We start from the raw sequence: 228637 nt of genomic DNA on the forward strand, positions 1-228637 counted from the left end.
CTGGTGGCCTTGCTGCTGGGTGTGAGTGATGTGCCGGTGCCCTGGGCCACTTTGCTGTTATCGGTGGGGGTGTACATCATCGTGCCGCTGGTGATCGCCCAGCTCTGGCGTGCGGCCGCCCTGCGTCAATCCGAGTCAGCTTTGCAGGCCACACTGGATCGCTTGGGGCCGGTGTCCATGGCCGCCCTTCTGGGCACTTTGGTGCTGCTGTTTGCCTTTCAGGGGCCGCAAATTCTGCAGCAGCCCTTGGTCATTGCCTTGCTGGCCGTGCCCATTCTGCTGCAAGGGACGCTGACGGCTGTGGTGGGCTATCTGGCTAACCGTGCCGCCGGTGAGCAGCACGCCATTGCCGGGCCGAGCTGCCTGATTGGGGCTTCCAATTTCTTTGAGCTGGCGGTAGCGGTGGCCATCGTGCTCTATGGCATCGACAGTGGCGCGGCACTGGCCACCGTGGTGGGCGTGCTGGTGGAAGTGCCGCTGATGCTCGCTCTGGTGGCGGTGGTTAACCGTAGCCGAGGCTGGTATCAGTCGGCGGCAGAATCGGGCCGCAGTCCAGTCAGGCAAAGCTGAGTAGGGTGGCCGGTCGCATGCCAGACAAAGGCCAACTGCTCGCAATAGCGCGCCATGTTCAGGGCCCCCTCCTGGTCCAGTCCGGTGATGAAGAAACTGGGCTCGGCGGCCCAGCTCTGGGCATCATCGGGCACGCCCAGGCCGGGCCAGTGCGGTAGCCCCCGCTGCAGCAGCCCGCGTTGCAAGGCGGCATTGCGTTGGGCGTTGCCGCGGTCGCTCAATACCGCGCCCAATGGATTGGCGTTGGTCAAAAACGCGCCGCCACTGAACTGCTGCTCGCATAGTTTGGCGTCGAGTGCCGGGTTTAATTGGTTGAGCCGCAGGCGCATGATGTCCTCACCCCACACAAAGCGGTACTCCGTTGCGGCATAGGCGGCGAGGAGTTCGGCGGGTAAGCTCGGTGTTGTCACTGCTTGGCTTTAGGTGTCGGAACCTGGCTGGTGGCGCAGCTTGGACTGAATGAAATCCGCATGGGGTAGGTAGAGTAGTTCCGCCATGCGTCGAATGGTGTGTTCTTCGTAGGCGGCCAGTTCGCCGTCGGCAAAGGCCACCTTCCAGAGGCTGTCGAGTAATTGCTGCTTCTGCTCTTGGGTGGCCTCTTCATTAATCACTCTGAGGTAGCTATGCAGCGAAGCCACGTCGTCCCGTGTGCCCTCGGCTTCCACCAATAATGACTCCGCATCGGCTGGGCTGAGCTGGCAATGTGCTTGTAGGCTCTGGCAGATGCTCTGGCGCTCGCGTGGGTCATCCTCCCAGTCGGCTCTAGCGACATCGACTAGCAGTACGGCCATCGCCAGCCTAAGCCGCTGCTGAGCGCTCTGACTGCTGTCTTCCTGGGTCGTTGTGAGTTGGTTGAGCCAACGTGCAAGCATGCGCGGATCTCGTTGAAGTGCATGCGCAGACTACCAAGGCTGGCAAAGGTCGCGCTGCTGACTTGCTATGCTCGGAGCCGATGGACACAGGTAATCACTCCTCAATTTCAGGCTTGGTAGGGCAAAGGGGCGCCATCGATCGGCGTTGGTTGTTTGCCGCACTGGCCCTAGCGCTGCTGGCAATGGCTGCTGTTTGGCGCTTTAGCCCGCTCGGCCAGGAACTCACCGCTGAGCAGGTGGCTGGATGGCTGCAAGGCCTGCGACAGAGCCCCTGGGCGCTGCCCGCGTTGGCAGCAATATATGTTGTGGGCAACGCCGTTCTGTTCCCTACGCTGCTGCTCAATGTTGGTGTGATTTTGGTTTGGGGTGGCTTGTGGGGCAGCGTCTATGCCTTGGCGGGCTCGGTGTTGGCAGGCGTCTTGTTTTTTGCTGTAGGACTGCGCTGGGGCGCGCCTTATCTAGAGCGTTGGCAAGGGCGCAGGCTGCAGGCGACCTTAAAATTCTTAAAAGCCAGCGGCGTCGTGGGCATGGTCATTTTGAGGGTGACGCCGGTTGCGCCATATCCCATCGTCAATTTGGCCTTGGGCGCAGCGGCGATTTCCTGGTGGGTGTTTAGTCTGGGCACGGTATTGGGTTTGCTGCCCAGCATTGTGGGCATTGCTATTGTGGGGGAAGAGGTGCGTGCCTTGCTTCAGGATCCGCAGCCAGAACACATTGCTCAAGCCGTTGCTTTGGGGGGAGCTGTGTTGCTGGCTCTGACTGGTCTGCAGTGGCTTGCCCGTCGATATCAGCGGGAGCACAGCGCGTGAAGCTACTCACCTTGAATATGCACAAGGGATTCTCGGTGGGGAATCGCCGCTTTATCCTGCATGAACTACGCGAGGCAATTCGCGCTGTAGAGGCCGATGTGGTGTGCTTGCAGGAGGTGCTTGGCGATCATCGCGAGCATTCCACGCGCTACGAGGCATGGCCAGATAGAGCCCAGTACGAATTCCTGGCCGACACGATTTGGCACCATCATGCCTATGGGAAAAACGCGGCTTATCCCGCTGGGCACCATGGCAATGCGCTGTTATCTAAACAGCCCATTCTGGAGTGGACCAATGAAGACGTATCCACCCGTAAGGCTGAGCGCCGGGGGCTACTACATTGCCGTTTGCAAGACCCGGATGGCGGGTCGCAAGACTGGCATGTGATCTGCACCCATTTGGGCCTCACCGGTGGTCAGAGGCGTCAGCAAATACAGATGCTCGCGCAGCGCATCAAGACTCATGTGCCTGCACATGCACCCTTAGTGGTGGCTGGAGACTTTAATGACTGGCGGGAAGTGGCTCACGAATTATTGGCGAGTAGCTGCGGCCTGCAAGAGGTGTTTATTCAGGCCTATGGTCGTGCGGCCCGCAGTTTTCCGGTGCGTTTTCCCCTGCTGCGCTTAGATCGCATTTACACCCGGAACTTGCAGGCACGGGTGCCGCAGGTGCTCAACGGCCGGCCCTGGTCGCATCTATCAGATCATGCTGGGCTGCTGGTGGAGTTGCAGCCATGAGCGGGCGGCGGTGGACACAGGGCAATGATCTCAGCCTGTTAGAGAATGGCGAGGAGTTCTTCCCGGCTGTCTTTGCCGATATTCGTGCGGCGCGCGACTGCGTACTCATCGAAACCTTTATTTGGTTCGATGACCCTATTGGCCGTGAGCTGCAAGACGCCCTGTTGGAGGCCCGCAAGCGCGGCGTGCGTGTGAAGGTGGCTGTTGACGGCTTTGGTACGGCGCCGATCAGCGACGACATGGTGCAGGAGTTGCGCGATGCGGGTGTGGAGCTGTTGGTTTACGACCCACGGCGCCAATTTCTGGGTTTGCAACCCAATCTGTTCCGCCGTTTGCACCGAAAAATAACGGTCATCGATAGCGCGGTGGCCTATATTGGCGGCATTAACTACTCCTTGGAACATGTACGCGAGTTCGGTGCATTGTCCAAGCAGGACTATGCGGTCCGTATCCGCGGTCCCTTAGTGGCCGACATTGAAGCCCAGTGTTTGCTTGACCCGCCCCGCCGTCGGCGGTTTTGGCAGCGCTTCGTAGGCTGGCTGAAGCGCCGCGACGAGCCCGTTCCCACCGGTCATCCTGATGCCCAGGCCATGTTCATATGGCGGGACAACCACGAGTACCCCCGCGCGATAGAGGCGGTTTATCGGCAAGCGATTCGTCAGGCACAACGTCATTTGGTTATCGCCAATGCCTATTTCTTCCCCGGCTATGGTTTTCTGCGGGAGCTACGCCGAGCTGCGCAGCGCGGAGTTCGCGTTCAGCTGATTCTTCAAGGTGAGCCGGATAAAGCCTATGTGCGCACCGCGGCATCCACCCTCTATGACTACTTACTCAACGCTGGCGTAGAAGTGTGGGAGTACCGCGAGCGCCCCTTACACGGGAAGGTGGCCGTAATGGACGACGACTGGGCGACCATCGGTTCCAGCAATTTAGACCCATTTAGTTTGTCGCTGAACCTCGAAGCCAATGTGGTGGTGCGCGATGCCAGCTTCAAACGGGAACTGGGGGCAAAGCTGCAGCGATTGCTCGACCAGCATTGCGTGCGCCTGCAGCGCGATGATGTCCCTCGGCAGCGGGGTTGGCGGCAGATCATTCGCTGGCTGGTTTTTCATATTCTGCGCAAATTTCCGCAGTGGGCGCGTTGGATTCCTGCCCACTCCCGGCCCCTGCAGCCCAGTGGATATCAGGGTTTGGTGCCCAGCTGGAAGACGGAGCAGCAGTCCACGTCTGCGTCCGGGAACACTACAGCCGAGTAATACTCTAAGACTGTCCTCAATGTCGCACGGAGAGCGAAATGAAACTTGTCGTCGCCGGCCTCGCCATTGTGTTGCTCAGCGCTTGCGCTGCAACACCCACTCCTTACCAGCCGCGCCCGGCTGACGATGAACCAGGCTTTAGTGATCAGGCCTTGGAAAGGGACCGAGTACGGGTGATCTTCCAGGGTAATTATGTGACGCCGCGCGAGACCGTCGAGAACTACATGCTTTACCGGGCGGCAGAGGTTACCAAAGAGAGAGGTTACCGCTTCTTCGTCCCAACAGCGCAGGATGTTGAGCGGGAAGAGCAGCGCACCACGGTTGCTACGGGATTCGGCACCGGTTTTGGTGGGCCTTGGTGGAATGGTGGCTTCTTCGGCAGCAATATCGTCATTATCGATACGCTGCCATCCAATGGGCGGGAAAGCTATCGAGCCTCAGCAGTTTTTAAACTTTTGTCCGAAGAACCTGCTGGCGAGCAAATGGATGCTTTTGATGCACTAGAGGTGTTGGAGGCACTGGGTCCTAACATCGTCCGCCCGCCGGAGCTAGAGTCCGGCGGTTGACGGCGATGCCTAAGCACGCTGGCGTCCACACTCTGGGCACGGTTCCCACCTTTGCCGGAGGTGCTCAGCGAATCTGAGCCTGCTCGAAGTAGGCCTAACTTGCTGATTAGGCCTCGCGCGTCCTGCCATCGTTTGCGTCTCCATGGCATCCTCGCCATGTGCCAAATATCCAAACTAGAGGGTCGCTCCCAAGGCTTTTAACGCTGATCGTCGCCGGAGAGGTGGCCTTCCTGCTGCCTTTCGTTCTACTGCGAGTCATCCGGCCAGCCTTGCTCGAGTGGACGGGTCTGACTCAGTTTCAGCTCGGCCAAGCCTTTTCTGCCTACGGCATTGTGGCCATGCTGGCTTATTTGCTCGGCGGGCCTTTGGCGGATCGTTGGCCTCCGCGTTACCTCATGAGTGCGGCCTTGGCGGCAACGGCCATCGGCGCCCTGGCTTGGTGGTGGGCACCCAGCCCTGGGCTGCTGATCGGGGTTTACGCCTATTGGGGCTGCACCACAATATTGCTGTTTTGGGCGCCGCTGCTGCGAGCGACGCGGGAATGGGGTGGGCCTAGCTTTCAGGGGCGCGCCTTTGGTGGTCTGGAGGCCGGACGCGGTTTGGTCGCAGCTGCCTTGGCAACGCTTCTGGCCAGCGGATTCGCATACTGGTTGCCCGCAGCGGGCCCGGCGCAGGATTCGGCGGCCTTGGGCAGTGCGGTACGCGCTGCCATCATACTCAGCATGCTGATCACCCTGTTCGCAGCGGTTTTGGTCTGGTGGCAATTACCCAGCCAACAGCTGACTGATCAGCGGCCGAGGCAGATCCCATGGGGACTATGGAAGCAGCCCGTATTGTGGTGGCAAGCGGCCATTATTTTCTGTGCTTATATGGGCTATAAGAGTACGGACTATTGGTCTCAGTATGCGCGCGACGTCCTCCATGTCAGCCATGCTCAGGCGGCACATATTGCCGCAGCAAGCTTTTGGCTGCGGCCCGCCGCCGCCTTGGTCTGTGGTTGGCTGGCGGATCGCTGGAGTGCGGACCGCATCTGCAGCCTCGCTTTCAGCTGCATGGCTGTGGGCGCTGCGGCATTAGCGTGCTTGCCATCGGGCTTTATGTGGGCGGCAGCTTTGCTGTTGCTGGGTGTGACCGCTTTGGGTATTTACGGCTTGCGTGGGGTGTACTTCAGCCTCACAGGCCAAGCAGGATTGCCCCTGGCAGTCACTGGAGCGGCAGTGGGCTGGGTGTCGTTCTGGGGATTTACGCCAGATGTGATTGCCGGGCCGCTATACGGTGCCATTCTTGACGCCTACCCCCAAGCCGCAGGCCATCGTGTCATCAATGGCGGTCTGGCCATGCTTGGCGTGTTAGGAGTGTTCTTTGTGTGGCGTTGGAGGCGGGCTCAACCCACCTTGGCAACTACGGCAATGCGTCCTTGATCAGACACCACGACCCCGCCAGGGCGTTCTACGGTGACTGCGAATAAATGGGCCTGTCCCACTGGCAGCTTGGCTTCAAAGGCCACGTAAGCCTCACCCTGATCATTGATATTGAACACCCCACCATCGACCGGGTGTAACTCCCGATTGGCATCAAAGATCCACAGTTGATACTGCTCGGCACGGGGGTCGTTGGGCTTCAGCCCGGTAAACCGCATGACCCCCTTTTGGCGGCGCGGGTCCCACACAATATCTCCAGACTCAGCCGGTAGAGAGGCCGGGTCATCTGTGGGGCTCCAGGCCACCTGGATCGCACCCTCGGCCAGCAATTCGGCATGAATGGCCGCAGGATTGATGGGGGCCTGTTGCTGTAGCTGCGGATACCAGCCCAGAGCAGCGATCAGCACGCTGGCCGCAAAGGCCAATGGCCAAAGACCACTCGCCGATCGGCGTGCTGGTTCTGGCTTGATCTTGGGCGTGTGCGGCTCGACTGCTGCTGGTTGGTGTTCAGCAAAGAAGGCGTCGGCCTGCTTGCTCAGGCGAGCGTGAAGCAACTCGGGCAGAGGCTCCACCGTAGGTGCGCTGGCCTGCAGGTATTGGCAGATTAAGTCTTCCCACTGATTGGCCAAGTGTGGGTGATCGGCCAACAAGGCCTTCAGCTCAGCTTGCTGCAGTGCATCGAGCTGACCATCTGCATCGGCCAGCAGTAGCTCCAGCTGGCGGTCGTTGAGGTCGGCCAACATCATGTGGCCCCCCCCGCGACTGGAGTCTTGAGTAAGGTTTGCAGGCGAGCAAGACCGCGCCGCATATGCGACTTCACCGTCCCCAGCGGCATATCAATTTTGCTGGCAATTTGGCTTTGGCTGTAGCCGTAGGTGAGTGCAAGGTCCAGCACCTTTTGCTGATCGGGTTCCAGTTGGGCCGCGAGTCGGCGCACCGTTTCCAGTTCTGCATGCGACTCAGGCGAGCTGGTCGATGGATCGGCAGGCTCGGCCGATTCGTACTCGGGCCATTCCACCAAAACAGCGTGTTTGGATTCGCGCCGGTGCCGGTCAATTAACCGCCGTCGCGCAATCATCGTGATGAATACCGTTTCCGCACGAACATCCGGGTCGTAACTACCCGCCGATTTCCAAAGCTCGATGAAGATATCTTGAACGGCATCTTCGGCATCCGCGCTGGATGGGCAGTAACGCCGGGCCAAAGACCACACCAAACCTCCATAACGCTTGAGACAGGCATCTACCGCTGCACGATCGCCGGCAGCAATCTGCGGTAGCAAGGGAGTCTCGGAGGCGGAAGTCGAAGCGTGCACCCGCGCCATATTGGTCGAAGCCGGCGCCGAAAACAAGCCTCTTTTGCTCAGCGGCTTGGCTCGCGTCGCCCGCGGCAGGCCCACCCCCGGAAACAGGGGCAGCGAGTCGGCGCTGAAGGGGCTGGCTTGGGTCATGCTCTATAGTTCGCAGCCTAATGCGAAAAGGATGCGGTGCATTGCCGCTAGGAAGACATCAGGCGTGAGCAAGGCCTCCTCCAAGGACTCAATATCAACGACCGAAACGCAGCTCCATGCCGGCCTGACCTACTTTGCTCAGTCTCAGGAGGTATTGCGCAACCGCTTCGGTTATAGCGCCTTTCGCGGCCAGCAGCAGGCCATCATTAACTGCCTCTGCGCAGGCGGCGACGCCTTGGTGCTTATGCCCACTGGGGGCGGAAAGTCCTTGTGCTACCAAATTCCGGCCTTAGTTCGGCAGGGTACGGCTTTGGTGATCTCTCCTTTGATTGCGCTCATGCAGGACCAGGTGCGCGCATTACGGGCCCAGGGCATTACGGCGGCGGCGATCAATTCCAGTTTGAGCCTGGAGCAGCAGCGCAACATCCGCTCCGCCGCCCAAGATGGTGACCTGGAGCTTCTGTACCTGGCGCCCGAGCGGCTGTTCCAGCCCGCTACCCTGGCGTGGCTGCAACAGTTGCCTTTATCGCTGGTGGCCATTGATGAGGCCCATTGCGTATCGCAGTGGGGGCATGATTTTCGGCCCGAGTACATGCAGCTGGCGCAGCTCCCACAGCTCTTTCCCGGCGTGCCGCGCGTGGCACTCACCGCGACGGCGGACCTGCCGACGCGTGCCGAGATGGTGGAGCGTCTGGGGCTGCAGCAAGCCCAGCAATTCATCCACAGTTTTGATCGCCCCAATATTTTCTACCGCGTCCTGGAGCGCAGCGGCGGCAAGGATCAACTGCTGGCCTGGATCAAACGCGAACATGCCGGTGAGGCTGGCATTGTGTATTGCCTGTCGCGCAAGAAAACCGAACAGATCGCAGAATGGCTCAGCCTGCAGGGTGTGCCGGCCTTGCCGTATCACGCCGGTTTGGGGGCGAGCGTGCGTGAGCAGAATCAGGCGCGGTTTTTGGCCGAAGACGGTCTGGTGATGGTGGCAACGGTGGCCTTCGGCATGGGCATCGATAAGCCTGATGTGCGCTTTGTTGCCCACCTGGATTTACCACCTAGCATCGAGTGCTATTACCAGGAGACCGGCCGTGCTGGCCGCGATGGCCAGCCCGCCGATGCCTGGATGCTCTACGGGCTGGGTGATGTGGTCCAACGCCGGCGCATGATTGAAGAAGGCGAGGCCGGTGATGCCCGTAAACGGGTGGAGCGGCAAAAGCTGGATGCCATGCTGGCCTACGCCGAGCAGGCCCAATGTCGGCGGCAGGCCCTGCTGGGCTACTTTGGCGAAGAACAGGCGCAGGCCTGTGGCCATTGCGATAACTGCTTACAGCCGCCACAAACCTGGGACGCCACCCAGGCTGCGCAGATGCTGCTCTCGGCAGTGGTGCGCACCGGCCAACGCTTCGGCGCCACCTATTTAGTAGGTCACTTGCGCGGCGAAGACGACCCGCGGGGTGAGCGCTTGGGCCACCAGCAGCTGTCCACCTTTGGCGTGGGGCAAGAGCGCAGTGCCAAGTCCTGGCGCTCTATCCTGCGTCAGCTTCTTGCGCGCGACCTGCTGCAAGTCGACGATAGCGGCTACGGCAGCATCCGCTTGGGGCCGCAGGCGGCGGCCTTGCTCAAAGGCCAGACCACGCTGGAACTGCGTGAAGAAACCAAAGGCGCCGCCCGCGCCAGCCGCAAAGCCGCACCCGCAGCCGATTTAAGCGCCGAAGACCAGACCCTGTATCAAAGTCTGAAACAGGAGCGGGCCGAACTGGCCCGCGAAGCCGGTATCCCGGCCTATCGCATCTTCCACGACGCCACCCTCGTTGCGATGGCCAGCACGCGTCCGCATAGCCTTGGCGAACTGGCCGAAGTCCACGGCGTGGGTCAGGCCAAGCTGGAGGCCTACGGCCCACAGATGCTGGCGGTGATCAAAAGCGCGGATTGAGCTTGGGTTGATGGTCCACCAGCGGTGCCTCTGCTGCGATTACTCCGGAGCTGTCTCCGTAATCACCGGAAGCAGCTCCGTACCCAGGGCAAGCCGGTAAGCGATGCTGGCCTTGAGTTCGGCGTATTGGGCGCTTTGGGCCAGGGCTTCCTGCTCGGTCAGGCGGGCTTCGGCCGCCAGCACCCGATCCAATGTGCTGCGTCCGGCTTCTAGCCGCGCCCGGCGCGTTTGTAGGCTGTCGCGGGCGGCCACTGTGGCGGCCGCAGCGGTTCTTGCGCTGGCCCGGGCTTGCAGAATCTGCGCGCGTGCTGCCGTGAGTTCTTGCTCGATGGCGCGCTCAAAGGCTTGAAGATCCAGCTCCAGGGCTTGCAGCCGAGCCTGCGCGGCTTGTCGGTCCGCGCGGCGACGGCCGCTGCTGAAGGGTTCCCAGCGCAGATTCACGCCAGCACGCACATCGTCTTCGGGCAGGATGGGGTTGCCGTCGGTGCGCAGCACACTGACTTCGGCGCCCAGTGTGGGCAAGGCTTGGGCGCGCACACGATTGACCTCGGCGGCTAGGGCCTCGCGCTGGGCGCGCAGGGCTTGTAAGTCCCGTCGCTGTTCCAGCGCTTGCCGCAGGTCATCGCCGCTGTCGAGCTCGACGGGAGCAGCGCTGAGGCGCGGGGGCTGCGGCTGCACAGGCACACCGGTGAGGCGTAATAAGTTTTGCGCCAGCACCTGCATTTGGGTGTCCAGAGTAATGCGGCGTTGATCCAGCTGGCGCAGGGCCACTTCGAGATCCAAAGCATCGGCATCGAGTGCGCGCCCGCCATCCACCAAGGCCTGAATGCGTTGCAGTTGTTGCTCAAGACTGCGTTGCTCGCGGCTCAGAGCCTGAAGCTGGGCTTGCAGACTCAGCCAGTCCAGGTAGGCATAGGCCGCTTGGGCCGCAGCCATACGCGCCTGTCTTTGGGCTTGGAACTGCGCGGCCTCTTCGTTCTGCCGCAGGGCTTTCACGCCATATTTCTGCGCCGACCAATTCAGCAGCGGTTGGCGCAGGCTCAGGGTGACGTCATAGAGATCGTTTTCGCCCAAGGTGAAGGCGCCGTTGGGAGTTTGAATCTGGGCCAGGTTGCGCACACGGGCGGCGTTGGCTTCCAGGCTCAAGCTGGGCAGCCAGGCCTGGCGCTGCGCACTCAGGCGTTGGGCCGTGCTGGCCTCGGCCTGCTCGGCGGCGCTCTGGGGCTGTAGTCCCGCCGCTGCACTGCGCATGACGGCGGGCAGGGTGTCTGCGGCCAGGGCCTGGCCACTGCCAATGTTCAGGATAATGGCCAGAACCGTGAGGGAGAAAGCGCGCGGCATCATGCAGGCACCTCCGTGCGCAGCCACAGTCTACAGGCGGCCGGCACCATGAATAAGGTGAGAAAGGCCGAGGCTGATAGCCCCGAAATGATGGCCCAGGCCATGGGTGGCCAGAGGGTGGTGCTGGAAAATGCCAAGGGCAGCAGGCCAGCAATGGTGGTGGCCGTGGTGAGCAAGATGGGGCGTGTGCGGCGCTCAATGGCGGCTTGCACTGCATCCGGCAGGCTCTGGCCCGACTTGAGTTGCTGATCCACCACATCAATCAGCACGATGGCGTTATTCACCACAATGCCAATCAAGGCGATGATGCCCAGCAGTGGCTGGAAGCCAAAGGGTGAGCCGCTGAAAACCAGCCCCGGAATTACGCCAACCGCAGCCATGGGTACGGTGAGCATCACAATCAGCACGCGCTTGTAGCTATTGAACTGCAGCAACAAGAAGGTAAGCAGCAAGACCAAGCCCAAGGGGGCTGTGCTCAGCAGGGCGGTGTTGGCTTCGCCGCTGGTTTCGCGTTCGCCGCCAAACACCAGCTCCACCCCTGCGGGCAGATCCAGTGCGGCGAGTCTAGGCTCCAACTCCGCCAGAACCTGGGTATACACCGTGTCTGGCGCCAGCTCGGATGACACGGTGGCCATGCGTCGGCCATCGCGGTGATGAATCGCAGCTGGCTGCCATTGCACTTCGGTGCGCACTAAGGCGGCCAGCGGGATGGGCCCGGCGACGGGGCTATACACATTCACCCCAGCCAGATCATCCAAGGGAAAAAGCTCACCGGCGGCCGAGCGCAGCAGAATGGGTATAGGTTCGTCTCCGGCTCTGTAAGCACCCACGCGCACCCCGGTGGAGCGCCCGAGTAGCGCCTGGGCCACTTCGGCCCGGCTCAGGCCGTAATCGGCGGCAATGGCGTCATCGATATGGAATTCCAGGCTGGGAACGCCCACGCCAAGGTTGTGCCGGGCATCTCGCACGCCGAGCACGGTTTTGAGCTCGGCATACACCGCCAGCGTAGCCTGGGCCAAGGGGGCCGGCTCTGGGTGAAACACCCGCACTTCAATGGGGGCATTGATGGGTGGGCCCTGGGCCAGTTGCTTGGCGATGACTTCCACATCGGGCAGCTGGGCTAGGGCGTAATTGCGGACCTGATCAATCACGCCCTGGTTGGTGGCCAGGCCACGGGTTTCCACGACCAGCCGGCCGCGACTGGGTTCGCGTGAGCTATCCGGCACGTTGTAATAAAAGCGCGGGCCGGTGGTGCCTACAAAGCCGTAGATCTGCTGCACGTCGGGGTGGTCTTGCAGGATGCTTTGCAGTTCATCAGCAACGGCCAGCGTGCGGACCAGCGCGGTGCCCTCGGGGAGGGTGAAGTCCACCACCACTTGGTTGCGGTCGGCATTGGGGAAGAATTGCGCCTCCACCCAGCGCGTCATGCCAAAGGCGATGAGCACCAACAGCGCACCAGCGGCAAAGACACGGCCGGGTCGCCCTGTTGCGAGTTCCCCCGCGCGGCGGCCGAGACGCTCTGGCCATTGGGGCTGGTCATCGGCCTGGCGTTGAGGGCGCAAAAATCGCGCGGCGATGACGGGCGTGACCGTCATGGCGGCAATGTAGCTAATGCTCAGCGCCGTCATGATGGTGACCGGAATGGCGCGCGTGAAATCTCCGGTGCCGCCTTTGGAGAGCAGCATGGGGACAAAGGCGGCCAGTGTGGTGCCGGTCGCGGCGCCCAGCGGGCCGACCAGTTCGCGCACCGCATCGGCCGCAGCCTGGCGGCGGGAATGCCCTTGGTTCAAGCGCCACTGAATGTTCTCGACGACCACAATGGCGTTATCAATGAGGATGCCCAGCGCGACGATGAGTCCGATCACGGCCATCTGATGCAAGACCTGCCCGGCCATGGCGTAGATGGCGATGGTCACAGCCGTTACCAACGGCAAAATCACGGCCACCACGATGCTTAGGCGCAGGCCCATGAAGCTGAGGAGCACGCCCAGAATGATGAGCATGGCGATACCCAGGCTGCCGCTGAGGTTTTGCAGGCGCTCAGCCACGCGGTCGGGCTGAAAGAACACTTCCTCGATCTGGATGGGGGCGAAGCGAGGGTCCTCATCGCGCATCCAGCCCCGAATATCATCCACCAGTGACCGCAGCTGGGCTCCAAAGGCCACCTGATTGGTGGCATCGGGCACAGTGACAATGTCGATGCCCACGGCTCGCTCCCCATTGACGTAGAAGCGCGTCAGCGCGGGTTCTTCCGGCCCCCGCCACACCCTGGCGATGCTGCCCAGCGGAACCGTATCCCCGGCAGGCAGACGCACGGGGGTGTTGCGAATTTCGTCCACGCTGCGAAATTCGCTTTCGGGTCGCAAGATCAAGGTGGTGTCGTCCACGCGCAGCGTGCCGCCGGGAATGATTTGATTGCGGCTATTGAGTTGGTTGACCAGTGCTCCGGGCGATAGCCCCACGCGCCAAGCGGTGGTTTCGTCAATGGCAATGCTGATTTGCTCTCCGGGGTCGCCGACCAGCTCCAGACGCTGGATGTTGGGCAGGCTCAGCAAACGGTTCTTGACGAACTCCGCCGCATCGGCCAGCAGCACAGGATCGTCCACCCCGCTGAGCGCCAGCACCACCGTAGAGGTGGAGATCAACTCGTCATCCAGTTCTGGCGTGCCGGCTTCCGGGGGAAACTTCACGCTCGCTCGCTGCATGGCCTGACGCACCTTCTCCCACGCGCTTTGGGTGTCGTAGATGGCGTCCCGCAGTTCCACCGTGATCAGGCCCACGTTGGTGCGGGTGGTAGAGCGGATGGTGCTGACCGATTCCACCTGTTTGATCTCTTCTTCCAGGTGACGCACCACCAGTCTTTCGATGCGCTCCGGGTCGGCACCGGGGAAGGGGATGGTGATGAGCCCCGCGCGTTGCGGGAAAAAGGGATCTTCCTGGCGGTTCATGGTGCTGAAAGCCAGTAGTCCGCTCAGGGCCAGCAGCAGGGCAATGGTGAGGATCAGGCGTTGCTGGCCCAGCACCAACTCAGCCACCCGGGTCATGGCTTGGCCTCCGCACCCAGCAGGCTGACACGCTGCCCATCAATTAGGCGGGCCAGGCCGGCCACCACGACCTGGTCTTGGATGTTCAGGTCGCCGCTGACGACGATGCGCTCGCCAATGAGGTCGCCCAGCTCCACGGCGACGCGCCGCACCTTGTTTCCCTCCAGCGCAAAGACGGATGGCTGGCCGCTCCCGGGGTCGACCACCGCGCGTAAGGGCACCGTCATCTCCCCTCGCGTGGCGCTGGGAACCTCGACTTCGGCGCTGATGCCCGCGCGCAAGCCCTCGGCTGCAAAACTCAATACCAGAGGAAACAGCCGGCCGGGCCCCGGCGCGGCATTGGCCACTTCAATCACCTGGGCCTCGCGTGCAGCATTCAGCATGGGAAACCGCACGGTCATGGTTTCGCCCACGCGGCGTTGCAGCGCCAGTGCTTCGGGCAGGGTGATTTCCACCTCCAGCAAGGGGGTATCACCCGAGATGGAGAGGATCGGCTGGCCAGGGTTCACGAATTCGCCTTCCTTGGCCAGGGTCTGGCTGACGGTGCCGGAGTAGGTTGCGCGAATTTGCGTTTCCGCCAGTAATTGCTCGGCTTCGGCGAGTTGGGCTTGGGCTGCCGTTTCGGCGGCGCGCAGGGTTTGCAGCCCGGCCCGTGTTTTCTCCAGCTCTTCTTCGGTGGCGGCCTGTTGCTGACGCAGATTGCTCACGCGCTGCAGGTCGCGTTCGGCCTGCGCGCGGTCGGCCCGAATCTGTTCCAGCCGATTACGCGCGGCATCCCGTGCAGGGGCCAGTCGCGGATTGCGCAGCTCGGCCAGCACCGTGCCGGCTTCGAAGACGGTGCCAATGGCGACGCGCTGACTGAGCTGGCCAGAAACCTGAAAGGCCAGCACACCGCGATTGCCCGAGCGGGCGGTGCTGGCGAAGCGCAATGTGGTGTTTCCCGGCGCGGCCTCTACTGCGCTAATACGGACCCGCTCTGCGCTGGGCGCGGAGGTGTCTGTAGGGGGCTCTTCGTTGCCGCAGGCCGACAGCGCAGCGGTAAGGGTCAAGGCGGAAAGCAAGCGAGACAGCATGGCAATACTCGTCGGGGGAAGCTGTGCGCACCATACACCTCAGTGTAAGCACTGTAAACAAATACGTAAGCGATGCATGCAAATTTGCTAGGATGGCGCCATGACTAGCGTTGACACAGACCCAGATTCCACCCGCGAGCGCTGCCTGGAGCAGGCCTTCGCCTTACTCCGTGATGGTGGCGGGGAAGCGGTGAGCCTGCGGGCTGTGGCGCGCGGGGCCAAACTCTCGGCCACTGCGCCTTATCGCCATTTCCCCAGCAAAGAGGCCATGTTGGCGGTGCTGGCGGCGCGTGGCTTTGGTCTGTTTGAAGAGCAGCTGCGTGCCGCCGTGCCGCAGGGGATTCATCTGATGACCATGGCCAGTTTTGTGGATATGGGCGTGGCCTATGTGCGCTTCTCGCAAGAGCAGCCGGAGTATTACCGGCTGATGTTTGGCGGGTTGGTCCCCGATCACACTCAGCATCCTGAACTGGACCAAGCCGGTGCCTCGGCCTTCTCGGTACTGCTGCAGGCCATTGAAGTGCTTCAGCGCATGGAGCAGATTCGCCCCGGTAATCCTCGCCAACTGGCCGCCCATGTCTGGTCGGTCTGCCATGGCTTCAGTTCCCTGCTAATGGCGCGCAAGTTCTCGCGCGTGGAGGGTTTTGGCGACTGGGAACAGGAGTTTCGGGCGCATCAGGGCTTGCTCATGCAGGGCCTGGCTCCGTGCCGAGGCGCTGAATAAATCGCTGCGCTCGCAATCTGACCTGCCGGCGGTGCGCGCCATCCTCACATATGGCCGATATGCTGCGGTGGCTGTGCTCCGGCGGCAGGTCACCTTGCTTCGCTCGCGGATTTCTTCAGCGCCTCTGGACCTCGGTGCCAAGGTCGCTGCGCTCGTCATCTTTCGCAGCGCCATTGGGCGCCATGCTCAGATATAGCCCTATATGCTGCGGCGGCTGCCGCCAGGGGCGATGGTTGCATCGATGGGTACTGCGTAATACGGTAGTGGTATCGAATAAGCGGACATCACAGATGGAAGCGACAACCTTGTCGTCGAAATATCAGTTGGTCATTCCAAGAGCGATCCGGGAGCGGATGAATCTGCGTCCTGGGCAGAAATTTCAGGCGGTACAGATAGGCAACCGAATCGAGTTGCTGCCTTTGGAGGCGCCCCAATCCGCTCGGGGCTTCCTGAAGGGCATCCAAACAAACGTACCGCGTGAGCAGGATCGTGCCTGACAGGCATGTGGTCGATTCTTCGGCCTGGCTCGAATACCTCGCCGACGGGCCAAACGCGGACTACTTTGCGCCCGCTATAGAAGCCACCGAGCAACTCGTGGTTCCCGTGGTGAGCATCTACGAGGTCTATAAACGGGTGCATCTGCAGCGTGACGAAAGTGATGCTCTGAGGGCTGTTGCCCTCATGCAGCAAGGCGAGGTGGTGGAGCTCGACCTCACATTGAGTCTGGACGCAGCCACCTTATCCATGACACACCGAATGCCTATGGCTGACAGCATGATTTTGGCCACGGCAAGGCGGTACCAAGCGGTGCTTTGGACGCAAGACAGTGACTTCAAGGACATTGAAGGCGTGCGCTACAGGCCCGCTATGAAGGTGAAGGGGGAGTGACGGCCTTCGGGAGACCCGTAAAAACCGCTGTGCTCTGACGTGATCAGCCGGGTGTGGTGCCGCTACTGGCGCAAGGGGCAGCACACTTTTTATGACGGCACTTCACGGATATGCTGCGGACTCAGGGTGCGGCACTAGGTCGTGTCGTAGGTAGCATCCATGGATCGAGCGAATTCGTCCTCTGCGTGTCGCTGTTACTCTATAACGGCAGCTGCTCGCTCACTCGCGCAGGGACAAATACTGATGAGGACACAGATGAAGAAGATCACACCTATCTCCTGGGCCTGGTTGGCGCCCATGACTCTGGCCTTGGCCCTGGGTTGCTCGGAGCGCGAGGAGCCCCAGGCAAGCGTCGAGCCCGCCACGGACGAAGTCCCTGCGGCTGATGCCAAGGAGGTCAGCGTAGATCCCCGTTGGACCTGGGATCTGACTGAGCTGTATCCCGACCTCGAGACCTGGGACCGGGCCCGCGCTGCGGTGCTGGAGCAAGCCGAGGCGGTGGCCAAACTCGAAGGCAGCCTGAGCGCGGGGCCGCAAGCCTTGCTGCAGGCCACGCAGGCTATTACCGAGCTCACCAAAGAGGCTAGCCGGGTGTATACCTACGCCAGCTTGGATGCCGATGAGGATGTGCGGGTGGCCAAAGGCCAGGAGCGCCGGCAGCTTGCGCAGCAGATGTACACCCAGGCTTCTGCAGCCTTTTCCTGGTTTGCCCCGGAATTAATCGCCTTGGGTGAAGACACCATTGCGGACTTTGTGGCCGCCGAGCCGGAGCTGGCCAGCTTCCAGCATACCTTCGATAACACCCTGCGGGAAGCGCCGCATGTGCGCTCCGCCGAGGTGGAAGCGGTACTCGCCGAAGCCGGTTTATTGCAGGCAGCACCGTTCAACATTTACGGGACCCTGGCGAACTCCGATATTCCCTTCCCCACCATCACTTTGGAGTCGGGCGAGGAGGCCCTGATTAACTCTCAGGGCTATGGCCGTAATCGCGCCTCGCAAAGCCGCTCTCAGCGGCAAAAGGTGTTTGAGGCCTACTGGGGCACTTGGGAGAAGTACAAGAGCTCGGTCGGGCAATCACTCAGCGCCCATATTCAAAGCCAGGTCTTTTCGACCCGCCAGCGTAACCATGAGAGCAGCCTGGCACGCAATCTTTTCTCGGATGCCCTGCCGCCGGCGGTGTATCAAACCCTGGTCCAGGTCACCAACGACAACCTGGACACCCTGCATCGCTACCTGGAACTCAAGGGCCGTGTGTTGGGGCTGGATGACCTGAATTACCACGACATCTATGTGGACTTGGTGGAGCCGGTGCGGGAATACAGCATCGAAGACACCATCAGCCTGACCTACGATGCCATGGCGCCCCTGGGGCCGGATTATCAGGCCCGCCTCAAGGCCGCCACCGACCAGCGCTGGATGCATGTGTACCCGCAGCAGGGCAAGCGCTCTGGTGCTTACATGGCCGGGAGTGCTTATGACGTGCACCCCTACATCCTGCTCAACCATCAGGATGACTTCAATTCCGTATCCACTTACGCCCATGAATGGGGACATGGGATTCACCAGGTACTCTCCAACGAATTCCAGCCCTGGCATCTGTCAGATTTCTCCATCTTCACCACCGAAGCTGCAGCTATTGCCAACGAACTGTTGGTACAGGACTACGCCCTGCAGAATGCGCGAACAGACGAAGAGCGGTTGTTCTATTTGGGCTATGCCCTGGAGGCCATTCGCACCACCTTCTTCCGCCAGACCATGTTTAGCGAGTTCGAGGGGGCAATCTACAGTGCGGTGGAGCGGGGTGAGGCCCTGTCGGGGCAGCGCATTACCGACATCTATGCCGATATCGTGCGCCGCTACCATGGCCACGACAAAGGCGTGATGGAAGTGCCGGACCTTTACACCCATGAATGGATGTTCGTGCCGCATTTCTATTTTAACTATTACGTCTTCCAGTACTCCACCTCCATTGCGGCAGCGGCATATTTCGTGGAAGAGATCACCACCAGCGGCGAAGACACCACGGCGCGTGAAACCTACCTGCGCTTCCTGCAGGCGGGTGGTTCGGATTACCCCTACGAGCTCTTTCAACAAGCCGGCCTTGATATGGCCAGCCCGGAGCCCTATCTGGCGCTGATTCGGCGCATGAATGAGCTGATGGATGCCTTCGAAGAGACTCTGGCTAAGGTGGAAACGAAGGGCTAAGGAAGCGCTGAATAGATCCGCGAGCGAAGCAAGGTGGCCCGCCGCCGGAGCACAGAAAACGCAGCATATAAGGCATATGTGAGGCTTTCGAGCACCGCCGGTGGGTCAGATTGCGAGCGCAGCGATTAATTCAGTGCTTCCCTAAGCGGCTCTCATGACCTGAATTAGGGGCTGCTCCTTCGAGCAGTCCCTCAGGGCGGAGTATTCGAGAGGGGTGATTGTGGGTCGCAGTTGATACGGTGCGCCGCCGGCCAAGGTGTAGTGCTCGCCTTGGCAGTCTTAATCGACGGAGGGGTCGTGATTAAGCGAGCCGGCGCGCTGCCATTCTGACGCCCAAGCGCAGGTATCGAATGCGGTCGTCGGCCCCGCGAAGGAACACGGCAAGATTTTGCAAGGCAGGATGCTCTGATTCAGCGCGGAAAACGTTTGGAGAATGAGGGGTGAGAGTGGCGCTGTGCCGATCACCTGGTCTTTGCTGGTGGCCCTTGGCTGCCTACCCTGTTTCCGGAGTTGCTTGGTCGCTGGCTGAAGGTCACCCGACAAGAGGTGGCCTATTTCGGTACACCCAGTGGCAACCATGGCTACGACCATGGGCATTTACCACCGTGGGCGGAATTCGGTGAAGACGTGGTCTACGGTATCCCTGGCAACGAATATCGCGGCTTCAAAATCGCGGAAGATGTGCACGGCCCTGCCTTCGACCCAAGTCATGATGAACGCCAGATCCGGGCGTCCACCATTGATCGTCTTCGCCAGCACCTTGGTCGCCGCTTCCCGGCTTTAGCGGCTGCCCCGCTTCTGGAGTCACGCGTGTGCCAGTACAGCGTGACTCCAGACAACAACTTTCTCATTGACCAGCATCCTGAGGCGCGTAATGTCTTGCTGCTCGGCGGTGGCTCGGGGCATGGCTTCAAGCACGGCCCAGCACTCGGCGAGTACGTTTCTGGTTTGCTCGTGAGCCATACTGCGGCAGACACGCGCTTTGCGCTGGCTCGCTCCCTGACGTGAGAGCGTTGCCATGCCCGCGCTATGGCCTTCGCAAACCTGCCAAAGCGACGATGACAGGCGATCTCATTCGCTGCGCAGCTCCGCCGGCACCGTAAATGGCCGAGTCCCGCAGCGGAAGTAGTAGGGCAGGAAGCCAAGGGGCGCTGCGACGTCCTTGTAGCCAGGGCCTTGATGGACTGTGTCAGTTTCTGGATGACGCCAGCAGCCGTCGGGGAAGTAGACTCGATGTTCTATGACCCCGGGCTCGTAGACCGGCGCCACAAGGACATTCGGTCCAAGCATCCACTGCTGCTCTTGAATGACGGCTTCGGGATCATCCGGGAACATAAGCCACAGCGGCCGCATGATGGGCATGCCTGTCGCAACCCCCTCGGCCCATAACTCCATAATCAGCGGCTGGGCAGCAACATGTCGCTGTACGCTACGCAGGTATTCGCTTACTGCCTCATCGTCGTAGCGCCACGGCATGTGGGTGCCGTTGACTGGCCCACCATGCAGGCGATGGACCGGGGTCAAGGAGGCGTGATGACTCCATCGGATCAGCAGCTCCTTGCTAATCCGCCCCAAAGTGTCGATATAGCCACCGATCTCGCTGACCACCCCATAAGCCCCGCCAATGGATCGATTCAGCATGTCTGGTGCGACCGCACCGAGGCCGGAGGCGCGACTCCAGTCTGCGGTGTTATCGCCGGTCCATGTGGCACTCTCGTGCCGAGCGGAACCCGACGAGCCGAAGCGCACAAAGAACCACGGCTCCCGCTCGGGGTTCAGAGCGACATATTGGTCCAGAAGGTCGCGAGTGGCCTTGTGATAGAGCACGGCGCTGGCGTTGTGCATCTCGATGCCGGTCCGCCCGTCAGCGAACACCATGTCCACAAAGATTTGTTCGCCGAAATCCTGCATCCAACCCTCGAAGCCCAGATCTAATGCTTCGCGAATTCGGCTCTGCCACCAGTCCACGGCGGCGGGGTTGGTGAAGTCAATTACCGCTGCCTGGTTTTGTGCATTGAGTGTGGACCCGATGATGAAGGGGCTGCCGAACAGGTTCATCGCGACAAAGCCGTTATGAACCGCTTCTTCAAAGGCCTGATGATCTTCGTATTCAGCATCGGCATTGTCGACAAAGCCCTTGAAATAACCCAGCGGGCGAATATTGCGGGCCTTGAGGCGAGCGATGGTGTTCTGTAGTTCGTTGCGCTCCTGAAGGCCAATCCACCCTTCAATGGAGAAGGCGGTGATTGGAAGATTCAGCTGCTCAATCTTGTCCAGCGATTCGTTAATCTTTGCCAAGTAACTTTGCGGCGTTTCGGAGTTGATCTGAATGGTTTCCGAAAGCATGGGCCCCAGAGCCCAGCGTGGTGGCAGACGATGCCGGCCGGTCAGCTCGGTGATGCTGGAAATGGCTTTGGGGGCCTCTCCAGGCGCGACGACCAGATCTATGGCTCCGCCTGCGACTTCGACCATCCAGGCATCAGGTCTGTCGCTGGCCATGCGCCAATGCGAGAAGGACGCTTGTTCTAGCCATAAGCCGTAGTTATTGGAGGAGATGAACTGCGACTGAACATAGTAGGCACCCTGCGGGCCTGTCGGAAACTGAAAATTGGGTTCGAACAGTGGCGGTAGTGCGGGGCCGGCGGCTTGCTCGGGGGTTTGCGAGAAGCCTTCGGCCCAATTGATGAAGTCCTGGCCGCGCTGATCGAGTGCATTTCGGCGCCCGCCAAACCCGTGGAAACGTTCCTCCGGGGTGGAGGCGAAAGAGGCACTAGTGAGCACCACTTCATGACCTGCGGGCGCCAGTCGCACCGACACTCTGAAGGTGCCCGCAGTATGGCCGGTTACCGTGACGGCAGCACTGCGACCGGAGGGGTCGCTGCTGCTGACCATGAGGCGAACGCCGTTGTCGATCGTTTCGACGGACATGACATCCTCTAAGCGATACTCCACACCCATCTCGGCAGCTGCCAGCATGTTCCCGGTCCAAAAACTGATAGGAAATTGGAGTTGCGTAGCAGTGCCAACGAGAAAGGTGATCGGCGCATAGAGTGGCGGCAGGTCAGGGTTGTCAATGCCGCCGGGAGCCCGGGGTAAGGCGGCGCGCAGGGTAAAGGGCAGTGCCGACTGTTGGGTGCTTTGAAGTACCGTGTCGCCCGCTGCTGTCTGCACCACAAAGCCCAAGGGGGCGCGGCGGATCAATAAGCGCCCGGCGCTGCTACGCAAGGTGATCAGATCCTCTCCGATCTCTACCTTCGTCGAGTTCCTCGACTGGGTCGGTGTGTTGGTGTCATCAATGCTCAGGCGCCCACCCTGCGCATTGCAGCCGGTGATGATCGCCAGAGCAAACAGTGGAAGCGCACGGCGGAACAGCGAGGTGACACGAAATTTCATGAAATGGTCAGGTGAGGTTGGCGGCAGACTTGGAGGTCGGCATCGATAACGCTGTCCAGTTGGTCGGTGACCATCGTGTCGCTGCATCGCAGCGAATCTTGAAGGGGTTGGTTGTAGCCGAGCATCATGCGGCTTTCCGGCTTGGGTCTGCCTTCGTCGCCGTGGCGGTGACCAACAAACCTGCAAAGTGGCAGCGCACGAAACGCTCTGTACTCTGGCGAACATCCCGCCTGCCGCCTGGGTCAGCCACAACATAGTCCAGCATGCGAATGTTGACCTGCTCGACGACATCCAGCGCCGCTGCTTCCAAGTTGGCCAGTGGCAGTCGCGCAAAAACCGGCGTATGCGCCAATGACCGTGCCAGATCACGCGCCAGCCCCTGCTGCAGCTTCTGCATGGCTCGACGCAATGTAGTCGAAGCCCCGTAGCGCTCACGAGCGCAAACTACGAAAGCGTTTTCATGCCGCCGAACCAGCCGGAAATAAGCCCGCAGTGACAGACGGCTGACCTGACTGATGTCCTCAAGCTCATCCCAGGCCTCCGTCAGCGCTACTCGCAGCACCCTGTCGACTGAGTGAATGACCTCTTGTCCGAGGCTGTCCATATCTGCGAAATGGCGGTAGAAGGCTCCGGGGCTGAGATCGGCTGCGCGAGTGAGTTCGCGTACGCCGATATCGGCAAAACTGCGCTTGATTGCGGCCAGTTCCAATGCGGCGTTGATGAGCCGATCGCGGCCGGAAATCTCCTCGTCGAAGCCATGCTTAGCGGTGTTCATGGGATTAGTGTAAACGCCTGTCTACGAGGGTGTAAACAAACGTTTACACCGTGCAGCCGAATCTCTCTAGAGGGTCAGTACTGATCGACGCCGGTGGTTGGGTGAACTGGGATGCAGGTAGCGGCGCGGTGTCTAGCTGCAGCCTGCTGGGACCGCGTGGAAGCACTAGGGCGGGGGCGTCCAGGGCTCGGTTGTTCAAGCTGGCGGCATTGACATAACCATCGTCCCCGCGCTCGATCCGCAGGGTGCCGCCGGGGCGCACCACTGTCGCGCTGGCGAACTCGGGAGCACCCAGCGTGAAGTAGGGCAGGCCGGGGTTGATGGGGTACAGCCCCAGCATGGTCCATACCAGCCAGCCGGACAGCGCACCCAGGTCGTCATTGCCCGGCAGCCCCGCGGGTGTGTCGGTATAGATGCCGGCGGCGGCGCGCGCTGCCACCTGGGTTTTCCAGGGCTGGCGAATGTAGTTGTAGACATAGGGCGCTTGCAGGTCGTGCTCATTGCCGGGCGCGAACTGGTTGCCGAAGTAAAACACACCGAAGAAGGTGATCTGGTTCTGGATCGTCGGCCATAGCAACGGCACCAAGTTCAGCGGAAAGCCGAAAAACTGATCCAGCCGCTGGTCGACCGCCGCCGGGCCGCCCATGCCGGCGACCAAGCCAGCGTAATCGTGCATGGTCAGCCAGGAATACTGCCAGGACGTGCCCTCCTGAAAACCGTAGCCGGACTCCGGCAAAAAGGGAGTGATCCAGTCGCCTTGGTCATCCCGCGGCCGGATCCAGCCACTGTCGGGGTCCTGCAAGTGGCGGTAGCGCAGCGCGTCTTCCAGCAGCGTATCGCGGGCGACTCTGTCCTCGCGGGTGGCCGCCATGGCGGCCAAGGCAAAATCCGCCAGGCCGAATTCCAGCGTGGTGCCGGCGTTGCGCGAGCCACCCTCCACCAAGTCGATTGGACTGCCCGGCTGTGGCACGGGCCAATAGCCTTGGCTCACCTCCGGCGGGCGGGCCTCGATGGTGGCCTGCATCGCCCGCCAGGCCCGCTCAGCGTCCTCCGATGCCAGTAGCCCACGGCACCAGCCTTCGCCGATGAAGAAGATGGCGGGGTCGCCGGACATATAGCCCGGATTTCGGTTGGCCAACTGCCAGCGTGGCAGTTCCCCCGCGATCTCGGCGTATTCCACCAGCGACAACAGCATGTCAGTAAACCGGTCGGGGATGATTTCCGCCAGCAAGGCGCCATGGCCGCGATAGGTATCCCACAACGAGAACTGGGTATAGCGCGGCCGCTCGCGGTCCTGGCGCACTGTATCCTCAATGCGGTAGCGGCCATCGGCATCGCTGAGTAGGTTGGGGAACTTTAAGGTCCGGTAAAGCGCCGTGTAGAAACTGCGCAGCCTGTCTGTCCGTCCGCCGTCCACCTGAATGCGGTTGAGCTCGATATTCCACTGCTGCGTGGCGCGCTGGCGTTGGGCGTCGAAATCCCAGTCCGACATTTCCAGGTCGATGTTGCGCAGCGCTCCATCTTCGTCCACATAAGACAAACCCACTTTGATCTGCCAGCTTTCGGTGACTTGCGGGCGTAATACCACCAGCAGTTTGTCGCCCTCCAGGCGCTCCCCTTCCGGCAAGGTATTGCCATCCGCATCTTCCAGTGTAAACGGGGTTTGCGCCCGCAAAGCAAAGTACACCCGGTGCTCCGGGCTTGGCGTCTGCACCCAGCCGGTGAGGGCCCCATCGGGCCTAAGGATCAGGCTGGATGGGTGATGACCCTTGAGGTCGCGGCTGGGTTCCAGCACCAGGCCTGGAGGCTGGCCTACATAGTCCCAGATGTAGCGGTGCAAGGCCACCCGGGGGCTGGCCGTCACCTCGGCCACCACGCCATAACGCAGCAGCCGCACCCGGTAATAGCCGGGCTCGGCTACTTCTGTGGCGTTCTCAAAGGGCGAGGCGTAGAGCGGTAGGGGCGAGGGGTAGCCTAAGTCGCTGAGATCCTGGGTTTGGGGGTTGCCGCGAATGGGCAATACCGGAACCTGGCCCCCCTGAAATACGCCGGCTGACATATGAATATGTGACAGCCCGGTGAGCAGGGCGTTGACGAAGTAGTAGCCGCCGTAATTCAGCGGCCCTTCGGTATCGGGGCCGACACTGACCAAGCCATGGGGCACGCTGGCGCCGGGGTTGGTGAAGCCCGGCGGCAGACTGCCAATGCGGGGGTCGACATAGCCCACCAAATTGCGAGGCTCGGTCGGGCTTGCCTCGAGGGCAGGCGCCCTAAGATCTCGCGCAGGCACTGCTTCGCCTGCGGGCTGACCGCCCTGGCAGGCCTGCAGCCCGGCAAGCAGGCCCAGTAGCCAAAGTCGCAAATCCCTGGTCATCGGTGTCTCCTTCACGGCCAAGCTTAGCGCTCCGATCGAGGGCTGGCTACATCTGTGAATGACCTACGCATACATTGAGTCGAAGACTTTAAGCTCTACTTCTCGAATTGCAAAAATCCAGTGGTCGAGCACTGCCGCGGGAGCAGCGGTGGGGGTCGTAATTTCAAGAAGGGCAAGCTGGGGCATCGGCCCGTTGTCGATAAGTGGTGTTTTAAAGGGTCTTCAAATACTCAATAAGAGCCCGCCGCTCGGCATCGCTGAGCACGCTGGTAAAGGCATGGCCCTGATTGCCCTGGCTGTACAGGGTGGTGTTGTAGACCTTCCGGTTCTCCACGTCCTCATTGGTCATGCTGAGCTGATCCAGGCGGGGGACATTCCAGCTCAGCCCCACTTCGTCATACAGCACCGAGAGCAGGCGCTGGATGGTGGAGGATTCGCCGGGGTTGACCGGGTTGCAGTTCAACAGGGGTTGGGTGCCGGGGTCGCCACATTCCAGCTCTTCGTATTTCCAGCCCAGCTTGTCCTGGTCGTAGGCGCGGTGCAGATCGGTGTCAAAGCCCATGACGACGCGCCCCTGCTGATCGGGTCGAGCTGGCTTGGAGACGCGCTTCCAATAGGTGGGGCGCTCGTTGTCGGGGTCGAGAACGCCCCAGATGTTGGGCACCATGCCGTTGTGGAAGTAGGGGGCGGAAGCCCAGATCCCCCAGAGCGGCGGTGCCAGCATGATGGGGGTGTTGTCCGGCGTTTCGCCGGCTGCACCCACGCCGCAGTAGGCCAGAGCATGGCCGGTGAGTGAAGAGTCCAGGCTGCCGTCCGGGTTACGCACGTCTTGCCAGCCTTCGGCGTACTTGGGATCCGTGCCGATGATCGACATGGGCTGGGCGTTGGCGGCGTAGCCCAGCAGTTCCGGGGTGTCGAGAAAATCCGGGTTATGCGCGTAATGGGGTGAGTACACCCCATGACAGCTCGCACAGGAGCCATTGCCACCTTCCGGCCGTGGCACCGGGTTGTTCAGGTTCTCCGCCCACAAATCTTTGGCATGGAAGAGGATTGCGCCCTGGCGGGCGAGGTTGTCGTCAATAGGCAGCGGATAGCGCGGCGAGGGCGGGCTTTCGGCCCAGGCATGGAAAGGTTGGGCGTGGGCATCAATCCATTCCAGCACTTCTTCCTCGCCGCCGGTCAGCCCCTTCTGCAAGTCGTAGTAGGCGGCCAGATCGATGCGCACCGCGTCGGTGGGAAAGATGGCGCCATGAAATTTTTGCGGCCTGTAGGCCAGGTTCCACCACGGCGGGCTTTTGATGTTGCCAATGGCCTGACTGAAAACGATTTTCTCGTTGAGCAGCAGATTGGGGTCGCCCCCGCTGAACACAATGTAGAAAAGTTGCAAAAAGTCGATGGCGCCGGTGCCCCGGTTGGTCGACACGTTAATCGCTCCGGCGGCACCGTCTGAGGTCGCCAGTCCGGCCAGCCCCTGGGCGCGGCGGAAGTCAGATGCGGCCACCGTAAAGTCACCGATGGAGCCGGCTCCGCCCAATTGCACGCCCATGCCGGGGCCGTCTGCGGGGGTTCCCAATTCGCCGCTGTGACAGAACACGCAGAACTTGCGCCCAATTTCGCCGGTCCAGCGTCCATCCGGGCTGCGAATTTGCGTGTAGCCCAAGGGCAATTGCCCGGAGCCGCCATCGGTGGCGTTGGGGTCCTCACCCGGCAAGGGATAGGGATTCCGCCAGGGAGTCATGGGCGTGCCGTGGCGCTCAGCGACGAGTTCATCGAAGTTGTCGGGGCGTGCCTCCAGGCCCCAGATCTCCCACAGGCGGTTGTAGGCCTCGGCGGGTAACCCCTGTGGCTGATCCTGACCGCCGGCGAAGGTGACCGGCGTCCCAATTTCGCCCTGGCCCATGCCAATGAAGCGCCCCAGTGCAATTTGCTCACGCCATTCGCCGCAGGTGGTGGGCCGCTCCACGCCGTTGTCGCATCCGCGCCAGTAGGCGTTGAAGACCACTGCCTTGCCGGCATTCACGCCGGGAACGATGAGCTCGCGCGGATCGCGGGGTAGCGTGGCGCTGTCCGGCTGATCGGCGCAGAAATTCGCCCAGAGGTTCCCGCCACGGGCTTCGCTCAGCAGCAGGGGGTGGGGGCTTTCGCCATCGCGGCTGGCCACCGGCGCCACCGAGGTCGCATCGCGCCCCCCATTGCAGGCCACCAAGACAGCGCCCAAGGCGCAGGCGAAAACCGGCCGCGTCAGGCCGGACCAGTGCGTACGAATCATGAATTGTCTCCTCCCCGCGCGAGCTTGCGGCACACGCTGGTGTTCAGACTGTACAAATGTTCAGTTCGCGGAATAATGAACTCTTGTTCATTTTTCTGTCAAGACCTAAGCTCTGGACCATGACAACACCTCTGGACGATTCTGCGGTTGCCCGGCACCCCACGCAGGCCCGATCGCGCAAGCGCTTCGCCGAGATTCTGCAAGGGGCCGAGCGGCTGCTGGCCGACAAAGGCCTGAGCGGCTTTTCCATACCGGCGCTGGCGCAGGAGTTGGGTCTGTCACGACGCAGTATTTACTTCTTCTTTCCCACGCCTTATGCGCTGTTGAACGAAGTCACCCGCCGGCATATCGGGGCCCTGGAAGCGCATCTGGCCGGTAGGCTGCAAGAGCTGGCCGGGCAGAATGTGGTGAACATAGGTGTGCAGTTGGTGGCAGCGGCGGCGGCTTTTCACAACAGCCAGCCGGTGGCGCGTTTGTTGATCCTGGGCGGAGCGGTCACCGATCACAGTTACCGCATTCAGGAGCAGAACATCCTGCACTTGGGAGAATTGGCCGGCCGCATCATGCGAAATTTTGGGGCACGTTTCCCCAAGGCTCCACCCGATGTGCCCACCATAGCGGTAGAGCTGGGCGCCTCCTGTTTTCGCCATTCCTATTACCAGCACGGCGAAATCATGGAGGCCTATGTGGTGGAGGCGGCTTATGTCATGGCCTTGTACCTACACGAGGCGCTTGGTCTGACGGCCGTACTCACCCGGAAGCAGATTCGCGAGGTTTTGGCTTCAGCCGCGCCCTGAGTCAGATTGGCTCGCCGGCTCAGGGCGCATCCACCCAGCCTGATACGCCCAGCTCTCGACCCATACCACCGAAAATTCTTTGCACACCCTCGACCAGCTCTTCCATAGGTTGCTGGCAATCGTTGACGAGCCAAGCCTGACAGAGGTGAATGATGGCACCGACGGCTCCGCGTGCCATCACCGCCAGGACGGTGTCGCTGGGTGCGTCCTTGCCTAAAAAGGGCTTGGTGAAGTTCACCAGCAATTCCACGAAGGCGCCGTAGCTTTTGCCATACACACGGCCGAGCTGGCTGCGAACCGAGGTGGCTTCAATCATGATCAACCGGGCCTTGTGCGGCTGGCTGCGAACAAAGCGAAAGACCTCTGCGACTCCGGAATGCACCAAGGCGCGCGAATCAGATAAGTGGGGCGAGGCGGCCTTCATTAGGGCATCCATCAAATCCTGCGTGGCGACGCGGTAGGTTTCAGTGAGTAGGTCTTCGCTGCTGGCAAAGGACTCATAAAAGTAGCGCTTGGTCAGCCCGGCTTGTGCGCAGAGGGCGTCGATGCTGGTGTTTGCAAAGCCGTCACGCCCGAAAAGAGTCATTCCGGCCTGTACCAGCTTGCGTCGCCGCTCTGCTTGCCGGGTTTTGGCATCTTTGCCCGCGTATTTACGGCGGACGGATGGCGTGGTGGTCGCAGGGGCGGCTGGCGTTCTCATCAATGCTCCATGCAGCAAATCATTTGACACGTTGTCGTGTCAAACATAACAATAGACACCGGGTCGTGTCACTTGGCTTGGCTGCATAGCAGCGCAGGTGGCGTTGTGTTTCGGCCCCAATCCATGAATGGCGCACCGAGGAGATCATTGTGCCTACATTCCTGACTCCATCCCCGAGTGGCTGCTCACCGCTTCTACGAGCCGCCGTGCTGGCTGGCTTATTGGCAGCACTCAGCGCTTGTGGTGAGGGTGAGCAGGCCAATGTTGTTCAGCAAGATGAGGCGCAGTTCTCAAGTGCCGAGCAATGTGAGGGGCTGGATCCGTCAAAGGCCGAGGTGCATTGGGTGACCAGCTGGCGCACGGCCCCCACCGACGCACTGATCACACACCCCATAAGCGGATTGTCGGTGCGGCAGTCTCTGGCGCCTCATCGTAGCGGTCAACAACTACGCCTGAGATTATCGAATCGCTATTCCAATCTGCCGGTCACGTTGGATCAGGTGCATATCGCCAAAGAGGCTCAGCGCGGCGGCGCGGCGATGGTTCCTGGCAGCGAGTGCCTGCTGCTTTTTGCGGGCCAGACGCGGGTGACCATTCCGGCCGGGGCCATGGTGGTGTCAGATGCTATTCACTATCCTTTGCAGGCCTTTGAGCGCGTAGGTATCAGCTTTTTCGCGCCCACGCTCACCCCGCAATTCACCCGGCACCTGAATGCGGCCGAGTTTTTATACATGAGCCTGCCGGGTGACCATGCGGCCGACCCCAGTGGGGCCGCCTATATCCAGGTGCCCGATAGCTACGCCAGTAATTTTGTGCTGATAGAAGCGCTGGAAGTACTCGCGCCCCAGAATGTCCGCACCATTGTTGCGGTGGGCGACTCGATCACCGATGGCTCCGCCTCGACGACGGTCTTGCTGGACGGTGGGGTCAACCCCATGACTGGCACCGACCAGCGCTATCCCAACCATTTACAACGGCGTATTGATGCAGCAGGTCTGCCGCTGACGGTGGCCAATGCCGGTATCGGCGGCAATGAACTCTTAAGCGATGCTTGGCTACCCCAGTTTGGGCGCAGCTTGTTGGACCGGCTCGACTACGACGTTTTTGGCGTGACTGGCGCCAGCCATGTGCTGGCCATGATTGGCACCAATGACTTTGGCAACCCCAAAGCTGGCGGCATGCCCAGTGCTGAAGACCTGATTGCCGGGCTGCAAGAGCTCATTCGGCGCACGCAGGATGCCGGCCTGAAGATTGTGTTGGGCACCATCCCCCCCGCTGAGGGAACGGTCATCGAGGGCTTGCCCATTATCGGGGACTTGCCGCTGGGCATCAGCGTGCTGCACGGAACGGCGCAGGCGCGCGCTAGCAGGAATGCCGTGAACGCCTGGATTCGCGAGCAAGACCTGAGCGACGGCATCGTCGATTTCGATACCTGCCTGGAAGACCCCCAACGCCCAGGTTACTTGGCGCCCGAATACAACAGCGGCGACAACCTCCATCCCAGTCCAGCCGGCTATGCCGCCATGGCCGACTGCGTAGACCTGAACCTCTTTCTGTAACGCCCCCGGGCTTTGTTCATCCGAATGGCCATTCTCATGACTGATTTTTCTCCCGCCCTGGTCCTTAAGCTGGCCCGTTCTCTGGCTGTGTTGGCCCTGCTTGCATTGACGGCCTGCAACGGTGGCCGTGATACACAGTCTCTCCCCGGTCTGAGTGGCAACGGCGTGGTGAAACAGGACCAAGCCCGCTTCACCGTGATTACCCCTACCTTGATTCGCATGGAATACGCCGAAGATGGGCAATTCGAGGATCGGCCCACCCAAACGGTGGCACAGCGGCCCCAGCCGCAGGCAGCCTTTACCCAGAAGGTGGGGCAGGGCTGGTTGATTGTGGAAACCGCCAAGCTGCGCCTGCGCTACGAATTGGACTCCGGCCCTTTTGGCGCCGACAACCTCATCATCGAGGTGCAAAAGGGCGACGAGATCGTCGAGGCCCGGCCGGATTGGTCCTTTGCGCCGCAGCCCGGCAACCTCGGTGGTTGGCGTCGGGGCCTGGACAACGAACGCGACCCCCAGCCCCTGTATGAGGGCGTGCTCAGCCGGGCGGGTTGGTATTTGATGAACGACAGCAATACCGTGCTGCTCACCGATACCCCACCTCATTTCGAAGCTCGCCCCGCGAGCAACGGCAGCTACCAGGATGGCTACCTCTTTGGCTATGGCCTGGACTTGGAGCAGGGTTTGAAAGATCTACGCACCCTCACCGGTGCTGCGCCATTGCTGCCCAAAAAAGCCCTGGGGGTGTGGTTCTCGCGTTGGTGGGCTTATACCGACCCGGAATGGAGAGATCAGGTGCGTGAGTTTCAAGAACGTGGCGTATCGCTAGATACCATTTCCATCGACACCGACTGGAAGCTGATGCACCGGCAGCTAGGCTGCGTGGTGTGGAATGCCGTCATTCAGGCCCCGCTCAACGATGCCTGCTCCTGGAATGGTTGGGACTGGAACCGCGACATTTTCCCGGACCCCGATGGCTTTGTGGCTTGGCTGCATGAGCAGGGCATTGATGTGGGCCTGAATGTGCACCCCTCCATTGCCGGCTCCGACCCGGCCTACCCCGGCGTGGTGGCCCAAACCGGGCCCTTGATGCGCGACGATGCCGACTTGCCCTGCAGCATTTTGCAGGCCGACCCCTCCACGCCTTGCTACATCTTCGACTGGACCCAGGCCAGCCATTACGAGGCCTACTTTGGCCTGCATGAGCCCATTGAAGAAACTGGCATCGATTTTTGGTGGATGGACTGGTGCTGCGAAGGCTCCAGCGCCATTGCTCCGGGCCTGAGCGCCGACACTCTGATCAACCAGGGCTACTACGAGCAACACCAGGATATGGGCTCGCGCTGGCCGGCCTTCTCGCGCATTGGCGGCTCTTTCCAGAATGGCAAGGGTGGGCAGGACAACAACGGCTTGGGCGCCTTCGCAGAACACCGCTACAGCCTGCACTTCACGGGCGATACCTGCTCCACCTGGGAGCTGATGAAGTTCCAGGCGGACATGACCGCCAGCGAAGGCAACATCGGCCTGCCCTATGTGAGTCACGACATCGGCAGCTTCCTGGGTGAACCACAAGGCAGCGCCGATTGCAGCAATCTTCTCAATCTCAGTCCACGCCTGCCGGAGGACATGTATGTGCGCTGGATGCAGTTCGGCACCTTCGAGCCCATCATGCGCCTGCATTCCCACCATGGTGATCGCCTGCCTTGGGAGTACCCCGGCCAGGCCGAAACCATTGCTACCGCATTCTTGAAGCTTCGCGGCCGCCTGGTGCCCACCCTGTACACCCTGAGCCGCGTGGCCCATGACACCGGCCTGCCCATGGCGCGATCGATGTATTTGCAATGGCCTGAGATTGAAGCGGCCTACAACTACCGCAGTCAGTACACCGTGGGTGACCACATGCTGGTGGCCTCGGTGGCTGCGCCCGGCGACCCGGCCACCATCAACATGTGGGTGCCGCCAGGGGAGTGGGTGGACTTTTTCAGCGGCGAAGTTCTCAGCGGCCCGGCAGAAATCAGCCGCAGCGTACCGCTGGAGCATTACGCCGTGTTTATGCGCAAGGGCGCTATTTTGCCCTTGCAGCCAGAACTGCTCACCAGTGCTTATGGCCCCCAAGACAATCTCAGTCTGCGGGTATGGCCAGGGGATGATGGCCAGTTTGATCTGTATGAAGACGAAGGCCGCGGCTTTGCCTACCGAGACGGGGCTTACCAATGGACACCGCTACGGCTGGAGTCGGATGCCGGCTGCGCCACGCTGCGCATCGAAGCGGCCCAGGGCCAAAACTTCCCGGGCGCGCTGACCAGTCGCAGCTGGCAGGTGGAATTCATGGCAACCGACGCTCCGCAGAGTGTGCTGTTGAACGGCCAAGCCATCAGCAGCGGTGCGGGTGTGCCGGGCTGGAACTATGACGCCAGCAGCCGCACGGTAAGCGTGAGCACCGGCAGCCAGCCTTCCAATCAGGCCACTACGGTGGCGCTGGATAGCGGCGGCTGTTCCTAACCATCTGCGGGCGGCCAGTCCAGAGTCTCGCCGCCTGCGCGACGCTGCCTGAGGCCATCAGGCCAAGGGCGTACTAAGTCCAGTTGCCAGCGTGGTCGCGGACTCGGTGCCCGCCTGCGGCCAGAACAAGGAGGAGACCCATGACAAAGCCCGGACTATGCGGCCTGGTGCTGGTGTGCGCCCTGCTGGGGTGCAGCGACACTGCATTCGACGATGTCCGCGAGTTGACGACTGCCGAGGACCAGGCGCCACAATGGCTGGCGGCCTGGGGCACCACCCGCGAATCTGTAGATAGCTACGCTCTAGCCCCGCGCGAGACCACCGCGCGGAATATCGTGCGCTTGACGGTGGGGGGCGAAGCCCTGCGCATTCGCCTGTTCAATCTGGACCCCGCGCAACCCATCACCATCGCGGCGGCCAGCGTGGGCATTCGCCAGCCCGGTACCCGGGCCGATATCCAACCCGACAGCTTGCGCCCGCTGAGTTTTGATGGCGGCGCGCCCGGCGTGGTGATTCCTCCCAACACCGCCTCGTATTACAGCGATCCGGTGAAATTGGCTGTATGTAGCCAAGACGACATTGCGGTGAATCTCTACATCCAGGGTGAGAACAACCCCCCTGAGTTCGGTACCTCCTGGAATGAGTCTTACAAACTGCCCAACCGCAGCGGTGACGGCACCGGGCAAAGCTCCGGCGAAAACTTCCGTCTCATCGACGATACCCCGGCACAGTTTCCGCCCGGCTTTCCGGTGCGCTGCAATGGTTGCCGGCCTTATGCCTTGCGCGATGTGGAAGTGCTCACCAAAGAGGCCAGTGGCGTGATGCTGTTTTTGGGCAGCTCCAGCCTGCATGGCATGAATACCTCACAAAACCAGTTCCTCCGGGTGACGGATGTGCTCGCCCTGCGCATGCGCGATGAAGTGCCGATGGGGCAGCGCCATAGCATCATCACTCGCGCCATCAGTGGCGATACCCTCGGCGAGGCCATGCGGAACCGGCTGGATATCGATGTGTGGCCAACGCCCGGCCTGCAATCCTTGGTGGTGTGGGTCACTAACGACCTCACCGACGACCCCGCCGATGTGGTCATCGACCGCTACCAAACCTTGTTGGCCGAGGCCCATAGCCGGGGGGTGAAAGTGTTTTGCCCCACCTGGCTACCCGGTGCCAACTCCCTCCAAGCCAGCCTGAACGGTGAGCGTGCCAAGCTCAACGATTGGATATTGAGTAGCGGGGCCTGCGACGGCGTGGTGGATTGGAATGCCCAAATCGAAGCGCCCGGCGGGCTCACTATGCTGCCCCAATACAACAGCGGCGACTTCATTCACAGCAATGATGCTGGCCATGCCGCCTGGGCGGCCGTAACTCCGCTGCAACAATGGTTGGGCGGGCAAAGCCCCGGCTCGCGCTGAGGCTAGAGATCATATGGCCCTGACTGAGTCTTGACCGACTTGGCTTCAGTCATGCTTTTCCGCACTGACCGTAAAGCCGCGGCTGGCAAAGGGCAGCCAGCATAGATTGGCTGGTAGCGTCGCAAAAAGCAGACAGCCTAGGCCCGGGTTGATAGCAATGTGCCGCAGGTTCTCCGCGAAGGGTAGGGAGGTCTCACCCGACCTAAACTATAGGCCTCACCCTATCGAAACGCCCTTCCAACGTGGGTTTTGGCTTCAAAAAGTAGCGGCTTGAGAGATCTGCTTATGGGGCCATGCGGGTGCCGTCTACAGCTGAGATTTTTCGAAACTGTATCTAATGGCAGACAGGACTCGGTTTGCCTGGGTTCTCATCGACGTGTGATCCACCTGTGATCTTTCGTAAGAATCTGAAATAAAAGACAAAAAATGAATTGGCATGCTTGCTGCCCTGAGTCTGGCGACTGGCTGTGACGATGCCTGCGCCAAAGCGGGCTCGTCTAGCCGTTGTTTTCGCCATAAACACAAAAAGGACGAACCGATGTACAGGACACAGCAGCGCCTATCCCGCAGCCTACTGACCCTAGCCGCCCTCCCGCTGGCCGCGTTGGCGCACGATTACTCCTTCATTGAAGGGGGCTACGTCAGCATTGATAACGGCGCCGAAGATGAGGGCGGAATTCGAATCGGTGGCTGGATTCCCCTGGCGCCGCAATTCAACCTCATTGCCGAATACGCCGATGCCGATGAGTTCAACCAGCTGAGCTTTGGTGGCCAATTCCATGCCCCACTGTCACCCCAGCTGGACTGGACCGCTGGCGCGACCATGGAAAGTATTGAAGTAGGCCGCGCCGATGATACCGGCCTGGGCTTGCGTGGCGGACTGCGCTGGCAAAGCACCAGCGGGCAGTTCGAGGTCAATCCGGAGATTCGCTTTGTCGACGTGTTCGAGGACGAAAGCACCTCCTTGCGCGTAGCCGGCCTAGCGGCGATCAATGCTCAGCTCTGGTTGCAGGGCGCCGTGCAAACCGGAGATGACGACCGTATGGAGCTTGGCATCCGCCACGGCTTCTGAAACCCGCCCATCCCGCATGAAGAACCGTGCGGGGACCCCGTACGGATTTAGGAGGACAGTATGAAAACCACCCCGAATGCAGGCTTGAATTTTGCGGCCACGATACTGGCTGCGACCGCCCTGGCCGCCTGTAGTAGTAACCCCAAGAACACCAGCGTGTCGGCAGAGCCCGCGCCCACGCCAAACCCGGCGGCGCAAAGCTCCCAGCAGGGTTTTGCTTTGCAGGAGCGGGAGCGCCTGGAGGCGCAGCAGCAGGAAGCGCGAGATGCGGCGGCCGACCAGCGTGTGGTGTATTTCGAGTTTGATCGTGCCACCCTTTCGCCTGAAGCGCGGCAACGGGTCGCAGCCCACGCCCGCTATTTGCTGACGGACCCTGAGCTACGCCTTCGCTTGGAAGGGCATGCCGATGAGCGGGGTACCCGCGAGTACAACATGGCCCTGGGCGAGCGACGTGCCAAGGTCATCGAACAGGCTCTACGCTTGCAGGGTGTTGCCCCTGCGCAGATTGCCGTAGTGAGCTACGGCGAAGAGAAACCGGTGGTCGTTGGCGCTGACGATGAACAGTCTTATGCGGCGAATCGGCGCGTGGAGTTCAACTTTTTAAGCGGTGAGCTGGCAGATCTGCCAGCGCCGGATCCGGTCCTCACCTCAGTACGGTAATCCCCAAGTCCCAGGTCTCCAAGAGCCTACTGAGGTGTGTAGGGAAATGCCGGCTGTTACTTCGGCTCAAGTCTCTCTCCCTAGAGTGAGCCCTTAACCATCGCAGGATCGCAGCTGCTGCGACGCGATCTGTGGCCAGCAGTGTCCCTACGGTAAGCCCCGTTTCGCCAAGACGAAGCGGGGCTTTTTTTGGTTCTTCGCACAGTGAAGCGTGGATTGACGTGGTTATCGATTGGCAGCGGCTCACTCAGGCCTGAGCTTGTTATGTACTGCGCCGTCGCAATCAGCTGTCCTACCGATTGGTCCCAGGCCTTAATAATGGTCCATTTGCTGAGGCTTGTTCTCCGCGTCCATCCGGCTCACCCCTGCGGGTTACACGCCGCTGTGATCCGGTTCAATCCGGTCTGTGCTCCTGCGGCGAGCCACTGGCTTCACGTGCTGATTTCTTCAGCATTTCCCTAACTACTTCGGTAAATCGCGAAGCGCCTTTTGTTACACGATTGAAAGTCCTTCCCCACCAAGCGCGAGGGCGGATCGGGCCATTCAGGCGCTGGAGCGCAAGCTTTCTAGGATGCTACAGGCCCTGCAGGGTTATGGCCGCGTGCTTAGTCCTCGGATTGGGGCCAACTCCTCGCAGAACTTCTGCGCGAGGTTGGCCATTGCGAGTGCTCAGCCCGCAACGAAGCTGCGGTCGCCGAAGGTTTCTGAGGACGTAGTTTCCCATGCATGGAGGGGAGGCCTTTGTTCCTTGATCGCTACGGTAACGGTGGACTATGGCTGGCCAACCGCACCGAGCTGTACAGGGCCTCAACCTGGGGGGCAGACACAAAAAAAACCGGCTTTGGCGCGCGTCCAAAGCCGGTGTGGTGCTGAGCTCATGGTGAGCGTACTAGAGCACCTGATAGGCCCAGCATAGGTCCATCATCGGGCGATGTCAGAGGGGTTGGATTTCATCTCCAATCACGCGTACCGAGTCACCTTCTTGCAGGCCGCTGAGGTCAGCAACTGTGATGGTGCGTGATTGGCCATTCGCCAAGTCAATCTCCACCTCGTACACAGTCTGAGCGTTTCGTTGACGCTCAACTTCCGAAGCTGCAGCCGCACCACCGACAGCGCCTACGGCCGTGGCCGCATCTTGGCCGCTCCCCGAGCCAACTTGATTGCCCACAACACCTCCGATGACTGCGCCTGCAATGGCGGCGGCAGCGGATGCTTCCCCTTTGACTTCGCGACTACTGATGTCGGAAACGGTGCCGCAATCCGCACATGTGGCTTGGTCATCTCCCTGGCATCCGCTCAGAGCAACGAGGGAGCTGACAGCGATGACAGCAATGCCACCGCTCTTGACTAGGCGCTTGAATGTGTTCATCAGCGTGATCCTCCTTCAATTAGTTTCGCAGCTTATTGGGCGTCGTCGATTTCGTCGCCGACTTCTTCCACGCCTTCTTCAACACTTTGTTGAAACTCCTCTACGGGGTCTGGATCATCCATCCAGGCATAAAGGCCAAAAGCAGCGGCTGCAATAGCGGCGCCGACGACAACGGGTTTAAGGTTATTCATGTGTTCTCTCCTAAAGTTTCTTCAGATAAAGGTTGTGGATGTCCCTGTGGTCAACACGGGTGTTACCGCGTTTGCCGACTCAGGGCGTTGTTACAGGTCTTCTGCGTTTGATGAGCCTTCGCAAAGGCGTGGCCTAGACAGGCGGTCTACGCCCGGAAAAGGCATTGGCCACCATGAACACTGCGAACAGCACCAAAAATACAAAGAACAAAATTTGGGCGAATTCGGTGGCTACCGCGGCCACTCCAGTGAATCCGAAGAAGCCAGCAATTAATGCAACGACTAGAAACATCAAGGCCAAACGAAGCATGTGACACTCCTTTTTTGTGAGTTCACTGCTGATGGGGCAAAGCCTATGCCAACTCGTTTTTGGCTGATCAGGGTTGAAAGACCTGCCGGATAAGCGGGCGTTTATCCAGAAAAATCCAGCTAAGACAGTGGTCTACGGCTCATTCGTGGCCAGTTAGAGTCGGTCCGGGCGGGCTGCGTGAGCAGCGCTGAGCTTCAAGAGAATGTCGCAAAATGGCGACAATACTGCGGCTCTTGTGGGTGGCAGCTTGCCGCGTCAATGGGAACTGTCTGCATGAACAGACAGTTCTGAAGGCTCAAGAGCTGAGCTGCGGCATTTACCCCGCAAGAATCTGATGCCAGGCGCGGGGTGAGGGGTTGAGTTCGGTCATGCTGACCTTCAACACCACCAGTGCTGGAACGGCCACAAACATGCCGCCGATGCCCCACAGCCAGCCCATGAAGACGATGGACAGCAAAACAAACATCGGATTCAGAGACAGCCGCTCGCCCAAAAGCGACGGTGTGAGTAAGTTGGCTTCGATACCGTTAATAAGCAGATAGCTCAGCCCTGGCAGCATCATCCAGAGCAGTTCCTGATGGGACACCGTGGCGGCGATAGTAATCGCAAGGGTACTGACGACCGTGCCTAGGTAAGGGATAAAGTTCAGGCCGCCCGCCAGTAGTCCCCAGAGCCAAGCGTCTGGAACCTGCATCAGGCTGAGCATGGTGCCGGTCACCAACCCCAGCCCGACATTGATCAGGCTGACAGTGACCAGGTAGCGGGTATACCCGCGTTGCACTTCGCGCACCACGCTGATCCAGCGTCGCTGCGCCTCGGCCGTACCTGCGAGACGCACCGCGCGTCGCACAAGCTGCGGGCCGGTGGTGAGCATGAAGAACAGACACAAAAGGCTGATAAAAAAGGCATAGGCCACGTCCATAGCAGCACTCGCGGCCCGCGCGGTGGCGTTACTTTGCTCCACCTTTACGCGAACGGGCTGGTCACGCTCACCGCTGACTTCATTGGCAATAGCCTCGACCTGAGCAGAAGTATCACTGAAGCGTTGCAGGCGCTCGCTCAAGCCACCGCCCTCCTGCTGCAAGATGGCCAAGGCTTTGGGAACCTCTGCCGACCAGCGTTCCAATGGGCTGATCACATTGGCCGCCACCACCAAGATACCGGCGCCGAAACATAGAGTGACACCGAGGGCGGCCGCCAAACGCGGAATGCGCCAACGCGTCATGGCGGTGACCAACGGTGCCAGCAAGAGGGTGAGCACTAATGCAATGGCGACGGGCAGCAACGGCTCGCGCGCATAACGCAGTAAAGCGATGCAGGCCAGAAGATTGAGCCAACCAATACCCGTTCCAATCATGCTCGTCCTACCCCTCACGGGCTCTGCGCCCTGATCTCCACGCACTCACACTGCCGGGTGCGCCTGGTGTGTTTCTGGTGACTCGCACGCATGATGCCAGCTTGGCCTCTACCGCGGCAGAGTCTCGTGACGAGAACCGGTGGGCGTGTATGGTGGGGGCAAGCACAACAATGAGTCGTTTTCTGATGAAGATTATGGAGGGGTGGATTGGCCTTTGCGTGGGTTTTCTCAGCATGGCCATTGCACCCGTATCCGCTGAGGTGAACCCGCGTGATGCACGCTTCGAGGTGCTGGACAGGAATCATGATGGTGTGTTGACGGAGCTTGAGGCGGGCATAGAAGGGCAGCAAAAAATGCGTTTGCTCTGGCACAGCCAGGACCGCGACGATGATGGCCGCTTGGATGCCGTTGAGTACCGTGCCTTCGAAGAACTCGCTGATGACTACACAACACCGCCACCCCCTGTGCTGTCCAGCACGCTGTTGAGGCCATAAATCGACCCAGGGCAGGCATAGCCGAAGGCTTTATGGGCGGCCCGCTAGGGCTCGCTAAAATCCTGCAGCTTCGGTCAAATGGTTTACGCATAAACTAATATGGTTTATGCTTAAACTTCATGAGCTTCGATCGCTGAGATGAGCCTGAGATTGCAATCCTGGATGGCCGTGGTTGTGGCCTACCAGTCGTGTACGCGCAAATACAGCCAGATGTTGGAGGAGTTTGGGCTCACGGCCCCACAGTTCGACGTGCTGTTGGCGGTTGACGCACTGCAAGCCCAGGCAACGCCCAAGCATATTGCGCAGCGTCTGCTGGTGACCAAGGGCAACGTTACCGGTGTGTTAAGCCGTCTGGAGTCCGCGGGTCTGATAGAACGCCGGCCACACGCGCAGGATGGGCGGTCTATGGTGTGCTCGTTGAGCGCAACCGGTCAGCACACTTTGGACCTGGCGCGCCGCGCGGCCGCAGCCTTCATCGAGCAACAGCTGGCGCCCTTTGACGATGAGGCGGTGAACCGAATTGGGCAGGACATGCGTCGCATGACACAGCATCTGCGCAACCTGGACCCAGTGGCGATTGCCCAGCAGGTCAGCAGTGCGGCGGAGCGTGGCGCATGAGCGGCGCTGCGCTGACCCGGCGCACGACTCCGCCACCGAGCCTCACCTGGTTGGAGCTACGCGCTCTGGGTGATCTGGCCCGTTTGCCGCGCACCTTGGCATCGACCTACTGGCGGCGTCCCCAGACCTTAGGGCAGGGGCGAACCGTGGTGGTGCTACCCGGCTTCGGTGCCGACGATCGTTCCATGTGGCCGCTACGCCACTATCTGCGCCGCTATGGTTTTGATAGCCGCGGGTGGGGGCTGGGACGGAATCTCGCCGGTTTAGATCGACCCCATCGCCTCCAAGATGTGAGTTGGGGGCTGAGCTATGCCGGCCCTTACCGCGGCGAGGCTGGTGTGCCATGGCTCTGCGACCTCATGGTGCAAAGCGTTCGCGATCTGGTGGATGCCGAGGGGGCTCCGGTGTCGTTAGTGGGATGGAGCCTGGGGGGCACCATTGCCCGCGAAGTCGCCAGGGATCTACCGGGGGTGGTGGATCAGGTGGTGACCTTGGGGTCTCCGGTCATTGGGGGGCCGAAATACACCCGCGCGGCCGCAACCCTCCAGCGCAGAGGCCTGAACTTGGATTGGATTGAAGCGCAGGTCGATCAACGCAACCGCAAGCCTCTGCCATGCCCAGTGTCGGCCATTGTCAGCCCCACCGATGGCGTGGTGGACCTGTCCGCAGCGGTGTGTCCCCAGCAGGCGAATACGCGTTATCACTATGTTGATGCCGCTCATCTAGGCCTGGGTCTGAACGCAGCTGTGCTCGACATTGTGGTGCGGGAGTTGGTGTCCAACGGAGAAGGCCCGTGAGCCACCCCGAGTCCTCCCCCATTGTGCTTGTTCCCGGTGCGTTGAGCGGAGGGTGGATTTGGAAGGACAACTTCGCCCACGCGTTTGCCCAGGCCGGCCATCCCGTTCTCAGCCCCAGTTTTCGCGGGCATGGAGCACCCTGGTGGCAACGTAATAGGGCGAGTTTTGAGGACTACCTGGATGATTGCCAGCAGGTATTCCAAGACGCCGCCCAGCTCGGGCCGGTACACGTTGTGGCCCATTCTCTGGGCGGGTTGCTCGCCCTGCATGCGGCGGCGCGGATCCCTGTTGCGGCCATGGTGTTGTTATCGCCGGCCTCCCCTTTGGGAATGCGGCGTAGTCTGCAGATGCTGGCGCGGCGCTCACCGCTCAGCGTGGTCAAATTCGCTGCGGCCGCAAGCGACGCCCGTCTCACGCGTTTCGCAAAGCCGCCCATGGGCATTTATTCGGATACCTGCTGCCCGCAGCGCAGCCTGGCTATTACCTCGCAGTTGCAGTCCGAATCTTTGCGCGTGCTCAGCCGTCTGCTAAAGCCGCCCAAACTCAGTGGCGATACGCTCAACCCCGACAGCATTCTTTTTGTGGGGGCGCAGGGTGACCACATCATTCCCGCGGCTGAGGTTACCCGGGCCGCGCAGGCCTTAGGGAGTCCTGTGCATATTTATCAGGGCCTGAGCCATACCTACCAGGCCGAAGTCGCGTGGCCGCAGGTCGCAGCGGACGCCTTGAGCTGGTTCTATGAGCGCGCTAAGCCCCAGAGCTATTAACGGGCTCGGGTATGGCTTGGCGAAGAAGGCGCATGCCAATCCACCAGCTCGCGCAGAATCGCGGTGGCGTAGCTACCCGCATCTAGAGCAAAGCGCAGTTGTAATGAATGCGCATCTGGCCATTCCCATTTCAGCTCCGTGGGTCGCAGCCGTAGGGGACGGCGGTCATGATCCAGCCGCTGCTTCTCCAGGCCCTCTTTGAGCGCAGGGTCTTGGCTGGCAGCAGTTTGTTCCAACTCGGCGGTTGGGCCTTGAGTTGGCAGAGTATCGCTGCCCCAGAGTGGGCCGGAAGGGTGAATATCCCAATCGTCGGCGCGTTTCTGCAGCGCCGCCAGATTGTCCTCGGCCACAAACCAGGAGCGAGAGCCCGCCAGACTACAAACCTCGCCGGGCAGAACCTGATGCCAGTTGCCGGCCTCCACGCGTGCGGCCAAGACCATGTTGAAAATCTGCGAGCGGGCCGCGGAAATCAGCAGGCCCTGCTGCTTGCGCGGGGTGCGCCTGCCTGCAAAAAAATCCAGGGCTCGCTGGGTGTTCTTGCCCTCGCGGCCAAAGCGTTGCTCGCCAAAGTAATTGGGCACGCCCTGCTGGGCGATGGCCTGTAAGCAGGTCTCGGCGGCTGCGGCGTCGCCTTGCACCTCGCGCAGGGTAATCACAAAGGCGTTGCCGGCCAGCGCGCCTCGGCGCAGCTTGCGCAGGTTGCGGCTCACATCCAGCACCTCGACGCCCTCCTCGGGGAACTGGCTCCAATCTGGCCCCTCGGCTCCGGGAATTTGTACGGAGAAGGTTTGAGTGGTGACCGCGTGACGGTCCTTCATGCCCGCATAGCTCACCGCATTGCGGGGCACACCGGCAAACTCGGCCAGCCGACCGGCCAGCCAATCGGAATTGATGCCGCGCTTGCGCAGGCGCACAAACACATGCTCACCCTCGCCATTGGGCGCAAAGCCCAGATCTTCCACCACCACAAAATCCTCCGGGCTGGCACGCAGCAGGCCGGTGAGAGCAGGGCCGCCGTGGGCAAAAGGCAGTTCAATCATTTTGTGATGCAGGGGCGAAGTCAGGCAGGATTCTGAACCAGATCACTGTTTGCTGCCCGGAGCCCCCCTTGCGTTTCTTGCTGTTTCTTGCCTGGTTATTTGCCGAATTCTGGAGTATTCATCTGGCAAGCCAATATATAGGCGGCCTGGCCGTCTTCGGCCTGCTCATTCTGGTGGCCATCATTGGTAGTCGCCTGATGCAAAGCCAAGGCTTTCGCACCGTGGCCAACATCCAACAGGCCATGCAGAACAACCAGCTCCCAGCGGCCGCCATGCTCGATGCCCTGATTGTGTTCATTGCCGGGCTGCTGCTGGTGCTCCCCGGCTTTTTCTCCGATGCCATCGCCCTGGTGCTGATCTTCAGCGGCATCCGCCGCCGCCTAGCCCGCCGCGTAGAAGCCTTCATGGCCAAGCAATACCCCGACTATGAGGTAGTGGTGATTGAGGGTGATTACATCAGCGTGGTGGAACAAGCCCCACCCAGCAATGACGACGTGATTGAGTACCACCCCCCTGAGGGCGGGCCGGAAAAATCTGGAAATGGCAAGAGCCCGCGCTGAGTGCCAGTGGGTCGGAAGCTCCCACAGGCTTCGATTTCGCCTTTTCCCATCTTTAGGGGGTGCTTGCAGCCGTGAAGCCGGATAAATTGCTTTACCCAGAGCACATAGATTTGCTCGCTGCGATACGAATAATGCTGTAGCCAATCTGAGCACGGAGCTGATCAAGCAGTTTGGGCTGTGTATTGGACATGGCCGCCTATGGGAGGGGAGCTTGACCATCTATCAACGACGAAGCCACCGCAGGACAGACACTGCTAGCCCGCCAACCGGGACTAGACGGACTCTGCCCGCTTGCTATACCGATAATCGCCGTCTAAACCCATCGGCTTGGCCGTGTATGCGCACCGCAAGCACGGTCACTAAGGCCTTTGCCATGGTGCTTCAGGTGCATAGGCGGTCGGGGCGTGGGTATTTAGGCGGCCATAGTCCGTCCAATAGTTCTTAGGCAACATTGGGTTGGGTCAGTGCCAAAACAATGCTGGGCAAAATCTCGAGGTGATTGTGGTAGAGGAATGTCACGTGAACATTTCATATCGCAAGGTGCATTTGATGAGCAATACATTTCAGTGCAGGGTTTTGAGTGGTGTGCTGATGAGCCGACGAAAGTAAGTTTGGCCAGCAATGCCTCCAAGATTCTGTGCGGAGTGCATAACAACGGCCTGTCTCCGGTGGATGATGAAGGGATATACGCGCTCCGCTACTTTCAATCCCTCGGGCATTTTGAAGTTAAGGACGGCCTCAATGATCGTCCAATATCTGGCTTTTTGTTTGAGCGTTGGCTACTGAAAGTAGCAATAAATGTAAGCTTCGGAGGGAATCAGGAGATTGGAGTAGGGATGTCCGAGTCAGAGCCAGGATGGCCGTCGCCTTATCTACTAGCCGTTGTTTTTGGAGATATGCCGTTTTCGCATCACATGGGCGCGTACTTGTTGTGCTCACGGGGCGCTAGAATGGTGAACCCAGGTGCAATAGCGATAGCGCCCATTCAAAAGGACGGAAAAATTGCAGGCTTCTACTTTCATCTCCGAGGAATAGATATATTTCTTTCCCTGTATCCCGGATGCGCGGTGCCGAGTTTGGGGCAGCTAGGCGAATTCACCTTTGAGAAGCACGTTTTGGAGGCAGCAACGGTATACAGACCGAGACAAATAGTCATAGCTTCAGATCAAAACAAGTCCGCTGAAATCAATTTCACGTGGGGTGCGTGAAAAATGGGGACGTCTTAAAAATGGGGACGTACCCCGTTTCGCGTTATGTGTCGCAGAATGGAGGGAGTACCTTGAAAGGGAAAATCAGCCTTAAGGAGTTTATTCTTGGCGTAAAAAATGAGCTTGTTGAGGCTTCGGAGTCTTCGGCAGACAGGCCATTTTTTGAACTGATGGAGGTCAGGCTCGATGCAGCATTTCATCTAGAGGCAAAGGCGGGAGCGAAGTTCAAATTTCTTGTTGAGGCAGGTGGTGAAACCAACGCGAAGCAGCAGCATGCTGTGACATTGGTGTTTAAACCGCTTCCCGTAGCGGCATCTTCGGCGCAATTTGGCGGCGGTGGAGGCAGTGGAGCAGCGCTTCCACCCGGGTTTACCACACCCGTAGCTACTGTGAACATACCTGGATACTTCCCAAACCCCAACGACCCACCTCACCCCGGTGGATTGCCTGGCCAGCCTACTGGCCCAGTGTTTCAGGGAATCGAAGATCTTCAAAACACAATTGAACAGCTCCGAAGGCAAGTTGAGGAGCTTGATTTTTCAGGTCAGTTGGTGCCATGGACTGTCAAGCCGGAAAGTGGGAGTGACCCTGAGGCGAGCGCCTAACAGATCGTATATGGACTCCCCCAGCAGGGCCTTGAGCCAGTAAAAAATGGGCTGTACTCCTATTCACGTGCCTGCAACTGCATCAGACCGACGGTTGAACTTAACCTGTCGAAAAATCACTGAGGAATGGCAAACATGGAGATGGCTAGCGTACTCGAAGCTGTCTGCGAGCGTTTAAAGCGCGAGTACGCAGCGCACACGGTCCTTCTCTATGGGTCGATGGCGGACGGTTCGGCCAATGCCGATAGCGACTTAGATATCGCAGCCTTCGCGCCAGTGGACTCGATAACTCGTATTGCAGAGCTCCATCAAGGCGTATTCGTCGATGCCTTTGTGTACCCCGAGAGTGTGTTGGCCAGCCCCGATGACGAGCATCTGCGCTTTCGTGGTGCCAAGGTGCTGGTGCAGATAGCAGACTCGGCCGAGGCGTTTCTTCAGCGTCTGGATGCCCGATACGCAGCGGGCCCCACACCATTGCCCCCTGACGAAATCACCGCAAGAAGAGTTTGGGCCAAGAAAATGCTCGCGCGGGCCCAACGCGGAGATGTGGAGGGCAACTACCGGCGCGCGTGGTTGCTCACCGCCTTGCTCGAAGACTATTTCCACCTACGTGGGCTGTGGTTTGAGGGCCCCAAGAAAGCCTTTGCGTGGCTGCATGAGAATGACGCCGCCACGCTACGATCTTTTGATGCGGCCCTGAAGCCTGATGCCCCACTCTCCGCAATCGATGTCGTCGTCGCGTGTGTGGTGGGTGATAGCAGCAGGACATGACAAAGAACTAGGCTTGGAGGTGTTGGTCGTCGACGGCCCGCGCGACACGGTGAGGGCCGGCTTGGTTTTGGTTGAGAGGGGGTGTTCTTTTATGCGAGTCGTCACTTAATGAGCCATGAAAAAATCTTGAGAGCAGGGCTGTGGTGCGCAGCCTTGTTCAATGTGCTTGGCGCACTGCTATTTGCATTTCCAGGTTCGTCGGCTGGGCAAGGCCTCGGTCTGCCAGCTGAAGTTCCCATGATCTACCGGACCTTCACTGGGCTTTTCGTCTTGCTGTTCGCTGGTGCCTACGCTTGGTTAGCTGCCAACCGGCCCGTGGTAAAGCCCTTTGTTGTGTTTGCAGCGATAGGGAAGGCTGCCGCTTTCGTGGCGATTGCTTCGTTGTGGGCGTTTGGATACGTTTCAGGTTTGGTGGTGTTCATTGGGTCCGGCGACGCGGTGTTGGCAGCCATCTTCGTTTGGTGTCTCTGGGGCATGAGATTGCCAAATGGACCTGAAGACCTGGAGTAGTACCCATCGGGGTGCGCACAGCATCACAGGTCTCACATCCCTGAACGGCTCCGACTTTGTAGCCTTAGAACAATAGGTGTCTCCATGACATTCCATCACTTGCAAGGGCATTGGGGCCGCGGCGTGGTCATCGCCATGGCGTTACTGGCCACATTGCACCTGAGTGCTTGTGCGACGCACTTGGCGCCTTTGTCAGATGCTGAACAACAGGCACTGATGTCGGTGGGTGCAGATGCCAAACGGATTCAGGCCCTACTGGATGCTCCGGCAAACGAGAAGATTGATGCAATGCTGGTCTTCAAAGATGGCCACATGGTGCTTGAGCGTTACGGCAACGGGTACGACCGCGACAAGCTCCATGACATCCGTTCATCCACCAAGGCCATCACCGGTCTCCTCGTGGGTATCGCCATCGATCAGGGCTTGATCCAGAGTGTGAATGAGTCGATTCTGAGCTACTTCCCCGAGCGACAGGCCACCCACCCTGAGTTTGCGCCCATCCGCATCGTCGACCTGCTGACGATGCGCTCGGGCCTTAATGCAAATGACTGGGACGCGAAGTCGCCAGGGAATGAGGAGCGAATGTATAAAACGGACTCGTGGATCGACTTCTTTTTTGACCTTGAACCAGTGCATGCACCCGGCGAACGCTTCAGCTACTCCACAGCGGGGGTGGTGCTGCTCGGGGAGCTTCTTGCGCGGGCTACGGGCATGCCCTATGCCGAGTTCGCCCATCGCTACTTGTTTGAACCTTTAGGGATCCTCGATTACTCCTTTGCAGCCACGCCTGCTGCCGAGGCTGATGCCGGCGGACATCTCAAGATTCGCCCGGTGGATTTTGCCAAGCTCGGGTTATTAATGATGAACGGCGGTGTATGGGGTGATCAGAGAATCGTGTCTGAAGAGTGGGTGGCTGAGTCGATTACGCCCCGAGTTCGGATTCCGCAGGCACCGCAAACCGGGCCGTATATGGGCTATCTGTGGTGGCAGGAGCCGGTCGATAGTGGCCTCGTCCGGTCGTTTCAGTCGCGTGGAAACGGCGGCCAGTATCTGATCGCCGTCCCGCATGCTGGTCTTCTGGGAGTGTTCACAGGCTCTGCGTACAACAGCCCCAAGCAATATCAGCCATTCCTGTTGATGAAGGATTACCTCATCCCAGCCTTCACCACGGAGCAGCCCACCAATTCAGTAGATTAAGTCTTAGCCGTCCCGAGATTGTCGCTTGTGGAGTGCCCGCTCAGGGAGTCCTAGCTGTTGCCAAGCAAGGTATACGCATCCCAATCATGCGATTATGGCCTGTGGGTTGAGACACAGAAATTGTTGAGGGGTAGCGAGCGCAATGCGTGGTGAAGAGCAACCATTCTGGCTTCGGGCCATATTTCTGCTGGGCGTTAGCCTGTTGTTCACCCATGAGCTAGACGCCATGACCCACAGCGAATGGCGGGTGCTGCCTCTTACGAGCTGGTTGTCGCCGGAGGTGGGGCGGGTCGCCTTCGTGGTTTTGCATGTGCCGCTGTTTGCTTTTGTACTGGGTTGGTTGACCAGTCATGTGCCGGGTAAGGCCATCGCGGCGCAGTTTTGGATTTCGGCCTTTTTGGTGGTGCACGCCGGGCTGCATTTGGCCTTTAGCAGCCATCCGCACTACACCTTTGACGGCATTCTCTCCAACACCTTGATTCTCGGCGCAGCCGTGTGTGGGGCGGTGTATCTCTGGCGGCGGCGTGCTGTGTCTCCGCCGGCGGCGGCGCAGTAAATCACCGGGGCCTGCATCGAGCTAGGAGGCGGACTCATGAATCAGGCAGAGATTGCTGACGGCATCCTGCACCGCTTCGCTGATGTTCATGCGGTGCAGACCTGGGGCGAGACCGCGTTCTTCTACAACCCCGGTCAGCAACTCCCGCGGGGGGTGTACTTCGCCACCCTCAAGAACCAGGACGGCGATAACGACCGTGCATCGGCGCTGTCGCGTCCTGGGGTGTTTCGGTTGAACCTGGGGGTGGGCAAGTCCGCCTATCGGGAGCTGTTTGGCCCGCAGCCAGCGCGCCCGGCCGCCGGCGGCGTGGTCGCTACGGGGCATGATTTCACCGCCCTCGATCAGCTCATGCCGCATCCGGTGTATGGCTGGATGTCCTGGGTCTGCGTGCTGAACCCCAGCGCGCAGACGGTGGCTTCGCTGCGGCCTTTGCTGGAAGGGGCTTACGACTTGGCTGTGGGCAAATTCCAGAAGCGAACACGCGCCCGCTGAGCATCGTGACTCAGCGTTTCGTTGGCGATTGCGTCATAGTCCTCTTGTGATTGCTGCAGGAGGGGTAATGAAGCTTGCGGAACAACTGGGGCTGTGGTCCCGTGCATTAGGGCGTGGGGTGTTCCCGCATCAGTTGAGTTGGATTCTGGATTTGCCAGGGCGGGGGCTGATTATGTCGGCCAAAACCGTGGCCAAGCGCTTGCCGATCTCGGCTGATGCCCAAGTGCTGGAGGTGGGGCCGGGGTCTGGCTATTACAGCCTGGAAGTGGCTAAGCGTATTCCCCAGGGGCAGCTCACTTTGCTTGATATTCAGCAGGGCATGCTGGACAAGTGCGCCCAAAAGCTCAGTGCGGCGGGCTTGAGCAACTTTGCTACCCAGCTCTCGGATGGGGCCGTCCTGCCTTTTGCCGATGCCAGCTTTGATGCCATCTACATGGTGACGGTATTTGGCGAGATTGCTGGGCGCGACTCGTTCGTGCGCGAAGCGGCGCGGGTGCTCAAGCCCGGTGGTGTGCTCTCGATTACCGAGCATCACCCTGATCCCGACTTTGAGCATGCCGCCGATATCGCGTCCCAGCTCCAAGCCTTCGGCTTTGAGCCGCAGGCCAAGCAAGGTTGGCGCTGGGCTTATACCCTCAATGCCATCAAGCCATAGGCTTCAGTCCCCGGCTCCCTACCCACCGAAGAGGAACGCAGCCCTATGAAAAATGACATGCGCGCAGCCGGAATTGCGGCCTCGGTTTTGGGGCTGTGCTACGTCTTTGGCTTTGCCATGCTCGCGAGCGTGATGAACCCTGGCGATACCGCGGGCTGGTTGCCGCAGGACAAGCTGGAATTCGTGCTGCAGCGGGCGGCCCTGTTCCAGCTGTGGAATCTGGTGATCTATGTGGTGTTTGGTGTGGTGCTGGTGGTGTTGGCGGCGGCCCTGCATCGCTTGCTCGCGCAACCGCAGTCACTGCTGATGGCGGTAGCCACACCGCTGGGAATGATTTGGGCCGGGCTGGTGATTGCCAGCGGGATGCTGGTCAGTGTGGCGCTACCCGCTGTGGCAGGTCGCTTCGCCGACGATCCCGAGGCGGCTACGCAGCTTTGGAGCACCATCGCCATCGTCCAAGATGGCTTGGGCGGCGGCGTTGAGGTGGTCGGTGGGCTGTGGTTGCTGCTACTCAGCGTAGCCGCGGCTAAGGCGCGTGAGCTTCTGCCGCCGTGGCTGAATATCGTCGGCATCCTGGTGGGTGTGGCCGGCATTCTGACCGTGATCCCCGCACTCCAGGCCTTGGGTGCGGTGTTTGGTCTGGGCCAAATCGCGTGGTTTGTAGGCGTAGGGATTGGCCTATTGCGGCGTGCTCCCTCCACCCCTACAGCAGCGACGCCACCTTAGGTGGTGCTCATGAATTCTTGTCGCCTGGGCGCGCAACCATGACGCCAGCCGTGCTCGCACTGGAGCAGGCCGCTGTGTCCCATCGTGTGCTGGAAGTGGCCAGCTACGAAGGCCCGCAGCGGCAGCAGCGCCTGGCCGACTCCCTCGGCGTGCCCATGCAGGCCATCTTCAAGACTTTGGTGGCCAAGCTTGATAACGGGTCGCTGGTGGTGGCCATCGTTCCCATTCAGGCCGAACTGCAGCTCAAATCCCTGGCCGCGGCAGCGGGGGCCAAAAAAGCGGTGATGGCCGCAGCGCAGGAGGCACAAGCCGCCACTGGCTATGTGCTGGGCGGGATCAGTCCCCTGGGGCAGCGCCGGCGATTGGCGACATTCGCCGATCAGAGCCTGGCCGCGCATTCTCTGGTGTATGTCAGCGCCGGCCGGCGCGGACTGGAGTTGGAGTTGGCGCCCCAGGATTTGATTCGGCTGTGTGGCATCACTCTGGCTGGACTCGCGCGGCCCAGTTGAACGCCTGTCACAGTGAGGCTTAGCTCTCCGGGCTGTCTGATCCTGGCATTTTCTCCACAAACAGCGTCCGCGTGGGGTAGGCGAAGTCGATGCCGGCTTCGGCAAAGCGCCGAACCAGGGCCAGGTTGATGCTTTGCTGGGTATCCATGTAGAGGTTGTATTCGGGGGTCTGCATCCAGTACACCACCTCGAAGTCATATGAGGATTCGCCAAAGGCGAAGAAGTGCGCGCGATCAAAGCGGATGTCTGGAATGGCTTCGATGATCTCGCGCACCATGACCGGGATCTGCTCCAGCAGATCCGGCGGTGTTTGGTACAGCACTCCAAATTTGAACAGAATCCGCCGTTCCCGCATGCGTTTGTAATTGCGCACGCGGGCGCCGAGCAGGTCACTGTTGGCGAACACCAGCTGTTCGCCCCCCAGGCTGCGCACGCGGGTGGTTTTGAGCCCCACGTTTTCGACCGTGCCGTAGAAGGTGTCGACCACAATGAAATCGCCAACCTCGAAGGGCTTGTCGATGACGATGGACAGCGACGCAAACAGATCGCCCAGAATGTTCTGCACCGCCAGCGCGACGGCAATACCGCCCACACCTAGGCCGGCCACTAGAGCGGTGATGTCCACGCCGAGGTTATCCAGTGCTAGCAGTAGCACCACCGCCCAGAGCACCACACGGCCCACAAAGCCAATGGCCGAAAAATGCGTGGTGGGCTCGTTGTTACTGGCCGCTTCCGCTCGTGACTCGCTGATCCAGAAGCTCAGTCCGGCGGTGCCCCACACTCCCACTTGCGCGAAAAGGCTGATGGCACTGGCACCACCGAGGAGCTGATTGAAGCCCTGGGGTAGTTCCAGCATGCGGGTGCCCAAGTACAGGGCCGGCAGTGTGAGCAGCGCCTGATGGGTGCGCCCTACCACCGCTGCTAGGCCGCGGTTGAGGGTGCGGCTGGAACCGGTTGCCAGACGCCGCAGCCGCCCGATGATGAAGCGTCGAACAATGCTCACCACCAAAAAGGCGCTGATGGTGATGCCGCCGGCGCTCAGCCAGACGGCCAGAGTGTTGTTCCAGACGCTGGTGTTAAGGGTGTTCAAGTCCACGTGCACAAGTCCAAAAAGGTATTTCAGGCATAGCTTGCTGCCGCACCTTGATGCATCTGCCAGTGCGTATCAAGTTCGCCCGCTGCCCACGGGGCTTTGTTTTGCCGTTTGGTGCCCGTCTCCATCTTGGGAGCCTTTGGTGGAATACTGATTGATTGGTGGCGGGCCGATCCCGAGCCACTGAGCGTAGCGGGAGCGGCTGAAATCCTTGGTCAGGTCTTTATGATGATGGCGAGCCGCGGCACTGCCTTGAGCAGATATCAAGATGTGCGCTGAAGCGGCAATCTTCTACATGGATTGGATGGAGGAGTTGATGGATTTTGGCTTGAGTCAGCCGCTATTACTGGCCTTATTTGGCTTTGTCATCTTGCCCCTGTTGTGCATGGGCGCGGAGCGGCTGTGGCCCCAGTATCCGGACGCACGCCGGTTCCGAAGCGGTTTTGTTTCAGATCTTGTTTGGTACGCCGTCCAAAGCGTCGTCTCCCGCAGTATTGCGCCTTGGGTGGTGTTTGTTGCCGTCTTGCCGGTATTTATCATTGCTGACCTTCCTTTGGATAACTACTGGGCCGGCTTTGGTCCCGTGGCTCAGTGGCCGTTTTGGCTGCAAGTGTTGGTCGTCTTTGTCGTCGCAGACTTTCTGAGTTACTGGCAGCATCGGCTATTCCACCAGCCAGGTTTTTGGCCGGTGCATGCCGTACATCACTCCTCGGAAAATTTAGACTGGCTCAGTGCCACCCGTTTCCACCCCTTCAATGAAATCGGCGCCCAGCTGGTGTACGTGGCACCCCTGATTGCACTGGGGTTTAGCCCCACCGCGTTCGTGGTGCTCGCGCCATTTACGGCAACCTATGCCGTGGTTTTACATGCCAACGTCAATCTTAGCTTTGGTCCCTTACAGTACTGTTTGGCCAGCCCCGTGTTTCATCGTTGGCATCATTCTCAAGCCGTGGAAGCGCAAGACAAAAACTTCGCGGGTTTTCTGCCGGTGTGGGATGTGCTGTTCGGCACCTTCTACCACCCGCGGGGGCGACTGCCGCAGCAATTTGGTGTTAAAGACCCAGTGGGCGAGGGCTTCTGGCGGCAGCTGACCTACCCCTGGAGAGCTTAGCGCCCCTTAAGTGGAGTTCGTCGCACATTTGCGAGTGAGCACAGGGTGTGCCGCTAAGCGCTCGCGCAGAGGGGCTCGTATATTCAACGGACTCCTCGTAAGGGACACTCATGGGCCAAGGTAGTGACTGACCCAAATGCGATTGGTATCCACTGTTGCAATGCGAACGCTTTGAGTAAGCCGTAACGACAGCGTCTTTGGCGATTAACCCGCCGCACCTTTGTTGCGAAGATAATCCGTTGCTGGCTGCTAGCTAGCCTTCCGACTCTGGTCGACGGTGACTTCTCGCACTGAGCTTTAGCTCGCTGTTGATCAGAGATTTCAAGGAGGATCACATTCAGCTGTTCATGAACAGCCTACTGAGCGGAGGCTATGAACTGGTGAGCCCATATTGGTACGACCTTCAGGAAGGCCATGACTAAGGGGCTGTATCGGGCAGGCTCATCACCCACTGCGCAATCAACTGTGTCGCATCAGTATGGATCACATGACTTGCCAAGGGAGGCATCCGCCGGTCGTCGGTAGCTTGCATGCGTAGGAGAAGCACACTGTTTTCCGGTACTCCTGGCGCCACAAGTTTGGCCTCGTCGATGCCAAAGTCATCCAGGGTTGCGGGTTGGTTGATGAGATTGGTCTCAGCAAGTGGGACCTCATAGCGCAGGTCTATGGTCGAGCGTAGGGGGACATCGGGGTTATGGCAGCTTGCGCAATTTGCATCTAAATATGCACGAGCTCGATCTTCAAGAGTGAAGTCTGGGTCGTCTATGGCTGGCATCACAGCTAGATTGTCTGGTGCGCCGGGTGCGGGGCTGAGTAAAGCGACTTCAGAAAGCGCTAGCAGTTGATTCATGGTTTGCGCTGGATAGTCATAGCTGCGGTTCAGCTGGGCGGTCTTCAAACCCAAGGCAAATCCAGTAGAGCCGTTGTGGCAGCTGATGCACTCTGCCCTAGAGGGAATGTCATAGGTCTGCTGGGTCGGCCCCTCAGCCGTCGTGATGGCCAGCTGCAAAGCTAGAGGCCCGGATAAAAGCTCGGCGTCGGTATGCTCTTCATTCCAGGCGTAGCTGAAGCCAAGCCACCCATCGACTCGTTTGAGAAGAATACGTGTTTCAAGTGGGGTTAAAGCATTGGATTCGTCGGTGAGATTCAGGTCCATGGCGAAATGTTTCACTAGAACCGATCCTTCAGGGAACACCCAGGCACCGTCACTGGAGTAGGCGATGGTCCGTTGCTCCGGAATCGCAAACCAGCGTTGCTTTACGGCGCCGTCCGACCAAAGCTCAGTGTTGACCTCGTAAGGAATCATTCCCGGTTGTGCTTTGAGCGGGGCGAGTGAGGAGAATATTCCGGTCTGTGACAGCTTTTGCGGTATGGCCGCACATGTGTCGTCACTGCAAGAGTCGTCAACATCAAGTGTTTGAACGATGCCTTGGCCTAAGTTGACGAAATAGGGTTCATCGTTGATGGCTTCGAAATCCACCATGCTGAAACCACCCGCTTGATCTGTAACAAGTGCATGCTGAGGCGAGGAGCTGCGCGTATCGAAAGACCATAAATTGCCGGAGATAAAGTCGCCGAATAGGAAATGCCCGAACAAATGGGGTAGGCGACTCCCGCGATAGACGAAGCCCGCGGTGACTGAGCGTCCCTCATCCCGGCCATATTGAATGACAGGCATCACCAGGTCGTTGCTGTCATAACCAAAATCAGTCTCTTCCAATGGCATGGTGCCCTCGAAACTGGGCCAGCCATAGTTGGCTCCGGGGATAACCTGATTGATCTCCTCGAAGCTATCTTGGCCTACGTCTCCAACCCACATGGTCCGGGACACCTCATCAATACTGAACCGGTGAGGGTTGCGCAGACCATAAGCCCAGATTTCTTCCCGTACGGGCTGGCCCTCACCAACTACGCCAGCTTGCTCTAGTCCTGCCCCTACAAAAGGGTTGTCCCCAGGAATGCGATAAGGCAACCCTTGAGCGACGTCTATGCGCAGGATGGAACCGAAGAGGTTGGTTCTATTCTGCGAAAAACCACTGCCAAACCAGGTGAAGCCGTCCCCCAAGCCGATGTACAAGTAGCCATCTGGACCAAAACTCAATTGGCCGACATTGTGGAACTGGCCGGGTTGCTTGAGCAGCAGAATGATCTCTTCGCTGCTGGGGTCCAGCCTGGAAACGTCGTCGGGATCGCGTTTGAAGCGCGAAACAACCGAACAGTGGTCATCGCATTGCACGGGGTCCACCTCAGGCCCAGCCGCGTAACTCAGATAGACGAAGCCGTTGCTCGCATATTGAGGGTCAAACGCAATGCCCACCAAGCCGCGTTCAGCTTCGTCAAAGAGAACCCGGTCCTCAATGTTGAGGAATACCGAGTGAAATTCGACATCCGCACGGTTATCAAAAATGAGCACTCTTCCTCTGTGCTCCACAACTGCAATTTGGTCCTCCGAGGGCGTTGGGGCCATATCCACAGGGCGGTCGAATACCAGTGCAGGAAAAGCCTCCCTTACGTTGACAGTGGTACCTGTCGCCGTGTTGGCCGTTAACCGCAATGTGTCTGGCGCTGATCGGCGTTGAATAGCGGTCGTTGGTACCGGTGTAGGAGTCGTCGGTGGAGGACTGGGGTCTGACTGCTGGGCAGAAACATCTGTAGAGTCGCAGCCGGCGAAAAAAAAGATCAGCCCAGCGCCCGCCAGCCTAGCGATGTTTGCAGCGAATGTGTTCACGTTTTGCCCTCCGTCCCTGTGGAAATGTTCGCACAAAAAATTAGGGTCCACACATGACATCCGGGGCGGATCAGCAAGAAGTGTTACTCAAGCCCCGAGTTTCTGCGGGTAATCTGCCCCCGCGCGCTAATGGGCTGCAATTAACGGCTAAGAATTATGCAGCGCGGTGTTTGGTTTGCCTGAGAGCGAGTCATCCCAATCCTGCGAGGCATTGACCTGGGGCTCGCCGCGGTACGCATCGCTTAGAAGCGAAAAAGTGGTTGGCCGAGTTTCTGGGCTGCGCGGATGAGCTTGAGCTGTTGCCGGGGTGACGCCGAGGAGGGAGTCGGCCTTGCGCGATGATGGCGGCTAAGGGTGTATGGCTGCTTTTGAGCGCGAGAATGCGAAGCCCTCTGCGGCCTCGTCCATGCGCGTGAAAGGGCGTCATTGCTTGAGGAGCGCAGCCGCCCCTGAAGCGGCGGCTGCTGCCAGTCCTGGCGTTAGCGCCCTGTGATCTCGCGCCGAAAAGCCTTCAGAAAACGTTTGATCGTTGCCATGTGGGACGGGCCGGTACGAATGAGCGTTTTTTGGCCCCAGGACAGCTCTTCCAGGGCAGGGTCGGCAAATTCGTAGAGCACTTTGGGCTGAACAACCTGAATGGGGTACTCCACAGTTGGCGTGGCTAGAAGGTGGTCGATGATGGCCACGAGGCGATCATTGAAATACCCGTTGGGGTAGCCCAAATTTTTGTAGGCCTGCTGAAATAATGGGTAGTAGCGTTGATAGAGGCGCGCGGTCTGGGCCGGGTTCAGGCGGTCTAGGGCGTCCACGTAGGGTGTGTACCGCCGGGTGTTGGCCTCGGTGAGGTAGATCACGGCTTCGTCGCCATCGGTGCGCCGGCTAGCCGGTTGGCCGGGCACATGCTTGGTGGGCCGGTAGCTCATGCGGATGGGATTGCCATCGAGGTTTTCCACCGTAACCACGAGGTGCTCGATCAGCGCATCCGGGATCAAAAATTCCGGTAGACCTCTGGATCCAAACAGGGGTTTGGCGTCCTGCAGTAGCACAGCGTCGGATTGGTCCAGTGGTGGTAGAGATACTGGTGTTGGCGTGCTGCGGGGAGCCTGACTGGGCGAGATTGGTTGCGGCTGCTTGCTCGGCGTAGGCGCAGGTGTGGGTGTATTAATGGGATATTGAATGCTGGCCGTGGGGCTAGGGCTGGGCTCAACGGTCACCAAAGGTGTGGTTTCGGCGGGCGCATCGTCGCCGGTTTGCATGAAGAATGCGATGCCGCCGAGAATGACGGCGATCGTCGCAACGCCTGCAAGGGCGAGGCCAGTGTTGTTCATGGGAGGGCTCCAAAATTTGTGCCGCTAGCTTAACGCGAATACTGCGCAGGGTAAGGCGGTGTCAGCCCCTTTCAGGGGCGCAGCTGTGCCGGGGCTTTGGCGCAGGCATGACAGGCCAGAGTGCTCAAACACGATGAGACTAGACTCTTCTAAGGCGGGTGCTGCTGCGGAGCGGTCGCCCTTGGCCGGGCGCAATGCCGCTATCGATAGCCTGCGCACCGCGATGATGTGCGTGGTGATGTTTGGCCATCCGCTGTTGCCCTACACCACGGTGCCGCGCCGTTTTCAGGAGCCCCAAGCGCATGTGGCTTTTGATGTCCTGGGCGTGTTTTTGTACGGCTTTGCCATGCCCGCCTTCTTTGTCACGGCGGGTTTTGCCGGAGCGGCCCTGTATTCCAAGCGCGGGACTGCGACGTTTTGGCGTAACCGCGCCACCCGGATATTTCTACCGTTGCTGTTTGGCTACGTGCTGCTCACACCGCTGACGCGGGCGGCTTATGAGTTTGCTCAGGTGATCGTCGATACCCGGAGCCTGGGGGCGGGGCTGGAAGCTGTTGGCGACTGGAGCTGGTTGCGCTGGGGCAAGGCTTATCACTTATGGTTTTTGGCCTCGTTGCTAGTGTTTTCGGCCCTAATTCAGGCGCTGATTGCCGGCTTTAACCAGGCCTCGCCGCCTATGCGAAAAAGGCTCGCATTGCTGGGGCGTAAAGCGTTACTGGGGCCATGGCGCAGCGCTGTGATCAGCGGCTGGGTGGCTGTGTGTATGTCCCAGGCTTACATTACCGGCACTGGCCAGGGAACGAGTCTAGGCATGCAGCTAGCTGTGTTTAGTTTTTTCGTTGTGGGCTGGGTGTACTTTGCCTTCCGCGACCAGCTATCGGTGTTGAATGATCGCTGGTGGGAGGGTCTTTTCCTAGGCCTGGCCGTGCTGCCCTTATGTGCCTGGTCCACCCTGCACCGTCTGCACTCTGGCGGAGAATGGGACCCGCTTATGGGCGCTCTTGCAGGTCTGAGCAATGCCATATTGGCGGTCACAATCACTTTTGGGCTGATTGGGCTGTTCCAAACTCACATGACCCGCCAGGGTCCTTTGGGGCGGTATCTGAGCGAGGCCTCCTATTGGATCTACCTCATTCACTATCCCATCGTTATTGCGGCCGGCGGCATCCTGGCGCTGAGCGACTGGCCAGCGCTGGTCAAATATATAGCTGTGGTGGCCTTGGCCCTGCCTCTCATTCTGGGTAGTCATGCCTTGTTGGTACAGCGTGGGCCATTAGCTGCGATATTGGGCGGGGGCTCTGCCAGAAGTGGCTCTTGAGCTGAATGACAGCTCAGGGTGCTGTGGCGCTGAGTGTGAGCTGCACTGGAATTGTCATCGACACATAGTCTGCGCCAGGGTCGCTTCCCATGCCCAGGTCGGCGTCGTCACGACGAATCTCAGTATTCACCTCTAACTGCAGTTCGTTGTCGCCTAGCCGGAGTCTGAGCGGTTTTACGGGAATGGGGCGCTGTTTGATCTCCAGCTGGCCCTCAACCTCCCATTGCTCGCCACCGACGGAGCGGATTGCGCTGGAGGAGAAGTAAGCGTAGGGATATTGGTCTACGTTGAACCATTCCCCTTTGCGCAGTGTGCGTTCTTGTAGCCCCACTCCGGTTTGGGCGGAACTGGTGTCGATGCGGGCCAAAATACGACCTTGCTCGGGCTGGGCTGGGTCTAGCCGGATATCGGCCTCCCAGCGACCAAACTCACCTTCAAAAGTGTCGCCATCATGTTCGCCGGAAAAGCTGAGGCGGCTGTTCTCGGTGTTGACTGTCCAGGCTGCTAATGGGTGCTCTGTGCGTTGTTGCCACTGGTTTTGCAAAGCCGAAGGGGTGATCACACCGCTCTGAGCTGCCAGAGGCTGCCAGGTCGCCAGCAGGGTCAGACTCGCCAAGCCCAAGACCACCACAGCGCAGCCCAGCAGGGGGCGCCGGTAGGGTGGAGGCAGCAGCTCAGCACGCAATGCCTGCGGGCTCATCTGGCGCAAGGTGTGGTCACGGCTGACAAAGTGGTGTTTGAGGGCAGCGCCAACGTGAAGCGCTAACAACACTAAAGTGAGCTGAGCCAGAATTTCGTGTGCTTCCATGCTGGCATTCGCCAGTTGTTCGCGTAAACCATGGGCAGCTTGGTCGAGCCCGAGTAGATGCGGGATTTCCACCCAGCCCCAGAGGACGGTAGCCACACTAAAGGCCTGGTCTCCACGCCATTGGGCCGATACATACAGCCAACCGCTAAGCGGAATGCCCAGCATCAAGGCATAAAACGCCCAGTGTGTGAGCTGGGCAGCGCGTCGCTCCCAGGCTGCCCCGACGGTGTTAGCTGCGGGCGGATGGGCCAGTCTCCAGCCCAGTCGTAACAGGCTGAAGAAGAGGACGGTGAGGCCTAGAGATTTGTGCCACTGGTAAACCGATGTGGCCAGCTCTTGGGTGCTGGCCTGGTCAATGGCCTCGTGCATCCACCATCCGGCCAAAATGTTGGTCAGGATCGCGATAGCGATGAGCCAGTGTAGGGAAATGGCGACGCTGTGATAGCGTCGCCATGTGGTGGCGGTCATGCTGGTTTAGTCAGCTGCAGCGGTTTGGTGAAACTCGCCCAAGAAATGCACATGCACCATGTCACTGACAATTTCGGGCTGGGTCAGGTGGGTCATGCCGAACTCTGAGCGTTGAAACTCGCCATGGGCATCAAAGCCCACGGCGGGTACGCCGGCGAAGGGGTGTTCCTCCACCATGCCCGTCAGTTTGACCTTGAGGCTCACTGGATGGGTTTGGCCACGCATGGTGAGCTCGCCATCAACACTTAACTCATTTGGGCCGCTGAGGCTGATGGTGGTGCTCTCAAAGCCAAGCTCAGGGTGATTGCCAGCGTCCAGGAATTTGGAGCTCATGGCCAAGTCTTGATCCCAGCTGTCGAAGGGCGACTTCTTATGGGTGGCTTTGTAGTCACCAGGGTAGTCGGTACGAATGGAGGTGGGGTCGATATCGAGTTCAATACTGGAATCGGAGACGGGGTCGGCTACAACGAGTTCGGCCTCAAAATCAGTAAACCGCATCATGTAGGGGGCCAAACCCAAATGCTTCACGGTGAAGTGCAGGCTGGCGTGCGTCGGGTCCAAGCGATAGCTGCCGGTGGGGGCATCCAGGCGTGGGGCTTCGGTGCTCTTGGCTGGAGCAGCAGCGGTTTGGTTGGATGGGGTCTCGCTGGAGCAGGCTGGTAGCAGGGTCAAGGTGCTTGCCGCCAGGGCTGTGGCCGTTAGTACAGGGCGCAGTGTCATCCTCATATCTCCAAGTGGGGAAGCGCTAAAGACTAGCATTACTGGATGACGGCTCCTTGTCGCCGCGAATGGGGCTCAGGCTCATAGGCAAGTTGGAGCGAGCGACCTTAATGGAGAGGCTGGTGCTAGGAAGCGTCTGCTGGCCCTGCCTGCGCCTGTGTCCCCCGCGCCGCTTCGCGGTCCCCTGCGGGGCATGCTGTTCTGGGGGTCGTCTCGACGCAACGTCCTGTTGCGGCGAGACTCAATCCGGCGTCCTGCCGGATTGTCCCCCGCCACAGCACACCCCTCCGGCGCTTCCTCCTTAACCAGGCGCAGGCAGGACCAGCAGACGCAGCCCCACGCTCCTGCTTCGCGTTCCGCTCGCATCTTCCGATGCACGCTCGGGCCGTGGGCGTGACGCTCCACCGGGGCCGCAATTGGCTGTAGCGCCGGAGGCACCAGTCGCGACTGTGGTCAATCGGCCATGGACGGCCGATTGAGGCTTGCCGCGACAGGAAGTCGCGTCAAGCCGGCCACACCAAGCGGCTGGTACCGGAGGGGACCGCGCAGCGGCGCGAAGGACAGCGGACCCGGTGGAGCATCACGCGCAGAGGTGTCGACGTTCACCAACTTGGCTTGGAAAAAAACGCCCGCAGAACGCGGGCGTTTCGAAGAGGTGCTGCTCGGGGTGCTCGATACCCCGTTCGATTTACTCGAAGCCGCGACGCTTGAGCAAGGGCTCGATGCGCACATCCCGTCCGCGGAAGTCATGGAAGAGTTGCATGGCGTCTTTGCTGCCCCCGCGCGAGAGCAGGGTGGCGCGGAAGTGATCGCCGTTGGCGCGGGTCAGGCCACCGTTGGCTTTGAACCACTCCACCGTGTCGGCGTCGAGCTGCTCACTCCAGATATAGGAGTAGTAACCGGCCGAGTAGCCGCCGGCAAAGATGTGGGCGAAGTAAGTGCTGCGATAGCGCGGCAGGATCTCCGTCATTTGCGCGCCGGCCTCGGCCAGAGCCTGGCCCTCGAAGGCCAGCACATCGGTTACGGCTTGCGCTTCTTCCAGCGAGAGCTTGTGCCAGGCCAGATCGAGCAGAGCCGCAGCCAGGTATTCGGTACTGCGGTAGCCCTCATTAAAGCTCTGCGCGGCCAACAGCCGATCGACCAAAGCCGGATCCAAGGCTTCGCCGGTCTCATAGTGCTTGGCGTAGTTTTTGAGAATCTCCGGCCAGGTCACCCACATCTCATGCACCTGAGACGGGAACTCTACGAAGTCGCGCGGCACCAAAGTGCCGGAGAAGCGCGGATAGGTCACATCCGAGAGTAAGCCGTGCACGGCGTGACCAAACTCATGAAACAGCGTGTTGACCTCATCATAGGTGAGTAGGGCGGGCTCGCCTTCAGGAGGTTTGGGAATATTGAGATGATTGCCCACCACGGGTCGGGTGCCCAGCAGGTGGCTTTGACTCACATGGGAGTTCATCCAGGCGCCACCGCGCTTGGAGGGGCGTGCGAAGGGGTCGAAGAGGAACAGGCCCAGGCCGCTGTCGTCCCGGTCGATGACCTCGTAGACGGTGACGTCCGGGTGATAGCCCTGCAAGTCATCGCGGCGGTCGAAGCGCAGCCCATACAGCCGCTCGGCCATTTCGAATACGCCATCAACCAAGACCCGCTCCAGCTCGAAGTAGGGCTTGAGCTGTGATTCATCAAAGGCGTATTCCTTGGCGCGGAGCTTCTCGGCGTAGTAACTCCAGTCCCAGGGCATCAGCTTGAATTGGCCGCCCTCGGCCTTGATCTGCTTTTGCAGAGCCGCGGCTTCGCGTTTGGCGTTGCGCACAGCGGCCGGGACGATGCGGGCCATCAGCCCGTCCACGGCCTGGGTGTTGCCTGCGGTTTGCTCCACCAGTTGCACGGCGGCATGGGAGGGATAGCCCAGCAGTTCAGCGCGTTCGGCACGCAGGCGTGCAATCTCCAGCACCGTGTCTTTGTTGTTGTGTGGATTGGCGTTATTGCCGCGCTGGATAGAGGCCAGATAAATGCGCCGCCGCAGGTCGCGGTTATCCAGGCGGGCCAGGCTAGGCTGGTTAGTGGGCAGAATCAGGCTGATCAGATATTTGCCGGGCTCGCCTGCGGCTTCAGCGGCTTTGGCCAGAGCGGCGATTTCATCCTCGCCCAGCCCGGCGAGTTCGGCACGATCTTCCACCAGAATGGCCGAAGCATTGGTGTCGGCCCGGAGCTGTTGGGAGAACTGCGTGGTGAGCTCGCTCAGGCGCTGATTCAGCGCTTTGAGCTGTTGTTTGTCGGCATCGTTGAGCTCGGCGCCCGCGTTGACGAAGTCACGGTAGCTGCGGTCGAGCAGCCAGGCCGATTCGGGATCTAGGTCGAGTTCGGCACGCTGGTCGTAAACGGCTTTCACCCGCGCAAACAGCGCGCTGTCCAGCAAAATGGCGTCCTGATGGGCGGCCAGTTCGGGGCCAATTTCGGCTTCCAGCGCCTGCCGTGCGTCATTGGTGTCGGCGGCGTTCAGCGCGTAGAACACCCGCGCAGCTCGATCCAAGATCTGACCACTGCGCTCCAAAGCGACCAAGGTGTTGTCGAAGCTTGGAGCCTCGGGATTGCTGACGATGGCTGCGACCTCAGCTTGATGCTGCTGCATGCCAGCCCGCAAAGCGGGGCCGAAGTGGGCGTCGTTGAGATTGCCGAAGTCCGGAAGTTGGTAGGGCAGGTCGCTTGGGCTTAACAGGGGGTTGTTGGCTGCCATAGCGGACTCAGAAGAGTTGGATGTGAGCGTGGCGCAGCCGCTACACAAGATGGCTGCGGCGAGCAGGCTAAGTGCACGCATGAAGGTATCCCGTGGTTCAATCAAGGCGCGCAATGTACCAGCCCGAGCAAGTTGCGAACACCTCCACTGCCCCTGAACAGATCTTCGTCGCACGTATGCGGGTCAGCACGGGGTGTGCCCGCTAGGCCTGTCGGGGTGCGTTGGTCGCTCCGCCTGGTTGTTTGCTGACCTGCGATGCAGCGCCGTTATAACTGCTTACGAACCAGCCAATGCCACCTTTAGACGCCGCGCATAACAAACAGGCCACCGCGAGGGTGGCCTGAGTGCTCATCACTGACTTGGGCGTTGAAACACCATCCTGTTAGCGCTGTTGTTGGTTGCCGCCAGAGGGCCGCCGCCGGCGTCTACGACGCGGGGTATCGCTGCTGCCAGCAGGTCGTGGGCCGCCACTGGAGGGGCGCTGTCCTTGGCCCTGTTTGTTGCGTCCCTGCGCAGGCTTCCTGTTTTTATTGGGCGGGCGCGCTGGGCGTTCTGGCTCAGCGCTGGGCGGCGGGGCATTGCGTAAGGCCTCAAGCACGGCTTCGCTGGGCTTGAGCTCAGGGACTTTGCGGCCAATCAGGCGCTCAATTCCGCGTAATAGTTTGACTTCTTCACGGTCTACCAAAGAGACGGCGGAGCCTTCAGCTCCTGCGCGTCCGGTGCGCCCAATGCGGTGCACATAGTCTTCGGGAACGTTGGGTAATTCAAAGTTGACCACATGGGGCAACTCGTCAATATCAATACCGCGAGCGGCAATATCTGTCGCGACGAGTACGCGAATTTGATTTTGTTTAAAACCGGCTAGGGCCTGGGTGCGCGCCGACTGACTTTTATTGCCATGGATGGCGGCCGCCGTAAGGCCATCGCTTTGCAGTTGTTTGCACAGCCGGTTAGCGCCGTGCTTGGTGCGGGTAAACACCAGAGTTTGCTGCCAGTTCTCGCCGCGGATGAGCGCCGACAACATGCGGCGTTTGTCGGCCTTCGCGGTCGCCATCTGGTGTTGGGTGACGGCTTTGGCCGTGGCATTGCGCGGGGCAACATTGATGCTCAGCGGGTTATGCAGCAGACCTTGGGCCAGCTTTTCAATGTCTGGGTTAAATGTCGCGGAGAACAAAAGGTTCTGCCGGGCTTGGGGCAGCAGTTTCAAGATGCGCTTGATGTCATGGATGAACCCCATGTCGAGCATGCGGTCGGCCTCATCCAGGACCAGATGAGTAATGCTTTTTAGGCTGATGGCGCCCTGGCTTTGCAGGTCCAGCAAGCGGCCAGGGGTGGCCACCACGATATCGGTACCACGTTTGAGCGCGCCAATTTGGGGGTTAATTCCCACCCCGCCGAAGATCACCAGATGGCGCAGGCCTGTGCCTTGGCCATAGTCTTTGAGGGCGTCGCCGATTTGCGCCGCCAACTCGCGGGTCGGGCACAGAATCAGTGCGCGCGGCGCTTTTTGACCAGAGTTTTGGCTCAGGGTCTGGAGTAATGGCAAGGAGAAAGCAGCTGTTTTTCCGGTGCCGGTCTGCGCGGCGGCCAGAACGTCGCGGCCACTGAGCACGGCGGGGATGCCTTGCGCTTGGATGGGGGTGGCCGTGGTGTAGCCCTGCGTTTCTAAATTACGCAGCAAGATCTGGGCAAGGCCCAGCTCGGAGAAGGTCGTCATATTTGTGAGATTCCAAATAACGGCACCGTGGGGTCATTCCAAAGCAGGAATGCAAGGCCAAGCGCCGGTGCCTGGCGCAAAGGAATCCCAGTGTCAAAAGCAGTAACCACGTCGATGAATCGACCTAGCGTGTTGACGAAGAGGTGGCGCCGCTAGAGGCGGCGGGGATCAACTTCGGCTCTTCGCTGGCCGGTAGTCGATCAGTGCGTGATCTCCGCCGCGGCGGGATCTGGTGACATTCAAGCAGCCGCGGTGATTTGGCTGCTTCTTGCATTGTCTGAGGGCAGTTGCGCCCCCGCGCTTAAGACGACCGCCCCGGCATGGGGCCGGAGCGGTTGTGCTGTGTGGTCGGGGGCGAGTCGCTGGTGTTCCAGCAGCGGCTCTGCCGCCATTTTGCTTAGGCTAAGGCCGACCAAGGTCAGCGCATCAGCGTCGGCGTGTTATTAGTGGTCTTGTCCGTCGCCGTGGACGTGGCCGTGCTCGGCTTCTTGAGCGGTCGCTTCCCGCACATTCGTGACTTCGACGTCGAAGTGCAGAGTTTGTCCGGCCAGAGGGTGATTGCCGTCAACGGTGACTGTTTGGTCAGTCACGCCAGCAATGACAACCATGCGTGGGCCGGCATCTGTTTCGGCGGTGAAGCGCATGCCTGGCTCAACTTGTTGATCGCCAAAGGCGCTGCGCGGTACTTCCTGCACAAGTTCGTCGTGCTTGGGACCGTAGCCGTCTTCCGGTGTTACCGTGGCCTTCACCTTATCGCCAGCGGCTTTGCCTTCGAGCTCGCGCTCTAGGCCAACCACGATGTTGCTGTGGCCATGCAGATAATCCAGCGGTTCACGACCGTCTGAGCTATCTAGCGTTTCACCGGCGTCGTTACGCAATGTGTAATGAAAGCTGGCTACGCAGCCTTTAGTGATGTTCATGATGGGAGTCCTTGGTGGAGGTGAATGTCTGCCAACCTGACTCACGAGCTTCTCAACGCGTGCCGAAGATGACAAATCGCCTGAATGCGGGCCATCGGGTGATGGCTCTGCACATTCAGTGCCGACTTTCCGTCAAGCCTGCATGTTTGATGCCATGCTGAAATTTCAACATGCTGGCACCGCGACGCTTGGCGGATCGCCAAATAACAAAGCCCGCACTATGGCGGGCTTCGTTGAATACTGCAAAACCAGTTTACTTGATTTTGGCTTCTTTAAATTCAACGTGCTTGCGCACGACCGGGTCGTACTTCATGAACGCAAACTTGTCGGGGGTGTTCCGCTTGTTCTTGTCCGTGGTGTAGTAGTAACCCGTGCCGGCAGTCGACACCAGCTTGATCTTTTCGCGAACTTTGCTTTTAGCCATGGCGCTTAAACCTTCTCGCCTTTGGCGCGCAACTCAGCGACAACGGTATCGATACCGCGCTTGTCGATGATGCGCATGCCGTGGGTGGAAACTCGCAGCGAGACAAAACGCTTTTCGCTTTCCAACCAGAATCGCTTGCTGTGCAGATTCGGCAGGAAGCGACGACGCGTCTTGCGGTTGGAATGCGACACGTTGTTGCCGGCTTGAGGTCCTTTGCCGGTGACCTGGCACACTCGGGACATCGTCGTAAATCCTTGAGGTAGTGGGCAAGCCAACCGCAAGGAGGCAGCTGGCGACAGTAAGCCGCCTTTTATAGCACGTGACTTTGTCATTTACAACCATCCGCGTTCGGCAAAACTGGCGTGTTCGCCGCAACCGACCACCAGATGGTCGAGTACGCGGACTTCGATCAGTTGCAATGCGTCTTGCAGGCGACGGGTAATGTCCCGATCTGCGCGCGATGGCTCGGCGACACCGCTGGGGTGATTGTGAGCGAAAATGACCGCGGCTGCATTGAGCTGCAGGGCGCGCCGCACCACCTCCCTGGGGTAAACACTAGCGCCATCGATGGTGCCGCTAAACATCTCATCCAGACGTAACAGACGGTGCTTGGTATCCAGCCATAGGCAGCAGAACACCTCGGCGCTACGCTCGCTGAGGTGGCTGCGAAAGAGTTCTAAGGCATCGCGGGCCTGGCGAAGCGGGCCGGCGCGTGTCAGCCCCTCGACCTGAAAACGACGATTGATTTCTAAGGCGGCCTGCAGCTGCACATATAAAGTCTGGCCCAGGCCATGCTGTGCGCAAAATTCGCTTTCACTGGCAGCTAACAGCCCGCGTAGCCCATCGAAGTGCCGCAGCACCTGGTTGGCTAAGGCCATCACAGGCTGCTTTCGCGTGCCCGTCCTTAAGAAAATGGCCAGTAGCTCGCTATCGCTCAGACTGCTGCTGCCGTGTTTGATCAACTTCTCGCGTGGGCGTAGGTCATCTGCCCAGGCCAATGCCTCTGCCATTGGTATCGAACTCCGTGTATGGGCCCTCTGCGCTACCATCACGGCCTTTGAGTTGGGTTGCGGACATGGGTAGGAAGATCCTCCTCGGCGTCAGCGGTGGCATTGCGGCATATAAAGCCTGCGAGATTTGCCGCCGTTTGGGTGAGCAAGGGCACCAAGTGCAGGTGGTGATGACTGCCGGTGCACAGGAGTTTGTGACGCCGCTCACCTTTCAGGCTCTGACCGGGCGCGAAGTGCGCACCACCTTGTTTGACACAGGCGCCGAAGCCGCCATGGGCCATATTGAGTTGGCGCGCTGGGCAGATCTCGTACTCGTCGCACCAGCGAGCGCTGATGTGCTTGCGAGGGCAGCTCAGGGTATGGCCAATGACCTGCTTACCACCGTGCTGCTCGCTACCCAGGCCCCGGTGGTGATGGCTCCGGCTATGAACCAGCAGATGTGGCAACACGCTGCGGTACAAGCGAATATCAAAACCTTAGAGCAGCGCGGAGTGCGCTTGCTTGGCCCTGGCTCAGGCGCCCAGGCTTGTGGTGAGGTGGGACCTGGCCGCATGCTGGAGCCCGCCGACATCCTGGCCCAGTTGGCTGCTTTAGAGCTTGCCGGCAAGCCGCGGACCCTCGAGGGCGTGCGCGTGTTACTCACCGCCGGGCCCACTCGTGAAGCCCTGGACCCCGTGCGCTACATCACCAACCGCTCTTCGGGCCGGATGGGCTTTGCCTTGGCGGAGGCTCTGCGTGATCTAGGAGCGCAGGTGCACCTTGTGCATGGGCCGGTGCAGTTGCCTTTGCCGTCGGGTCTTGCGACAACGGCTGTGGAAACCGCCCAAGACATGCATGCTGCGGTCCTAGCGCAATTAGAGGGTACGCAAATTTTCGTTGGCACCGCTGCGGTAGCCGATTACCGGCCTAGTCAGCAGCACACGGCCAAAATGAAAAAGCATGCCGATGCGCTGCGTATCGACATGGTCAAGAATCCGGACATCCTGCAAGAGGTTGCGCAGTCTGATCAGGCGCCGTTTGCCGTGGGCTTTGCTGCCGAAACACATGACTTAGAGGCGTATGCCCGCGACAAAATGCAGCGTAAGAAGCTGCACATGATTTGCGCCAATGAGGTCGGCCCAGGCAAGGGCTTTGACGTCAGCGATAACACCCTTCAAGTCTATTGGCCTGGAGGGCAGCGCACATTAGGGCCACAAGCCAAATCCCAGCTCGCCATTGAATTGGCGGCGCTCATTGCCGAGCGTTACCGCGCCGGCGTCACGACCACATAGCTTGATTCATGAAGATTGAATATCAAATTCTGGATAACCGTCTCGGCCAGGAGTTTCCCCTGCCCGCCTATGCTACCGATGGTTCCGCAGGCTTAGATCTGCGCGCCCTGCATGAGGCGCCTTTGACTTTGCAGCCGGGTGACTCCAGCCTGATTCCAACGGGCATGGCGATTCACATCGGCGACCCTGGAGTGGCCGCGGTGATCCTTCCGCGCTCTGGGCTGGGTCATAAGCATGGCATCGTGCTGGGTAATCTCGTCGGGCTGATCGATTCAGACTACCAAGGGCAACTCTTCGTGAGCTGCTGGAATCGCGGGAGTGCGGCCTTCACCATTGAAGTTGGTGAACGCATTGCGCAGTTGGTGTTCGTGCCCGTGATTCGTCCGCAGCTCAGTGAGGTTCAGAGCTTTACTCCCACGGAGCGCGGGGCTGGTGGCTTCGGGCATACAGGAACGCGTTAAACATGGCTATTGAACAAGACAAGGCCATGGAAATCGCCAAGGTTCTGACTGAGGCTTTGCCGTACATCCGGCGTTTTCGGCGCAAAACCGTGGTGGTCAAATATGGCGGTAATGCCATGGTGGACCCGGCTTTGCAGTCCAGCTTCGCCCGCGACGTCGTGTTGATGAAGCTGGTCGGCATGGACCCCGTGGTGGTTCACGGTGGGGGGCCACAGATTGGCGCTTTGCTGGACAAGCTGGGCAAAAAAACCGAATTCATCGATGGCATGCGCGTCACCGACGCTGAAACCATGGATGTGGTCGAGATGGTGTTGGGCGGGTCGGTGAACAAACGCATCGTCAGCCTGATTAACCAACATGGTGGCCGTGCGGTTGGTCTGTCTGGCAAAGATGGAGGCTTGATTCGCGCCAAACCTCTAGAGGGTGCTGGTGATCTGGGGCGGGTCGGGACCGTGAGCCGGATTGACCCCGATGTGGTGCGCAATCTCGAGCAGGGCGGCTTCATTCCGGTGATCGCGCCGGTAGGGGTCGATGAAGATGGCGCCACCTACAACATTAATGCGGACCTTGTCGCTGGGACTTTGGCTGGCGTATTACAGGCCGAGAAGCTGATTCTGCTCACCAACACACCTGGTGTGCTCGATGGCTCTGGGAGCTTGCTCACAGGCCTGATTCCCGCGCGTGTGGAAGAGCTCATTGATGCCGGGGTCATTCACGGCGGCATGTTGCCCAAAATTCGTTGTGCCCTGGACGCGGTCGCCAGCGGCGTGCGCGCTGCACACATCATCGACGGCCGGGTGGAGCATGCGTGTTTGTTGGAGCTGTTCACCGACGCCGGTGTGGGCACCCTCATTCATGGCAGCGACGCCAAGCGCTAGGCCGGGAGGACTGCTCGCGGCAAGCTTGTTCGGGCTTAGGGGCGGCTTGCGGAATGGAGTGCCTGCCAGCGCTCGCGGTCACGCTGAAACTGCTGGGCAACCTGTTCCCGCTCGCGTTGCACGGATCCAATGCGCCGCTCGGCTTCGGCAGCGGTGTCGGCAAAGGCTTCTAACTGGCTGGCCAGTCGGTCGGGAATAGGGCGGTCGTTGGCCACGAAGCGCTCTGCGCGCTCTTCCAGGATGCGCAGGGCATCGGCAGCTTCTTCGCGGGACTTACGGGCGTTGACCAGCTGGCCATCCATGATCGCCAGTCGATCGCTTTGGGCGCGATCCAATGCGGCCAGCGTGGGATAGGTGCTGAGCAAAAACCGGTCATAACGTTGCTGGGCCATCTCGGCACGTTGCGCTTCCTCAGCGCGGGCGGCCTTGGCAGCCTCGGCGGCACGCTCGGCGTCAGTTTTTTCGCGCTCTTGCACATCCACCCTCAGGCCCTGTTCGTTGAGGGTTTCGCGCTGAATTTTTGCGTATTTCGGAGGGATTTTGTCGCCATAATGAACTTGGCCGTACTCGTCGACCCAGCGGTATATTTGCGCATGGGCCACGAAGCTAAGCAGTAGGGTCAGCAGTAGGCTTTGGCGAATCAAGCGGCGCATCAGGGTTCTCACTCCGGTTAAGGGCATATGCTAGCTCACGCCCCATTGTTCACGGTATGACTCTATCGCAGCGGCGTGTTGGGGGTCTTGAAGCCAGCTGCTCAGGTCAGCTAGTCCGGCGATAGACAGCACCTGCAGTTGCTGTTCCGTGGCCAGTTCTTGTGCGGTGGACTGCTGGCCCTGGCCGCGTTCTTGGCGATCAAAAGCGAGTAGTGCGGCCACCGGCTGAGCGCCAGCCTCGCGGATCTGCGCAATGGCCTGGCGTAGGGCGGTTCCCGCCGTGAGTACGTCATCGAGAATCACTATCCGCCCCTCGGGCATGCCCACCAAAAGCCCGCCTTCGCCATGGTCTTTGGCCTCTTTACGATTGTAGCTAAAGGGGAGGTCGCGCCCGCGTCGGGATAGTTCGCAGGCCACGGCGGCGACCAGGGGGATGCCCTTGTACGCGGGGCCGAACAGCCCATCAAAGGCAATGCCCGAGGCCTCTAGGGCGTCTGCGTAGCAGCTGGCCAACTCGGCGAGCCCGGCTCCGCTGTGGATCTTGCCGAGGTTGAAGAAATAAGGACTGCTGCGCCCGGATTTCAGCGTGAAGTCACCAAACTGCAGCACCTGTGTGCGTAGGGCCAAGTCCAAGAAGCGGGCGCTGGTCGATGCTTGGGTCATAACGGTCGTAGAGTGAAGCTGAAAACAGGTCGCTATGATAGCGGGCCACTTGGTATGGACTGGTCCTCATCTGCGCATGCGCATCATCTCTTTGAATCTCAACGGTATCCGTAGCGCCGCTCGGAAGGGCTTTTATCGCTGGCTAGATCAGTGCGAGGCAGACTTTGTATGCGTGCAGGAAGTGCGGGCCACACAAGAGCAAATTGCCGCATTAGAAGACCACCCCAGCGATTGGAACTTCTACCTGAAAGAGGCTGAAAAGCCTGGGTATAGCGGTGTGGGCCTGTTTAGTCGCCAAGCGGCAGATAGCGTCCATACCGAGCTGCGCTTGGATGAGTTCAACGCTGAAGGGCGTTATCTCGAGGCGCGCTTTCCGGGTTTGAAGGTCATCTCCGCATATTTCCCATCGGGGAGTTCTGGCGCTGAAAGACAGGCGGCCAAGTATCGTTTCCTGGACGAGTTCACCCTGCACATGGAGAAACTGGCCAAAGGCAAAGATGAGGTGGTGATTTGCGGGGATTGGAATATTGCTCACCGCGACATCGATATTTGTAACCACAAGAGCAACAAGCGCACGCCCGGTTTTTTGCCCTCAGAACGCGCCTGGCTGAGCACCATGATCCAAGAGTACGGGTGGGTGGATGCCTTCCGGCACCTGTACCCGGATGAAGAGCCCGGCGGTTACACCTGGTGGTCCAACCGCGGTAATGCTTTTGCGAATAACGTGGGCTGGCGGATTGACTATCAGCTGTGCACGCCAGGGCTCGCGCGTCAGCTACAGTCGGCGCAGGTCTTCAAGGAGCAGCGCTACTCGGACCATGCCCCACTCATCGTGGATTATGCCGATGGTGACTAGGGCCACCCGTTGGTTGCAGGCCCTGGCCACGTACCGTGATCCAGCTGCATTGGCCATGTTGGCCCTGGGGTTTTCCGCAGGGCTGCCATTCTTGCTGGTGTTTTCTACCTTGTCGGCCTGGCTGGCTCAGCTGGACGTTTCCAAAGCCACGATTGGTCTGTTTGCCTGGGTCGGCCTGAGCTATTCCATCAAGGTGTTGTGGGCGCCGGTGATCGATCGCTGGCCATTGCCATTATTGGGCCGGTTGGGCCGTCGACGGGGCTGGATGCTGCTGGCCCAGCTGGGCATTGTCAGCGGATTGATCGGCATCAGCATGACCGACCCGATAAGCCAGTTGGGCACCTTGGCCTTGTGGGCGCTGTTGGTGGCGTTTTCCTCCGCGACTCAAGACATCACAGTAGATGCCTGGCGCATTGAGGCGGCTCCGGCAGAGCGTCAGGGTGCCTTAGCCGCGACCTATCAGCTGGGATACAGGCTGGCGCTGATCGTGGCTGGCGCCGGGGCTTTATTAGTAGCTTCACGCGCGGGCTGGCCCGCCGCTTACCAGGCCATGGCTGTCTGCGGTTTGGTGGGGGTGCTTACAACTTTGCTGATTCGGGACCGCTCGGCAGCGGTACTAGACGACGGTTTGGGCGTGGTTGCGCACCTACAGACCGCCGTTATCGGCCCATTCAAAGACTTTTTCGCACGCAATGGCTGGAAACTGGGTGGGCTCATCCTGGCCTTCGTGGGCTGTTTTAGGCTCACCGACATCACCATGGGGGTGATGGCCAACCCTTTTTATCTGGATTTGGGCTATAGCCTGGAGCAAATTGCCTTTGTGGCCAAAGGTTATGGGGTGATCATGACCATCTTGGGGGCCATACTGGGCGGTGTGCTGGTAGCCAGGGTGCAGCCGCCCAGAGCCTTGATTGTGGGCGGTGTGCTGGTGATTGCCACCAACCTGTGTTTTGCGGCTCTGGCCCTGTACGGTGAGCCGCATATCGCCGGCCTGATTGTGGTGATCAGTGCCGATAATCTGGCCAGCGGCTTGGCAGGTACAGCCTTCATCGCGTATCTGTCCGGTCTGACCAGCATCGCCTATACCGCAACCCAGTACGCCTTGTTTTCCTCCTTGTTTACCCTGCCGGGCAAATTGCTGGCCGGTGGATCAGGGGCCATGGTCGAGGCCGTGGGCTACACCGGCTTTTTTATCTACACCTCAGCTTTGGGTCTTCCGGCCTTGTTGATGATTACCCTACTGCTACGCTGGGTGCCCCATAACCGCGAGGATGAGTCTGCATGAGTGATGAATTGCGCAACGCCTATCGGCGGCAAGCTTGGCCGCAGCCGCTGAGTGCTCAAACAGAGCATGGCCAGCCGCGCCGCGTGGGTGTGGAACTGGAGTTCATTGGCTTGACTCCGCAGGCGGTTGCCGAGCAGGTGCAGCAATGCTTTGGCGGCAGCATGGAGACAGTGTCCGATTACGAGATCGAGGTGCGCGATACCCAGCATGGGGATTACACCGTCGAGCTGGATATGACCTATCTCAAAGAGCGTGGACGCTCACGTGATCAGCGCGAGGCCGACACGCTCGAAGATCTTGCCGAGAACGTAGTCGCTTTGGTGGCCCGCCACTTAGTACCGGTAGAGATTGTGGCTCCACCGATTGCCGTGGATGATCTTTGGGAGCTGGAAGACCTGGTGAGTGCGGTGCGCCAGGCTGGGGCAAAAGGCACCAAGCATGCCCCCACCTATGCGTTCGGTTTACACCTGAACCCCGAGCTTCCAGCAACGGATGCCGATACCGTACGGCGGTACTTGCAGGCCTTTTTGTGCTTGTACCCTTGGTTGCTGGAGCGCAGCGAAGTAGACCTGAGCCGGCGGGTGACGCCCTACATCGACCCCTTCCCCGAGGCCTATCTCAAACGTTTGCTGGCACCGGATTATGCGCCGGGCCATAACGCGCTGATTGACGATTATCTGGAGCTCAATGCCACTCGCAACCGGGCCTTGGATATGTTGCCGCTGTTTGCCCACCTAGACGAAGAGCGGGTGCGCGCCGCGGTAGACGACCGCCGCGTGAATGCCCGGCCAACATTGCACTACCGCCTGCCCAATTGTCAGCTGGACGAGCCCGATTGGCATTTGGTGCGGCCATGGCGAGACTTTTTGCAATTAGATGCTCTCGCCGCGCAGCCGGAGCTGCTGGCCAAGGCCTGCGCCGAATGCTTAGAGCGCGCCGATAAGCTGGGCGACCGCTTGTTCGGGAATTGGGCAGAAGCCGCCTACGCCTGGGTTTTGCCGGAGCTGTTATGAGCCGGCCACTGGTGGCTGTGACGGGAGGCGATACCTGGCTGCCAATCGCCTGGTGGTTCATCGCCTGGGGCGTGCGCCGTGCCGGCGGGCAAGCGGTGCGCCTGACGCCGCAGCGCCCGCATCCTCCGCGACAGCCTGACGCAGTCGTCATCAGTGGTGGGGACGATATCGACCCCGGCCTGTATTTGCCGGAAGTGCCGGATGTGGCGCCTATGGACCCTGCTCGGGACCGGTTTGAGACGCAAATGATTGAGACCAGCTTGGCGCAAAGCACCCCGTTGCTGGGAATCTGTCGCGGGGCCCAGTTGATCAACGTGGTGCGTGGCGGTCGTTTGCATACTGACCTGCGCCGCATACGGGTGCATACCTCGAATCGACGCAGTCCCTTTCCGGTGAAAACCCTGCGCTTGGAGCCCCAATCTCAGCTGGCCGACATCATGGCCCTGAATCAGGCGCGCATTAATAGCCTGCATCATCAGGCGGTGAGCGACCTGGGTGAGGGCCTCAGAGTGGCGGGACGTGATCAGGACGATATTGTTCAGGCTATCGAAGATCCTGCTCATCCCTTTTTATTTGGCGTGCAGTGGCACCCGGAGTACCTGCCTCAGCTGGCTGCGCAGCGTCGCCTGTTTCGCGCTTTGGTCCAAGCGGCTAGCCGGTGATGGGATATGCCGTGGTGTTCGCCTCGGCTTTCGGGGCCGCCACCATATTGCCGTTCTACTCCGAAGTGGTGGTGCTGGCGTATCAGCGCAGCGGTTTGAATGTTGCGGCCTTATGGGTGGCAGCCACCGTGGGCAACACCTTAGGCAGCCTGGTGAATTGGTGGATCGGGCGTAGCTTGCTGCACTTTCAAAAGCGGCGCTGGTTCCCGGTGTCGGCTCAGGCCCTGCAACGTGCGCAGGAGCGCTTTGCCCGCTGGGGGCAGTGGAGCCTGCTCATGGCCTGGCTGCCCGTGGGTGGAGATGCACTGACCTTTATTGGCGGCTTGATGCGGGTGCCTTGGCTGCTTTTCACCGTGCTGGTCGGTGTGGGTAAAGGCGCGCGTTATGCGGTGCTGTTATGGGGCGCTACGCAGGTGGGGATCTGACGCTGACGCAACCACTCCAGGGCGTCACTGGCATCGTGATCGAACCAAGCTCGCGCCGACCCCAGCCTGAAGCTATACCCCCAGGCGTCCATGTCTGCACACATCCGGTCGCGGCCCATGCCCGGCAGAGCGTCGGCCAGGACAATCTGTAGGTAGCACACGGCGCACTCTTCGGCATCGTCACCGCCGGCATCGGTATGCAGCTGCTGGCGGCGACTGCCATCCATACATATGGCATGACAGCTTTCATGGAATATGGAGTGCACGGGGGTATCTGGGCGGGCGTACACCACATCTGCGATGAGGCCGGCTTCATCATCGCCCCAAAAGCTGCCCGGAATGGCTTGGTCTGGTGCAAGCTCATGCAGCTGCAGCCCATGCTGCTGCAATAGCTGCTCTAAACAGCGGCGATTCTCAGAGTCCAAGTCGGACAAACGTAAAACCTGGGAGTAGGCACCCATCCAATGTCACAATAGTCAACTGACCGCACCATGATACGACTGGAATGAACCTGCCATTCGTGAAAATGCAGGCCTTGGGCAACGACTTTGTTGTGCTCGATGGCCACCACCCCCTGCCACCGCTGGAGCCGGCCCTATTACGTCGCTTGGCAGACCGGCGTTTGGGGGTCGGGTGTGACCAGATCCTGGTGGTGGATCCACCGCCAAGTGCCGAGGTCGATTTCGGCTATCGCATCTTCAATGCCGATGGCTCCGCGGTGGGGCAGTGCGGCAATGGAGCGCGCTGTTTGGCGCGCTACGTGGTGCAGCGCGGGCTGACCCAAGCCTCCCATATTCGTATTCAAACCGCGTCCACGACCATGCAGGCCGAGCTGAGTGACGATGACTTGGTCAGCGTGCAGATGGCAGTGCCGGACTTTAGCCCCCAGTCCTTGCCATTACGGCGCCCCTTAGCCGTGTCCTACGATTTTGCGGGTCAGAAGTTTTGGGCGGTTTCGATGGGAAACCCCCATCTGGTGACCCAGGTGGCAGACGTGGATAAAGCTCCACTAGAGCAATGGGGGCCTGAGTGGAGCGGGCCATCTGCGGACTTGCCCGAAGGAGCGAATGTGGGTGTGGTTCAGGTCCTTGCGCCGGACCAGGTTCGCTTGCGGGTTTTTGAACGCGGCGCTGGAGAAACGCCGGCTTGCGGTAGCGGCGCTTGCGCGGCCGTAGCCTGTTTGGTTCAGCACGGCGTATTGGAAGCGGATCAGCCGGTGACCGTGGCCCTACGCGGTGGTAGTCTGGTCATCCGCTGGGCTGGAGGAGACCGCCCACTATGGATGACCGGCCCTGCGCACTGGGTCTTCGAGGGAAGCTGGAGAACATGAATACGGTAGCAATTGCCAGCGCGAACACGCCGCCGACTGTGGACGCCGAAATAGAGCAGCAATTTCTGGATTACATTCAGGAACATCCTGACTTTTTTGCTCGGCACGAAGATCGGCTATCGCGCATCGCCATCGCACATGGGAGTGGGACGGCAGCTTCCTTGTTAGAACGACACACAGCGCGCCTTCGCGAGCAGGTGGGTGCCCTGGAAACCCAGTTGGCCGACCTGGTTGAAGTGGCCCGTCTCAACGAGGAGTCCTCACGTCACCTGCATCGCCTGGCTCAGTCCCTGCTGCAGGCGCCCGATCAAACGGCTGCGCTGCAGGTTTTGCAAGAGGCCATGGCACGGGATTTCGACATCGAGGCCTCGCGTTTGGTGGTTTTGGCGGGCGATCAATATGCGCCCCAGCAATGCTTGGCCTTTCAAGGGGAGCTGCCGGCGCAACTGGCCGATGTGATGCGTACCGGAATGACCCGCTGTGGGGCCTTGACGGAGGAGCTGCGTCAGCAGGTGTTTCCCGACCAGCCTCAATTGCAAAGCTGCGCATTGATCCCGTTGGACCGCGAATGTCGTGACCGGGTCTTGATCTTGGCCAGTGGGGCCTCGCGCCAATTCCAGGAGGGTATGGGCACCTTTTTCCTGGACCTCACTGCAGGCCTGCTCGCCGCAGTGATGGCCAAAGATCATGCCGGGCTGGGACAAGATTGATGATTGGCTGCAGAGCTTGGCCCACTCCGGCCGGCTCTCAGCCAGTAGCTTGTCCACTTATGCATTGGAGTGGCGCCAATTTGCGCAATGGGCGCAAGCGGCGGGGATTTCCGATCCTGATGAGGTGAATGACAGCCAGGTGCGTCACTATGTGGCTGCCCGCCGCCAAGCTGGTGTGGGAGCCCGTACCTTGCAAAAGACGCTGTCTGCCTTGCGTCGCTATTTTGTGGACCGTAGCCGCGAAACCGGGGTGATGCACATGCCGGTGCCGCAAGGAATGATCCGGCGTCGCCCGCAGCATTTGCCTAAAGCTGTAGACCTTGAGCCACTGTCGGCCCTACTGGATCAGATGCCGACGGACGATCCCTTGGCCCTGCGTGACCGCTGCATCCTAGAGATGCTGTATTCGGCTGGTCTGCGCTTGGCCGAGTTGGTGGTTTTGAATGTGGCCCAAGTCAAAGCCTTACCCGAGCAGCTGCTGGTGAAAGGGAAGGGCGGGCGAGAGCGCGTGGTGTTTCTGGGCGGCAGTGCTCGACGCGCTCTGGCTGACTGGATTCAGGAGCGCCAGAGCTGGCCAGGAGCAGGCAGTGAGGCGCTGTTCTTGAGCCAGCGAGGGCGCCGTATTTCCCATCGCAGCGTGCAGGATCGCGTGGCTCATTGGGCCAAGGCTTTGGGCCTAGGGCAGCATTTGCACCCCCATATGCTGCGGCATAGCTTTGCCAGCCACGTGCTCCAGTCTTCCGCAGACTTAAGAGCGGTGCAGGAGCTGCTAGGGCACCAAAACCTGAGTACGACGCAAATCTACACACGCTTGGATTGGCAGCATTTGGCCCAGGTATACGATCAGGCGCATCCACGGGCCCGCAGACGCTCTTGAAAAGACAGGCGCTGCCCTGACTTTTAGGTTTTGTGTTGTGGAGCCGGCATGGAACAGTTTCGCGGAACTACCATCTGCTGTGTGCGCAAGGACGGCCAAGTGGCTGTCGGCGGCGACGGTCAGGTCTCGCTAGGGAATACCCGCATCAAAGGCAATGCGCGCAAGGTGCGCCGCTTGTATCACGGCAAGGTCATCGCCGGTTTTGCCGGAGCAACGGCAGATGCGTTTACCTTGTTCGAGCGCTTTGAGGGCCAGCTAGAAAAGCATAGCGGCAACCTCACACGTGCCGCTGTAGAGATGGCCAAGGATTGGCGCACAGACCGCGCCTTGCGTCGGTTGGAAGCCATGCTGATTGTGGCGGACACCACCGCCACGCTCATGATCTCGGGCAATGGCGATGTCATGGAGCCCGAGCATGCCGTCATGGCGATTGGTAGTGGCGGCTCCTTCGCCTTGTCGGCGGCGCGTGCCCTGGTGGACCATTCCAAGTTGAGCGCCGAAGACATTGTGCGCGAGTCTTTGTTGATCGCGGCAGACGTGTGCATCTACACCAACGACAACCTCACCATTGAAACGCTTGCGGAGTCTGCATCAGCATGACCGACACCCACTCCCCCGAACAGTTGCCTGCGCGCTCCATGATGACGCCACGTGAGATCGTACAAGAGCTGGATAAGCATATTGTCGGCCAAGCCGATGCCAAGCGAGCCGTTGCGATTGCGCTGCGTAATCGGTGGCGCCGCCAGCAGCTGCCAGCGGCGCTGGCCAATGAAGTCACGCCGAAGAACATCTTGATGATTGGCCCGACCGGCGTCGGCAAAACGGAAATTGCACGCCGACTCGCCAAATTGGCGCAGGCGCCTTTCATCAAGGTGGAGGCCACCAAGTTCACCGAAGTGGGTTATGTGGGCCGCGAAGTCGATTCCATCATCAAGGATTTGGCGGACGTAGCAGTCAAACAGGTGCGCGAGCGAGAAATGGAGCGTGCCCGGCCGAAAGCGGAAATTGAAGCCGAAGAACGCGTTTTGGACGCGTTGTTACCGCGGGCCCAAGGCCCAGAGGCAGACTCGCAGCAGCGCAGCGAGGCTGATGCGACTCGGCAGGTATTTCGCAAGCGGTTACGTGAGGGCAAGCTTGACGACCGCGAAATCAGTATCGAGGTTGCGAGCCGCAATGCCGGGGTGGAAATCATGGGTCCTCCGGGCATGGAGGAAATGACCAGCCAATTACAAAGCCTGTTCAAAAATATGAATCAGCAGCGCTCCAAAACCCGCAAGCTGCGGGTCGCCGATGCGCTTAAACTGCTGACCGATGAAGAGGCGGCCAAGCAGCTGGATGAAGAAAAAATTCGCCTGCGAGCCGTGCAGGAAGTCGAGCAGAACGGCATCGTATTTTTGGATGAGATCGATAAGGTCTGTAAGCGCGAAAATGCGGTTGGTGCCGATGTCTCCAGAGAAGGTGTGCAGCGTGATCTTCTGCCACTCGTTGAGGGCAGCACGGTTAACACCAAGTACGGCATGGTGAAAACCGATCACATCTTGTTTATTGCCTCCGGCGCATTCCACTTGGCCAAGCCCGCCGACTTAATTCCTGAGTTGCAAGGGCGCTTGCCCATTCGGGTAGAGTTGGCCGCGCTCACCGCGGAGGATTTCCAGCGGATTTTGACCGAGCCGGATTTCTCACTGACCAAGCAGTACATGGCGCTGCTGGAAACCGAGGGCTTAAGTTTACGTTTTGCCGAAGATGGCATCCGGCGAATGGCGGAGCTTGCAACCCAAGTTAATGCTGAGACCGAAAATATTGGTGCGCGCCGCCTGCACACCTTGTTAGAGCGCTTGCTGGAGGATGTGTCCTTCGCGGCGCCCGATCGGGATGGGCAGGATGTGGTGGTCGACGCGGCTATGGTCAATGAGCGCCTGCAAGCCTTGGCCAAAGACCAAGACCTGTCGCAATACATCCTGTAAATGGCAGCTTCAGCGCCAAAGCAGCTGCGCTTGGCGGCCGACAAGCGCAGTTTGATTGTGGTCTGGCCGGATCATGCCCATGAATTTCGCGCCGAGTACTTGCGGGTATGCAGCCCCTCGGCAGAAATTCGGGGCCACGGCGGCGATTGGCAAATTGTGGGCGGCAAGCGCGAGGTCAGCATCCAGCGTGTTGAGCCGGTGGGACGCTACGCCGTACGCCTGGTGTTCTCCGACGGTCATGACTCCGGCATATACAGCTGGGACGGCTTGGCTGAGTTAGAGGCGCAGGAAGCGCGCTGGTGGCCAAGGTATTTAGAGCGCCTGCAAGGCTATGGCATGAGCCGGGATGCCGCCGATAATGTCGTACCACTGAACGCGCTCAAGCCGCAGGGCGGCGCGGAGCGGAATTAGCGCCGCGCCTACTGCTGATGCCGCCGAGCTAAGCCGGCTCGAGCTTCGCGAGTTCTACGAGTAGCCACTTGGCTCCCGCATCCCGGAACTGCACCTGAACACGGGCCCGCGCTCCCTCTCCATCCAGCTCTAAGACAATGCCTTCACCGAAGCGGGCATGGCGCACACCCATACCCACGCGCAAGGTGCCGGATTGGCTCTGCACTTCGGTTTGCTGGGCCCAGCTGGGAGGCGCTTCGCCACTGCCCATGCTGCCCATGCCCCGGCTGGAGCTGGTTTGCGGCCGCACCTCATGCAGGTGCTCGCGTGGTACTTCGGCCAAAAAGCGGGAAGGATGCGCGCGCATCACGCTGCCATGCAGCAGCCTGGACTCGGCATGGCATAGATGGAGTTCCTGGCGGGCTCGCGTCATGCCGACATAGGCCAGACGGCGCTCTTCCTCCATGCCCTCGGGGCTTTCAACGCTGCGCTGATGAGGGAAAAGTCCATCTTCCAAACCCACCAAAAACACCAGTGGAAATTCCAGGCCCTTGGCCGCGTGCAAGGTCATCAGTTGCACGCAGTCTTCCCAGGCTTCGCCCTGCGCCTCCCCGGCTTCAAGCGCAGCGTGCGTCAGAAAAGCTGTGAGCGGAGGCAGGTCGGCTTCATCGCCGCCGCGATCGGCGACATCAAAGCCACGAGCAGCATTGGCGAGCTCCTCCAAGTTTTCGCGCTTGGCCTCACCGCGTTCACTCCCGAGCTTGCCATGATGTTCAAGCAGGCCGGATGTCTCAACAACTTGGCTCACTTGCTCCTGTAGTGTGAGGTCGCGGGTGCTTTGGTCAAGATTTTCGATGAGCTCCAAGAAGCCCAGCACGGCCCGTCCGGCTTTGGCGGCGAGGCCGTGATTGGCCATATGTTGTGCGGCCTTCCACAGGCTGAGTTGATTGGCACGGGCGTGGGCGCGAATTTTGTCCAGCGTGCTCGCCCCAATGCCGCGTGTGGGCAGATTGACGACACGTTCGAAGGCAACGTCGTCTCCACGCAGGTCGAGCAGCCGCAAATAGGCGAGGGCGTCTTTAATTTCGGCCCGCTCGAAGAAGCGCAGGCCGCCGTAGACCCGGTAGGGAATGCGTTCGCGTACCAGGCGCTCCTCAAATAGCCGGGACTGAGCATTGGAGCGGTACAAAATCGCGCAGTCACTCCGTTGTCCGCCTTCGTCCACGTGTTGGCGGATGCGGCCGAGAACATAGTCCACCTCTTCGTGGTCGTTATAGGCCGCAAAGAGCTGCACCGGGCTGCCCTCGCCAGCGTCGGTCCACAGATCTTTGCCCAGGCGCGAGCTATTCCCGCGGATCAGGCCATTAGCGGCCCCGAGGATGTTGGCCGTAGAGCGGTAGTTCTGCTCCAAGCGAATCAGCTCGGCGCCGGGGAAGTCGCGCTCGAAGCTGAGCATATTGCCCACCTGGGCGCCGCGAAAGCTGTAAATGGATTGGTCGTCATCACCAACGGCGAACAGCTTTCCTGTGGGGCCTGCGAGCACCCGCAGCCAGGCGTACTGCAATGCATTGGTGTCTTGAAACTCGTCCACCAGAATGTGCCGGAATCGTCGCCGGTATTGGGCCTGGATATCCGGTTCATCGCGGCAGAGCTCATGGGCGCGCAGTAGCAATTCTGCGAAGTCGACCACTCCCGCGCGCAGGCGCGCATCTTCATATTCGCTGTAGATCGCCTTGAGTTCTTCGGCGGCTAAATCCAGGCTGTCTTCGGTGGCCACATGCTCGGGTCGAAGGCCTGCTTCCTTGTTGCGGTTGATGTAACTCATCACCGTGCGTGGTGGGAATGCCCCTTCGTCACGGTTGCTGTTTTTTAGCAGGCGCTTGATGAAGCGTAGCTGGTCATCCGAGTCCAAGATTTGGAAGGACTGCGGTAGGCCGGCCACCTCCCAGTGGCGGCGGAGCAGGCGATGGGCGATGCCATGGAAGGTGCCCACCCACATCTGCTCGGCGCTCTGACCAATGAGACCGCGCAGCCGGCTGCGCATTTCGGCGGCGGCTTTGTTGGTGAAGGTGACCGCCAAAATGCTCCAGGGAGAGACCTTCTCCACCTGTAGCAGCCAGGCGATACGATGCGTCAACACCCGCGTCTTCCCGCTCCCAGCCCCCGCGAGAACCATCCGATGCTCCGGTGGTGCTGTAACCGCGGCATTTTGCGCCGTGTTCAGCCCATCCAGAATGGGAGACAAGTCATCATCTACAAGCATGGAGCAGGTCGAGGGAGCTGGCCGCTAATGGTATCAAGCGGTTGGCGCTTGGCGTTGGCTGAGTCGAGGAGGGGTTTATGGTTGTTGCGTGCTCAGAATCAAAGCTGCCGGGCGCGTAGGTAGTGTTCTTCTGCCAGGCGAGTGGCAGCCACAGCTTGCTCACGAAACTTTTGATAAGAGGCGTATACCCGTCCAGCAAAGGCGTCGCTGGCTGCGATGTCTTCGACGACTTCGGCGGCGACTTGGCGAAGCTCGCCTAGGATCTCATCGGGCCAGGCATGAACCTGCACGCCATGTTCGTTGCGTAGGGTGTTCAAGGCTTGTTGATTGCGCGCTACATATTCGCTCTGCATGCGTACATTCGTCGCCTGGCAAGCTACTTCAACGATGGCTTTGAGGTCGTCGGGTAGGGCAGACAACGCGTCTTTGTTAACGATCGCTTCTAATGTCGGTCCTGGCTCATGCCAGCCGGAGTAGTAATAATGCTTGGCGGCCTTATGCAGGCCAAAGGCCAAGTCATTGTAGGGCCCCACCCACTCTGTCGCGTCGATGGTTCCCGTGGAGAGGGCGGTGAATAATTCGCCACCGGGAATGTTGACGGTCGCCACGCCTAATCGCGCCAGAACTTCACCGCCAAGGCCGGGCATGCGCATTTTGAGGCCCTTCAGATCGTCCAAGCTTTGAATGGGTTTGCGAAACCAGCCGCCCATTTGGGTGCCGGTGTTGCCTGCGGCGTAAGGCACCAGGTTGAACTGGTCGTAGAGTTCGCGCCACAGCTCCAGGCCACCGCCAAACTCCAGCCAGGCATTTTGCTCGGCAGCAATAAAGCCAAAAGGTACGCAGGTAAAAAACGGTGCGGCAGCGGCCTTGCCCTTCCAGTAATACGCCGCTCCGTGGCCCATTTCCGCACTCCCTCGGGATACGGCGTCGAAGACTTCTAAGGCAGGGACGCGCTCGCCAGCTCCGTAGAGTTTGACCTCTAGGCGGCCGCCGCTCATGCGGGTGATGGTGTCGGCCAAATAGGCAGCTCCGGTGCCTAAGCCCGGAAAGTTCCTCGGCCAGGTGGTGTACATCTTCCAGCGTATTGGTTGCTGGGAAGGGCTGCTCGAGGCTTGTGTAGAAGTGCTTTGCGGACTGCACGCGCTCAGTCCCAGTGCGGCGGCACCAATTCCCAAAATATCGCGGCGTTGCATGGCTGTCTCCCCAAGAATGATGCAAGTGGTTTGAGTGTACCCGCCCAAAAAAAACCCGGCGTCTTGCGCCGGGTTAATGCCATGCTAGGCTGGAGAACCTTGGGTGCTTTGCGTGGCCTTCCTGGCGCAGCCGCAAAGCGGAGAACGTCTCACGACGGTGCAACCGAAGCTGCTATCGATCATTCCGTGCTCGATGGGCAAATTATTCCACTGCCTCTTTTGCTGGTGTTGCTCTGTGGCCGACACTGTTTGTAGGAATGTTCCTACACAGTGGAAATAATTCCTTCCATTACGGCGTAAAATCGCCGCAGCATGCGGTTGTAGGCCAAACTTACGACTTGGCAGTCCGACTAAAGTCGGGTATCGTCGCTTCATCACATTGGTACATCGGCTAGAACCTCCGGTGCACAAGCGAGTGAAGAACCAACAAAAAACCCGGCGGGGTGCGCCGGGTTTTTTACTTAGCCTATTCAGGCTGGAGAACCTTGGGGTGCTTGCTGTAGGACATCCTGTCCTGCCAGTAAGCGAGGAGAACCGTTTTGCAACGGGCGGCTGGGCCGCCAAACAGTCAACTCCGTGACTGTTGGACCTAGTATCTCCTGGGTCATGTCAAGAAAATGTCGACGGCCTACGATGATTTTTGTAGGACATTTCGACATCGAGGCTTAGACCTACGCTCCCGCGGCTGACAGCGGGCAAAAAAAACCCGGCGGGGTGCGCCGGGTTTTTAACATAGCCTATTCAGGCTGGAGAACCTTGGGGTGCTTGCCGTGGGACGTCCTGTCCCAACAGTAAGCGAGGAGAACCGTTTTGCAACGGGCGGCTAGGCCGCCAAACAGCCAACTCCTTGGCCGTTGGAAGTATGATCTCGCAAACAATGTAAAAAAAATGTCGACGGCTCTCGACCCTTCTTGTAGGAAATTCCCTGCTTTGCCGCAGATTCGAGTTTGCAGCCTGAGCGTGTCGGCGCCCGGGAGTTCATCTTTATGCGTCTAGTCCTGCAACGCGTGACGCACGCACAGCTACGAATCGATCATCAGATCATCCACCACATGCAGCAGGGTTTGGTCGTGCTTGTGGGGGTGGCTCCTACGGATGGGGAGAATCTGATTCCCGTAGCTCTGGAGAAAATCTCTACCCTGCGCATATTTGCGGATGCGGCGGGCAAAACGAACCTGTCACTATTGGATATTCAGGGCGGGCTGCTCTTGGTGCCCAACTTCACGCTCTACGCGGATGCGAGGCGCGGCCGTCGTCCCAGCTTCACCGCTGCTGCTCCTCCGGCCCAGGCCGCTCCCTTGTTTGATGCATTATGCGAGCGCTCTAAAACGCTGCCACTGCGGGTCGGCTGCGGAGTATTTGGGGCAGATATGCAGGTGGAACTAGAGAACGACGGCCCGTTTACCTTGGTTATCGATTTATGAGCCAAGGAGGTGGTCGGCATTGTGCGCGGCCGCTTGAAGTGGCGCATGCTCCTTTGCGGTTCAGTGGTGCCAGCTAAGCCCACTGCAGCGCTTCAGCCACAAAGCCTGCTTCTCTGACTCAGGGGGTGAATGTGACTTCACGACCCGCACAGCGGTATCCTAAGCGTCCCCCTACAGGATTATCCCGACATGACTGCCCGTCAGGCGCAGGTCTCGCGCCACACCAGCGAGACACAAATCGACATTGCGATCAATTTAGATGGCGACGGTAGTCGCGAGATAGCCACGGGTGTGCCCTTCTTGGATCATATGTTGGATCAGATTGCCCGGCATGGTCTGATTAACTTGCAGATCAAAGCCGTCGGCGATCTAGAGATTGATGATCACCATACTGTAGAAGATACGGGAATCACTCTAGGGCAGGCTTTTGCTAAGGCCTGGGGCGACAAGCGCGGCTTGACTCGTTACGGCGCCGCGACCATTCCTTTGGACGAGGCCTTATCGAGCGTCGTGGTGGATTTGTCGGGGCGGCCCGGTTTATTTATGGAAGTGGAATGGCCGCGGGCGCGGATTGGAAACTTTGATGTGGACTTGCTGCGTGAGTTCTTTCAAGGTTTCGTCAACCACGCTGCCGTCACTGTGCATATTGATAACCTGAAAGGCATCAACGCCCACCACGTGGCCGAAACCATCTTTAAGGCCTTCGGCCGCGCCCTGCGGCAAGCTGTCACGCCGGACCCACGTCAGCGTGATGCCATCCCCTCCACTAAGGGCAGTTTGTAGCGTTTTTATCGCTAGCGCCCCACACATGCAAAGCGAGTAAGCCAACGTCATGGCCACTATCGGCATCATCGACTACGGAATGGGTAACCTCCACTCGTTAACACGTGCTTTGGAGCGTGTTGCTCCTGATCGGCGCGTGGAGTTGAGCTACGACCCCGACCGCCTGGCCAAGGCGGATCGCTTGGTCCTCCCCGGTGTTGGTGGTGTACGCCATTGCATGGCCGAGCTGGAGCGCTTAGAGCTCACCGATTTTGTCCGCGAGCGGCTAGGCGAAGTTCCCTTAATGGGAATTTGCCTGGGTATGCAGGTGCTCTTGGAGTACAGCGAAGAAAACAATGGTGTCGACGCTCTTGGTGTGTTTCCAGGGCGTGTTTGCCGTTTTCCCGAGCCGCCACCGCTTGCACCTGGGCAGGAATTCCGACGCAAGGTTCCGCACATGGGTTGGAATCGGGTTCATTTCGAGCGCGAACACCCTTTGCTGCGCGGTATTGATCAGGACAGCTGGTTTTATTTCGTGCACAGCTACTTTGCGCGCCCCCGGTACGAAGAACATGTACTCGGGAACACCGAATACGGCGACCGCTTTTGTAGCGTTTTGATTCGTGACCGGGTCTTCGCCACGCAGTTTCACCCTGAAAAGAGTGGGCGTGCCGGGTTGCAGATGTTGGTGAACTTTGTGAATTGGGATGGGGACGCATGAGCATGCTGTTGATTCCAGCGATTGATATCAAGAACGGTGAATGTGTACGCCTGCGACAAGGGCGTATGGACGATGTCACAGTCTTCGACGCCGACCCGGTCAAAATGGCCCAGAAGTGGTTGGATGCGGGCGCGCAGCGTCTGCATGTAGTGGACTTGGACGGTGCTGCAAAAGGCGAGCCTGTGAATTTGTCGGCGCTGAGCAAAATCTGCGAAGCCGCTGGCGATATTCCGGTTCAGGTTGGCGGTGGCATTCGCGAAGAGGATGACGTGGAAGCGCTGCTGGATGCTGGCGCCAGTTACGTGATTATTGGGACCCGTGCCGTGACCGCCCCACATTTTGTGGGCGACATTTGTGTGGAGTTTCCTGGCCGGGTCATCGTTGGGCTCGATGCCAAAGACGGCAAGGTCGCCACCGAGGGCTGGTCTAAGCTCAGCCAGCACGACGTTGTCGATCTTGCCCAACATTTCGAGCAGGATGGGGTTGAGGCCATTGTGTTCACCGACATCGCCAAAGACGGGATGATGGAGGGGATCAACATGGAAGCCACCCGTGAACTGGCGCAGAGCATCGCCATTCCGGTGATCCTGTCGGGCGGCGTGAGCCGTATCGAAGATATCGATACGCTGATGCAGCTCAAAGATGATGGCGTCATGGGGGCCATCATTGGTCGTGCGCTCTATGAGGGGGCATTGGACCTGGAGCAATGTCAGAAGCGCTTGCAGGAGTCGGCCGGATGAGTCTGGCTCGGCGCATCATTCCCTGCCTGGACATTAACCGTGGCCGGGTCGTTAAAGGGGTGAAGTTCGAAGACATTCGCGACGCCGGTGATCCTGTTGAAATTGCTCGCCGCTATGACGCTGAAGGCGCGGATGAGCTGGTATTCCTGGACATCACCGCAAGTTCTGAGCGGCGTGAAACTCTCTACCCCGTGGTGGAGCAGGTTGCCTCTGAGATCAGCATCCCGCTCACCGTCGGTGGCGGCGTGCGTACACCGAACGATGTCCGTCGTTTGCTGCGTAGCGGAGCCGACAAGGTCTCCATCAACACAGCCGCAGTGGAAAACCCCGAAGTGGTGCGTGAAGCCTCGGATCTCTATGGCAAGCAATGCATCGTGGTTGCGATAGACGCCAAACGTGTGAACCGGCGTAAGGAAGCGCCTCGCTGGCATGTCTTCACCCACGGCGGGCGTAAAGACGCGGGCTTGGATGCGGTGGAATGGGCGCAGCGCATGGTAGAAGAGGGGGCCGGCGAACTGCTTTTGACCAGCATGGACCGTGATGGGACGCGCAGCGGCTTCGATCTAGAACTCACGCGGGCGATTAGCGATGCCGTGACCGTGCCCATTATTGCCTCGGGCGGCGTAGGACGCCTGGAAGACCTTGAGGATGGGCTTGCGGTGGGCAAGGCCGATGCCGTGTTAGCTGCGTCCATCTTCCATTTTCGCGAATACAGCGTGCACGACGCTAAGGCCTATTTGCAGGGGCGTGGTATTGAGGTGCGTCTGTGAGTGAAGCCCTCACCGAAGCCGTGCGTTGGAATGAGCAAGGTTTGGTGAGCGCCATTGTGCAGCACGCGCGCACCGGCGTTGTGCTGATGCAGGCCTGGATGAATCGCGAAGCCTTGGAGCAAACCCAGCAAACTCAGCGGGCGACCTTTTGGTCCCGCTCGCGGCAAAGCTTGTGGGTCAAGGGCGAAACCTCCGGGAATACCTTGCAGGTCCGTGAATTATTTCTCGACTGTGACGGTGATAGTTTGCTGGTATTGGCCGATCCCGCAGGGCCGGCGTGTCATACCGGGGCCCGAGATTGTTTTTACCGCCGAGTGAACGAGCAGGGACTTTTGGTTGAGGACCGTATGGCAGCTCCAACGGAGCTGGCGCGACTGGAGCAGACGGTGTCTTCCCGGCGCGGTCAGCCTGCCGACAGCAGCTATGTGGCCAGTTTGCTGAGCAAGGGGCGGGAGAAAATCCTGCAAAAAGTGGGCGAAGAGGCGGTGGAAACCATCTTGGCGGCCAGCGCCGGCGACCGGGATCGAGTGATTTCTGAAGCCGCTGATCTGCTATTTCACCTAATCGTCGCATTCGAGGAGCAAACTATTGCTTTGGACGACGTCCAGGCCGAGCTGGCCCGGCGTGCTGGAGTATCTGGGCTGGTTGAAAAAGCGGCTCGCAAGGAGAACTGATTGTTATGGGACTCAGTGGAATAAGTGTGTGGCAGCTGCTGATCGTGTTGGCGATTGTGGTGCTGCTGTTTGGAACCAAAAAGCTGCGCACCTTGGGTGGTGATTTGGGCTCGGCCGTCAAGAGCTTCAAGGGCGCCATGAAAGACGGCGAGGACGGCAAGTCTGAAGACACTCTGCAGGCCGACAGCGACGCTGATGCACAGCCAGAGTCTTTGCGCGAAGATGCGGCTGAGTCCAGCCAAAGTGCGGAAACCAAGACCAAAGATCGGGTCTGATCACACGGCGCTGCGACAGATCTTATGTTTGATATCGGCTTTGCCGAATTACTGCTGCTATTCCTCCTGGCCCTGTTGGTCTTAGGACCGGAGCGCCTGCCCAAGGCGGCGCGCACCATGGGCTATTGGATGGGGCGGGCGCGCAGTTATATGCGTCAGATGACCACGGAGCTTGAGCGCGAAGTGCAACAGGCCGAAATCCGTGAGCAAATTGAAAAGACCCGGCAGGCCCTGAATGCCCAAGTCAAACTAGATGGCGATGAGTCCACAAAACCCTCCGGGCAAGAACCAAAAACCTGAGCCGGCGGCTGAGCAGCCGCTGATTGAACATCTGCTGGAGCTGCGTAATCGGCTGCTGCGGGTGGTTTTGGGCGTGATCGTCTGCTTGGTGCCTCTGCTGCCTTTTGCCCAGGAGATATTTGGCGTTCTGGCTGACCCTTTATTGGCCGTTATGCCAGAGGGCACTAGCCTCATTGCCACGCAAGTCGCGTCGCCTTTCCTCACCCCCTTCAAACTGGCCTTGCTGCTGAGTTTGGTCGTGTCTATGCCCTGGACCCTATGGCAGATCTGGGCCTTTGTGGCTCCTGGCTTATACGCGCACGAGCGACGTTTTGCGGTTCCCTTGCTGGCGTCGAGCACCTTGCTGTTCTACCTGGGGATGGCTTTTGCCTACTTTGTGGTATTCCCACTGATTTTCGGCTTCTTCGTCTCGGTGGCCCCTGAAGGAGTCGCGGTGATGACAGATATTGGGAGTTATCTGGATTTCGTCATCATGTTGTTTTTAGCCTTTGGCGCGGCCTTCGAGGTGCCGGTGGCCATTGTGCTCATGGTGCGTACCGGTATCACCACGCCTGGCGCCTTGCGCGAGAAGCGTCCCTACATCCTCGTAGCCGCCTTCACCGTCGGCATGCTGCTCACTCCACCCGATGTGATCTCGCAAACGCTGCTGGCGTTGCCGGTGTATGTGCTCTACGAATTCGGCATTATTGCGGCGCGTTGGATGGTGCCGGGCTCGGCCGAGGTCGATGCCCAGCGCAAAGCGGGCAAGCTGGGCTAGCCCGCTGGTCGTAAAGCGCGACCGAGGCTGCCAAGCCGGATGACAGCCGCTGCGTACGCAGACTGAGTAAAGCCCTGAGGTGCTGGCTCAGCGGGGCATCCAGAGCTGTTATGTCCTAGTCGCGATGCAAGCCTTGCGTGGGCGGGGTTTGCCCGGTCCATTGAGCAAAGGACAGGGCGGCTTGCTCCACCAACATCCCATAGCCTTCTACGCAGCGGCTTGCGCCCTGAGACTGCGCCCACGCCAAGAAGGGCTGTGCAGGCTCCCCGTAACTGAGGTCATAGGCCCAGGCGTCCGCAGCAAACAGATGTTTGGGAAGCATGGGGGCAAGGCCCTGATGGCCCGCAGCCGTGGCGTGAATCACCAGATCAAACTGATCGCCCTTGAGAGCGAGGTTGGCGCAGAGGCGCAAGGGCCCAAGTTCGCCGAATATCTCACCGGGCTGCTCCAGCTTCACCGGGTTGCGATGGCTCCAGACCAGCTCTGCCGGCGCTGCGGCCAGCAGAGGTTCCACCACGGCTCTGGCTGCCCCGCCGGCGCCAATCAGCGCGATGCGTGCTCCCTTTAAGGGGGCTCCGAGCCGCTGCAAGTCCGCGACCAAGCCGGGGCCATCGGTGCTCAGGCCGCGCAGGCCACGCGGTTCCTGGCACAGCGTATTCACCGATTCAGCGCGCTTGGCGGCCTCATCGACCGTGTCGCACAAGGCCATCACAGCCTGTTTATGCGGCAAGGTCACATTTAAACCGTGCCCACCATCGGCAAAGAACTGTTCGATGGTGCTACTTAGCTCCGCTGCAGGCGTGTGAATCTTGCGGTAATCCATCTGCAGGCCTAGGGCCTGTGCAAAATGCTGATGGATGTCGGGTGACAGGGAATGGGCAACAGGATCGCCAATCAGTCCGCAGCGATAGCTCATGCGAGGTCCTCGCGAATCCATTGGGCTACCTGAGGGGCGAAGTAGGTCAGGATGCCGTCAGCACCGGCACGTTTCATGGCCATGAGGCTTTCCAGCACAGCGGCGCGCTCATCGAGCATGCCGGCCTCTGCCGCTGCTTTAAGCATGCCGTACTCCCCGCTAACTTGGTAAACGAAGGTGGGAACGGCAAACTCCGTTTTCACCCGGCGCACAATATCTAGGTAGGGCATGCCTGGCTTGACCATCACGGCGTCGGCACCCTCCGCTAAATCTAGCGCCACTTCGCGCAAGGCTTCATCGCCATTGGCAGGATCCATCTGATAGCTATATTTGTCGCCACCCGCCAAATTCGCCGCGCTGCCCACCGCATCGCGGAAGGGCCCATAAAAACCGGAGGCATACTTGGCTGCATAGGACATGATCAGGGTGTTATGCAGGCGGTCGCGCTCTAGCACCTCGCGAATACGTCGCACCCGCCCATCCATCATGTCGGAAGGGGCCACGATATCCGCGCCGGCCCGGGCGTGCACCAAAGCCTGGCGTGAGAGCAAGCTCACAGTTTGGTCGTTCAGCACATAACCTTGCTCGTCAATTAAACCGTCCTGGCCATGGCTGGTGTAGGGGTCCAGGGCGACGTCGGTGATCACCAACAGCTCTGGATAAGCCGCCTTCAGGGCTCGCACACTGCGGGGTACCAGGCCCTCAGCATTCACCGCTTCGCCAGCGTCTTCCGTTTTCAAATGGGTGTCAATCACTGGGAATAACACGATGGCGGGTATCCCCAGCTCCACGGCGCGCCCGGCCACTTCCAGCAGGGCCTCAGGGCCCAGTCGTTCCACGCCGGGGAGTGTGGGAACCGCGACGCGGCCTTCTTGCGCGGTTATGAATACTGGCCAAATCAAATCTGCAGCCTGCAAGCTGTGCTCACGCACAAGCGCTCGGCGGCCCGCAGAGGCGCGCCAGCGCCGTAGACGAAGATGTGGGTAGGAGGCGGCTTCGGTCATAAAAGCGATGGCGATGGGCAACAGCAGGGCCACGTAGTCTAGCGCGGCTGGGCCCCGGCTTTGTGCTGCGGGAGGACTTCTGTAGCGAGCGTCGCCAAGAACGCTTCCCCTGAGCAATTCGCGGGTGGTGGTCATGTGCCGCCGGGCTGTTTATGGTGAGGGCCTCAATGCCGCCGCCCCGGAGACCGCATGCGCGATACTTTGCCGCACCTGCAACCCAGCAGCTTTCCTGCCATTACGCGCCGGACGCTGCATACCTTGCAGATGAATTTGGGCTATCTGTGCAATCAGGCCTGCTTGCATTGCCACGTGAACGCCAGCCCCAAGCGCAAGGAGTTGATGGACTGGGAGACCATGCAAGCCGCATTAGCTCTTCTTGACCATCATCTGGTACGGCAATTAGACCTGACCGGCGGTGCGCCGGAAATGAACCCGCACTTTCGCGACCTGATTCGGGCGGCTCGCGAGTACGAGGTGCATTGCATCGACCGCTGTAATCTCACCATTTTCGAAGAGCCAGGCTATGCCTGGGTGGCTGAATTTCTGGCCGAGCAGCAAGTGGAGGTGGTGGCCTCGCTGCCGTGTTATCTCGAAGATAATGTGGATGCTCAGCGTGGCAGTGGTGTTTTTCGAGCCTCACTGGCCGGGCTCCGCCGTCTCAACGATATGGGCTATGGCCAGGAGGGCTCCGGGCTGACGCTCACATTGGTATACAACCCGCAGGGACCCAGTTTGCCGCCGCCGCAGGCCGCTTTAGAGGCCGACTACAAAGCTCACTTGCAGAGTCAATATGGCATCGTGTTCAGCCAGTTATTTGCACTCACTAATATGCCGATCCAGCGCTTTGGCTCCACCTTGTTATCCCGCGGAGAGTTCGATGCTTATCTGGCATTGCTACGCGATAGTTATCGCCCGGAAAACCTGGAGGGGGTGATGTGCCGGGACATGCTCAGTGTGGACTGGCAGGGCTATGTGTATGACTGCGACTTTAATCAAATGCTGGGCCTGGAGCTGGGGGCAGCGCGTGGCCGGCGTTGGCATCTGCAGGATCTGCAGCAGGCAGAACTGGCTGGCCAACCCATTACCACAGCAGAGCATTGCTATGGCTGTACCGCGGGGCAGGGCTCCAGTTGTGGTGGCGCGCTGAAGTAGATCCAACCTTCAAGGCTTTAAACCGATGATGAAGCTTGTGCGTGCTCTGCTGAGCCTGACGCTGCTGCTCATGGCGGCCATCTTGGTCCTATGGCACTGGCCGAGCAGTAAAAGTCACTACGCCGACGCGCTGCTCCAGCCTCAGTCCCCCCGCTCTGCAACGGGTCTGACGATGGCCTGGGGCGGCGTCTCATCCCTGCTCCTCACCGACGGCCAGACGACCCTGGCCATAGACCCGTTTTACAGCCGCCCTGAGGGCCTGGTGAAGCTGGCTCTGAACCAAGCCATGCAGCCGGATCCCGAGGCCATCGCAGCGGGGTTGGCGCGCGCGGGTATGACCGATGTGGATGCGGTATTGGTCTCGCATGCCCATTACGATCACTCTATGGACGCGGGAGTTATGGCCCAGCGCTACGCCGCAAAGCTCTATGGCGGGCCTTCCGTGATGCGCATAGGCGAGGGCGCAGGCCTGGCTGCGGAGCAGCAGATTCGCGTGCGGCCGGAGCAGACCTACGCCGTCGGCGATTTTCGGCTGCGTTTCATCCCCAGCGCTCACGCCGGGGCTACGGGAGGTTACCCCAGCGGCGACATCGAGCAGCCTCTGGTCCCCCCACAAGGCTATGCCGCCTACAAGCTGGGACAAGTGTGGAGCATTCTCATTGAACACCCGCATGGAACGATCCTGCACCATGGCAGTGCTGGCTTTATCCCCGGCCGTTTGGCGGCAGCGGCCATCAACGCTGATGTGCTTTTGCTTGGGGTCGCACTCGTCGAGGACTGGACCAGCTACCTGCGTGAAGTGGTCGACGCCAGCGGCGCTCACACGCTGATCCCCTTGCACTGGGATAACTTCCTGGAACCCTTCGGACCGCAGGTGCGCCCCATGCCCCTGGTCGTAGACCTGCCGCAGTTTTTCCAAGTGATGCGACAGCAAAGGCCGCAGCTGCGCATTGCTACCCTGCCGGCAGGTGACCCCGTCCTCGTTCCCATCGCATCCCCGCATGACTAGGACTCCCCTAGCGCAGCTGCGAGTTTCTTATATTGGCCCGGAGTGGGCCCTCATAGTCCATCTGAGATTCGCTCTCAGACCCGTCTTCGACTAGAGTCCGGGTGACTCGCATGGCATATCACTGCCCTGTGCTTTGGAGGGAAACATCGTCTGATGCGGCACAACCATTTTTACCGTTGGAGCGCTTTCACCCCGTCCTCAATCCAGGGCGCGGGTTGTTGGCCGCTTGTATTGCTTCACCTTCACCACAAAGCTCCATGTCGAAGCAGTATGGGGATTCAGGGGCCTACACAGACAATGGTGATGGTGGCCGCGTCATGACCAGTGTTTTTCTGACCAACCTCACATCGCCTCCGCTGTTGTGCTTTTTTCTCGGCCTCTTCGCGGCTTTGGCGCGCTCCGATTTAGACATTCCCAACCCCGTTGCCAGAGCTGTCTCCTTGTATTTGCTCTTTGCGATTGGCTTCAAAGGTGGCGTTGCCCTCTCCGGCAGCGGGTTGTCTAGCGAGGTATTGGTGGCGCTGGGCGCGGCATTGATGCTTGCCGCCGTTGTACCCGTTTATGTGTTCTTTATCGTCCGCCGTTTCGTCTCCAGCGAGAATGCCGCAGCGATTGCTGCCACCTATGGGTCCATCAGTGCAGTGACCTTCGTGACCGCGACCAACTACCTTGACAGTCTGTCGGTGCCATGGGGAGGCTACTTCGTTGCCGCGATGGCGCTGATGGAGGCTCCGGCAATTGCTGTGGGGTTGTATCTCTACCGGCGTGCCAATGCCGCTAGTCGGCCTGCGCAAAGTCCTGAGCAGTTGTCGGCTGGAGGCATCTTGCATGAGGCCCTGCTCAACGGATCAGTCGTGCTGATTCTGGGGGCCTTAGTCATCGGCTGGCTGAGTGGCGAGGACGGCATGGCGCAGCTCAAGCCTTTCGTCAAAGCGCCATTTGTGGGGATGCTGTGCATCTTTTTGTTGGATATGGGCTTGGTCGCGGCGCGGCGCCTGAAAGATGTGCTGCAGCCTGTCAAAGGTGCGCGACCGTTGTCACCGGCGCTCCTGGTTGTCTTTGCCATTGGACTGGCGCTTATCAACGGTAGTGTGGCCTTGACTGTGGCTACACTGGCTGGTTTGCCAGAAGGGGATGCCCTGTTACTGACTATTCTTGGGGCAAGTGCATCCTATATTGCGGTACCGGCAGCTATGCGGCTTGCTCTACCCGCAGCCAATCCGGGGATGTATCTCACGATGGCTCTTGCGATTACCTTCCCCTTTAATATTCTGGTCGGCATTCCGTTATTTCATCATGCGATCCGCTTAGTTTCGGGCGCCGTGAGTTAGGCCTGAGGAGAATTTCGTACCATGCTCAAGCCCTGCAAACGCATCGAAATTGTGATTGAGCGCTCCCAGCAGCGCAGCATTGCCGATGCCCTAGAGGCCTTATCGGTGAGTGGCTACACCGTCATCTTCAATGCCGGCGGCTGTGGCGATCGGGGGCCGCGTCGAGCCGACGATGTCACGGATACCGATGAAAATTGCGTGTTCATCATTGCCACCGATCAAGAGGCGATGGTCACTGCTATCGTGACGATGGTGCAACCGCTACTCAAGCGTTTTGGTGGACTCTGCCTTGTGACCGAGGGGCAGTGGCTTTAAGTTGGTATTCGCAACTGCCTCGTGTTGATAAGGAGATCCTTAGCGCAGAGCGCTTTATCAGTCAGCGGTGGTGAAATGCCAAATCATGGGCTGCTCCATACGGCCGGTTTCGGGCCCGCGGCGGTCGTAGAGTTGAGTGGTGACGACGACGGTGTAGCGATGCTTTGGTTTGAGTTCTTGGTTTTTGAGCTTGATCCGAAAACCGTGGGCGGACAGCGGACTCGCCCATGGGGGAAGCTGTTGATATTCCACCTCTAGCTCTTGGCCCGATTCATCGAAAACGGCGAAGGGCGTGTCTAATTCTTCAAAGCGGCTGCCCATACTGGCTGACAAGCCCACATAGATGTAGCGGTCGGCCTCGGGAGCGGCGGCATCTTGGCAGACAGCGAAGGGGTTATCGCCTGTATCGCAAACCTTCCAGGGCACATTTCGCTCACCTGGACGGGGATGAACCGCCGTCACAAAGGGCGGCATAGCCTCATTCGGCCCATCTTGAATACGGCTCCAGAGGTGCTCATAGTAGCCAGCAATATATTTGGCCGCGTCATGGATTCCGCCAGAGCCGGTGAGGTAATTGCTCACCGCGTAGGGCATCTGCTGGCGGACGCGGGTGTAATCGGCAGCAGAGGCCAGGCGTTCGGCGGTGACCAGCAAGCGGGTTCCTGCTGCCGCCATTTCTACATCAAACTGACTGAACTCCCGGCCACTTCGCCGGTAGGCCTCGAGCAAGGTCTGGGTGGGTGGAAAAACTAACAGAGGGATCTCCTCCCAGATCCACTGGTCCCGAATCGCAATCACATCCATGGCGTACTCCACGCCATTAATGGCGGAAAAGCCGGATTCCAAAGCATCAAAGGCGGTGTCTCCTAGCACGCTGCGGAGCATCTCCCCCACGCTAGGGTCGGCACCTGGTGGGATGGTGTCGAGGATGGTGTGGGGGCCGGTGCCCTCCATTTCGCCGCGTTGGTAGACCGTTGGCTCGAAGAGCGCATCCCAGACTTCATCCCCCATGCCGTGTGCGGCTACGCCCATGGTGAAAGCCACCAAATAACCACAACTGTCACTGATCTGCAGCGCTGGTGGGTCGATATCGTAGGCGCGCAGTGACGGTAGGGGGACTAATTCGCGCCCTAGCTCATTCATCAGCCAGTCCACCGTGCCACCAAGTACAGGCAGGCTGTCCCAGGGGTCGTCCCCGAGCTGGGCGCAGCCGCGTTCATGAGCAATGGCAGTGAGATGATTCACATAGGTATCCCAGTGCGCTGTTTCAGCCAGGTCACGGTGTTCTGCGATGGCTAGCCCAGTAAAGTAGCCCCCATCTGGGAACATGGCGCCGGCAATCAGTGCAGGCCTATGCGCTTCGAGTAAGTCAGCCAGAGGGTGCTCAGGGGGCAGATGAAAGCGAGCGAAGTCGCCCATCATTGCGTGCGAGCTCATGCCTGCGGCCCAGGCGCTAGTGAGGCTGCCGAGTAAGCAAACTAGGCCAAGGATAATTGGCGATACATGACTAATTCGCATAACGATTGAAGTGCTCGTACAGGCTGCGGGCGTTCTTGCTGTCCACCGGTGAAGGGCTTGGACTTGCGGCCGGGGTTGGGGTCAACGAAGGCAAGGTTGTGGGTGCGATGCTCGGCATAGGCGAAGGAGATACGCTTGGTATCGGCGCTGGAGTTGCTGCACTCGTAGGGCTTGGTTGAGGTGTTGTCGAGGGCGGCGCCGATGGCAGTACCGAGGGCAGCACTGTCGGCACTGGCGTCGCCTGATCCTGCGAAAAGGATGGGGCTTCATCAGTATTGTCTGTACAACTGGCGAGCAACAAGGCACAGCCGAATAAAATGACGCGCATGGGGTTCTCCACAACTGCTTTCAGTATGCCTCGTTCATGTGACAGCTCAACGACGATGACGTCGACATAGCTGCAGATTGTTTTTCCACATATGGTCACCGATTGGCACAGATGGTGGATGGTGGGGTGACAGCAGGGCTGTCCTTGGCAGTGCCGTTCCAGCCTGGAGCTAGTTCGTGTGAGAGTTCTCCCCATAGCTCAGGGCGAAAATGGTGTTGCCCCAGAACGCGCAGCTCATGCCTGTGCCGGAGGATCATGGCCACATTAATCTGCGTTCATCTGCGTAAATCTGTGGCAAAAAAAGCAATCTCAATCACTGGCAAGTGAGCCGCAGATTGGCGCAGATTTACGCAGATTGTATTTCCACAGATGGCCACCGATGGGCACAGATGGGTGGATGGTGGGGTGAAAGCGGGGCTTGCCCTTGGCGGTTCCATTCCAGTCTGGAGCTAGTTTGTGTGGGAGTTCTCCCCATAGCTGAGGGCGAAAATGGTGTTGCCCCAGAACGCGTAGCTCATGCCTGTGCCGGAAGTTCGCCGCCTGCTTAATCTGCGTTCACCCGGGCTCTTCTGTGGCAAACATGACGACGACATTGGAACTGAGAAGCCAGCCCTGCAACGTTGATCAACACAAGCCTAAATGTGAGTAGCCCGGCAACGTCGACTGCGGGCGCATTGCCGTCATTTACCCGCTCGATCATCTTGGTTCGGTCCCTGCCCAAAACGTGACGTTCAGGGCGACAGCGGGACGCTAGGCAGCATCCGCGTTCGGAAAGTCCTTGGGTAGGCCCTCAGTCCATTCCTTGAGTTGATCGAGTACCCCAAGGGCAGTACGGCCAAAATCGGTGATTTCATAGTGGACAGATACCGGTGAGGTATCCACCACCCTCCTGCTGACCAGGCCCTGGGCCTCCAACTGCCGCAGCCGCTCGGTAATCATTTTCTTGCTTGCGCCGCCAATCATGCGCGACAGGTCATTGAAGCGCACTGGGCCATCCTTGAGGTGATAAATGATGGACCCCGTCCATTTGCCGCCGAGCACGCGCATACCACGCTCAATAGCACAGGGTTCCATACAGGCCTGCAGCGCATGGCGTCTGCCCTGATTGTCCGTTTCAACACTTGCTTTCATCGGGGATCTCGAATCTTGTGCAACCTCATAACCTATAGGTTACTAAAAATATACTGGTTGTTATTAGTAACTTAAGTCCGTATTGTCGCCACCCGTCAGCAGGCCGTCAAATAACTTGGCCTGCCACTTTTCCAGCCCCCCGATACGAGGACCACCATCATGAGCAAGATTCTGATCATCAATGCACACCACGCCTATCCGTTTGCCGAAGGACGCCTGAATGGCAGCCTGGTGCAGATGGCGGACGAAATCCTGACCTCGAAAGGTCATGAAACCCGCGTGGTGAAGGTAGACGATGGATACGACGTCGAACAGGAACTGGAGAATCACCAGTGGGCGGACGTCGTTTTGCTGCAAACGCCGGTCAACTGGATGGGCGTGCCGTGGACCTTCAAGAAGTACATGGACGAGGTCTACACGGCCGGCATGGGAGGCCAGCTCACTAATGGTGATGGTCGTCACGAAGATGCACCGAAACAGAACTATGGCGCAGGCGGCACGCTGAACGGCAAGAAGTACATGCTCTCGCTCACCTTCAATGCGCCGGAAGAGTCGTTCAATGACCCCAGCGAGTATCTATTCCAGGGCAAGGGCGTGGATGACCTGTTTTTCCCGATGCACATGAACTTTCGATTTTTTGCGATGGAGCCGCTGCCTACATTCGCTGCTTACGACGTCATGAAAAACGCGGAGCCCGAAAAGGAATTTGGGCGGTTCTCGGCGCACCTCGCCGAACACTTCTGAGCCGGGATCAGGAAGATTCAACAACATCCAGGAGATCACAATGAAATCACCCCTTATCCATGGCATCCCTCTCTGCGCATTCTCAGTGATCGCGCTGGCCGCGAATCTCGTGCAAGCGGCCGATTATCCGGCTGCGCACATGTCCTCGCCGGAGCAGTACCAGCTGCTGCTGGAGAATGAACAGGTGCTGGTTCTGAAAATGACCCTCAAGCCAGGCGAATCGGATCTTATGCACAGCCACCGGGACGAATCGGTGTACTTCGCGCGCGGCGGGAAACTCCGAATTCAAGAGGCGAATGGCGAGCTTATTGAAGCCACTGTGCCCGACGGCCATGTGATGTGGCACCGCGCATGGTCACATCAGGTGACGAATGCGGGAAGCACCGACGTTGTGGCGATCATTGTGGAGGAGAAATAGATGTTTAGCTATCGCACCGCCGAAACGGCACCGCAAGAGTCCAGAGCTCTGCTGGATCAGCGCGGCAAATCACACACCTGACGTGAGGAGAGGAATGATGAACACAAAAATTGAAGCCGGCTCCAAGTTCCCGAACATTACGGCGCTCAATCTTGAGGGCCAGAGGATCGAAATCGGCACACCCACCAACGGGGCCGACTGGCGAATGGTGGTGATCTATCGGGGAAGGCACTGCCCAATGTGCACCAAGTACCTCAACAAGCTGGAGGAGCATAGGGAAAAGCTGCGGGAAACCGGTATCGACCTCGTTGCGGTTTCTGCAGACAGCGAAGCACAGCTGCGTTCCCATTTGGAGGAGCTGAATGTGAATTTCCCGTTGCTCTACGGTCTGCGCGTCGGACAGATGCAGCAGCTGGGTTTGTACATTTCAGATCCACGGTCTCCGCAGGAAACCGATCATCCGTTCGCCGAGCCGGGCCTCTTCATCGTGAATGAAGACGGTCATCTTCAGGTGGTCGACATCTCGAATAATCCATTCGTGCGGCCGGATATCAAAACGCTGGCGTCTGGCCTAAAGTGGATTCGCGATCCCAAGAACAGCTATCCAATTCGAGGCATGCGTAGTTATGGCGACTGAACGTTGTACGTTCCCTGTTTGCCGCCAAATCCTAGTAATCCAAACCTAATGAACGTTGTAACCGAAACGCCAGAACTTGAGGCGCTATTTGCTGACTGGGAAAAGGTGATCGGTCCGGACTTCGCCGGGTACCGCAATCATGTTTACCGCATGCTCAACTACTGCCTGCTTCTTCATGATTGCAATGATGAGGACCGACAAAAGCTGGCCATCGCAGGCGTGTTTCATGACATCGGCATCTGGACAGCAAGCACGATTGACTACATTGATCCATCTGCAGCAGAAGCTTCTCGGTATCTGGTCGATAGCGGTCTGGAGCAATGGCAGGAAGAAATCTGCCTGATGATCACCGAACACCATAAGTTGAGTTCGGCCGAGGATGTACGTTATCCCCTGGTGGATGTGTTTCGCCGGGCCGATCTGGTCGATTTCTCTTTGGGGCTGTGCAAGTGCGGCTTGTCAGCAAGCCAGATCAAAGCCGTACAGGCGGCACTTCCCAATGCAGGCTTTCACCAAGGCCTGGTGCGCAAGGCTCTGCGGTGGTTTATCCGCCACCCATTGAATCCGGCGCCCATGTTTAAGCGGTAGTCGCGAAATGCCATTGCGCACCCAAAAGATCACAATGACCGACATATGCCTGCTCGCGGTTGTTTGTGGCAACCACCTGTCAGTTCCGTTTTAGGCACTGACCAGTCTTAGGCCAGGAACTTTCTCTTTCCGTTGGCATAACCGGCGAGTTGTGGCGGCGTCATCTCCAACTTCAACGCTGTTGCCAGCAAACAATGTCCTCAGCAACCAGCGGCTTCATCACAGCCCTCTAGGCGTTGATGGCAGTCGCTGCGGGGGCGGGCTCGCCTCGCTCGCTGCTACGAGGGAGGAACTTGACCTAGGATGGGCGCATTCACTTGTTGCAAGAATCTCTATGTCGCCTGTACTTCATCGCGTTGTCGTTATTGCCTTGTTGTGGTCGTTGTCCTCTTGTGCACTGCTGCAGCAGGTTGTGCAGGCACCCGATGTGTCGGTCACAGATATGCGGCTGGCTAAGGCCGGGCTATTCGAGCAGGTTTTAGAGTTTGATTTGGAGCTGGACAACCCCAACGGGTTTGCGTTGCCCTTAGCGGCCATGGAGTACACCTTGGTGGTGTCGGGTGTGGAAATTGGCCGGGGAGCGCAAACCAAAGCATTGAGCCTGCCAGCTTATGGCCAAGCCACGTGGCCAGTGAATTTCAAGGTCAACAGTCTGAAGCTACTGCAGGGTGTGCTGAGTGAAGGAGCCTTTCAGGGGCGGGACTATCGCATTTTTGGCAGTTTTCGCCTTAGCGAGTCGTCGCGTTTGCCGGCTATTCCTTTTGAGCAAAGCGGCCAGATCGGCTCCTAGTCCTGTTTGGGCTCAGACCGCATGAATACCTCGGTTGCTCGGTCTGATCAGGCTTGCCTCTGCGGAAGCGGCAGGACCTATGCCCGCTGTTGTCAGCCACTGCACCGGGGCGAACCAGCGCCTAGTGCGGAAGCCTTGATGCGCTCGCGCTACACCGCCTATGCCTTGGCATTGGATGACTATGTGCTGCGTTCTTGGCATCCACGCACACGGCCCGCCAGCATCGAGCATGAGCCCGGTACCCGCTGGCTCGGGTTGCGGGTGAAATCGGCGCAGCAGTCTGCTGCGGATCAGGCAACCGTTCGTTTTGAAGCGCGATACCGGGTCGGAGGGCGCCCCGCCGTGCGTATGCGCGAAACCAGTCGCTTTGTTTGTGAGGGCGAGCATTGGTATTACCTCGATGGTGACATCCACAGCTAGTGTCCCTGGAGGGCAGTCCGGGCTGAACCCCTGGAATGTCAGGAGCCTGAGGCCGAACGGCTTTGCTCAAACTCCAGTAACCAGGCTTTAACCTGGGTGCCACCGGCAAACCCTGTGAGCTGTCCTTGGCTGCCCACCACGCGGTGGCAGGGCATGATCAGGGGAAGTGGGTTGCGGGCGCAGGCCCCACCCACAGCGCGGGCAGCGCTGGGTGGGCGCAAGGCCGCTGCGAGTTCGGCATAGCTACAGGTGTGGCCGGCAGGAATAGTCTGCAGCGCTTGCATCACTCGCCATTGAAAAGGGCTCACCTTCGGCGCCAAAGGGCAGTCCCAGTGGTCTTCGGCACCGTCGAAGTAAGCTTGAATTTGGGCGGCTGCTTGCGCAAAGCCCTGGGGCACGAGGCGCATATCCGCGGTAGGCTGCCAGATGGCGCTTTGCTGAGCGAATAAAATTTGGCTCAGCGCCGGTTCTGGTCCGATGAGTGTGAGCTGGCCAATGGGTGTGTCCAGATGACGGTAGTGCATTTAATGGTCTCCAGTAGGGGCTTGCCACAAAGCCAGCACGGCATAGGCTCGCCATGGCCGCCAGGCCAGTGAGCGTTGCTCGCAGGCGCGTTCGCTCAGGGCTTTGCCGGGCTGGCCCAGCCGTTGCCGCAAAATGAGGTCGCCAGCGGGCCAGGCGTCGGGGTCGCGCAGTCCACGCATTCGAATGTAGGCCAGTGTCCAGGGTCCAATGCCATGAATGGCGGCCAAACTGGTCAAGATCGCCTCGGGGTCATGAATCCATTGGGCATGCGGCGGGTTGGCAAAAAGCTCTCCGAGTGCGTGTAGCGTGTGTTGCCTTGCCTGGGGAATTCCCAGCTCGGACAGCTCAGCATCGCGTAACTGAGCAGGCTCTGGAAACACGGTATTCAGCGGTGGAGGAAGCTCGTCCTTGGCCTGTCCCAGGCGTGCCACCAAACGGCCGCATAAAGTGCGGGCTGCCGCTACGCTGATGCGCTGGCCTAGAACAGCGCGCACACAAATCTCAAAAAGGCTCCAGCCACCGGGGACTCTTAAGCCCGGAGTGGCCTCTAGGGTTTTGGCCAGTCGGGAGTCGCCTCCCAAGATCGCGCTGATTTCCGTAGGCATGGCGTCTAAATCGAACATCCGGCGCAAGCGCCGGTGCACCTGCGCAAGGCATCGGCTGTCCGGATGATGAACGCGCGCTTGCAAGGGAGATTCGCCGTCTGAGGGGCCATGGACTTCCAGCCAGCCCGCCTTGCCGGCAAATAGAAAGCTGCGTTTGTAGCAATGGTCGGCAACCTCTTCGACCCCCGGAATAGCCCGTTGCTGCCAAAACTCCAGCAGCTTTTCCCAGGGCAGCGGGGGGCGGTAGTCCAAACGCAGTTGCAAGCCTTGCGACGGGCGCATGTTCGTCCGCAGGGCCGAAGGTGGATGGCCGTAGCGCTGCACCATGGCATGACGTAGCCGGCGCGCGCTGCCATAACCGCTGGCACGCGCAATCCCTTCCATGGGGTCTGAGCTGCTCATGAGCAGCCTGCGCGCCAAGAGCAGGCGATGGCTGTGAATCACAGCGGAGGGGGATGCTCCCAAATGCGCCTGGAACAGTCGCTGAAGATGACGACCGCTCAGACCAAGTCTGGACGCTAGCTCCCTGGCCTGCAGATCAGGCTGCTCATGCAGGGCTTCCAAAGCGGCTTGGACCAGTGGCGGCTGCCAGGGCCAGTGCGGGTGACCGGGCGCCCATTCTGGACGGCAGCGTAAGCAGGGTCGAAAGCCAGCATCCAGAGCCTGCGCAGCCGTGGCGTAAAACTGCACATTCTTCGGGTGTGGAGGACGCACCCGGCATACCGGACGGCAGAAAATTCTCGTGGTCCGCACCGCTGTGACGAAGCGTCCGTCAAAACGGGTGTCGCGGGTTTGGTAGGCACGAATGCAGGTAGTCGGATCGAGCGTCATGGCCAACACTCTAGCCGGTTGTTGGCATTCCAAGCGGACGAAGTCGGACATGAAATCCAAGCCGTTTCGGGCCGGCTGCCAAGCCCATGCCGGCGGGGGCAGGCTTATCGCCAGGTCTTACAGCTAGCAAGAGCATCCACCCTGTAAGGCGGATGCTTAGGATCGGCCCGCAGACTCCTGCGCTTCCCTCGGCAAGACCCCCACCTGGGCGGTGCGGGTGATTGCCTGCAGCACCTGCACCACCGCACTGTCTTCCCCGCGCGCCAGGGCATCCATGTCCACGCCGTCAAACCAAGTGTCATAGGCTAGGTTGAGTGTGAGTTGCAGCTGCTGGCCCGGTACGGACAGACTTTGCAGTGCAGGAAACCGGCGCTGTACCGGGCTTAGACTACGACTGGTACGTAGCTCAAACGGTGTTTGCTCTGGGCCGTAATGCCCTTGTAACAGCACACTGAGGCCGAGCAATTGTGGGGCGTCCTGCAGCCCCACAGCATCCTCGTCGGCCGCGAAGATGCCCCAGTCGCTGCCGCAATAAGTCTGCGGCAAGGGACTGATCAGACCCAAAGCGAGGGGGACATCATCGGCGCGGAGTAGGTCCACGACCGTCGGCGTGCCCAACCGTGTGGGGCTGGCAGGGATGTGCGCATGCGCTCGGCCTAAACCCATCCAGCTTGGCCAGTCCCAGCGCACAAAGCCAGGCTGGTCACAATCCAGGCTCAGGTCCGCCCGCGAGGGTACTAACCAGCCGGCGGTCAGCCGTATTTCTACGCCTTCCGTGGTTGTCCATTGCTTAGGGCCAGCGGGTTGAGGATCGTGATTGATGGGCTGCGTTTGGATGAACCAATCTGCTTGCAATCCGCTGCGCAATTCTCCATCGCTACACGCGACCAGACCAATGCTGATCGCCGCGATGCCCAGGCCATAGGCGAGTGTGTTGCAAAACCGGCTCATGGACATTGGTCATGCATGGGAATGTTGCCGAAGGGGTCGGCAAATTCCGGGTTGCAGACAAAATCCCAGTCGGTCAGCGCGCTGAAGAAATTCAGCAGGTCATCCAGCTCTTGTTCGCTCAGCACGAAGCCTTGGAGCAAGGGATCTTTCCAGGGGCTCTGAGCGCCGTCACCCTGCTCTGGGCCGGTCTCGATGCGCCGCCCAGCGCGCGCGTAGTGTTCGGTGATCACATCTTCCAAAGTGGCGATGGACCCGTCATGCATGTACGGCCCGGTGAGCTCAATATTGCGCAAGGTGGGGGCGCGGAAGCGGCCCATGTCGCTGGCATCTTGAGTGAACTCGTACAGGCCTTGATTACCGGCCGGATAATTGCCGTTGCTCAGGGGGAGCCCCGGTCCAGGACCGGCGATGTTGTAGAGACCATTGTTTTTAAACTCGATGGTTTCAAGGATGGTGCCGTCATGCTGCACGCTTTGCGCAAAGTTGAAGGCTCCATGGCAGTGAAAGCACTCCAAGCGCTCGGAGAAAAACAAAGCCTCGCCCCGCCGCACCGATTCCGACACGCTTCCGCTCCCATTGTTGGCCTGATCTAATGCCGATGCGCCGGAAATGAGTGTGGCGACGAAAGCGGCCGTGGCACTGGCTACGTTATTGACCGTGTAGGGGTCTTCTTGATCTGGATAGGCTTTGGCAAAGAGCTCTTGATACAGGGGGTCGCGCGCGAAGCGCGCCAGTATTTGGGCTTCATTGTCCGCCCAGCCTAGTTCCACCGGATCATCGGCAAACATCACCGCCAATGCTTGCTCACGTAGCGTGCTCAATGTGGGGTTCGCCCAGTTTTGGCGGGCGTTGTACACCACATTGGTCAGGCTCATGGCATTGCGCGGATGCACCCCGCCGGTGGGGCCCGTTGAGGTTTGACGCCCATCGCTAAAGGCCTTGCGCTGTTCGTGACAACTGGCGCAGGAGCCGGCCTCATTGATGGACATGCGGCGGTCATAGAAGAGGTGCCTGCCCAGGGCCACCTTCTCTACGGTGAGGGGGTTGTCTGCCGTTCGCGGCTGCGGAAATCCCGTGGGCAACTTGAGTGTCAGAGGGGTCGTGGCCGTATTGTTGGGGGCGGCTGAGCCGCCCCCACCCCCGCAGCCCAACAGGGCAAGCGAGACCATGACCGCGAGCAGCGGTGTTTTCATTGTGCGGGCTCCAAGGCAAACAGCACCGGCTGCATGCGCGGGATGATGTTGCCGTTGAGAGGGTAGTCCAAGCCGTGGCGCGGCATGATCTTGCTGCACTCGGGGTCGTTAATGAAGCCCATGCAGCCGGGCGGTGTGCCCTGGGTGTTGGTGCTGAGGTCGGTCTCCACAACCAGCCGGGCGGGGTCCACTGTAATCGCACGGCCGGCCTGAATGGCGGCGAAGTCCAGGCAGTATTCCGGCGTATTCGGTTGGCTACAGGCTTGATCGGGTGGTGCTGCGCGGCCTTCGCCTTGAGCGCCATCGGTTCCGCCGGCATTACTGCAGCCCGTACTGCCTAGGTGGAAGTTATACGCGGTACCACTGCCGTCCGCCTGTAATTCAGCAATGCCATCGATTTTGAGAAACTTGCGTCCGCCCCGCCAAAACCAGTTCATGGCCGGTAGGTTGAGGGGGCTGGGCGTGGTATCGGCGGTCACGTCACTATGATTCAGAGCAAAGGGCACACCCAGGGTGAAACAGAGTTGGGCATAGTCGCCCGCTGGGGCGCTGCCTTCCAGTTCTAAGTTTTGTTGGCGGCTGCTTTGCGGTACGTCACATCCGGCGACTTCACCGAGCAATGCCACCGAGTGATCGGCATCTTGGTAGACCAAACCTCGGTCGTCGGGCATCAAATCCAAAGGTGTTCGATTGCCGGCGTCGTCAACCAGCGCAAACTGGCTTAGGTACCAACGAAAATCGGTGGCGCGATAGCTCTGTGTCGGTCCGGTGCCCATGCCGGTGTATTCGCCTTGGCAGCGAAAGTCTTCGCCGGCGATCTGGGGGGAGAACTTCATAGCGACTGCCGTGCTGAGGTCGTCGCTTTCACTACAGGCTGCAAGCAGAGTCAGGCCAAGAATGGCGACGGCACTGCGCGGGAAAAATGGAGTGGTCATCATTGTCTGTCCAAAGTTAGATGTCATAGGCCAGCGCAAAGAGCACTGCGGTGTCTTCACTTTGCTGGCCATTGAAGTTGTCAAAAAGCGGGGTTTGTAGTCCGGCGTTGAGCACCAGTTCTTGGCCGATGCGCCAGGCCACAGCGCTGCGGGCCATGACGAGCAGGCCGCCGGAGTCGGGGTCGGTGATTCCATCGAAGGCATTGCGCTGGGCATAACGGCTATCCAGGCCCAGCTGCACCGCCCAGCGTGGCGCCAGGGCATATTGGCCAAGAATGCTGCTCACGACGGCATTGCCAGGGCTGAAGCCTTGATCACCGTCGCCAAAAGCAAAGCCAATTAGGCTGGTACTCAAGAACCAGGGATAGCGGTGATAGGCGTACCAGCCACCCAGCTTGGGAGCGAGGGCCCGGGCATCGGGCTGCACATCAATGTCGAGCAGTTGGCCGCGACGGTCGCGGATGCGTTCGGCTGTGGGCAAGCGCAGCCCTGCATGCAGACCGGCCAGATGACGACCACTCAGTGGGCCGGAGCGAAACGCGACGTAGCGCAGGCTCAGATCAGCGTCACCGAGCCCTGTGGCTTCCTGCTGCTCCAGCGAGGGCAGTTTCAGGGTTTTGCTCACATACGGCAGTTGTAGCGCCACGGTCCAGCGTGGTGATGGGCTATAGCTCACACCCACGCTACGCCGTTGCTCGCGTACATCTAGTCGTCTGGCGCTGCCTCTGGCTCCCTGAGATTCCTCCCGCCACTGCCAGTCCAAGCCTAACCGTAGCCGGTTTGAGAAGGCTTTTTCGGTCCCCAGCAGGGTGATGGTGGGATCACCAGCCTTGCAGGTGGAGCAGCTCCAAGCCGCCGGGGCCCAGAGCAGGGAGAGGGCTAAAACCGCCAGCAGCCTGACGGTGGTCAATTGATGCATAGGTGCAATCCGCAAGCTGCACGGAGCGCAAACCCCGTGCAGGTCAGCCTAGTCTTCCGCCGCCAGAAGGCGGTGCGCCATCGCAGCGGTTGAGAAGATCGTCGAGAGAATCAGCTCAGGACAAAGGGCGGTGCGCGGATGGCATAGTGGCGCGGATGCGCCTGCACCACCAGACGGGTGCGTGACGGCGCTGCGTAGTGCTCGGGTTCCGCCACGCGAATGCGTGGGCCGGGCATGGTTGGTAAGGCGGCGGCTTGGGCTTGTACACAGCCCAAACACGGGCTGTTGGCCCGGTTGTCGGGCTCCTCCAGCAACTCTCCGGCCAAGGCCAGCGCCTGTTGTTGGAGTAGCGCAGCATTGCTGCCGCAGAATGCTGCGAGCAGCGGATGATCTGCGGCTTGTGGTTGCGCGTGAACCCAAGGCACAAGGCTGCGTAGCGCGATGGAGAGCGCTAGTAACCAAACCAAGGCCGTGGAGTGAGTACGCATGTTTACATTATGCCTCAGCCCTTATGCGGCTGACTGCCTGAGGTGTTTCAGGGGGAAGTGGCGGCGTTGATGCTCCAGTCGTAGCCGTAGCCGTCGATGTCTTCCACTTTGCTTAAGCTCTGCTCCAATGGCGGCTCGGCATACTGCCGTAGGTGCTCAATGACCTGGGCTTCGCTGCCACCAAAGTCGTCGCGGAACCACTTGTAGATGGTCGATACGAAGAGTTCTCCATCCTCGAAGCGAACTCCGCGTGGGGCATTGACGAAGCGTTTGGCGCTGGCATCAAGCATCGCGTCCAGTTCATCGGCGGTGTAGGCCTGGGTCGCCAGGCTGGGGCAGCCCAGGGAGGCGCAGTTCACCGCGTAATGAATGCGGGGGTCTTGCCAAATCGGGCGCAAGATGCGGTGTTCGATGTCGTTCAAGCTCAACTCTTCGCCCATCACAGACCATTGCTTCATGTCCCAGGGGCCAAAAGCAAAGAGGTGCGGTTTGATCTTGGTAATGGATGTCACTGGCCAGTTGTCCAGTATCAGTTGGACGGTGGCGGCGTTGTAGAAGTTGATCCAATAGGCCTTTTGGACTTTGCGGCTGTACTCGGCAATAGGCGTTTGTTGCAGGGCCAACAAGTAAGCATCGAGAGCGTTTTTGTCAGCCTCGGTAACGGCTGCGTAACGCAGGAGACGGGGCTCCGCATCGCCCACCAAATAGCGATTTAAAAACTGTTGCCAGGAGCTGTGATCAATCTGCGCAGTGGATTGTGGGTCGTGCGCAGCCCATGTCTCCCATAGTTCTGCCTTGGGGCCGGCGGCCGCATGTTGGGCGACAAATATCAGTAGAGCGGTGACAAGGGATTGCAGCATCACAGGCGCCTTTTTCGTGGCGGAGGGCTTGGGGGGCGTAGGCTCAGACAAGGCATAGGAGCGCTCGTTCCCCGGTGGTTTTGGCATCATGCACGCATTCGATAAAAAAACCACTTTTGTGGGAAGGGGTTCAACCATGGGATCAGCCTTGTTGGCAATCGACCAAGGGACCACCAGTTCGCGGGCTATTGTTTTCGATCTGGATGGCCACCGGCTGGGTTCGGCGCAAAAGGAGTTCGCTCAAATCTATCCCCAATCGGGCTGGGTTGAGCACGATGCCAGCGTTATTTGGGAGGACACGCTGGAAGTGTGTAGAGGGGCGCTGCAGGACGCAGGCCTCACAGCCAAAGACATCATCAGCTGCGGAATTACCAATCAGCGCGAAACGGTGGTGATCTGGGATCGGAGTACGGGTGAGCCTATTGCCAATGCCATCGTTTGGCAGGATCGCCGCACGGCATCGATGTGTCAGGAACTGCGCCAGAAAATCACCGAAGATGAGCTTGCCGAGCGTACCGGCTTGCTCTTGGACCCTTATTTCTCAGCGACCAAAATCCGCTGGCTATTGGATCAAGTGCCTGGTGCTCGGCAGCGCGCCGAAGCAGGAGAGCTGGCCTTTGGCACCATCGACTCCTGGCTAATTTACAAACTCACGGATGGTGCGGTGCACGCCACGGACGCTACCAATGCCTCGCGCACAATGCTGTTCAACATTCGCGAGCAACGTTGGGACCCGCTGCTACTCGACCTGTTTTCGGTGCCGGAGGCATTGCTGCCCGAGGTGCGTGATTCTGCCGGAGATTTTGGTGCGATTGAGGCCGGCTTGTTAGGGGCCGAGGTGCCCATCGGCGCCGTACTAGGAGACCAGCAAGCGGCGACGGTGGGGCAGGCCTGTTTTGAGCCGGGCATGGTGAAGAGCACCTACGGAACCGGTTGCTTTGCCGTTCTCAACCTCGGAGCCGAATTTGTTCGTTCACAGAACAAGTTGCTCACGACCGTAGCCTATCGCCTGAATGGAGAGGTGACCTACGCCCTAGAGGGCAGCATTTTCATTGCCGGCGCCGCAGTGCAATGGTTACGTGACAGCTTGCGGCTCATCGGGCATGCCGCCGATACCGAAAAGCTGGCATCCAGTGTGGAATCCACCGGGGGTGTGTATTTGGTGCCTGCCTTCACGGGACTGGGGGCGCCTTATTGGGACCCGGATGCGCGTGGCGCGCTGATTGGCCTGACCCGCGCTAGCGGCTTTGCCGAAATTGCCCGCGCTGCCTTGGAGTCGGTCTGCTACCAAACCCGCGACCTTATGGACGCCATGGCTGCGGATGCGAGGCCTGCACGCAGTCTGCGTGTGGATGGTGGAATGGTGGCCAACGACTGGCTGGTGCAGTATCTTGCCGACACCGTGCGCTTACCCATCGAGCGGCCTCAAGTGCTGGAAACCACGGCACTGGGTGCGGCTTATTTTGCGGGCTTAAGCGCTGGTGTTTATGACTCATTGACTGATATTGCCTCGCGCTGGCAGGCCCAGTCAGAGTTCCAGCCCTCCCGTGAAGTCAGCAAAATGGAAAAGCGCTATGCCGGCTGGCAAGCCGCGGTACAGCGTGTACTAACCCAAGCCGAATAAGGTCCGCCATTTCATGAATGCCATCCCCGGCTTGCCGGTGGCCGTTGTCGTGGTACTTGCTGTACTGGCATTGGCAACACCCTGGTTATTGCCAGACTCCAGAGCGCGTGCAGCCTGGCTGAGACTGGCTGTAGCCGCGGCGGCGTGGGCGGCAACGACGGCGTTGTTATGGCAACAGGTGCCGCTGCTGGGTCCGCTTTATTTGGGTCTGAGCGCGGTGTTGGCGTGGCAGTTTTGGCGGCTGATGATTGCCATACTGCAGTTGGAGCCTCGCCGCCGTTGGGCACTGTTGGTAGGGCGCGTCATCCTCGGCGTAGTCCTGGCCACATTGTTGCTATGGCCAGAGCCTTTGGCTGTGCTCGAGCACGAGTCGATCCGCTGGCGTCCGGTGTACGCGGTGTATCTCGCGATGGGTTGGTGCCTGACCGTCATGAGTTGGGCTTTGGCTGAGTGGGTGTGGGGCTTATGGTGGCCTCGGGAGCGTGCTCGTCTGTTGCCCTGGGGGCTGATCTTGCTGCTGTTGGTTTGGGGCCTGGGCATGGACCTCATTGCTGGGGCCGAGGTCCACAATACTCCCGTCCCCCCCTTGGGCAGCTTGCCCCTGCTGGGCGGAGCCATCCTCGGTTGGTGGCTGATCGCGCAGCGCGCGGGCCCCTTTCCTCTGCTGGGGGAAATCCCGCGGAACGCCTTTTCTCAAATGCGTGACCCCGTGCTGCTGGTGGACGGAGCGCAACGCGTACAAGCTGTCACGCCCGCTGCCTTGGACTTGCTAGGAAGACGCTACGGAGCTGTGATTGGCCAACGTTTGGCCGCGGTGCTCCCTGGCAGTCCGGAGGATGGCGCGATTTGGGAAGGCCCTGTGTGGTTGCCCGACCATTCCCGGCCCGACGGTGGGTTGTGGGTGCATGCGGCCGATATGCATGCCGAGAATCGCCAAGCCATTGCGCGGGTATTGCACCTGCGCAGTGGCTTGGAGTGGCCAGGCGGCGCCATTGCAACGCAGCGCAGCGCGGCGAGAAAACTGCCCTGGGTTGAAGGGGCGCATGTGGGGCGCTTGTTGGAGTCGGCGCTCCAGCGATACGGCATGGGACGCCAGAGCCTGGCGGCCAGCTTGCATGTGGATTACGACTGGTCGCGAATGCAGCAAGAGCATGGCGAGGCTGTGCTGCAAGGGCTTCTGGAGCGCTTGGGCCAGCGTTTGAGGGAAGTGTGCGATTGGCAGGTCGATTGTTTGCGGCTGCACGATGGGCAGTTCCTGCTACTGGTCACCGACCTCACTGGTGTTGAAGAGGTGGAGGCGATTATTGCCCGTGCGCAAAATTTGCTGCGCGAGCCCTTCGTGCTGGCGCGCAAAAAGTGGCCTCTACAATTACAACTCGCCTGCGTACCGGATTTGCGCCTATACCGGCATGTTAATGACTGGTTGGGCGATGCCAAGCTCGCGCTGCAAGAATCCCGTGGCCAATGTGTGAGCGCTGCACCGCGCGCTGAGCGGCGAGCGTCACTGACCTTGGCCTTGGAAAAATCTTTACTCAACGATGGTTTGGATTGGCGCGCAGAGCCGGTGCTGAATGTGACCACTCGTGAGGTGGCCGCATGGCGCTTGCAGCCCCATTGGACGCCCGAGCCCGATGTGCATTGGGGGCCACAGCGCTTGCGCCAAGCTGTTGAGGCTTTGCACATGGAGCGCGCCCTGTATCAGCTGGTCCCAGCGCAGCTACAGCAATGGTCGGAGATGATTTGGTTACCACTGCCTCTGGAACATTTGGCGGCTGCCCACAAAGGTTTGCGCGAAGCCCCGTCCGGGCTGCTTCTAGAGTTAGATCGTCTCGATAACGAGACGCTACGCCGGCAAGGCCTGCGAGCTAGCTCCAGTGACTGGCAATACCTAGCTCCAGCGCAGGCAGGGCGTGGCTTTGGTTTTGGCTTGGAGCCTCGCGTTTTACGTTTGGATGAAGAGCTCTGTTTGCCGGGGCTGTGTGACGATTTGGGACGTCAGGCTTTAGTGCGGGGCTGCCGGGCGGCGGCCAAAGTCCGCAACCAAAGGTTATACGCCGCTGGAATTAGCTCACGCGCAGATTTGCGTGTGCTTCGCGAATTGGGTGTGGATTACGCTAGTGGACCGGCTATTGGTGTGGAAATGAGTATGCGAGCGGCCATGGCCTATTCCCCGCCGCGCGCCTGATTTCCCAGAGGGCTCTGTTGTCGTCGGACAAGATAGCCCCTGCAAGCGAATGACTTTGAGACTTTGAATGTGAGATGCCGAGGCCTCTGCTGCCTTTGGGCCGCAAGGGCTGTGACCCGCCCGAGTCGCGGCGACTACTTCGCAGCCACCAGAGTCGCTGTTACGGTCTGAGCCACGGTCATCGATGACAAAGTCGCCTCCATCTGCTTATTCACAGAGGCGCTGAGGCTATCCACCAGCTGGCTTTGAATATGAGCCAAGGCATGATTGCCCTGCTGCGCAATGGATTCCCCCAGTTCAATCTGTTGGCGGTGATCAAGATCTGACTCTGCGGCCGCGATGCCGCTGGTCGTGAAGAGAGTAGCGGCGATCAGGACGTTCTTAATGGATGCGTACATGGTTGGCTCCGGCAGTTTCTGAGGGTGTCGTAGGACTTGTGTCCCGGCGACTTGTGGCCAGATTGCCGTAGCGGCGGGCCTCAAGCTTGAAAAGGCCCTGAAGAAATTCTTAAGAATTTCTGAAGTGTATTTTCCTTCTATTAATCAGCGTGTTAGGGAAGCGCTGAAGACATCCGCGAGCCTCAGCCAGATACAGCAGCTGGTTTGCTAGGTCTATCCCCAGCGCGTATTTTTGCAGCCGCGGTCCAGTGCAGGTCCAACCCACGCCCAGTCCAAGTCCAGTCCAGTCCAAGCCTATTCCAAGCCCATTCCAAGCCCAGTCCCTGGACTGAGCTTTGGACGCACTCCCGCGGCGCAGGCGGGTGTGTCAACGGCCGTCAGTGGCTGTTGGTCAACTGCCGGTGAAAAACAGTGCGACGGCGCAAGCCAAAGCGCCAGTCCACACAATGGTCCGCGCCAAGCCCCAATCCAGGCAATACAGCACCCCATAAATCAGACGCAGTACCACCCAGCTAAGGGCCAGGGCATTGATCGTGGTCTGCTCACCGCCGCTGAGCTGAGCAACAATGACTCCTGCGGCGAATATTGGAAAGGCTTCAAAGGCATTTTGCTGGGCCCAATGGGCACGTTTTCGGCGGCCTTCAAGAGTTTCAAGAAACTCTCTCGGGTTTTTATTTTCGGCCGGCCCCAACTTATGGCTACCGGTAAATTTCGCCAGCCCTGTCCAGATCAAGGGCATCAGGCCGCCTGCCAATACACACCAATAAGCGATGCTCATTACGATTGTTCCTTGTGAAGTTGGTTGTTTGCCAATGTCAAAGCTGCTGCTCTACCAATCGACTAGATGCGGCAGGGGTACTGGTTGCCCTTAAGCAGGTGCCGTCGCCGGAAACGGGGGGCCCTGCAAGCTATTTTCTGCGAGGCACATATTCCAGAGTTGCTCGGCCTCGCCCGGGTCTGGGCGAGTACGTGCCAAACGTACGATGGGCCGCTCGCGTCGATCACACCAGAAGGCTCCACTGGCATCTACGTCGCCGGCTACGGCCAGCCATACCGCTGTTTCTACGCCTTGCTCTGGGCTACGCAGTAGCGGTGACATCAGCGTATTGAAGCCGGGTAAGGACTTGGCCACGCCGGGTGTGGCTGCCCAGCCAGGGTGCATGGCGTTCACCTGGCGCTGCGGCCATAAGCGCGCCCAAATTTGGGTCAGCATGACCTGCATGCGCTTGTGCTCGGCATAAGCCTGGACGCCCTTGTAGGCGCGGCTGCGATATTGAGGGTCGGCCAGGTGAATGGCCGCACCATACATGCCCCCGGAAGATACGGTAACAATGCGTCCCTTCTCACGCAGGAGCGGGGCTATGCCCAGAGTGAGCCTGAAGGTGCCTAAGACGTTGATGGCGAAGCTTTGCTCCAGGCCCGCAGCTGTATCAATGCGCTTGCGATTGAGCACCCCAGCGTTGTTGATAAGGGCATCCAAGGGAGCGCTCTGCGCGAGTTGAGCCAGGGCATCGTCAACACTGTCCGGCTCGGCCAGATCGCAGTGAATGACCTGCAGGCGGGCACCGGGATACTGCTCGCCAAGCTCCAATTTGACGTTTGTGGCCGCATCAAGGTTTCGGCAAAGCATGGAAACCGTCGCGCCACGCTCGGCGAGCATGGCTGTGGCGGCTTTGCCCAAGCCGGAATTGGCCCCGGTAATAGCAATATGCCGGCCGTGTAAGTCGCATGGTAATGGCTGAAAGTGCTTCTTGCGTAAGCGGTAGCCCAGGCTGGTGTAGCCGCCGAGCAGGCTGGCATCGAGCCAGCGATCCCAAAGCGATGGTTGCATGCTTAGCCTTTAGGGTTGAAATAGCCGGATAAGGGCATGTCGCTACCGGCATCAAACCACGTGCGAATCAAATGATGCGAGAGCGTGAATGGCGGCGGGATATGTAACTCACCGCTGCGAATGCCCTCGGCAATATCGGCGCGGCTGAACCAGTCCGCGGCATCGAGTTCGTCTTGGCTGGTTTGCGGTGCTTCGCCCTCAGAGCTGGCGATAAAGCCAAGCAACACGGAGGCAGGGAAGGGCCAGGGTTGGGAGGCAATGTAGCGCGTGCCCGTGACTTTGACCCGTGCCTCCTCCCAGATCTCCCGGGCGACACAATCTTCGATGGTTTCCCCGGGTTCGGAAAAACCAGCGAGTACCGAGTACAGGCTGGTGGGCCACTGCGGTTGACGGCCTAGCAAGGCGCGATCCTGAGGGTCAGTGACCAAGCAGAGCATGGAGGGGTCGCTGCGTGGGTAATGTTCGACCTTGCAGTCGTTGCAGTAAAGCACGTGGCCAGCCGATTGGGCTTCGGTGCGGGCTCCGCAGCGCCCACAGTGCCGATGCTGCCGCTGCCAATAAATCATGGCGCGGGCATAACCAAGTAGTGCGGCGTCATCACCACTCAGAATTGGCACAGAGCCGCGCAGGTCGGCGAACTGTAGCCGTTGCGCCAAGTTATCGTCGGCACTGGCATCAAAGCAGAAGACGGCGCGATTATTGTCAAGACGCAGGCCGAGAAAAATCGGTTGAAGGGGCTCTTCCTCCAGGTCTTCGAACCGCAGGAACTGTGGTCTTCCGTCGCTAATGGCGCTGCGATAGCGCCAAACCGGCAACCAGTCGGCTTGCGCGTAAAGGCTCTGAATCCAGTTGGCATCCTTGCGCTTTTCGCTGGCACGGTCGAGGGGGGCGCCACGCAAACCAGGCGCACTTTGTGGGGGGTAAGGCTGCATCCGTAGTTGAACGTCCGAATTCCAGGGCTGGCAGCATCGCAGATGCGTCATGGCCCGCGCAATGCAGGTAATCTGTTTGCACTCGTGTTCCTCGCCGCTTGGTAGCCCCCATGCCCTCAATCATCTTGGCCTTGAGCTTGATCCTGACCAGCCTGACCGTGTCCGCGCAGGCTCCTCTGGTGAGTCTGCCGGCACCCGACACGGCCGCCATTGACGCGGCTCGTGAGCGCCTTCGGCCGTTCATTTTTGCCGTGCCGATTGAACTGGGATGGGATATCGCTGCCTTTGGCAGTTGGTCCGAGCGCAGCACACAGCGCACCTGGTCAGCTGAGCTTTTTGCCGACCAGGCCAGCTCGCTCTCCTTGCACTTCAGTCGCATGCGCCTGCCCGAGGGCGCAACCCTCAGCGTCTTCGATATGGATGGCGCGGTGATTGATCGTTTTGACTCCGCAATCAATGCCCGTCAGCAAGTCTGGTCCTCACAAGGGCGGGGTGATCGGCTGCGGCTGGAGTTGATCGTGCCAGCGGGAACTGAGCTTAATGAGCTTGATCTCGTAGTCGGCCGTGCTTTCTACGGTTTTCGCGGAGTGGATGCCTTCATGGGCTACGCGAATACAAAGAATGCCGGCTCGTGCAATATCGATGTTGCTTGCAGCCAAGCGGATCCATTTTCCGACCAGGTGCGCTCCACCGTTTTGTTGTCAATTGATGGCTCTGGTTTGTGCACCGGGAACCTCATCAACAATACCGCTCAAGATCAAACACCTTTTGTGCTCACTGCGGATCATTGTGAGATCGACAGTGTAAATGACGAGTCGGTGGTCTTTTATTTTGATTATCAGCGTCAATCTTGCGAGACTGGCCGCGACTATGACTCGCGGGAGCAAGTGTCATTGGGGGCCTTGCCTCATGTGAACGGATCACAGTTGCTGGCGGATCGTGCCCGTAGCGATTTCACCTTGCTCATAATGGGATCTGCCAATGCGCCGGCAGCCATTCCGGCAGAGACCGACCCTTATTGGATTGGTTGGACGCGGTCGGTCACACCCGCCACGGCAGGCGCCGGTGTGCATCATCCCAGTGGGACGGAGAAATCGATCGCGCTGTTTTCCACCCCCTTAGAAGCCGCGGAAATTTGCCCTATTGGACAGCCTAGTTGTAGCGATAACGAGCGGGTCTCAGTGTGGGTGGTGGTGTGGTCGGATGGCACCACCGAGCAGGGATCGTCGGGCTCAGCCATTTTTGGTGATGACGGTTTGGTGCGCGGCGCCTTATATGGAGGCGGCGCCTCGTGTTCCTCGCAGGATTCGCCAGACGTATACGGGCGTTTCGATGTGTCTTGGGACACGGGCAACGGTCCCAGCGAACAATTACGCCCCTGGCTCGACCCCGTCGGCTCCAACCCGACCAGCTTGCAAGGTTTGGACAGCAGCGGTATGCAGCCCACGCCGACTCCAACGGCCACACCAACCCCAACGGCCACACCAACGCCTTCGCCATCTCCCACTGCAGCGCCCACGCCTACTCCAGACCCTGATTCTGGAGGTGGAAGTTCGGGGTCGCTGCAATGGCTGAGCGTTTTGCTGTTGATACTGCTGGGTTCGTATAGCCGGCGGCGCGGCGGCTGAGCGGAATTGAAGCGTGGCTCGGTGAGGGGTGGAGGTAGCTTTGCCTCAGTGATCTGCCTTTGACCTTCGTCATGCCAATGTCAACTGGCATGGGTCACAATGGGGTTATGAGCACCAAATCCGTCCCACCACTAGAACATTTTCTCGACCCGGCCAACTTTCATAATCGGGAGTTGTCCTTGCTGGAATTCAACCATCGCGTGCTCGCCCAGGCTCGCGACGGTCGGGTGCCGTTGTTGGAGCGGCTGAAGTTCTTGTGTATTTCCTGCTCGAACCTGGATGAGTTTTTCGAGATTCGGGTGGGTGGCTTGAAGCAACGCCTGCGGGCTGGTGCGACGGCTGCGGGCGTGGAGAGCCGATCTCCACAGGAAATTATGGATGCGGTGTCAGTGCGCGCTCACCGTTTGGTGGCCCAGCAATATCAAACGCTGAACGACATCCTCATTCCTCGTTTGGCTGAACACAAAATTCGCTTCCTACGGCGTTCGGTCTTCACGGCAAACCCGGTTTTGGACGAGTGGTTGCGGGCCTACTTTCGCCGCGAGGTGCTGCCTATTCTTTCGCCAATGGGGCTGGATTTGGCGCATCCCTTCCCGCGAGTGTTGAACAAATCGCTGAACTTCATCGTGTCTTTGGAGGGTAAGGACGCCTTTGGACGGAACGCCAATATGGCGGTCATCCAGGCGCCGCGCGCCTTGCCGAGGTTGATTCAGGTGCCGCCCGAAGTGTGCGGCCGGCCATATGACTTTGTGTTCTTGTCGTCGGTCATTCACGCCTACGTGAATGAGTTGTTTCCGGGGATGGATGCCACGGGTTGCTATCAATTCCGGGTAACCCGCAACTCCGATTTGTTCGTCGATGAGGAAGAGGTCGACGACCTCATGGATGCGCTGGAAGGGGAGCTGGCGTATCGGGATTTTGGCGATGCCGTTCGCCTAGAAGTCGCCCACAATTGTCCGCAGCGCATGACCCAGTTCTTGCTGGAAGTGCACAAGCTAGAGCCCAGCGCTTTGTTTCAGGTGGATGGGCCAGTGAACTTGAATCGGCTTATGAAGTTGGCCGACATGGTGGACCTGCCGGAACTGAAATACCGCAACTTCACGCCGCACACTCCTCCGGCCCTGCAGCGTGGCACCGATATGTTTGCCTCCCTGCGCAAACAGGCCGTTCTGCTGCACCACCCCTACGATAGCTTCGCGCCCGTGGTGGACTTTCTGCGCATGGCAGCCAAAGACCCCCATGTGTTGGTGATTAAGCAAACCCTGTATCGCACCGGGGCCGATTCTTCGGTCGTGGAAGCCTTGGTGGATGCGGCGCGAGCCGGTAAGGAAGTCACGGTGGTCATCGAGCTGCGGGCGCGCTTTGATGAGGCCGAGAACATTGACCTGGCCGAACGGCTGCAAGACGCTGGCGCCCATGTGGTGTATGGCGTGGTGGGGCATAAGACCCACGCAAAGATGATCTTGGTGGTGCGCCGTGAGGGCGAGGGCTTGCGTCAGTATGTGCACCTGGGCACGGGCAATTACCATCCGCGCACGGCCCGTTTGTACACCGACTATGGCCTGTTCACCGCAGACCCTGAGATCTGCGATGACGCGGGCAAGGTGTTCATGCAGCTCACCAGCTTAGGTAAGCTCACAACCTTCCATAAGTTGCTGCACTCGCCATTCACCCTGCACAAGGGCGTATTGGCCAAAATTGACCGTGAAGTGCAAAACGCTCTGGACGGCAAGCCAGCCAGAGTGATCCTCAAGATGAACCAATGCGTAGAGGCTCAATCGGTGGCAGCCCTCTACCGCGCCGCCACAGCTGGGGTGCAGGTGGACCTCATCGTGCGTGGTATGACCACAGTGAAGCCGGGAATTAAGGGGGTTTCAGAAAACGTCCGCTTGGTTTCCGTTATTGGTCGCTTTTTGGAGCATACGCGCACCTTCTACTTTGAGAACGGCGGCAACCCCGAGGTGTATTGCTCCAGCGCCGACTTCATGGAGCGGAATTTCTTCCGCCGGGTGGAGGTCATGTTCCCTATTGAGGATCCGCGTAGCCGGGACCGGGTGGTGCGCGAGCTCAAATTGTATTTGGCTGATGAGTCTCAAGGCTGGCTACTTCAGCCCGATGGCAGTTACGAACGTATTGAGCCCAAACCAGGCCGCCGCAAAGTCCGCGCGGCACAAACACGGCTGCTAGAGGCGAAACGACGCTAAGGTAAGCGGGCCTTTGCAGGCTCTGATTAACGTGGTTTTTTTAGCCACAGATTGGCGCAGATTGCCGCAGATGGGGTCTGTGGATTTCCAGGAGTTGTCACACTGGAAACGACGGCGGCTCCGGGGGGTTGCTAAGTGACGCGCAGCGTGCGACATCCACGAAATTCTGTGAACATCGGTGCCCATCTGTGGAAACAAAATACCTGCAAGAATCTGTACCAATCTGTGGCAACAGTGCTATTGGTTGAGGGTGTTCTTTAGCCGCAGATTGTCGTAGATGGGTTTCGTGGGTTCTGGGGCGTCATGAGACTGGAAATGAGGGCGGCTCTGGGTGGGGTGCTAGCTCAAGCGCGGTATGAGGGCGCCCCATGAATCTGTGTGCATATGTGACCATCTGTGGAAAAACTCCATACAAGAATCTGCGTCAATCTGCGGCCAGGGTGCTGTTGGTTGAGGGTGGTTTGCTGTCAAGAACTTCGCCATATCAGTGTGGTCAGTCTTTAGACGCAGAGTGGCGAGCGATTCCGCATCTTTGTTCGGTGCCGTAAACTAGGGTAGATATGTCGATAACGTTCAACAAAGCCCCACTCATAGAGCTAGTCGCCGAGTTGCGCTGGGAACCCCAGCTCTCCGTGGCTACCGATCAAGGAGGCAACCAGTTGCAGCTTCCTCGTTCGTTGTTGGACACGTCAGAGTTCGAGGAGTTTTTCCAGCGATTTGGCGGGGCTATTTATCAACATGGGTTCAAACAAATGGAGCGCCTCGTGCCGCATGGCGTGCCGTTGCCCCATGATCGTGTGGCTTGCCGATACAGGCATGAAGATCAACGAAACGTCCCGCTGCTTGCGCAAGTTGGCCCGTCAATATTCAGCATCAACGCCCTGCCGCCCTACAAATCGTGGACTGAATTTCGGCCTTGGATTGAAAAAGCGGCTGGCGCACTATTTGAAGCCAACGCCGGGATAAGCAGGCTGAGTGCTAGCGTTCGATACATTGATGCTTTTAAGGAACCTCTTTTGCAGGGGCGCAGTGCATCTGAGTTTTTTGAATCCGAGCTGGGATTTGCACTTAATTTGCCTGCTGCATTGACCCAAAGAAAGCGCACTGATGATTCAGTACGAACTGCTATCTCCACGAGTATCCCACTCGATGGGATGCAAATGACCGTGAAATTGGCTGAAGGCAAGTCTGCTGGCGAGTCGGTAGCAATCATGGACACTCTGGTGTCGGTCAACGATGAATTTGATCCCAATGTTGCCGAGATTCTCCAGGCATTGGATTCAGCGCGGTCTGTGATTCACGACACATTCATCGAACTGACGCAGGGCATTTCTGAACTGCTCGAACCTCAGGGAAAAGATGATGATTGATATGACGGCCCCAGACACAACGGCCATCAACAACCACTGGCAGACGGAACCGCAACTAAGCGTAAGTGCCGGGCTGCCACCGTCGGGATATTGGCCTAATTATCTGTCGGACCCTTTCAGCGTTTCGGCAACACATTTATTCGAGCAAGAACAGCTCCGAAGGAATCTTCAGGAGTTGGGAAGTCTTCCAGACGATTGGGATGGCGAGGGTGCTGTTGCTATTTCACCAAGCATTGTGGCTCGCGCTTGGTCATTGCTGTCTTCCGAGCTTTTGGGCGGCCCATCTCCAGAGCTGACGCCGAACTCTAACGGCACCATTACTCTTGAATGGAATCACGCGCACAAATTTCTTCATTTGGAAATCGGTGAACGAGACTTTTCCATTCTGGCTGGCCGTGAGGGGCGACCTGCAACGGGGGCGCAAGCAGAGGGGTTGCCACCATTGCATTTGCTCAGTTCGCTGATTTCAGCCGCTACGTCTTATTCTGCGACAAGTGCTACATCGGTCACAGCGGAAAAGATTGCTGCGTAATGTGCGACATTCCCATCGAGGTTCTCGATGACGAAAAAATCATTCGCACGATCAAAACGCCTCACCACATAAACAAAAAATTGAAACTCCGGCCAGCGGCTTTCAGACCACCACCTGAGCGTGATGACCTTAGTGTGATGCGGCTAGATCACATGGGCGCTGATGGTTGTAAGAACAAATCGAAGGAAATTGCTGGGGAATCGTATCTCGGACTCGCCGCTATCAATGCTGGGGAAATTCGGAAGACTGGGGCCTCTATTGAAGATTCCCGCCAAGGGCAGTTTTGTGGCCATGCGGATATTTCTCAAGGGATGTCGGCTCCTAAGAAAGGAGAAACCGCGCCTCCCGTTTTAGCGGAAAGGTATAAGGCGTTATCCGACGCTGCACGACTTTACATCGATGAAGAGCCTCAAGCTGACCATTGGACTGGTGGTGTCATCAGCTAGCAATTGCCTCTGCGTGGCAGATGTGAGAGCCTAGAAATCATGGTCAGAAGCAAGCTGCAACGCAGCTCCTACTCATGCTCTCTAGGCTCCCCAAGCAAAGGCCCTTGGGCAATACTGCACCTTTATTCCAACAATACTGCGCACTTCGCGTTTTAGCCGCAGATTTGCGCAGATTATCGCAGATGGGTTTTGTGGATTCCACGGCGTCGCGAGATTGGAAACGAGGGCGGCTGCGGGTGGGGTGCTAGGCCAAGCGCGGTATGAGGGCGCCCCACATATCTGTGTGTATCGGTGACCATCTGTGGGAAAAATCCACACAAGAATCTGCGTCAATCTGCGGCCACGACGCTTTCGGTTGAGGGTGTTTTATGGCCGCAGATTTGCACCGATCGTCGCAGAGGAGGTTGTGGATTCTGGGAAGTGGCGAGGCTGAAGAGGAGGTTGGCTATGCACAGGCAGGGTTTGCGGAGGGCATAAAGTCGGCTTAATGCCGGAATTGACAGCCAGACCTAGTCACACGATACTTGTGCAACATACTGTACAAGTCTGCGTTATGAGAGTAGTCAACTTTTCAGAGGCTCGTAAGGGGCTGAAGGGTGTTATCGACGCCGTCGTTGATGATGCCGATTACACGATTATCTCGCGCCGTGATGCCCCTGACGCAGTGTTGATGTCGCTGGATACCTTCAACAGCATCATGGAGACGGCGCATCTGCTGGGCACTCCTGCTAATGCAGCCCATCTGGCCGAATCAATCGCGCAGCACCGCCGCGGCGAGCTGGTAGACAAGCCACTGACGGATGATTGAAAAGCTCTCGTGGACGCCTGCGGCGTGGGCTGACTACGAGTATTGGCAGGCGCAAGACAGGAAAACCCTGAAACGAATTAACAAGCTGATTCGTGACACGCTGCGTGAGCCATTTGAAGGAATCGGAAAACCAGAGCCCTTGCGAGAGAATCTGAGCGGCTACTGGTCTCGTCGAATTGATGAGAAGAACCGACTTGTTTACGCCGTTGGCGATGGCGCACTCACGATTGTTGCCTGTCGCTACCACTACTGACGGCGAAGACCGCCTCAGGTACTACCAGACGCTCATCCAAGGACTCTGAAGAATCCATTTGCGCCGCTGCCTGTCGCAGTGTGGGCGTTGGTCCTGGGGCGTGGCGACACTGGAAATGACGGCGGCTCTGGGCGGCTGCTAGGTGACGCGCAGCGTGTGACAGCCAAAAGAATCTGCGCATCGGCGCCCATCTCCGGAAACAAAACACCTGCAAGAATTTGCGTCAATCTGCGGCCAAAGTGCTTTTGATTGAGGGTGGTTTTTAGCCGCAGACTTGCACAGATTGTCTTAGAGGGGGGTAGTAAGCTCTGGAGCGTCGCGAGATTGGAAATGAGGGCTGCTGCGGGTGGGGTGCTAGCTCAAGCCGGGTGTGAGGTCGCCTCACCGATCTATGAGCACCGATGCTGGTCGATGGAAATAAACAATCTGCGAGAATCTGCGCAAATCTGTGGCCACAATGCTTTCGGTTGAGGGTGTTTTAAGGCCACAGATTTGCACAGATCTTCGCAGATGGGGTTGTTGGATTCTGGGGCGTTGCGATACTGAAAATGGCGACGGCTCCGGGGTTGGGCAATCACCTTCGATATGAGGACGCCCCCCAATCTGTGTGCATCTGTGACCATCTGTGGAAAATACCCATAGACGAATCTGCAGCCAACATTCCGCTTGTTATCGCTAATCCGCGGCAAGAATCTGCCTGCTTGGCGAGGCCGCTTAGTTGGTGCTTTGGCGGGTGAAGTAGCTGTCGATGCCGGCTTCGGCCAGCTGTTCCATCACTTTGCGCACAGCAGCGGTGTTGGCTTGAGGGCCAATTTTCACCCGGTGAAAACGGCCCTTGCCGGGGATGTCGGCGATTTCTACGCGCGGCGCCAAGCCGAGCAATATGAGGGCGACTCGGCGGGACTCTGCGTCTTCGGCGTCGCGGAAGCTGCCCGCTTGTACCCAGTACTGCTCACCTTGTCGCGGTGTTTTGGGTGTGGCCGTCGCAACGGGCTGACTTGCCGGCTTGTTGGGCCTCTGAGTGGGCACCGGGGTCGGGTCCGTGAAGGGGATGACTTCCAGATTAGGAAGCAACTCATAAAACTTAAACCGCGCGGGTTCTTCTGGCGGAAGCTCATTTGTTGCCACAGTCTGCGGCTGGGCGGCGTCTTGCGTGGGGCTCAGCTCTGAATCCCGAATGAGCCGTTCTTCGTTCTCGGGCATGGGCGTCAGGAACACGCTAGCCAACAGCCCTACACCAGCGGCCAGGGCTACCGCTGTGAGTACCCCAACTAGGGGGAAGCCTGCCTTAGCCTGCGTATGCGCGTAGTCCCGAGTCACGCCTTACATGCGCTCCGGTGCAGCCACGCCCAGCAGGTCCAGTCCATTGCGTAACACCGTAGCTACTCCAGCGGCTAAACACAGTCGGGCCTGTCGCTGTGCGGCATCATCCACCAAAAAGGGTACGGCGTTGTACCAGCGATGAAAGCCTTCGGCGACCTCGCGCAGGTAATGCACGATGATTTGTGGCCCCAATTGGCGGGCACTGGCCTGAATGGTTTCAGGAAAGCGGCCCAATAGGTTCAGCAGGGCGTTTTCAGTGTCGTCGCCCAGCGCATCGAGCTGCTGAAGGCCGGCTTGCGTGGCCTCTGGGTCTTGCGGGAACCGCTGCGTGGCTTGGCTGAGCACGCTGCAGACGCGTGCATGCGCATATTGCAGGTAGTACACCGGGTTGTCGGCACTTTGTTGGGTGGCCAAGGCCAGGTCGAACTCCAGTGTTTGATCATTGGAGCGCATCACGTAGAAAAAGCGCGCCGCATCTACGCCCACCTCTTCGCGCAGGTCTTCCAGGGTTTCATAAGTCCCTGCCCGCGTCGACATGGATACTTTTTCACCATCCCTGAGTAGGGAGACGAACTGCACCAGTTGTACGTCCAGCTTGTCGGCCTGGCCGGTTAGCGCTTGAACGGCGGCTTTCATCCGTGGCACATAGCCGTGGTGGTCGGCGCCCCACACGTCGATCAGCCGATCATAACCACGGCCAATTTTCTGCTGGTGGTAAGCAATATCGTTGGCGAAGTAGGTGGCGGCACCATTCGCTCTGAGCAAAACACGGTCTTTGTCATCCCCAAACTGGGTGCTGGCGAACCACAAAGCTCCGTCCTGTCGATAAGTGAGCCCAGCTGCATCGAGTGTTTTTAATGCCGCTTCGGCGCTGCCATCCTCGACCACGGCGCGCTCCGATGCCCAGGCCTCAAAATGCACGCGAAAACCTTCCAGATCGGTTTTGATGTCAGCGAGCTGTTCTTGCAGTATGTGATCAAGAACAAGCCGGTATGCGTCCGCGCCCAGCAATGCCTTTGCGGCGCTAATCAAGGCGTCTAGGTGCGCGTCACCATGTTCGTCGTCGTCCGCCGGGATGTCGCGCTGCTCGAAGTAGCCATTCAGATCGGCCACTAGGCTCTGTGCATGCTTCTGGCTCAGGCGCTCGGCCGAGGCGCCAATGTAATCGCCTTGATAAGCCTTGCGAGGGAAGCTCAGCTCCTGACCATGTTGCTGTAAGTACCGTAGCCAAACCGAGGTGGCGAGGATGTCAATTTGTCGCCCGGCGTCGTTGACGTAATACTCCGCATCGACATGGTTTCCAGCAGCTCGGAGTAGCCGGACCAGGCAGTCCCCGTAGGCAGCGCCTCGCCCGTGGCCTACATGCAAAGGCCCCGTCGGGTTGGCTGAGACAAACTCGACCAGCACCTTTGTGCCTGTCGGCGCAGCGTGACCGTAACGGCTGCCCTGATCGTGGATCTCACGAAGGACCTGGGTGCGAGCGTCGCTGGCCAGGAAAAAGTTCAAGAAACCAGGGCCAGCGATGTCCACCTGCCGCACTAATTCCGAGCTGGGCAGGTTATCAATGAGGCGTTGGGCTAGCTCGCGTGGGGCGCAGCCGGCCTGCTTGGCGCCAACTAAGGCGTGATTAGCCGCCAAGTCACCGTGAGCTTTGTCGCGCGTGTTCTCGATACGCGCTTGGGCGGGAGGACTCAGGTTAATAGCAGCAAAGGCCTGGTTCAGCAGGTCCTGCAGCGCATCTTTCATGGCGGCCGGGTTGGGGAAAAACCGCTATTGTAGCGTTTGCCTTCATGCGCTAGTGGCCCGCCAGGGTGAATGGCGCTTCCGGCGGTTTATAACAATCATGATCTGGAGGAGACCATGCGCGCGCTGTCCGCTCAGGATGCTGGGTTTTTATACCTGGAACGAAGCCACCAACCTATGCATGTTGGCGGCTTGCACCTCTATAGCTTGCCCGAAGGCGCGAGTGATACTCATGTGGCTGAACTGCTGCAAAGCTGGCGCGATGGAGGCTTCGCTCCACCATTCAACCAGAAGTTGGTATGGCCACTGCGCCGTTTGGGTCAGCCCGCGTGGGTGCGCGACCCTGACGTGGACGCGGAGTATCACATTCGCCACTCGGCCTTGCCGGCGCCAGGCCGCTATCGGGAAATGTTTGCGTTGGTCTCACGACTGCATGGCACTTTGCTTCATCGTGACCGTCCATTGTGGGAGGCCCATGTCATTGAGGGCATCGAGTCTAAGCAGTTTGCGCTGTACACCAAGATGCACCACGCCATGATCGATGGCATGGGTGGCATGCGTCTGTTGCAAAAATCGTTGTCCACCGACCCGGCGCAGCGAGACATGCCGGCGCCATGGGCGCGAGGGCGCGACAAGCGCGCTCGCTCTGATGCGCCATCGCGCGGCGCCTTGCGCAGTCTGGCCGAGCAGATGCAGGACACACTCGGGGCGATGCCAGGAGCTCTAAAGGGCTTGTACGCCTATGCGGACGCCATGCGTCGGCGCTCCGATGAGGGGCTCAAGGGGCCTATGCAGGTGCCGCTTACGGCTTTGAATGGTCGGATTGGTGCAGCACGACGCTTTGTGGCGCAATCTTGGAAGATTGAACGCATCAAAGCCGTTGGTCATGCCTTAGACGCCACGTTGAACGATGTAGTGCTTGCGATGTCAGCGGGCGCCTTACGCACCTGGTTGATGCAGCATGCCGAACTGCCCGAGGCTCCTATCTCAGCGATGGCCCCAGTCGCGCTCACTCCAAAAGATGCCGATGCGTATGGCAATGCGGTGAGTGCCATTTTTTGCTCCTTGGCAACGCATATTGCTGATCCTGAGGAGCGCCTGCGCGCCATCCAGCACTCGATGAATCAGGGGAAGTCTTTGCTACAGTCGATGACGCGCAGCGAGATTATGTTGCTGACTTCACTAGGGGCGCTACCTGCAGCGCTGCCTTTGGTTCTGGGTTTAGGCCACAAAATGCCGCCATTCAATGTGATTATTTCGAATGTGCCCGGCCCCAAAGATCGCTTGTACTGGAACGGCGCTCGGTTGGATGGGATGTATCCCGTTTCCATTCCCGTGAACGGCGTGGCGCTCAACATTACCGTGACCAGCTATGTGGACAGCCTCGATTTTGGCCTGATTGCGTGCCGGCGATCGGTGCCCAGCGCACAACGCCTCATCGACTATTTGGAGCAATCCTTAAGAGAGTTAGAGCAGCTCGCGGGTTTGGCGTAAATATTGCGTAAGCGGCCGACAGGAATTGACTTTTGTTAGAGAAGTCCCTAGTTTGCTGCGACTTGCGGCCGCATCGAGAACGGTGGTCTGCACACAATACTGATTCGATATTGCCATTCTGAGTCCGGGCTCTGGCTGAGCCTTTGGGGAGTTAATACATAATGAAGCTCACGTTATCTGCACGTGGAGCGCTTTGCCGGCGTATTGCTGCGGCTGCCTTAGGTAGCCTGGCCATCGCTCAAGCGCCCGCTTTTGCCCAAGAGGCCGGCGACGCCGTCAGCCTCGATAAAGTCGAAGTCACTGGATCGCGCATCCGCCGCTCCGACCTGGAAACCTCCAGCCCGGTGTTCACCATCGGCCGCGAAGGAATCGAACAATCTGGTGTGGCCACGCTTGGTCAGCTGCTGCAGGAAATGCCGTCTATTGCCGGCGCAGCCACCAACCCTCAGGTGAACAACGGTGGTGGTAGCGGTGCCAGCACAGTGTCGCTGCGTGGCTTGGGCAGTCAGCGCACCTTGGTGCTGCTCAACGGTCGCCGTTTGAACGCTACGCCTCAGCTGAGCGCCATTGACGTCAATGCCATTCCGGTGAACGTCATCGAGCGCGTTGAAGTGCTGAAAGATGGTGCCTCCGCCATCTACGGTTCCGACGCTATCGGCGGCGTGGTGAACTTCATCACCCGCAAGGATTTCCAAGGCACCGAACTGATGATGGGCATGGGCGAAAGCGCCCGCGGTGATGCTGGTCGTGACAATGTCTACGCAACCATGGGTGTGCCAACCAGCAACGGTATGGTGCTGATGGGGCTGACCTATGACCAGCAAGATGCTGTGTCTAGTGCAGATCGCCCCTTCTCTAGTTTCCCGCGTGCGCTGTTCAACGGTCAGGAAATTCAGTTTGGATCTTCGCGGGTGCCCAACGGCTACTACGACATTTCGCGCTCTGCGGCCCAAGCCGGTGGGGTGAACCTCGCTGACCCGAATTGTGGCGACGGTGAGCGCGTGGCTGTCACCCGCATTGAAGGCCAGGACGGTGGCGATTCTTCCGATTACCGCTGCTTCATTGGTGGTGGCCCGGGTAACGACACCTATAACTTCCAAACCGAAAACGTGAACGTGACCCCGCAGGAACGTTTCAGCGCCTTTATGTCGGGCAGCTGGAATCTGTTCCGCAGCGCTGGGGTGTTTTCAGATGTGGATTTCTTCGCTGATGTGATCGCTCAGAACACCACTGCGAACTTCCAGATCGCGCCAGAGCCCTTTGACGCCCGCGAGCCCTTCGCCAATGTCACTGCATCCGCAGACAGCATTTTCAACCCTTTTGGTGAAGACATCGACGACCTGCGTTTGCGTCTGCTGCGCGTGGGTAACCGTGTTGAGGAGTTCAGCACCGACAAGTTCTACGTAGCCACCGGCTTCAAAGGTGTTGTCTTCGACAACTGGTTCTTCGATGTGAACTACATTGACGGTCGCGACCGTCAGTCCACTGAAGCGTTCGGTGAGCTATTTACAACCCGCACTCAAGACGCGATTGGCCCTAGCTTCCGTGACGAAAACGGCACGCCACGCTGCGGTACACCGGATGCCATCATTGAAGACTGTGTGCCGGCTGACTTCTTCCGCGCCTTTGATCCGAACCGCGATAACCAAGCCGAAGCCTTCTCTCGCTTGGCTCCGCTGGTGAACGATCGTGCATCGACCTCGCTGAAGAGCTACAGCTTCAACATCACCGGCGATGCCATGTATTTGCCGGCTGGTGCCTTGGGCGTGGCTTTCGGTTACGAGCACCGCACCGAAGCGGCTGAAACCGTGCCTGATCCGCTGCGCGTATTTGGCCTTGTGTCCGGCAACCAGTCTGCTCCTGTGAAGGGCTCCATCAGCATTGATGAGTTCTACGCGGAAGCCAGCATTCCGCTGTTGGCTGACATGCCTTTGGCAAACTCTCTGGCCTTGAGCCTGGGCGTGCGCTACTCGGACTACAACACCTTTGGTGACACCACCAACGGTAAAGTTGGCATCGAATGGCGCCCAATTAGCAACCTGTTGGTTCGCTCGACTTACGCCGACGTGTTCCGTGCTCCGACCATTGCTGACCTCTTCGGCGGCCAGAATGACAGTGCTGAAACCTACGACGATCCATGTAACTTCGTGGAGACTCCTGAGGGCGCCGATCCGAACATCGACGCCGCCTGTCAAAACGTAGTGCGTGACGGTAGCTTCCAGCAGTCGGATAGCCAGCTGCCAGCCACCGTGGGTTCAAACCCCAACCTGCAGCCAGAAGAAGGCGATGCTCTGACCTTGGGCTTTGTGTACAGCGCGCCCTTCGGCTTTGAGCCTCTGACCATTGAAGTGGATGCTTTCCGCTTTGAGCTGTCGAACACCATCGGCACGGTTGGTACCAACATCCGTCTGCAGCAGTGTTTCGATAACGGTCTGTTCTGCGACTCCTTCACCCGGAATGATCAGGGTCAGGTCAACTCGCTGATCGACGTTACCGACAACGTGGGCGCGCTCGAAACCCAGGGTGTAGACATTGGCTTCCGCTTCGACTTTGGCCAAACCCAATTCGGCCGCGTGAGCTGGAACCTGGACGGCACCTACCTGCACAAGTACGACAACGAGCGTATTGAAGGCGACCCCACCACCTTGGTTGAAAACGCTGGTACCTTCACCGAAGCCTCTGCCGGAGGTGATGGGCACTTTGCCCGCTGGCGTGGTTTGTCCCAGCTGAGCTGGGGCCAGGATCAATGGTCCGCCGCATGGTTCGCACGCTACATTGGTGCGGTTGACGAGAACCCAGGTGATTTCGGCTCTCCGAGCAACGAAAACTTCGTCACCAGCCGGGAAGTGGGTGCGCAGATCATTCACGACATCCAAGTCTCTTATGCAATGCCGAAGTACAAAACCAAGCTGAGCTTTGGTATCGACAACGTCACGGATGAGCTGGCTCCGGTGATCTACTCCGGGTTCAACGGCTCCACTGACGTTCGTACCTACGACACCATTGGGACCTTTGCCTACTTCCAGGCCAAGTTCACCTTTGAGTAAACCTTTTGCTCTTCCTGCGTGGCGATAGCGCCACCAGGAGACAGTAGGCAAAGCCGCGCCTGGGCAACCAGGTGCGGCTTTTTTTATGCGTGGGTGCAAGTGAGGTCTGCTTGCGATATCCAAGCATCATAGAGGTCTGATAGGCTCCGCCCATGAACAGCTCTATTGCAGGAAACACCTCAGCCAGCTCCTGGAAGCAGGCCTTCGCTCACCGCAGCTACAGCATCTGGGAAGAAGCGGCGCATGCTATTAGCCATGGCCTGGCAGCTGTGGCCAGCGTCGTCGCCTTAACGGTGATGGTGGCCATGGCGACCTTGCATGGTGCCGTACAGCATGTGGTTGCAGTGAGTGTTTATGGTGCCAGCCTCATCTTGCTGTACACCGCCTCCACCTTGTATCACAGCATCCCCTTGCCGCGTGCACGCAAGGTGCTCCATACCCTGGACCACGCGGCCATCTATATTTTAATTGCCGGCTCCTATACGCCCTTCGCCTTGGTGGCACTGGATGACAGTAGCCGTTGGTGGCTACTGGGGATTGTCTGGACAATGGCCACCCTCGGCGTGATTTTTAAGCTGTTTTTCACTGGCCGTTTCGACAAAGTCTCTGTAGGGCTGTATTTGGCCATGGGCTGGCTGGTGGTGTTCTTCGCTGAGCCCGTCATAGCCGCGTTATCTGCTCAAGGCGTGATGTGGTTGGCTGCGGGCGGCGTGGCCTACACCATTGGCGCAGGTTTTTATTTGTGGCGCGGGCTCAAGCACAACCACACCATTTGGCATCTTTTTGTTGTGGCCGGTAGTGTTTTGCAATTTATGGCGGTCTGGACTGACGTCATCCCGCACGGCTGAACGCGAACCCCACCCCAACGCGCGTCGCTGAGCAACTATGAGCCGCTAGCGTCGACGCTTACGCCACCAAAGTGTGATGACACCGGCGGCGACGATGACCAAGAACCAGGGCCGCACATTGGTTGGCCCCTGCGGTGACCCTTGGGCCTCTTTGGCTGAGCTTGCAAGTGAAGTTAGCGACAGGGCCGTAGAGGCTTTCCGCCAACGGCGATCATCGCAGCGTAGCTGCTGACTGGGCTTGTCTCCGATTTCTATGCGTAGCGGTAGGTTGAGACCAGCAGGAAGGCGTAGTTCGTGGGCTGCATGACCGAGTTCCCAATCCAGATTGAGCTTCGCGGGCTCCGTCTGCAGTCGCCACTCACGGTCGCCGACAGCGGCAAGCCGCAATACCGGTAAGGTTGAACCCGCCTGCCATTGTCCACGCGACTTCCAAGCATCTCCTGGGTTGAGTCTGGAGGCCAGCGATACGGCCTCGAGAGTGGCTGGAGGCCGTGGTAGCCTGGCTCCCTGGATGCCATAGGGCCGTTGGACGCGGGCGGCTTTCCCACTGGGCACGCCGCTGGGAAACCAATGCATCTGGGCTTGCGTGTCTTGAGCACTTAAGGCAACCGCTAATGTCGAGGGTGTGACTTGGGTTCCCCCATCGATGTCGATTCGCAGCAAGGTGATGGTTTCAGGGTTAGCCAGCAGCGCGGTTTGGCCTTGCGCCCGAAACGGCAAGGGCCGACTCCATTGCTGGGCGTTGGGGCTACTCCGCAGCTGTACGCGAGATACGTCGATGTCTACTGGCAGGGTGAGGCTGATGACATCTTGGGGGTAATCCCGCAAATCCAACACCCAATCCGTCCAGGGCGGAAGGGCCTCTACGCCGGGCCCACCCTGGCGGACGAGCTTGCCACTGGCATCAAAGCGAGCCCGCAACCCGACGTTGAGCGGTACTACCGGAACTTGCACCGTTGTGGGTGTTGCAGCCTGTTGCGGCGTGCAAATCGCAAAGGCTTGCTCACGGCCTGCGGCATCAAGGATGCGCAGCTGTTCCAGGGCTTGCATGCCTAGTGACGTATAGAGTGACTCGTTTACGCTCAGCTTAAGCCAGCTGCTGGAGTCGTCGGCCACAGCTTCCCACTGCGCCCAAGCAGAGTTTGCAAACAACAGGCTCGCAGCTGTAGACGCGCAAGCGAGTAATCTCATGGGTAACACCTCAGGGTTAATCCAGCGACCAAGGGTCCACATCCACACTCCAGCGGACTTTTCGCGCCCAGTTGGCATGCTCTAACTCCTCACGAATGGTTGTCAGTTCGCGGCCCAAGAGGGGGCGTTGCGGATGGCGCAGCACAATTTGCGAGCGGAATCGCCCGCTGCGTCTAGCTAAGGCAATGGGACCCAGCATCTCGCAGCCCCACGGTCCAGCTAGGGCCTGCTGCCAATGCTGCCAAAACTGGTCCAAGCTGGCTTCCTGAGCCGCCTCGATACGAATGGCGGCAAGCTTAGAGTATGGCGGCCAGCCAATATCCTGACGTTCCTCAAGCAATAACTGGCTTAAGCGCTGGTAGCCACCCGCCAGCCAGGCTTGCAGATGGGGGTGACTGGGATTGCGCGTTTGAATCAGACACTGCGCATCCTGGGCTCGGCGCCCGGCTCTGCCCCGAACCTGGGTCAGCAGCTGTCCCAGCCGTTCAGTGGCGCGAAAGTCGGCGCTGTACAAGCCGCTATCGGCATCAATCACGGCAACCAAGGATAGATGGGGAAAATCATGTCCCTTCGCCAGCATTTGGGTTCCTACAACGATACGCGCTTGGTTGCTATGCAGACGCTCTAAGGCATCTTCCAACGCCCCCTTACGGGTGAGACTATCTCGATCAAAGCGAATGGCAGGAACATCCGGAAAATGCGTTTGCAGCGCCTCCATCACCCGCTGTGTCCCCCAGCCCACCGGTACTAACTCGGGATGCTCGCAGCTTGGGCAGCAGCTGGGCACGCGCTGCTGGTGGCCACAATGATGGCAGCGCAATTGGCCCGCCTGCCGGTGCCAGACCATGGCCACATCGCAGCGTCGACACTGCGGGCTCCACTGGCACTGCGGACAGTAAAGCAGCGGGGCATAGCCACGCCGGTTGAGAAACAAAAATACCTGCCCCTCGCCATCCAGGGTTTTGCGCATCTGCTGGCGGAGGATGGGTGATAAGGGCTCGCTGCTCGGCAGGCCTTGCATGTCGATCAGCCTGAGCTCTCGGCGGCCTTGAGGCCCGGCCTGTAACTCATGCTGGGTGTAGCGCCCTTGACTGACGTTGTGCAAGCTTTCTAGCGAGGGCGTCGCACTACCGAGTATGACCGGGGCTTGCTGTAACCAGCCCCGATAGACGGCGAGGTCACGACCAGAGTAGCGCAGGCCGTCTTGTTGTTTGTATGAGGCCTCATGTTCTTCGTCGACGACGACCAGGCCGAGTTGAGGCAGGGGGACGAATACGCTGGAACGCGTGCCCAGTACCAGCCCCGCCTCGCCATCACGGGCACGGAACCAGTGACGTAAACGTTCCTTAGGGCTTTGTCCCGAGTGCAACACGCTCACTGCGGCGCCTAGCCGCTGACTGATGCGCTCGACCATTTGCGGGGTGAGGGAAATTTCTGGCACCAGCATCAAGACCTGACGCCCTTGAGCAAGGATGTGCTGGGCCAGGTGCAAATACACCTCCGTTTTACCGCTCCCGGTGGCTCCCAGTAGAAGGTGGGTGGTGGGCGAGGCGGTGGTCAGAATAGCTTCGGCCACCTGTTTCTGGCCTTGACGAAGCGGTACCGGCGTAGCGGGGGAAGCCTGTGGTTGCGCCTGGTCTACGCTACGAATCCAGTCCAGCTCTTGCAGGCGAGCCAGTACGGCCGCCGGTACCGCAATGGCGCTGCGTGGTGTTGGCGCAGTCGCCTCTGCAAGCTGCTCAACGACGCTGCGCTGGCGTTGCCCGCGTACACCATCAGCACTCAACTGCGCACGGCCCTGTGCGGTTAAAACAAAGGCGCGTTCGGTCGTCGGCGCCCCACCGAAAACGCCGGGAGGTAGCGCCGTCGCTACGGTGAGCCCTAAGGGGTATTGGTAATGTTGGGCCGCAAAGCGCAACAACGCCATACTCTGCGCATCGACCAGGGGGCGCTCGCTGAGGATGCTGTGCACGCGACGTAGGCGGTTGGCGGGGACCTGGCTATGCTCGCTGTGGCCCACCACGATGCCGTTGAGCGAGCGGCGGGCGAAGGGAACCTGCACCGCATGGCCTAGCATCTCGCCAGGAGCATCTTCGGGGGCGAGGTAGTCGTAATAATCCGCCCCGGCGACGGGCAGGGCAATTTGCCAAATCGTCATTTAAGAGAGCTTAGGCTCTAGCCCGGATTATCCGTGAATCCGCGCGATGATCGCGTAGGGCATTGGATTCACACGGAATTTCGCAAGGGAGAGCATAACAGTGTCTATGGTTGACCGAGCGGAATTTCGTGTGGATTCAAGGAGCAAGCGAGGGCGTGTGGAGTTCATGAATAGTCCGGGCTACTGCTGCATAGAGGCGCATTGTGACTCATATGGCTATTCCCACTCGCCGCCGGGTGAGCAGTCTGGCCAGGGCGATCATGGCGGGTGAAAGCAATAACGACAAAGCAATAATGAGTACGGTGAGTTTGTAGGCAAAACTGCCAATGGCGCCTTCGGCGAGGCCCGCCGCCACCAACACAAAGGAGAACTCGCCAATCTGCGCGAGCATGGCGCCGGCCACTAAGCTGTGGCCCCAGGGCTTACCCAGCCAGCGAAATGCCAAGCTGTTGATCAGCCAGTTGATGATCAGCACCAACAGGAGCAGACTCAGCACCAAGCCGGCGTTATCCCGAATGAAGGTGAGGTCGACCAGACTGCCGATGGAGACAAAGAACAAGGCGACAAAAAAGGTGCGGAAGGAATCCAGCCTGGCACCCACCCAGCGTGTCTCACGGGCCACACCGATGAGCATTCCGGCGAGAAAGGCGCCCAGGGCTGCTGAGAGGTGGAATTGGTCAGTGAGCGTGGCGAAGCCTAAGAATATTGTCAGCGCTGCGAATACCTGCATCTCATGGTCTTGGTATAGCCGAGCGCCCAGCGGAAGGCGGATACGACGGGCCCGCGTTAGCCAGATTAAAAATCCTAAAGTTAAGAGCAGGCCGACGCCTTGCAAGGTCATGGTGCTGTGCGAGGGCCCATCTCCGGCCAAAATGCTGACCGTGATGAGCATGGGAACGATGGCAATATCTTGGGCGAGTAGCACGCCAATGACGTCACGGCCCAGTACCGAGTCGGTTTCGCCGCGATCTTCCAAGGTGGAAAGCACCACTGCGGTGCTCGATAAGCTCATTACAAAGGCCAGCAGCACGATACGAGGTATTGGCCAATCCCACCACCAGCCTACAAGTCCAACCAAGGCCAAGGAAATGAGAATTTGCGCCAGTGTCAGCGCAATGGTGCGGTTCCATTGGGCCAGCAATTTTCGCGGGTGCACCTTCATACCCACAAAAAACAGCAAAAGCATCACACCAATGTCACCTAAGCGGTTGAAAATCTCCGGAGACTGCAAGAGATCTAAGCCATGCGGACCACACGCAATACCCGCCAACAGATAGGCCACAACATGCGGCTGCCCGACCAAACGCAAAACCGTTCCCGCAACCAGCAAAACAGCGCTGGCGATGAGCAAGGGCAGCAGTACCGGATCGGAATGCATGGTGACCATCATCGCACATGGTTGCCCCAGATCATCGGCCATCGCGGGGCTAGCGCGATAGCTCCGGAAAATACGCGTCCGGCTTTCGAGCGTGCGCTCGCCGATGGAGCCGATGGACTGGAGTTAGATCTACAACTCACACGGGATGATGTAGTGGTGGTCTTTCATGATCACAAACTGGCTAAGCTGGGGCCGCAAACCCGGCGTATGCGGGACTACACATGGCCAGAATTGGTCTGGCGCGATGCCGGTATTTGGAAGGATGCTCGGTATAAGGGCACCTCGCTGATGACCTTGGAAGAGGTTTTGGCCAGCTGGGCGGGTACCACCCAGTTGTTGCTGGAGATCAAAGCCCATGGTCGCAATCGTCGTGGTAGTCACGATCGGCTGCTTGCTGAGCATGTGGCGCAGCTTCTGTTGACTCTGAGCGATGAGCGCTTAGCTAAGATCAAGGTGCTGAGTTTTTCTGACGATGTGCTCACCTCGCTGAGCCAGTTTTGTCAGGCAGCGGGTCGGCCTGTGCCGCAATTGGTGCGAAATCTGGTGAACCCTTCCGAACTGCGTAAGGTCACGCGTTTGCAAATGGCTCACTACAGCGCCATGTGTGTAGATATCAATGCCTTTGGTCCAGAGGATGTCGCGCGCATCCACCGCGCAGATCTGCCTTTGTACGCCTACACCGTCGACAGTTGGCAGCAAATTCAACATGCGCGAGCCCTGAGTTGTTGTCTACTCATTGCGAACGATCCTGGTCAGGTGCGTGAACGGGTGGCCGCTCTGGCTGCAGATAAGCGGGCAACGGCCTAAAGTTGTGGGTAGCGCCGTACTGTCGGCGCGTTGAGGAACAACAATTCGGGAGACAAATAATGAATAGACTCGGTGTACTTGCGACAGCGGCAGTTGCTTCTGCTGCGTGGGCAGCCCCTGCATGGTCCGCTAGCGACATGCCTCGCGCCTCTTTAGCGGGGTATGTGGTTCAGCAGGAGTTGGAATTCGGCCCTGGTGAGGTAGATGACACGGGCTTTGGTATCAAAGGCTGGGGTAGTTTGGGGCCCAACTTTTTTGCCCATTTTGAGTATCAGGATATCGGTGGCGATATCGACTCAAGCCAGTACCGTGTCGGCGGTGGCTACTGGGCGCCCTTAGGTGCCGGCCAGGGCTTTTGGCTGAGCGGTGAGTATGTGGACTATGACGGTCTTGACGGATTGGGCGTCCATTTGGGTGGCCATTCGCAGCTTTCCGAGGCGGTCGGGGTTTACGGTTCCTTGGGCTTTCTGGACCTGGAGGACGAGGACAACGGCGGCTTCGAAGACGACGGGCTGGAGTTGCTACTGGGCGCTGAAGTCGCCCTGGTTCCGGGTATGAGTCTGTTTGCGGAATTCCGAAATTTTGATGGTGATGTGGTTACCATTCAGGATCTGCACCTGGGATTGAACTACTACTTCTATTGAGTTTGCTTTGGCATCCCCACTCTCAAGAGTGAGGGCTTCAGTCCCCACAAAAAAGCCCCGGTAAGAACCGGGGCTTTTTTTGGCTCAGTGGCGGGCTCTAGTGGCCACCACCTTCCAAAGATTTCACGGCTGTGAGCATATCCACCATGACCTTCTGCGCATCGCCATAGACCATGTTGCAGTTGTCTGCATAGAAGAGCTCGTTTTCTACGCCGGAGTAGCCTTTGCCCTGGCCACGCTTGACCACATAAACCTGCTGAGCTTGGTCCACATTCAGAATGGGCATGCCATAAATGGGGCTGGACTTCTTGGTGCGTGCTGCGGGGTTCACGGTGTCGTTAGCACCGACCACGATAGCGACGTCGGCCTGAGCGAACTCTTCGTTGATGTCTTCCATATCGAAGATGATGTCGTAGGGCACGCCGGCTTCTGCAAGCAGCACGTTCATGTGCCCGGGCATCCGCCCTGCAACCGGGTGGATGGCGAATTTCACATCCACATCATTCGCTTGTAGCAGTTTCACGAACTCATACAGCTTGTGTTGGGCTTGGGCTACAGCCAGGCCGTATCCAGGGGCGATGATGACCTTGCTGGCATAGCGCATCTGAATGCCGGCGTCGGAGGCATCGGCCGGCTTCATGGAGCCTTCAATACCATCCTCTTCCGCTTCTGCGGCGCCAAAGTTCGAGAACAGCACATTGCTCACACTGCGGTTCATGGCCTTGGCCATCAGCAGGGTGAGCAGGGTGCCGGCCGAACCGACCACCATGCCGGCAATCATCAAGGCCGGGTTTTGCAGCACATAGCCCTCGAAGCCCACTGCCAAGCCGGTGAAGGCGTTGTACAGGGAGATCACCACCGGCATATCGGCGCCGCCGATGGGCATGGTCATCATCACGCCGTAGACCAGTGCCAGGCCGAAGAATAGGGTGAGTAGCCCCATGCTGACTTCGCCGCCGTTGAACACCGTGGTGCCGCCGATCAGTACCAAGACCAGTAACATGGAGCCGTTAACAGCTTGGAGGCCGGAAAAACGCCATGTTCCATTGACGCGACCGTCCAACTTGGCCCAAGCAATGAGCGAGCCGGAGAGGGATACCGCGCCGATTAAGCCGCCAAGCACAGCCAAGGTCAGGGTGACGCTGCCGTGGGCCTTATGGCCGAATAGCTCAATGGCTGCAATGGCTGCCGCTGCACCGCCGCCCATGCCGTTATACAAGGCCACCATTTGTGGCATGGCCGTCATTTCCACGGTTTTACCGCTACGCCACGCCCAGGTCAGACCCACAGCCAAGGCGATGGCGACCAAAATGATGTTGGTGGTGAGGTGCGGCTTGGCCGCTTCGTTAACGTCGAAGACATAGAGGAAGGAGGCCACGATGGCGACCACCATGCCCCAACCTGCCACGATGATGCCCGAGCGCGCTGTGACCGGGCTGGACATGCGCTTGAGGCCGTAAATAAAGAGGAATGCGGCCGCGAAGTAGGCGGCCTGAATGATGAAATCTGCGTTCATAGTAGGCCTGCCTTACTGCTTTTTCTCGCTGGGCTTGAACATTTCCAGCATGCGCTCGGTGACCACGTAGCCCCCGGCTGCATTACCAGCACCTAAGAGCACGCCAAAAAAGCCGATGGCTTGCTCTAGCGGGGTTGCGGCGTTAATCAGCGCCCAGGTGGCGCCGACCACCACAATGCCGTGCACGAAGTTGGAGCCCGACATAAGAGGGGTGTGCAAAATGGCAGGTACGCGGCCAATGATTTCGTAGCCTGTGAAGGCTGCGAGCATGAAGATATACAGAGCGACAAATCCGGTAAGCATCCTGTCCTCCTTTATTGGCTCAAGGCCTGTTTGGTGGGTTCGTGACGAATCTCGCCAGCGTGAGTCATGCACGCACCAGCAACAATGTCATCGTCAAAGTCCAGGGTCAGCTCGCCTTCCTTAACGATTAATTCCAGGAAGTTAAGCAGGTTTTTGGCGTATAGCTCGCTGGCATGTTCGGCCAGGCGGCTGGGCACATTGAGCGGTGCTTCGATGAGCACGCCGTGCACATCCACGGTTTCGCCAGGCTTGGACAGGGGCGTGTTGCCACCGCCATCGCCAGCAAGGTCGATGATGACGGCGCCCGGCTTCATACCTTGAATTTGCTCTTCGCTCACGATCTTCGGCGAAGGACGGCCGGGAATAGCCGCGGTGGTGATGACGATATCGGCGGATTGGATGTGCTTGGTCAGCACTTCCTGCGCCTGGGCCTTCTCTTCGTCGGTGAGCTCACGGGCGTAGCCACCTTCACCTTCGGCCTTCACGCCAGTGTCAACGAACTTGGCTCCGAGCGACTCGACCTGCTCTTTCACGGCTGAGCGTACGTCGTAGCCTTCGACAATCGCGCCTAGGCGACGGGCGGTAGCGATAGCTTGTAGCCCTGCAACCCCAGCCCCCATCACCAGGACCTTAGCCGGGCGGATGGAGCCTACAGCGAAGGTGGTCATCGGCAGCAGTCGTGATAATTTTGTAGCGCCGAGTAGAGCGCCGTAGTAACCGGCAAGCGCGGCCTGGCTAGACAGTGCATCCATGGCCTGGGCCCGAGTCGTGCGCGGCACCAACTCCATGGCAAAGCAGGTGATCTTTCGTTCCACCAGCGCCTTGACGATCTCAGGGTTGCGGTTGGCATAAATAAACGAAAACAGCACGCTGCCCTCGGGCAGGGCCTGGACCTCTTCAGGACTGGAAATCGCAACTCGCAGAATGATTTGCGCCCCATCAAAGGTGGCGGCTGCATCCTTAGCGAACTCCACGTCCTTGTAGAGATCATCGGCAATACGGCTGGCTTGGCCTGCGCCCTCTTGGACTGTCAGGCTGGTTCCTAACTTGCCCAGCTTGGGCAAAACGGCCGGTACCATGGCCACACGCTTCTCGTGCGCGCCAGTTTCGGCGGGCACTGCAATTTTCACAGTCATGGATTACTCCCCTTATCAGGTCTGCTAACAGCCGTGCTAGGCTGCGCTTTTACCTGCGTGACTATCTCAATTCATGAGTTCGGCATTGCCCGAGGCCACACCGGAACGGAGTCGAGTCTACCTGATCGACGCTTCTGTCTACGTGTTCCGTGCCTATTTTTCATTGCCACAGACTATGGTTAACGCAGCAGAGCAGCCGATTAATGCGGTTTATGGCTTCGCTGGCTTCCTTGCGGACCTCAGGCGGCAGCTGGGTCCCGATGCTCCGATAGCGGTTGCTTTTGATGAAAGTCTCAGCACCAGCTTTCGTAATCAGATATATCCAGAATACAAAGCGAATCGGCCTCCTGCCCCAGAAGACCTCCAACGGCAGTTCGCTTGGTGTCAGGAGCTCTGCGAGGTTTTGCGGCTGCCTTGGGCGGCGCATAGCGAGTTCGAGGCGGACGATATCATCGGGAGTTGGGCGACCCATGCACGGGCGGCCGGGCACCCGGTGGCGGTGATCAGTCGCGACAAGGATCTTACCCAGCTGGTGCAAAGTGACGACTTATGGTGGGATTTTGCGAGTCAGCTGCAGCTGGATCCGGCCGGAGTCGAGGCCAAGATGGGTGTGCGACCCGATCAGGTGGCCGATTTGCTGGCTTTGACGGGAGACTCTGTCGATAACATCCCGGGGGTTAAGGGCGTCGGGCCAAAAGCCGCCGTTGCGCTATTGCAGCATTTCGGAAGCCTGGAATCGGTTTATGCCAACTTGGCAGAGGTGTCGTCTCTGCCGCTTCGCGGTGCCAAGAGCTTGCAGCGTAAGTTAGATGAGGGGCGCGACATGGCTGACATGTCGCGACGGCTCACAGTCATTCCTGACCGTTGCCCTGGCGTGCCCGACCCCGATTGGCAGGCGCGCTTCACGGTGCCAATGGATGAGGTGCACAGCGTTTGCGAACAATTGGGCTTGGGGCTACGCGCGCGTGAGCGGCTAGGGGCCTTTGCCGAACTGCTGCTGTGATTGGCGCGCCGCCCACCCGAGGCGGCGCTACCGCGGAGATGTTCAGCGCTGTTTAGAAAGTGCAGGCGTTTTCAAATTCTGCTCTTGAGAAGGGAACCGTAGCGCCGTTCAGGGTGACGCTCACGCCGCCGTCACTCGCAAACTCCAGTGTGGCTTCCGCGCCTTCCGCATTACGAACCAGCAGCTCGCCGCCGACCAGCCCGGCTTGGCTGTCTCGGGTAAGTGCATTGATGGTTCGCAGCTCGACCAAGCCTCGGTTGCAGACAATATTGTCGCCAGAGTAGTCAGCGCCGGCCTCGCCATTGACCGTAATCTCGTCAATGCTTGCCGATTGCGGCGCTCGGCGCTGCTCCAGCTCACGCGTCACTAAAAGGCCCTCTTCACTGCCATCCGCACTGGTCACCCGAGCTTCCAGGCTTTGTTCTAGCGTCACGGCACTGCTACCGAATCGAATCGTGAAGCGTCCGCTGATCCGAACTTGCTCTTGGTTGAGCTCACGCACTTCGATGGGGCGACCGCCCTGGCCAAAGTTAATGACGGTGTTGCGGCAGCTGGCCTGATCATCGCTGCGAAACTCACCTTCGCTACAGATCAGCTCTAAGCGGCCATCGAAGAAGGTGCCCTCTTCGTCCACACAGCGCTCAAAGTTGAAGCGCAGGTAATCCGTTGATCCGGCAGGCCCGCCAGAGTCACTAAAGTCGAAGCTGCCACCACCATCGCATGGCGCATCTTCAATGCTGAGCTTTGTTGAGCCGCTCAGTTGTTTGCGAACCTGTGGTGATTCAATGGTCGTGAATGCCAATGCCGCTGCATCAAAATCGCTAGCGGCATTCAGAAAGGCAGCGGCCTGCAGGGCTTGCTCGGCGCTGTCCAATTTGGCGCTGGCTGTGGCGTTACCAGCTGATGTGGCTTGATCGGATGTTGATCCGCAGCCGGGCAGTGCAGCTGCCACGCTGAGTAGGGTCAGAACCGAGGAGATGAGGCGCATATTTGCTCCTTATATATGTGAAGCCGTGGTGCATACTGCCAGCGGGAGCATGGCGACAAAATGACAATGCCATATCTACGCAAATTCAGCGTTTTTGAAGAACCTGGCAAGGTGTTTGCTAGTGCGCATATGCAATCGGCGTTTTTCTCGACGACGAGCTTGGCATCACATCTGTGGTGCACCGTGTTTGGGCGCGAGAAAGGTGCATAGGTCCGCATTTGCGGGAACAAACAAAGGGCTGGAGAACGCCCGAGCGAGGGCCTTTTTTGCCGCGCTGCACATGGACAACCCATGGTAAGCGTGGTAGAAATCCGCGCCTTGCTTTACAACGGGGGCCCGCATGTCATCCGAGATGCGGGTCTTTTTATTCAATGAACCTCACGACGAAACGAGCCATCATGCCTAGAGAGCTGATCGCTGGCGTTGTTCTAGCAGTAGGTGGAGCCATTGCTCTGCCAGCCGCTGCGGATACGCTGGACTCCACGATTTCCGTACAAAAACGCATTGACGCCGACGCCCGGCGCTCGCAAGTGGCTATCAACCAGTTGGACGATGAAACCGATCGTTTGCTGACCGAATACCGCGTAGCCACCCGCGAAGCTGAAAGTCTGCGTCGATATAACCGCCAACTGGAGAAGCAGATCAACTCCCAGCTGAAGGAGATGGCCTCCATCGAAAATCAGCTGGCGCAGATCAATGATGTCTCCCGGGAAGTGGTCCCGATGATGTTGCGCATGATTGACACGCTAGAGTCCTTCGTGGAGCTGGATCTGCCCTTCCTGCAAGAAGAGCGCAGCACCCGCGTCGAGGCTCTGCACGAGATCATGGATCGTGCCGATGTCTCTACCTCCGAGAAGTACCGCCGCATCATTGAGGCCTACCAGGTTGAGATGGAATACGGCCGGACGATCGAGGCGTACCAGGCAGAGCTCACCATTGATGGTGCCAAGCGCTCGATGGACTTTCTCCGCGTTGGCCGCGTGGCTTTGATGTTCCAGTCCTTGGACGCAGGTCTGACCGGGTATTACGACCCGGCTAGCAAGGACTTCGTAATTGATAATGATTACAAGACTGCTGTACGCGATGGTCTGCGGATTGCCCGCAAGCAAACCGCGCCCGACTTGTTGCTGGTGCCAGCTGCTGCACCGGCCGACCTCTAAGCCAAGACTGGAGAACACAATGTTGAAACAGATTGTTTTGGCTGCGGCCCTGGTCTTTCCGGTTGCTGCCATTGCTCAAACCTCTCAGCCCGACCCGCTGCTACAGCTGCTCGAGCAAACCAAGAACGCGCGTGCGGCAGAGAAAGCTGAGAATGCTCAGCGCGAGCGTCGCTTCCGTGAGCGTCGTGATCAGCAAGCCGCCATGCTCAAAGAAGCCAAGGCTGAGCTGGCCACCCAGGAGCGCCGCTCCGAAGAGTTGCTGGATGAATTCGAGGCTAACGACAAAAAGCTGGCTGAGCTCGAAGCCTCACTGACGCTGGCCGTGGGTCAGCTGGGCGAAATGTTTGGTGTGGTTCGCCAGGTTGCTGGTGACATGCGCGGGATCGCCCAGGGCTCCTACGTGTCGTCCCAGCCCGGTATCGAGCGGGATGCCTTCCTGGAAGAACTGGGCCGTAGTAAAGAGCTGCCTTCCATCGAAAAACTGGAGCGCTTGTGGTTCGAGCTGCAACGCGAGATGACCGAAACAGGTCGCGTCGTTGCCTTTGAAACCGAGGTCGTCAATGCCGACGGTACCAAAGAGCCTCGTGACGTTGTTCGCGTTGGCGCCTTCACCGCTGTGTCTGACGGCAAATACTTGGTGTGGGAAGCCGACACCCAGCAGCTCGTGGAGTTGGAGCGTCAGCCCCCTGGCCGCTTTGGTTCAATGGCAGCTGATTTAGAAGATACCGACACTGGGGTAAGCCGCATTGCGCTTGACCCCACGCGTGGGGCCTTGCTGTCCGTGTTGGTGCGCGCACCAAGCTTGGGCGAGCGCATCCAGCAAGGTGGTCTGGTTGGCTACGTGATCCTCAGCATTGGTCTGGTTGGTTTGCTCATGGCTTTGGAGAGGGCAGTGTCGCTGACGCTGACCGGCTCGGCCATGTCCAAGCAGCGCAACGAAGCTGCGCGTGACGACAACCCATTGGGTCGTGTCTTGATGGCCTTCGAAAAGGATAAGAGTGCGGATCTTGAAACCGTCGAGTCGCGCTTGGACGAGGCAATCATCAAGGAAACGCCAGACCTCGAGAAGCGCCTGCCTGCCTTGAAGATCTTTGCTGCTGTCGCGCCTCTGCTGGGTCTGCTCGGAACTGTGACTGGGATGATTCAAACCTTCCAGTCCATCACTCTGTTCGGTACGGGTGATCCTAAGTTGATGGCGGGTGGTATTTCGCAAGCCTTGATCACCACCGTGCTTGGCTTGGTCGTCTCTATTCCTTTGGTGATGCTGCATCAATGGCTAGCCGGTCGTAGTCGCTCGTTGGTTCAGATCTTGGAAGAGGAATCAGCAGGCCTGGTGGCCGAGCGGACGGGTTCCGCCAAGGCTTAAGACGTGGAAGTCTTTATCGCAATCCGAGACTTCCTGGAAACGGGTGGCTCGGTCCTCTGGCTGATTCTCGCTGTCGCAGTACTGCTGTGGGCGCTCATTATTGAGCGCCTCATGTACTACCGCCGGGAGTACCCCAAGCTGGCGCAACAGGTTGTTGAGACCTGGCGCAAGCGGGGTGACTACCACAGTTGGGGTGCAAAGCGGCGACGCGAGGCATTGGTCAGCGAAGTGAATAGAACGCTGAAACAGTCCACTGGATTGATCAAGACCATTATTGCGCTGTGCCCGATGATGGGCCTGCTCGGTACTGTTACCGGCATGGTGCAAGTTTTTGACGTGATGGCTGTACTTGGCACCGGCAACGCTCGCGCGATGGCTGCGGGCGTGTCCAAAGCAACATTGCCCACGATGGCGGGCATGGTGGTCGCCTTGTCTGGTCTGTACTTCAGCTCCCATTTTGAACAGGTTGTGCGACGCGAAACCGAGTATCTCAACGATGAGCTCGGCGTCCATGACGACTCTACAGGTAACTAACTCATGCGACGCAGAAAACACGGCGCAACCGAGGAAGCCGAAATTGACATGACCCCGATGCTCGACATCGTGTTCATCATGTTGATCTTCTTTATCGTCACCACCAGCTTCGTCAAAGAGGCGGGTATTGATGTCAGTCGGCCGAATGCGAATACCGCAGAGAAGCAGGAGCGCGGCAACATCATGATTGCCATTCGCCCCAACGGCGACATCTGGATGGACAAGCGTAAGGTGGAATTGCGCGCCGTCCGTGCCAACACCGAGCGGCTACACGCAGAAAACCCGGAAGGGTCGGTGGTCATCATCGCTGACAAGGAATCGCAGACCGGCGTGTTAGTGCAGGTCATGGATCAGGTTCGGCTGGCAGGTGTGTACAACGTCTCCATTGCCGCCAGCAACAAGCAATAGCGGGCGGAGAACGTGATGAGACTCGTAGCCGCATTGGGCGGCGCTACCGTCGTAGCGCTGTTCTTGTTCTGGCTGATGCAGTACCTGGTGCTGGGTCAGGGCAAAGACGTGGACAAGAGCCCGGGGCTTGGTGGGGTGGACTTTGTCCGCTTAAAGCGGGATGACTCAGTAGAAACGCGTAAGCGTGAACTGCCGAAGAAGCCGCCGCCGCCGAAGAAGCCGCCGCCGCCACCGAAAATGAAGGTGGCGGAGACCACCAAGCCGCAGCCACAGCCGCAAGCTTTCGACGTGCCCAACGTGGATATGCCGGTGAGTGCGGGCAGCGGGCCCTTTTTGGGAAGCTACCAAAAAGGCTCGGACTTCCAGGGTGATGGTGAGCTGATCCCCTTGGTACGGATTGCACCGCAGTACCCGCGCAACGCTGCCCGGGACCGTATTCAAGGGTGGGTGAAACTGGAGTTCACCATTAATGAAGACGGCACGGTGTCCGACCCCAAAGTGGTTGACGCCAACCCACGGCGGGTCTTCGACTCAGCAGCGCGCCGCGCTATCCTGAAATGGAAGTTCAAGCCGCGTGTGGTGGACGGTAAAGCAGTGGCGCACCGTGCTACCCAGACCATTGAATTTAAACTCGCTCAAGACTAACGGAGGTCTGCAATGTTGATGTTACGTTTGCTTGCAGTGGCCTTGATCTGCTGGACGGGTTTAGTTCAGGCCCAAACTCTTTCTGAGTCGACCTATCGGCGGTTGACCCGGATTCATGAGCTGATCGGAGAAGAAGACTATCCAGAGGCGCTAAGCAAGCTGGATAGCCTACTGCCGTCGACCAAGTACAGTCCTTACGAAACCGCCATGGTGTACCAGACCTATGGCTTCGTATGGGCACAAAAGGGTGATTACCGCCAGGCGGCGGATTACTTCAAAAAAGCGATCAATCTGGAGGCTCTACCAGAGGCCCAGCTAGAGAGCATGAAGTACAGCCTGGGGCAGTTCCAGATTGCGGTCGAGGAATATCGTGAAGGCGTGATTACGCTGGAAGATTACATCGCCAACGCTAAAAACCCGGTACCCCCTGAGGCGCGAGTTCTACTGGCAACGGCTTATGCTCAGCTCAAGCGATATCGAAAGGCTTTGGTTCCGTTGACTCAGGCCATCCGCGAGTCTAAGGATCCTAAAGAGCAGTGGTATCAGCTCAAGCTGGCATTGCATTACGAGCAGGACGATTACAAGCGTTGTGCTGGAACCCTGCGCGATATGATCGGCTTGTTTCCGCTCAAAGAGAAGTACTGGAAGCAGCTCTCTGGCATGTTGCTGGAAATTAAGGAAGACGAGGAAGCTCTGGCGGTACTCGGCTTGGCCGAACGGCGTGGCTACTTGGATGAATCCAAAGAGCTGATCAATCTGGGGAATCTGTATCTGTATCTGGATATTCCCTACAAGGCCGCCAACATCGTCGATGATGGGCTGCGGAGTGGCGCGATCGAAGCCAGTGAGAAGCATTACGAGCTTCTTTCCAACGCCTGGGTGGGCGCCCGTGAAACCGCTAAGGCCATTGATGCGCTGGCGAAAGCGGTGCAGCTCACCGATGACGGGGAGCTCGCCCTGCGATTGGCATACCTGTATGTCGAGAAGGAAGACTGGGATAAGGTTCTCCCGACTTTGGCGAAGGCTCGTGATTTAGGCGTCGACAAGCCTGGGGAAGCCGCTATGCTCCAGGGTATTGCTGCCGCAGAGCTTGGCCGCTTTGATGAAGCCATCGAGGCCTTTCGCGCGGCTTCCAAATATGACAGCACGCGTGAGGATGCGCGGGCTTGGGCCAATCACGCATTAAGCCTGAAGGCTGAGCAAAGCCTGGATGAAGGCTGAGCTGTAGGCGTGAGCTCTGGGCAGGGACAGCGAATGAGCGGCGGTATGGGCCAAGCCTGTACCGCCGCTGCCGCTCAAGCTCGATGCCCCCGAACACCTGCATAACCCGGCTCTCTCGCAGCGAAGCTGTGAGGGCCTTTTGCTGTGCGCATGGCGGGCTAGGTGCTCGGCGACTCCATTGAGAACGCGGAGAGCAGGGACCCATGTTGGTGACGATGAAACAGCTGGAGAATGAATCATGAAAGCCCTAGGCGCTTTGATCTTGGCCTGTGTACCTTTGCTGGCACAGGCCGACGCTGTCAGCCGTGCTGCTCATCAGGCCTTTTCCGCCACGCTTGCGGATATCTCTGAGCCAAGCGCTGGGCTGTCTCCACGCATTAATCGGCTCATTGGCTGGCGTGAGGTGGGTGCTCAAAGTGCCTCGGCGCAGCAGCGGCTCGAGCGTCTGATGAACGCTTATTGGGATTGGTCTCAGACGACCAGCCCCGAAAGCGCGACATTTACGGGATACCCCGGCCAAAATGGCCGTTGGACCGACATGTCGGAGCAAGAACTCGAGCTCCAACATAAGGCGGAACGTGATTTACTAGCGGCCCTCCAGAGTATCCCTAGTCGTGAGTTAGACGAGGACGGACAGCTCAATCACGCTTTGTTGGTATTCCTGGCGGCGAAGGCGGTGGATGCACAAAGCTACCCCAGTCACCTGATGCCAGTGAATCAGATGTTCGGGGTGCAGAGCTGGGTAGCCTCCGTGCTGAACGCGCAGCCATTATTTACCCCGGCAGATCGCGAAGCCTACTTACAACGCCTAGAGGGCGTGCCGGTGCTCATGGCTCAAGTTCGGAGTCTTTTGGAGCGTGGCTTGGAACAGGGTATTACGCCACCCCAGATCACGCTCAAGCCCGTACCCGAGCAATTTTTAAAGCTAGTTCCCGAGCAAGCGGATGACTCGCCGCTGTTAGGCCCCTTGCAGAAGCTCCCGGCGAATATGTCTGAGCAGGACCGGGAGGACTTTGCTGCCAAAGCGCGCTCGATTTATGCGGAGCAGGTTCGCCCCGCGGTCTTGGCTGTGTACGTTTATGTTCGCGACACCTACCTGCCAAACGCCGTGAAGGCCACCGGGTTAGGGCAGCTACCTAAGGGCCAGGACTGGTATGCCCATGCGGCTCGGGGCTATACCACGACGGACCTCACTCCGAAGCAAATTCATCAGATCGGTTTGGATGAGGTCGAACGCATTCGCAGTGAGATGCATGCTGTGATGAAGGAGATCGGTTTTGCTGGCTCCATTCAAGCTTTCGCGACCAAGGTGAAGCAGGATCCACGCTGGTATTTCGACTCTGAAGAGGATTACGTTCAGGCGTACCGTGCCCTTGGCAAACGCGTAGACCCGCTCATCCCCAAGCTTTTCCGTACATTTGCCTCCTTGCCTTATGGCATTGAACCGGTCCCGGCTTTCCGCGCCAAAGGCGCGTCGACGGCGTATTACATCCCCGGCAATGCCGAATTTGGCCGCGCTGGCATTTTCTATATCAACACGCTGCGCATGGGCTCATCGCCTAAGTTTGAGATGGAAGCCTTGCTGCTGCACGAGGCTGTGCCAGGCCATCATTTCCAAATTGCGCTCGCCCAGGAAATTGAAGACGTTCCGGAGTTTCGTAAACACGCGCGCTTCACGGCGTACACCGAGGGCTGGGGACTCTACGCAGAAAGTTTAGGACCAGAGCTTGGTTTGTATACCGATCCCTATTACAAATATGGCGCGCTGACCTACGAAATGTGGCGTGCCATTCGCTTGGTGGTCGACACCGGCATGCATGCACTGGGTTGGAGCCGGGAAAAGGCTATCGAGTTTTTCGTGGTGAATACCGGTCGAGATCGCAGCCGCATTGAGGCAGAGGTTGACCGCTATCTGGTCCTCCCCGGACAGGCACTGGCCTACAAGATGGGGCAGCTGAAGATTCGGGAATTGCGCAGCACGGCCGAGGAGGCGCTTGGCCAAAACTTCGACGTCCGCGTCTTTCACGATGAGGTATTGCATGCTGGGGCCTTACCCTTGTCTGTCTTGGAGGCCCGCATCACAAGTTGGATTGAAGCTCAGCAAGAATCCTTGGAGGAGAAAGCGCGATGACACAGTGGCTGCCGGCCATTGGCTTTTTATTGGCATCACTCATGGGCTCAGCGCAAGCGCTTGAGTTGGCGCAGGAGCAGGTGTTGCACAAAGGCAATGGTGCAGAACCTCAAACTTTGGATCCGCATAAGGCCGAAGGCGTCCCCTCTTCGAACATCTTGCGGGACATCTACGAGGGCCTCACCTCGAAGGCGCCTACCGGGGAGATTATCCCCGGTGCTGCGGAATCCTGGGAAATCAGCGAGGCCGGACGGGTGTATACCTTCACTCTGCGTGATGACGCGCGCTGGTCCAACGGCGACCCCGTGTTGGCTAGCGACTTTGTCTTCGGGCTACGGCGCAGCGTTGATCCGGCCACATTGTCCAAATATTCCCAAATATTGTCCTCCATCCAGAATGCGGAAGCCGTCATCGTTGGCGACAAACCACCCGAAGCCCTCGGTGTAAAGGCTTTGGATGACCGCGTTTTGCAAGTGACCTTAAAAGCTCCAACACCCTACTTTTTGGGGCTGCTGACGCACTCGTCCACCTACCCAGTGCACGCCGCCTCCGTACGTGAGCATGGTGATCGCTTCTCCAGACCTGGGAACTTGGTCAGCAATGGCGCCTTTGTGCTCGATGATTGGGTGGTGCAGTCGCACATTCAGCTCAAGAAAAATCCTTACTACTGGGGCGCCGAGGATGTGGTGTTAGACGAGGTGTACTACCACGCTACGGAGGACCAGTCCTCTGAGCTCAAGCGGTTTCGTGCCGGCGAATTGCATTGGACCAACGAAGTGCCACTGGCCCAGGTTCGTTGGATCCGCGAGAACATGTCGGAGCAGTTTCACATCAGCACCTATTTGGGCGTGTACTACTACGGCTTTAACGTCACCCAGCCGCCCTTTAAGGACAACCCAGACTTGCGCCGTGCGCTGACGATGGCTATTGATCGGGAAATTCTGACCGAGAAGGTCACCCGTCTGGGCGAACAGCCTGCCTACTCCTGGGTTCCTCCCGGCGTGAATAATTACCAAGCTCAGGTGCCGGAATGGGCGAGTTGGACCCAAGAAGAACGCTTGGCCGAGGCGCGACGTTTGTATGCCAAAGCAGGCTACGGAGACAAGAACCCGCTGCGCATTGAGCTGCGCTATAACACCAGCGAAAACCACAAGAAAGTTGCCGTGGCCATGGCCGCCATGCTCAAGCAAGCCCTGGGCGTTCGGGTCAACCTCATCAATGAGGAATGGAAGGTGTTTTTGCAAACCCGTAAGCAAAAACGCATCACACAGCTATTCCGTGCTGGCTGGATTGGTGACTACGACGACGCTTATACCTTTGCCGAGCTTTTACACACCAAACATGGCATCAACGATTCCGGCTACAGCAACCCCGAATACGATGCCCTGCTAGAGCAGGCCTCCATCGAGGCTGACGAGCATCGCCGGCGTGAGCTTTTGCAAGATGCTGAGCGACTGCTCTTGGAAGACTTGCCAATCCTGCCCATTTACTTTTATGTGTCCAAGCGCATGATCAGCCCGCTGGTGGACGGTTATGCGCCCAACATCATGGACCATCATTACTCCAAGAATTTCCGTTTACTGGCTACGCCCCAGTAGCGCTTAGGAACCTGATCCATGTTGCGTTATGCCTTCAAGCGCCTGCTGGGAGCGATCCCCACACTGCTGGTGCTGATTACCCTGGCTTTCTTCATGATTCGCATTGCCCCAGGGGGGCCATTCGATAGTGAGAAGTCTTTGCCGCCGGAAATTGAAGCCAACCTGAATGCGGCCTACCACCTGGATGAACCCCTGGTGCAGCAGTATCTGCGCTACCTGGGCAACATCCTCCAAGGGGACTTCGGGCCCAGTTTTCAATACCGTGAGTATTCGGTGAATGAGCTCATCGCTCAGGGTTTTCCAGTGAGCCTGACCATCGGTGGTTTGGCCGTGCTTCTGGCACTAATTGTCGGTGGCACTCTGGGTATTGTGGCGGCCTTGCGTCAAAACCAGCCCACGGACTACACCGTGATGACGGTAGCCATGACGGGAATTTCCATTCCCAACTTTGTGGTGGCGCCGTTATTGATCTTGTTCTTCGCCGTGGGCTTGGGCTGGCTGCCGGCCGGTGGCTGGGATGGTGGTGGAGGCGCCAAACTGGTGTTGCCCGTGGTGTCTTTGGCCTTACCGCAAATCGCCTACATCGCAAGGCTGATGCGCTCATCCATGATTGAAACCCTGCGCCAAAACTACATTCGCACGGCGCGCGCTAAGGGCATTTCTGAGTTCAAAATCATCATGCGGCATGCGCTGAAGCCCGCATTTTTGCCCGTTCTGTCCTACCTGGGGCCCGCCACTGCGGCGGTCATTACCGGCTCGGTGGTGATTGAGAAAATCTTCGGTATCCCTGGTCTTGGCCGCTTCTTTGTGCAGGGAGCGCTGAACCGGGATTACACCTTGGTGATGGGTGTAGTGGTGTTCTACGGAATTCTGATCATCGTGTTCAATTTCATTGTCGATCTGCTCTACGGCGCGCTCGACCCGAAGGTGCGCTATGACTAATACGCGTAACGCAGAGACTCTGGCAGCTGCGGCAGAAGCGGGCAGCGTTGACAGCGCAGCGGTGCAGCAGGATGTTCAGGGCCGCAGCTTATGGTTTGATGCCTGGCGCCGGCTCAAAGCGAACAAGGCAGCGCTGACGGCGACGGCCATTCTGGGGCTGATCACCTTCCTGGTGCTTTTCGGGCCGTGGCTGTCCCAGTTCAACTTTGATTTTACCGATTGGGACCATGTGTCCGAGGGTCCTAGCTGGAGCACGGGTCACTATTTCGGCACCGACGCTGTCGGGCGCGATCTTTTTGTGCGCACTCTGGAAGGCGGGCGCATCAGTCTGCTAATTGGCGTGGTGGCTACCATCGTAAGCCTGGTGATCGGTATCTCCTGGGGCGCCATTGCTGGCTATGTCGGTGGTCGGGTGGACAACGTGATGATGCGTATCGTGGACATCCTCTACGCCATGCCCTTCATGTTCTTCGTGATTCTGCTGATGGTGTTCTTTGGCCGAAATATTCTGCTGATTTTTATCGCCATCGGCGCTATCAATTGGCTGGATATGGCGCGCATTGTGCGCGGGCAAACCATCAGCCTGAAGCGGCGTGAATTCATCGAAGCCGCGGTGGCTTGTGGGGTGAGCAGCCGCCGCATCATCTTCCGCCACATCGTCCCCAACCTGTTGGGCGTGGTGGTGGTTTACGTCACCTTGACCATTCCCCAGGTGATTCTGGTGGAGTCCTTCCTATCCTTCCTGGGCCTGGGCGTACAAGAGCCCTTCACCAGCTGGGGGGCCTTGGTCAACGAGGGTGCTCAGGAAATGCAATCGGCGGTGTGGATGCTGATCTTCCCGGCAATTTTCCTGGCGCTGACGCTGTTCTGTTTCAATTTTATCGGGGATGGGCTGCGTGACGCGCTCGATCCCAAGGATCGTTAAGGTGGCCACGCAAAGTTTGTTGGAGGTCCATAACCTCCGCGTACGCTTTCAAACGGATGACGGCGAAGTTGAAGCCGTTAACGGTGTGAACTTCTCGCTGGGTGCCGGGGAAACCCTGGGTATCGTGGGCGAGTCGGGGTCGGGCAAGAGCCAGACGGTGTTGTCGATCATGGGCTTGCTGGCCGCTAACGGCAAAGCCAGCGGCAAGGTGGTCTTCAACGGCCGCGACCTGCTCACCATGAATACCAATGAGCTCAACGCGGTTCGTGGCTCCAATATCGGCATGGTCTTCCAAGACCCAATGACGTCCTTGAACCCATATCTGCGTATCTCTACCCAGCTCACCGAAAGCCTGATGGCGCATCGGGGCATGACCAAGCAAGAAGCGCTGGCCCGTGCCATCGAGGTTTTGGACGCGGTGAAGATTCCCGATGCCAAGAATCGTGTGCACTACTATCCGCACGAGTTCTCCGGGGGCATGCGCCAACGCGTTGTGATTGCCATGGCATTGCTCTGCAAACCGCAACTTATAGTTGCCGATGAGCCGACCACAGCCTTGGATGTGACCGTCCAGGCGCAGATCCTCAATCTGCTCAAAGATCTGCAGCAGGATTTCGGGGTCGCGATCATTTTGATCACGCATGATCTAGGTGTTGTGGCCGGACTCTGTGATCGTGTGATGGTGATGTACGGTGGGCAGGTCATGGAGTACGCCACCTTGGATCAGGTGTTCAACGAGGCTCAGCACCCGTACACGCGCGGCCTCCTCAAAAGCGTGCCGCGCTTGGATGGTGCTGATCATGGCCGTTTGTTGACCATCCCAGGGAACCCCCCTGATCTCACGAGCTTGCCTGTGGGCTGCCCCTTCAGCCCGCGCTGTGTGGATGTACAAGAGCGTTGCCGTAGTGAGCGTCCCGTACTCACCTACCACCAAGAAGAACGCGCGCGTGCTTGTCATGTGCCGGTAGGAGATCTGACATGACGGCGCCTTTGCTGAAGCTAGACGATGTCCGCGTGCACTTCCCCATTCGCCGTGGCCTGTTTCAAACCGATGTGGTCAAAGCCGTGGACGGCGTCAGCTTCGAGCTAGAAGCTGGCAAAACATTGGGCGTGGTGGGGGAATCTGGCTGTGGTAAGTCGACCTTGGCGCGTGCCATCTTAGGCATTCACCCGCCAACATCTGGCGAAATCTGGCTCAATGGTCAGCCGCTCTCAGGGCTGAGTGCGCGGCAGATGCGCCCATTGCGGAAGACCATGCAGGTGGTCTTTCAAGACCCACTCGCCAGCCTGAACCCGCGGATGACTGTGGGCGAGGCCATTGCTGAGCCGCTGCGGGTGTTTTTCCCGGAAATGGATGCCCAGAGTCGGCGCACAAAAGTGCGCGAGTCTATGGAATTGGTCGGCTTGCTGCCCAATCAGGTCAACCGTTACCCGCATGAGTTTTCAGGCGGTCAATGTCAGCGCATTGGTATTGCACGCGCCCTGGTCGTTGACCCCAAATTGCTGATCTGCGACGAGCCGGTGAGTGCGCTGGATGTCTCCATTCAGGCCCAGATCGTGAACCTGCTGATGGATCTGCAAAAGGAGATGGGCCTGAGTTTGCTGTTCATCGCGCATGACCTGGCCGTCGTTCGCCATATCTCAGATGAGGTTTTGGTGATGTATTTGGGCAAGGCTATGGAGCATGCTTCGCGGGATGATCTGTACCAAGCTCCCCAGCATCCGTATACGCGGGCTCTCATTGACGCCGTTCCGGTGCCCGACCCGGACACCGAGCGCAACAAAGACATCACTTTGCTCAGCGGTGAGTTGCCCTCACCGTTGTCACCACCATCCGGCTGCGTGTTCCGAACGCGTTGCCCCATGGTTCAGGCCAGCTGCAGCGCAACGGTGCCCGAGCTCAAGCCTGCAGCTGCTGGGCCGGGGAAGGTGGCCTGCCAGTTCGCTTGAGGATCGGCATAATACGCGCACAAACATTTGGGATAGGACGCTTCATGAGCCGGAAATTGGCGAGCGCTGGATTGATGCTGAGCTTGGTCGCGGGTACTGCCGCTGCCAGCAGCGAAATCAACCTCGGAATTAGCTCCGAGTATGTTTTCCGCGGTGTGCCGCAAAGTGACGGCGCCCAGGTTTGGGCCTCCCTGGACTACAGCTTCGATAGCATCGGCGCTTATGTTGGAGGTTGGGTATCCAATGCGGGCTTTACCGGCTGGGTGGCCGAAAGCGGCAATGCCGGCAATGAAGAAGTGGACCTTTACGCCGGCTATGCCATGCGTTTGGCTGACACACTCAGCCTGGATATCGGTGGAATTGGCTATTTTGACCCGAGTGCGGGTGAAGCCGATGACGGCGTGAACCGTAGCGAAGCCTACCTGGGCCTGAACTGGGGCCGGCTGAACACCTACGCGTATTACGGCTTCGGCACCACTTTGGCGGATGAAGACGAATATGCCTACGTGGAGGCCAACTATGAGTTTGATCTGCTGGCTGATGCGTACTTACGCGTGAATGCGGGTTACTTCCTAGGAACCGGCGATTACTACGAGCAGTTCGCAGATGACGACTATGCGCACTACGGCCTGAGCTTCATCAAGGACTACGGTATGGCGGGTCAGGTAGCCATGGCCATCACCGGTACGACCATCGGCGTCAGCCACGGACTGACGGCACTTAACCCAGTGCTGGAGAGCGAGCGTCCGCAGTTCACTGTGGGCTGGAGCCGCAGCTTCGGCGCTGCCTTTTAAAGATCTATGATGCGAAGGGAGCCTGCGGGCTCCCTTTTTTTGCGTACGCTAAGCCCCGTGCGCCTTGAGGACGACAATATGACCGCATTGGCCCAAACTCTGCGTCTGCCCTGTGGGGTGGAACTACCCAACCGGCTGCTGAAATCGGCCATGACCGAGGGGCTGGCAACGCCCTTGGGCATTGCCACGGAGCGGCATAACACCTTGTACCGACGTTGGAGTGCTGGCGGTGTAGGCACGCTGATTACCGGCAACGTGATGGTGGATTACCGCTACCTGGAGCGGCCGGGCAATATCGTTTTCGACGGCAACGGTGGCGAAGCCGAACTGGCGCGCTTGGCCGAGGCCGGTACCGAGCACGGGAATCAGCTTTGGATGCAGATCAGTCATCCCGGTCGCCAATGTACGCGCTTATCCAATACCCACCCGCTGGCTCCGTCTCCGGTGCAGCTCAAGCTGGGCGGGCTGTTTGGCCAGCCACAGGCGATGACCGAAGACGATATTCGTACGGCCATCGCGGGCTATGCTCGCGTTGCCGCTGGTGCCAAACGCGCGGGCTTTACCGGCGTACAGGTGCATGGTGCACATGGTTATCTGTTGAGCCAATTTCTCTCCCCGCGCACCAACCAGCGCGATGATCAATGGGGCGGCGCCTTGGAAAACCGTGCCCGCATGCTTCTAGAGGCCGTACGTGCCGTACGCGCTGCCGTGGGCCCGGACTACCCGGTGAGTGTGAAACTGAACTCTGCGGATTTCTCGAAGAATGGCTTTACCCTGGAAGAGTGCTGCCAGGTGGCGCAGTGGCTACAAGCCGAAGGCTTGGATCTGCTGGAAATATCCGGCGGTACCTATGAGGACTTCGCGCCCCTGGATGGCAGTACCCGTAAGTCGGAAAGCACCCTAGCGCGCGAGGCCTACTTTATTCAGTACGCCGCACAGATTCGCGATGCTGTCAGTTTGCCTATCTGCATCACCGGCGGGTTTCGATCGCGCAGCGTGATGGACCAAGCCCTGGCAGACAATGCCCTGGATGTGGTTGGCATTGCGCGTCCACTTTGCGTGGAGCCGGATGCCGGTCATAAATTGCTGGCAGATGCGGACTACCGGCTTCCACAGCCTGAAGAAAATTTGCGCCTGGGCCCTGGTTTCTGGGGGCCCTACTCTTCCAATAGCCTGATCAAAGCCCTCAATGTTCAGGCCAGTGTGGCTTGGTTCTACCGCAACATCATTGCGATTGCAGAGGGCCGAGATGTTCCTGAAGAGATCAGCGCGCTCACCGCCTACATGCGCCACTTCCGAGACGAATGGAAGCTCTCCCGCGCCCGCATGCGTCAGCTTAAGCAAGCCGGCCGCGACCTGCGCCAACGCACCGAGGCGGTGGCCGGCTGAAGTCCCACCGTGTCGGCTGACCTCAATTTGCGGCAGCAGAGCAGGCTTAAGCAGAAGCAGCTGGGCCGCAGATTCTCGCAGATTGTTTTTCCACAGATGGTCACTGATGGCCACAGATGGGAATGAGGCTTTAGGGCGAGGGCTGGATATGCGGTCGGTTTGGTCCAGCCTTGGTCCGACGGGTTATTGGCTGTTGCTCTTTGCATCGACGTGAATCTGCGGCAACAAAGCAGGCTCAAGCGAAGGCCATTGGGCCGCAGATTGGCGCAGATTATTGGTTCCGGTCTACTTGAAGACGGATATCGTCGGCCAACACGTGCCTACCCTGCAGGAGGAGCTTGGGTATGGCGACGTGGAGTGGACGGAGCTAGCGGCTGGCTTGGGAAGATGAGCTAGTGGCGACTGCGTGCTCTGCCGTCAGGGTCCATGTCAAGCAAGCTCTCGTCACTCATCTGCGACAATCGGTAATTGCAGCCCTCACGATTCTTAGTGTGAACGACGCTCACGCAGCTCACGGATCAGAACGCGCTCGGCGCGACCTACACTGGCTCTTGGCGCATTCGCCCATTGTAAGTGGGGCGTCCCAAGCAAACCTCGGGTGGCTGGCAACAGCGCACCTGAAGGAGTTGCGCTCGGACTTAGAGGGTGTCATCGACACCCTATCTGATCAGGCCTTGGAAGCCGCACTACAGGAGCGACGCTCGGGGCGTTACTTTGAGGCCTTGGTGGTTGCGCTACTTCGCGGCTCGCAGCGGTTCGAAGTGTTAGCCCATGATCTTCAAGTCCGTGAAGATAAGCGTACTGTGGGGGCTTTCGATGTGGTTCTTCGGGATCTGCAGCAAGACGTGCATATTCATCTTGAGCTCGCCTTTAAGCAGTATCTGCATCGCAAGGGCGATCCCACATTGATGCACAACTGGGTGGGGCCTCGGGGGCGTGACCGCCTGGATCTGAAATACAGCCACATGCAGGAGCGCCAGTTACAACTTGGCGCTACGCCGGCAGGACAGAGCTGCTTGCGCTCCTTAGGAGTTCAGCATTACCAACGTTGGGCCTTGATGGCTGGGCGTCTTTTTCTACCTTGGGAGAGTTTTCGGCATGGTCCCCGGCCGGATTTGCCGGCACACTGCGAGCCGAACGTTGAGTGGGGGTGGTGGATGGGAGCTGCCCAGCGGCAAACCTTGGAGAATCTTGAGCATAAACCTCGCCTCCTGTCTCCAAGGTGGGCTTTGGCGCCATTGCAGCCGGAGGACTGCGGCGCTTTACCTGCCTACGACGGGCAGCTGGTAGATGCCCAGCTGGGGCGTGGTGTCCCCGTATTGGTTGCCGTCATCGATGACTCTTCTGAGCTTAGCCGGGGGTGGATTGTTCCAGAGGTTTGAGTGGCGACAGCCTAGTGATGGACCGCGTTGGTCCATGCCAGGTAATCGTCTATGCTGAAGTGAGGAAACAACAATGGGGTAGGGGATATGGTGTGCCGGAAGATCACTCAAAAGCTCTTCAGTGCAAGTTTTTTTTCTGGGAGTGGGGTCGCATGGGTGCTCATTGGTGGCGTACTTGCTGGCTGTGCCCATGAGCCATTAATTCGATCTCCCGTTGCCGAGAACTCCCGTGTCGGGATGGTTTTCCATGGCTTTCCTGATCAGATGACGCATGTTTATGTCGGCACCACGATATTTAACAACGCGACTAATGACTATCCATTACTTAAACCAATGCAGCCCTTCGTAGAGCAAAGGTTGGAGCGTGAGCTGAGGCGAGCGGGCATGGTTCCTGTTGCCTTAGACCTATCGCTGCAGCAACGTGAGGCTTTGGAGAACTCCTTTGTTCCCAGGCAGTGGGACGGGAATTTGGTTGCATCACCCGATGCTGAACAGATCATCACGGAGATTACCAAGACTTATGATCTCGACTTGATCATCCGGGTTTGGTCCAGAGAGGGCGCTGTGATGCTAAGCGATGTGAGCCATCCCTCGGGTCACTACGGCCCTTTTACCTTCTCCTTCCTCGGTTCTAATCGGCACATGGCCTACTCTAATATCTGTATGCACGCCTACTTGGCGAGCCCTGCACGGACCAACAGTCGCGGGTGCCAACTCGCAAACCCCAAAATCGAACACTTGGTTCCGCCGGCTGACCCTAAGAACCCAGATCGATTCTATAGACAGGGAATCGAGGCCTATATTCGGAACTGGACAGCCGAACTCATTAAAGCGGGCGTGCAAGACGCCATGGGCGAAGCGATTCCTAAGCAAGAGCTGATTTACTTTAGGCCCTAGACCACAACACCTGCACCTGCACCTGCACCTGCATGGTGGAGAGAGATTCGATGTGTCGCGGGCTCAATAAGTCAGGACACGGCATAGATAGTCGCCGCGTAGTATCAGTATGGCGTCACCGGTCGCGAGTACGGCTTTAGTCGCGCCATCTGGGCAGTTGTGGCGTAGCCGCTGAGTCTCCTTCAGCGTCGCCAAAGAGTGCCAAATCAGGCTGTTGCCTTGGCTGACAATAATGTGTTCGTCCAACACGGTATTGGGGCCGGGGACGATATTGCCGACAGCCGACAGATCCGTCGTATCAAGCGCTTGGCCTGCGCTGGTGAACACTAGGTTTTGCATGTCACTAAGGGTCAGAGTGGGGCTCGGGCCTTCTTCGCTGCTTATGCTCGTTTCCAGAACGCGACGCTGCGTCGCAACCGGGGTGAGGTCTACGCCGTCGAACTCATACACCACCGCTGGGTCAGATAATTGCGCAGCGTAAGCGCCGGGAGATCCAAATTCGCTTGGTGCAAAGATCAATGCACTCTGCAAAGACTCCCCGTCGAGTGCACGTTTGACTGGTGCAAAGAACGGATACCCATCTGGCTGGGGTTCGTATTCCACGCTGGCAAGGTAGGCCGAGCGACCAGCATCGGGTTTGGCGCTGATAAGGAGTTGGATCGGGCTCGCGGCTGAAACATCCCAACCCTGCTCTGCGTCCCACACCGAGCCCAATTCTAGTGTGACCAGGGAGCCATCTCTGAGCGATATTGAACTGAGGCCTCCTCGACGGGCGACGTGTAGGCGCTCCCATCCCAGGTGCATGCCGCGGGGCTCAGGACCCACGGCTATGTGTTCTGCTATGGCGAAACTCGCGGGGTCAATGCGTACTACGTCGCCAAGATTGGGCAAGCTCACGTAGACGTTCGAGAAGTCCCACCCAGCTTCCAAGGCATGACCTTCGCCAGGCAGCTCCAGGACCTCGGCACGAACATCGAAAGGCGGGAGGATGTAATTCGATTCCAGCATAGGGAACAGTGGCACTAAGGAGGAACCAATTAATACCTCGGTCCACATTAAGGGCAGTCTGTCGTCGTCAAAGAGTCCGTCGCCGTCATACTCGCCCCGGAACTCTAAATCTGCGTCCACGGGACGAGCCCTTAACTGTCCTTGAGTCCCCGCGCCGCCAGTCAAAGTTAAGCCACCGCTGCTAGGTGGCTCAGCAAAAGACCCCGAAAATGGCGTGTCCGTGGATAGCTCGACGAAGGCATCAAGCTGCGGAAAGTCAAACCGCCCAGAGTAAGCAAAGGTGTTGCCATAGTCTGGATAACTGAGCGACTTCTCCGCAGAAAACTCGCTCACCAGTACCGTCAGCGGTGCGCCACCGGCATCCATGGATACACGCGCCGGAGTCTCCGTGCTGTGCACCGAAATGGTGGCCCTACCAAGATGCTCTGTATGCCGAAACAGCCAGGTCCCAGACACCGGAAGAGTGTCACTGATGGAAAGGCTTCGAAGAGTCATGAAAAATTCCATGCTCGTTTGGCTCTGGCTGGCATCTAGAGTCCCGCTGCGCATCATCATGCTTACAGAGCCAGACACTTGGGCGCCCAGAGCCTGCATGGAGCATCTGTCGTACTCCAGCTTGATCTGATCACCCGGATTCACACTTCCATCGCTATCTCGATCCAGCCATTCAATGCTGTACTCCTGGGAGTCTTGAGCGTTATCTTCACACCTCAGAGAGGTGAACGATGTGGTCTGCTCCACCAATTGCGCCAGTGCCAAATTGGTGACCTGGCCGATTTGTAAAAGCGATTCGCCTAGAGCCGCCGCAAAGATCGTGACATCAACAGCTGGGAACGTGTCCGGGTTGTCGGCGGCGCCCAGTCTCATTCCTTCGCCTCCGAATGAGAGATACCAGGGATAGACCAGTTCTGGCAGGTCTTCTGGGGTACTCGCAGCTTGCTCGCCCCCTCCACACGCATTGAGTGTGCACAGCGTTACTGCCGTCAGGACTGCAGTTTTGAGCGACCCCCCGATTCCTGGAGAGGATTGAAGGGGGGCGCTGTAGACGCGCTTTGACACCGGGGAAAGAAAAGCGCAGTACATGTAGCAACACCAATGACACGAAGTAGAGTCACTAGGTATAGGGGGATGCGCGTCAAAAAACTGTCAGATGTCAATTCTTGGTGAGTTCAATGGTCTTGGGCCTCACACTGCTTTTGGCAGAGCATCATCAGGGGCCTGCTACGAATGAGTACGCAGGTGGTGAAGGGGAAAAGCTCGTCGGTTTTTTGGCAGTACCGTCTGTTCAGGGAATGCGGGCCCAGCAAGCCCATCGCCTTAGCATCACAGCGAGTGACTTCTAAGGAGTGTTGGCAGGGACAACAACGGATGGTTTCAAGTCACCAAGATTCACTGGAGGGTCGCAAATCTAACTCTTGGGTCCAAGCGCAGCGATGCTGTTGGGCCAGTGTCCAGTAGTTCTCGGCAATGGCGGCCGGGTCCAGGCAGCCTTGCTCGCCTTGGGCTTTGAGATACTCTGGCATGCTGCGGCGCAGTCGATCGCCGTCGACGACACCATCAATAATGGTATGCGCGACATGGATCCCTTCTGGGCCAAACTCGCGCGCCATGGCTTGAGCCAACATGCGCAGTCCAGCCTTGGCTTGAGCAAAGGCTGCAAAGCCGGCGCGGCCCCGTAAGGATGCCGAGGCGCCGGTGAAAATAATGGTCCCGCGGCCGCGCTCGCTATCCGCTTGTTCCAGCATGCAGGACACCGCCTGCTGGCCGATGAGAAAGCCCGAGCGGCAGTCGCTGATCCAGCGTTTTTCCAGCGCTTCAGGGCGGATGTCCAAAAATGGAGTCGGCCGATTAGTACCCACGTTGTGAACGACCAGCTCCAGGCGACAAGCGTGTTCGCGCACCGTGGCGAAGGCGTCTGCGATGGCGTTGGGGTCGCGGACATCTACGGTGAGGGCCTGAGCGCGGCCACCGGCGTCACGAATGGCCTGCGCCGTGGTTTCCACCTTGGCGGCATTACGACCACTGATAAAGGCGTGCATCCCCTCAGCTGCGCAGCGTGCGGCAATGGCTGCACCGATGCCAGGCTGAGCGCCTGCGCCAAAAATGAGCAGGGCCGGCTGACGCTTGTCGCTGCCAAACGCGTCGCGCTTGCGTTTTCGCTGCGCCAAGTTCAGGCGTTGTTCGGCAATTTCACGAAGCAGGCGGCCGAATATGCCGCGGTCATGCTGAGACGCTCTGGCCATCAGAAGGGCTCCTTGTAAGGACGCAGGTCAAGCTCATGGGTCCAGGCATTGACCGGCTGCTGGTGGAGCTGCCAAAAGGTTTGTGCGACTGCGTCGGGGTGCAGGCTGCCGTCCTTGCCCTTACGGCGTAACAGCAGGCGTCCTAAGCCGGAACCAAATTGCTGAACGATTGCGCCATCGACCACGCCATCAATCACGACATGACCTACATGAATACCCTGCGGCCCAAACTCACGAGCCATGGACTGCGCCATCGCTCTGAGGCCAGCCTTGGCGGCAGAAAAACCGGCAAACAGTGGTTTGCCGCGCAGGGAGGCGCTGGCCCCGGTGTAAAAAATCGAGCCACGCTGGCCCTGCTCGGCTGCGTTATGGAGCATCAGGCGCACTGCGCCCTGGCCGGTGATCAGGCCACCATACGCCCCTCGTTTGAACTGCCCGTCGAGTTGCTCGGCGGAGCTTTGCAGGAAGGCTGAGGGCAGATTGCGGCCGGTGTTGTACAGCACAAAGCGCAGGGGCAGGCCACTGTCGCGGATGGTTGCAAACACCTGCTCCATTTGTGGGGCGTCAGTGCAGTCGGCGTAGATTGCCTGGGCCGTCCCTCCGAGGTCTTCGATGGCCCGCACGATGGGGGTTAAACGGCCTGGCGTGCGCCCGACCATAAACACCTTCATGCCCTGTTGCCCGAGTAAGACGGAGGTGGCGCCGCCAATCCCCTGGCGCTCTCCAACTCCCACGACCAGAGCACAGTTCTGCGTGGTCATATTTGTGCGGCTCCGGATGCTGCGGTTTGGCATGCCTGGCTAAACCAATATTGCCGCAGCCAGGGGCGATGTGTGCGGGATGCGTTGCCTAGACGGCCATGATGAGCTTGTGTCTCCATGCTCGCAGTATGCCCATTCATGACGGCTAAGTTGATTAATCCTTGACTCGAGGTGACATACCGTCAGGTCCCTGTGGGGGCGTGGCCCTTGCTGCTACATCTGTTTTTTTGAAGGATCGTTTGCATGGACCCAATCACTCTCAACCTTCTCTATGCCGGTTTGGGCGGAGTGCTGCTGATTCTCTTTGGCTGGGCCAGCGTGCGCTTCTTTCGGAGTTTTATGCAGTTCCGTATCAGTGACGAGCTGCAAAAAGGCAACGTGGCGGTTGGTCTGGCGGTGATGGGAATATTCATCGGTATCGGCATCGGAATGGGGCTGGTGATTGGCCTGAGCTTGAACTAGGACCATGCGCTATGCGGTGACCCTCTTGGCATTGGCTCTGATGTGCGGCTCCGTGCATGCATCGCGAGATTGGCCGGAAGACTACGACGCCCATTTTCGCAAGTACACCAAACGCTACTTCGGCCCGAATTTTGACTGGCGCTGGTTCAAAGCCCAGGCCATTGCTGAGTCCAGCTTGAAACCCGATGCCCAGAGTCACGTTGGGGCGGTTGGCATCATGCAAATAATGCCGGCCACTTTTGCTGAGATTCGCGCGAAAAACCCGCATTACACAGACATTAGTGACCCACGCTGGAATATCGCCGCCGGAATCTATTACGACCGTTACCTCTACCGGCAAAAAAGCTGGGCGGGGCTGTCTGATTACGAAAAGCTCTGCCTCACCTTTGCCGGGTACAACGCCGGCCTCGGGGGGGCATTGAAAGCCAAGCGGCGCACACCTCCGCCCGCGGATCGCTGGGAGCATATTCGCCCTCAGGCACCCAAAGAAACGCAGAACTACGTGGCGAGGATTCAGCGCTTCAAACAAGAGCTGGAATAACGTAGAAGGCCTGGAGTAGGCCTGCGAGCTGATTCGCTAAGGTGCGCTCACAGGGCGTGGCCGCACAATAGAATGATGGATCCAGCCGACGAGGGCGTCATCATTGACGGCGGCATGCACCCAGTCCCCGTTGCGGTTCAATTCGGTGAGCTGGGCGCCCTGGGTTAAGCCGCGCAGAATTTTTGAATTCAGTGAGGCCTGGTCGCGAAAGTTTGCGCGTTCGACGCTGACCTCAAGTTGGCCGCCTAGCACTGCCGAGTATTCCTTGAGTAACAGTAGCCTTTGGCCGCTGCTATCTTCGTCTAGTTGGCTGAGAACAACCCGGGCTAACGCGTCGGCGTCACGAATACCTGCAGCAGTTGATTTGAGCAGGTACTGGGCGGCTTGGCCTAAATTGCGGCGTACGCCACGGCCGCCGAGGCGATACAAGTTGCCGATGGCCAACCACGCTTCTGGCTGGCCGGCGCTGGCCGCGTCTTGCCATAGCGCTAAGGCCTGTGCGTCATCCAAGATCAGACCATAGCCGTTGTGATACATCCAGCCCAGATTCAGCAGGGCATCCGCGTCACCTTGGTCGGCCAAGGCGCGCCATAAGCAGTAGGCAATGGCGTAGTTGCCGCGTTGGGCCTCAAGCGCAGCTTGCTCGGCAGGCGGCATCTGCTGAGCCTGGCTTGTGGCACTGCTCAACAGCAGCAGGCTCATTGCGAAATAGTGATAACACCGACGTCTTTGTAGCATCACCCAGCTGAGTCCTCTGTGCTTTGGTCAAAGGGAAGCGCTACCGGGGGCATGTTGTGAGTACAGGCAGCACAGCCGCCATGCTTGAACCAGGCCACGAGCCAATGGATAGCTAAAAACCGGCTCAGGATTAAGGGCGGATGGGTGTGCACTGCGCCAGACGGCGGGCGTTCCGGGTGGCTGTCTCGCGTAGACCCGTCGTCACTGCGGCTTAGCTGCCAATGGCAGCTAAGGGCAAGGCCGGCGATTCAGAAGTAAAACTCCTGATGCAGGTCCGGGTCGGGGAGCGTGGAGCTTGGCGTGGAATTGGGGTCGAAATCCGGCACGCTCATGCGCACTCTGGCTAGTGCGTCGCTGGGGATCTCTGGCAACGCGGCAATCCGCTCTAAGGCCGGCGCTAAGCCTTGGCCGGTCGCCAATTGAATGGAAAGGCCAGGGCGTGCGTTGAGCTCCAGCATTAAAGGTCCAAGCTGCCGATCCAGCACAATATCGACGCCCAAATAACCGAGGGGAGCCAGTTCATAACAGCGAGCTGCCAACAGCAGCAGCTCAGGCCAGTGGGGAATGGCAAAGTGCGCCAACTGGGCCCCGGTGTCCGGGTGCTGCTGAACCGGAGCGTTATGGTGAACGCCGCCAACAGTATGGCCTGTGGCAAGGTTGACACCGGCGCCCACTGCGCCTTGATGCAAATTGGCTTTGCCGTCGGATTCTCGTGTGGGCAGGCGAACCATGGCGCAGACCGGAACCCCGCGAAACACCAAAGTGCGGATATCTGGCACACCGTGATGCGTAATAGGGGCAAATACCGGGTCGAAGTCGACGCAGTACTCCACCATCGCCTGGTCCGGCATGCCACCGAGGCTGAACATGCCGGACAAGATGTTAGAGGCGTGATGCTGCAGGGCGTCTAGGCTAATGGGCTGGCCGCCAGCGCGAACAAAGTCCTGACCTTGGCGGCCGTTAATGACCACAATGCCTTCACCGCCCGCTCCATGGGCCGGTTTGATCACGAAGCGCTCATGTCGCTCGAGTAGCGCCGCGAGGCCAGCGATGTCGTGCTCGGTATGAATGGCAGCATACAGCTCTGGCACATGGATGCCTGCCGCTTCGGCGAGTTTTTTGGTACGTAGCTTGTCGTCGACCAACGGATAAAGACGGCGCTGATTGTAGCGGGCAATGTAATGCCCATTGCGGGCATTCATGCCGACGATGCCCGCAGCCTTGAGCGCTTGCCAGGGCCACTTCACGGCGAGCCTTTGTTCGAGCCGGGTAGCCAGACGCTGCGGAAGCGCCATAACTCACTCAGGCGGTAGCCGGTGTAGCGTCCGAGCAGCAAAGTCGCGGCGAGCACGATGAGCAAAATTTCTGGGAAGATCCCCACCAGATGTTGTAGCTGCCGATGCGTCATCAGCAAAAAGGCGAGGGCGGCGACCAAGAGGCTGCCCAGACCTTGGGTCAGGGCGTCTCTAGGGCCATGTTCTTCCCAGACTATGGACATGCGCTCAATGGTCATGGCCAAAATCACCATGGGGAATAGGGCAATTGACAGGCCACGGTCAAAGCCCAGCCTGTAGGAGGCCATGCTGAAGAGCAGCATGAGCAAAATGACCAAGGTGAGTACTGCGGCCAGCCTGGGTACCAGTAGCAATTTCAGGTGCTCAAGCCAAAAGCGCATGGCTAATCCGGCAGCGACTACGGACGAGAACAGCACCACGCCCCATAACAACTCGGTTTCTCGAAAAGCCAAAGCAATAAGCACCGGCATAAAGGTGCCGAAGGTGCGGATGCCAATGACGTTACGCAGCAGCACCACCAGTAGCGCCCCAAAGGGCACCATCAACATGATGGTGTAGGTGTTCTGCACATGTAAGGGCAAGCCCAAAAGGGAGAACTGTGCCAAGGGCGCATTTAATCCGCGGGCGAGGTCTAGGGTGCGGGCTTCGGCGCGGCGCACAGCAAAGCGCAGGTCGGCGTTGCTGACGCCCTCACTCATTAAGGGGCGTTGGCGACTGTGATGCCACACCAAAAACTCTGCTGGTCGACCCATATCGCCCGTTTGCGGATCAAACATCAGCCATTGCTGCTCGTTATGCACCTCCAGCATGGGCCTCAGGCGGCCTTCAAGTAGGCCATGCTTGAGGTCTAGGCCATGCACCACCCGCGCAGGTATGCGTGCGCCTGCCAGTAAGTCGACGATTTGTTGGGCTTGGGCCTCAAGGCTGCGGGCCTCATCTTGAAGCAGCGCAATGGCTGGGTCCGCGGTATCTCGGCGCAGAGCTAATATGAGCTGGCGGGCAAAGCTGGCGATGTCGGCAGATTGGGTGCGCACATCGGCCAGTAGCTTCTCAATAGCAGGTCGGTATAGCTCCGGGTAATCAGGAACCTCGGGATAGCCAGGAAAGGTGTTGGTTTGGCGACCGGCAGTGCTGCGCGCATTGACCGAAATTCTGTAGTACAGCGCTTGCGGGCCGAAGGCTCTGCGCGCCGACAGCAAGGCCCGGCGCTGCCCATCGACACGTTCTTGCGCCAGCCCATAATCGCGAATTACGAAGTCTTCGTCGAGAATGGTGAAGCCAGGTGGGTCTTCTGGCAGGGCCCAGCTTAGTTTGACCCGGCCATCGCCACGGAAGCTCGCACGCGCTTCGATGGTCCAGGTGGCTGAGGTTTGGTCCGGGCTGAAAGGCAAACCGAGTTCGCGATGCTTGATATTCATCGTCAGCAGCGCCGTGATGCACAGGGCTGCAGCAAGCCAGACAACGGGGTGGAGCTTCATGAGGGTTGCTCAGAGCATTGGGCGTCGGTGATGAAAGTTTCGCTGGGGTCCACGATGGCCACACCTCGCAAAAAGCGCCGGCCGAGGAGCACGGGATAAATAAAACGCGAGCGGTCGGCCAAGGTGAACTGGGCCTCATGCCACTGCTGCCCTAGGCAAAACTGCATCATGACTACGGGGCGACGGTCGTATTCACCTTCATGCTCCTTAATACGCACTCCGCGTACTTTGGGCCGCTCCAGCTCCAATGTGTGCTGGCGCCCATCGGCATCTTCTACGTCCAATACGAAACGCACCCAGGTCTCATCAGCGCGTTCAAACAATTCGATCTGGGTAGCATGGAGTGAGGAAGTCAGCGCGCCGGTATCTAGCTTGGCCTTGAGGGGGATTCCCGCCGGCGCGATCCGAAGTTTTTCTACCCAGCCCATGGTCTGGGCCTCTGCCCAGACTGCACCGGCCCATGCGCTCAGTGCGGCCAGTAGCACCGCACACCATTGCTTGGCCTGCATCGATGTCCTCACTACGGTTGTTCCTATAATGGGGGAATGGTACTGCAAGCACTCCGACTCCTCGTCTTTGCCCTATTGACGACTCCATGCTGGGGGCAGGACGAGCAGCCTGCAGCTGCCAGCCCTACACCCACGCCGCTGCCGGCCATGGAGCTGCTGGGCCAAACTGTGCAGGCCGGGCTACGCGCCCGCTTGTCATGGCGTACGGGCTTTGGTTACGGGCTGAATGAGGAGCCTGTGCCGGTATTGGTAAGCCATGGTGGCCAGGCCGGGCCGGTGTTATGCCTCACGGCTGCCGTCCACGGGGATGAGCTCAATGGAATTGAGATTGTCCGCCGCATTATGACCTTGGCCCAGCCCAATGATTTACGGGGCACGGTCATTGGTGTGCCGGTGGTGAATGTGCATGGGTTCCACCGCCGCAGCCGTTATCTTCCGGACCGCCGGGATCTGAATAGGCACTTTCCAGGGTCTGCTACAGGTTCCTTTGCCTCGCGCGTAGCGCATGATTTTTTCACTCGAGTCATTCGCCACTGCAGCATCTTGGTCGATGTACACACGGGCTCGTTTTATCGCAGCAATTTGCCGCAACTCCGTGCCGATTTGCGCGATGAGGCCATCTTGGATCTCACGCAATATTTTGGGGCGATGACCGTGCTCCATTCGCGCCCTGCAGAAGGAACCTTGCGACGGGCAGCGCAAGATGCGAGCATACCCGCCGTCACCATGGAGGTCGGAGAGCCCAATCGTCTGCAAGCTGAAGATGTCGCGCTGGCTGTACGCGGGTTGAAAACCTTGTTGGCAGGCTTGGAGATGATCGGCAGTCGGCCAATTTGGGATCGCGCGCAGCCGGTGTATTACGAGTCTGAGTGGGTGCGTGCGGACCGTGGCGGCATCTTGTTTTCCACTGTAGAGCTGGGGCAGAAAGTCCGCGCGGGAGAGGTTTTGGGCACTGTGACGGACCCTTTATCCAATGTGTATGTGGAAATTGCCAGTCCTATTGACGGACGCGTGTTGGGCAAGGCTTTGAACCAATTCGTGATGCCAGGGTTCGCCGCATTTCGTATCGGCGTAGAGACCGCCGAGCCCGATGTGATTGTGGAGTCTGGGGTGCGCTCAGATCCTGAGGCGCAGTCAGACGATAGTGCGCTAGAGCAGCCCGATATGAGCCCGGTCGACGAGCAGGAGCGCTTGCCGTAGAGCGGCCTTCATTGACGGAACAAGGCCTGGCCAAGGCCAGGCCTTGTCTTGCTCAGGCCGCCGCTGCTAAGCCGTCTTGCTCCAACAAAGCCTCAATTTGCGGGGGGCGTCCCCGGAAGCGCTGATAGAGCACGGCGGCGTCTTCGCTACCACCACGCCGGAGGATGGCATCGCGGAACCTGGCGCCGGTGCTGGGGTTGAATAAGCCCTCTTCTTTAAAGGCGCCAAAGGCATCGGCAGAGAGCACTTCTGCCCATTTGTAGCTGTAGTAGCCAGCCGCATAGCCGCCCGCAAAAATATGCGAAAAGCTGTTGGCAAATCGGTTGTATGCGGGCGGTCGTACTACCGCAACCTCGCTGCGCACTTGTTCCAGCACGGCGCCGATATCACCCGCTTGGTCACTGCAGTAGTCCCGGTGCAGCCTTAAGTCGAAAAGCGCGAACTCAATCTGGCGTAGCGTGGCCAAGCCTGCGTTATAACTGCGGCTTTGCTGCAACTGTTCCAGCATTGGCTCTGGCAGCGGTTGGTCGGACTCGATATGGCGGGCGAAGATGTCCAGCGCCTCGCGCTCCCAGCACCAGTTCTCCAGAAACTGACTGGGTAGCTCTACCGCATCCCAAGGCACACCATTGATGCCACCAACGCTGGGCAGATCGATCTCCGTGAGCATATGGTGCAGGCCATGACCAAACTCATGGAACAGCGTGAGCACTTCATCGTGGGTCAGTAAAGCGGGTTGATCACCGACGGGAGCCCGAAAATTACAGGTGAGGGTGGCAATAGGTAGGCGCGCGCTCTGCTTCCCAGTGTAAAGACTGGCGCAATCTCCCATCCACGCTCCACCACGCTTTTTCTCGCGGGCGTAGAGGTCGGTATAGAACCATGCAATCTGCTGCCCGTGCTCATCGTCGACCGCAAAGGCTTGGGCTTCGGCATGCCACAAGGGGATGGCGACAGGCCGCACTTGAATGCCGAAGAGTTTTTGGGCCACCGAAAACAGACCTTGAAGCACCTGTGGCAGGGCGAAGTAAGGCCGCAGCTTCTCGTCCGACAAGCCCAAAGTGGACTCTTTATGCTTTTCGGCCCAGTAGGCCATATCCCAGGCTGCTAGCGGTGTGTCCGCGCCGTGTTCGGCGGCAAAGGCATTGAGCGCGGCCAGTTGTGCTTGGGCGGCAGGCTTGGCCTTGTGCGCGAGGTCCAACAAAAATTGCTCGACGGCGTCTGGCGACTCGGCCATCTTGGGCACCAAGGACACTTGCGCGAAATTGGCATAGCCCAGAAGTTGGGCTTCCTCGTGCCTTAAGGCCAAGATTTGCTGCATTAAGGGCAGGTTGTCTGGGCCGCCATTTTGGGGACTCTGATCGGAGGCGCGAGTGACAAAGGCCTGGTAAATCTCCTCACGCAGTGCCCGGTCATCCGCATAGGTGATGATGGCATTGAAGCTGGGGTAGTCCAGGCCGTAAATGTAGCCCTCTTCGTCGCGTGCCTGGGCCTTGGCGCGCCCCTGCGCCAGAGCGGATTCAGGCAGGCCCGCTAATCGGCTGCTATCACGCAGGTGCAGATGCCAGCCATCGGTCGCATCCAGTAATTGGGTTTCAAAGCGGTTGCTCAACTCCGCGAGTTGTTGCTGGATTTCCGCAAAACGGGCCTTGGATGCGGGCTCCAAATCCACACCGGACAAGCGAAAGTCGCGCAGGCTGTGGTCTACAATTTGGCGTTGCTCGGGGCTGAGGTTGGGTTGCTCAGACAGGGCCTTCCAGGCTGCGAACAGCTGCGGGTTTTGCCCCATTTCGGTGGAATAGGCAGTGAGCTTGGGAAGGCAGGCCTCATAAGCTGCGCGCCATTCTTCGGTGTTGTTCACACTGTGCAGATGAGCGCCAGGTGAGAAGGCTTCATGGAGCTGTTGCTCTAGCTCTTCTAAAGGCGCGCCAAAATTGTCCCAGGTGAAGCTGTCTTGCTGCAGCAGGGCGGCGATGGCATCCCGGCTGCGCTGGAGGATGGCGTCAACCGCTGGTTCCAGGTGGGCTGGCTGTATGTCAGCCCATGGCGGTACCGGCCCCTGCCAGTCCAGCAGCGGGTTATGCGGGCTGCTCATTGCAGCACCTCGAAACGCAGTCCTGCATGGGCTTCTAGCCGCTTGCGTAGAGCATCACCCAGCGCCGAGGCCGGGGTCCAGAAACCACCAGCCAGGTCGGGTACATCCTGGGCCAAACAGGCGGCGGCTTCGCCCAGCATTTTGGCGGTGGATCCGTAGCCGGGGTCGCGGTCGCCGGTGACCTTCGTCACCAAGGACTGGCCGTCTGCAGTACGCGCGTAGAAACGGTAATCCCAAAAGCCAGCTTCTTGAGCCGCAGGACTGGGGCCCTCGCCGGGGGCGGGTAGAAAAGTTTTTTCCATCAGCCAGCGAGTCGGAGGTAGCGCGGCTCCGGCAAAGAAGGCGCCCAGGGCCGCTGTCATTCCCATGGCTGCAACGCGCCCGCCCAAGCCAGCACCCGTCAGCATGGCTTCGTCATAGAGGAAGTCTTCGCCCCAGTCGTAGCCCAAGAGGAAGTTGGAGCGGTGCACCACACGGGTATTGATGGCGGCCATCACGAAAGGAGCCACCCAGCGCTGGGCGTCGCTGTCGTACTGGGCACCGCTTACGTTGGGCTGGCGGGTCTTAAGCTTTTTGTCGCTGGGGCAGAGTGAGTAGGGGTTTTGCAGGACTTTACGCACGGCAGGGTTCGCCATGACTTCTTTGGCCGCGTTCACCATGCTGGCGACCGTGCCTCCCGAGAAAGTGCCACGCATGGCCTTAACGCGTAGCTTGACCCGCTGAGCGCGCTGGCCAAAGCGGCTCTGAGCCTGCTCCTGAGTGTAGGCCACGCCCAGGTCCGAGGGGATAGAGTCGAAGCCGCAGCAATGCACGATGCGCGCGCCATTGGCGGCTGCCGTTTGCGCATGCTCGTCCAGCATGCGTGCGATCCACTGCACTTCTCCGGTGAGGTCGCAATAGTCGGTGCCAGTTTCGGCGCAGACCTTAACCAAGGTCGACCCGTATAAAGCGTAGGGGCCAACCGTGGAAACCACGACTTTGGTCGACTCGCATAAACGCTTCAGTCCGGCTTCGTCGGCAGCATCAACGGCGATAAGTTCGATCTGCTCGGCCTTATCTCCCAGCTTGCTGCGGACCTCGGCGAGCTTGGCAGGGTTACGCCCGGCCATGGCCCAGCGCAGGCTTTTGCCATCCACGCCGTGCCGGTTGTAGAGGTATTGGGCCAAAATTTGACCTACAAAACTGGTGGCTCCGAAGACCACGACATCAAACTTAGGAGCGGTCATCTGCAACTCGACTGAAAGTGTGGGGGCATTATCACGCACCTGTTTGGGTTTTTGCTGTGCCTGGCGTGCACCTAGCGAGGCAGGCCCCCAACAGCTGCGAGTTGCTTATTCGGGCAGGCTACGGGCCCAGGCGCTGATTCTTTTTGCGAGTTCTTCAGGAACCGCGTGATGGGGGGAGTGCCCCACCCCATCGAGGAGCTGGGCCTGGGCATGCGGGACAACGGGTAGAACCCGCTGGCCATGATTCCACCAGGGCACCAGTTCGTCTGCGGCGCCATGCAAAAAGAGGAGTGGCTGGCGAATGTCCCGGTAGCGCGGGCTGAAGTTCTGTAGCCACTCACTCAGCTCGCGCATGTCGCGGCCATTGGCCAAGAAGGTGCCCCCGCGCAGGGCCAAACTCGCCGCAATTTTTTCGCTGTAGTTCTCGGGGACGGGGTTGGGCTCCAAAACGCCGGCGACCGCGCTGTCCAGGATGACACTCCCCGCAGGCCACAGCACGGTATGGGCGAAAAGTGGGCCAATAATCGGCCAGCCGGCGAGGGCGTGATCCCAGTCTGGGCCGCCGGCCCAATGCCCGGCAGCACCACTGAGGGAAATGCCACCGCGAATGCGCTGTCCATGCTCTACCAGAGCCGCCATCGTAATACTGCCAGCCCAGCTGTGGCCGATGAGTACAGCCTGTTCAATACCGCGCTGCTCGGCAGCAGTGAGAATGAGATCGGCGAGTTGGGCGGGGTCCTGCCATTGACCCCGATGGCGGGGAGAGTGTCCAAAACCTGGGCGATCGACCGTCATCACCCGGTGGTGTTGACGGAGCAGCGGGGCAATAGAGCTCTCAAAGTCGCGCAGGTTGGAGTTGGCGCCGTGTACCAGAATCAGAGGCGGACCCTCCGGATCATGCTCAGGCCCTGCATCTACCAGATGCAGTGTCTGCCCATTGACCTCCACCATATCGCCGATGGGGGGGTAGCGATGATTCAGCACCGGAGTCGCGCAACCACTGAGCCCGGCAGCAACCGCCATCAGCAATGTTCTGGCCATAAGCATATGTATCTTCCAAAAATCGGACATCAAGCGTAGTCAATACGCATGACAAGCGTCACCTGGATGGTGCAATGCGGCAAAATCTACCGCTAGACCCTTATTGCACTTCCCCCATGACGCATTCCCTTGCTGCCTTAATGACTCGTCGCCGCGGTTGGCTGGCGCTGCTGAGCGTGATTGTATTCGCTGCCAGTGTGGCCGGCTTGCCGCATCTCAAAGACGAGAATAACTACAAGCAGTTCTTCGATCAGGATGATCCCTTGCTGGTAGCGCACGAGGCTATGGAGGATGCCTACACGCGCTCCGATAGCACCAGTATTTTGGTGGGCACCCGTGATGGCTCGAGTTTGCTGACGCCGGAATATATGGCGGTCGTGGCTGAGCTCACTGATCGGATGTGGCAATTCCCACGCGCCCTGCGGGTGGATTCGGTGGCGAACTACCAACATTCTCAGGGGCAGGATGATGATTTGTTGGTGACGGCTTTATTCGCCGAGCCGCAGCAGCTCAGCGCTAAGGAATTTGAACGTCGCGCCCAGATTGTTCTGCGTGAGCCGATGTTGGTGAACGCGCTGATTGCCGAAGACGGCTCGGCTACGGCCATCCGTACCCGGCTCAACATGCCCACCGATGATGTGGAAGAAGCGGCGGCTGCCACCGTTGAGACGGTGATGCGCATGCGTGAGATTCGCGACGAAATGGTGGAGCGCTATCCCGAGCTAGAGTGGCATGTGTTGGGTTTGCCCCAAGTGGACTATGCCTTCAAAGAGTCCATGGATCGCGACATGGTGGAGCTGGTCCCCATGATGTTCGCGGTGATCTGCCTGCTGTGCTGGTTGCTGATGCGCTCTTTCCGGGCCGTAGCTATCACCGTCGCGGTGATTGTGTTCACCGTCCCTGCCAGCTTGGGTATGGCAGGGTGGTTGGGACTACCGCTGAACGAGGTGAGTGGTGCCTCGCCGGTGATTATTCTGACCTTGTGCGTGTGTGATGCCGTGCACGTGTTGGTCACTTACTTAAAGTCGCGCTATGCCGGTAGCGATGGTGATACCGCCCTAGAACATGCACTGAGATTGAACCTGCAGCCGGTATTTCTGACCACGGTGACAACGGCCGTAGGCTTTTTCTCGCTGAATTTTTCTGACGCGCCTCCCTTCCGTGACTTGGGCAACATTACTGCCATTGGGGTGTTGCTGGCGTGGTTCTTTAGCATGACCTTGCTGCCAGGGCTGGCCGGCTTCATGACGCCTCCGCGCAAGCCCGTGCGTGAATTAGGACTGAGCCGTTTGGCGCATTGGGTGCTGAACTACCGCCGGCCCTTGCTGTGGAGCTTGGTCGTGATTGCTGGCGTGGTGATTAGCTTTTCCCCACGTAACGTCTTGACGGACAGCACCTACCAATATTTTGATCCAGGCGTGCCCATCCGCGATGCGGCCGAATTCGTCGAACAGCGACTCACTGGTTTCGACAACATCAACTACTCCCTCCCGGCAGGCGAGCCTGGTGGTATTTCTGACCCAGAGTATTTGCGTAAGGTCGAGGCCTTTGCGCAGTGGTATCGACAACAGCCTTATGTATTGCATGTGAGTGCCATTACGGACACCTTCAAAAAGCTGAATCGCAACATGCATGGGGAGGACTCAGCCTATTACAAAGTCCCTGAGGAGGCCGATCTGGCGGCGCAGTACTTATTGCTGTACGAGTTCTCACTGCCGTTTGGCTTAGATCTAAATACCCAGGTGAACTTTGATAAGTCGGCCACCAAATTCGTGGTGACGTTGCGCGGGGTCAAAGCCAAGCAAATCCAAGAGACTCAGGCGGCTGCAGATGCCTGGCTTGCGGCGAATGCGCCCGACCTGCGCCGCCCGGGTACGGGCGTGTCGGCGATGTTTGCCACGATTGGTCAGAACAATATCCGTTCTATGTTAGTAGGGAGTCTGGTGGCGCTGCTGGGTATCAGCCTCACGATGATGTTGGCGCTCAAGTCTTGGCGAATTGGCTTAATCTCACTCATTCCTAACGCTCTGCCGGCATTGATGAGCTTTGGCGTATGGGGCGTTTTGGTAGCCGAAGTCAATCTGGCGGTGGCTGCGGTGTTTTCCATCACCTTAGGGATTGTGGTGGACGACAGCGTGCACTTTTTATCCAAGTATCTGCGGGCCCGACGTGAGGAGGGTTTGGATGCTCCGGGCGCAGTGCACTATGCCTTCAACACGGTCGGTGCCGCCTTGCTGGTGACGACGCTGGCCCTAACGGCAGGCTTTGGCATCTTGGCCATGTCGGACTTCCAAGTGAACGCGCTGACGGGCCTACTGACGGCCATTACCATCGTCATTGCGCTGATCTACGACCTGTTGTTCCTGCCACCGCTTCTGGTCAAGCTGGACCGGTGGTTGTTACCCGAAGCCTCTGCTCAGGCTGCGTCAGCGAGCTCAGACAGCCCGGACGCGCTTCGCGCGACGACTTAAGATTGGCCGCAAATGGCCATATGAAGGGGGCGAGCCAGCCCCCTTGGATTCTGAATGCAAACGATGTCAGAATTCCTAGATGAGCGAGATTAATGCCACCCAGGGTCGTCGATATCGTGGCGCGAGTGCTGTTCATCGGCAAGAGCTGCGGCGGGAAAAAATCCTGTCTGCCGCATTGGAGCTCATCGGCGGTGAGGGGCTCAAGGCTGCGACCGTGCGTGCCGTGTGCGCGCGGGCTGAGCTGACTCAGCGCTACTACTACGAGTCCTTTGAAAACGCTGAAGATTTGCTGATTGCGGTTTACGAACAGCAGTGGCAATACCTTGCGGAGTCGCTTCAAGCCGCCATTGCACATGCCCCTCAAGAGCCGGTATCCATGGCGCGCGCAGCGCTGGCTGCGGTATTTGCCCATTTGCGTGCCAACCCCCATGGGGCGAGGGTGCTGTTTTTAGAGGTTCTGGGGGTGTCTGGCCGGGTAGATCGCGCATACAGGCAGGGCAGCCAACGCATGATTGAGTTGGTTGTGGGGCAGGCGACTCCCTTACTGCCACAGCCTACCGTGGAGGGTTTAGATGCCCAGCTGCAAGGCGGGGCCATTGTTGGCGCCGTCATATTCGTGGCGATGAATTGGATTTTGTCGAACTATGCGACACCGGAAGAGGTGTTGGTGGACAACCTCATGGTGCTCGCCGCTTCGGTGATCGAGGGGATGCAGGGGCATCGAAGTTCAACTTGAGTCTGTGCCATCACCAGGGCACACTAAATCGCATGCACGCTCCTGACGACAGCCCTAAGAACGTTTTGGGCGGCACCCTTCTGGACTGCAGCCATAGCCCGCTCACGGGCTGGATGCGCGACGGATGTTGCCGTCATGACCCCAATGATCGCGGTCAGCATCTGGTATGTGCGGTGCTCACAGCAGAGTTCTTGGAGTTTTCCCAAGCGCGGGGGAACGATTTGTCGACACCGCGGCCGGAGTTCGATTTTCCTGGCCTGAAACCCGGAGACCGTTGGTGCTTGTGCGCGGCGCGCTGGGAAGAGGCTCGCCGTGCCGGCTGCGCACCCCAGGTCGTGCTGGAAGCCACAGCCATTCAAGCTTTGCAAATACTGAACTTGGAACAGCTGCGTCAGCACGCGGCTCCAGCCAGTTAAAGCCTAAAGCCAAAGTCCATCTCCTGTGAGTTGCAAAGTGCTTGCTCTGAGCGGGCTGGGCTCTGAAGGTTTGGTCTGGCAGGCAGTGTCCATTGAGTGGATCACAACTTACTCCCCGAGGAGTCCCTGAAATCTGGTCTGAGCCGGGGCTCAGTCGCTGCGTCATATTTCGGCAACAACGACGCCACTGAAACGCCATCTGGGCGTCATAGATTGGCCACGGAAGCTTCATGCCTCAGCCGTACTGTCTGTGCGGGAATTCTTTTTTGTTTCTTACTGGGGGAAACATGGACCGCCAAGATCGCAAGGGCAACGCCAAGTTGTCGAATAGCCAAAGTCCGCATTTGAACGAGCTGCTGGAACACAAACTGTCCAGACGCAGCACACTCAAGGGCGGGCTGGGCCTAGCCTCAACCACCATTTTTGCCGGGGCCGGAGTGAGTGCCTGCTCAGACTCTGATGGGGACAGTGTGCCGGCTGAACTGAAATTCACGAATGTGTCGGGCTCGGACGCCTTCGATCTGGTGAAGGTCCCGGAGGGCTATGTTGCTGAGATCCTGGTGCCCTGGGGCACACCGCTGGCCGCCAACGGACCAAATTGGGCGGGAGACGGAAGCAACTCGGCCGCCGAACAAGCCCAGCAGGTGGGCGAGAACCATGACGGCATGCACTACTTCCCCATTGATGGCAGCCGCAATGGCTTATTGGTGATGAACCATGAGTACACCAATGGCACCCTGTTTGCGGGCGAGGGTCGGAGTGAAGATGCCGACGGCAATCCCACCGACCCTGATGAAGTACGCAAGGACATCAATGCGCATGGGGTGTCTGTGCTGGAGATTACCCGCGCCGACAATGGCCAAGTGAGTTTCGTTCAGAACAGTGTTTTCAATCGCCGCATCACCGCTGCAACGCCCATGATGCTGACCGGCCCTGCAGCTGGTGATGCCTTATTGCAAACGCCTTATGACCCCAGCGGCATGATGACTCGGGGCACGGTGAATAATTGTGCGAACGGCCACACGCCGTGGGGCACCTACCTCACCTGCGAAGAAAACATCCAGGGTTACTTCATCACCAGTGACGAAAACCCACCTCGCGAAACTGAGCGCATGGGTATTGGTGCTACCGGTTTTGGCTACCTGTGGGCCAAGGTGGCTGGCGCTGCTGACGAAGACAATGGCGAATTCGCACGCTGGGATGTGAGCACGAGTGGCGATTGGGCGAACGAAGCTAACTGCTTTGGTTGGGTGGTCGAAATTGACCCCACCGATCCCAACTCGGTCCCAAAGAAACGTACCGCCATGGGTCGTATGCGCCATGAGGGCTGCCAGCCAGGACGTATTCGCTCGGGTGAGAAAGTGGCCTTTTACATGGGCGACGATGCGCGTTTCGAGTATTTCTACAAGTTCGTTACCGCGCGCGCTTACAACCCCAACGGCGACAACACCGACATGCTCGACGAGGGCACCCTATACGTCGCCAAGTACGAGGCCGACGGCACCGGCACCTGGATGCCTTTAGATGTAAGCCAGAACGCCGCCCTCGCCGCTGAGTTTGTTACCCAGGCCAACTTGCTGGTGAACACCCGCAGTGCAGCCGATATTTTGGGTGCGACTCCGATGGACCGTCCAGAGTGGGCCACGGTGGACCCGAACACCGGCGAGGTGTATGTCACCCTCACCAATAACACTCGCCGTAACCCCGGTGACGAGAACGCCGCGAACCCGCGGGCGCCAAACACCCATGGTCATATCGTCCGTATGGCCGAAGAAGGTGGCGCGGCAGATGCTACGCGCTTTACCTGGGATATCTTCGTCTTCGGCTCACCGGCCAGCGCGGATTCCAGCTTCAACATCAGCGGTTTGACCGCTGATAACGAGTTCGGCGGACCCGATGGTATCTGGTTCGACCCACGGGGCGTGCTCTGGATTCAAACCGATAACAGTCAGCCTCTGGACTATGGCGATGACCCCAGCGACCAAATGTTGGCGGTGATTCCCTCCCGCTTGCCTGGTGATCGCACCATCAACCCTGAGACCCAGTCTCAGCTGAAACGCTTCTTCGTGGGACCCCGTGGCTGTGAAGTGACCGGGGTGGTCATGACACCGGACTACCGCACCATGATGGTCAACGTGCAGCACCCCGGTGGTAGCTGGCCTGCCAATGACGGGAGCACGCGTCCACGCTCCGCTACCGTCGTCATTCGCCGCGAAGATGGTGGCGAGATCATCTAGCTCTGGCTTTCGCTGACAAGCATCTTTTGAGCCCCGCTAGCGGGGCTCTTTTTTTGCCAAGCAAGCTTGGAGATGGATGCCCAGCGCGACGCTTAAAGACGAATCCTGGCAACGCTTTGGTCCAGCGACTGCATCAGGTCTGTGGTGGCGTCGCCAAGCATGGATTCCGAGCAAAACTGTTGCCAGCGCGTGGCTGCGGCTGGGTCAATCTGGCTGTGCAGATGGAACTTCAGGTCACCGCTCATTTTGGACGAGGAGTCCACACCATCGGTCATGCGGGCTTTGTTGTCGCTGTAGGGATTGAGCATGTCTTCGTGGAAGGGCACGCCCAAGAAGGAACAAAGCTCTTGCATCTGAGACTCCGGGTCGCTGACGATGTTCTCATAAGACAATGAGAACCAGCGCTCTGCGGGGATTTGCTGCCCGAATTGGAGAATGTTGCGGTTACTCACCAACCAAATCATCTCCGCCAATGCGGCCGAGGAGAATTCGCTGCCTTTCATCAGCAAGGGCATCATGCGTGTGAGATCTGATTCCTCATAGGAGCGGATCATGCCGCAAGGGTGGCGTAGCAGATGAATGTACAGGGGGTCTTCAAATAAGGCTTCGGCCTGGCGGAGGATGTCTAGGCTGTAGGCATAGGTGGGGGTTTTATCCACCAGTAGCCGCCCGCCCAGGTTTTGCTGGAGTTCAGCGTAAATGGTGCCTACGCCGGCGCCTTCCGCTTCGGCTTGGTTGAGTCGTTTTCGGGCCTGCTCAGCCGTCCAGCCACGAGTTTCCATCAGGGCTCGCAGCACACCTTCAGCCAACTGGTCGCCGCGCTCTCCACTCAGGTCGGCTTTGCGCTCGGCCATATTGGCATAAGCCAGCAGATGCAGCTCCGGAGGAGCAAACAGTGCTGGGTTGCCCGCAACCATTACGCGTAACAAGGTGGAGCCGGATCGCGGCGGCGACAAAATAAAGACCGCTCGCGGGTTTTTGCGGGTGCCAGAGGGGGGCGCTGGGAGTTGGCGAGGTTTGATCAGCTCTAAAAACCGTCCCACATCAGCGTCCGTAATCTTAGGACGGCTCGGCTCTGCCGGCGACGGCATGGCTGGGCTTGCTGCCGCGACAGCGGCCGTTGCCGCCTGCGGATTCGTCAATCGACTGGTGGCGAAGTCAATGACCTGGCCAATACTCAAATCATCCACGTACTTGCCGTTTTGCATCAGCAAGTCTTGAAAGCCAATTTTCTGGCCGAGTTTTTCTTCAATGGCAACGATGAGCTGCACAAAATCAATGGATGAGAACTCCAAGTCCTCAACCAAGGTCACCTCCGCACTGAGCTCTTCCTCGAACTCGGCTTCCATAGCTACTAGCAGTTCTTCAACCGCTTCCAATACCCCGACTTCAATGTCTTTTTGTTCCACGCTTTGAGCCTTCCATGTCAGTGTCCCGGTACGGCTCCTCGGTATATCTCCTCCAGATACCACCGAGCCCCGCATTGCCGCCGACCCTGCTCGGGGCAATGTGTCGATTGTAGCCCGCGTTGCCCGACGGATACCCCGCTCCCGACGTAGGAAATCTCTGATTTCCGCGCCCGCCTTGGAGCATTCAATGGCTGTGACTCAGCGGCTGCGTTCTGAAGTCCTCGGCATCACGTTGGCGGCAGAGTCGCTAGGCCTCATCTGACGCCGTTGTGTCATGTGCACTTCATCTACAGGCCACATGCTAAGGCGGCTTTTGCTGCCCGAGCCTGTGAGTAATGGCTCGCGAATGGACTATGGAGAACACCGTGACTTCGATCGACTCATACCACACCGTGACCGATGCCGAAGATGAAGGCATTAACCCCAGCACCAATACTCCTTTTGCCGAGGTATTGAATGCCCGGCTGTCGCGTAGGGATACGCTGAGAGCGGGTCTGGGCTTGTCAAGCGTGGCTTTTGCCAGCCCCTTGGCGCTGTCAGCCTGCGGCGAGGGTGGTCGCCTTGAAGGGGAGCCTCGATTAGGGTTCACGTCGATTGCGCCCTTTAAGGGGGATGCGGTTCGTGTTCCTGAGGGCTATAGCGCGCGGGTGCTCTACGCCTTTGGGGATCCCCTCACAAGCTCGGTGCCAGCGTTCAAGAATGATGGCACCGATGACCCCGCGACCTACGTTGACCGTGCCGGAACGGGTCACGACGGCATGCATTACTTCCCCTTGCCCGGCTTCGACAGCGATAACTCCGACAACGGCTTATTGGTGATGAACCATGAAAACGTGTTCATCCTCGGGGCGATGCACGAGAACGGCGGCCCCACCGTGGATGAATCTGGCAGCCGCACTGAACTCGGTGAAGTGATCCGGGAAATGTCAGCACACGGTGTCTCCGTCGTGGAAATCTCTCGCGCCACAGGCCGCTTGGAAGTCGTGCAGGATTCGGTATTCAATCGCCGGATTACTGCGCGTACCGAAATGCGTATTGCCGGGCCAGTGGGTGGTTCGCAGTTTGTGCAAACCGCCTTCAGCCCGGATGGTACCCGCACACGCGGCACATTAAATAACTGCGCTATGGGCTACACGCCCTGGGGGACTTATCTCACCTGCGAAGAAAACTGGCACGGCTACTTCAAAACCGATGAAGCCACACCGCCAGCCACAAAAACGCGTTATGGGGTGAATGCAGATACCAACTACGCTTGGGAAACGGCGGCTGAGGACAGTCTCTACACGCGCTTTGATACCACTCCGACTGGAGCCAATGCCAGCGAAGACTTTCGCAATGAGGCCAATGGCTTTGGTTGGGTGGTGGAAATTGACCCTTACGACCCCACCTCGACGCCGGTAAAGCGCACGGCTCTGGGCCGGTTTAAACATGAAGGTTGCTGGCCTAGCCGCGCCATTCCTGGCCAACCGCTCGCGTTTTACAGTGGTGACGATGAACGCGGTGAGTACATCTACAAGTTTGTAACGGCGCAGGCCTACAGGCCGGGGCTGTCCAACGGCAGTATCTTGGATGAGGGCACCTTGTACGTCGCGCGCTTCGATTCCAATGGCACCGGAGAGTGGTTGGAGCTGAGCATGGATAACCCCATCTTGGCCGCAAACTTTAGTTCCCAGGCCGAGCTGCTGGTTAACACTCGTGCGGCGGCGGACTTGGTTGGGGCTACACCGATGGACCGCCCCGAGTGGGGTGCGGTGAACCCGGCCAACGGTGAGGTGTATATGACCCTCACCAATAACCGTAACCGTGGTCAGGCTGGCCAGGAGCCGGTTGATGCGGCCAACCCGCGCAACTACCAAGCCGACGATGACCCCCAGCTTGAGGGCAACCACAACGGGCACATCATTCGTTGGCGCGAATTTGGCGATGACCCGGCCGCGACCGGATTCCAATGGGACATCTTTCTCTTTGGTGCCCCAGCCGATGCAGACCCGGACTCAGTCAATATTTCCAACTTGGACGAAACCAATGCCTTCGCCAGCCCGGACGGGCTGTGGTTTGACCCACGCAGCGAGCGTGGCCTGCTCTGGATTCAAACCGACGATGGCAGCCTGAGAGAGTTCACCAACAATCAGCTCTTGGCGGCGATTCCGGGACGGGTGGGAGATGGCCAAGAGGTTGACATTGATGGTCAGCAAACCTTCGTTGGGCAACAGTTGGGACCAGATGCGCTGCGTCGCTTCATGGTGGGCCCGGCGGGCTGTGAAGTGACGGGTATTGCCACCACGCCGGATGGCAAAACCATGTTCATCAACATCCAGCATCCGGGTGGCGAACTGCCGCGTCTGGAGCTGAGCAACAATTGGCCTATTGCTGAAGATGCCACCGTGGACTCCCCGGCCCGAGATGGTGAGATTGCCCGGCCCCGTCCAGCGACCATTGTGATTACGCGTGACGATGGCGGCGTTATTGGCCAGGACTAAACCAGCTCTGCATCTGATCGCCAATTAACAGCGATTCTCTTTATTAACCGCTCCAAGGTGCTTGCCTCGGGGCGGTTTTTTTTGGGGGTCTCTCAAGGGTCTGGGCTTTTTCTTCAGTGAATGAGTCCCCTACGGAGCTGGCTGCTTTCAGCTTTTTCACTTGTAAATTATCAAAAACACCTTGATGATCCTCAGGAGAACTTTGGGACAAAACATTGGAGAATCGCGCGATGCGCCTACTCGTATTTTTGTGGGCATGCCTTCCCGGCGTGCTTTGGGCCGGCTTTGGCAACGGCAACACGCAGTTTGAGAATATTGTGGTGCCGCTGGTAAGTAGCGCGCCGGAACCAACAATCGGTATTCCGTGGACCACCGATCATGTGTTTTACCACGCCGGTAGCACCACGCTACGCTTCATTCCTGATGCCATGCCGGGGGCGGAATGGGAAGACGTGACGCCTCCGTATCAGGTGCCCACCAACCTGGACCCCATGCTGGTCGTGCACGAGGAAACCGGTCGCATCCTGGCGGGTGGTTTGCTCGGCGCATGCTCGGTCATGATGATGAGCGACGACGATGGCGAAACCTGGATTCCTACCGCGAACATGTGTAGCGGGGCGCAGTTTGACCATCAATCTGTGGGCCTGGGTATTAAACCGCCGGGTTTTCCCTTGGCTGCGACGGGCGCTTCAGGGCTGAATGGTTACTACTGCGGGCAGCTTGGAGAGATTGGCTGCTCGGTAAGTCTGGATGGAGGAATTACCTGGACAGTACCGACGCCTGCGGCCCTCGTGAGCTGCGGCGGATTCCATGGCCACTGGCGGGTGAGCCCAGTTACCGGAGAGGCCTTTTTGCCGGTGCCCGGCTGTGGCAGTCAGCATGGACTGATCAAGCCTTCAGTGCTGCCTGAGTTCGGCGGCATCACCGGGCTCACCTTCGAAGAGCGCCTGGTTGAGGGAAGCCATACCTGGAATGGAGGCTTTGACTCGTCTATCGGCATCACGCGCGAGTCTGGATACCTGTATTACGGTATGGCGGACCAGCAAGGGGCGCGTATTGCACTGAGTCAGGATGAAGGCGACACCTGGGAGAAAATCGGCCCGCGCCAGGAGCAAACCTGGCTGGATGTCGGTCAGTTTCATAACCCTCCTGTCATCGCCGCCACCTTTGCTGATGTGCAGGCCGGAGACGATGACCGTGTGGCCTTTTCCTTCATTGGTATTGAAGAAACGGGTGTGCCGCAAATCGATGTGCATCTGCGCAGCAATGCCATCTACAGCTGTTACGACAAAGGCGAAGGTGAGGGCGATTGGGGCGGCGGCTTCCCGCTGAACCAAAGCGATATGGTCTGGCACTACTACGTAGCCTACAGCTACGACAAAGGCAGCACCTGGGAGGTGCATAAAATCTCAGAGGATCCGGTACAGGTTGGCGGTGTGTATGACTCGGTCACCGACGGCAGCGGTGGTTGTCGCAACCTTCTGGACTTCAATGACATGGACATCGACTCTCAGGGTCGAGTGCACATTGCTTATGCCGACGGCTGCACGGGTGAGTGCGCCGCCGCAACGCCAGAGCAGGCGACGGCCTTGCCGGGCTACCGGGATCAAGCGCCGCGCATGTTCCGCCAAATCTCCGGCAAGGGCTTATTCGCTCAGTTCGATACGCCTGAGGATCAGGCTGATGGGGTCGTACCGCGCGGCGACATCGTCGGTAGCTCCGGTGGCGGTGCTGTGGGCTGGCTGACCATGCTGGTTGTTCCAATACTGGTATGGCGACGTCGTATGACGATGCTTTGAGCTTGCTCAATTAAAAAAACGCCGCCTGATGAGGCGGCGTTTTTTTTGCGGTGAGCTGCGGGTTATTCCGCAGGCCCAAGTACTCTGAACTCCACCCGCCGGTTTTGGGCGCGGCCCTCGACGGTGGCATTGGTGGCCACTGGCTTCCACGGCCCCCAACCTTTAGAGCGGAGTTGCTGCGGCGACACACCTTTGCGGACCAAGTAGCGCTTGACTGATGCCGCTCTGGCCTCCGACAGCTGAACGTTGCGTGCGGTAGAACCGGTGATGTCGGTGTGGCCCGAGAGTTCGATGCGTGTTTGCGGGTTGTTCACCAGCAATTCCACCATCGGGTCCAGGATGAAGCTGCTATCGGACTTCAGGGTGGCCGAATCAGAGTCGAAATATACCCCACTCAACACCACCTTTTGCCCAATCTGGCAGCCTGAGGAGTCCACGGTAGCGCCTGGTGGCGTGTTCGGGCAGAGATCGTCCCGGTTAGGAACTCCATCGCCATCGGTATCAGCAAGCGACTCACGGCGGCAGCCCACAGCATCAACAATGGAGCCTGGCGGGGTTCCTGGGCATGCATCCCGATTATCTGGCACGCCATCACCGTCGGAGTCGAAAATATCGTAGTTGGAGGCTTCTGCTTCTGCCTGCGGACACAGCGATGGGCCAAGCTCTTCGCTGAGCCAATCCTGGCGCTCAGGCACTTCAGACTTTACTAGGTCTAAGGAGCGCGCTAACTGACCCATGCTGGCCAGGGTGCGCACCTGTGCAAGGTCTAGATCGACCTGATTTCGGAGTAGAGCTCGACTGGTTTCAAAGAACTCGTTTTGGGTATCCAGTAGGTCCAGTAAGCTGCGCTGGCCGAGGCGAAACTGATTCAGGTAGGCGTCGCGGGCTTTATCGACGGATTGCTTTTGTACTTCCAAGAAGCGCTGCTGATCGCTCAATCGGCTAAGGTCATTATGCGCAATACGCAAGGTTTGGCGGACATTACGGCAGCGCACATTGCGCACGTCATTCGCTACATCAATGCCGTGACGTGCTTGAGCGATGGCCGCACGGTCGGCGAGACCGTTGAACACATTCAGGGTCATCACCACTTCGGCGGTGGTGTCTGTGAGTCGGCCGCGGATTCGCTGAATGTCTTCCCCGTAATCTCCGCTCAGGCGCAGATCAACGCGCGGGTGGTAGCGTGCTTTGTTACGGCGAAGGTCCTGCTGGGCCGCCAAGATTCCAGACACTGCCGCAAGTAGATTCGGGTTCTCGGCATAGGCTGCGCCCAGTGCCTGAGAAATGGTAGCCGGAGCGCGAATGTCCAAAGCGGGCTCCAGAGGCGTTAGGTTTGAGGGCGGTGCCATACCCACAACGCGTTGATAACGAGCCGTCACGTCATAGAGGTTGTTTTGCTCGGTGATGAGATTGGACTCCGCCAGGGCAAGACGCGCAGTCGCTTGATCTAAGTCGGCCGAACGCGAAACACCGGCATCCACCCGCTCACGAATCTGTTGCAACACCCGTTGATGCTGCTCAAGGTTGTCGCGGGCCAGCTCAACTAAGCCTCTAAAGCGCAATACATCTTGATATGCGGTCACCGCTTCCAAAGACGAGGTTTCGATTTGCGCCATCAGGTCAAAATATCGGGCGCGCGCTTCTTCACGGCGCTGCCTCGTGGCGGATTGGGTTGCAAAGCCGTCATACAACATTTGAGTGAGGACCAAGCTGGCACCGCGCGTATCAAAGTCCAGCTCGTTCATCTGATCGATGAAATCCTGGCGCCCCACGCCGGCTCGCAGCGTGAGGTCTACCGTGGGAAGAAACTCGCCTCTGGCCACGCCCTCGGCTTGCACTGCGGCCAGAAATCGATCCCAGGCAGCTTGGACTTCGGGGTTGGTCTCCAAGGTATGGGCGACGATGTCGCGAACGATGGAGTCGACCTCACTGCGTTGAGTTTCCGGCGACATAGTGGGGCCTTGTGCCAGTACAGACAGTGGCAGCAAGAGAAGGATGGCGAGCAGGCGTTTCATGGCGGGTTGTCCCTAATCAATCGTGAAAGCGATGTCCGCCGGGATGAACCAGCCCCCGGGTCACATATCTGGCGGACGCGGAGGGCGTGCACCTTGCATGCCATGGCGAGCCTCTTGCACGGCATGTAGATGCCCCTGTCGCCATCGTCCTCATGCCCTGCTCGTTGGCCGTCCCGTGGTCACAGGAAACATTTGCCCGGCGGTTTCTTGTTCGGGCTATTGCTGTTCACGCTGTGCTCTGGAATCGGTACGGGTTCACAGCACTTTTCTCAAGCGCGTCTGGATTGGTTAGCGCTTATTCGCGCTGCACATGCCAAGCCCATACAAGGCCAATTGCAGCAGGTAAATAGCCGGGTGAATCAGTTACTGCTATTTGCCGACGACTTGCAGGTGTGGGGACAGAGCGACTTTTGGGCCACGCCGCTGGAGGCCATCCGCCGCGGGGCAGGGGACTGCGAGGACTTTGCCATTGCCAAATATGTGGCCCTGTTGCAGCTTGGCCTGCGACCGGAGCAGTTACGCCTCATTTATGTTCGCGCCGAACGGCCTCAACAAGGCGGCGGGATACAGCAGCAAGCCCATATGGTTTTGGGTTATTACCCCCAGCCCCAAGCCACGCCATGGATTCTGGACAACCTTATTCCTGAGGTGCTGCTGGCAACCCAGCGTCCAGATTTACAGCCCGTTTTTAGCTTTAACACTCAAGGTCTGTGGGCTGGGGGGCGGCGGGCGCCGACCTCACCCAGTGCGCGTTTATCGCGCTGGAGGGGGTTGCTGGCACGAATGCAGCAGCAGGGGATGAGCCTGGAGCGGCAATCGCTGCCGTCATTGGAGCAAGAATAGATGAGTCTCAGAAATCGATTGTGGTTAGGTTTAGGGCTGGTAATGTTGGTGACCATGCTCGGCACCTGGAGTGTCCAGTTCTGGGGCAGCCAGCAACTGCTGCGCGAGCAGTTGCGGGTGAAAAACATTGATAACGCCACCATCTTGGCCCTGACCTTGTCTCAATTCGTCGACGAACCGGTGACCCGTGAGGTTTTTCTGAGTGCCCAGTTTGATGCCGGGCACTATCAAAACATTCGTTTATTCAGCAGTGATGACCGGGTGCTATTCGAGCGCTCTGCCAGCGCTAGTGTTAGCGTTGCACCGAGCTGGTTTCAGTCCATGTTTCCCTTAGAAGTGGAGCCCGGAATGGCCCAGGTGCAGCAGGGGTGGAAGCAACTCGGAAGACTGGAGGTACAGAGCCATAGTGGCTACGCCTATGCAGCTTTGTGGGACTCCGCACAGCGGATATTGCTTTGGTTCGTCGTGGTCAGTGTGGTCGCCGGAGGTTGGGCGGCCTGGGCTTTGAGCAGAACGTTGCAGCCCTTGGCTTTGGTCGTTGACCAGGCGCAGGCGGTTGCGAGTCGCCGCTTTCCCGAACTTGATCAACCCCGAATTCTTGAGTTCCGGCAGTTGGTTGCGGCCATGAATCAGATGGCCCAAAGCGTTCGCGGTATGCTGAACCGGGACGCCCAGCGGATTGAAGCCTTACGCGCCGAGACCGAGCTGGATCCGGTGACGGGTTTGTTGCTACGCAAGGTTTTCCAGCAGCGTCTCCAGAGCAGCCTCGATGAGCGTCTGGGTGGGTATTTGATCAGTCTGGAGCTGGCGAACCTGCTTTCACTCAACCAGCAGCATGGTCATCCAGCCGTGGATGCCCTGTTGGCCAAAATAGGGGTGGCGCTCAATGTTCAGGGGCGTGAGTTGGTCCGTGGTCGGCGCTGGATGGGAGGGCGTTTAGGTGGCTCCGAAGTGGTTTTGTTCTTGGAAAGAGTGGGCAATATCCACACGACCGCCGAGCAGCTCTGTGAACACTTACAAACGCTGGCACTAGATGCCAACATGAATCTGCAAATGCATGTTGCCGTGGTGGATTTAAGCGCTGCTGGCGATACCGCTGAGGTGTTCAGAGCCATGGACCGTGGCTTGGCCGAGGCCGTCAGCCGTGGAACCGTAGTGGAGTTGGAAGCTGGAGCAGCCTCGGACGGGAACCCCTCTGAGCGACGCCAAGAGCTGCAGGCGGCATTACAACGCAACGATCGCGTCCGCTTACAAGCCTATCCGGTGAAGCGTCACGATGGTGGCATTGAACGACAGGATGCTTACGTTGAGGTTGAATTGGGCGGCCAATGGCTGAGCGCCGCTGAAGTCTTGCCCTGGGTGCACCGTTTGGGCCTGGACGGAGACCTCAATCGACGAGTTATTGACGTTGCGCTGACGGAAAGCCGTCACGCCAAGCCCCTGGCTTTGCAGCTATCCATGGAAGCTGTCACCGAGGTGAGCGTGCGGGATGACATTATGCGTGCGCTTTCATCATCGCCCCTCGCGGCTCAGCGCTTATATTTGGACGTACCTGAGTGTGGCGCTCAGCATGACCTGCAACTGTTCCGCCAATGGGTAGAGTCCTTGCGGGGAATGGTCGCTGGAGTCGGTATTCGCCATGGCGGATATGCCCCAGACTTGCTGCAAAACCTCTCGGACCTGGGAATCTCTCATGTCAAACTAGACGCGGCTTTGGTGCAAACCGCTCAGGACGCCCACGTGATGGCGGTGATTGGTGGTTACTGCAGCATGGCGCACAGTATGGGGATTCAGGTCACGGCTTCAGGTGTCAATGACGCCGCTTTGGTTCAGCGCCTGTTCCAGCTCGGCGTCGATGGTCTCACCGGGCCTGCTTGCTGATGACCTGAATGCGCGCCCGTGGCCGCCTTTGGAGGCCTTGTCTGTCTTTAGATGATGTCGGAGCTGTCGCTGGCGTCCAACAGGCTTCGGCCGCTAAGCGCGCCGCGCAGGCGCCGGCGGTGGAGCAGTTTTTCCTGCGCCGCATTTGGGAGATCGGTAAATCGGATGAGCTGCTTTTGAATCATGACATCGACAAGATCGTCGATGACCCGAACCAAGTCGGCATCGGAAGCATCCAAAGCCGACGAGGTTTGATTGTCTAAGCCCAAGTAAGCCCGCAGCTCTGGATTGTGGAGGTCGCTGCGCTCTACATGCTCGCTATCGGCGGCATTGCGCACGGAGTCTATAGCGCCATCGGCACCCCGGCGCAGGAACAGCTGACTGTTCCCGGCCGGGAAAACCTTATCGGCATCAGTCGACGATGAGCTGGCCACGGTTGAGTAGATCCTGAATGATGCTGGTGTCGGACAAGGAGCCTCCTTGCGTGAGATCGATGCCCTGCAATTGAATGCTGTGATCGACCGCCGTACTACTGTAGCCGCTGCTGAAGTCGCCGTCTCGGCTGATTTGTATGGTGGTGTCACTGCCGTTGGTTTCAAAGTGCAGGTAGTCGCTAAGGTCTTCCCCTTGCTCACCTTGCAAAAGGTCGCGCAGGTCTAGGCGATCGCCTCCAGCATCAGTAGCTGCTGAGGTCCAATCGGTGATGACGTCCACTCCGCCGTCGGCATCATCGAAGCGCCAAATGAAGGTGTCGCTGCCGTCACCGCCACTCAGGGTATCGTTGCCCGCACCACCCTGGAGCTGATCTTTGCCCAGTCCGCCGAGGAGGTCGTCCTCGCCGCCATGGCCGAAGAGAATGTCGTTACCCAGCTCGCCCAGCAGAGTGTCATTGCCGTTGCCACCAAAGAGCTGGTCATCGCCGCTACCACCGGCAAGGCTGTCGTCGCCGTCACCGCCAAGTAGACGATCCGGCGTAGAAGCCCCACTGAGGCTATTGGAGTTGTCACTGCCCTCGGTGATCTGCACCGAATTCGCGCTAATACTGACCTGGCCGCTGGCCGAATCGCCATCGTTATCCAGCGCGACGTAGGTGAACACCGTTGTTGGCATGCTGGCATCACCAGTGGTGGGCACAAAGCTGTAGTCGCCGGAGACAAAGTTCAGTTCCAGTTCGCCGCCAGACAAGGTTGTAATCGTAATTTGACTCGCTGCCGCATCGAAGCTTGATCGGTCCGTGCCCCCACTCACCAGTACGCTATTGGTACCGAGGTCATAGCGATAAGTGGTGCCGTCAATGGAGACCTCGCTGAGGTGGGCGCCATCGGCTCCGGCCTGCAACTGCAGTTCGCCGCTGCTCAGCAAGTTGCCGCGGGTGGTGTTGGCTACGGTGTCGTCTAGGGTCTGCTCCAGATCGTTAAGGCTGGTCACGATCACAGCGTCGCGGTTTTCTCCTGATTCTCCATCATGTGCGATGGGGTTCAAGTTGCTTTGGTTAACGTTATCACCCAAGCCCATGGCGTAGGCCGAAATAAATTCGGTATTGAGAAAATCGACCCACTCGGCTTCTTCGGAGGAGTTAATGCCTCGGCTGCCGTCAGGGCGTGTTGGCCTACCATCGGAGAAGAAGTAGGCGATGTTTTGGGCATTGCTCAAAGCGCCAGTACTGGCAAAAGCGGTCTGCGCAGTGTCGAGTGCGGCATCGTAGTTGGTTTGCCCGCCAGCGCTCAGGCCTGAGAGGTCGCTCTGCGCCTGTGCAATGCTGGTCCAACTGCTGCCAACCGCTTGGGCGCTGCCGGAGAAGGCCACAATGCGCACGGCTACGTCGCCAAATTCCGCGTAGCGGCTCATCAGGCTGTTGATGGCTGAAATGGCGGAGGCTAAACGTGTTTGCCCGCCTATACCGTCATTGGTGCCCATGCTTCCAGATACGTCTAAGACCACAAGCAGGTTGGTGTCTAAGAACTCTACGGATTGATCGATAGAGTCCGCGCTGGGGGCATCGTCTTCGACATTAATCTGCAAGGTGGCTGTAGTGCTGTCTTGGCCGTCACTGGCCACCACACCAAAATCGATGCTCAGAACATCCTCGCTAGTGGAGTCTGGATGATCTAGCGGACGAAGTAAGTCGAACTGGTAATTGCCATCGTTATCAATGCTCAGGCGGGCAACCTCTTCACCGCCTGCAGTGGCCACCAGTGTTTGGGTGTTATCACCCTGCCAGCTCAGGGTTTCCCCGCCGCTGGTCAAACTCGTGCTGGGGGAAACCAGGCTTAGTTCCACCGCATCTCCATCCGCATCGCCGACTGTCAGTTGGCCTGTGACCTGCGTGGCATTGGAGGTATCACTAGGGTTGCCGGTGGTATCGGGTATACCGCCAGCCAGCCCTTCCTCAGACACAGCAGCGGTTGCTCCACTGAGGCTGGGGGCGTCATTCACACCGGAGACATTCACGGTGACGGTGGCCGTATCCGTGGCATCGCCATCGGAGATGGTGTATTCGAAGCTGAGCGTGCCGTTGTAGTTGGTCGCGGGCGTGACGGTAACCGTGCCATTGGCATTGAGGGTCACACTGCCATTAGCAATGGCGACCGAGTCGCCAGCTGTCACAGCCGTACCGGCAATCTCGACTACGCTGAGGGTATCGCCATCGGGATCAGAGTCATTGCCGAGAATGGCCAGGGTGACCGGTGTGTCTTCGGGCGTGGAGTCCGAATCGTTCACAGCCACGGGGCCGTCATTGCTACCGGTGACCGTGATGGTCAGGGTGGTGGTATCGGTGCTGGAGCCATCCGATACCGTGTAGCTGAACACGTCGCTGACCGAGTCGCCATCATCCAGGGCTTGGGCGGCAGCGTTGGGCGTATAGCTGTAGCTGCCGTCGGCGTTGAGCGTCAAAGTGCCGTAATCGCCGGCCAAAGCGGAACCGACCGTTCCGGTAGTTCCTCCGAAGGCCACGGCGCTCACGTTTAGGGCATCGCCGTCGGGGTCGGTGTCGGCTTGCTCGCCAGCCTCAGGTGCGGTGATGACGTTGCCTGACAGAGCGGGGCCGTCTTCGCCAACGCTCCGCACATCCGGCTGAGCCGTGGGGCTGTCGTTCACACCAGAGACATTGACAGTTACGGTGGCCGTATCGGTCGCATCCCCATCGGAGATGGTGTACTCGAAGCTGAGCGCGCCGTTGTAATTGGGAGCCGGCGTGACGGTGACGGTGCCGTTAGCATTGAGGGTCACACTGCCATTAGCAATGGCGACCGAGTCGCCAGCTGTCACCGCGGTGCCAGCGATTTCGACCACGGAGAGCGTGTCACCATCCGGATCAGAGTCATTGCCGAGAATGGTCAGAGTGACCGGCGTATCTTCGGGCGTGGAGTCCGAATCGTTCACGGCCACGGGGCCGTCATTACTCCCCGTGACCGTAATGGTCAGAGTGGTGGTATCGGTGCTGGTACCGTCAGAGACGGTGTAGCTGAACACGTCGCTGACCGAATCGCCATCATCCAGAGCTTGGGCGGCCGCGTTGGGGGTGTAGCTGTAGCTGCCGTCGGCGTTGAGCGTCAAAGTGCCGTAATCGCCGGCCAAAGCGGAACCGACCGTTCCGGTAGTTCCTCCGAAGGCCACGGCGCTTACGTTTAGGGCATCGCCATCAGGATCGGTATCGGCTTGTTCACCAGTTTCGGGAGCCGTGATGACATTTCCTGAGAGGGTGGGCCCATCTTCCGTGGTAGAGCGGCTGTCGGACAGGGCAGTCGGCCCATCATTCACGCCGGAAACATTCACGGTCACTGTGGCGGTGTCCGTAGCGTCCCCATCGGAGATGGTGTACTCGAAGCTGAGCGTGCCGTTGTAATTGGGAGCCGGTGTGACGGTGACGGTGCCATTGGCATTGAGGGTCACGCTGCCGTTAGCAATGGCGACCGAGTCACCAGCCGTCACAGCCGTACCGGCAATCTCGACTACGCTGAGGGTATCGCCATCGGGCTCGGAGTCATTGCCGAGGATAGCCAGTGTGACCGGCGTATCTTCGGGAGTTGAATCGGAGTCATTGACGGCCACCGGACCATCATTACTCCCCGTGACCGTAATGGTCAGAGTGGTGGTATCGGTGCTGGAGCCATCCGACACCGTGTAGCTAAACACGTCGCTGACCGAGTCGCCATCATCCAGAGCCTGGGCGGCCGCGTTGGGCGTATAGCTGTAGCTACCATCGCTGTTCAAGGTGAGCGTGCCGTAATCGCCCGCCAAGGCAGAGCCCACAGTGCCGCTGGTAGCACCAAAGGCTACGGCACTGACATTAAGTGCATCGCCGTCAGGGTCGATATCGGCTTGCTCGCCAGCCTCAGGTGCGGTGATGACGTTGCCGGTCAGGGCGGGGCCGTCTTCGCCAACGCTCCGCACATCGGGCTGAGCCGTGGGGCTGTCGTTCACACCAGAGACATTGACAGTTACGGTGGCCGTATCGGTCGCATCCCCATCGGAGATGGTGTACTCGAAGCTGAGCGTGCCGTTGTAGTTGGTGGCGGGCGTGACCGTGACGGTGCCATTGGCATTGAGGGTCACGCTGCCGTTAACAATAGCGACCGAGTCGCCAGCCGTCACCGCGGTGCCAGCGATTTCGACCACGGAGAGCGTGTCACCATCCGGGTCAGAATCGTTGCCCAGAATCGCCAAAGTGACCGGTGTGTCTTCGGGCGTGGAGTCCGAATCGTTCACGGCCACGGGGCCGTCATTGCTACCGGTGACCGTGATGGTCAGGGTGGTGGTATCGGTGCCGGAGCCATCCGACACCGTGTAGCTGAAGACATCACTGACGGAGTCGCCATCATCCAGGGCTTGAGCGGCGGCGTTGGGCGTGTAGCTATAGCTACCGTCGCTGTTCAAGGTGAGCGTGCCGTAATCGCCCGCCAAGGCAGAGCCCACAGTGCCGCTGGTAGCACCAAAGGCCACGGCGCTCACATTGAGTGCGTCACCATCAGGATCGGTATCGGCTTGCTCACCAGCCTCAGGTGCCGCGATGACGTTGCCGGAGAGGGTGGGGCCGTCTTCGGAAGTGCTTCGTGCATCGGCTAATGCCACAGGTGCGTCATTAACGTTGTTGACGTTGACCGTGACCGTTGCAGTGTCAGTTTGATCACCATCAGTAATGGTGTATTCAAAACTTAAGCTGCCGTTGTAATTGGGGGCCGGGGTGACGGTAACCGTGTTGTCAGCATTGAAAGTGACGCTGCCGTTGGCAATAGCAATAGAGTCCCCAGGGTTGAGCGCAGTGCCAGCAATGCTAATGACGCTGAGGGCATCTCCTTCGGGGTCAGAGTCGTTATCGAGTATAGCCAGCGTGACTGGGGTGTCCTCTGGAGTATTCCCTACATCATCTTGGGCCACAGGGCCGTCGTTGCTGCCTGTGATGGTGAAGCTCAGCGTGGTGGTGTCGGTTGCTGTTCCGTCGCTGATGGTGTAGGCGAAAACGTCCTGCACAACGTCCCCTTCGCCTAGGGCTTGTGCAGCCGCGTTGGGGCGATAGCCGTAACTGCCATCATCATTGATGACCAAATCGCCATAGTTGCCGGCCAAAACTGAACCGATGGTGCCACTGGTTGCCCCGAAGCTGATGGCAACCACGCTCAGGGCATCGCCGTCAGGGTCTGTATCTGCTTGTTCGCCCGCCTGAGGTGCGTTGATGACATTCCCGCTGATGACGGAAGTGTCTTCATTGAGGCTGCGCTCATCCGCTAATGCATTGGGACCATCATTCACCCCCGTCACATTGACTGTGACGGTCGCGGTATCCGTTTCATCGCCATCAGAGATGGTGTACTCGAAGCTGAGCGATCCGTTGTAGTTGGGTGCAGGGGTGACGGTGACGCTGCCGTTGGAGTTCAGGGTGACGCTGCCATTGGTAATAGCCACGGAGTCGCCGGGTGCAACGGGTGTCCCTGCGATCTCGACCACATTGAGGGCGTCGCCATCGGGATCGCTGTCGTTGCCGAGTATGGCCAGGGTCAGTGGAAGGTCTTCTGGGGTGCTTCCCAAGTCGTCTTGAGCAATAGGGCCGTCATTGCTGCCCGTCACCGTAAAACTGAGTGTCGTGGTGTCTGTCAGAGCCCCGTCCGAGACCGTATAACTAAAGACATCCGTGACCGAGTCGCCATCGTCCAGCGCCTGTGCTGCTTGGTTGGGAACGTAGCTGTAGCTCCCATCACTGCCAAGGACGAGATTGCCGAAGTTGCCCGTGAGGACATTTCCGACGGTTCCAGCAATACCACCAAAGCCCACTGCCACGATGCTGAGTGCATCGCCGTCTGGGTCTGTATCGATTTGCTCACCTGCCTGAGGGGCACTGATGACATTGCCTGTCACCCCAGCGGCGTCCTCGTTACTGAGTCGTTGATCAGGCTGTGCAAGCGGAGCATCGTTCACATTGGTGACGTTGATGGTCACCGTTGCCGTATCGGTGTTTCCACTATTGTCTTGGATCGTGTAGGTGAAACTATCCGGACCAGTGCTATTCGGGGCTGGCGTATAGGTGATGCTGGTGCCACCCGCATTGATTGTGGCAATGCCATTGTTGGGGGAAGTCACCGCGATGATGGTCAATGGGCTGCCATCCGGGTCGCTGTCATTGCCCAGCACATCAATCTGCACTGGGGTGTCTTCCGGCGTGGAAATGATGTCGTCTACGGCATCGGGCTGTTCGGCTTGGTTTGCTTGGCCAATGTCTTCAGCGCTGCCGTCCCTGTCGCTTGCTGTGCCACCAAGCTGAGCATCGGAAACAGATTCCTGAATGCGCTCCAGGCGCACAAAGCTGTGTCCTTCTCCTTCGGGCGTATTGCCCGGCCCTGCTGCGGTGGCTTCTAGTTCGGATTCAAAGTCGGCACCTGCCAAGATGGCCTCAACCAGCGGGTCCACGTCATCGACGGAGGCTTCATCAGGGGTCGGGCGGGTGCTATTCGCCCACTCGATGGTCACCAAGGCCTCCATCTGTGGGGCTAGGACCAAAGGAGGCCCATCCACCAACTGAACGCTCACCGGAGCATCCTGAGTATTGGTAATTACATCACCAACTCTTAAAACTTCGCCAGGCTGAGCGGGCCGTTGTTCTTGCCCTGGCTGTTGAATGAGGACTCCTTGAGCCTGGGGCAGGGTAGCAATCGCAGCAGTATCAGTCATGGCGGAAGATTCTGAGTGGAGGGTCACCCTTCAAGCCTAGAAGCTTGTCGCCGCTGCGGAATCGTACCTTGGTCCGATACGCAGCTAGCTTGGAGTAGACGGTGCTGTGAGTTGACGCTTATGCATTCGCGCGGCCAGTTGCAAGCGGTCGCGGACTTCGGCTTTTTTGAGAATCGCCGTGATGTGCGATTTGGCCGTTCGCTCCTCAATGCTTAAGTGACGGCAAATTTCTTTGTTGTTCATGCCGTCCAAGATGCAGCCTACGATTTGTTTTTCCCGGGGCGTAAAGCGATTCCACACTGCATCATCGTCGCGCAGGGGTTCCCGTAGAGCTTGTAGGCCCTGCTGCATGAGGTCTGCGCCTACCCAATAACCGCCATGGCTCACCACCTCAGCCACATCCTGCAGCATCTCGGCAGTTGCCAGGCTGTGGCAGTAGCCTCGACATCCTTGGCGCAGACAGCGCAGGGCCGCTGCAGGATGGGGGTGGCGACTCAGTATCATGACCAAAGCCCTGGGATGGCTGCGAACCACCCTGGATACGGCCTCCGCCGGCGGATCCTCCAGCCACAGCATGCTATTCCGCTCAAGGCCAGACTGTGCGGGTTGTAGCGGCCATTGATGTCGCAGTACAGCCTGCGGAAAGGCCCGCTGCCAATGCGGCAGCAGCTGCGGCTCTGAACTGATAAATATGTGATCCATCAGCGCTCCCGAAACGCCGTGTGGCGGGCCCGCAGGACGGGCTTGAACAGGTACTGCAGCAAAGTTTTTTTGCCGGTGACGATATCAACCTCGGCCAACATGCCAGGGATGATGGGCATGCCTTCGGCCAATTCTGGGCTAAAGGTGCGAATACGGGCGATGTAATGAGCGCTGCCGTCTTCCGCAATGACAGAATCGGCGGCGATTTGTTGGACTTCCCCGTCCAGACCCCCAAAAATCGCAAAGTCATAAGCCGAGAACTTCACGACGGCCGGTTGCCCAGGGCGTAAAAAGCCAATGTCTCTGGGGCGGATTTTGGTTTCCAAAATCAGGGTGTCGTCTAGCGGCACGATCTCCAATAGCTCGCTGCCAGGCTGCACCACACCGCCCACGGTATTCACCAATAATTGCTTCACTGTGCCGCGTACAGGGGCCCGGATGATGGCGCGATCCACCCGGTCTTCCAGGGCTGCGCTGGATTGGTTTAAGGACTGAAGCTCAGCCAAAGTTTCAGTGAGCTCTTCTTGAAGCTGATTATTGGACTGGCTGCGAATTTGCTCGACTTTGCGCTCGGCCTGCTTATACGCAGATTGCACACGCAGGATTTGCGCAATGGCCTGGTCGCGCTCACCGACGAGGCGGGCTTCTTCGCGTTCTAGCCTGAGGATTTCGACCTCCGAGACTGCGCCAGTGCGCAGCAGTGGCCGGGTTACAGCCAGCTCTTTACGAACCAGCCCCAATGTTTGCTTGGCTTGGTCGCGCCGCGCGCGCGCTTCTTGAATTTCGCGTTGACGCTGTTGGATCTCTTGCTCGGCTCCAGCCACCTGTGCGCGCAGCTCTTGGCGTTGTGCCCTGTAGGCCTCCTCCTCGCTACTCACAATATCTGGAGCCTGCGTGCGCAGGCTGTCGGGTACGCTAAATTCCAGCCCGCTTAGCATGGCGCGTAGGCGCGCGGCACGGACCTCCAAATAGGTGGAGCGCGAGCGGGATTCTCCGAGGTTGGAGGCAAAGCGTGTGGTGTCGATTTGCATAAGCAGCTGTCCTGGCTGCACTACATCGCCAACGCGTACTTTGATGGCTTCCACAACGCCGCCATCGACGGCTTGTACAACCTGGAGCTGAGAGGACGGAATCACCCGGCCATCCCCACGTGCAATTTCATCAATTTCGGCATAAGCCGCCCACCAAAGCAGTGCAGCGATCACCAGCATGGATAAATACATGAGCCGCCTCGCACGCAGGGGCTCTTGATTGAGCAGAGCGTACTCAGCGTCGGCTTCCCAGCTGTCGTTGCGCGGCTGAGTGCCGCGGGTGATGCGGCCAATAGCGCGAACATAGCGCGGCGTGGGTACGGACTCGGTCATGCTCGGCCCCCTTGGTTGGTCGCAACCCGGCCACTGCGCAGGGCTTCGAGCACGGTATCTTTGGGGCCATCCGCCATTAATCGCCCTTGGTCAAGAACGATGATGCGATCCACTAGGTCGAGCATGGCGGTACGGTGGGTAACCAGTACTAAAGTTTTATTGCTGGCCAGGGCTTTAAGCCGGCTGCGTACGCGTTCTTCGCTGCCGTTATCCAGGGCGCTGGTGGGTTCGTCGAGGAGCAGAATGTTTGGGTTGCCCACCAATCCGCGCGCCAGGGCGACGGCTTGTCGCTGCCCTCCAGACAAGGATTCCCCACGCTCACCAATATGCATATCAAACCCTTGGGGATGGGTGTCGATCATGTCTTTGAGGTCTGCGTTGTAGGCGGCCTCAAGCAAGGCTTGGTCGGCAATGCCGGTGCGGCCCATCAGTAGATTTTCGCGCAGGCTGCCGTAGAGAAGCGTGGGCTGCTGTGAAATGTAGCCGATGGCTTTACGGACCTGATCGGCCGCGAGCTGCTGGGTGTCAATACCATCTAGCCGCACTGAACCCTCTTGGGGTTGATAGAGGCCCAGTATGAGCCGGAGCAAGGTGGATTTTCCTGAGCCAGCCCGGCCTAAAATCGCGACCTTCTCGCCTGGAGCAATCCGCAGGCTAATGTCGCGAACGGCATTACCATGGCTACGGGGGTACTGAAAGCTCACTTCCTTGAGTTCTATGGCTCCCTGCAAATTGGGCCGATTAATTGGCGCCTGAGCCGGCTCCGGAGGCCCTTGCCCTAACAAGGGGTCAAGTCCTAGCAGCGCCGTTTTAGCATTGTGGTATTGAGTCATGAGCCCAGCGAGCTGTGCTAATGGCTGCATAGCTCTAGAGGTCAGCATCATCGCGGCAATCAAACCGCCCATGGATAGCTGCTGAGACATAATGAGATACACACCCAGCACTACGATGCCCAAGGACGTGCACTGCTGCACGAACAGCGCGCCATGCATCACGCTACTACCCAACAGCTTGAGCTGCGTTTGGTTATGGGCCAGGTGTTGAGTGACTTGCTCCCAGCGGCGCTGAATAAGGCCCTGTGCACCCTGACTTTTAATGTCTTCCAAGCCGACGAGGCTCTCGACCAGCGTGGCATTGCGCAAAGCCCCAGAACGGTGGCCTTCATCGGCGAGATAACGGAGGCTGGACTGGACCGACCAGGAGTGAATGACCAAGACCGTCGCGCCGATGATGAGTGGGATAGCCAGTGGCGGAGCAATCCAGGCCAATATGGCGACGAATATCAGGGCAAAGGGTAGGTCGATGAGCGTCGTGATGCTCGCCGCGGTGACAAAATCTCGCACCACTTCAAAAGCCCGTAGATTGGCGGCAAAAGATCCGGTGGACTCGGGTCGGTCCTGCAGGCGCATGCCTAGAACGGCTTGCATGATGGTGGTGGATAGGTCGCGGTCAACGCGGTTCCCGGCTAAGTCCACAAAGTGCGCGCGGGCGCTGCGTAGGGCGAGTTCTGCGGCGAGTACGATGGCAAGCCCAGCGGCAAAGACCCACAGAGTTTCAACGGCTTCGTTAGGCACGACGCGGTCGTACACGTTCATCACGAACAAGGGCATGGCCACCGCAAAACTGTTGATCATGAAGGCCGCAACCAGGGCGTCGCGATAGAGCTTGCGATGTTGAAAGAGCGCCCCCCAGAACCAATGCCGACGCCGCTGGCTTTGCATTTGCGGGGCGCGATCATCATGTTCGAAGCGTGGCCTCAGCATCACCAAATGCCCCGAATAACGCTGGGCGAGCTGCTGCTCAGTCCACTCCTCCAGGCCCTGCTCAGGCACAAAGACACTGGCGGTCTGCGTGCTGGCATCCCTGCTTTCCAAGACCACAGCTGCTTGATTGTTGAGTAGCAGAATAGCCGAGCCTGGTGCTTGGCCAAGGGACGATAGTGGCTGAGCCAAAAGCTTGGCCTTAAAACCGGCGCGTGGCGCAGCGCGCAACAGTAAGCTGGGGGTAAGCTTGCCCTCGCGCAGCGGCAGACCCGTACAGACGGCATCTCTATTGAGCTCGCGGTGCTCGCGTAAAGAGACATGGGCCAAGCACTCCAGGAGTTGATCCACCTCCTGCGGGCCTGCATCGGCTACGGTGGTTGCGAGGGTGTCGTCGGCGGTGTTTGGCGTAGACATGACTAAGCTGCAGCGGCCTGGGGAAGGTGGGCGAAGCGAGCCCACAAGAGGATGGCGCTCGGATTACCGACGCCATGCAAGCTTCACTCCGCGGAATTTCTCGTCATCTTCGGTCGTGGTGCCCAGTTCTTGCAGCCTACGAATATGACTCTGAATTATTCAATGGTCGCTATGTATTGTGCTTTTGCACAAACGGAGCCAGGGTATAGTGTCCTCACGCTCCCCATGGTGACATCGTTGTGGAGAAACGCATGATTCCTCATCCGCGCATCGCTTTGGTGGAAGACTCGCAGGCGGATCAAGTGCTGTTTTGCAAAATGCTCAGCCGGGCCGTGCCTAACGCTCAGGTGGAGGTGTTTTCCAGTGCTGATGCCTTTAAATCAGCTTTGCGGCCAGGCAGCTTCGATTGTGTGTTTTTAGACCATCGCTTACCTGACGGTACTGGGCTTGACGTGCTGCACGACCTGCGCTGCCAAGATGAGTTTGAAACCTTGCCTGCCATCATGTTGACCGGCTGGGGGAATGAGGCAACAGCCGTTCAAGCCATGAAATGGGGAGCGTCGGATTATTTGCCGAAGGGTCAGGTCGATGCCAAAACTTTGACATCCGCGATGGATGCAGCCTTTAGCGCTGCAGCCCGCGCGGAGCGTAAACGCGACAACGACCGGCGGTTGAAAGAACAAATCTTCACGGATGATTTAACGGGTGTTTTTAACCGACGGGCATTTGATGAGGCCATTGTGGCCTTAGATCAGGGCCAGTCTCGTCCAGCTTTGGCCTTGGCTTACTTAGATTTGAATGAGTTTAAGGAGGTCAACGATATCCATGGTCATGCCGCCGGTGACGAGGTGTTACGCCAAATCGCCAGTCGCTTGCAAAGCCGGCTGCGCAGCAGCGATAGCGTTTATCGGCTGGGCGGGGATGAATTTGTGGTTGTGCTCTCGCCACCGCCTCGCGGGCAAGACCTGGATGCATTAGTGAGTGGACTCCATCAGGCCCTGAAACAGCCTATCCGTGATGCCGACGGCAAGGTGTTACTGCAGGCTGGTGGAAGTTTGGGTGTGGCCGGGCGTGGCGAAGGTGGAGAGCCCATGACCTCGCTAGTGGAGCGGGCAGACCGGGCCATGTATAGAGCCAAACGCAACCAAGGCGGCCGCGATATTGATTGCCCGGAGCTGGATTGTGTCAATAGTCATTCCGGTGATGGCTGCACAATGCGACCCAAGGTTGAGAATTTCTAGGGTGCGCTCGCCCCGAACCGCAATAACTTAATGCGTTCTTTGACTGGCAACTGAGCCCAGACCAACACTCACTCCCTCTCCGTTTTGGCTCAGCAGAATTCCACTTGGGGGAATGTTCTTCATGAAGTCGTCGGCGCGTACCGCGCGACCGTAAAGATAGCCTTGGCCCAAGTCGCAAGCATGGTCGCTGAGAAAGCGGCTTTGTCCATCTTCTTCGATGCCCTCGGCCACCACGCTGAGGCCCAGAGTATGTGCCAGAACAATAATGGCACTGGTGAGGTCAGCATCGTGTTGGTTGTGTTCCAAATGCTGAATGAAACTGCGGTCAATTTTCAGCTTATCTACGGGATAGTTCAGTAGGTAAGACAAGCTGCAATAGCCGGTGCCGAAGTCATCGATGGCCACGTGAACGCCCATCATGCGTAGGGCCTTCAGGGTGTCGCGCGCATGGTCTGGATTTTCTAGCAGCAAGTTTTCCGTGATCTCGAGCTCGAGGGCGCTGGCCGGCAATGCCGTTTGCCGGAGTGCTTGCTGGACTTCAGCCACCATGTCCATGTGCTGGAACTGTAGGGCTGACACGTTGACCGACATCACAAACTGCTCACCGAGCTTCGCACGCATTCGCCGCGCGTCTAGGCAGGCCTGATGCAGCACCCAAGGGCCAAGCTTGGCCATTAGCCCACAAGACTCGGCGAGTGGAATGAAGACACTGGGCGGAACCTCTCCCAGCTGGGGGTTATGCCAGCGCAGTAAAGCTTCGCAGCCGCAGAGGCGGCCGGTTTTGAGATCGATCTGGGGCTGGTAGCTCAGCCACAGCTCTTCCTTAAGCAAAGCCTCGCGGAGGGCGGCTTCAATATGGAGCGCATCCCGTTCGGCCAAGGCTGTTCCGGGCTGCGCTTGGGTTCGCCGACGCCAGGACTGCGCCTTGGATTGCTGCATGGCCAGAGCCGCTTGATGCAGGAGCTCATCCACGGTGCGCGCCCTGGTCGGGTAGCTGCTAGCCCCGAGGCTGGCTCCAAGAATGATGGTTTCTCCGGCAACCTCAAAGGGTTGCTGCAGCACAAGGCTCAAGTCCTCCAAAGCCGCGGCCATGCCGGTGTCATGGTCTTGCGGAGTAGAGCGCAGAAGAATCGCAAAGTCATCTGAGCCCAAACGCCCTACACAATGCGGCTGAGGATATTTCTGGAGCAGGCGCTGGGCAAGGCTGCAGAGCAGAGCATCGCCGCCCTGCTGCCCCAAGCTATTGTTGATGCGTTGAAAGCGGTCCAAGTCCAAAATCAGCAGGACGACCTCAGTCTGGTCCGGCTGATATTCGCTCACCGCTTGGCGAAGCTGGGCAAGAAAGTCTTGGCGATTCGCCAGGCCTGTCAGCGGGTCCAGACTCGAACCGATGGGCTGCGGCTCAATGGCAGTGTGGTGACGCTTTTGGCTGCCCCGCTCAGGCAGCCTGCGGCGGCCGAAAAGCAGCCCCAAACCCATTCCACCGAGCATGGCGCTCAGCAACCAGCCTAAACCGGTCATGGTTGCTGTCTGCCCTTGGCTCTGTGCTCGCCCCGCGCATGAAAGAGCAGCGCCTTGAAGGATGCTGCGGCGATGCCGGGCTGGAGCCATGCTAAAAACGTCTGCATGGCTATGCCCAGCAAGCTTTGTTCCGCTAGCCCCTCACTTTAGAGTGAGTTGGGGGGGATCGAAGTCACCATGGCGCCCCTGGCCTTCTTTAAAGCGTGTTGCGCCTGCGAGGGTTTCTCCGGAACCTAGCGTATTCAGGCCATACTCAAACTCTTGGCGCATGGCCTGTTCCTCGTTCAAGGACCATTGCTGGCGAGCACTGCGTAGGTCGCCACGTAAGCAGGTTTGGGGAAAGGCCATGAGCTGCTCAGCGAGCTCCATGGCCGTGTCGAAGCTCTGGCCTGCAGCGCAGCGACGGTTGACCAAGCCCATTTGGCTCGCCTCCTCTATGGCCACGGGGCGGCCCGTTAGGATCATGTCTAGGGCTCGACTTTGGCCAATCAGTCTGGGTAGGCGAACGCTACCACCGTCGATGAGTGGTACCCCAAAGCGGCGGCAGAACACCCCAAAGATGGCGCTGTCATCGGCAACGCGTAGGTCACACCAGCAGGCCAGCTCCAAACCACCGGCAACGCAATAACCGCTGATGGCCGCGATGACTGGCTTAGCGCATTGCATCCGGGTCGGCCCCATGGGGCCGGGGCCATCACGGTCAATTCTGTTGGCCAATTCAGGCTTGCCGCTGGCAACGGCTTTGAGATCCGCCCCTGCACAAAAGTGACCTCCGGCCCCATGCAGGATGGCGACATCCAGCTCAGGGTCTTGGTCGAAATCAGTAAATGCGTCCAGGAGGGCGTCAGCTGTAGGTCGATTGACGCAGTTACGCACTTGCGGTCGTTGAATACGAACTTCGAGAACCCGACCGTGTCGGACGCAAACGACGAGAGGGTCGGCTGGCTTGGTCATTACTTAAAATTGTGAATGCGAAGTACTAATGTAATAAACTGCAAGCTGGAATGCAGTACATCCCAAGCAAAATGACAGCACAAAACCCACCGCTAGCCGGAGCCGGCGAAACCCATCCTCTGTTCAACGTGGGTACCGAGCTGACTGATTGGAACGTTTTTGATTCCGACGCCGCCATGGTGGACGGATTGGAGCGCGAAGGAGCCGGCTGGGCGCAAAACCAAGTGCGCGCGCATGGCGAGTGTTTGGGCGAATCTCAGGTTTTGGAATGGGGGCATCTGGCGAACCGTTACCCACCCGAGCTCGATACGCATGACCGCTTCGGGCGGCGCGTAGATGCCGTGCGCTACCACCCCGCCTATCACGAGCTCATGCGCCTAGCGCTGGAGAATGGCCTGCATAGCCAGCCTTGGCTGCAGCCACGGCCCGGAGCGCATGTGGCCCGTGCGGCCATGGTGAGTATGCAGGCGCAGGTTGAAGCCGGCCATGGCTGTCCTGTGACTATGACTTTTGCCAGCGTGCCCACCTTGCAAATGCAGCCCGAGGTGGCTGGGCTTTTTTTGGACAAGGTGCTCACTCCCGGCTACCAGCCTGACAATGTGCCCTATACCCAAAAGCGGGCCTTGACCGTAGGCATGGGCATGACCGAAAAGCAAGGCGGCTCGGATGTGCGAGCCAACACCACCGTGGCTCAGCCCACGGGGGCTGCTGGACCTGGGCAGCTCTACAGCATTACTGGGCATAAATGGTTTTTGTCGGCGCCGATGTGTGATGTGTTTTTGGTATTAGCCCAGGCGCCCGGTGGTTTGAGCTGTTTTGCCTTGCCGCGATGGCTGCCCGATGGCAGCAAAAACGCCATGCAGGTCGTGCGCTTGAAGGACAAGATGGGCAATCGCTCCAATGCCTCCAGCGAGGTTGAATTTCGCGGTGCCCAGGCCTGGCTGATTGGCGAGGAGGGGCGCGGTGTTCCAGCAATTATTGAAATGGTGGGCCTCACTCGTTTCGATTGCATGCTGGGCTCAGCGGGCCAGATGCGGATGGGCGTGGCTCAGGCCATTCATCATTGCCAGCAGCGCTCGGCTTTTGGAGCCCTGCTCACCGAGCAGCCGTTGATGCAAAACGTGCTGGCTGATCTCGCTTTGGAGTATGAGGCTGCGCTGGCCATGAGCTTGCGCTTGGGAAGGGCCTTGGATGCCCGCCAAGCGGGAGACGAGCAGGAGACCAAGCTGTTCCGTTTAGCGACGGCGGTTGGTAAATATTGGGTGTGTAAACGCGGGCCGCAGCATGCCTACGAAATCATGGAATGCATCGGTGGCAGCGGTGTGATGGAGAACTCTATTTTCCCACGCCTATTCCGCGAGTCGGTGATCAACCCCATCTGGGAGGGCAGCGGCAATGTGCAGTGCTTGGATGTATTACGAGCGCTGGCCAAGGATCCGCAGGTCCTCGAGGTATTTCGGCAAGAGCTGCAGCGCGCACGCGGCGCACATGCCGCACTGGATACCCATCTGCAACACTTAGATCGCCATTGGGTGAGCCTTGCACAGGCGGACAGCCATAGCCTGCAATGGCAAGCGCGTAGCTTGGTCGAGGACATGGCCTTGGGCCTACAAGCCGCTTTACTGCAGCAGTCGGCGCCCAATGCCATTGCCGATGCTTTCTGTGAAGCGCGCCTGGGCGATGCCCGCCGCATGCAATATGGCGCGCTGCCTCAGGGGGCTGCTGTAGAGCTGCTGCTGCAGCGGCACGATCCCAGCCATTAGGCGCCAAGGTGGCTCCTGAACTCAGGGGCGACTTATGGTTTGCTTTGCGGTGGCTGCAATTGTTCCTGTAAGCGCTGCAGACGTTGTTGCATCTGGTCCATTTGCTCGCTCAACGCGGCAAGGTCGGCGTGAAGTTGTTGCTGGTCGGCGCGCCTGGCGGTGTTCAGGTGCGCCTCGGTGCGCGCCAGCTGCTGCTCTTCGATGCTTTGCATTGCATCCACCATGATGGCGATGAACAGGTTCAAGACAGTAAATGTGGAGACCAAAATGAAGGGGATGAAAAAGGCCCACGCCCAGGGATGCGTTTGCATCACGGGCCTGGCAATCCCCATTGACCAGCTCTCCAGGGTCATCACCTGAAACAAGCTATACATGGAAGCGCCCAGGCTACCAAACCATTGGGGGTGGCTATGCCCGAACAGGCTGGTGGCGATGATGGCAAATACATAGAACACCAGTAGCAGCAATCCGGCAATGGAAACGATGCCGGGAATCGCATGCAGCAGCGCTTCGACGATGTAGCGCAGTTTGGGCACCATTCGTACCAAGCGCAGTAAACGCAGCACGCGCAGTACAGCAATGGGGCCACTTGCGGGTACCCACGCTATGGCAACAACAATGAAATCGAAGACATTCCATGGGTCGGACCAAAACCGACGTCCTAGTGCGAGCAGCTTGACGCTGATCTCCGCGCTAAACAGAAGCAGAATGATCAAGTCGATGGGGCGCACCCAGACGCCAATGTCTGCCATTAACTGTGGCGCTGTGCCCAGGCCCAAGGTCAGGGCATTGAGCAAAATCAGGCCGACGATGCCTGTTTGAATACCCGGCGATTCCACCCAGGTGTGTAACCGTTTGCGCCAATCCATCCCATCCTCCACGCGTGGTCTGATTAATGACAAAGCCATCACCCCGGCGCCAAACCTTCGGCATGGCCGCCGGCGCGGCATTGTACGTGCTCAGACAGCGACATCGATGACCATGTTGCATTGCGACAGAAGCCGGAAGCGGGCACTCTTGGCGCGGGACCACACGGGAAATTCGACGTTGTCAGCACCACGCCGACGCTTTCGTTCCTATCTCACTCCTTTGCTCACGCGGGGGAGCGGGCCATTGATGCGCCAACGCGGCGGTTCCGGCCGCGTACTGGAGCTGTACTACCAGCCCGGCGACCCGCACTCCCATCTCTGTGCCCAGCTACTTAGCGAGCTGCAACGCCGGCTGCACATTCCGGTTCAAGTCTACGTCGTGCCGGAGCCGGCTTCTGACTGCTATCCGGAAGCCGAAAAGCAGCGCCTCTTCGCGCGCCAGGATGCGGCCCAGATTGCCCCCGCCTACGGGCTGCACATGCCAGGCCTAGAGCCGCCCTGCCCGGATGATTGTTTACGCGCCGCGCGCACCTTATTAGGTGCTCGGAATGTGGATGACTTTGTGCGTCGGGAGGCAATTTGTGCCGGCGCCTTGTTCCGCGCCGAGGACATAACCGCTGCGGCCCGACCGTTTGCGGCTTTGGATCTGGCCGCGACGGAGCGACAACTGGCCGCCAATGCCAAGCGTCGAGAGCGACTTGGTCATTATTTGCCCGCCATGTGGCAATTCAACGGTGAATGGTTTTGGGCGCTGGATCGTTTGGGGTTTTTAGAGCAGCGATTGCGTGCGCAGGGTGTGCTCAGCGGCTCGGAGTCCTTAGTGACTCGCCATCCGGCATTGGCGACGTGGCCTGAGGATTCCGTCAATCACTCCTGTGATTTCTGGTTTAGTTTTCGTAGCCCTTATTCCTACTTGGCGGCGATGGATTGGGCCGCCAAACCGCAGTATCACAAGTATCTCAATGTACGGCCGGTGTTGCCGATGGTAATGCGGGGTTTACCAGTGCCGCAGGCGAAACGTCTCTACATTGTGCGTGATGCCCAGCGCTTGGCAGATGCCTCTGGAGTGCCCTTTGGCCGTATCGTGGACCCCGTGGGCAGTGGAGTGCGGCGCTGCCTGGCGGTGTTCCCACTCGCCGAGGGCGTGGGTCAACAGCTGGCCTTTTTGTGTGCGGCTGGCCGGGCTTGCTGGGGTGAGGGCATAGATCTGGCCACAGATGCGGGGCTGCGCTATGCGGTCGAACAAGCCGGGATGTCGTGGTCACGGGCCCGTGCCATGTTGACTCCGCCGCTAGACATCGACTACGCAGAGAAAAATCAACAGGACTTATTCGCTGCTGGGTTATGGGGCGTACCCAGCTACAAAATGGGTGAGTGGGTAAGCTGGGGGCAGGACCGCCATTGGTTACTGCAATCCTATTGGGACCGCGCGGCCACAGAGATGACCGATTCATTTGCTCATGCGGGGTAGACTCTGCGCTCGGTTCATTTTTCAAGAGTGCGCTCATGAGCGAGTGGGATCTCAGCGGAGAAGAGGCAAGAGTCATTGCCGTATTGGTGGAGAAATCGCAGACCACGCCGCAGTATTACCCCATGACGGTGAATGCGATCACCCAGGGGTGTAACCAGAAGTCTGCCCGGCATCCAGTGATGCAACTCACGCAGGGAGAGACAGGGCGGGCACTCAATGCCTTGTTGGAGCGCAACTGGGTCGATCGTGAAGAAGACGGCGGGCGCGTGCCGCGCTGGCGGCAACAGATGCGTAGTCAGCTGCTGCTGAAAAAGCCCACCCAAGCCGTGCTCACGGCGCTGGTGCTGCGTGGGCCACAAACCCAAAGTGAGCTGCAACGACATGCCCAGCCCCTCGGCGGCCCCACCGACAGCGCTTCCATGAGTGAGGCTCTAGACGATTTGGCGGATCGTGCTCAACCCCTGGTGATGCGTCTGGAGCGGGCGGCTGGGCAAAAAGAGCCACGCTGGGTGCATTTGCTCTGCGGCGCAGAGCACGCGCAGGAACAGGCTCAGTCAGCGGTGCGCGTGGCGCGCATGCCACATAACGAGGACGACACCTTAAAGGCTCGCGTGGCCGCGCTGGAAGAAAGGGTGGCCGCTTTGGAAGCCCAGCTTCATTCAGTAACGACCACGACTCAGCCCTCGCATAGCGAGGGCTGATGACCAGCCCGTTTAATAATGGGGTGGGCGCTCGTCGTCGTTACTGCCGGTGGCTGCCACTTCAGTCCGCAGGCCTTCAATTTGCCGGTGTAGCTGCTGTACCTGTTTGACCAACGCATCCAGGCTGAGCTGTTGCTTGGCCACGATCTCATTCAGGCTGCGCACGGTGTCGTCGGCAAAGGCCAAGCGGCTCTCCAAATCCACTAGGCGCTGCTCTTGCTCGCTGATCGAGAGACTCATGGGCTAACCGTCGGGAAGCAAAGCTTTGATGACGCCTTCTTTAAGCGTCACTACGCTCGGTGATTTCCAGCAGGTGGTAGCCAAACTGAGTTTTGATGGGCCCGTGGACGGTGTGCAGGGCATCTCTGAATACCACTTCATCGAATTCGGGCACCATCATGCCCTGACGAAACTGGCCCAAATCGCCGCCGCTTTTTCCTGAGGGGCAGGTGGAGTGCTGCTGGGCGACTGCTGCGAAGTCCGCACCGTTGGCAATTTCATCTTTGAGTTGTTGGCACTGTTCTTCGGAGGCCACCAAAATGTGGCGTGCACTGGCTGAAGGCATTTTTTTCGCTCTGAGGAAAGAAAACATGAGGGAATGCTAGCAGTCTGGCCGTTTGCGGTCAGTAAGCGCGTCGCCCTCCACACAGGCGAGCGTCATGATTGGCCCTTGGCGCGCTATGCATGATGGACATTGCACGGAGGTCGATAGCCTGAGAGCGGGTGGACTTCCGTATAATGCTGCAATGCAACACACACTGACGAAACCATGGATGGTTGTGCTGCTGGGGCTGCTGAGCAGCCAGGCCGCCGCCGTGGACCTCAAGCTCGAAGGCCAGCTCAACCAGTACTCCGGCCTCAGCCCGGTGTTGCGGCCTTCTGCGGCATTGACTCTAGAAGCTCGGCCTTATGCCAGGGAGCGCGGAGGAACCACCTATAACTTGGACGTGGTTTTGTTCGGCCGCTACGGCGAGGGCGTTGAAGAAGGCCGTAAACACGTGGATATACGTGAGTTCGGATACATCTTTGCCAACCGCCATTTGGAGTGGCGCATGGGCATCGGGCGGGCTTTTTGGGGCGTCACCGAGTCTGTGCATCTGGTCGACATCATCAACCAGGACGATGCTCTGGAAGACATTGATGGCGAGGACAAGCTCGGCCAGCCTTGGTTGGCCGCGAGCACGCGGTTGGGTCCGGGGAATTTGGGGGTGTTCGTCTTACCGCGCTTTCGCGAGCGTGAGTTCTCGCCGGTGTTTCGGGAGCTGGCGCCTTTCGCGATTCGCGAGGAGGAACGTCGTTTCGAGTCCAGCCGCGAACAACAGCATGTTGATTACGCCCTGCGTTATGGGCAGCGCTGGGGCGGACTTGAGGCGCGACTGTCCTATTTCCAGGGCACGAACCGGGAACCCGTGCTGCAGCCCTGCGCGGCCCAAGGCAGCGGCCGTCCTGGCACCGAGAATCAAGCGAACTGTGACCTCAGTGAAGCTTTTGCTCCCCCCGACGTTGATCCATTGACCGCTGTGCTCATCAATACCGCAGCCTTATTCGACCTAGGTCCTTCCCAAGACGAGCTGGAAGAGGAGTTCATTGAAGAGGCCCTGGCCGATGTGGTGTTGATCCCGCGCTATGATCAAATTCAGCAAGTCGGCCTAGAGGCGCAGTGGGTTCGGGGCGCCGCCGCATGGAAGTTGGAAGGGCGCTGGCGCGAACAGCGCTCTGAAGACCAAATCGCCTTTGCAGGCGGGGTGGAATACAGCTTGGGGGTGTTTTGGGATGGGCTGTTGGATATTGGCCTCCTCGCCGAATATCTGTACGACGATCGCGACCCAGACGTATTTTTCAACCTGTTTGACGACGACATATTCGTCGGCACGCGGGTTCTAGGAAATGACATTGCCGGCACTCAGATACTCGGCGGAGTGATAGTTGACCGCAATGATGGCTCGTGGTTTTGGTCCTTAGAAGCCAGTCGCCGTCTCAACGGGCGTTTGCTGGCGACCATCGAAACTCGCGGCTTCCAGCCGCGTGGTGAGGCCGCAGTCACCGACTTCTTGGATGATCTCGATAGTCTGCGCCTGCAGCTAGAGCTGTTTTTTTAGGCTCCTCTAGCCGTAGCGCCGAATGAGTCAATCATGGCTTAGCGGCGGTTGGTCTAATCTCTAAGCAATACTAGCCCAGCGCCTCAACTTTGCAGCAGGCTTGGTAATCCAGTAGGGCACGGGGCTTGAGCCCAACTACGCAACATTGCGGTCGTGGGTTCGGGCTGGGCCTTCAACTTTGGCTTCTTCTTTGCATGGCTAAAAAACATCGTGTACGGTGTTTTTATGCGCTGCAACACGCGCGAAGTCATTTGTCCCCTGGAGTTTCATGCACATTCTGGCAACCGACCTCGATGGCACCTTTCTTGGTGGTAGTGAGACGGCGCGCGCCCGTCTCATCGATCATTTCCTGGCCGCGCCAGATCGACGTCTGCTGTATGTGACCGGCCGATCAGTCAACAGCGTACAAGGCCTGATTCGTGAGGGCAGGCTGCCCGAACCTGATGGCATGATTTGCGATGTGGGCACCACCGTGGCCTGCGGCCGCGGCCAGCGTTTGCCAGGGCCAGCTCAAGAGGCGGTGGAAGCTGTTTGGAAAGATCAGACCCAGGCTATTTTGGAGCTGCTCGATGGGCATCCAGGCCTGCGCCTGCAGGATGATTTTGGTCCACGCCGGGTGTCTTACACCTTTGAGCCGGGCACCGACCTGGATACTCCTGCCGCCAAAGTGCGGGAGTTAGGTCTCACCCCGCTGGTGTCAGCCAACGTCTTTTTTGACGTGCTACCACCGGGAATCAACAAGGGCGTGACGCTACGCCGCTGGTTAGAGCAACATGACTATCAGCCCCACCAGGCGCTCGCTGCCGGTGACACTTTGAACGATTTGGCCCTCCTGGAGTCGGGTTGCCCAGCGGTCATGGTGGGCAATGCCGAAGAGGGATTGAAACAGCGCCTACAGCCCAGTGACACCATCTTTCACGCCCGAGGCGAGGGCTGCGACGGAATCGTGGAGGCCTTGGAGCACTTTGGGGTGGAGTTAAACGCATGAGTTCTAGCCTCGTCGTCGTTTATCACCGTCAGCCTTTTGAAGAGCAGATTGTTGACGGCAAAACCGTGGTGCGCAGCCACCGCAGCCCTAATGGGATCGTTCCCACCCTGCGTGGATTCTTCCAGTATTTCGATAAGGGGACCTGGGTGGCCTGGACCGAAGTCTCCGAAGACCAAGCTGGCGGAGTCGTGAGCGAACGTGAGGTGGCCTACGCCGGTGAGCACTATCATGTGTCGCAGGTGGGCCTGACGCCGGAGCAGGTGCACTCCTTTTATAAGGTGACGTCTAAAGCTTCGTTATGGCCGGTGCTGCACACCTTTCCCAATATGTTTGACTACGATGCGGCAGATTGGGACACCTTCCGCGAGGTCAACCGCATTTTTGCCAAGGCGACTTGCGAAGTGGCGGAAGAAGGAGCATGGATTTGGGTGCACGACTACAACCTCTGGTTGGTGCCCAAGATGATCCGAGACATGCGTCCGGATCTGAAAATCGCGTTCTTTCACCACACCCCGTTTCCCAGCTCCGATGTGTTCGGGGTGCTGCCGTGGCGGACGGAGATCACCGAATCTTTGTTGTCTTGCGATCGGGTTGGATTCCACATCCCGCGCTATGCAGAGAACTTCGCCGGTGTCGCACGTGCTTTCGGTGGGGCGCGTGCAACTCGCAGGGAGCCTGTGTCTGAGCGGCTTCGGCCTGAAGGGTGGGCCCTGCAGGAATCATGGTGCGTGACCGAGCTGGAGTGGGAGGGGCGAAAAATCGCCGTGGATTCCGTGCCTCTGGGCGTGAACGTGGATCAAATTGAGGCTACCGTCAACGCGCCAGAGGCGAGGGCCCGCGCAGCAGACATCCGGGAACAAATCCGGGTGGACACCATGCTGTTTGCGGTGAGCCGCGTGGACTACACCAAGGGCACGCTGGAAATGCTGCAATGCTACGAGCGCTTGCTGCAGCGGCGTCCGGATCTGATCAACAAAATCAAACTCTATGTGGTTTGCGTTGCCCCGGCCAAAGGCATGGCGGTATACGACCAGATTCAGGCTGAAATCGAACAGAAGGTTGGCTCCATCAACGGTAAGTATTCTCAGCTGGGCTGGGTGCCGGTGGTGTTATTTTCTACGCCCTTGCAATTCAGCGAGCTCATGAGCTGGTATATGGCTGCGGATGTGTGCTGGATTACTCCCTTGAGGGATGGGTTAAACCTCGTGGTGAAGGAGTATGTGGCCGCCAAACAGGGTGAACCTGGCCGGTTGATTCTGTCGGAGTTCACGGGCGCAGCCGTGGAGCTGTCCGATGCCATTCTTACGCACCCTTACTCGGCGCGGAGCATGGATTCCGCCATTGATGAGGCCTTGGCCATGGGTGATGAGCAGGCCCGCGAGCATATGCAAGCCATGCATAGAGGTATCCGTACCCATGATTTGGCGGCGTGGACCCGGCGCTTACTAGAGCGCTTTGGGGTGGACAGCTCTGCGGTTGGGCAGAGCAAGGGTGCGGCGGCTTAGGCCCGTACTGTGAGCGCGGGCGCATAACTCGCAGCGGCCCGCGGGTTCGGCACTGATACTAGCGGCGGAATTCCTCGGGTGCGGCTTGCGCTTGGTCCAGCAATATCTGGCGCGCCGCATCAATGTCCGCGACATCTAGCAGCCAGTGGCCCATTTTTCTTGCCCGCCGTGGCGCTTTACCGTAAAGGATGATTTCGCCGCCGTAACGGGCTTGCATAGCCTGCGCGGTCGCTGGGTCATTAATGCCATGCTCGGGATATAAATTGAGCATGCCGCAATCGCGAACATCGAGCTGGGGTAAGGGGAGCTCCATTGTGGCTCGAACATGGAGTTCAAACTGGGAGCAGTTGGCTCCACGCGAGGTCAGGTGGCCGCTGTTGTGTACGCGAGGGGCAATTTCATTCACCAGCACCTGGCCGTCGGGAGCGAGAAAAAACTCCACGGCAATCACCCCGCGGCCGTCCCATTGGCTGGCGATACGTCGCCAAATTTCCTCGCCGCGCTCGCGGGCAGCGGCCGAGATTGGGGCGGGCCAGCGAGAAATATGCAGCTGTCCCGCGATGTGTACGTTGTCGATGGGGGGATACAGGCGCATTTGCCCCTCGCTGCCACGAGCGCCAACGACGGAAAACTCCTGTACGTCGATAATCCAGCGCTCCATCACACAGGGCATTTGGCCAAGCTCATCCCAGGCTTCAACCAACTCTTCTGCACAACGCACCTTGCGCTGACCTTTGCCGTCATAGCCGCCTTTACGGAGCTTGAGTACGGCCGGGAATTGCGCTTCGGCTTGCGCTTGCTCCAAGGCGCTGCGGGAATCTATAGACCAAAACTCGGGTTGAGGCGCGCCCACTCGGCGTAAGAAGGCCCGTTGAGTTAGGCGATCACTGAGCTGGCGCATCAGCTCAGGCCCGGGCTGCACCTCCGTGCGTTGGGCCAAATACACCAGTGTGGCATCAGGTACGTGTTCAGTATCCAGGGTGACCACCTGGCTGAGTTCGGCCAGGCGATTTAAGCTGGCGTTATCCCCAAACGAGCCCTGAACAAAGTGGGTACATGCGCTGCGCGCCGGAGCATTGGGGTCGGCACTGAGTACGGCAGTGTCAATTCCTAGTTCCTGTGCTGAATGGCACATCAACATCGCGAGTTGACCGCCACCCAAAATTCCCAATGTGGTACTCATGGCAAGATGTCGTTGGCTTCGATGGCAGCTGTTTGGCGGCTGCGGAAGGCGTCTAGGCGTTTTGCTAAGTCAGCATTCTCTAGGGCCAGAACGGCCACCGCACTCAAAGCCGCATTGGCTGCGCCGGCTTTACCGATGGCAAAGGTGGGCACGGGAACGCCTTTGGGCATTTGCACGATAGATAACAGGGCGTCGATGCCCCGCAACATCGATTTTTCGTGGGCCACGGGTACGCCGAAGACCGGGAGGGGGGTCACGGCAGCAAGCATTCCGGGTAGGTGGGCTGCACCACCTGCACCCGCAATAATGACCTTCAGGCCACGGTCCCGCGCGCTCTCGCCATATTGATGGAGTTTTTGCGGCGTGCGGTGTGCGGAAACAACGCGGGCCTCAAAAGGCAGATCGAACTTGCGCAGGATATCTGCGGCATGTTCCATCACAGGCCAGTCCGAGCGGCTGCCCATCACAAGGCCAACGATCGGCGATGGGGAGGAGTCGGTCATGCAAAATCTCCGGGGCCGAGGACCCACTGCGCGAAGCCAAAATACAAAGGTATTCCGACAATAATATTGAATGGAAAGGTCACGCTGAGCGCCAGGGTTGTTCCCAGCGCCACGTTGGCGTTGGGTATGGCCATGCGCAGGCCAGCGGGAACCACAATGTACGAAGCGCTGGCGGTCAGAACGGCTAACAAGGCGGCGTCAGACGCATCCAATCCCAGCAGAAAACCGCACAGGATAGCGCTAACCGCGCAAAAGAGGGGAAAAATGATCGCGAACAGCGGTAATACCCATCCATGCACACGCCACTCTGGTTGGCTGTCCCCGGCTTGTAAGCCCATGTCTAACAAAAACACGCAAAGCAAACCGTAGAACGGTGCGATGAAGGCTTGCTCTAACATGCCAGCGGAGTCGCCGCGGGCCAGTAAGCCGATGAGTAGGCCGCCTAACAGTAATACGATGCTGGGGTTGGCCAGCACATCATGCAGCCAATGCCACCATGAGGACGGCTGCGGGCGCCCCAGGCTGCGGCCTGCTAACCAAATGCCAGTGAACAAGGCTGGAATCTCCATCACGAGCAATAAGGCCACCATATGGCCGCTGTACTCGACTTGGCGCACATGGAAATAGTTCAGGGCTGCCATAAACGTGACCACACTGACCGAGCCGTAATGAGTGGCAATGGCGGCGGCATCGGCGTTATTGAGCCCGCTGCAGTACCTCAGCACCCATGAGCCCAGCCAGGGCGTACTGAGGCTGAAGATCAGGCCGCAGACGAGCAGCCAGCCGACATTTGCGGGCAGACCATGGCTGGCCATGGACAAGCCGCCTTTAATGCCAATGGCAATGAGCAGAACTTGCGAGAGCAAGGTTGCAGGCGCACGCGGAATATACAAAGGGCTGCCAATCAGCCGTGCGCCCAGCCCCAAGGCAAAAAACAAAATGGGAGCGCTGAGAAAGTTATCCAGAAGCATGTGTGGTGGGCCGAAGCGGGCTGCGGCCTCTGGCCTTTCTTCGAAAAAACTGGTGATATAGTGGTGTTAGATCAACCAAAACTGCAAGTTTATGCGCGAGTTGAACCTCAAACACCTGCATTATTTCTGGGTGGTTGCACGCGAGGGCTCAATTACACGGGCGAGTGAGCGCTTATTTGTAACTCCGCAAACCATCAGTGCCCAGATTCGGGAGCTGGAGCAACGCTTGCAGTGCGAGCTCTTTGAGAGGCAGGGGCGCAGTTTACGCTTGACCTCTGCGGGCAATACCGCCTTGCAGTACGCCGACACCATTTTTGACCTGAGTCGGGAATTAGCCGCAGTGCTGGTCGAGGGCGGCGTAGAACTGCGCCAAATGCGCGTGGGTATTGTCGATGTGGTGCCTAAGTCCATTTCCGCACTCCTCATGCAGCCCCTGCTCAAGGCAGATCCTGCTCCTCGCTTACTCTGCCGCGAGGGCAAGTTGACCGACTTAGTCGCGCGCATGGCCCAACAGGGTCTGGACTGCGTGATTTCAGATTTGCCGGCCCCCTTGGGTGCGAACCTACGCCTGTACACGCAAGAGCTGGGCAGTAGTCCGGTGAGTTTTTTTGCGGCCGAAGGAGTGGCGCCGGCTGCACACAAGGCTTTTCCCGAGAACCTCAATGGCTCACGTTTTTTGCTGCCAAGGCGACATACCGCCCTGCGTACAGCCCTGGAAAATTGGCTGCGTGAACATGGCGTGAACTACCATCTGGCTGGGGAGTGCGACGACAGTGCTCTCATCAAAGCCTTGGGCCAATCGGGAGCCGGGGTTTTTATTGCGCCAACCGCGGCCGAGGCTGAGGTGGTGCACCAATACGGTGTGGAAGTGTTAGGGCACACCGAAGATCTGCAAGCCCAGTATTTCTTGATCACGACCACACCGATTAGTGAGCGGCCTTTGCTCTCGGCTATCGTAAGCAATGCGCGTGAGCGCCTGTTTGCGCAGGCGGATGCTTAGGGCCTCATCCATCCCCGTTGGTCTTACCAAAATCCCCACACGATGAGCCCTACCAGCCCGACCACGGCCACCGTCCCAGCTCGATAGTCCCGATACCAGGCAAGGCGAGGGTCGGCAGCGGCGTCTTCCAGGCGAAAGAGGACCGACCTCTTGGGTGGGGCTGCAGGCGCATGCCGTTGATACCACTGACTGCTCATCACCAAAAGGAGGCTGCTGACAATGGCCAGCAGCCCGGCATCAACGGTGAAATGCAAGGGCCAGTGTTCGCTACGCCCCAAGCCGAAGAGGCACAATCCCAGGGCATGGCCACCGAGTAAGGTGACCCAGGCGGCTTTGGGATGGGCGCGTGCCCACAGTGCTCCACCAATGAACACCACCGCCACTGGCGGAACCGCATAAGCAAAGACTTGTTGCAAGTAGGCAAATAGCCCTGGGAATTGGCGAATGATTGGCGCCCAGCCTATCGCCAGCAACATGAAACCCAGGGTTGTCGCCCTGGCGATCGCAAGACGCTTGCGCTGGGATAACTGGCGATCTTCCAGGCCCACCAAGTCATACAAGGTGAGGGCCGATGCGGCATTCAGGGCCGAGTCGATGGTGCTCATGATGGCGGCAATCAACCCCGCGAGAACCAGGCCGCGTAAGCCTACGGGCAGCAGCTCCTTGACCAGGGTGGGAAAGACCTCATCGCCACGCTCTAGGCCCGGGAACAAGGACACCGCCATGGCTCCAGGCAGCACCATGATGAATAAGGGCAATAACTTCAGTGCAGCGGCAAAAAGCGCACCCCGCCGAGCCTCGCTGAGATTTTTTGCAGCCAAAAAGCGTTGGGAAATGTATTGGTTGGTGGTCCAGTAGTACAGCCCCATGACGGGTAAGCCCAGGATCAGGCCTGGCCACGGTAGATCATCATCACTGGCCGGGCGAATCATGTGCAGATGGTCGGGGGGCGTGGCCTTGAGTACGGCCAACCAAGACCAATCAAAGGCTTGGAAGCACACGACCGTAATTGCGATGGAGCCCGCGAGTAGGATCAGCGCCTGGATGGCATCGGTGAGCATGACGGCTTTGAGACCGCCGGCGCTGGTGTACAAACCCGCGAACAGGCCCAGCCCAATCAGGGTGGGCCAGAGCGGAAGTTCTGGCACGAAAACCTGCAGGACCAGCGCTCCGGCATACAGGCTGCCAGCTGTGTCGACCACAATGGAGAGAAAAATCATGACGCCGGAGACGTAGCGACGGGCCCGCCGATCAAAGCGTTGCTCAATGTAGTCCGGCAGAGTTTGGATGCGGTTGCGCAAATACAAAGGCAGCAAAACGATAGCCGCAAAGACCAAGGCCAGTGCCGCCATCCACTCATAAGCGGCGACCGCAATGCCGCGGTTATAGGCGGCGCCAGCCAGTCCGATGAGCGTGGTGCTGGAGATGTTGCTGGCGAACAAAGAGAGGCCTACAACGCTCCAGCCCAGGCTACGCCCGGCAAGGAAAAGGTCATCGTCGCTTTGCGTGTTGCGGCTCACACGCCAGCCAATTCCGGCCACCAATACCAAGTAGAGCAGCGGAACGGCTAAGTCCCAGAGCATCATCGAGTGGGTCCTCCATCGCGAGCGATTTGCGCCATCAACCCTAACAGCCCCAGGCAGAGGAACAAGTCAGAGGAACAAGCCAGGGGGGGGTGCAAGGTGGGGCTGGCTATGTCACATTTCTGCCATGAACAATCCAAGCTCGCCGGTGCTCAAGCCGCAAATTCAGCTCATCGCTTACCCCGATCGCATCGGCAGCAACCTCGCTGACCTGCATCACTTTCTCGAAACCAGAATGGCCGGATGTTTCGGTGGGGTCCACATTCTGCCGCTGTATCCCAGTAACGCCGATAGTGGTTTTTCCCCATTGACGCATGAGGAGGTCGACCCCGCCTTCGGCAGCTGGGATGACATCGAAACCATTGCGCGGGACTACGACCTCTGCCTGGATCTGACGCTGAATCACATCTCAGATGCATCGGCGGAGTTTCAGGATTTCGTGGCCAAAGGCCGCGACTCAGAGTACGCATCGCTGTTTGTAGACGTGGATGGCTTTGGTGACTTCACCGCCGATGACTTGGCCAAGATTCACATTCGCAAGGAGAAAGAGCCCTTTCGCGAGGTGCAGTTTGCCGACGGTAGTCAGGCACGTGTGTGGTGCACTTTCACCGAACATCAAATTGACCTGGATTACCGCTCGCAGAAAACCTATGAGCTCATGCAGCGCTACATGGAGTTTCTGTGCGCGCGAGGGGTGAAGCTGTTTCGGCTAGACGCCTTCGGCTACACCACCAAGGAGCGTGGAACCAGCTGCTTTTTGGTGGAGCCGCGGGTCTATGAAATTTTGGACTGGTTTGCCGATGTGGCTGAGGAGAATGGCGCTGAGGTTCTACCTGAAGTGCACGATCATTACTCCTATCAAATGGCCATTGGCGCCCGCGGCATGCGGCCTTATGGGTTCGCCTTGCCACCACTGATTTTGCACGCGCTGTTAGATGCCGACAGCCGTTACTTGAAGAATTGGCTGCGCATCTGTCCGCGTAATCAAGTCACCGTGCTGGACACCCACGACGGAATTTGTATTCCTGATGTCGAAGGCCTGCTGCCGGCCGATAAGATTCAAGCCACCATCAATAATGTGTCTGAGCGCTCCGCCGACCCCATCCTGCGTGGCTCGGCTGCCAACGTGCATTCGGTGGGTGCGATTTATCAGCTCACCTGCACCTTCTATGACGCGCTCAAGCGTAATGATGACGCTTATATATGCGCCAGGGCAGTGCAGTTTTTTTGCCCTGGCATACCGCAGGTCTACTACGTAGGGGCGCTAGCCGGTCAGAATGACTGGGCGCGCATGGAGGGCAGCGGTGAGCTACGCGACATCAACCGGCATAGTTATGACTTCGCCGAGGTTGATACGGCATTGGAGCAACCCGTGGTGCAAAGGCTGATTGCCTTGATGCGCTTTCGCAATCAGCACCCGGCTTTCGCCGAAGGTAAGTTCGTTTTGCATTACAGCAACGACTCTTCTCTGGTCATGGCCTGGGAGGCTGAAGGCAGCTATGCCCGTTTGGAGTTAGAGCTACATTTCCGCAAAGCGACCATCTACTACCACGACACCCATACCGGGGTGGACGCGGTATTCACGCCTTAGGCATGAGCGCTTTGAGCCTCAGCTGTGCTGCTGAGGCTATGGCTTACGCAAAAGTGGGGCCGGGGTTTCAAACGGGGCGCTGCGGTTTGGCCTAGCCCCCGGTCATTGTTCAAGCCGGCTACACTGCCGGGCCAAAGCGCCGTCGAGGGCGGCATGGGGATGCTAGGCGTTTCGCCTGATCAATAGAGGAGATGAGGATTCATGGCGCGGTTTGCGGAATATACCCAGTACGATGCAATGGGTTTGGCCGAGTTGGTGCACAAGGGTGAGATCAGCGCGCAGGAACTGCTGGCCGAGGCGCAAGCACGCGCTGAACAGCACAACCCTCAGCTCAATGCCATTGTGGCCCGCCTCGATCATGTGGCAGATGCTGCGCTCAAAGCGGGCTTGCCCGACGGCCCCTTTCGGGGAGTGCCCTTTCTGCTTAAGGATCTGAGCAATGCTCTGGGCGGAGAGGTGCGTACGTCTGGTTCACGCTACTTTCGGGATTTCGTTCCGGCTCAAGATTCGGAGCTTGTGCGTCGCTACAAAGCTGCTGGTGTGACGATTTTTGGGAAATCAAACACCCCAGAATTCGGCACCATGCCCATCACCGACCCAGACTACTTGGGCAGTGCGCGCAATCCATGGAACACCGAGCACACCCCCGGAGGATCTTCAGGGGGCGCAGGTGCAGCCGTTGCTGCTGGCATTGTGCCGATGGCCAATGGCGGAGATGGTGGAGGCTCCATTCGGATTCCCGCGTCCTGCTGTGGCCTCGTTGGGCTTAAGCCCACCCGCGCGCGTACGCCATGTGGCCCAGAGGTGCCTGAGCACTGGTTTGGCATGAGCATTGAGCATGTGCTGAGTCGCAGCGTCCGCGATAGTGCAGCCATGTTGGATGCCACCTGCGCGCCCGAAGAAGGGGCGCCTTATGCCGCGCCGCCGGTGCCACAGGGTGGTTTCCTGCAGGGCTTAGATTCGCCGGTGAAGAAACTCCGGATCGCCTTCACCACGGCTGATTGGCTGGGCCGCGGCCTAGACCCCGAGTGCATTGAAGGGGTGCATAACACCGCCAAATTGTTACAAGACCTCGGGCATGAGGTTGTCGAGGCTGATCCCGGAGTGAATCGGGAAGAGTTCATCTACGCCATGGGCACTATTACCTCCGCTGAGACCAGTGCCATGATGCAGGCGGCGGCTCGGAGTACAGGGCGCAAGCTCACCCGGGCTGATTTTGAGCCACATAACTGGGCTATGTACAAATTGGGGCAGGCCTTCACAGCGGCTGAGCTGCAATGGGGTGTGGCCACCATGCGTCGTATCGGCCAGCATATGGCCCAATTCATGCGGTCTTATGATGTGCTGCTGACCAGTACGCTGGGTATGCCGCCGGTCCCTTGCGGGGCACTCAAAGCCCAGGGCATGGAAAAAGTCATGCTCAACCTCATTAACGTATTGCCGCTGGGCCGAATCGCCACGCAGCGCGATCTACTCATTCAAAATTACGCGCCCATCTTTGACTGGATTCCGACCACGCCCATTGCCAATGCCAGCGGTGCGCCTTCGCTATCCTTGCCCTTGCATTGGTCCTCTAACAACTTGCCTGTGGGCATGATGTTTACCGGGCGCTTTGGTGATGACCTCACCTTGTTGCAATTAGCCCGGCAGTTGGAACAGGCCCAGCCATGGTTCGATAAGCGGCCAGCAGGGTATTAAGCCTAGGTCTGTGGCGTAGGCGACTGGAGCTGCGCGACCTAGCGCCTCGAGCGCATATCGCCGCTCTAAGGCTATGGAGCGCCGGGTCAGGTTTTGGCTAAGCCGCGCGCTTGGGGCGATTGCAATAAGGCTCGGCTCTCCAACAACACCGACATAGCATGGTCGTAGCCCACGCGAACCAAATCATCGATGTGCTCCCAGTCAAACATCCCCACCTTGGGGACGGGCATCTGAATGAACACATCGGCCATTTCGCGTCGTTGTGCCAGACCAGACTCACTGGTCAAGGTGGCTGTACGGGTCAAAATCTCAAACAGGGAAGGGCGCTTTTGCTCCAGGTCCCATTGGTGCAAAACGTCGACCGCAGGGCCTTCTACGCCGCGGCAATGCACAGTGCCTTCAGTCCCTACATTGCTGGCCAGCACGGGGCCTCGTCCCCAGTCATGCATCACATCCGTGGGCAGGTTGTTGACGATGCCCCCATCGGCATGCAAGTTGCCCTTCCAGCCGATGGGAGGAGCAACCCCAGGGATACACATGCTGGCCGCACACCAGGTGGCTAAGCTGCCCTCGCGGTGCGCATGGGCATGGCCTTGGGTGAGATTGGTACTGAGGCAGTAGTAGGGGTGCCACAGACTCTCAATCAAGGTGTCACCAAAAAGTTCGCGTAGGGCTTTGTAAAAACGCTGGCCGCGAATGAGGGAGACGCGCGGAAGCACAAAGTCGTTCATCAAGTTGCGCTGCACGAAATTGTCGCGGCAGATGCCGACCATTTCTCGCGGCGTAATGCCCTGTGCCCACAGCGCTGCAATAAAGGCTCCCATACTGGAGCCGCCAAATAGATCCACCGGAATATTCAACTCGCTCAGGGCGCGCGCCAAACCGATATGCGCGAAGCCCCGCGCGCCACCGCCACCCAGCACCACGCCGATAGCACGACCAATGAGCTGGCGGGCAATGGCGTCGACGGTGTCTTGGTCTCCGGAGCACCAATAATGGTGGTCACGGGCTTGAAGTTGCTGCTTTAAACCCTGCACCTCACCCAGCGCATTGCCATTGCGTCGGAGAATGACCTCACGGGTGGACAGGTGTGGCGCGTCGGCCAGTAAGGCCAGGACCTCGTCGCGAACACGCGGCTGATGGGCTTCGCCGGCAAGCAATAGAGCGTCGGCCTGGCGCAGGCAGCGCCGCTGCCATTCTGGGTGTGCAGCGTGCGGTTTCACCACGAATAAAAGCATATCGTGGGCACGTTCCTGTTCCCCCAGCCAGCGCACCAGGCGCCGATTCTCGGCGCTGTCCGCAAAGGGCGTTTCTGAGGTGCCGGGGCCCAATGCGGCGTCAACGGTGGCTGCATCGATGACGCACACCTCTTGTTCCCGGCGCAGACTCTCGAGCAGGCGACGTTCAAATTCCTTGGCGCCGGACCCTGGCCACAGCTCCATCAAGCTCATGGTTTTGAGCGGGCTACTCTCAGGACCATGGTGACGCCGATGCAGTTGCTGCTGGCGACGCACCACGCGACGTAATGTGAGGTAGAGGGCGCCTGGGTACATTTGTAGCGCCGTGAGTAATTTGAGCCCGGGGAGCTCCAGCAGCACGCTATCGCGCACCGCATGCACGGTATACATCCGCGGTTGATTGGCAACCACGCTCACATCGCCAATGGACTCGTCAGCGCCGAACTCTCTGTGGATGAGGCCGCTGCTTGAAGAAGAGCGCAGGCGCCCGCTCACCACCACATACAAGTGATCGGCCGGTTCACCTTCTTCCATCAGCTGGCTGCCACCCGGCAGCTCTATCAGCCTTGCGGCTCCGGCGATGGCCGCTAGGGGCTCAGCGTGGATCTCCCGAAATAGTCGGGATCGGGCGAGGATGGAATGTATGTCCATGGCCGGGTACAGCAGTCACCTTTAAGATGCCGCTTCAGTCTGCCATGTTGCGAAGGCTTCTGAATGACCGCCGCATTTTGTTTTTACGATTTAGAAACCTTTGGGACCACACCGGGTCGGGACCGTATTGCTCAGTTCGCTGTACAGCGAACCAATGCGCAGTTTGAACCCACTGCTGAACCCGAGGTGGAGTACTGCCAACCTTCACTGTGGCCGCTGCCTGAGCCCGGCGCTTGTGTGGTGACCGGAATCACACCGCAAATTGCCCAGGCCAGAGGCTTGCCTGAGTGGCGCTTCTGTGAGGCTTTATTGGCGGCCCTGGCAGGACCCAACACCTGCGTGGTGGGCTACAACTCTAGCCAGTTCGACGATCCCTTTGTGCAGCATTTGTGCTGGCGCAATTTTCAGGACCCTTATGCTTGGCATTGGCGGGATGGGAACAGCCGCTGGGATTTGCTCACCTTGGTTCGTGCCGCCTTTGCTTTGCGTCCGCAGGGCCTGCAATGGCCTTCCAAGCCCGATGGCGAGCCCAGCCTGAAGCTGGAGGATTTAGCACGCGCGAACCAACTTCCCCAGCCCAAGGCCCATGATGCCCTTGGGGATGTGACCGCGACTTTGGCCTTGGCGCAGCTGCTACAGCAGGCCCAGCCTAAGCTCACGCAATATGCCTTGAGCTTGCGCAATAAGCGCCAGGTCTTGGATTTGCTGGAGCCCGGACAGCCTTTGGCCCATGTCAGCGGCAAAATTCCCGCCCGTCATCGCTGCCTGACTCTGTGGCTGCCTGTGGTGGCCAGTGCGACCAATGCCAACCAATGGCAGGGTTTGGATCTGCGCGGTCCTTTAACGCCATGGCTGGAGTGGTCGGCTGAAGAGCTGGCAGAAGCGATCTATAGCCGTAGCGAGGACTTGCCAGAGGGCTTGGAGCGTCCCTTGTTCAAGGGGGTGACGGTGAATCGGGCTCCGTTTTTGGCGGACCCGGCGACGATTGACGCGCACAGCGCTCAGCAGGCGGCCTTAGATGTGGATGCCTGCTTAGCCAAGGCAGATGCTATCCGCGACCATTGGGACATTATTGTGGCCAAAGTGCGCGCCATCGAAGCTATTCGTCCCGACTATGCTGACCGCGACGTGGAAGCTCGACTCTATGACGGCTTTGTTCCTGAAGCGGACCGCCGTCTGAGTGACGAAATTGTAGCTACGCCCTTAGAGGACCTCGCCAGTTTCTCGGGTCGTTTTCAAGATGCGCGCT

206 protein-coding genes (2 of these 206 running past the window's edge) are annotated in these 228637 nt (G+C 59.0%); 121 read left to right on the forward strand and 85 right to left on the reverse strand.

The window, feature by feature from the left end:
- On the forward strand, positions 1-570 hold the 3' portion of the coding sequence (gene arsB, locus KI787_06575) for an ACR3 family arsenite efflux transporter (protein ID MBV6629609.1). It extends 483 nt beyond the left edge of the window; 570 of the gene's 1053 nt are visible here — the last part of the coding sequence; its start codon lies off the left edge, out of view; the stop codon is at positions 568-570.
- Here arsB and KI787_06580 read toward each other — a convergent pair.
- Both KI787_06580 and KI787_06585 read right to left on the reverse strand, forming a co-directional pair.
- Positions 525-980 carry a DUF3293 domain-containing protein gene (locus KI787_06580; GenBank protein MBV6629610.1) on the reverse strand — a complete coding sequence of 152 codons (456 nt, stop codon included), beginning with the start codon at positions 978-980 and terminating at the stop codon, positions 525-527. The two genes, arsB and KI787_06580, sit on opposite strands and share 46 nt — an antisense overlap.
- 9 nt (positions 981-989) lie before the next feature.
- Entirely contained in the window at positions 990-1442 is a 453-nt protein-coding gene (locus tag KI787_06585) for a TerB family tellurite resistance protein (protein ID MBV6629611.1), read from the reverse strand.
- An 80-nt stretch (positions 1443-1522) separates the two neighbouring features.
- Here KI787_06585 and KI787_06590 point away from each other — a divergent pair, with 80 nt between their 5' ends.
- From KI787_06590 to KI787_06610, 5 genes are all read left to right on the forward strand, one after another.
- On the forward strand, positions 1523-2251 hold the full coding sequence (locus KI787_06590) for a TVP38/TMEM64 family protein (GenBank protein ID MBV6629612.1): 729 nt from the start codon (positions 1523-1525) through the stop codon (positions 2249-2251).
- Positions 2252-2268: 17 nt separating this feature from the next.
- Positions 2269-2988, forward strand: a complete 720-nt coding sequence (locus KI787_06595) for an endonuclease/exonuclease/phosphatase family protein (protein MBV6629613.1) — start codon at positions 2269-2271, stop codon at positions 2986-2988.
- On the forward strand, positions 2985-4244 hold the full coding sequence (gene clsB / locus KI787_06600; protein MBV6629614.1) for a cardiolipin synthase ClsB: 1260 nt from the start codon (positions 2985-2987) through the stop codon (positions 4242-4244). Before KI787_06595 ends, clsB begins: the two co-directional genes overlap by 4 nt.
- Positions 4245-4282: 38 nt before the next feature.
- Complete coding sequence (locus KI787_06605) at positions 4283-4810, forward strand: hypothetical protein (protein ID MBV6629615.1); 528 nt, start codon at positions 4283-4285, stop codon at positions 4808-4810.
- A 221-nt stretch (positions 4811-5031) separates the two neighbouring features.
- Positions 5032-6231: an MFS transporter gene (locus tag KI787_06610; GenBank protein MBV6629616.1), complete on the forward strand. Its 1200-nt coding sequence runs from the start codon at positions 5032-5034 to the stop codon at positions 6229-6231.
- On the opposite strand, the gene KI787_06615 is transcribed toward KI787_06610, so the two are convergent.
- A complete protein-coding gene (locus KI787_06615; GenBank protein ID MBV6629617.1) occupies positions 6195-6977 on the reverse strand; it encodes an anti-sigma factor in 783 nt (260 codons plus the stop codon). The genes KI787_06610 and KI787_06615 overlap by 37 nt on opposite strands.
- Positions 6974-7681: a sigma-70 family RNA polymerase sigma factor gene (locus KI787_06620; protein ID MBV6629618.1), complete on the reverse strand. Its 708-nt coding sequence runs from the start codon at positions 7679-7681 to the stop codon at positions 6974-6976. The genes KI787_06615 and KI787_06620 overlap by 4 nt, the downstream gene beginning before the upstream one ends.
- A gap of 31 nt (positions 7682-7712) precedes the next feature.
- Between KI787_06620 and recQ the strand changes: the two genes are divergently transcribed.
- On the forward strand, positions 7713-9611 hold the full coding sequence (gene recQ, locus KI787_06625; protein ID MBV6629619.1) for a DNA helicase RecQ: 1899 nt from the start codon (positions 7713-7715) through the stop codon (positions 9609-9611).
- Between the two features lie 39 nt (positions 9612-9650).
- On the opposite strand, the gene KI787_06630 is transcribed toward recQ, so the two are convergent.
- The 3 genes from KI787_06630 to KI787_06640 are packed head-to-tail and all read right to left on the reverse strand — an operon-like array spanning position 9651 to position 15069.
- Positions 9651-10955, reverse strand: coding sequence for a TolC family protein (locus tag KI787_06630; protein ID MBV6629620.1), 1305 nt, complete (start codon positions 10953-10955; stop codon positions 9651-9653).
- Complete coding sequence (locus KI787_06635; protein MBV6629621.1) at positions 10952-13996, reverse strand: efflux RND transporter permease subunit; 3045 nt, start codon at positions 13994-13996, stop codon at positions 10952-10954. The genes KI787_06630 and KI787_06635 overlap by 4 nt, the downstream gene beginning before the upstream one ends.
- The gene (locus KI787_06640; GenBank protein ID MBV6629622.1) at positions 13993-15069 is read right to left on the reverse strand and encodes an efflux RND transporter periplasmic adaptor subunit; all 1077 of its coding nucleotides are present in this window, start codon (positions 15067-15069) and stop codon (positions 13993-13995) included. The genes KI787_06635 and KI787_06640 overlap by 4 nt, the downstream gene beginning before the upstream one ends.
- A gap of 100 nt (positions 15070-15169) precedes the next feature.
- Between KI787_06640 and KI787_06645 the strand changes: the two genes are divergently transcribed.
- From KI787_06645 to KI787_06665, 5 genes are all read left to right on the forward strand, one after another.
- Positions 15170-15793, forward strand: a complete 624-nt coding sequence (locus KI787_06645; protein MBV6629623.1) for a TetR/AcrR family transcriptional regulator — start codon at positions 15170-15172, stop codon at positions 15791-15793.
- Between the two features lie 290 nt (positions 15794-16083).
- Positions 16084-16290: an AbrB/MazE/SpoVT family DNA-binding domain-containing protein gene (locus tag KI787_06650; protein ID MBV6629624.1), complete on the forward strand. Its 207-nt coding sequence runs from the start codon at positions 16084-16086 to the stop codon at positions 16288-16290.
- Positions 16283-16681: a type II toxin-antitoxin system VapC family toxin gene (locus KI787_06655; GenBank protein MBV6629625.1), complete on the forward strand. Its 399-nt coding sequence runs from the start codon at positions 16283-16285 to the stop codon at positions 16679-16681. The genes KI787_06650 and KI787_06655 overlap by 8 nt, the downstream gene beginning before the upstream one ends.
- A 255-nt stretch (positions 16682-16936) precedes the next feature.
- Complete coding sequence (gene pepF, locus KI787_06660; GenBank protein ID MBV6629626.1) at positions 16937-18886, forward strand: oligoendopeptidase F; 1950 nt, start codon at positions 16937-16939, stop codon at positions 18884-18886.
- A gap of 465 nt (positions 18887-19351) precedes the next feature.
- On the forward strand, positions 19352-19894 hold the full coding sequence (locus KI787_06665) for an FAD-dependent oxidoreductase (protein ID MBV6629627.1): 543 nt from the start codon (positions 19352-19354) through the stop codon (positions 19892-19894).
- A 63-nt stretch (positions 19895-19957) separates the two neighbouring features.
- On the opposite strand, the gene KI787_06670 is transcribed toward KI787_06665, so the two are convergent.
- The 4 genes from KI787_06670 to KI787_06685 all read right to left on the reverse strand — a co-directional run bounded on the left by KI787_06670 (position 19958) and on the right by KI787_06685 (position 27697).
- Positions 19958-22279 (reverse strand): glycoside hydrolase family 31 protein, encoded by a 2322-nt coding sequence (locus KI787_06670; protein MBV6629628.1) that lies wholly within the window; start codon positions 22277-22279, stop codon positions 19958-19960.
- Between the two features lie 124 nt (positions 22280-22403).
- Complete coding sequence (locus tag KI787_06675; GenBank protein ID MBV6629629.1) at positions 22404-23054, reverse strand: TetR family transcriptional regulator; 651 nt, start codon at positions 23052-23054, stop codon at positions 22404-22406.
- 43 nt (positions 23055-23097) lie between these two features.
- Positions 23098-25428: a GH92 family glycosyl hydrolase gene (locus KI787_06680; protein ID MBV6629630.1), complete on the reverse strand. Its 2331-nt coding sequence runs from the start codon at positions 25426-25428 to the stop codon at positions 23098-23100.
- A 211-nt stretch (positions 25429-25639) separates the two neighbouring features.
- Positions 25640-27697: a hypothetical protein gene (locus KI787_06685; protein ID MBV6629631.1), complete on the reverse strand. Its 2058-nt coding sequence runs from the start codon at positions 27695-27697 to the stop codon at positions 25640-25642.
- A gap of 119 nt (positions 27698-27816) precedes the next feature.
- Between KI787_06685 and KI787_06690 the strand changes: the two genes are divergently transcribed.
- The gene (locus KI787_06690) at positions 27817-28494 is read left to right on the forward strand and encodes a TetR/AcrR family transcriptional regulator (GenBank protein ID MBV6629632.1); all 678 of its coding nucleotides are present in this window, start codon (positions 27817-27819) and stop codon (positions 28492-28494) included.
- A 19-nt stretch (positions 28495-28513) separates the two neighbouring features.
- Here KI787_06690 and KI787_06695 read toward each other — a convergent pair whose 3' ends face one another.
- On the reverse strand, positions 28514-29194 hold the full coding sequence (locus KI787_06695) for a TetR/AcrR family transcriptional regulator (GenBank protein MBV6629633.1): 681 nt from the start codon (positions 29192-29194) through the stop codon (positions 28514-28516).
- Between the two features lie 149 nt (positions 29195-29343).
- Here KI787_06695 and KI787_06700 point away from each other — a divergent pair, with 149 nt between their 5' ends.
- From KI787_06700 to pal, 5 genes are all read left to right on the forward strand, one after another.
- Positions 29344-30753 (forward strand): hypothetical protein, encoded by a 1410-nt coding sequence (locus tag KI787_06700; GenBank protein ID MBV6629634.1) that lies wholly within the window; start codon positions 29344-29346, stop codon positions 30751-30753.
- Positions 30754-30789: 36 nt separating this feature from the next.
- Positions 30790-33252 (forward strand): DUF5110 domain-containing protein, encoded by a 2463-nt coding sequence (locus KI787_06705; GenBank protein ID MBV6629635.1) that lies wholly within the window; start codon positions 30790-30792, stop codon positions 33250-33252.
- A 140-nt stretch (positions 33253-33392) separates the two neighbouring features.
- Complete coding sequence (locus tag KI787_06710; protein MBV6629636.1) at positions 33393-34664, forward strand: hypothetical protein; 1272 nt, start codon at positions 33393-33395, stop codon at positions 34662-34664.
- 538 nt (positions 34665-35202) lie between these two features.
- Positions 35203-35736, forward strand: coding sequence for a hypothetical protein (locus tag KI787_06715; GenBank protein ID MBV6629637.1), 534 nt, complete (start codon positions 35203-35205; stop codon positions 35734-35736).
- Positions 35737-35796: 60 nt separating this feature from the next.
- The gene (gene pal / locus KI787_06720) at positions 35797-36396 is read left to right on the forward strand and encodes a peptidoglycan-associated lipoprotein Pal (GenBank protein MBV6629638.1); all 600 of its coding nucleotides are present in this window, start codon (positions 35797-35799) and stop codon (positions 36394-36396) included.
- A 934-nt stretch (positions 36397-37330) separates the two neighbouring features.
- Here the strand turns inward: pal and KI787_06725 are convergent.
- From KI787_06725 to KI787_06740, 4 genes are all read right to left on the reverse strand, one after another.
- The gene (locus KI787_06725) at positions 37331-37765 is read right to left on the reverse strand and encodes a glycine zipper 2TM domain-containing protein (protein MBV6629639.1); all 435 of its coding nucleotides are present in this window, start codon (positions 37763-37765) and stop codon (positions 37331-37333) included.
- 32 nt (positions 37766-37797) lie between these two features.
- Positions 37798-37956, reverse strand: coding sequence for a hypothetical protein (locus KI787_06730; GenBank protein MBV6629640.1), 159 nt, complete (start codon positions 37954-37956; stop codon positions 37798-37800).
- Between the two features lie 133 nt (positions 37957-38089).
- Positions 38090-38266 (reverse strand): DUF1328 domain-containing protein, encoded by a 177-nt coding sequence (locus KI787_06735; protein ID MBV6629641.1) that lies wholly within the window; start codon positions 38264-38266, stop codon positions 38090-38092.
- A 316-nt stretch (positions 38267-38582) separates the two neighbouring features.
- Positions 38583-39623: an AI-2E family transporter gene (locus tag KI787_06740; protein ID MBV6629642.1), complete on the reverse strand. Its 1041-nt coding sequence runs from the start codon at positions 39621-39623 to the stop codon at positions 38583-38585.
- A gap of 170 nt (positions 39624-39793) precedes the next feature.
- On the opposite strand from KI787_06740, the gene KI787_06745 reads away from it, so the two are divergent.
- The 4 genes from KI787_06745 to KI787_06760 all read left to right on the forward strand — a co-directional run bounded on the left by KI787_06745 (position 39794) and on the right by KI787_06760 (position 42299).
- Positions 39794-40117 carry a hypothetical protein gene (locus KI787_06745; protein MBV6629643.1) on the forward strand — a complete coding sequence of 108 codons (324 nt, stop codon included), beginning with the start codon at positions 39794-39796 and terminating at the stop codon, positions 40115-40117.
- Between the two features lie 138 nt (positions 40118-40255).
- Positions 40256-40735 carry a MarR family transcriptional regulator gene (locus KI787_06750; GenBank protein ID MBV6629644.1) on the forward strand — a complete coding sequence of 160 codons (480 nt, stop codon included), beginning with the start codon at positions 40256-40258 and terminating at the stop codon, positions 40733-40735.
- Positions 40732-41532 carry an alpha/beta hydrolase gene (locus tag KI787_06755; protein MBV6629645.1) on the forward strand — a complete coding sequence of 267 codons (801 nt, stop codon included), beginning with the start codon at positions 40732-40734 and terminating at the stop codon, positions 41530-41532. The genes KI787_06750 and KI787_06755 overlap by 4 nt, the downstream gene beginning before the upstream one ends.
- Complete coding sequence (locus KI787_06760; GenBank protein MBV6629646.1) at positions 41529-42299, forward strand: alpha/beta fold hydrolase; 771 nt, start codon at positions 41529-41531, stop codon at positions 42297-42299. The genes KI787_06755 and KI787_06760 overlap by 4 nt, the downstream gene beginning before the upstream one ends.
- Here KI787_06760 and truD read toward each other — a convergent pair.
- Positions 42296-43339, reverse strand: a complete 1044-nt coding sequence (truD, locus tag KI787_06765) for a tRNA pseudouridine(13) synthase TruD (GenBank protein ID MBV6629647.1) — start codon at positions 43337-43339, stop codon at positions 42296-42298. The two genes, KI787_06760 and truD, sit on opposite strands and share 4 nt — an antisense overlap.
- 68 nt (positions 43340-43407) lie before the next feature.
- On the opposite strand from truD, the gene KI787_06770 reads away from it, so the two are divergent.
- The 11 genes from KI787_06770 (at position 43408) to KI787_06820 (ending at position 51128) form a co-directional block, all read left to right on the forward strand.
- Positions 43408-43899 carry an FxsA family protein gene (locus tag KI787_06770; protein ID MBV6629648.1) on the forward strand — a complete coding sequence of 164 codons (492 nt, stop codon included), beginning with the start codon at positions 43408-43410 and terminating at the stop codon, positions 43897-43899.
- A 512-nt stretch (positions 43900-44411) separates the two neighbouring features.
- Positions 44412-45107 (forward strand): hypothetical protein, encoded by a 696-nt coding sequence (locus KI787_06775; protein ID MBV6629649.1) that lies wholly within the window; start codon positions 44412-44414, stop codon positions 45105-45107.
- A 71-nt stretch (positions 45108-45178) separates the two neighbouring features.
- Positions 45179-45712 carry a hypothetical protein gene (locus KI787_06780; GenBank protein ID MBV6629650.1) on the forward strand — a complete coding sequence of 178 codons (534 nt, stop codon included), beginning with the start codon at positions 45179-45181 and terminating at the stop codon, positions 45710-45712.
- Between the two features lie 135 nt (positions 45713-45847).
- Positions 45848-46483 (forward strand): nucleotidyltransferase domain-containing protein, encoded by a 636-nt coding sequence (locus tag KI787_06785; GenBank protein MBV6629651.1) that lies wholly within the window; start codon positions 45848-45850, stop codon positions 46481-46483.
- Positions 46484-46591: 108 nt separating this feature from the next.
- Complete coding sequence (locus KI787_06790; protein MBV6629652.1) at positions 46592-46993, forward strand: hypothetical protein; 402 nt, start codon at positions 46592-46594, stop codon at positions 46991-46993.
- A gap of 84 nt (positions 46994-47077) precedes the next feature.
- Complete coding sequence (locus KI787_06795) at positions 47078-48190, forward strand: serine hydrolase (GenBank protein MBV6629653.1); 1113 nt, start codon at positions 47078-47080, stop codon at positions 48188-48190.
- Positions 48191-48332: 142 nt separating this feature from the next.
- The gene (locus KI787_06800; protein ID MBV6629654.1) at positions 48333-48746 is read left to right on the forward strand and encodes a hypothetical protein; all 414 of its coding nucleotides are present in this window, start codon (positions 48333-48335) and stop codon (positions 48744-48746) included.
- Positions 48747-48782: 36 nt separating this feature from the next.
- Positions 48783-49238, forward strand: a complete 456-nt coding sequence (locus tag KI787_06805; protein MBV6629655.1) for a hypothetical protein — start codon at positions 48783-48785, stop codon at positions 49236-49238.
- Positions 49239-49305: 67 nt separating this feature from the next.
- On the forward strand, positions 49306-49893 hold the full coding sequence (locus KI787_06810; GenBank protein MBV6629656.1) for a methyltransferase domain-containing protein: 588 nt from the start codon (positions 49306-49308) through the stop codon (positions 49891-49893).
- 45 nt (positions 49894-49938) lie between these two features.
- Positions 49939-50619 carry a DUF4386 family protein gene (locus KI787_06815; protein ID MBV6629657.1) on the forward strand — a complete coding sequence of 227 codons (681 nt, stop codon included), beginning with the start codon at positions 49939-49941 and terminating at the stop codon, positions 50617-50619.
- A gap of 38 nt (positions 50620-50657) precedes the next feature.
- The gene (locus tag KI787_06820; GenBank protein MBV6629658.1) at positions 50658-51128 is read left to right on the forward strand and encodes a Cys-tRNA(Pro) deacylase; all 471 of its coding nucleotides are present in this window, start codon (positions 50658-50660) and stop codon (positions 51126-51128) included.
- 19 nt (positions 51129-51147) lie between these two features.
- Here the strand turns inward: KI787_06820 and KI787_06825 are convergent, their stop codons facing one another.
- Entirely contained in the window at positions 51148-52224 is a 1077-nt protein-coding gene (locus KI787_06825) for a mechanosensitive ion channel family protein (GenBank protein MBV6629659.1), read from the reverse strand.
- 265 nt (positions 52225-52489) lie between these two features.
- On the opposite strand from KI787_06825, the gene KI787_06830 reads away from it, so the two are divergent.
- Positions 52490-53332: a sterol desaturase family protein gene (locus KI787_06830; protein ID MBV6629660.1), complete on the forward strand. Its 843-nt coding sequence runs from the start codon at positions 52490-52492 to the stop codon at positions 53330-53332.
- Positions 53333-53750: 418 nt separating this feature from the next.
- Here KI787_06830 and KI787_06835 read toward each other — a convergent pair whose 3' ends face one another.
- Both KI787_06835 and KI787_06840 read right to left on the reverse strand, forming a co-directional pair.
- Entirely contained in the window at positions 53751-56060 is a 2310-nt protein-coding gene (locus KI787_06835) for a PQQ-dependent sugar dehydrogenase (protein MBV6629661.1), read from the reverse strand.
- A 479-nt stretch (positions 56061-56539) separates the two neighbouring features.
- Positions 56540-57388 carry a DUF3014 domain-containing protein gene (locus tag KI787_06840; GenBank protein MBV6629662.1) on the reverse strand — a complete coding sequence of 283 codons (849 nt, stop codon included), beginning with the start codon at positions 57386-57388 and terminating at the stop codon, positions 56540-56542.
- A 133-nt stretch (positions 57389-57521) separates the two neighbouring features.
- Between KI787_06840 and KI787_06845 the strand changes: the two genes are divergently transcribed.
- The gene (locus KI787_06845; GenBank protein ID MBV6629663.1) at positions 57522-58706 is read left to right on the forward strand and encodes an acyltransferase family protein; all 1185 of its coding nucleotides are present in this window, start codon (positions 57522-57524) and stop codon (positions 58704-58706) included.
- 13 nt (positions 58707-58719) lie between these two features.
- Here the strand turns inward: KI787_06845 and KI787_06850 are convergent, their stop codons facing one another.
- From KI787_06850 to radC, 8 genes are all read right to left on the reverse strand, one after another.
- On the reverse strand, positions 58720-59982 hold the full coding sequence (locus KI787_06850; GenBank protein ID MBV6629664.1) for a cytochrome b/b6 domain-containing protein: 1263 nt from the start codon (positions 59980-59982) through the stop codon (positions 58720-58722).
- Between the two features lie 6 nt (positions 59983-59988).
- Positions 59989-60702: a YceI family protein gene (locus tag KI787_06855; protein MBV6629665.1), complete on the reverse strand. Its 714-nt coding sequence runs from the start codon at positions 60700-60702 to the stop codon at positions 59989-59991.
- Between the two features lie 688 nt (positions 60703-61390).
- On the reverse strand, positions 61391-63520 hold the full coding sequence (locus tag KI787_06860; protein MBV6629666.1) for a M3 family metallopeptidase: 2130 nt from the start codon (positions 63518-63520) through the stop codon (positions 61391-61393).
- A gap of 301 nt (positions 63521-63821) precedes the next feature.
- Entirely contained in the window at positions 63822-65156 is a 1335-nt protein-coding gene (locus KI787_06865; protein ID MBV6629667.1) for a DEAD/DEAH box helicase, read from the reverse strand.
- 443 nt (positions 65157-65599) lie between these two features.
- Positions 65600-66076 (reverse strand): peptidylprolyl isomerase, encoded by a 477-nt coding sequence (locus KI787_06870; protein MBV6629668.1) that lies wholly within the window; start codon positions 66074-66076, stop codon positions 65600-65602.
- A gap of 253 nt (positions 66077-66329) precedes the next feature.
- Complete coding sequence (gene rpmG, locus KI787_06875; protein ID MBV6629669.1) at positions 66330-66500, reverse strand: 50S ribosomal protein L33; 171 nt, start codon at positions 66498-66500, stop codon at positions 66330-66332.
- 5 nt (positions 66501-66505) lie between these two features.
- Positions 66506-66742 (reverse strand): 50S ribosomal protein L28, encoded by a 237-nt coding sequence (gene rpmB, locus KI787_06880; protein ID MBV6629670.1) that lies wholly within the window; start codon positions 66740-66742, stop codon positions 66506-66508.
- Positions 66743-66832: 90 nt separating this feature from the next.
- Positions 66833-67510: a DNA repair protein RadC gene (gene radC, locus KI787_06885; protein ID MBV6629671.1), complete on the reverse strand. Its 678-nt coding sequence runs from the start codon at positions 67508-67510 to the stop codon at positions 66833-66835.
- A gap of 65 nt (positions 67511-67575) precedes the next feature.
- Here radC and coaBC point away from each other — a divergent pair, with 65 nt between their 5' ends.
- The 3 genes from coaBC to argB are packed head-to-tail and all read left to right on the forward strand — an operon-like array spanning position 67576 to position 70120.
- The gene (gene coaBC / locus KI787_06890) at positions 67576-68781 is read left to right on the forward strand and encodes a bifunctional phosphopantothenoylcysteine decarboxylase/phosphopantothenate--cysteine ligase CoaBC (GenBank protein ID MBV6629672.1); all 1206 of its coding nucleotides are present in this window, start codon (positions 67576-67578) and stop codon (positions 68779-68781) included.
- Positions 68782-68789: 8 nt separating this feature from the next.
- A complete protein-coding gene (gene dut / locus KI787_06895; protein MBV6629673.1) occupies positions 68790-69242 on the forward strand; it encodes a dUTP diphosphatase in 453 nt (150 codons plus the stop codon).
- Positions 69243-69244: 2 nt separating this feature from the next.
- Positions 69245-70120: an acetylglutamate kinase gene (gene argB, locus KI787_06900; GenBank protein MBV6629674.1), complete on the forward strand. Its 876-nt coding sequence runs from the start codon at positions 69245-69247 to the stop codon at positions 70118-70120.
- Positions 70121-70155: 35 nt separating this feature from the next.
- On the opposite strand, the gene KI787_06905 is transcribed toward argB, so the two are convergent.
- Entirely contained in the window at positions 70156-70773 is a 618-nt protein-coding gene (locus tag KI787_06905) for a DUF4124 domain-containing protein (GenBank protein ID MBV6629675.1), read from the reverse strand.
- A 30-nt stretch (positions 70774-70803) separates the two neighbouring features.
- On the reverse strand, positions 70804-71436 hold the full coding sequence (gene pyrE, locus KI787_06910) for an orotate phosphoribosyltransferase (GenBank protein MBV6629676.1): 633 nt from the start codon (positions 71434-71436) through the stop codon (positions 70804-70806).
- Between the two features lie 76 nt (positions 71437-71512).
- Between pyrE and xth the strand changes: the two genes are divergently transcribed.
- From xth to KI787_06935, 5 genes are read left to right on the forward strand one after another with little or no spacing between them, the layout of a single operon-like run.
- Positions 71513-72292: an exodeoxyribonuclease III gene (xth, locus tag KI787_06915; GenBank protein MBV6629677.1), complete on the forward strand. Its 780-nt coding sequence runs from the start codon at positions 71513-71515 to the stop codon at positions 72290-72292.
- The gene (locus KI787_06920) at positions 72282-73577 is read left to right on the forward strand and encodes an MFS transporter (GenBank protein MBV6629678.1); all 1296 of its coding nucleotides are present in this window, start codon (positions 72282-72284) and stop codon (positions 73575-73577) included. The genes xth and KI787_06920 overlap by 11 nt, the downstream gene beginning before the upstream one ends.
- A complete protein-coding gene (locus KI787_06925; GenBank protein ID MBV6629679.1) occupies positions 73574-74590 on the forward strand; it encodes an amidoligase family protein in 1017 nt (338 codons plus the stop codon). The genes KI787_06920 and KI787_06925 overlap by 4 nt, the downstream gene beginning before the upstream one ends.
- The gene (locus KI787_06930; GenBank protein ID MBV6629680.1) at positions 74587-75252 is read left to right on the forward strand and encodes a gamma-glutamyl-gamma-aminobutyrate hydrolase family protein; all 666 of its coding nucleotides are present in this window, start codon (positions 74587-74589) and stop codon (positions 75250-75252) included. Before KI787_06925 ends, KI787_06930 begins: the two co-directional genes overlap by 4 nt.
- The gene (locus KI787_06935; protein ID MBV6629681.1) at positions 75252-75677 is read left to right on the forward strand and encodes a DedA family protein; all 426 of its coding nucleotides are present in this window, start codon (positions 75252-75254) and stop codon (positions 75675-75677) included. The genes KI787_06930 and KI787_06935 overlap by 1 nt, the downstream gene beginning before the upstream one ends.
- On the opposite strand, the gene KI787_06940 is transcribed toward KI787_06935, so the two are convergent.
- Positions 75635-76138, reverse strand: coding sequence for a hypothetical protein (locus tag KI787_06940; GenBank protein ID MBV6629682.1), 504 nt, complete (start codon positions 76136-76138; stop codon positions 75635-75637). The two genes, KI787_06935 and KI787_06940, sit on opposite strands and share 43 nt — an antisense overlap.
- Before the next feature lie 44 nt (positions 76139-76182).
- Here KI787_06940 and dapF point away from each other — a divergent pair, with 44 nt between their 5' ends.
- Genes dapF through KI787_06970 form a run of 6 tightly spaced genes read left to right on the forward strand, consistent with a single transcriptional unit; the run spans position 76183 to position 80969 of the window.
- Positions 76183-77007: a diaminopimelate epimerase gene (dapF, locus tag KI787_06945; GenBank protein MBV6629683.1), complete on the forward strand. Its 825-nt coding sequence runs from the start codon at positions 76183-76185 to the stop codon at positions 77005-77007.
- Positions 77004-77717, forward strand: coding sequence for a DUF484 family protein (locus KI787_06950; GenBank protein MBV6629684.1), 714 nt, complete (start codon positions 77004-77006; stop codon positions 77715-77717). The genes dapF and KI787_06950 overlap by 4 nt, the downstream gene beginning before the upstream one ends.
- A complete protein-coding gene (locus tag KI787_06955) occupies positions 77695-78594 on the forward strand; it encodes a tyrosine recombinase XerC (protein MBV6629685.1) in 900 nt (299 codons plus the stop codon). The genes KI787_06950 and KI787_06955 overlap by 23 nt, the downstream gene beginning before the upstream one ends.
- 48 nt (positions 78595-78642) lie before the next feature.
- Positions 78643-79194 (forward strand): ATP-dependent protease subunit HslV, encoded by a 552-nt coding sequence (hslV, locus tag KI787_06960; protein ID MBV6629686.1) that lies wholly within the window; start codon positions 78643-78645, stop codon positions 79192-79194.
- A 41-nt stretch (positions 79195-79235) separates the two neighbouring features.
- Positions 79236-80558, forward strand: coding sequence for an ATP-dependent protease ATPase subunit HslU (gene hslU / locus KI787_06965; protein ID MBV6629687.1), 1323 nt, complete (start codon positions 79236-79238; stop codon positions 80556-80558).
- Entirely contained in the window at positions 80559-80969 is a 411-nt protein-coding gene (locus KI787_06970; protein MBV6629688.1) for a DUF971 domain-containing protein, read from the forward strand. It abuts the gene before it with no gap.
- A 28-nt stretch (positions 80970-80997) separates the two neighbouring features.
- Here the strand turns inward: KI787_06970 and uvrD are convergent, their stop codons facing one another.
- Entirely contained in the window at positions 80998-83211 is a 2214-nt protein-coding gene (gene uvrD, locus KI787_06975) for a DNA helicase II (GenBank protein MBV6629689.1), read from the reverse strand.
- 98 nt (positions 83212-83309) lie between these two features.
- Entirely contained in the window at positions 83310-84404 is a 1095-nt protein-coding gene (locus KI787_06980; protein MBV6629690.1) for a TRAP transporter substrate-binding protein, read from the reverse strand.
- A gap of 986 nt (positions 84405-85390) precedes the next feature.
- On the opposite strand from KI787_06980, the gene dtd reads away from it, so the two are divergent.
- The 9 genes from dtd (at position 85391) to tatC (ending at position 90827) form a co-directional block, all read left to right on the forward strand.
- Complete coding sequence (gene dtd, locus KI787_06985) at positions 85391-85828, forward strand: D-tyrosyl-tRNA(Tyr) deacylase (GenBank protein ID MBV6629691.1); 438 nt, start codon at positions 85391-85393, stop codon at positions 85826-85828.
- 189 nt (positions 85829-86017) lie between these two features.
- A complete protein-coding gene (gene hisB / locus KI787_06990) occupies positions 86018-86611 on the forward strand; it encodes an imidazoleglycerol-phosphate dehydratase HisB (protein MBV6629692.1) in 594 nt (197 codons plus the stop codon).
- Between the two features lie 49 nt (positions 86612-86660).
- Positions 86661-87311, forward strand: coding sequence for an imidazole glycerol phosphate synthase subunit HisH (gene hisH, locus KI787_06995; GenBank protein ID MBV6629693.1), 651 nt, complete (start codon positions 86661-86663; stop codon positions 87309-87311).
- A 2-nt stretch (positions 87312-87313) separates the two neighbouring features.
- A complete protein-coding gene (gene hisA, locus KI787_07000; GenBank protein MBV6629694.1) occupies positions 87314-88051 on the forward strand; it encodes a 1-(5-phosphoribosyl)-5-[(5-phosphoribosylamino)methylideneamino]imidazole-4-carboxamide isomerase in 738 nt (245 codons plus the stop codon).
- Complete coding sequence (hisF, locus tag KI787_07005; protein ID MBV6629695.1) at positions 88048-88821, forward strand: imidazole glycerol phosphate synthase subunit HisF; 774 nt, start codon at positions 88048-88050, stop codon at positions 88819-88821. Before hisA ends, hisF begins: the two co-directional genes overlap by 4 nt.
- Positions 88818-89495, forward strand: coding sequence for a bifunctional phosphoribosyl-AMP cyclohydrolase/phosphoribosyl-ATP diphosphatase HisIE (locus KI787_07010; protein ID MBV6629696.1), 678 nt, complete (start codon positions 88818-88820; stop codon positions 89493-89495). The genes hisF and KI787_07010 overlap by 4 nt, the downstream gene beginning before the upstream one ends.
- Before the next feature lie 5 nt (positions 89496-89500).
- Complete coding sequence (gene tatA / locus KI787_07015; GenBank protein MBV6629697.1) at positions 89501-89770, forward strand: twin-arginine translocase TatA/TatE family subunit; 270 nt, start codon at positions 89501-89503, stop codon at positions 89768-89770.
- A gap of 24 nt (positions 89771-89794) precedes the next feature.
- A complete protein-coding gene (gene tatB / locus KI787_07020; GenBank protein MBV6629698.1) occupies positions 89795-90070 on the forward strand; it encodes a Sec-independent protein translocase protein TatB in 276 nt (91 codons plus the stop codon).
- Positions 90030-90827 carry a twin-arginine translocase subunit TatC gene (gene tatC / locus KI787_07025; GenBank protein MBV6629699.1) on the forward strand — a complete coding sequence of 266 codons (798 nt, stop codon included), beginning with the start codon at positions 90030-90032 and terminating at the stop codon, positions 90825-90827. The genes tatB and tatC overlap by 41 nt, the downstream gene beginning before the upstream one ends.
- A gap of 115 nt (positions 90828-90942) precedes the next feature.
- On the opposite strand, the gene aroE is transcribed toward tatC, so the two are convergent.
- Positions 90943-91743 carry a shikimate dehydrogenase gene (aroE, locus tag KI787_07030; GenBank protein ID MBV6629700.1) on the reverse strand — a complete coding sequence of 267 codons (801 nt, stop codon included), beginning with the start codon at positions 91741-91743 and terminating at the stop codon, positions 90943-90945.
- Positions 91740-92747 carry a porphobilinogen synthase gene (gene hemB, locus KI787_07035; GenBank protein ID MBV6629701.1) on the reverse strand — a complete coding sequence of 336 codons (1008 nt, stop codon included), beginning with the start codon at positions 92745-92747 and terminating at the stop codon, positions 91740-91742. Before hemB ends, aroE begins: the two co-directional genes overlap by 4 nt.
- Before the next feature lie 189 nt (positions 92748-92936).
- Between hemB and arsS the strand changes: the two genes are divergently transcribed.
- From arsS to KI787_07055, 4 genes are all read left to right on the forward strand, one after another.
- Positions 92937-93899, forward strand: a complete 963-nt coding sequence (gene arsS / locus KI787_07040) for an arsenosugar biosynthesis radical SAM protein ArsS (GenBank protein MBV6629702.1) — start codon at positions 92937-92939, stop codon at positions 93897-93899.
- A 25-nt stretch (positions 93900-93924) separates the two neighbouring features.
- A complete protein-coding gene (locus KI787_07045; protein MBV6629703.1) occupies positions 93925-94908 on the forward strand; it encodes an MBL fold metallo-hydrolase in 984 nt (327 codons plus the stop codon).
- 317 nt (positions 94909-95225) lie between these two features.
- Positions 95226-96239 carry a sodium-dependent bicarbonate transport family permease gene (locus KI787_07050; GenBank protein ID MBV6629704.1) on the forward strand — a complete coding sequence of 338 codons (1014 nt, stop codon included), beginning with the start codon at positions 95226-95228 and terminating at the stop codon, positions 96237-96239.
- A gap of 21 nt (positions 96240-96260) precedes the next feature.
- Entirely contained in the window at positions 96261-96554 is a 294-nt protein-coding gene (locus KI787_07055; GenBank protein ID MBV6629705.1) for a hypothetical protein, read from the forward strand.
- A gap of 57 nt (positions 96555-96611) precedes the next feature.
- Here the strand turns inward: KI787_07055 and KI787_07060 are convergent, their stop codons facing one another.
- Complete coding sequence (locus KI787_07060; GenBank protein ID MBV6629706.1) at positions 96612-97991, reverse strand: hypothetical protein; 1380 nt, start codon at positions 97989-97991, stop codon at positions 96612-96614.
- Positions 97992-99150: 1159 nt separating this feature from the next.
- Positions 99151-99531 (reverse strand): helix-turn-helix transcriptional regulator, encoded by a 381-nt coding sequence (locus KI787_07065; protein ID MBV6629707.1) that lies wholly within the window; start codon positions 99529-99531, stop codon positions 99151-99153.
- A 159-nt stretch (positions 99532-99690) separates the two neighbouring features.
- Here KI787_07065 and KI787_07070 point away from each other — a divergent pair, with 159 nt between their 5' ends.
- The 6 genes from KI787_07070 (at position 99691) to KI787_07095 (ending at position 103128) form a co-directional block, all read left to right on the forward strand.
- Positions 99691-100275, forward strand: a complete 585-nt coding sequence (locus tag KI787_07070) for an NAD(P)H-dependent oxidoreductase (protein ID MBV6629708.1) — start codon at positions 99691-99693, stop codon at positions 100273-100275.
- A gap of 40 nt (positions 100276-100315) precedes the next feature.
- The gene (locus KI787_07075; protein ID MBV6629709.1) at positions 100316-100693 is read left to right on the forward strand and encodes a hypothetical protein; all 378 of its coding nucleotides are present in this window, start codon (positions 100316-100318) and stop codon (positions 100691-100693) included.
- A 97-nt stretch (positions 100694-100790) separates the two neighbouring features.
- Entirely contained in the window at positions 100791-101330 is a 540-nt protein-coding gene (locus KI787_07080) for a redoxin family protein (protein MBV6629710.1), read from the forward strand.
- Between the two features lie 48 nt (positions 101331-101378).
- The gene (locus KI787_07085) at positions 101379-101918 is read left to right on the forward strand and encodes an HD domain-containing protein (protein MBV6629711.1); all 540 of its coding nucleotides are present in this window, start codon (positions 101379-101381) and stop codon (positions 101916-101918) included.
- Positions 101919-102252: 334 nt separating this feature from the next.
- Positions 102253-102708: an LEA type 2 family protein gene (locus KI787_07090; GenBank protein ID MBV6629712.1), complete on the forward strand. Its 456-nt coding sequence runs from the start codon at positions 102253-102255 to the stop codon at positions 102706-102708.
- Between the two features lie 21 nt (positions 102709-102729).
- Positions 102730-103128, forward strand: a complete 399-nt coding sequence (locus KI787_07095) for an SEC-C domain-containing protein (protein MBV6629713.1) — start codon at positions 102730-102732, stop codon at positions 103126-103128.
- 38 nt (positions 103129-103166) lie between these two features.
- On the opposite strand, the gene KI787_07100 is transcribed toward KI787_07095, so the two are convergent.
- The 8 genes from KI787_07100 to KI787_07135 form a co-directional block, all read right to left on the reverse strand.
- Complete coding sequence (locus KI787_07100; GenBank protein ID MBV6629714.1) at positions 103167-103652, reverse strand: methylated-DNA--[protein]-cysteine S-methyltransferase; 486 nt, start codon at positions 103650-103652, stop codon at positions 103167-103169.
- Entirely contained in the window at positions 103653-105140 is a 1488-nt protein-coding gene (locus KI787_07105; protein ID MBV6629715.1) for a DNA-3-methyladenine glycosylase 2 family protein, read from the reverse strand.
- A gap of 105 nt (positions 105141-105245) precedes the next feature.
- Positions 105246-106040 carry a hypothetical protein gene (locus KI787_07110; protein ID MBV6629716.1) on the reverse strand — a complete coding sequence of 265 codons (795 nt, stop codon included), beginning with the start codon at positions 106038-106040 and terminating at the stop codon, positions 105246-105248.
- Positions 106037-107233, reverse strand: a complete 1197-nt coding sequence (locus KI787_07115) for a di-heme enzyme (GenBank protein MBV6629717.1) — start codon at positions 107231-107233, stop codon at positions 106037-106039. Before KI787_07115 ends, KI787_07110 begins: the two co-directional genes overlap by 4 nt.
- Positions 107230-108171: a metallo-mystery pair system four-Cys motif protein gene (locus KI787_07120; protein MBV6629718.1), complete on the reverse strand. Its 942-nt coding sequence runs from the start codon at positions 108169-108171 to the stop codon at positions 107230-107232. The genes KI787_07115 and KI787_07120 overlap by 4 nt, the downstream gene beginning before the upstream one ends.
- Before the next feature lie 13 nt (positions 108172-108184).
- The gene (locus KI787_07125; protein ID MBV6629719.1) at positions 108185-109087 is read right to left on the reverse strand and encodes a hypothetical protein; all 903 of its coding nucleotides are present in this window, start codon (positions 109085-109087) and stop codon (positions 108185-108187) included.
- A gap of 110 nt (positions 109088-109197) precedes the next feature.
- The gene (locus KI787_07130) at positions 109198-109575 is read right to left on the reverse strand and encodes a hypothetical protein (protein MBV6629720.1); all 378 of its coding nucleotides are present in this window, start codon (positions 109573-109575) and stop codon (positions 109198-109200) included.
- Between the two features lie 47 nt (positions 109576-109622).
- Positions 109623-110435 carry a DUF547 domain-containing protein gene (locus KI787_07135; protein ID MBV6629721.1) on the reverse strand — a complete coding sequence of 271 codons (813 nt, stop codon included), beginning with the start codon at positions 110433-110435 and terminating at the stop codon, positions 109623-109625.
- A gap of 136 nt (positions 110436-110571) precedes the next feature.
- Here KI787_07135 and glpK point away from each other — a divergent pair, with 136 nt between their 5' ends.
- Both glpK and KI787_07145 read left to right on the forward strand, forming a co-directional pair.
- Positions 110572-112059, forward strand: a complete 1488-nt coding sequence (gene glpK / locus KI787_07140) for a glycerol kinase GlpK (protein MBV6629722.1) — start codon at positions 110572-110574, stop codon at positions 112057-112059.
- Between the two features lie 13 nt (positions 112060-112072).
- Positions 112073-114244: a diguanylate cyclase gene (locus tag KI787_07145; GenBank protein MBV6629723.1), complete on the forward strand. Its 2172-nt coding sequence runs from the start codon at positions 112073-112075 to the stop codon at positions 114242-114244.
- Between the two features lie 134 nt (positions 114245-114378).
- On the opposite strand, the gene KI787_07150 is transcribed toward KI787_07145, so the two are convergent.
- From KI787_07150 to nudC, 4 genes are all read right to left on the reverse strand, one after another.
- On the reverse strand, positions 114379-114642 hold the full coding sequence (locus KI787_07150; GenBank protein ID MBV6629724.1) for a hypothetical protein: 264 nt from the start codon (positions 114640-114642) through the stop codon (positions 114379-114381).
- A 391-nt stretch (positions 114643-115033) separates the two neighbouring features.
- Complete coding sequence (locus KI787_07155) at positions 115034-115420, reverse strand: MAPEG family protein (GenBank protein MBV6629725.1); 387 nt, start codon at positions 115418-115420, stop codon at positions 115034-115036.
- Between the two features lie 90 nt (positions 115421-115510).
- Positions 115511-116473: an SDR family NAD(P)-dependent oxidoreductase gene (locus KI787_07160; protein ID MBV6629726.1), complete on the reverse strand. Its 963-nt coding sequence runs from the start codon at positions 116471-116473 to the stop codon at positions 115511-115513.
- A 2-nt stretch (positions 116474-116475) separates the two neighbouring features.
- Positions 116476-117405, reverse strand: coding sequence for an NAD(+) diphosphatase (nudC, locus tag KI787_07165; protein MBV6629727.1), 930 nt, complete (start codon positions 117403-117405; stop codon positions 116476-116478).
- 110 nt (positions 117406-117515) lie between these two features.
- On the opposite strand from nudC, the gene KI787_07170 reads away from it, so the two are divergent.
- From KI787_07170 to KI787_07200, 7 genes are all read left to right on the forward strand, one after another.
- Positions 117516-119033, forward strand: coding sequence for a hypothetical protein (locus KI787_07170; GenBank protein ID MBV6629728.1), 1518 nt, complete (start codon positions 117516-117518; stop codon positions 119031-119033).
- 107 nt (positions 119034-119140) lie between these two features.
- On the forward strand, positions 119141-121237 hold the full coding sequence (ppk1, locus tag KI787_07175) for a polyphosphate kinase 1 (GenBank protein ID MBV6629729.1): 2097 nt from the start codon (positions 119141-119143) through the stop codon (positions 121235-121237).
- Positions 121238-121797: 560 nt separating this feature from the next.
- On the forward strand, positions 121798-122607 hold the full coding sequence (locus KI787_07180) for a TIGR04255 family protein (protein ID MBV6629730.1): 810 nt from the start codon (positions 121798-121800) through the stop codon (positions 122605-122607).
- On the forward strand, positions 122597-123139 hold the full coding sequence (locus tag KI787_07185; GenBank protein ID MBV6629731.1) for a hypothetical protein: 543 nt from the start codon (positions 122597-122599) through the stop codon (positions 123137-123139). The genes KI787_07180 and KI787_07185 overlap by 11 nt, the downstream gene beginning before the upstream one ends.
- On the forward strand, positions 123139-123585 hold the full coding sequence (locus KI787_07190; GenBank protein MBV6629732.1) for a hypothetical protein: 447 nt from the start codon (positions 123139-123141) through the stop codon (positions 123583-123585). Before KI787_07185 ends, KI787_07190 begins: the two co-directional genes overlap by 1 nt.
- 553 nt (positions 123586-124138) lie before the next feature.
- Complete coding sequence (locus KI787_07195) at positions 124139-124393, forward strand: type II toxin-antitoxin system prevent-host-death family antitoxin (GenBank protein ID MBV6629733.1); 255 nt, start codon at positions 124139-124141, stop codon at positions 124391-124393.
- Entirely contained in the window at positions 124386-124646 is a 261-nt protein-coding gene (locus KI787_07200; protein ID MBV6629734.1) for a Txe/YoeB family addiction module toxin, read from the forward strand. The genes KI787_07195 and KI787_07200 overlap by 8 nt, the downstream gene beginning before the upstream one ends.
- A gap of 714 nt (positions 124647-125360) precedes the next feature.
- On the opposite strand, the gene KI787_07205 is transcribed toward KI787_07200, so the two are convergent.
- Complete coding sequence (locus KI787_07205) at positions 125361-125966, reverse strand: SPOR domain-containing protein (protein ID MBV6629735.1); 606 nt, start codon at positions 125964-125966, stop codon at positions 125361-125363.
- A 3-nt stretch (positions 125967-125969) separates the two neighbouring features.
- Positions 125970-127715 carry an arginine--tRNA ligase gene (locus KI787_07210; protein ID MBV6629736.1) on the reverse strand — a complete coding sequence of 582 codons (1746 nt, stop codon included), beginning with the start codon at positions 127713-127715 and terminating at the stop codon, positions 125970-125972.
- A gap of 114 nt (positions 127716-127829) precedes the next feature.
- Between KI787_07210 and KI787_07215 the strand changes: the two genes are divergently transcribed.
- The 3 genes from KI787_07215 to KI787_07225 all read left to right on the forward strand — a co-directional run bounded on the left by KI787_07215 (position 127830) and on the right by KI787_07225 (position 133101).
- Positions 127830-129206 (forward strand): wax ester/triacylglycerol synthase family O-acyltransferase, encoded by a 1377-nt coding sequence (locus KI787_07215; protein ID MBV6629737.1) that lies wholly within the window; start codon positions 127830-127832, stop codon positions 129204-129206.
- Between the two features lie 161 nt (positions 129207-129367).
- Entirely contained in the window at positions 129368-132253 is a 2886-nt protein-coding gene (locus tag KI787_07220; protein MBV6629738.1) for a TonB-dependent receptor, read from the forward strand.
- A 152-nt stretch (positions 132254-132405) separates the two neighbouring features.
- Positions 132406-133101, forward strand: coding sequence for a hemolysin III family protein (locus tag KI787_07225; GenBank protein ID MBV6629739.1), 696 nt, complete (start codon positions 132406-132408; stop codon positions 133099-133101).
- Positions 133102-133146: 45 nt separating this feature from the next.
- Here the strand turns inward: KI787_07225 and KI787_07230 are convergent, their stop codons facing one another.
- From KI787_07230 to KI787_07240, 3 genes are all read right to left on the reverse strand, one after another.
- The gene (locus KI787_07230; GenBank protein ID MBV6629740.1) at positions 133147-134292 is read right to left on the reverse strand and encodes a DUF3999 family protein; all 1146 of its coding nucleotides are present in this window, start codon (positions 134290-134292) and stop codon (positions 133147-133149) included.
- A gap of 16 nt (positions 134293-134308) precedes the next feature.
- Positions 134309-136450 carry a primosomal protein N' gene (locus KI787_07235; protein MBV6629741.1) on the reverse strand — a complete coding sequence of 714 codons (2142 nt, stop codon included), beginning with the start codon at positions 136448-136450 and terminating at the stop codon, positions 134309-134311.
- Between the two features lie 208 nt (positions 136451-136658).
- Positions 136659-137828: a cation:proton antiporter gene (locus tag KI787_07240; GenBank protein ID MBV6629742.1), complete on the reverse strand. Its 1170-nt coding sequence runs from the start codon at positions 137826-137828 to the stop codon at positions 136659-136661.
- On the opposite strand from KI787_07240, the gene KI787_07245 reads away from it, so the two are divergent.
- Together KI787_07245 and KI787_07250 are read left to right on the forward strand one after the other, a co-directional pair.
- A complete protein-coding gene (locus tag KI787_07245) occupies positions 137823-138635 on the forward strand; it encodes a hypothetical protein (GenBank protein MBV6629743.1) in 813 nt (270 codons plus the stop codon). The two genes, KI787_07240 and KI787_07245, sit on opposite strands and share 6 nt — an antisense overlap.
- Positions 138636-138772: 137 nt before the next feature.
- Positions 138773-139279, forward strand: a complete 507-nt coding sequence (locus KI787_07250) for a hypothetical protein (protein MBV6629744.1) — start codon at positions 138773-138775, stop codon at positions 139277-139279.
- A gap of 97 nt (positions 139280-139376) precedes the next feature.
- Here the strand turns inward: KI787_07250 and KI787_07255 are convergent, their stop codons facing one another.
- Genes KI787_07255 through KI787_07265 form a run of 3 tightly spaced genes read right to left on the reverse strand, consistent with a single transcriptional unit; the run spans position 139377 to position 142234 of the window.
- Positions 139377-140795, reverse strand: a complete 1419-nt coding sequence (locus tag KI787_07255; protein ID MBV6629745.1) for an NAD(P)(+) transhydrogenase (Re/Si-specific) subunit beta — start codon at positions 140793-140795, stop codon at positions 139377-139379.
- Positions 140796-140807: 12 nt separating this feature from the next.
- On the reverse strand, positions 140808-141098 hold the full coding sequence (locus KI787_07260; protein ID MBV6629746.1) for an NAD(P) transhydrogenase subunit alpha: 291 nt from the start codon (positions 141096-141098) through the stop codon (positions 140808-140810).
- 11 nt (positions 141099-141109) lie between these two features.
- Positions 141110-142234 carry an NAD(P) transhydrogenase subunit alpha gene (locus tag KI787_07265; protein MBV6629747.1) on the reverse strand — a complete coding sequence of 375 codons (1125 nt, stop codon included), beginning with the start codon at positions 142232-142234 and terminating at the stop codon, positions 141110-141112.
- 73 nt (positions 142235-142307) lie between these two features.
- Here KI787_07265 and KI787_07270 point away from each other — a divergent pair, with 73 nt between their 5' ends.
- Entirely contained in the window at positions 142308-143237 is a 930-nt protein-coding gene (locus KI787_07270) for a flap endonuclease (GenBank protein MBV6629748.1), read from the forward strand.
- 52 nt (positions 143238-143289) lie between these two features.
- Here KI787_07270 and KI787_07275 read toward each other — a convergent pair whose 3' ends face one another.
- On the reverse strand, positions 143290-144225 hold the full coding sequence (locus KI787_07275) for a hypothetical protein (GenBank protein MBV6629749.1): 936 nt from the start codon (positions 144223-144225) through the stop codon (positions 143290-143292).
- A 398-nt stretch (positions 144226-144623) separates the two neighbouring features.
- Between KI787_07275 and KI787_07280 the strand changes: the two genes are divergently transcribed.
- The 16 genes from KI787_07280 to KI787_07355 all read left to right on the forward strand — a co-directional run bounded on the left by KI787_07280 (position 144624) and on the right by KI787_07355 (position 161567).
- Complete coding sequence (locus KI787_07280) at positions 144624-145385, forward strand: DUF3450 domain-containing protein (GenBank protein MBV6629750.1); 762 nt, start codon at positions 144624-144626, stop codon at positions 145383-145385.
- A 19-nt stretch (positions 145386-145404) separates the two neighbouring features.
- Positions 145405-146751, forward strand: a complete 1347-nt coding sequence (locus tag KI787_07285; protein MBV6629751.1) for a MotA/TolQ/ExbB proton channel family protein — start codon at positions 145405-145407, stop codon at positions 146749-146751.
- A gap of 111 nt (positions 146752-146862) precedes the next feature.
- Positions 146863-147285: a MotA/TolQ/ExbB proton channel family protein gene (locus KI787_07290; protein MBV6629752.1), complete on the forward strand. Its 423-nt coding sequence runs from the start codon at positions 146863-146865 to the stop codon at positions 147283-147285.
- Positions 147286-147288: 3 nt separating this feature from the next.
- Entirely contained in the window at positions 147289-147693 is a 405-nt protein-coding gene (locus KI787_07295) for a biopolymer transporter ExbD (GenBank protein MBV6629753.1), read from the forward strand.
- 15 nt (positions 147694-147708) lie between these two features.
- Positions 147709-148338: an energy transducer TonB gene (locus tag KI787_07300; GenBank protein ID MBV6629754.1), complete on the forward strand. Its 630-nt coding sequence runs from the start codon at positions 147709-147711 to the stop codon at positions 148336-148338.
- 12 nt (positions 148339-148350) lie between these two features.
- The gene (locus KI787_07305) at positions 148351-149559 is read left to right on the forward strand and encodes a tetratricopeptide repeat protein (protein MBV6629755.1); all 1209 of its coding nucleotides are present in this window, start codon (positions 148351-148353) and stop codon (positions 149557-149559) included.
- A gap of 238 nt (positions 149560-149797) precedes the next feature.
- On the forward strand, positions 149798-151690 hold the full coding sequence (locus KI787_07310; GenBank protein ID MBV6629756.1) for a DUF885 domain-containing protein: 1893 nt from the start codon (positions 149798-149800) through the stop codon (positions 151688-151690).
- A complete protein-coding gene (locus KI787_07315; protein ID MBV6629757.1) occupies positions 151687-153288 on the forward strand; it encodes a peptide ABC transporter substrate-binding protein in 1602 nt (533 codons plus the stop codon). Before KI787_07310 ends, KI787_07315 begins: the two co-directional genes overlap by 4 nt.
- 18 nt (positions 153289-153306) lie before the next feature.
- Positions 153307-154230, forward strand: coding sequence for an oligopeptide ABC transporter permease OppB (gene oppB, locus KI787_07320; protein ID MBV6629758.1), 924 nt, complete (start codon positions 153307-153309; stop codon positions 154228-154230).
- Complete coding sequence (gene oppC / locus KI787_07325; GenBank protein ID MBV6629759.1) at positions 154223-155155, forward strand: oligopeptide ABC transporter permease OppC; 933 nt, start codon at positions 154223-154225, stop codon at positions 155153-155155. The genes oppB and oppC overlap by 8 nt, the downstream gene beginning before the upstream one ends.
- Complete coding sequence (locus tag KI787_07330; protein ID MBV6629760.1) at positions 155118-156137, forward strand: ATP-binding cassette domain-containing protein; 1020 nt, start codon at positions 155118-155120, stop codon at positions 156135-156137. Before oppC ends, KI787_07330 begins: the two co-directional genes overlap by 38 nt.
- Positions 156134-157105, forward strand: coding sequence for a dipeptide ABC transporter ATP-binding protein (locus KI787_07335; GenBank protein ID MBV6629761.1), 972 nt, complete (start codon positions 156134-156136; stop codon positions 157103-157105). Before KI787_07330 ends, KI787_07335 begins: the two co-directional genes overlap by 4 nt.
- 44 nt (positions 157106-157149) lie before the next feature.
- Positions 157150-157899: a TorF family putative porin gene (locus KI787_07340; protein MBV6629762.1), complete on the forward strand. Its 750-nt coding sequence runs from the start codon at positions 157150-157152 to the stop codon at positions 157897-157899.
- 78 nt (positions 157900-157977) lie between these two features.
- Positions 157978-159288: an NADH:flavin oxidoreductase/NADH oxidase family protein gene (locus KI787_07345; protein ID MBV6629763.1), complete on the forward strand. Its 1311-nt coding sequence runs from the start codon at positions 157978-157980 to the stop codon at positions 159286-159288.
- Between the two features lie 491 nt (positions 159289-159779).
- Positions 159780-160670, forward strand: coding sequence for a DUF1853 family protein (locus KI787_07350; GenBank protein MBV6629764.1), 891 nt, complete (start codon positions 159780-159782; stop codon positions 160668-160670).
- 264 nt (positions 160671-160934) lie between these two features.
- Positions 160935-161567 (forward strand): hypothetical protein, encoded by a 633-nt coding sequence (locus tag KI787_07355; GenBank protein ID MBV6629765.1) that lies wholly within the window; start codon positions 160935-160937, stop codon positions 161565-161567.
- 63 nt (positions 161568-161630) lie between these two features.
- Here KI787_07355 and KI787_07360 read toward each other — a convergent pair whose 3' ends face one another.
- The 3 genes from KI787_07360 to KI787_07370 form a co-directional block, all read right to left on the reverse strand.
- Positions 161631-163442 (reverse strand): hypothetical protein, encoded by a 1812-nt coding sequence (locus tag KI787_07360; protein ID MBV6629766.1) that lies wholly within the window; start codon positions 163440-163442, stop codon positions 161631-161633.
- A gap of 512 nt (positions 163443-163954) precedes the next feature.
- The gene (locus KI787_07365; GenBank protein MBV6629767.1) at positions 163955-164818 is read right to left on the reverse strand and encodes an SDR family NAD(P)-dependent oxidoreductase; all 864 of its coding nucleotides are present in this window, start codon (positions 164816-164818) and stop codon (positions 163955-163957) included.
- Positions 164818-165579 carry an SDR family NAD(P)-dependent oxidoreductase gene (locus KI787_07370; protein ID MBV6629768.1) on the reverse strand — a complete coding sequence of 254 codons (762 nt, stop codon included), beginning with the start codon at positions 165577-165579 and terminating at the stop codon, positions 164818-164820. The genes KI787_07365 and KI787_07370 overlap by 1 nt, the downstream gene beginning before the upstream one ends.
- A gap of 243 nt (positions 165580-165822) precedes the next feature.
- Here KI787_07370 and KI787_07375 point away from each other — a divergent pair, with 243 nt between their 5' ends.
- Entirely contained in the window at positions 165823-166041 is a 219-nt protein-coding gene (locus KI787_07375) for a DUF350 domain-containing protein (protein MBV6629769.1), read from the forward strand.
- Positions 166042-166045: 4 nt separating this feature from the next.
- Entirely contained in the window at positions 166046-166582 is a 537-nt protein-coding gene (locus KI787_07380) for a transglycosylase SLT domain-containing protein (GenBank protein ID MBV6629770.1), read from the forward strand.
- A 36-nt stretch (positions 166583-166618) separates the two neighbouring features.
- Here KI787_07380 and KI787_07385 read toward each other — a convergent pair whose 3' ends face one another.
- From KI787_07385 to KI787_07400, 4 genes are all read right to left on the reverse strand, one after another.
- On the reverse strand, positions 166619-167284 hold the full coding sequence (locus tag KI787_07385; protein MBV6629771.1) for an SH3 domain-containing protein: 666 nt from the start codon (positions 167282-167284) through the stop codon (positions 166619-166621).
- 284 nt (positions 167285-167568) lie between these two features.
- On the reverse strand, positions 167569-168615 hold the full coding sequence (locus KI787_07390; GenBank protein ID MBV6629772.1) for an alpha-L-glutamate ligase-like protein: 1047 nt from the start codon (positions 168613-168615) through the stop codon (positions 167569-167571).
- Positions 168564-170033: an inactive transglutaminase family protein gene (locus KI787_07395; protein MBV6629773.1), complete on the reverse strand. Its 1470-nt coding sequence runs from the start codon at positions 170031-170033 to the stop codon at positions 168564-168566. Before KI787_07395 ends, KI787_07390 begins: the two co-directional genes overlap by 52 nt.
- Before the next feature lie 56 nt (positions 170034-170089).
- Complete coding sequence (locus KI787_07400) at positions 170090-170602, reverse strand: ATP-dependent zinc protease (protein ID MBV6629774.1); 513 nt, start codon at positions 170600-170602, stop codon at positions 170090-170092.
- 36 nt (positions 170603-170638) lie between these two features.
- Here KI787_07400 and KI787_07405 point away from each other — a divergent pair, with 36 nt between their 5' ends.
- On the forward strand, positions 170639-171802 hold the full coding sequence (locus KI787_07405; GenBank protein MBV6629775.1) for a succinylglutamate desuccinylase/aspartoacylase family protein: 1164 nt from the start codon (positions 170639-170641) through the stop codon (positions 171800-171802).
- A 52-nt stretch (positions 171803-171854) separates the two neighbouring features.
- On the opposite strand, the gene KI787_07410 is transcribed toward KI787_07405, so the two are convergent.
- The 3 genes from KI787_07410 to KI787_07420 form a co-directional block, all read right to left on the reverse strand.
- Positions 171855-173897 carry a M3 family metallopeptidase gene (locus KI787_07410; GenBank protein ID MBV6629776.1) on the reverse strand — a complete coding sequence of 681 codons (2043 nt, stop codon included), beginning with the start codon at positions 173895-173897 and terminating at the stop codon, positions 171855-171857.
- Positions 173894-175123 (reverse strand): saccharopine dehydrogenase NADP-binding domain-containing protein, encoded by a 1230-nt coding sequence (locus tag KI787_07415; protein ID MBV6629777.1) that lies wholly within the window; start codon positions 175121-175123, stop codon positions 173894-173896. The genes KI787_07410 and KI787_07415 overlap by 4 nt, the downstream gene beginning before the upstream one ends.
- 105 nt (positions 175124-175228) lie before the next feature.
- Positions 175229-176170 carry an alpha/beta hydrolase gene (locus KI787_07420; GenBank protein MBV6629778.1) on the reverse strand — a complete coding sequence of 314 codons (942 nt, stop codon included), beginning with the start codon at positions 176168-176170 and terminating at the stop codon, positions 175229-175231.
- A 110-nt stretch (positions 176171-176280) separates the two neighbouring features.
- On the opposite strand from KI787_07420, the gene KI787_07425 reads away from it, so the two are divergent.
- From KI787_07425 to KI787_07440, 4 genes are all read left to right on the forward strand, one after another.
- On the forward strand, positions 176281-178635 hold the full coding sequence (locus KI787_07425) for an MMPL family transporter (GenBank protein MBV6629779.1): 2355 nt from the start codon (positions 176281-176283) through the stop codon (positions 178633-178635).
- 79 nt (positions 178636-178714) lie between these two features.
- Positions 178715-179371 (forward strand): TetR/AcrR family transcriptional regulator, encoded by a 657-nt coding sequence (locus tag KI787_07430; GenBank protein MBV6629780.1) that lies wholly within the window; start codon positions 178715-178717, stop codon positions 179369-179371.
- A gap of 32 nt (positions 179372-179403) precedes the next feature.
- Entirely contained in the window at positions 179404-179787 is a 384-nt protein-coding gene (locus tag KI787_07435; protein MBV6629781.1) for a DUF2237 domain-containing protein, read from the forward strand.
- A gap of 287 nt (positions 179788-180074) precedes the next feature.
- The gene (locus KI787_07440) at positions 180075-182024 is read left to right on the forward strand and encodes a PhoX family phosphatase (protein MBV6629782.1); all 1950 of its coding nucleotides are present in this window, start codon (positions 180075-180077) and stop codon (positions 182022-182024) included.
- Positions 182025-182116: 92 nt separating this feature from the next.
- On the opposite strand, the gene KI787_07445 is transcribed toward KI787_07440, so the two are convergent.
- Positions 182117-183433 carry a sulfotransferase gene (locus KI787_07445; protein MBV6629783.1) on the reverse strand — a complete coding sequence of 439 codons (1317 nt, stop codon included), beginning with the start codon at positions 183431-183433 and terminating at the stop codon, positions 182117-182119.
- A 353-nt stretch (positions 183434-183786) separates the two neighbouring features.
- On the opposite strand from KI787_07445, the gene KI787_07450 reads away from it, so the two are divergent.
- Both KI787_07450 and KI787_07455 read left to right on the forward strand, forming a co-directional pair.
- Positions 183787-185913, forward strand: coding sequence for a PhoX family phosphatase (locus tag KI787_07450; protein ID MBV6629784.1), 2127 nt, complete (start codon positions 183787-183789; stop codon positions 185911-185913).
- Between the two features lie 230 nt (positions 185914-186143).
- Positions 186144-187712 (forward strand): GlyGly-CTERM sorting domain-containing protein, encoded by a 1569-nt coding sequence (locus KI787_07455; GenBank protein MBV6629785.1) that lies wholly within the window; start codon positions 186144-186146, stop codon positions 187710-187712.
- Between the two features lie 62 nt (positions 187713-187774).
- On the opposite strand, the gene KI787_07460 is transcribed toward KI787_07455, so the two are convergent.
- A complete protein-coding gene (locus KI787_07460) occupies positions 187775-189727 on the reverse strand; it encodes a TolC family outer membrane protein (GenBank protein ID MBV6629786.1) in 1953 nt (650 codons plus the stop codon).
- Positions 189728-189919: 192 nt separating this feature from the next.
- On the opposite strand from KI787_07460, the gene KI787_07465 reads away from it, so the two are divergent.
- Entirely contained in the window at positions 189920-190570 is a 651-nt protein-coding gene (locus KI787_07465; protein ID MBV6629787.1) for a transglutaminase-like cysteine peptidase, read from the forward strand.
- Entirely contained in the window at positions 190571-192451 is a 1881-nt protein-coding gene (locus tag KI787_07470; GenBank protein MBV6629788.1) for an EAL domain-containing protein, read from the forward strand.
- Positions 192452-192498: 47 nt separating this feature from the next.
- Here the strand turns inward: KI787_07470 and KI787_07475 are convergent, their stop codons facing one another.
- The 5 genes from KI787_07475 to KI787_07495 all read right to left on the reverse strand — a co-directional run bounded on the left by KI787_07475 (position 192499) and on the right by KI787_07495 (position 203858).
- Positions 192499-192789 carry a tryptophan synthase subunit beta like protein gene (locus tag KI787_07475; protein ID MBV6629789.1) on the reverse strand — a complete coding sequence of 97 codons (291 nt, stop codon included), beginning with the start codon at positions 192787-192789 and terminating at the stop codon, positions 192499-192501.
- A gap of 73 nt (positions 192790-192862) precedes the next feature.
- Positions 192863-199615, reverse strand: coding sequence for a retention module-containing protein (locus KI787_07480; protein MBV6629790.1), 6753 nt, complete (start codon positions 199613-199615; stop codon positions 192863-192865).
- An 84-nt stretch (positions 199616-199699) separates the two neighbouring features.
- Complete coding sequence (locus KI787_07485; GenBank protein MBV6629791.1) at positions 199700-200317, reverse strand: response regulator transcription factor; 618 nt, start codon at positions 200315-200317, stop codon at positions 199700-199702.
- Positions 200317-201681 carry an HlyD family type I secretion periplasmic adaptor subunit gene (locus KI787_07490; protein ID MBV6629792.1) on the reverse strand — a complete coding sequence of 455 codons (1365 nt, stop codon included), beginning with the start codon at positions 201679-201681 and terminating at the stop codon, positions 200317-200319. The genes KI787_07485 and KI787_07490 overlap by 1 nt, the downstream gene beginning before the upstream one ends.
- Positions 201678-203858 (reverse strand): type I secretion system permease/ATPase, encoded by a 2181-nt coding sequence (locus tag KI787_07495; protein ID MBV6629793.1) that lies wholly within the window; start codon positions 203856-203858, stop codon positions 201678-201680. Before KI787_07495 ends, KI787_07490 begins: the two co-directional genes overlap by 4 nt.
- A gap of 251 nt (positions 203859-204109) precedes the next feature.
- On the opposite strand from KI787_07495, the gene KI787_07500 reads away from it, so the two are divergent.
- Positions 204110-205099 carry a GGDEF domain-containing response regulator gene (locus KI787_07500; GenBank protein MBV6629794.1) on the forward strand — a complete coding sequence of 330 codons (990 nt, stop codon included), beginning with the start codon at positions 204110-204112 and terminating at the stop codon, positions 205097-205099.
- A gap of 27 nt (positions 205100-205126) precedes the next feature.
- Here KI787_07500 and KI787_07505 read toward each other — a convergent pair whose 3' ends face one another.
- Both KI787_07505 and KI787_07510 read right to left on the reverse strand, forming a co-directional pair.
- The gene (locus KI787_07505) at positions 205127-206620 is read right to left on the reverse strand and encodes a bifunctional diguanylate cyclase/phosphodiesterase (protein ID MBV6629795.1); all 1494 of its coding nucleotides are present in this window, start codon (positions 206618-206620) and stop codon (positions 205127-205129) included.
- A gap of 141 nt (positions 206621-206761) precedes the next feature.
- Positions 206762-207574: a crotonase/enoyl-CoA hydratase family protein gene (locus KI787_07510; GenBank protein MBV6629796.1), complete on the reverse strand. Its 813-nt coding sequence runs from the start codon at positions 207572-207574 to the stop codon at positions 206762-206764.
- A 71-nt stretch (positions 207575-207645) separates the two neighbouring features.
- Between KI787_07510 and KI787_07515 the strand changes: the two genes are divergently transcribed.
- Positions 207646-209337, forward strand: a complete 1692-nt coding sequence (locus KI787_07515; GenBank protein MBV6629797.1) for an acyl-CoA dehydrogenase family protein — start codon at positions 207646-207648, stop codon at positions 209335-209337.
- A gap of 32 nt (positions 209338-209369) precedes the next feature.
- Here KI787_07515 and KI787_07520 read toward each other — a convergent pair whose 3' ends face one another.
- Positions 209370-210206 (reverse strand): ion transporter, encoded by an 837-nt coding sequence (locus KI787_07520; GenBank protein ID MBV6629798.1) that lies wholly within the window; start codon positions 210204-210206, stop codon positions 209370-209372.
- A gap of 247 nt (positions 210207-210453) precedes the next feature.
- Here KI787_07520 and KI787_07525 point away from each other — a divergent pair, with 247 nt between their 5' ends.
- Together KI787_07525 and KI787_07530 are read left to right on the forward strand one after the other, a co-directional pair.
- Positions 210454-211677 carry a DsbA family protein gene (locus KI787_07525; GenBank protein MBV6629799.1) on the forward strand — a complete coding sequence of 408 codons (1224 nt, stop codon included), beginning with the start codon at positions 210454-210456 and terminating at the stop codon, positions 211675-211677.
- Positions 211678-211712: 35 nt separating this feature from the next.
- Positions 211713-212378: a DUF480 domain-containing protein gene (locus KI787_07530; GenBank protein MBV6629800.1), complete on the forward strand. Its 666-nt coding sequence runs from the start codon at positions 211713-211715 to the stop codon at positions 212376-212378.
- Positions 212379-212390: 12 nt separating this feature from the next.
- Here the strand turns inward: KI787_07530 and KI787_07535 are convergent, their stop codons facing one another.
- Both KI787_07535 and KI787_07540 read right to left on the reverse strand, forming a co-directional pair.
- A complete protein-coding gene (locus tag KI787_07535; protein MBV6629801.1) occupies positions 212391-212618 on the reverse strand; it encodes a SlyX family protein in 228 nt (75 codons plus the stop codon).
- Positions 212619-212658: 40 nt separating this feature from the next.
- Complete coding sequence (locus KI787_07540; GenBank protein ID MBV6629802.1) at positions 212659-212943, reverse strand: peptidylprolyl isomerase; 285 nt, start codon at positions 212941-212943, stop codon at positions 212659-212661.
- Positions 212944-213151: 208 nt separating this feature from the next.
- Between KI787_07540 and KI787_07545 the strand changes: the two genes are divergently transcribed.
- From KI787_07545 to ggpS, 3 genes are all read left to right on the forward strand, one after another.
- Positions 213152-214477 carry a hypothetical protein gene (locus KI787_07545; protein ID MBV6629803.1) on the forward strand — a complete coding sequence of 442 codons (1326 nt, stop codon included), beginning with the start codon at positions 213152-213154 and terminating at the stop codon, positions 214475-214477.
- A 268-nt stretch (positions 214478-214745) separates the two neighbouring features.
- Positions 214746-215465 (forward strand): HAD hydrolase family protein, encoded by a 720-nt coding sequence (locus tag KI787_07550; protein ID MBV6629804.1) that lies wholly within the window; start codon positions 214746-214748, stop codon positions 215463-215465.
- Positions 215462-216970 carry a glucosylglycerol-phosphate synthase gene (ggpS, locus tag KI787_07555; GenBank protein MBV6629805.1) on the forward strand — a complete coding sequence of 503 codons (1509 nt, stop codon included), beginning with the start codon at positions 215462-215464 and terminating at the stop codon, positions 216968-216970. The genes KI787_07550 and ggpS overlap by 4 nt, the downstream gene beginning before the upstream one ends.
- A gap of 58 nt (positions 216971-217028) precedes the next feature.
- On the opposite strand, the gene KI787_07560 is transcribed toward ggpS, so the two are convergent.
- From KI787_07560 to KI787_07570, 3 genes are read right to left on the reverse strand one after another with little or no spacing between them, the layout of a single operon-like run.
- Positions 217029-218153 (reverse strand): 5-(carboxyamino)imidazole ribonucleotide synthase, encoded by a 1125-nt coding sequence (locus KI787_07560; protein ID MBV6629806.1) that lies wholly within the window; start codon positions 218151-218153, stop codon positions 217029-217031.
- A complete protein-coding gene (gene purE / locus KI787_07565) occupies positions 218150-218656 on the reverse strand; it encodes a 5-(carboxyamino)imidazole ribonucleotide mutase (GenBank protein MBV6629807.1) in 507 nt (168 codons plus the stop codon). Before purE ends, KI787_07560 begins: the two co-directional genes overlap by 4 nt.
- The gene (locus tag KI787_07570; protein MBV6629808.1) at positions 218653-219627 is read right to left on the reverse strand and encodes a sodium-dependent bicarbonate transport family permease; all 975 of its coding nucleotides are present in this window, start codon (positions 219625-219627) and stop codon (positions 218653-218655) included. Before KI787_07570 ends, purE begins: the two co-directional genes overlap by 4 nt.
- 91 nt (positions 219628-219718) lie before the next feature.
- Between KI787_07570 and KI787_07575 the strand changes: the two genes are divergently transcribed.
- A complete protein-coding gene (locus tag KI787_07575) occupies positions 219719-220627 on the forward strand; it encodes a LysR family transcriptional regulator (protein MBV6629809.1) in 909 nt (302 codons plus the stop codon).
- 23 nt (positions 220628-220650) lie between these two features.
- Here KI787_07575 and KI787_07580 read toward each other — a convergent pair whose 3' ends face one another.
- Positions 220651-222213, reverse strand: a complete 1563-nt coding sequence (locus KI787_07580) for a sodium/solute symporter (protein ID MBV6629810.1) — start codon at positions 222211-222213, stop codon at positions 220651-220653.
- A gap of 124 nt (positions 222214-222337) precedes the next feature.
- On the opposite strand from KI787_07580, the gene gtfA reads away from it, so the two are divergent.
- A complete protein-coding gene (gtfA, locus tag KI787_07585) occupies positions 222338-223801 on the forward strand; it encodes a sucrose phosphorylase (protein ID MBV6629811.1) in 1464 nt (487 codons plus the stop codon).
- Between the two features lie 201 nt (positions 223802-224002).
- Complete coding sequence (locus KI787_07590) at positions 224003-225499, forward strand: amidase (protein MBV6629812.1); 1497 nt, start codon at positions 224003-224005, stop codon at positions 225497-225499.
- Positions 225500-225585: 86 nt separating this feature from the next.
- Here the strand turns inward: KI787_07590 and KI787_07595 are convergent, their stop codons facing one another.
- Positions 225586-227388 (reverse strand): patatin-like phospholipase family protein, encoded by a 1803-nt coding sequence (locus tag KI787_07595; protein ID MBV6629813.1) that lies wholly within the window; start codon positions 227386-227388, stop codon positions 225586-225588.
- A gap of 63 nt (positions 227389-227451) precedes the next feature.
- On the opposite strand from KI787_07595, the gene sbcB reads away from it, so the two are divergent.
- Positions 227452-228637, forward strand: the 5' portion of a protein-coding gene (gene sbcB, locus KI787_07600; GenBank protein ID MBV6629814.1) for an exodeoxyribonuclease I. The gene runs 248 nt beyond the window's last position; the window shows 1186 of its 1434 coding nt (coding positions 1-1186); its start codon is at positions 227452-227454; the stop codon falls past the right edge of the window.

It is taken from the genome of Oceanococcus sp. HetDA_MAG_MS8 (genome assembly GCA_019192445.1).
Classification (GTDB): domain Bacteria; phylum Pseudomonadota; class Gammaproteobacteria; order Nevskiales; family Oceanococcaceae; genus MS8.

What these genes read in the sequence shown, in the direction of transcription:
- KI787_07490 (MBV6629792.1), bottom strand. Translation starts at nt 201,681, where the DNA reads ATGACCGAGTCCGTACCCACGCCGCGCTATGTTCGCGCTATTGGCCGC.
- dtd (MBV6629691.1), top strand. Translation starts at nt 85,391, where the DNA reads ATGCGTCTAGTCCTGCAACGCGTGACGCACGCACAGCTACGAATCGAT.
- KI787_07545 (MBV6629803.1), top strand. Translation starts at nt 213,152, where the DNA reads ATGGTTGTGCTGCTGGGGCTGCTGAGCAGCCAGGCCGCCGCCGTGGAC.
- KI787_07115 (MBV6629717.1), bottom strand. Translation starts at nt 107,233, where the DNA reads ATGAAAACACCGCTGCTCGCGGTCATGGTCTCGCTTGCCCTGTTGGGC.
- KI787_06645 (MBV6629623.1), top strand. Translation starts at nt 15,170, where the DNA reads ATGACTAGCGTTGACACAGACCCAGATTCCACCCGCGAGCGCTGCCTG.
- KI787_07530 (MBV6629800.1), top strand. Translation starts at nt 211,713, where the DNA reads ATGAGCGAGTGGGATCTCAGCGGAGAAGAGGCAAGAGTCATTGCCGTA.
- KI787_07430 (MBV6629780.1), top strand. Translation starts at nt 178,715, where the DNA reads ATGAGCGAGATTAATGCCACCCAGGGTCGTCGATATCGTGGCGCGAGT.
- KI787_07130 (MBV6629720.1), bottom strand. Translation starts at nt 109,575, where the DNA reads ATGCGTACTCACTCCACGGCCTTGGTTTGGTTACTAGCGCTCTCCATC.
- KI787_07220 (MBV6629738.1), top strand. Translation starts at nt 129,368, where the DNA reads ATGAAGCTCACGTTATCTGCACGTGGAGCGCTTTGCCGGCGTATTGCT.
- KI787_07410 (MBV6629776.1), bottom strand. Translation starts at nt 173,897, where the DNA reads ATGAGCAGCCCGCATAACCCGCTGCTGGACTGGCAGGGGCCGGTACCG.
- KI787_07355 (MBV6629765.1), top strand. Translation starts at nt 160,935, where the DNA reads ATGACGCATGTTTATGTCGGCACCACGATATTTAACAACGCGACTAAT.
- KI787_06865 (MBV6629667.1), bottom strand. Translation starts at nt 65,156, where the DNA reads ATGACGACCTTCTCCGAGCTGGGCCTTGCCCAGATCTTGCTGCGTAAT.
- KI787_07290 (MBV6629752.1), top strand. Translation starts at nt 146,863, where the DNA reads ATGTACTACCGCCGGGAGTACCCCAAGCTGGCGCAACAGGTTGTTGAG.
- KI787_06730 (MBV6629640.1), bottom strand. Translation starts at nt 37,956, where the DNA reads ATGAATAACCTTAAACCCGTTGTCGTCGGCGCCGCTATTGCAGCCGCT.
- rpmG (MBV6629669.1), bottom strand. Translation starts at nt 66,500, where the DNA reads ATGGCTAAAAGCAAAGTTCGCGAAAAGATCAAGCTGGTGTCGACTGCC.
- ggpS (MBV6629805.1), top strand. Translation starts at nt 215,462, where the DNA reads ATGAGTTCTAGCCTCGTCGTCGTTTATCACCGTCAGCCTTTTGAAGAG.
- KI787_07520 (MBV6629798.1), bottom strand. Translation starts at nt 210,206, where the DNA reads ATGGATTGGCGCAAACGGTTACACACCTGGGTGGAATCGCCGGGTATT.
- KI787_06925 (MBV6629679.1), top strand. Translation starts at nt 73,574, where the DNA reads ATGAGTGATGAATTGCGCAACGCCTATCGGCGGCAAGCTTGGCCGCAG.
- KI787_06695 (MBV6629633.1), bottom strand. Translation starts at nt 29,194, where the DNA reads ATGAGAACGCCAGCCGCCCCTGCGACCACCACGCCATCCGTCCGCCGT.
- KI787_06845 (MBV6629663.1), top strand. Translation starts at nt 57,522, where the DNA reads ATGAGACTAGACTCTTCTAAGGCGGGTGCTGCTGCGGAGCGGTCGCCC.
- hisH (MBV6629693.1), top strand. Translation starts at nt 86,661, where the DNA reads ATGGCCACTATCGGCATCATCGACTACGGAATGGGTAACCTCCACTCG.
- KI787_07045 (MBV6629703.1), top strand. Translation starts at nt 93,925, where the DNA reads ATGATGAAGCTTGTGCGTGCTCTGCTGAGCCTGACGCTGCTGCTCATG.
- KI787_07395 (MBV6629773.1), bottom strand. Translation starts at nt 170,033, where the DNA reads ATGAATATCAAGCATCGCGAACTCGGTTTGCCTTTCAGCCCGGACCAA.
- KI787_07460 (MBV6629786.1), bottom strand. Translation starts at nt 189,727, where the DNA reads ATGAAACGCCTGCTCGCCATCCTTCTCTTGCTGCCACTGTCTGTACTG.
- argB (MBV6629674.1), top strand. Translation starts at nt 69,245, where the DNA reads ATGGCTATTGAACAAGACAAGGCCATGGAAATCGCCAAGGTTCTGACT.
- KI787_06680 (MBV6629630.1), bottom strand. Translation starts at nt 25,428, where the DNA reads ATGACCAGGGATTTGCGACTTTGGCTACTGGGCCTGCTTGCCGGGCTG.
- KI787_06670 (MBV6629628.1), bottom strand. Translation starts at nt 22,279, where the DNA reads ATGAAATTTCGTGTCACCTCGCTGTTCCGCCGTGCGCTTCCACTGTTT.
- KI787_07535 (MBV6629801.1), bottom strand. Translation starts at nt 212,618, where the DNA reads ATGAGTCTCTCGATCAGCGAGCAAGAGCAGCGCCTAGTGGATTTGGAG.
- KI787_06605 (MBV6629615.1), top strand. Translation starts at nt 4,283, where the DNA reads ATGAAACTTGTCGTCGCCGGCCTCGCCATTGTGTTGCTCAGCGCTTGC.
- KI787_07105 (MBV6629715.1), bottom strand. Translation starts at nt 105,140, where the DNA reads ATGTCCGACTTCGTCCGCTTGGAATGCCAACAACCGGCTAGAGTGTTG.
- pyrE (MBV6629676.1), bottom strand. Translation starts at nt 71,436, where the DNA reads ATGACCCAAGCATCGACCAGCGCCCGCTTCTTGGACTTGGCCCTACGC.
- KI787_07260 (MBV6629746.1), bottom strand. Translation starts at nt 141,098, where the DNA reads ATGCTTACCGGATTTGTCGCTCTGTATATCTTCATGCTCGCAGCCTTC.
- KI787_07360 (MBV6629766.1), bottom strand. Translation starts at nt 163,442, where the DNA reads ATGAGACTGGGCGCCGCCGACAACCCGGACACGTTCCCAGCTGTTGAT.
- KI787_07160 (MBV6629726.1), bottom strand. Translation starts at nt 116,473, where the DNA reads ATGCAACCATCGCTTTGGGATCGCTGGCTCGATGCCAGCCTGCTCGGC.
- KI787_06950 (MBV6629684.1), top strand. Translation starts at nt 77,004, where the DNA reads ATGAATACGGTAGCAATTGCCAGCGCGAACACGCCGCCGACTGTGGAC.
- KI787_07250 (MBV6629744.1), top strand. Translation starts at nt 138,773, where the DNA reads ATGCCTCGCGCCTCTTTAGCGGGGTATGTGGTTCAGCAGGAGTTGGAA.
- KI787_06785 (MBV6629651.1), top strand. Translation starts at nt 45,848, where the DNA reads ATGGAGATGGCTAGCGTACTCGAAGCTGTCTGCGAGCGTTTAAAGCGC.
- KI787_07280 (MBV6629750.1), top strand. Translation starts at nt 144,624, where the DNA reads ATGCCTAGAGAGCTGATCGCTGGCGTTGTTCTAGCAGTAGGTGGAGCC.
- KI787_06650 (MBV6629624.1), top strand. Translation starts at nt 16,084, where the DNA reads ATGGAAGCGACAACCTTGTCGTCGAAATATCAGTTGGTCATTCCAAGA.
- KI787_06830 (MBV6629660.1), top strand. Translation starts at nt 52,490, where the DNA reads ATGTGCGCTGAAGCGGCAATCTTCTACATGGATTGGATGGAGGAGTTG.
- KI787_06595 (MBV6629613.1), top strand. Translation starts at nt 2,269, where the DNA reads ATGCACAAGGGATTCTCGGTGGGGAATCGCCGCTTTATCCTGCATGAA.
- KI787_06725 (MBV6629639.1), bottom strand. Translation starts at nt 37,765, where the DNA reads ATGAACACATTCAAGCGCCTAGTCAAGAGCGGTGGCATTGCTGTCATC.
- KI787_07505 (MBV6629795.1), bottom strand. Translation starts at nt 206,620, where the DNA reads ATGACCGGTTTAGGCTGGTTGCTGAGCGCCATGCTCGGTGGAATGGGT.
- KI787_07540 (MBV6629802.1), bottom strand. Translation starts at nt 212,943, where the DNA reads ATGCCTTCAGCCAGTGCACGCCACATTTTGGTGGCCTCCGAAGAACAG.
- KI787_07480 (MBV6629790.1), bottom strand. Translation starts at nt 199,615, where the DNA reads ATGACTGATACTGCTGCGATTGCTACCCTGCCCCAGGCTCAAGGAGTC.
- KI787_07570 (MBV6629808.1), bottom strand. Translation starts at nt 219,627, where the DNA reads ATGCTTCTGGATAACTTTCTCAGCGCTCCCATTTTGTTTTTTGCCTTG.
- KI787_07050 (MBV6629704.1), top strand. Translation starts at nt 95,226, where the DNA reads ATGACCAGTGTTTTTCTGACCAACCTCACATCGCCTCCGCTGTTGTGC.
- KI787_06715 (MBV6629637.1), top strand. Translation starts at nt 35,203, where the DNA reads ATGTACAGGACACAGCAGCGCCTATCCCGCAGCCTACTGACCCTAGCC.
- KI787_06840 (MBV6629662.1), bottom strand. Translation starts at nt 57,388, where the DNA reads ATGAACAACACTGGCCTCGCCCTTGCAGGCGTTGCGACGATCGCCGTC.
- KI787_06860 (MBV6629666.1), bottom strand. Translation starts at nt 63,520, where the DNA reads ATGCGTGCACTTAGCCTGCTCGCCGCAGCCATCTTGTGTAGCGGCTGC.
- hslU (MBV6629687.1), top strand. Translation starts at nt 79,236, where the DNA reads ATGACGCCACGTGAGATCGTACAAGAGCTGGATAAGCATATTGTCGGC.
- KI787_07415 (MBV6629777.1), bottom strand. Translation starts at nt 175,123, where the DNA reads ATGACCGCTCCTAAGTTTGATGTCGTGGTCTTCGGAGCCACCAGTTTT.
- hslV (MBV6629686.1), top strand. Translation starts at nt 78,643, where the DNA reads ATGGAACAGTTTCGCGGAACTACCATCTGCTGTGTGCGCAAGGACGGC.
- coaBC (MBV6629672.1), top strand. Translation starts at nt 67,576, where the DNA reads ATGGGTAGGAAGATCCTCCTCGGCGTCAGCGGTGGCATTGCGGCATAT.
- KI787_06735 (MBV6629641.1), bottom strand. Translation starts at nt 38,266, where the DNA reads ATGCTTCGTTTGGCCTTGATGTTTCTAGTCGTTGCATTAATTGCTGGC.
- recQ (MBV6629619.1), top strand. Translation starts at nt 7,713, where the DNA reads ATGCGGTGCATTGCCGCTAGGAAGACATCAGGCGTGAGCAAGGCCTCC.
- KI787_07385 (MBV6629771.1), bottom strand. Translation starts at nt 167,284, where the DNA reads ATGAGCCTGCTGCTGTTGAGCAGTGCCACAAGCCAGGCTCAGCAGATG.
- KI787_07340 (MBV6629762.1), top strand. Translation starts at nt 157,150, where the DNA reads ATGAGCCGGAAATTGGCGAGCGCTGGATTGATGCTGAGCTTGGTCGCG.
- KI787_07580 (MBV6629810.1), bottom strand. Translation starts at nt 222,213, where the DNA reads ATGATGCTCTGGGACTTAGCCGTTCCGCTGCTCTACTTGGTATTGGTG.
- glpK (MBV6629722.1), top strand. Translation starts at nt 110,572, where the DNA reads ATGGGATCAGCCTTGTTGGCAATCGACCAAGGGACCACCAGTTCGCGG.
- hemB (MBV6629701.1), bottom strand. Translation starts at nt 92,747, where the DNA reads ATGACCGAAGCCGCCTCCTACCCACATCTTCGTCTACGGCGCTGGCGC.
- KI787_06640 (MBV6629622.1), bottom strand. Translation starts at nt 15,069, where the DNA reads ATGCTGTCTCGCTTGCTTTCCGCCTTGACCCTTACCGCTGCGCTGTCG.
- KI787_06870 (MBV6629668.1), bottom strand. Translation starts at nt 66,076, where the DNA reads ATGAACATCACTAAAGGCTGCGTAGCCAGCTTTCATTACACATTGCGT.
- KI787_07560 (MBV6629806.1), bottom strand. Translation starts at nt 218,153, where the DNA reads ATGAGTACCACATTGGGAATTTTGGGTGGCGGTCAACTCGCGATGTTG.
- KI787_06810 (MBV6629656.1), top strand. Translation starts at nt 49,306, where the DNA reads ATGAAGCTTGCGGAACAACTGGGGCTGTGGTCCCGTGCATTAGGGCGT.
- KI787_06675 (MBV6629629.1), bottom strand. Translation starts at nt 23,054, where the DNA reads ATGAACACCGCTAAGCATGGCTTCGACGAGGAGATTTCCGGCCGCGAT.
- KI787_07245 (MBV6629743.1), top strand. Translation starts at nt 137,823, where the DNA reads ATGCATGGTGACCATCATCGCACATGGTTGCCCCAGATCATCGGCCAT.
- dapF (MBV6629683.1), top strand. Translation starts at nt 76,183, where the DNA reads ATGAACCTGCCATTCGTGAAAATGCAGGCCTTGGGCAACGACTTTGTT.
- KI787_06800 (MBV6629654.1), top strand. Translation starts at nt 48,333, where the DNA reads ATGCGTGGTGAAGAGCAACCATTCTGGCTTCGGGCCATATTTCTGCTG.
- KI787_07200 (MBV6629734.1), top strand. Translation starts at nt 124,386, where the DNA reads ATGATTGAAAAGCTCTCGTGGACGCCTGCGGCGTGGGCTGACTACGAG.
- KI787_07080 (MBV6629710.1), top strand. Translation starts at nt 100,791, where the DNA reads ATGAACACAAAAATTGAAGCCGGCTCCAAGTTCCCGAACATTACGGCG.
- KI787_07285 (MBV6629751.1), top strand. Translation starts at nt 145,405, where the DNA reads ATGTTGAAACAGATTGTTTTGGCTGCGGCCCTGGTCTTTCCGGTTGCT.
- dut (MBV6629673.1), top strand. Translation starts at nt 68,790, where the DNA reads ATGAAGATTGAATATCAAATTCTGGATAACCGTCTCGGCCAGGAGTTT.
- KI787_06585 (MBV6629611.1), bottom strand. Translation starts at nt 1,442, where the DNA reads ATGCTTGCACGTTGGCTCAACCAACTCACAACGACCCAGGAAGACAGC.
- KI787_07235 (MBV6629741.1), bottom strand. Translation starts at nt 136,450, where the DNA reads ATGACGATTTGGCAAATTGCCCTGCCCGTCGCCGGGGCGGATTATTAC.
- tatC (MBV6629699.1), top strand. Translation starts at nt 90,030, where the DNA reads ATGAGTCCACAAAACCCTCCGGGCAAGAACCAAAAACCTGAGCCGGCG.
- KI787_07310 (MBV6629756.1), top strand. Translation starts at nt 149,798, where the DNA reads ATGAAAGCCCTAGGCGCTTTGATCTTGGCCTGTGTACCTTTGCTGGCA.
- KI787_07275 (MBV6629749.1), bottom strand. Translation starts at nt 144,225, where the DNA reads ATGCGCCTCATCTCCTCGGTTCTGACCCTACTCAGCGTGGCAGCTGCA.
- KI787_06685 (MBV6629631.1), bottom strand. Translation starts at nt 27,697, where the DNA reads ATGATTCGTACGCACTGGTCCGGCCTGACGCGGCCGGTTTTCGCCTGC.
- KI787_07155 (MBV6629725.1), bottom strand. Translation starts at nt 115,420, where the DNA reads ATGAGCATCGCTTATTGGTGTGTATTGGCAGGCGGCCTGATGCCCTTG.
- KI787_07595 (MBV6629813.1), bottom strand. Translation starts at nt 227,388, where the DNA reads ATGGACATACATTCCATCCTCGCCCGATCCCGACTATTTCGGGAGATC.
- KI787_07210 (MBV6629736.1), bottom strand. Translation starts at nt 127,715, where the DNA reads ATGAAAGATGCGCTGCAGGACCTGCTGAACCAGGCCTTTGCTGCTATT.
- KI787_06705 (MBV6629635.1), top strand. Translation starts at nt 30,790, where the DNA reads ATGACTGATTTTTCTCCCGCCCTGGTCCTTAAGCTGGCCCGTTCTCTG.
- KI787_07270 (MBV6629748.1), top strand. Translation starts at nt 142,308, where the DNA reads ATGAGTTCGGCATTGCCCGAGGCCACACCGGAACGGAGTCGAGTCTAC.
- KI787_06635 (MBV6629621.1), bottom strand. Translation starts at nt 13,996, where the DNA reads ATGACCCGGGTGGCTGAGTTGGTGCTGGGCCAGCAACGCCTGATCCTC.
- KI787_06980 (MBV6629690.1), bottom strand. Translation starts at nt 84,404, where the DNA reads ATGCAACGCCGCGATATTTTGGGAATTGGTGCCGCCGCACTGGGACTG.
- KI787_07100 (MBV6629714.1), bottom strand. Translation starts at nt 103,652, where the DNA reads ATGCACTACCGTCATCTGGACACACCCATTGGCCAGCTCACACTCATC.
- KI787_06590 (MBV6629612.1), top strand. Translation starts at nt 1,523, where the DNA reads ATGGACACAGGTAATCACTCCTCAATTTCAGGCTTGGTAGGGCAAAGG.
- ppk1 (MBV6629729.1), top strand. Translation starts at nt 119,141, where the DNA reads ATGAGCACCAAATCCGTCCCACCACTAGAACATTTTCTCGACCCGGCC.
- pal (MBV6629638.1), top strand. Translation starts at nt 35,797, where the DNA reads ATGAAAACCACCCCGAATGCAGGCTTGAATTTTGCGGCCACGATACTG.
- KI787_07150 (MBV6629724.1), bottom strand. Translation starts at nt 114,642, where the DNA reads ATGTACGCATCCATTAAGAACGTCCTGATCGCCGCTACTCTCTTCACG.
- KI787_06905 (MBV6629675.1), bottom strand. Translation starts at nt 70,773, where the DNA reads ATGCGCCGCTTGATTCGCCAAAGCCTACTGCTGACCCTACTGCTTAGC.
- KI787_07185 (MBV6629731.1), top strand. Translation starts at nt 122,597, where the DNA reads ATGATGATTGATATGACGGCCCCAGACACAACGGCCATCAACAACCAC.
- KI787_07380 (MBV6629770.1), top strand. Translation starts at nt 166,046, where the DNA reads ATGCGCTATGCGGTGACCCTCTTGGCATTGGCTCTGATGTGCGGCTCC.
- rpmB (MBV6629670.1), bottom strand. Translation starts at nt 66,742, where the DNA reads ATGTCCCGAGTGTGCCAGGTCACCGGCAAAGGACCTCAAGCCGGCAAC.
- aroE (MBV6629700.1), bottom strand. Translation starts at nt 91,743, where the DNA reads ATGAGCTATCGCTGCGGACTGATTGGCGATCCTGTTGCCCATTCCCTG.
- KI787_07295 (MBV6629753.1), top strand. Translation starts at nt 147,289, where the DNA reads ATGCGACGCAGAAAACACGGCGCAACCGAGGAAGCCGAAATTGACATG.
- KI787_06790 (MBV6629652.1), top strand. Translation starts at nt 46,592, where the DNA reads ATGAGCCATGAAAAAATCTTGAGAGCAGGGCTGTGGTGCGCAGCCTTG.
- KI787_07390 (MBV6629772.1), bottom strand. Translation starts at nt 168,615, where the DNA reads ATGGCGCTTCCGCAGCGTCTGGCTACCCGGCTCGAACAAAGGCTCGCC.
- KI787_06620 (MBV6629618.1), bottom strand. Translation starts at nt 7,681, where the DNA reads ATGACCCAAGCCAGCCCCTTCAGCGCCGACTCGCTGCCCCTGTTTCCG.
- KI787_07180 (MBV6629730.1), top strand. Translation starts at nt 121,798, where the DNA reads ATGTCGATAACGTTCAACAAAGCCCCACTCATAGAGCTAGTCGCCGAG.
- KI787_07095 (MBV6629713.1), top strand. Translation starts at nt 102,730, where the DNA reads ATGAATACCTCGGTTGCTCGGTCTGATCAGGCTTGCCTCTGCGGAAGC.
- KI787_06740 (MBV6629642.1), bottom strand. Translation starts at nt 39,623, where the DNA reads ATGATTGGAACGGGTATTGGTTGGCTCAATCTTCTGGCCTGCATCGCT.
- oppC (MBV6629759.1), top strand. Translation starts at nt 154,223, where the DNA reads ATGACTAATACGCGTAACGCAGAGACTCTGGCAGCTGCGGCAGAAGCG.
- KI787_06855 (MBV6629665.1), bottom strand. Translation starts at nt 60,702, where the DNA reads ATGACACTGCGCCCTGTACTAACGGCCACAGCCCTGGCGGCAAGCACC.
- KI787_06935 (MBV6629681.1), top strand. Translation starts at nt 75,252, where the DNA reads ATGGGATATGCCGTGGTGTTCGCCTCGGCTTTCGGGGCCGCCACCATA.
- KI787_06750 (MBV6629644.1), top strand. Translation starts at nt 40,256, where the DNA reads ATGAGCCTGAGATTGCAATCCTGGATGGCCGTGGTTGTGGCCTACCAG.
- KI787_07515 (MBV6629797.1), top strand. Translation starts at nt 207,646, where the DNA reads ATGACAGCACAAAACCCACCGCTAGCCGGAGCCGGCGAAACCCATCCT.
- KI787_07345 (MBV6629763.1), top strand. Translation starts at nt 157,978, where the DNA reads ATGACCGCATTGGCCCAAACTCTGCGTCTGCCCTGTGGGGTGGAACTA.
- KI787_07065 (MBV6629707.1), bottom strand. Translation starts at nt 99,531, where the DNA reads ATGAAAGCAAGTGTTGAAACGGACAATCAGGGCAGACGCCATGCGCTG.
- KI787_07195 (MBV6629733.1), top strand. Translation starts at nt 124,139, where the DNA reads ATGAGAGTAGTCAACTTTTCAGAGGCTCGTAAGGGGCTGAAGGGTGTT.
- KI787_07550 (MBV6629804.1), top strand. Translation starts at nt 214,746, where the DNA reads ATGCACATTCTGGCAACCGACCTCGATGGCACCTTTCTTGGTGGTAGT.
- KI787_07485 (MBV6629791.1), bottom strand. Translation starts at nt 200,317, where the DNA reads ATGGATCACATATTTATCAGTTCAGAGCCGCAGCTGCTGCCGCATTGG.
- pepF (MBV6629626.1), top strand. Translation starts at nt 16,937, where the DNA reads ATGAAGAAGATCACACCTATCTCCTGGGCCTGGTTGGCGCCCATGACT.
- KI787_07455 (MBV6629785.1), top strand. Translation starts at nt 186,144, where the DNA reads ATGCGCCTACTCGTATTTTTGTGGGCATGCCTTCCCGGCGTGCTTTGG.
- KI787_06710 (MBV6629636.1), top strand. Translation starts at nt 33,393, where the DNA reads ATGACAAAGCCCGGACTATGCGGCCTGGTGCTGGTGTGCGCCCTGCTG.
- truD (MBV6629647.1), bottom strand. Translation starts at nt 43,339, where the DNA reads ATGATTGAACTGCCTTTTGCCCACGGCGGCCCTGCTCTCACCGGCCTG.
- KI787_07420 (MBV6629778.1), bottom strand. Translation starts at nt 176,170, where the DNA reads ATGCTTATGGCCAGAACATTGCTGATGGCGGTTGCTGCCGGGCTCAGT.
- KI787_07305 (MBV6629755.1), top strand. Translation starts at nt 148,351, where the DNA reads ATGTTGATGTTACGTTTGCTTGCAGTGGCCTTGATCTGCTGGACGGGT.
- KI787_07365 (MBV6629767.1), bottom strand. Translation starts at nt 164,818, where the DNA reads ATGGCCAGAGCGTCTCAGCATGACCGCGGCATATTCGGCCGCCTGCTT.
- KI787_07405 (MBV6629775.1), top strand. Translation starts at nt 170,639, where the DNA reads ATGGTACTGCAAGCACTCCGACTCCTCGTCTTTGCCCTATTGACGACT.
- KI787_07375 (MBV6629769.1), top strand. Translation starts at nt 165,823, where the DNA reads ATGGACCCAATCACTCTCAACCTTCTCTATGCCGGTTTGGGCGGAGTG.
- uvrD (MBV6629689.1), bottom strand. Translation starts at nt 83,211, where the DNA reads ATGCTTGTAGATGATGACTTGTCTCCCATTCTGGATGGGCTGAACACG.
- KI787_07135 (MBV6629721.1), bottom strand. Translation starts at nt 110,435, where the DNA reads ATGCTGCAATCCCTTGTCACCGCTCTACTGATATTTGTCGCCCAACAT.
- oppB (MBV6629758.1), top strand. Translation starts at nt 153,307, where the DNA reads ATGTTGCGTTATGCCTTCAAGCGCCTGCTGGGAGCGATCCCCACACTG.
- tatB (MBV6629698.1), top strand. Translation starts at nt 89,795, where the DNA reads ATGTTTGATATCGGCTTTGCCGAATTACTGCTGCTATTCCTCCTGGCC.
- KI787_07230 (MBV6629740.1), bottom strand. Translation starts at nt 134,292, where the DNA reads ATGAGATTACTCGCTTGCGCGTCTACAGCTGCGAGCCTGTTGTTTGCA.
- KI787_07120 (MBV6629718.1), bottom strand. Translation starts at nt 108,171, where the DNA reads ATGATGACCACTCCATTTTTCCCGCGCAGTGCCGTCGCCATTCTTGGC.
- KI787_07495 (MBV6629793.1), bottom strand. Translation starts at nt 203,858, where the DNA reads ATGTCTACGCCAAACACCGCCGACGACACCCTCGCAACCACCGTAGCC.
- KI787_07450 (MBV6629784.1), top strand. Translation starts at nt 183,787, where the DNA reads ATGGAGAACACCGTGACTTCGATCGACTCATACCACACCGTGACCGAT.
- KI787_07510 (MBV6629796.1), bottom strand. Translation starts at nt 207,574, where the DNA reads ATGACCAAGCCAGCCGACCCTCTCGTCGTTTGCGTCCGACACGGTCGG.
- KI787_07085 (MBV6629711.1), top strand. Translation starts at nt 101,379, where the DNA reads ATGAACGTTGTAACCGAAACGCCAGAACTTGAGGCGCTATTTGCTGAC.
- KI787_06940 (MBV6629682.1), bottom strand. Translation starts at nt 76,138, where the DNA reads ATGGGTGCCTACTCCCAGGTTTTACGTTTGTCCGACTTGGACTCTGAG.
- KI787_06795 (MBV6629653.1), top strand. Translation starts at nt 47,078, where the DNA reads ATGACATTCCATCACTTGCAAGGGCATTGGGGCCGCGGCGTGGTCATC.
- xth (MBV6629677.1), top strand. Translation starts at nt 71,513, where the DNA reads ATGCGCATCATCTCTTTGAATCTCAACGGTATCCGTAGCGCCGCTCGG.
- KI787_07370 (MBV6629768.1), bottom strand. Translation starts at nt 165,579, where the DNA reads ATGACCACGCAGAACTGTGCTCTGGTCGTGGGAGTTGGAGAGCGCCAG.
- radC (MBV6629671.1), bottom strand. Translation starts at nt 67,510, where the DNA reads ATGGCAGAGGCATTGGCCTGGGCAGATGACCTACGCCCACGCGAGAAG.
- KI787_07090 (MBV6629712.1), top strand. Translation starts at nt 102,253, where the DNA reads ATGTCGCCTGTACTTCATCGCGTTGTCGTTATTGCCTTGTTGTGGTCG.
- KI787_07170 (MBV6629728.1), top strand. Translation starts at nt 117,516, where the DNA reads ATGCCCTCAATCATCTTGGCCTTGAGCTTGATCCTGACCAGCCTGACC.
- KI787_07190 (MBV6629732.1), top strand. Translation starts at nt 123,139, where the DNA reads ATGTGCGACATTCCCATCGAGGTTCTCGATGACGAAAAAATCATTCGC.
- KI787_07470 (MBV6629788.1), top strand. Translation starts at nt 190,571, where the DNA reads ATGAGTCTCAGAAATCGATTGTGGTTAGGTTTAGGGCTGGTAATGTTG.
- nudC (MBV6629727.1), bottom strand. Translation starts at nt 117,405, where the DNA reads ATGCAGCCTTACCCCCCACAAAGTGCGCCTGGTTTGCGTGGCGCCCCC.
- KI787_07075 (MBV6629709.1), top strand. Translation starts at nt 100,316, where the DNA reads ATGAAATCACCCCTTATCCATGGCATCCCTCTCTGCGCATTCTCAGTG.
- purE (MBV6629807.1), bottom strand. Translation starts at nt 218,656, where the DNA reads ATGACCGACTCCTCCCCATCGCCGATCGTTGGCCTTGTGATGGGCAGC.
- KI787_06920 (MBV6629678.1), top strand. Translation starts at nt 72,282, where the DNA reads ATGGTGACTAGGGCCACCCGTTGGTTGCAGGCCCTGGCCACGTACCGT.
- hisB (MBV6629692.1), top strand. Translation starts at nt 86,018, where the DNA reads ATGACTGCCCGTCAGGCGCAGGTCTCGCGCCACACCAGCGAGACACAA.
- KI787_07255 (MBV6629745.1), bottom strand. Translation starts at nt 140,795, where the DNA reads ATGAACGCAGATTTCATCATTCAGGCCGCCTACTTCGCGGCCGCATTC.
- KI787_07265 (MBV6629747.1), bottom strand. Translation starts at nt 142,234, where the DNA reads ATGACTGTGAAAATTGCAGTGCCCGCCGAAACTGGCGCGCACGAGAAG.
- KI787_07335 (MBV6629761.1), top strand. Translation starts at nt 156,134, where the DNA reads ATGACGGCGCCTTTGCTGAAGCTAGACGATGTCCGCGTGCACTTCCCC.
- KI787_06805 (MBV6629655.1), top strand. Translation starts at nt 48,783, where the DNA reads ATGAATCAGGCAGAGATTGCTGACGGCATCCTGCACCGCTTCGCTGAT.
- KI787_07435 (MBV6629781.1), top strand. Translation starts at nt 179,404, where the DNA reads ATGCACGCTCCTGACGACAGCCCTAAGAACGTTTTGGGCGGCACCCTT.
- KI787_06690 (MBV6629632.1), top strand. Translation starts at nt 27,817, where the DNA reads ATGACAACACCTCTGGACGATTCTGCGGTTGCCCGGCACCCCACGCAG.
- KI787_06930 (MBV6629680.1), top strand. Translation starts at nt 74,587, where the DNA reads ATGAGCCGGCCACTGGTGGCTGTGACGGGAGGCGATACCTGGCTGCCA.
- tatA (MBV6629697.1), top strand. Translation starts at nt 89,501, where the DNA reads ATGGGACTCAGTGGAATAAGTGTGTGGCAGCTGCTGATCGTGTTGGCG.
- KI787_06850 (MBV6629664.1), bottom strand. Translation starts at nt 59,982, where the DNA reads ATGACCGCCACCACATGGCGACGCTATCACAGCGTCGCCATTTCCCTA.
- KI787_07070 (MBV6629708.1), top strand. Translation starts at nt 99,691, where the DNA reads ATGAGCAAGATTCTGATCATCAATGCACACCACGCCTATCCGTTTGCC.
- KI787_07240 (MBV6629742.1), bottom strand. Translation starts at nt 137,828, where the DNA reads ATGCATTCCGATCCGGTACTGCTGCCCTTGCTCATCGCCAGCGCTGTT.
- KI787_06630 (MBV6629620.1), bottom strand. Translation starts at nt 10,955, where the DNA reads ATGATGCCGCGCGCTTTCTCCCTCACGGTTCTGGCCATTATCCTGAAC.
- gtfA (MBV6629811.1), top strand. Translation starts at nt 222,338, where the DNA reads ATGAACAATCCAAGCTCGCCGGTGCTCAAGCCGCAAATTCAGCTCATC.
- KI787_07145 (MBV6629723.1), top strand. Translation starts at nt 112,073, where the DNA reads ATGAATGCCATCCCCGGCTTGCCGGTGGCCGTTGTCGTGGTACTTGCT.
- KI787_07225 (MBV6629739.1), top strand. Translation starts at nt 132,406, where the DNA reads ATGAACAGCTCTATTGCAGGAAACACCTCAGCCAGCTCCTGGAAGCAG.
- hisF (MBV6629695.1), top strand. Translation starts at nt 88,048, where the DNA reads ATGAGTCTGGCTCGGCGCATCATTCCCTGCCTGGACATTAACCGTGGC.
- KI787_06815 (MBV6629657.1), top strand. Translation starts at nt 49,939, where the DNA reads ATGAAAAATGACATGCGCGCAGCCGGAATTGCGGCCTCGGTTTTGGGG.
- clsB (MBV6629614.1), top strand. Translation starts at nt 2,985, where the DNA reads ATGAGCGGGCGGCGGTGGACACAGGGCAATGATCTCAGCCTGTTAGAG.
- hisA (MBV6629694.1), top strand. Translation starts at nt 87,314, where the DNA reads ATGCTGTTGATTCCAGCGATTGATATCAAGAACGGTGAATGTGTACGC.
- KI787_07125 (MBV6629719.1), bottom strand. Translation starts at nt 109,087, where the DNA reads ATGCATCAATTGACCACCGTCAGGCTGCTGGCGGTTTTAGCCCTCTCC.
- KI787_06775 (MBV6629649.1), top strand. Translation starts at nt 44,412, where the DNA reads ATGTCACGTGAACATTTCATATCGCAAGGTGCATTTGATGAGCAATAC.
- KI787_07590 (MBV6629812.1), top strand. Translation starts at nt 224,003, where the DNA reads ATGGCGCGGTTTGCGGAATATACCCAGTACGATGCAATGGGTTTGGCC.
- KI787_06615 (MBV6629617.1), bottom strand. Translation starts at nt 6,977, where the DNA reads ATGATGTTGGCCGACCTCAACGACCGCCAGCTGGAGCTACTGCTGGCC.
- KI787_07425 (MBV6629779.1), top strand. Translation starts at nt 176,281, where the DNA reads ATGACGCATTCCCTTGCTGCCTTAATGACTCGTCGCCGCGGTTGGCTG.
- KI787_07110 (MBV6629716.1), bottom strand. Translation starts at nt 106,040, where the DNA reads ATGAGCCGGTTTTGCAACACACTCGCCTATGGCCTGGGCATCGCGGCG.
- KI787_06755 (MBV6629645.1), top strand. Translation starts at nt 40,732, where the DNA reads ATGAGCGGCGCTGCGCTGACCCGGCGCACGACTCCGCCACCGAGCCTC.
- KI787_07440 (MBV6629782.1), top strand. Translation starts at nt 180,075, where the DNA reads ATGGACCGCCAAGATCGCAAGGGCAACGCCAAGTTGTCGAATAGCCAA.
- KI787_07300 (MBV6629754.1), top strand. Translation starts at nt 147,709, where the DNA reads ATGAGACTCGTAGCCGCATTGGGCGGCGCTACCGTCGTAGCGCTGTTC.
- KI787_06745 (MBV6629643.1), top strand. Translation starts at nt 39,794, where the DNA reads ATGAGTCGTTTTCTGATGAAGATTATGGAGGGGTGGATTGGCCTTTGC.
- KI787_07500 (MBV6629794.1), top strand. Translation starts at nt 204,110, where the DNA reads ATGATTCCTCATCCGCGCATCGCTTTGGTGGAAGACTCGCAGGCGGAT.
- arsS (MBV6629702.1), top strand. Translation starts at nt 92,937, where the DNA reads ATGCGCGATACTTTGCCGCACCTGCAACCCAGCAGCTTTCCTGCCATT.
- KI787_07055 (MBV6629705.1), top strand. Translation starts at nt 96,261, where the DNA reads ATGCTCAAGCCCTGCAAACGCATCGAAATTGTGATTGAGCGCTCCCAG.
- KI787_07525 (MBV6629799.1), top strand. Translation starts at nt 210,454, where the DNA reads ATGCGCCAACGCGGCGGTTCCGGCCGCGTACTGGAGCTGTACTACCAG.
- KI787_07060 (MBV6629706.1), bottom strand. Translation starts at nt 97,991, where the DNA reads ATGAGCTCGCACGCAATGATGGGCGACTTCGCTCGCTTTCATCTGCCC.
- KI787_07215 (MBV6629737.1), top strand. Translation starts at nt 127,830, where the DNA reads ATGCGCGCGCTGTCCGCTCAGGATGCTGGGTTTTTATACCTGGAACGA.
- KI787_07575 (MBV6629809.1), top strand. Translation starts at nt 219,719, where the DNA reads ATGCGCGAGTTGAACCTCAAACACCTGCATTATTTCTGGGTGGTTGCA.
- KI787_06820 (MBV6629658.1), top strand. Translation starts at nt 50,658, where the DNA reads ATGACGCCAGCCGTGCTCGCACTGGAGCAGGCCGCTGTGTCCCATCGT.
- KI787_07400 (MBV6629774.1), bottom strand. Translation starts at nt 170,602, where the DNA reads ATGCAGGCCAAGCAATGGTGTGCGGTGCTACTGGCCGCACTGAGCGCA.
- KI787_07330 (MBV6629760.1), top strand. Translation starts at nt 155,118, where the DNA reads ATGGGCTGCGTGACGCGCTCGATCCCAAGGATCGTTAAGGTGGCCACG.
- KI787_07315 (MBV6629757.1), top strand. Translation starts at nt 151,687, where the DNA reads ATGACACAGTGGCTGCCGGCCATTGGCTTTTTATTGGCATCACTCATG.
- KI787_06955 (MBV6629685.1), top strand. Translation starts at nt 77,695, where the DNA reads ATGCCGGGCTGGGACAAGATTGATGATTGGCTGCAGAGCTTGGCCCAC.
- KI787_06970 (MBV6629688.1), top strand. Translation starts at nt 80,559, where the DNA reads ATGGCAGCTTCAGCGCCAAAGCAGCTGCGCTTGGCGGCCGACAAGCGC.